The sequence below is a fragment of the Frigoribacterium sp. VKM Ac-2859 genome (assembly GCF_013204925.1).
GTDB lineage: Bacteria > Actinomycetota > Actinomycetes > Actinomycetales > Microbacteriaceae > Frigoribacterium.
Genome location: NZ_JABMLC010000002.1, coordinates 1,230,729 through 1,455,754, shown reverse-complemented (window position 1 = coordinate 1,455,754; position 225,026 = coordinate 1,230,729). Strand labels below are relative to the sequence as shown.

The following is a 225,026-nucleotide window of genomic DNA, read 5'->3' as shown; positions in this document are numbered from 1 at the left end:
CGACCGTCTAACGGGCGTCTCGTTCGCGAGGTACTCAGGTGTCTAGCCGAGCCAACGCGACCGTGGATCCCTTCAAGCGGATTTCTACACTCGCGATCTTCAGGCTGGGAATGGCTGTCGACGCAGACAGATCTGCGGCACGCGAGCCGGCTGCGTCCCACGTCGCGACGGTGAGCGTGGTGTTGTCCGTTTGTGTGACCACGAGCTCGTATCCGGAGTTGTCTGGCGCGTCCGCGCCGTAGTCGCAGTTCCAATCGAGCCTCGTGCCCCAAGATTTCTCCTCGATCTGCAGACCCGCAGTAAGGGTGGTGGAGTCGGTTCCGGGGTCCATTGGCTGGAACGTCATCTGGGCCGTCGCTGGGCCGACGTCGTTTCTTGCGCCTACGGCGAGCCCCCCGAAGACGGCGGCAGCAACAGCAGCGGCAACTGCGAGAGCCATGACTCCTCGGCGGCGGCGTTGACTCTTGCGGACGCGGTGGGCCATCAGCGACAACGTTTCTGATGGCGCCGGAGTGTCGTCCGAACCCAGAGGTGAATGGATGGCAAGGGCCTCTTCCGGCGAGATCTGGCTCAGGATGCCTGGGAGACCCGCAAGTTCCGTCACCGCTTCACGGCAGTTGGCGCAGGTACTGAGGTGCTGCTCGTATTCGCGACGTTCATCGGTGGGGAGCGCTCCGAGGACGTAGGACGCGTCCCAGTCCTGGTAACGGTCCTCGTGAGCTTGGAGATCGGGATGCTCAGTCATCGTGTGACGCCCCTTTCTTGGAGGGCTAGCCTCAGCCCGCGCAACCCGTAGTGGAGCCGCGATTTCGCGGTTCCTTCTGGGATGCCAAGCCGTCTCGAAATTTCAGGAATGCTCTGACCAGCGAAGTACGCACAGACGACGACTTGACGGTGCTGGTCGGAGAGCGACGCCAGCGCGTCCGCAACCATGATGCTGTCCAGGACCGCATCAGTGCGATCGAGAGCAGCGCCTTCTCCCTCGCCAGGGGCTGCCACTTCTCGTCGACTCCGGGCAGATCGTGCGTCGTCGATGACGAGGCGCCGAGCGACGGTGAACAGCCACGCTTGAGCAGCATCCTTGTCGAGCTCCAGCACCCTTGGGACGCTGCCATGCTCTCAGCATCGTCTCCTGAACGATGTCCTCGGTCAGCGCCGCGTTCCGAGTGAGGCTGTGTGTGTAACGGCGAAGCGCCCCGCCGTGGCACTCGAACAATGCCGACAAGAGCTCGTCACTGGCTCGGGTCATGACCTTCACCGCCTCGCGCCGGTGAAGTCCGGCCAGTGCCTGATCCAGGACCGCCTTTCATCGTGCCTGTAGCGAGCGCAACGGGAAACGCCGATGCGCACCAGCGGTCGAACCTCATGCCATCGACATGGCCAGGACATGGGTTCACCGTCTGAGCGGAAGGAGTCGACGCATTCGCACCCACTGTCTCTGCTTTCATGTCGATGAGCACTGCCTAGTGGCTCCTTTGCTCGGGTGGGGTCGTGGAGCTGCGAGGGCCTGCAACCCGGAGAGTTCTGTCCGGCAGGCACGCGCGCGATCAGGACGCTGGGGTTGCTGAGCCCTCAGTGCCTGCTTCCATGTTGATCGTGCCGTCCGGCTGGAGGACGTACCAGGCATCCTTCACGCCCTGTCCGTTGACCTGTCCCGGTTCGGTGTCCTTCGCGAACCGGTACACCGGCCAGCCGTCGACGGTCAGCTGGGTTGTCCCGTCCGTGCGGGTGAGGGAACCGATCTTGCCCGTGATGCCGTCTGGGGAGGACGTGTCGGAGGCTTCGACTGCCGGCCAGGTCATGGCGCATTCGTCGTAGCAGTTGCTGGTGCCCGAGTCCTGCTCGTCCATCTTGAACGTGTAGATCGTGTACCCGGCGTCGTCGGTGATGATTTCGCCCAAGGGAGACGTTGCGGTGCCGAGGACTGCCGCTGCCGCGGTGGTCTCGGCGGGGGCCGGCTCGGTGGAGTCGGTCGTCGTGGATGATTCGGCAGATGTGGCGCACCCGGAGAGAGCGGCCGCGGCCAAGACGGCCGTCGTGAGCGTGATGGTCATTCGCTTGTGCATATTTCCTCCTGCTGGTACGCCGGCCCAGGTAGCCCGCTTACTACGAACACGATGCAGCTCATCCAGGAGTTCATCCGCGGCCGAAAAAGGCCGAAAAAGATCGGCGGTCGCAGGCAGCCGTCCTCACTCCCGGCGAAACGGGTGGCAGACGCGGGTGACGACCCTGTACCAAGGGCACCGCTGTCACACATCCGTCGTTCTTGGGATCGGCTAGTGAATGTCCCTCTGGCACGGCACGGTCGCGCGATGCCTACCCTGTGCTGATCGATCGGCTGGCCGCCCGAGACAGCGCATACCCCCAGGGGGTACAGTTCGATTCGGTCGACCTCGCAACGGAACGTGCTTCCGCTGCAGCCCGACGATCCCCCACCCCTCGTCCTGATCGAAGAAACGATGCTCGCCACCACCGCCTCCCCGCGTCGCCGGCTGCTGTTGCAGGTCACGGCGACGCTGGCGTTGCTGCTGCTGGTCGGGTTCACGGTCCTGATGCACACGATGGCCGGCCACACCGACGGCCACGAGCACCCGATGGCAGCTCCCGCCGCCACCACCGAGCACGTCCATGCCGTCGGAAACCGCCACGGGGAGCATGCCGCTCCCGCTGCCGCGGTGCTGACGGTCCTCACCGACGCCGGCTGCGACAGCGGCCTGTGCGCGCTGATGTGCTCGCTGATGGGGATGGCGTGCGCGCTGACGATCGCCCTGTTCGCATGGGCGCTACTGCGCGCACGGACCGGCGGTGTCATCGCGCTGCTGTCGCGACTGCTTGCGCTGGCTGACCGGCTGCCGCGCCACATCGCAGCACCGAAACCACCGTCACTGACGGCACTGCAGATCATCCGCATCTGATCCGCCCCCTGCGGGACCACACCGCCGCAGGGCGGCTCCCGCATGCCCAGAACCGGGAGGCATCCGCCTGCCCGGACCAGCTGACGCATCCACGGGAATGGACCTTCCATGCACACCACCACGACCACGCGCACCCTCGCGATCGCCGCCTCGCTCACCCTCGGCCTGACCCTCGCGAGCTGCTCCACGAACGACAGCAGCTCCGACGCGGGCTCGTCCGCCTCGTCGAGCTCGGCCGCGTCGGCGCACGACGACCAGGACGTGATGTTCGCGCAGATGATGCTGCCGCACCACGAGCAGGCCGTCGAGATGAGCGACGCGCTCCTCGCCAAGGGCGACGGTGTCGACCCCGACGTCGCCACCCTGGCGGAGCAGATCAAGGCCGAGCAGGGTCCGGAGATCATTCAGCTCGCCAGCTGGCTGCAGGGCTGGGGTGAGCCCACGGAGTCGGGGCACTCCATGTCCGGGATGATGTCCGATTCCGACATGACCGACCTCGACCAGGCATCCGCAAAGGACGCCGGAAAGCTGTTCCTGCAGCAGATGGTCCAGCACCACGAGGGCGCCGTCGACATGGCCAGGAGCGAAGTCGACAAGGGCAAGAACACCGACGCGGTCGCGATGGCGAAGTCGATCGTGTCGAGCCAGACCGAGCAGATCACGCAGATGAAGGACATGCTCGCGTCCACGTGACACCAGTCGAGGGTCGAGGCGGGCAACGCAGTCCGCCTCGGCCCGAGACCGGTTCTTCCCCCCTTTGTGACCACCCTGTCGCTGCAGAACATGCCCGCGACGTGAAGAAGCAGGTGTACGTGTTCGTGATCAACGCAGTCGGTGACGCCCTGGTAGCAGCCGGTTCGATGGGGTGGGAGATCCTCTGGCCCCTCATCCTCGGCTTCACTCTCTCCGGCGTCATCCAAGCCGTCGTCCGCACCGACCAGATCACCAAGCTCATGCGCGACGACTCCCCCCGAGCGATCAGCGTCGCAACCGGCCTGGGCGCACTGTCCTCGTCCTGCTCCTACGCCGCCGTCGCCCTCGCACGGACGCTCTTCCGCAAGGGCGCGAGCCTGTCGTCGGCCATGGCGTTCGAGGTCGCCTCCACGAACCTCGTCGTCGAGCTCGGCTTGATCCTCGCGTTCGTCATGGGCTGGCAGTTCACCGCAGCGGAGTTCGTCGGTGGACCGCTGATGATCATCCTCATCGCCCTCGGGTTCCGGCTCTGGATGCGCGGGAAGATCGTCGACGCCGCCCGCGAACAGGCCGACAAGGGCCTCGCCGGCGCGATGGAGGGCCATGCAGCCATGGACATGTCCGTGCAGGGCGACCAGGGCTTCTGGCGGCGACTGTTCTCGAGGCCCGGGCTCACGAGCGTGTCGCAGTACTTCGTCATGGACTGGGCATCCGTCATCCGCGACGTCGTCATCGGGCTACTCATCGCCGGCGCCTTCGACGCCTGGGTCCCGAAGGCGTGGCTGCAAGCACTGTTCCTCGATGGACACCCGACGCTCGCGTTCCTGATCGACCCGCTCATCGGGCCGATCCTGGCGATGGTGAGCTTCGTCTGCTCCGTCGGCAACGTCCCCCTCGCAGCGGTCCTCTGGAACGGTGGGATCAGCTTCGGCGGTGTGATCAGCTTCATCTTCGCCGACCTGATCATCATCCCGATCATCATCATCTACCGGAAGTACTACGGCTGGAGAGCAGCCCTCCGCATCACCGGGATCTTCTACGGCGCCATGGTCCTCGCCGGCTACGCCGTCGAACTGCTCTTCACCCCGCTGCACCTCGTCCCCACGAACCGGCACCTCACCATCGTGACGACCTCGATCAGCTGGAACTACACCACCTGGCTCAACATCGTGTTCCTGCTCGTCGCGGCGTTCCTGCTCGTCGTCTTCACCCGCAGCGGCTCATGGCCCATGCTCCGCATGATGGGTGACCACCCCGATGCCCACGACCAGGCACACGCCGAGCACGGCAACCCCTGACCCGACCGGCCACGCCGACAGGGCGAGCTAGGCCACACAGCATCGTCGGAATCACGCCACACAGCGTTCCCAGCCACAACGTGTCGACGCTCACTCCTGCGGTGCTCGCCGGCGCCAGGACCCCGTTCCCCGTCGCGACGACGGGGTCAGGTGCGGCCGATCGGCGGCTGCGACCTGCAGGAGGCGCGGTGCGCGGAATCCGGCACCGCGCCTCCTCGGGGTGGTCGCGTCAGGGGACGATGACGGCCCGTCCGCGGACGGTGCCGGCGGCGAGTGCCTCGTAGGCCTTCGGACCGTCGTCGAGCGAGTAGCGCTGCGTGGCGACCTCGACCTGGCCGGCCCGGGCGAGGTCGAGGACCTCGATCAGTTCGCTGCGGCTGCCCCAGTAGGGGATGCGCACGGCGACGTCGTAGGCGATCGCGCCGAAGCCGAGCTCGACGGTGCCGCCACCGATGCCGACGATGGTCACGTCGGCGTCCGCCGCGGCGACCGCGACGGCCGTGGCCATCGTCGGCCCCGCCCCGACGAAGTCGAAGACGGCCTGGACGCCGAGGCCTCCGGTGATCTCGCGGATGGCGTCGGCGGCGTGCTCGTCGCTGATCACCGTGTGGTGCGCACCGACGTGCTGCGCCAGCTCGAGCTTCTCGTCGCTCACGTCGAGTGCGATGATCTGCGCACCCGAGAGCGCCCGCAGGATCTGGATGCCGACGTGCCCGAGGCCTCCCGTGCCGATGACCACGGCGTAGGTGCCGGCGCCGAGCTTCGGGAGCGAGGTCTTGATCGCGTGGTACGGCGTGAGGCCGGCGTCGGTGAGCGACACGTTCTCGACCGGGTCGAGGTCACCGAGCGGCACCAGGTGGCGGGGGTCGTCGACGATCATGTACTCGGCCATCGACCCGGGAGCGCCGAGCCCGGGAGGCTTGATGCCCTCGGCGGCGGCGTTGACGCAGTAATTCTCCTTGCCCTGGGCGCACTGGTGGCAGCGCCCACAGCCCCACGGGCCGTAGACGGCGACCGCGTCACCGACCTGCAGGTGCTCGACGCCCTCGCCGAGCTCGGCCACGATGCCGGCGCCCTCGTGCCCGAGCGTGAGCGGCAGCGGGTAGCCCTGCGCGGTGTAGTCCTCTTCACCGAGGCTCATGACGTACTCGTCGGAGTGGCAGACACCGGCCGCCGTGACCTTCAGCAGCACCTGCCCGGGGCCGGGTGACGGCTTCTCGATCTCGACGACTTCGGGGTGCTGACCTACCTGGGTGTACTGGAGTGCCTTCATGGGCCGCAGGCTACGCCCGACCGCTGGAGAACGCACGACAGGTGTCGCGTTACCGGAGGGGTCGGCGCGCGGACGGGGGCGTGGTGGTGGCGGGGTCGGGGCGTGGTGGTGGCGGTGATCGACGGTGACGGTGGTCGGCCCTACGATCGACGGCATGGCACACCTGCACCGGGCCGGCATGAGCCCCTCCAAGATCGACCTGCTCGACGCCTGGGTGCCGACCCAGCCGTGGTTCGAGGGCCCACCCCGGTCCGAGGGCACGGCCGACGAGGGCCTGCGCAGCGTCGCGGCCTTCCGCTTCGACGACCCGGCGGGCGAGGTCGGCGTCGAGACGATCATCGTCGCCACGCCCGACGGCGTGCAGTTGCAGGTGCCCCTCACGTATCGCGACGCTCCCCTGGACGGTGCCGACGACCACGTCGTCGGGACGACCGAGCACTCGGTGCTCGGCACGCGCTGGGTCTACGACGGCACGGCCGACCCGGTCTGGGCCGCGGCCCTCGCGACGGCCGTGCTGACCGGCGGCACCCAGGCCGAGGCCTGGTTCGAGGTCGACGGCGAGCGACAGGTCCGCGAGCCGAACTCGACCGTCGTCGGCAGCGGCACCCCGGGCACCCCCGTGCCCGACGTCGACCGCCTCACCGTCGACCAGGTCGAGGGCCGGACGGTCGTCACCGGCGCGGCGGTCCGCATCGTCGTCGCCCGCGTCCTCGGTCGACACGACGCCGGCGCCCTCGCCTCGACCGGCGGCCACAGCGGCGACCACGGGGTCGAGGTCCTCACCGGCACGTGGACCGGGCACGACCAGCCCGAGACGCTCGCCGTCGTGCTCACGGCATAGCCACCTGCAGGAGGCGCGGCGTGCGGTCGTCGCGCACCGCGCCTCCTCGACGTCCGGGCAGGAGGCGCGGGTGGCGTCCTCGACGAGCCGCCCCGCGCCTCCTCGTCTCGTCCCCAGGCGGTCGCCGGGTGACGGGACGGTGAACGATCGTGCACGGGGCTTCGTCGAGAGGCACGCTGCCGCTACGGTGGCCCGATGACGGCGATCGACACCTCCCCGACGACCGCGGCCCCCGCGCCCGGCACGCCCCTCACGGGCACGACCCCGACGAGCAGCGACCACCTGCGGTCGCCCCTGTCGGGCACCGACTCCTCGGGTTCGCGCCTCTCGGGCACCGTGCTCGCGACGCCGCCCACGGCCGAGCTGCACCTGCACGTCGAGGGCACGCTCGAACCCGAGCTCGTCTTCGCCCTCGCCGACCGCAACGACGTCGACCTGCCCTTCGCCTCGGTCGACGAGCTGCGCGCGGCGTACTCCTTCGGCTCGCTGCAGGAGTTCCTCGACCTCTACTACGCGTGCACGGCCGTGCTGCAGACCGCACAGGACTTCCGCGACCTCGCCTGGGCCTACCTGGAACGCGCCCACGCCCAAGGGCTCCGTCACGTCGAGATGTTCTTCGACCCCCAGGCGCACACCTCTCGCGACGTCGACGTCGACGAGGTCATCGACGGGCTGACCCAGGCGCTCGGCGAGGCGCGCGAGCGGTTCGGCATCACCGGCGGGCTCATCCTCTGCTTCCTGCGGCACCTGCCGGTGGGCGACGCGGCCGCGACCCTCGAGTCCGTCGCGCACCGCGCCTCGGACCTGATCGGGGTGGGGCTCGACTCCTCCGAGGTGGGGTTCCCGCCCGCCGCGTTCGCCCGCGTCTTCGACCGTGCCCGCGCGCTCGGGCTGCACGTCGTCGCCCACGCCGGTGAAGAAGGCCCGCCGTCGTACGTCACGGACGCCCTCGACCTGCTGCACGTCGAACGCGTCGACCACGGGGTGCGCAGCCTCGAGGACGACGCCCTCGTCGCCCGCCTCGTCGCCGACCGGGTGCCGCTCACCGTCTGCCCACTGTCGAACCTGCGGCTCGCGGTGGTGTCCGACCTGGCCGAGCACCCGCTGCCCCGCATGCTCGAGGCCGGGCTGCTCGTCACGGTCAACAGCGACGACCCCGCCTACTTCGGCGGCTACGTGGGCGACAACTACGAGGCGCTGCGCGACGTGCTCGGGCTGGACGACGACATGCTCGCCCTGCTGGCGACGAACTCGGTCGAGGCGTCGTTCGCCGACGCCGACCGCAAGGCCGAGCTGACCGCCGAGGTGCAGGCCTGGCGTGAGGCGCGTGGCGCGGCCTGAGGCGCGCGGCCTGCGGCGCGGAGCCTGAGGCGCCGGGCCCGAGGGGGTGGGCGCCGACGCACGCGAGAGCGGGCGAGTTCGTGCCGGACGGGCCGCCACGACGGACCGGTGTCGACGAACCGGCCCGACGACGGCCCACGCACCTGAACCGACCCCGGCGCCAGCACCCGCGCCGGCACCGGCAGCAGGAGGCGGAGGTGCAGACGGACGGAGGTACCGTGCGTTCCGGTCGGTCAGGCGTCGCTGTTGGCTAGAGCGTGCGGCCGGCGTTGGCCTCGAGCCAGGCCTTGGGGTCGACCTGCGTCGTGCCACCCAGCAGCACCTCGAAGTGCAGGTGCTCGCCGGTCGCGACACCACTGCGGCCGACCTTGCCGACCAGCTCGCCCACCTGGACGGTCTGCCCGGCGACCAGCGGGCTCGAACCGATCTGCATGTGCGCGTACAGGGTGCTGACGCGCTGACCGTCGATCACGTGGTCGATCACGGCGTACTGACCGAACTGACCGTGCATGCCAGACGTGCGCACCACGCCCGCGGCCGCGGCACCGATGGGGGTGCCACCGCCGGGCGTCATGTCGAGGCCCATGTGCATGCTCGAGCACGCCGCGCACGGAGCCGCACGGGGACCGAAGCCCGAGCTGAGGACGACCGAGCCCGGGAACGGCCAGCGGATGTCACCGATGCCCGAGTTGACGATGGTGCCGGCCCCCGAGGAGGCGCGGTACGAATTCGTCGACCCCGCGACGTTCTTCGAGGTGACGACGGGCTCGGGCTCGGGCGGCGGAGGAGGCGGCGGCGGTGCGTCGGTCACCCCGAAGGCGTCGCGGTCGGACACGGTCAGCACGACGAGCGACGCCGCGAGGGTCTGGGTCGGCATCGGCGCGGCACCGGCGGTCGGGATGTTCGACCCACCCAGGTCGCTCGCCGAGGCGGGGGTTAGGTTCGACGTGAAGAAGAGCATGACGGCGCAGACGCCGAGCACCGGCAAGGTCGCCGCACGGACGCGCGACGAGACGGCCCGGAGCCGCGAACGGCCGGGGGTCGCCCGGGGGCTCGGGTTCGGGCGGCCGGCGTCTCGGGTCCGACGCAGCACGGCCGGCACGGAGGCCCGCGGTCGGCGCGCGACACTGGTCGTGGGGGCCGCCTCGGCGGCCGTCGCACCCACTTCCGAACCATGCACCCGGTTGCTCGTGGGTGCATCGTTCGAAACCGGGTTCATCGTCGGGCTGGTCGCAGGAGCGACGGAGGACGGTGCGGAGGCGGGAGCAGCGTCAGCAGCGGCAGCGACCGGAGCAGTAGGAGGCGCAGCGGAGGACGGTGCGGAGACGGGCGCAGCGGACGACGTCGTGGAGGCGGGAGCAGCAGAACCAGCGTCAGCAGCGGCGGCAGCCGCACGCTCGAGGGCGCGGGCCTCGCGGCGGGTCATCGGCACGGCGGCACCGGGCGTCTGCTCGACGGGCGAGGCCGGCTCGGCCGGCACCGCGGTCTCTCGGGTGTTCGAGGGGTCGGTCATGAGCGCTTCCTGGGACGGACGGCGCGTCGACTCACGGTTCTCCTCGATGGGGCGGACCGACCCACCTTACGATCAGAGCCGCCCGCTGACCAGGGGTGGAGGCGAATTTTCAGGAGCTGCACCCTTCGTGGTCGACCGGCACCGCACCTCCTGACCGGGGTCGGTCGCCGTGATGCGGGTGACGCTACCGACCGTCCGGAGGGCCCGTCACACCCAGAACGCGGCACAGGCGGGGGTGCGGTCACCCCTCCTCGCGGGGCTTCCGCCGGGCAGGCGGCACCCCCTACCCTCGGGCCGTGACCTTCGTGCTGGCTGCCCTGCCCCTCCTGCTGATCGTGGGGGCGCTCGTCGACATCGTCACGCGTCCCGAAGGCGACGTGCGACACCTGCCCAAGGGCCTGTGGATCATGATCGTGCTGTTCCTGCCGCTGATCGGCAGCATCGTCTGGTTCGCCGCGGGCCGCGAGTACGGCAGCCGCGTCGAGCAGATCGGGCCCCGCGACCAGAGCCGGTACCACGAGGCTGCGGCCCGCACGCTCGACCACCGCGTCCGCAGCACCGAGCAACAGCTCGCCGACCTCGACCGCGAGGCCGAGCACTACGAGCGACTCGCCCGCCTGGCGAAGCTCGAGGCCGAGGTCGAGCAGCGCCGGGCCACGGCCGGCGACGACGTCCCCGCCTGACCGGCCCCGCGCCTCCCGGCCGGCGGCGGCGCCGTACGCGGAAACGGGCGGGTTCGCGGCGGGCGGGCGTCCGAGGACGCCCGCCGACCACGAACCCGCCCGTTCGGCGCCCAGGAGGCGCGGGCCACCACCCCGGGGACGGCCGACGTCAGCCGCGCAGCCAGGCCGCCGTCTCGCCCGGCAGCTGCCCGGCATCCGTCAGCGGTCCGCTCGCGACGAGCACCTCGCCCGAGCCCAGCCCGAGCGCGGCCAGGTCGACGGGCTCGGTGCCGAACACGCACACCACGTGCCATCCGCCGGGGCGGACGAGGTGCAACACGTCGTCGCGGCCGTCGACGGGCAGCCAGTCGAGCGTCTCGTCGGTCTGCAGGTCGCGCCGCGCGGCGAGGGCCGCCCGGTAGAGCGCGAGCGTCGACGTCGCGTCGGCTTCCTCGGCCTCGACCGAGTACTCACCGAACCACGTGGGCTGCGGCAGGTGCGCCTCGCCCGCGCCGAAGCCGAACGACGGCCCCGACCGGGTCCAGGGCAGCGGCACGCGACAGCCGTCCCGACCGATGTCGACGCCGGGGTTGCGGAAGAACGACGGGTCCTGGCGCTCGTCGGCGGGGATGTCGGCGACCTCGGGCAGCCCGAGCTCCTCACCCTGGTAGACGTAGGCGGAACCGGGCAGGCCGAGCATGAACAGCGACGCGGCACGGGCCCGACGCAGGCCGGTCTCGACGTCGACCTCGGGCGAGGTGCCGCCCGAGAGCAACCACTCGGCGCCCTGCTTGACGTCGCGACCGTCGAGGGCGGGCAGGCCGTACCGGGTCGCGTGACGGACGACGTCGTGGTTCGAGAACACCCAGGTCGTCGACGAGCCCGAGGCCTCGGCGGCGTCGAGGTTGTAGGTGATGATGTCGTGGAACTGCGTGGCGTCGAAGTCGGCCTCGAGCAGGTCGAAGTTGAACGCCTGACCCAGGCCCTCGGCGCTGGCGTAGCGGGCACGGCGCGACGGCTCGACCCAGGCCTCGGCCACGGCGATGCGCGGCGGGTCGTACTCGTCGAAGACCTCACGCCACGCGGCGTAGATCTCGTGCACCTCGTCGCGGTCCCACAGCGGGTGGTCGCCGTCGGCCTTGGGCAGCGCCTCGAGCTCGGCCGTGGACGGCAGCACCTCGGGCAGGCTCTTCGCCAGCCCGTGCGCCACGTCGACCCGGAAGCCGTCGACGCCGCGGTCCGACCAGAAGCGCAGCGTGGTCAGGAAGTCCTCGCGCACCTCCGGGTTGTCCCAGTCCCAGTCGGGCTGCTCGCTCGCGAACGAGTGCAAGTACCACTGGCCGTCGGCGACGCGGGTCCAGGCCGGGCCGCCGAAGATCGACGTCCAGTCCGAGGGCGGCAGCTCGCCGGTCTCGCCGAGACCGTCGCGGAAGATGTAGCGCGCCCGGGCGGGCGATCCCGCGGGGGCGGCCAGCGCCTCCTGGAACCAGACGTGCCGGTCGGACGAGTGGTTCGGCACGAGGTCGGCGATGACGCGGATGCCGACCGCGTGCAGCGCGTCGATCATCTCGTCGAACTGCGCGAGCGTGCCGATCTTGGGGTCGACGTCGCGGTAGTCGTCGACGTCGTACCCGCCGTCGGCGAGGGCCGACGGATAGAACGGGCTGAGCCAGACCGCGTCGACGCCCAGCCGCTGCAGGTAGGGCACCGCCGCCGTGATGCCGGGCAGGTCGCCGATGCCGTCGCCGTTCGAGTCGGCGAAGCTGCGGGGGTAGATCTGGTAGACCGCCGCCTGGCGCCACCAGGTCGGGTCGTCGGTCAGCAGCTCGGTCGAGGGTGCGGTGCGGAGCGTGTCGGTCATCGTGGAGCGAGGTCCTCTCGGTGGTGGTGGGTTGCCTGGGGGTCGGGAGGCGCGGGCCGCGCCCCCGACGGACGCCTACTTGATCGCGCCCTGCGTCACGCCCGCCATCACCCAGCGCTGGGTGAAGAGGTAGACGACGATCGCCGGGGCCATCGCCATGAGGTACGAGGCGAAGGCGACGTTGTAGTCGTTGCTGAACTGCGTCTGGAAGATCTGTTGCAGCACGGGCAGGGTCTGCAGCGACGGGTCGGCGGTGATCAGCGACGGCATCGCGAAGTCGTTCCACGAGGCCAGGAAGGCGAAGATGCCGACCGTGGCGCTCATCGGGGCGAGCAGCGGGAAGACCAGGCGCCAGAAGACCTGCCAGGTGGTGGCGCCGTCGAGCCGCGCGCTCTCCTCCAGCTCTTCGGGCAACGACCGCAGGAACGCCGTGAACAGCAGGATCGAGAACGACAGCTGGAACATGACGTGCAGCAGCGCGACGCCGGCGGGGTTGTCGAGGCCGACGATGCCGGTCAACTTGATCTGCGACAGCGCGACGACCGGGAACGGCAGGAACATCGCGGCCAGCAGGTAGAAGAACGAGAAGCGGAACAGCTTGCGGTCCCAGTTGCGCGAGATCGCGTACGACGCCATCGAGGCGAGCACGACCGTGCCGATGACGGTCGCGGCCGTGACGAGGGTCGAGATGCCGAACGCCCGCGGGAAGTCGGTCAGCTGCCAGGCGGTCGCGAAGTTCGAGAAGTCGATCGGTGCCGGCAGGCTGAACGCGTTGCCGTCGACGGCCTGCGCCGACGTCTTGAGCGACATCGTGACGGTGACGTAGATCGGGATCAGCACGGTGATCGTGCCGAGCACCAGCAGCACGGTGACGAGGCGGTTCGGGCGCTCCCGACCGACGCGACCGCGTCGACGACGGGTGACGGCGTCGGCGTCGCGACCCGTGCCTCCTGGGGTGGGGGCCGCCGAGGCGGCCGGGGTGACGAGTGCGGTGTTCGCCATCAGACGGCCGCCTTTCCGCGGGTGATCCGGAGTTGGACGAGCGCGATCGCGACGGCGATCACGAAGAAGATGGTCGCGTTGGCCATCTGGTAGGCGTAGTCGCCGCCGGTGAAGCCCGTGAAGATCGTCATCGCGATGCTGCGGGTCGACGTGCCGGGGCCGCCGTTCGTCAGACCGACGATGATGTCGTACGAGTTCAGGAAGTTCTTGAAGCCGATGATCGTGTTGATCAGGACGTAGCCCGCCACGAGCGGCAGCGTGATCGACCGCAGCTGCTTCCAGCCCGAGGCGCCGTCGAGGCTGCTCGCCTCGTACACCTCGCCGGGGATCGCGAGCAGGCCCGCGATGTAGATCAGCAGCGTGCTCGGGATCGCCTGCCATGCGGTCACGACGACGATGCCGATCCAGGCGGTGTCGGCGTTCGCGAGGATGCTGTCCTGCAGACCGGGGATGCCGAGCGAGGCGCCGAGGGCCGGCAACGAGTTCGAGAAGAGGAACTGGAAGACGAACGCGATGATGATGCCCGAGATGACCATCGGGATCACGAAGACGGCCCGCAGCGCGGTCTTCGCCTTGATCTGCGAGGTCAGGCCGATCGCCAACAGCAGGGCGATCACGTTGACGGCGATCACCGTGACCAGTGCGAAGCCCATCGTGAAGCCGTACGAGCCGAGGATCGCCGGGTCGGTCGCCATCGCGAGGTAGTTCGTGACGCCGACCATGTCGAACTCGCCGAAGCCGATCGAGTTCGTGAAGCTGTAGAACACGCCCATCACGGCCGGCAGGGTGATCGCCAGCGAGAAGAGGACGAGCGTCGGTACGAGGAAGAAGTAGAAGACCGGGTCGACGCGCCTGCCGCGGCGCCGCGGGTTGCCGGTCGTGCTGCCGCTCAGCGAGGTGCGGGCGCCTCGCGCGGCCGTGGGGGTGGTGGTGGCCATCGGGTCTCCTTCGACTCGGGCGGTGGTCGGGGTGGCCGGGGCCGTGGTGCGGCCCGCGCCGTCGATCGCGCTCATGCGCGGAGTGCCAGGCGGCGCCAGTCGGCGTCCATGGTGCGCAGGGTGCCCTCGACGCTGGCGCCCGTGACGATGCCCTGCACGTAGTTCTCGGCGGGGATCGTCAACGGGATCGCCTTGGACGCACCCTGGTAGAACCGCGCGTCGTCGTAGTAGCCCTGCATGCCGACGATGCGCTCGTCGGTCACGGCGGGGGCCGACCTCGTGGTGCCGAACGCCAGGAAGTCGCGGTTGTAGGCGTCCTGGATCTCGGGCTGCATCAGGTAGGTCAGGAACTCGCGGGCGGCGTCCTGCTTGCGCGACTGCTCGGGCACCCACAGGGCCAGGTCGAGGTTGACCCGCACCTTGCGGTCGGCGGGGTCGTCGGTCATCGGCAAGGGGAACGTGCCGACCCTCGCCTCGGGGTTCGCCTTGGTGATCTCACCGAGTGCCCACGGCCCCTGCATGAGCATCGCCGCCTCGCCCTGCGCCATGGCGAGGTTGCCGTCGCCGTACCCGCGGCTGTTGCGGTTGGCGTTCGACAGCCGTCCGAGCTGCACCATGCGCTCGACGGGTTCGCGGAAGTCCTTCTCGAACGAGACCGAGCCGCCCTGGCCGACGCTCGTGCCCTCGGCGTTCATCTTCTCGTAGAAGGCCGCGACGTCGAGCGACCCGCCGGTCGTGTAGTCGAACAGGCCCTGGGCGACGGTCCACGGTTCGCGGAAGGTGCTGTAGATCGGCGTGACGCCGGCCGCCGTGAAGGTGTCGCACGCCGCGAGGAACTCGTCCCAGGTGGTCGGCACCTCGACGCCCAGGTCGGCGAAGACCTGCTGGTTGTAGATCACCGACGCGGCGGTGATCGAGTACGGCAGCACGCTCGTCCGGCCGGGGTACGTCGCGTACTGGTCGACCAGCTCCTGCACTTCGGGGCGGATCGTGCGCGCCTCGGGCAGGTCGCCCAGGTCGCTCAGCGCCCCGCGCTCCATGAAGCGGGCCATCTCGAGGTTGTACGTGAAGGCCGCGACGTCGGGCGGGTTGCCCCGGACGAAGCCGGCCGAGATGCCCGAGGTCGAGTCGTGGATCACCCGGACCGCCGACTGCGACTCGTTGAAGCGCGAGACGAGGTCGGAGAAGTAGGGGATCGCCTCGGGCTTGGTCGCGTAGAAGGTGATCTCGGTGCGCCCGCGGCCGGAGCCGGACGGGGCGCAGCCGGCGAGGAGGAGCGCCGCCCCGGCGGCACCGATCCCGCCGAGGAGGGTGCGTCGGCTGAGGCCGGCACCGGAGGGCAGTGGGGGTGTGGGCACGTCGTCGTCTCCCGGGTCGCGACCCCGACGACAGCGTCGGGACCGAGTTGATCTGGTGTGTAGATTTAGACCCTAGATCAATTCCCGGCGTGGCACCATGGGTCGTCGTCGAAAAGATCCGCCGTGTCGCGAGGCACCGGCCACAGCACGAGGAGGCGCGGGTGGCGCTGAGCACCGGGGTGTCGTCGCCGAGCCTGCTCCGCCGCATGAACGCGGCCGAGGTGCTGCGGCACGCGTGGTCCGCGGACGCGGTCACGGCGAGCGACCTGATCGCCCTCACCGGACTCACCCGGTCCACCGTGCTCGGGGTCTGCGACGACCTCATCGACCACGGCTGGATGGTGTCGCTCGCCGACGCCCGCTCGACCGGCGAGTACCGCAAGGGCCGCCCTGCGCGCCGCTACGCCCTGGCCCGTTCCGCCGGGCACGTCGTCGGCGTCGACGCCGGCCGCCACCACCTGACCGCCGTCGTGGCCGACCTGCGCGGCGACGTCGTGGCCCGCGTCGCACGGCGCATCGACCCCGACGGGACGGCGGACGACCGCCGCCGGACGGTCTCACGGCTGGTCGACGACGTCCTCGACGAGGCCTCGCTGGGCGACGCCGACGTGCTCGCCGTGGCGCTCGGCGTGCCCGCGCCGACCGACGCCGAGGGCCGGTCGCCGATCGAGGTCGGTGCCGACTTCTGGGTGCTGATGAACCCCGACTACACCGGGCTCTTCGCCGAGCGCGGCTGGGCCGTCGTCGTCGAGAACGACGCCAACCTGGCCGCCGTGGCCGAGGCGGCGGCCGCGTCCCGTGCCGACCGCGAGGTCGGTGGTGGTGCCGGCGCCGCCACGTCGTTCGTGACCCTGCTGGCGGGCGAGCGGTTCGGCGCCGGGTTCGTGCTCGACGGAGCCCTCGTGCGGGGCAGCCGCGGTGCCGCGGGCGAGATGCGCCTCCTCGACCTGGTCGAGGGCGTCGGGTCGGCCGACGGCCTCGGAGCCCTGCTGCGCGACTGGGCCCGGGCCGCGCGCGAGCTCGGCACCGTGCCGGCCTCGTCGCCGCTGCGGGCGATCCCGCTCGACGAGCTCGAGGCCCCCGCCGTGCTGGCCGCTGCCGACGCCGGCGACCCGACCGCCCTGCGCCTGGTCGAGAAGGCCGCCGAACGGTTCGGACGCGTCTGCGCCATGCTCAGCGGCATGCTCGACGTCGACCGCATCGTCGTCGCCGGGGCCGTGGCGCCCTCCCTCGGACTGCTGCTCGACCGGACGACACCGTGGCTCAGCCGGTTCACGCACCGGGCCGCGCCCGAGGTCGTCGCCTCGACGTTGGGCGACGCGGTCGTGACCACCGGGGCGGTCGAGCGGGCCCTGGCGCACGTGCGCGGCCACGCACTCGAGCTGACGCTGCCGGGTGCGGCGGACGCGACCCGCGCCTCCTGAGGCCTGCTCGGCGTGCGATCGGACGGCGATGCACCCGGTTTCGAACGATGCACCCGGTTGCTTCCGGGTGCATCGTTCGAAACCGGGTGCATCGTTCGTCGCGGCGGGAGGTACAGCGCGGGGCGGGACGGCGCGGCGCGGGAGACGCGGTGCGGGAGGCGCGGGGCGGGAGGCACAGCGCGGCGCGGGAGGCGCGGGGCGGCCCGGCGCACGCCGCTAGGCTCGCGGGATGGTCACCGTCGTGCTCCCCTGGCGTCCGCAACCCAGTCGCGTCGCGGCGTTCGAGGTCGTCCGCGACTGGTACGCCGACGCCCTGCCCGAGGCCGAGATCCGCACGATCGACTCCCCCGACCCGGTGTTCAACCTGGCCCAGTGCCGCAACCTCGGGGTCGCCGGCCTGGCCGACGACGAGGTCGCCGTGATCGGCGACGCCGACACCCTGCCGCAACGCGAGCCCCTGCTCGCGGCGATCGAGGCGGCCCGCACGAGCGGCCGGGTGCACCTGCCCTACACCGAGTACCACTGGCTGGGACGCGACGGCACCGCGCAGGCGGCCGCGGGCACCCCCCTCGAGCGGTGCGACTTCGAGCTCGTGCGCGGGGCCTGCTCGGGGGTCTACGTGACCCGCGCCTCCTCGTGGCGCAGTCACGGCGGGCAGGACGAACGCTTCCGGGGCTGGGGCTTCGAGGACGCCGCCTGGTACCTCGCCCACACCACCCTGCTCGGCGAGGCCCCGCGACGGCACGAGGGCATGGTCTTCGCCCTGCACCACCAGGCCGAGGTGCGCGAGGGGCCGCAGTACGACGCCAACGCCGCACTGATGCAGCGGTACCGCGACGCGGCGGTCGGCGAGGACGCGATGCGCGCGGTCGTCTTCGGCGCCTAGAACTGGAGAGCGACAGAGCCGAAGGGCGACAGAGCCGGAGAGCGACAGCGCAGGAGGCGCAGGGCACGTCCGGCGGACGACCCGCGTCAGTCGCGGCGGACGGTGTGCAACGGGCCGAGCGCGTGGTCGAGTGCGGCCTCGAGCGGCCAGCCCGCCCGCTCCGACTGGCTGAGCAGCAGTCCCCCCTGGATCGCGGCGATGATCGCGGTGGCGACGCGCACCGGATCGGCCGAGGCGTCGACCGAGCCCGAGGACTGCAGCCGCCGGATGCCCGCGGCCAGCTGCTCGCGCCAGGCGTCCCAGCTCGCCTTGACGCTGCGCTCGACCTCGGCGTCCGTGGCGGCGACCTGAGCGGCGAGCGTGCCGATCGGGCAGGCCCAGCGGCCGAGGCTGATGTAGTACTCGACCAGGGCGGCGCGCCAGCGCTCCCACGACTCCCAGGTGCCGAGGTCGTGGATCTCGGGCTCCTGCGCCTCGAGCAGCTGACGCCCCTCCCACCGGGCGACCTCGTGGATCAGCTCGGTCTTGCCGCCGGGGAAGTAGTGGAACAGCTGGCTCTTGCTGGTCAGCGTCGCGGCCCGCACCGTGTCGAGCGTCGTCCCGCCGATGCCCGCGGCGAGGATCTGCCGACCGGTCTCGTCGATGATCCTCTGGCGGGTGAGCCGCCCGCGCTCGGTGATCTTCGTCTCGTCCACGGAGAGATCCTACGACGATTGGACCATTCGGTCCACGAACACTGGACTCGACGGTCCAGTCCGTGCTAGCAATGGACCATGCAGTCCAATGAAGAAGTCCTCAATTCCCTGCCCACCGACGACCGCCTGGCCGGTCGCACCGCCCTCGTGACCGGTTCGACCAGCGGCATCGGCGAGGCGATCGCCCGCGTGCTCGCCGCCTCCGGTGCCACCGTCGTCGTCAGCGGCCGCGACGACGCCCGGGCCCGACGGGTGGTCGACGCGATCACCACCCGAGGCGGCTCGGCCCACGCCGTGCCCGCCGACCTCGCCGGCCCGTACGCCGACCTCCGCGCCTTCGCCGCCCGGGCCACCGAGGTGCTCGGCGGCCGCATCGACATCCTGGTCAACAACGCCGGCGTCTACCCGACGATGCCGACCGACGCCCTCGACGACGCCGACCTCGACGCCATCCTGGCGACGAACGTCCGGGCACCGCACGTGCTCGTCGGGGCCCTCGCGCCGGCGATGGCCGACCGTGGAGACGGCTCGATCGTCAACATCGGCTCGTGGATGACCCGGGTCGGGGTGCCGTTCGGCGCCATGTACACCGCGTCGAAGGCCGCCGTCGAGCAGATGACCCGCACCTGGGCGGCCGAGTTCGGCCCCCGCGGCGTCCGCGTCAACAGCGTCGCGCCCGGCGCGACGTCGACGCCGGGCAACGCCGGGTCGGCGGCCGTCCTCGACACCCTGACCGCGGCCACCCCGGCCGGTCGACCCGTGCGTCCCGTCGACATCGCCCACGCGGTGCGCTACCTGGCGTCGGACGAGGCGGCCTTCGTGCACGGGGCCCTGCTCGACGTCGACGGCGGCATCCTCCACACCCGGACGATGTAGGCCGACCCGCGCCTCCTGCCGGTCGGCCCTCGGCCGGACGGACCAGACGCCACGACGTGCCGCTCGCCCGCGAAGGCGAGCGGCACGTCGTGATAGCTAGGGAGGCGGGGCGAGCCGAGGAGGCGCGGGCCGGCTCGGTCAGTCGCGCCCGGTCAGCGCCGCGTGGGCTCGTGCCCGTCCGGGCGTCTCGCGCAGGGACGCCGCCAGCCCGGCCAGGCGTCCGGCCGCACCGGGGTCGCGCGTCGGCAGGTCGAGCACGTGCCGCAGGGCCTCCGCCAGTTCGTCGACCGTCGCCGTGTTCGGGGCGAGCGCCACGCCCACCCCGGTGCGCTCGAGGGCGGCGGCCCCGGCGAACTGGTCGGTCGAGAACGGCAGGACGACGACGGGCACACCCGCGGTCATCGCCTCGGTCACGCTGTTGTTGCCGCCGTGCGTGACGGCCGCGGTCGCCGCGTCGAGCAGCGTCACCTGAGGCAGGAACTCGCGGACGAGCCAGTCGCTCGGCACCTCGCCGAGGTCGGCCCGGTCGCCCGAGCCGAGCGCGATCGCGGCCCGCACCCCGACCCGACGCAGGGCCTCGGCCACGCGCCCGAGCACGTCCGACCGCACCGAGAGGAAGCTGCCGAAGCTGACGTAGACGAACGGCGCGGGGTCGGGGTCGGGGCCGCCGGCCAGCCAGGCGGCGACTTCGGCGTCCACCGGCTCGGCACGCACGGCCGATCCGAGCCAGACGTGCGGGGGCAGCAGGGCCTCGCGCTCGGGGTCGGCCAGTTCGCCCGGGTAGTTGTAGAGCAGCAGGTCGCCGTGCTCGCCGAAGGCGCTCGTCGACGGCGGCAGGTGCGGAGCGAGCTCGGCCAGCGCGGCGTTCCACTCGGCGGTGAACGAGGCGTCGACCCGCTCGCACAGCTCGCGCAGCCCGGCGACGCCCTCGGGCGCGGCGCCGACGTCGGCCCGCGCCACCGACGCATCTCCGGCGGCTCGCACCACGTTCGCGTCGTCGAACCACGTTCCGGGGTGGTTCGACGACTCGACGGTGGTGCGGCCTCCGGCCAGCGCCGGGTCGGCACCAGCGCCGGCACCGCCGAACGCCGCGGGCCACTCGGGCGGGCAGCCGTAGACCTCGTCGCCCACGGGCAGCGCGGTCGGGTGCCCCAGCACGACGTCGGCGAACGGCACGCCGCCGGCCACGAGCGCGAGCCGGGCGCTGAACGCGAGGTGGTCCACGACGATCTGGTCGGGCCGGACGGCGGCGACCACGTCGAGCACGGCCCGGGCCGTGGCGACCGGCTGCCACATGAGGTCGGTGAGGCGTTCGCGCGCCTGGTACGAGAGCGTCTCGACCATGCCGAGCCGGGTGGCGTCGAAGAAGCCGCGCAGCGACGCGTCCTCCTCGGCCACCTGCTCCTCGGCACGGATCACCCCGGGGTTCGAGCCGCGCCCGAGCTGCAGGTGCACGCGCTCGAAGCCGAAGGACTCGACGATGGCGGCGGTGGCCGGGCCGGTCGCGACGACGACGCGCTCGCCCCGGTCGCGCCACTCGGTGGCCAGGGTCGCGAGCGGCAGCAGGTGCGACGCGTAGTCGGGGCTGATGACGAGCAGGGTCATCGTGCGCTCACGCTCCACTCGCGCTGTTCGAGCTCGTCGTGGTGCACCGTGTCGTAGACGCCCGACAGCGATCGCGCCATGGCCTGGATCGTGAAGGACCGCTCGACGGTGTCGCGTGACCGGGCCGCGCGCGCCTCCGTCGTCTCGACCGAGGCCGCGGTGAGCGCCTCGCCCATCGCGAGGCGCAGGGCGTCGACGTCCCAGGTGCGGGTGAGCCAGCCGGTGTCACCCTGGCGCACGTAGGTCGAGGGCCCGCCGCCCTGCGGCGCGACGACGAGCAGACCGGAGCCCATCGCCTCGAGCAGGGCGATGCCGAACTCCTCTTTCAGGCTGCCGCAGACGTAGACGCCGCGGGGCGCCGCGAGCCCGGGCAGGCCGAAGCGGGCCGCGGCGACCCACCGGGCGACCGTGTCGTTCGGCCGGTGGCCGGGCAACAGGAGTCCGGAGGCGCGGTGCCGGTTCGCGGGGACGATCGCGTCGATCAGGTCGAGCTGTTCGCGCTCGTCGGCGCTCGGGTGCTCGAGGTCGCCGCCGATCAGCAGCAGGTTCGCGCGGTCCCGCAGGGGTCCGTCGGCCCAGGCCTCGACGATCGTCGCCATGCCCTTGACCCGGTGCAGTCGTCCGACGCTGACCAGCAGCGGCAGGCCGCGACGCTCGGGCGGCAGGGTCTCGAGCAGCGCGCCCAGCTCGGCGAGCGGCGGGGTCGCGGGCAGGCCCGCGGCGTGTTCGGCGGCCTCGGCGACCGACCGGTCGACCACGCCGAGGTCGATGCCCTCGGGCACGATCGTGTGGCGCTCGGGGTGCGAGGTGACGTCGATGCCGACGAGCTCGCGCATGTCGCGCTCGAGCTCGGGCCGGGGGAACAGCACGGTGTGCGACGCGTTCGACGCGAGCTGCTGGACGAGCCGGGTGCGGAACCAGAAGTGCTCGACCTCGTCGACGTCGCCGAAGGTCTCGCGGGTCAGCGCGCCCGACAGGTCGAGCGACTGGATGACGGCGTGCGGGTCCGGCGCGACCGTGAAGACGACGGGGATGTCGAGCTCGCGGGCGACGTCGGCCGCCGCGAGGCTGCCCACGTCGGCCATCCGCAGGTGCAGCAGGTCGACGCCGCCCGCGGCGCGCAGCACCCGCCGGATGCCGCGCCGGGCCGCCACCCGCAGCGGCCACGCGGTCGCCGACGAGACGGGGTCGCTGAGCAGCGGCACGCGTCCGTAGACGTGTCCGGAGGCGCGGGTCGCCAGGTCGTGGACGCTCTCGACCGCCGCGTCCGCCGACCCGCGCGAGAGGGTGACGACCCGCTCGACGTGACGGTCGCCGAGGGCCTGCACCGCGCCTCCTGCGGGGAGCACGGCTCCGGCGGGGAGCACGCCGCCCGCGGCGAGCGCGTCGCCGAGCCGGACGAGCAGCGTCGCGATGCCGCCGTTGTCGCCGCTGCCGGCGTGGGTGAGGCCGGCGTCGATGTCGGCGTGCAGGAAGAGCTGCGCGATGGTGAGGCCGTCGCGCCCGGCGGGGTGGTCGCCGTCGGGCCCGTCCTCGACTCCGCGGTCGTGCACCCGGTGGCCGTCGGGCACCTCGTCGGGGGCGGAGAGGTCGATCGCGGACAGGCGCGCGACGTCGCCGAGGTAGCCGTCGTGGCGGGCGAGCTCGTGGACGACGGCGGCGACCGCCTGGTCGCCACGACGCTGGCCGAGGGCCGAGACGGCGGCCACGCGGACGTGCTCGTCCTCGCCCCGGTCGCGGGCGATCGTCAGCAGCGGGCGGGAGGTGATGCGGGCGCGCACGAGGCCCAGCGTCTCGACCAGGCGGTACCGGGCGTCGGGCTCGTGCACGCCGATCAGGGCGCCCTCGAGGGCGACGCCGACCACGGCGGGGGCGGCCGACGACCACTGCTCGAGCGTGCGCTGCGCGACCATGCCGGTGAAGCCCCCGGCGACGACGAGCCCGATCAGCCGACCGACCGTGTCGTAGCGGGGGAGCCGCTGGCTGAGCGCCGACGCGGCGTGCTCGCGGAGGAAGGTGCGGTCGCTCGACAGCAGGTCGCTCAGCACGACGTCGGCCTGCTCGTCGAAGACCTGCGCGAGGGCGTTCGTCGCCGCGATGGCGACGAGCTGGTCGGGACTGCCGAGCGCGCCGCGCAGCACGCGGATCGTCCGGGCCCCGCCGGTGCGCGCGGCGTCGAGTGCGAGGTCGTCGGCGAGGCGCATCGAGTCGACCAGGCGGTCGGCCTCGTGGATCGCGTCGAGCGAGGTCTGGATGCCCATGGCGGTGCCTCTCGGGTGCGGCGGGGTGGTGGTGCGGTGCCCGGCCCGGGGAGCCCGGGGCCTGGTGGAGCCTATCGCCGCCCGGTGGCCGCCCGGTGGCGGGCCGGTGTGCTCGACGCCGCGGGGGTCCGGTACCGTCGTGGGCGGCATCGATCCCGCTGCCGAGTCCCGCAGCGAGAGGTCACACCCGTGCGAATCGTCACCATCGGAGACGTCGGCGTGCTCGACGGCATGGTCCACATCGGCGACGAGGCGATGTTCCACGAGGCGACCGTGCAGCTGCGCGCCCGCGGCGCCACGATCACCGGCGTCTCGTCGAACCCGGCCGAGACCGCCGAGCGGTACGGCATCGACGCCGTGCCCGCGATCGGCTTCCACCCCGCGACGACCGGCGGCCGGCTCGGCCAGCGCGAGCGACGCGCCCGCGTGCTGTCGGCGATCGACGGAGGCGCGGGTCACCTCCCGCAGGACGACCCGGCCTGGCAGGTGGTCGAGGCCGTCCGCGAGGCCGACGGCGTGCTCGTCGCCGGCGGCGGCAACATGGCCTCGCTCTGGCCGATGCACGTCTACGAGCGGAACACGCTCGGGCTCATCGCCCGACGCTTCGACAAACCGCTGGTCGTCAGCGGGCAGACCATCGGGCCGGTGCTCGAGGGCGAGGACCGCGAGCTCGTCACCGAACTGCTCGACGCCGCCGCGCTCGTGGGCCTGCGCGAGGGCGCGTCGCTCGAGCTGGTGCGGTCGCTCGGCGTCGACCCGGCGACGACCATGGGGACGGTGGACGACGCGAGCTTCCTCGGGTTCGACGCCGCGCCTCCTGCCGGGGGTGCGGCGGGTGCGGCGGCGCCGTACCTCGCCGTCAGCCTGTCCGCGCACGTGGGCGACGCCGACCGGGGAGCCTTCGCCACAGCCGTCGCCCGACTGCTCGACCGGGTGGCGGGCGAGGCGGGGCTCGAGGTCGTGTTCCTCGCGCACTGGGGCTCGCTCGACCCGACCGAGGAGCGCGGCGACTCGCTGCTGCACCGGGCCGTGCTCGACCAGCTGACCGTGCCGGCGCGGGTCGAACCCACGACCGACTCCCCCGCGTCCGCCCGCTTCGCCCGCGGGGCGGCCCTCCACCTGACGAGCCGCTACCACCCGGCCGTGTTCGCCGTCGCGGGTGGCGTGCCGACGGTCGGGCTCGCGGTCGACGACTACACGACGATCAAGCTGACCGGGGCGCTCGGCAACTTCGGGCAGACGAGCGTCGTCTCGGCCGCGCAGCTGCTCGCGGGCGAGGCCGACGCGGTCGCGCTGGCGGCCTGGGCCGGACGCGACGCGGTACGCTCGGCGTGGGCCGACCGCCTCGACGGGACCCGCGCGGCGTCGGCCGCCTGGTGGGACCGGGTCGCCGGCGCGCTACGCGGCTGACGCCACCCGCCTCGCGCACCATCGGGCACAACCCGCGGTCCGCGACCCGCGCGCCGTCGGGCGCGACCCGCGTCGGGTGGCGACCCGCGCCTCCAGGAGGCTGCCCCGCGTCGCGCCCACGCCGCCGGGTGACGGGCACCGCGCCAGGAGGTGGTCAAGGCGCCAGGACGTGGTCACGGCGCCAGGTTTTCCCGTGGCGCGGTGACCACCTCCTGGCGTGGTGGCTGGTGGGCTGGTCGCGCCACACCCCATCCCGCCATGAAGTAAACAGTCCGCCACACAAAGACGTGGCGGACTGTTCACATCGTGGCGGCGTGCCCGGCTGGCGGGACGGCCGAGGAGGCGCGGCGCGGCCTGCTCGCGCCGGCGCGGCTGACCGCCCGGGCTCAGCGCTGCAGCGTCGCGCTGGGGTACTCGCCGAAGCGTCCGACGTACGACGCCGTGAAGCGGCTCAGGTGGGTGAAGCCCCAGCGCTGGGCGACGGCACCGACGGTGGCCTCGCCCGGGGCGAGCTCGATCAGCTCGGCCCGCACGTGGTCGAGGCGGATGGTGCGCAGGTACTCGGTGGGCGTCACGCCGAGCTGTCGGCTGAAGGCCTGCTGCAGCCCCCGCGGCGTCAGGTGCACGGACTCGGCCAGCTGGGTCATGTTGACCGGCAGGTGCGAGTGCGTGTGCAGGTACTCGACCGCCTCGCGCAGCCGGGCGTTGCGCGGGACGAGCAGGGCGGGCGGCAGGTCGATGGACCGGTGCGAGAACGTGTCGAGGAGGGCGAACGCCGACTCGCGCTTGAGCTCGGAGCGCAGCAGCTCGGTCGACTCGCCGCCGAGGATGGTCTTCGCGGCGTTAGTGATGGTGGACTGCCAACGACGCAGGTTCGCCAGGTCGGGCACGGCCGTGTGGTCGAACTGCAACGGCCCGGCGAGGGCCCCTTCGTGCTCGGCCGCCATGCGCTCGAGGTAGGCGGCGTCGAAGTGCACCAGGTTCTGGCGGTACTCGCGCACCTCGAACTCGAAGGCCTTGCCGGTCGGGAACATCAGCGGGCGGCCGATCTCGAACGCGGCCTCTTCGGCGCCCACGTCGACCCGGCCCTCGCCCGCGGTGATCCAGGCGACGACGTACTCGCGCTCGGGCTGGATGGCCCCGCGGATGTCCCCGAGGAACATCGCCGACCGCAAGGTCATGTCCTCGTCGCCCGCCGTCGTGTAACGGTAGGCGAACGTCTCTTGCCGGGTGTCGGTGCGGAACCCGGCGCCGTTGTAGGTGTCCTCGAACAGGGCGCGCGCCTGGTCCATGTCGCGGCCGCCCATCTCGGAACGCACCGGGGGCAGGGTCTGTTCGGGTTCCATCACAGTGATCCTGCCATGACCGGGCCCCTGAAAGAACGTCCTGACCGGGCCGAAGCCCCGAAGCGGGGGCGGAGGTGCGCGGGGCTCACGCGCCGGCGGGGCTCGTCGCCGGGCCGAAGGCCTTCGTGAACGCCGCCTTGAGCACGGCCTTGAAGCCCGTCGGCAGCCGCGTGCGGTGCAGCACGTCGGCCTCGACGACCAGCGCGAAGAACGTCTCGCCCTCGACCAGCCACCAGGCCCGCACCGTCTCGGTCGAGAACACGGCCTCGCCGTCGGGCTCGTCGGGGCTCTCGACGATGACGCGGTCCTCGTAGAGGGCCACCGCACCGTGTTCGCCGTTCATGGACGCCGAGCACTCGAAGACCAGGTCGGGGTCGAGCGGGGGCGCGAAGTCGCCGAAGAAAAGGTCGGCCGCCGCCGTGCGGGTCGCGTCGCCGATCTCGCCGAAGTCGCTGGCGACGTTGAAGTCGCCGAACGCCGTATCGGAGGCGTCGGAACCGGCGGCGCCGGGAGCGTCGACCTCGGGGGCGCGGCGCGACATGTCGCTCTCTGCGTCCACTGGTTTCTCGACTCTCGTCCCGATCCGGTGCGTACCTTCTCACCGCCGTGCATCTTCTGCACCGGTTCCATTAGAGCGCCTAGCTACTGTGAGTCGCATCCGGGGGCGACCACAGTTCGGTTTGTGGCCATGTCGAGCGGAACCGCAGGAGGCGCGGCCGGCGACGGTCAGGAGGCGCGGCCGGCGACGGTCAGGAGGCGCGCGTGATGCGATCCACGGCCTCGCGGGTCAGCGCACGACTCGGCGGGGACGGGTCGAGGGCACGGTGGATCGAGAGCCCCTCGATCAGGGCGTCGACCTGGCGGGCGGTGTCCGGGTCGAAGTGGCGCTCGAGCTCGACCCGGCTGCGGCGCATCCACTCGCGGGTGATCTCGCGGAACCTCGGCTCGCGTGCGGCCAGCGTGTAGAGCTCGTAGCTGAGCACCTGGTCGCGGACCGCGGCAGGGCCGGTCAGGTCGTCGTGGACCAACGCGACCACCGCCTCCTTGGCGTCGTCGCGGGTGGTCGCGGCACCGAGCCGGCGCTCGAACCGCACGATGATCGTCTCGGCGAAGCGCGAGAACGCCTCGTGCAGCAGTTCGTCCATGCCGTCGAAGTGGTAGGTCATCGAGCCGAGGGGCACGTCGGCGCGCGCCGCGATCTTGCGGTGCGAGGCGCCGGCGACGCCGACCTCGGCCACGACGTCGAGCGCCACGTCGATGAGGCGGTCACGACGGTCGGGCTCGGTGCGTCGCACGGCGCCCACGACTAGATGCTCCTCAGCACGCGGGCCGGATTGCCGACCGCGACCACGTTCGCCGGGACGTCCTTCGTCACCACCGCCCCGGCGCCGATCACGCTGTTCTCGCCGATCGTCACCCCGGGCAGCACGATCGCGCCGCCGCCGAGCCAGACGTTGTCGCCGATCGTGATCGGCTTCGCGGCCTCGAGCTTGTCGCGACGCGGCTGCGGCTCGACCGGGTGCGTCGGGGTCAGCAGCTGGACGTTCGGGCCGATCTGGCAGTCGGCCCCGATCGTGATCGGGGCCACGTCGAGCGCGGTCAGGCCGTAGTTGACGAACGTGCCGGCCCCGATGGTGATGGAGCTGCCGTAGTCGACGTACACCGGGGGCCGGACGTGGGCCGTCTCGTGCAGGCTGCCGAACAGCTCGCGCGCGACGGCCTGCGCGGCGTCGACGTCGTCGGCGAAGACCGCGGCGAAGCGCGCCTGCAAGGTGATCGCCCGCTGCTGCTGCGCCGCGATCTCGGGGTCGTCCGCGATGTAGAGGTCGCCCGCGAGCATCCGCTCGTGGTTCGTGCGCGGGTCGCCGGCGAAGTGGTCGGTGGTGGTCATGCACGACACCCTAGACGACGAGCGTACGAACGTACACACTGGACCCATGACCAACCGACCGCCGTTCAGCCCCGAGCTCGCCCGACGCCGGGCGGCGGTGTTCGCGTTCATGGCGGTCGTCGGCGTCTCGCTCGCCTCGTGGGTCGTGCGGACCCCGGCCATCCGCGACCTGCTGCAGGCGTCGACGGGCGAGATGGGCCTCGTGATCTTCGGCCTGTCCGTCGGGTCGATGGGCGGCATCGTGTCGTCCGCCCCGATCGTCCGGCGGCACGGAGCCCATCGCGCCGTGGCGATCGGCGGCAGCTCGTTGGTCGCCGGCGTGGCCCTGGTCGGCGTGGCCGCCTCGCTCTCGATCACCCCCGGCGTCTTCGTGGGCCTCGCCCTGGTCGGGGCAGGGGTCGGCCTGGCCGAGATCGCCGTCAACATCGAGGGCGCCGCCATCGAGACCGCCTCCGGCCGGTCGGTGCTGCCCGTGCTGCACGGCTGCTTCAGCCTCGGCACGGTCGCGGGGGCCGGCCTCGGCATCCTGCTGACGGCGACGAACGTCCCCGTCCAGTGGCACCTGCTCGGGGTCGCTCTCGCGGGTGGCGCCGCACTGGCCTGGGCGGTGCCGATCGTGCCGCGCTCGACCGGACGCTCCGACGAGCGGGCCGAGCGCGCCTCCGGGGTGCGGGCCCGGCTCGCCGGGTCGCTCGCGGTCTGGCGCGACCGCCGGCTCGTGCTGCTCGGCCTGATCGTGCTCGCGCTCGCCCTGGCCGAGGGGTCGGCCAACGACTGGCTGCCGCTGCTCTTCGTCGACGGGCACGGGGTCTCGGCGACCGCCGGCACGGTCGTCTTCACGGCGTTCGCGGCAGCGATGACGGTCGGCCGCTTCCTCGGCGAACCGCTGCTCGCCCGCTTCGGGCACGCCACCGTGCTGCGCGCCAGCGCACTGGTCTCGGCGGTCGGCATCGCCCTCGTCGTGTTCTCGGACTCGGTCGTCGTCGCGGGCGTCGCCGTCGTGCTGTGGGGACTGGGTGCCGCCCTGGGCTTCCCGGTGACCGTCTCGGCCGCGGCCGACGGCGACGACCCGACGACGGCGGTCGGAGCCGTGGCGACGATGGCCTACGTGGCGTTCCTGGTCGGGCCGCCGCTGCTCGGCTTCGTCGGCGAGCACGTTGGCCTGCGCAGCGCGATGATCGTCGTGCTGGTGGTGGTCGCGGGCGCCTCGCTGATCACCTCGGCGGCGCGTCCCCGCGAGCGGTCCGCCGCCGCCCGGCCTTAGTGTACGTTCGTACACCATGACGTCATCGACGACCTCTCCCGCGGTGCCGGCCCGCACCGTGCCGACGCGCGAGGACCGCCGCGCCCGACTCGGCGTCGCCCTGCTCTTCTTCACCAACGGCGCCCTGATCGCGAACCTCCTCCCGCGCTACCCCGCCATCAAGGACGGCCTCGAGCTGTCCAACGCCGACTTCGGCCTGGCGGTCGCGGCGATGCCGGTCGGCGCGCTCGTCGCGGGGCTCGGCGCCGGGTGGCTGATCCGCCGCCTTCGGTCGTCACGGGTGGCCGTCGTCGGCACGGTCGTCACCGGGGTCGCCGTCCTGCTGGCCGGCATCGCCCCGGTCGGTGGGCTGCTCGCCGCGGGCTTCCTGCTCGCCGGTGCCCTCGACGCCATCGTGGACGTCTCGCAGAACTCGCACGGACTGCGCGTGCAGTACCGCTACCGCCGGTCGATCCTCAACTCGTTCCACGCCGTGTGGAGCATCGGAGCCGTCCTCGGCGGGCTGATGGGCGGGGCGGCGGCGGGACTCGGCATCCCGATCGTCTGGCACCTCGGGGCCTCGGCGCTGATCTTCGCCGTCGTGGCACTCGTCGCCTACCCGCTGCTGCTCGCCGGGCCCGAACCGGCCGAGGGCACGGCCGAGGGGGCGGCCGAGACGGCCGACGCCGTCGTCCTGCCCCGCGACGACGCGACCGCGGGCGCCGGGGCGGCGGCCGCACCCGTGGCGACGGACTCCCCCGACGGTGGAGCGCAGGAGGCGCGGGCCGGCTCGACCACCGGGGCGGGCTCCGTCGACGACGCGACCCGCACCTCCTCGGCTCGTGACGGTCACCGCGTCTCGCCCGGCTTCGTCGCGAAGTGGGGCGTGCTGCTGGCCCTCGTCGTCATCGCGTCGTCGGGCGCCGTCGTCGAGGACGCCGGCAGCACGTGGGCCGCGCTCTACCTGGGGTCGCTCGGGGCCGGCGTGACCGTCGCCGCCCTCGGGTTCGTCTCGCTGCAGGGGGCCCAGTTCGTCGGACGACTGCTGGGCGACGGCATGGTCGACCGCTTCGGCCAGAAGGCCGTCGCCCGGGCCGGGGGCGTCTTCGTCGCGGTGGGCATGGGCATCGCCCTGGCGTTCCCGTCGGTGATCGGCACGATCGTCGGCTTCGCGGCGGCGGGGTTCGGCGTCGCGACCCTGATCCCGGCGGCGATGCACGCGGCGGACAACCTGCCCGGGTTCCGGGCCGGCACGGGGCTGACCCTGGTGAGCTGGCTGCTGCGACTGGGGTTCCTGGCGTCGCCGCCCGTCGTCGGGTTCGTCGCGGACTCGGCCGGGCTGCGGTACGGACTGCTGCTCGTGCCCGTGGTGGGCGTGGCCGTGGTGCTGCTCGCCGGGGTGCTCGAGGGACGTCGGGCCCGGGGGTCGGCACCGCGCGGCAGCTGATCCGGTCCGTGCCGGATCGGGTCGGGTCGGATCGGGTCGGGTCGGGTCGGGTCGGGTCGGGTCGGGTCGGGTCGGGTCGCACCACCGTCGCGTCGTCGAACCGTGTTCCGAGGTGGTTCGACGACGCGAGCGTGGTGCGGCCTCGGGACAGCCGCCGGTCACGGTGCGACCCCAGGGCGGCCGGTGCGACGGCGACGCGGCGCGGCGCGGCACGGCCGGTCAGGGCAGGCCGAGCAGGCGCAGACCCGCGGCGACGGCGGCCCCGGTGATCACCACGACGAGGAACGGTGCCCGCAGCAGCAGGGCCACCGCCGCCGCGACCAGCGCCCCGAGCCGGGCGTCGACCACGAGCTGCTGTCCGGTGGCGACGGCGTTCGCGACGGTCAACGACGCCAGCAGCCCGATCGTGAGCGTGCCCGCGACCCGCGCCACGCGAGGGTTCGTCAGCCAGCGGCGGGGCACGAGGTACCCGAGCAGCTTGGTGGCGTAGGCGACCACGCAGGCGACGGCGATCCAGACCCAGGTGCTCACGCCGCGCCTCCTCGGCTCGTGGGGTCGGCACCCGGGGTCGCGGCCGCGCCCGGCTCCGGGTCGCGACGCTCGCGCGCAGCCCGCCAGCCGAGGGCCGCGGCGACGACGGCTGCCACCAGGATCGGCACCCCCGGAGGTACGAACGGCACCGCGACGACGGTCACCACCGCGCACGCGACGGCGATCGCGGCCGCGTCACGGGAACGGAGGCGCGGCCACAGCAACGCGAGGAACGCCGCGACGGCCGCCCCGTCGAGTCCCCAGTCGCGCGGGTCACCCATCGCGTCCCCGGCGAGCGCCCCGACCAGGGTGAAGAGGTTCCAGAGCACGAAGACGCCGACCCCCGCGACCCAGAAGCCGCGGCGCTGCTCGAGAGGATCGGCCTGACCGGTGCTCGTGGCGAGCGACTCGTCGATCGTGACGTGCGCGGCCACCAGCCGACGCCAGCCGCGCGGGTGCAGCAGGGCGTTGAGCTGCATGCCGTAGACCGCGTTGCGGATGCCGAGCAGGGCCGCGGCGGACGCGGCTGCCGGACCCGCGCCTCCTCCGGCGACGACGCCGACGAAGGCGAACTGCGAACCTCCGGAGAACAGCAGCAGGCTCAGGACGCAGGTCTGCGCGGTGGTCAGGCCCGAAGCCACGGCGAGCGCACCGAACGAGACGCCGTAGAGGCCGGTCGCGACGGCGATCGACGCCCCGACGCGGATGCCGGGCGAGCGGCGCCACGGGGTCGGGGTGCGGGGCGCGGTCGGGGTCGGGGTCGGGGGCTCGACGGGTTCCCGGTCCCCGGGGAGTGGTTCGGGCTCGGGGGTCGGCGGCACGGTTCCAGCGTAGGGCGGACGATGCCCCGGGCCGAGTGAGGTCGCACCACCGATGTGTCGTCGAGCCACGCACGAGGGTGGTTCGACGACACGTCGGTGGTGCGACCTGGTCGGGCGGGGACATGGCCGGGACGCGGCGGGGACGTAGGGGCCGGGGTCGGACCTGTCAGCGCCCAGAAGTGGGGAGTGCGGCGGGGCGGGACGCCGTGCAGAATCGGTCCAGCCCTGAGCCCGAGGAGGCCCACCCGTGCTGTCCACCGTGTACGTCAGTCGATCGTCGTACCCCTTCACCGACGACGACCTGGCCAACCTGCTGATGACCAGTCGCTCGAACAACGCCCGCCTGGGCATCACCGGCATGCTGCTGCACCGCGAGGGCCGCTTCATCCAGGTGCTCGAGGGGCCCGAGGAGGCGGTCCGTGAGCGCCTCGCCGTGATCGCGCGCGACCCCCGGCACACGGCCGTGCACACCATCGTCGACGAGCTCGTCGAGGACCGGTTGTTCCCCGCCTGGACCATGGGCTACCGGGCCGTCACGGACGACCTGGCGACGGTCCTCCCGGGCTACGCCGACGTCTTCGACTCCGGCACCGGCAATGGCTCCGGTACGGGCTCCGCCTCCGTCGCGGGTGCCGGCGTCCACGACGACTTCAGCAACCTGTCCCCGTCGTCGTCGCACAAGGTCCGCACCCTGCTGCGCTGGTTCCGTGACCAGCCGACCGACGTGACCGACGGGCTGTTCTCGCCCCGCGCCTCCTGACCGGGGCCCGCTGACCGGGGCCCGCCGGCCCGCGGTCCGCCCGCCGGGGTTGTGACCCCCGCTCGGCGTCGGAGATACTTTTCGGACGAAAGTATCTGCCGCCGTCTGGAGCACCCGTGTCGCACCCCACCCCGTCGCCCACCGTCGTCGCGCCGTCCCGGGCACCCGACGCGTTCGTCCACCTGAGCAGCGCCGGCGTCAGCCTGCTGCTCGACGTCACCGACGCGCGCCTGCCGGCGGTCCTGCACTGGGGCGCCGCCCTCGGCCGGCCGACGCTCGAGGACGTGCGGTCCCTCGCCGTCGCGGCGGTGCCGCCGTACGTCAACAACCTGATGGACGAGCCGGTGCGCCTGGCGATCCTGCCCGAGCACCACGCGGGCTGGTCGGGCAAGCCGGGGGTCGGCGGTCACCGCTCGGACGGTGCCGACTGGTCGCCGCGGTTCACGGTCGACGCGCTCGACGTGACGGGTGAGGCGGAGGCGACCCGCGCCTCCTCGGGTCTCGAGCTGGTCGACGCCGGCGCCGCCGTCGTCACGGTCGAGGCGCACGACGACGTCGCCGGGCTCGCCGTCGTGCTCGAGATCGAGCTGACGGCGAGCGGGCTCGTCCGCACCCGGGCCGAGCTGACGAACGTCGCCGGGCGACGCGGAGGCGGCCGGTCGACCCCCGGCGACGACCGGGCGGCGAGCACCGCGGCCGGTGCCGCGAGCACGGCGGCGGACGTGTACACGCTGACCGACCTGCACCTGGCCCTGCCGGTGCCGCCGCGAGCCCGCGAGATCCTCGACTTCGCGGGCCGCTGGGGCAAGGAGCGCACGCCCCAGCGCCGCGAGCTCGTCGTCGGCGTGCACGAACGCGAGGGACGCAAGGGCCGCACCGGCCCGGACGCCGCGACCGTGCTGAGCGTCGGCGTGCCCGGGTTCGGCTTCGGCGACGGCTCGGGAGAGGTCTGGGGGCTGCACGTCGGGTTCAGCGGCGGCCACCGGCACTACGCCGAACGCCTGTCGACCGGGGCGCAGGTGCTGGGCGGCGGCGAGTTGCTGCTGCCGGGCGAGCTGCGGCTCGAGGTGGGCGAGTCGTACCGCAGCCCGTGGGTCTTCGGCTCGTACGGCGACGGCCTCGACGACCAGGCCCGGCGGTTCCACCGGTGGTTGCGCTCCCGCGAGCAGCACCCGACCCGCCCGCGCCCGATGACGATCAACGTCTGGGAGGCCGTCTACTTCGACCACGACCTCGCCCGCCTGCGCGACCTGGCCGACCGGGCCGCCGCCCTCGGCGTCGAGCGGTACGTGCTCGACGACGGGTGGTTCCGGGGGCGACGCGACGACCACGCCGGCCTCGGCGACTGGGTGGTCGACGGCGACGTCTGGCCCGACGGCCTGTCACCGCTGATCGACCACGTCACGGGCCTCGGCATGGAGTTCGGCCTCTGGTTCGAGCCCGAGATGGTCAACGAGGACAGCGACCTCGCCCGCGAACACCCCGAGTGGATCCTGCAGACCGGCGACCGCCTGCCCCCGCGGTCGCGCGACCAGCAGGTGCTGAACCTCGGCATCGCCGGGGCGTTCGAGCACGTGCTCGGCCAGATGACGGCGATCCTCACCGAGTACGACATCGCCTACCTGAAGTGGGACCACAACCGCGACCTCGTCGACGCCGGCACCTGGCCGACCGGCGCCGCGGGCGTCCACGAGCAGACCCTCGCGGCGTACCGGCTGATGGACGAGCTCAAGGCGAGGTTCCCCGGTCTCGAGATCGAGTCGTGCTCGTCCGGCGGCGCCCGCGTCGACCTCGGCGTGCTCGAACGCACCGACCGCGTCTGGGTCAGCGACTGCATCGACCCGCTCGACCGGCAGCAGATGAACCGCTGGACCATGCAGCTCCTGCCGCCCGAGCTGCTCGGCTCGCACATCGCCTCGGGCGTCAGCCACTCGACCGGCCGCTGGCACGAGCTGTCGTTCCGGGCGGGCACCGCCCTGTTCGGCCACCTCGGCATCGAGTGGGACCTCGCCCGGGCCACCGATGCCGAGAACCGCGACCTCGCCGCGTGGATCGCCCTCTACAAGGAGCACCGCCAGCTGATGCACACGGGCGACCTCGTCCGGATCGACGAGGCCGACCCGTCGCTGCTGGTCTACGGCTCGGTCGCCGCCGACGCGAGCGAGGCCCTGTTCTTCCTCGCCTACGTCGGACGGTCGGACGTCGCACCGCTCGGCCGCGTGCTGCTGCCCGGGCTCGACCCCGAGCGCCGGTACCGGGTCGCCCCCGTCACCGTCGGCTCGCCCGACCACGGCCTGACGCCCCCGCCGTGGTGGGGCACGGCGGACGAGGGCGGCGCGTACCCCGGGGTGGTGCTCGACGGACGCGCCCTGGCGGTCGCCGGGCTGCAGGCGCCGTCGTCGTTCCCCGAGCGGGTCGTGTTGCTGCGGGTCACCGCCGCGGGGTGAGGCGGGGGCGGCTGCTCGACGAACCCCGTTCACGACGATGAACCCCGATGAATCGGGGTTCGTCTTCGCATTCGGGGTTCATCGGCGAACGGTCGGGTAGGAGGCGCGGGTCGGGCAGGAGGCGCGGGTCGGGCAGGAGGCGCGGGTCGCGTCCCGAGGGGCGCTCACGCGAGCACGCGCGGCGTCAGCGACCGAGCGCGTGCATCTGGATGGCGACGGCGGCGGCGCCGCGGGCCCACTCGTCGAACCGGAACTCCTGGACGAGCAGGCGGGGCGGCGGGACCGCCCGGTGGGCGTCGCGTGCGATCGCCGCGTCCACCGCGGCCCCACCGACGGTCGCGAGCCGCACGCCCTCGCCCGACAAGAGGACCACCTCGGGGTCGAGCACGTTCAGCACGCCCGCGATCAGCTGGCCCAGGACGTCGGCGGCGGTGTCGACGACGACCCGCGCCTCCTGGTGTCCGTCGGCGGCGAGGACGAGCAGGTCGTCGTAGGCGACCGGGCGGCCGAGGGCCCGGGCGGCGGCGGCCTCGACCGCGGCGACCGTGAGGAACGCGCTCGCGCAGTCGTGGTGGCCGAGGTCGCAGGTGGGGGCCGGCACGTCGGCGCGGGCCGCAGCGGCGGCCGACGCGGGCTCGGGCACGGGCACCGGCACGGGCGCGGGCGCCACGATCCGCTGGTGTCCGACGCTGCCCGCCGACGAGTGTGCCCCGCCGAGCACCTCGCCCGCGGCGACGAGGCCGAGCCCCACGCCGGCGCCGATCGTGACCAGGGCGAACGAGCGCAGCCCGCGTCCCTCGCCGAACCAGAGCTCGGCCTGGGTCAGCGCACGGACGTCGTTCTCGACCCAGGTCGGCAGGCCGGTCGTGGCGGTCAGCAGCTCGGCGAGGGGCACGTCGTCCCAGCCGAGGAACGGCGCGTGCCGCACGTGGGCACGGTCGACGACCTGTCCGCCGACGGTGACGCCGACCGCACGGATGCGGTCGTCCCGGCCGCGGGCCGAGGTCACGACCGCCGCGACCTGGGCCACGACGGCGGCGGGCGACGGGTCGGGCAGGTCGTCGTCGTGCCCGTCCAGCACCCGGCCCCGCTGGTCGGCCACGACGACGAAGAGGCGGTCACGGGTCAGCTTGACGCCGACGAAGTGGTGGGCGTCCGGGTCGAGGTCGAGCGGGACCGAGGGGCGACCCGAGCCGGACGGCGCGAGGGACGCGCGTTCGACCAGCAGCCCGCTCTCGAGCAGGGGTCTGGTGATGCGCGTGAGGCTCGGGCCCGACAGGCCGAGCCGGGCGGCGAGCTCGGTCCGGGGGCGGGCGCCGTGCACGAGGATGTCCAGCACCACGGCCTGCGCGCTGCCGGCCAACGGGGACCAGCCGCCGTCGGCGTGGCCGAGGGAACCGTGAGCGGGAGCGGCGTGCCCGGGAGCGTGGGAGTCCGTCACGCGACGATCCTAGGTGGCCGACCCGCGCCTCCTCGTCCCGACGTCGGGCCCCGCCCGGGCCGAGCCATCGCCGCTTCGGGTCCCCCCGACGCGCGTCGCTGCGTACCCCGCCACCCGAAGTGGGGGACAACCTCGGGGCCCCTCGTGGCCGAACATGAGTCGTGGTGATCCTCATGGACGAAACGCGCGAACTCCCCCTCTGCACGCTGTGCGCGTCGCCGACCCGTCTCGAGCCCAACCCGTTCTACGGCACGGCCCTCTCGGTGCACCGTCACGTGCTCGTCTGCACCTCGTGCGCGACCGTCGGCTTCGCCCCGGCCGTCGCCGACGCCCCCGAGGAGGCGCGGCGCCGGTCCCGCCCCGTCGGCCTGCGTGCCCGCGTGGCCGGCTGGTACCGCGCGCTGCCCTGACGCCACGGCCGCGCCTCCCTGGGCGTCCCGTGCCGCCGAGCGGTCGGTCAGCCCTGCGACCGGCCGCCGCGGGAGGCCGCGGCGTGTTCGGCGTCGGCCTGGAACCGTCCGGCCGCCTCGGCGTCGAGCTCGGTGCCCGCGCCGCAGTAGGCGCAGGTGTAGACGTGCTTCGTCGAGTACGGGATCACCGGGATGAAGAAGAGCGTGAACCACCGACGGTGCTTGACCAGGCGCTGCGCGGCCTCGTTGCCGCAGACCCGGCAGACGAAGAAGAGGACGCCCAGCAGGGCGCTCGTGCCCTTGGTGCCGAAGATGATCATGCGCTCACCCTAGGCGGGACCGGGGCAGCCGGCGGGAGCGGGCCCCGGGGCCTGATGACCCCGGGGCCCTGTTCCTAGCCCTTGCGCACCAGGTCGACTGCGAACCGGGCGACGGTCACGACGAGAGTCGCGATCTGCCACCACGGCACGGTCTTCCTGGGCGGGCGGCGGTCGTCCTCGGACATCCGCTCCCTCCTCTCGGTGTTCGCGCCGGCGAACACCGCGAGAGAGCCAGGGACCCACCCCGTGGGATCGACGTTTGCACGTCGATCGTCATGGGATTACACTTCCGATCAGATGAAGCGGGATCTCTGTTGGGTCCCTGGTTCTCTTCACGGAGAGCACATCGAAGCCCGAGATCGGTTGTGCGGTCTCGGGCTTCGCCATGCCCGGGGGCCGTTCCGGCGATGACGACACCCGACGACCATTTTACATATCGAGCGTCTGTCTGGCGGTGGCGCAAGGCACCCTGTGGGTGGTCGCACCAAGAACTGAACATCGCACCGCCGAAACAGGCGGTGCGACGTTCAGCAGGCGGTGCGACACGTGCCCGCGCAGCTCACCGGCGGCACGACACGTGCCCGCGCAGCTCACCCGTGGTGCGACACGAGTCGGGCACGCGGAGCCCGCCCCGCCTCACCCGGTGCGGAACCGCCGCAGGCGCAGGCTGTTCGTCACGACGAACACGGACGACGCCACCATCGCCGCGCCGGCCAGCACGGGGTTGAGCAGCCCGAGCATCGCGACCGGGATCGCCGCGACGTTGTAGGCGAAGGCCCAGAACAGGTTGCCCTTGATGGTGCCGAGCGTGGCCCGTGACAGGCGGATGGCGTCGGCCACCCCGGCGAGCTCGCCACTGACGACGGTCAGGTCGCCGGCCGCGATGGCCGCGTCCGTGCCGGTCCCGAGGGCGATGCCCAGGTCGGCCGTGGCGAGGGCGGCCGCGTCGTTGACGCCGTCGCCGACCATGGCGACGACGCGACCCTCGGCCTGCAACCGGGCCACCGCCTCCACCTTCTGCTGCGGGGTCGCCTGCGCCACGACGTCCGCCGCGGCGATGCCGACCTGCGCCGCGACGTGCCGTGCCGCGCCCGCGTTGTCGCCGGTCAGCAGCACGGGCGTCAGGCCCAGGCCGCGGAACCGCTCGACGGCCTCCCGCGCACCGGGCTTCACGGTGTCCGCGACGGTGACGACACCGCGCACCCGACCGTCCCAGGCGACGGCGACGGGGGTCGCACCGGTCGCCTCGGCGGCGGCGAACGCCCTCTCGAGCCCGGGAGGCGCGGTGACCGACCACTCGTCGGCCAGCCACCCGGGGCGGCCGACCAGCACGAGCGTGCCGTCGACGAGGGCCTGCACTCCGGCCCCGGCGTGGGCGGTGAACTGCTCCGCAGCCGGGACGACGACCCCGCGCCGGGCGGCCTCGGCCTCGACCGCGCGGGCGACCGGGTGCTCCGAGCCGGACTCCACGGCGGCGGCCCGGGCCAGGACGTCGTCGACCCCGGTGGCCGCGGCGTCGTCGAGGACGACCTCGCGCACGCTCATCCGCCCGGTCGTGACCGTCCCGGTCTTGTCGAGGACGATCGTGTCGACCGTGCGGGTGCGCTCGAGCACCTGCGGCCCCCGGATCACGATGCCGAGCTGCGAGCCGCGGCCCGTGCCGACCAGCAGCGCGGTGGGCGTCGCGAGCCCGAGCGCGCACGGGCAGGCGATGATCAGGGTGGCGACGGCGGCGGTGAACGCGGTCTGCAGCGACCCGGCGAAGAAGCCCCCGCCCCCGGCACCCCCGACGAAGCCGCCGAACGCGAACCAGCCGACGAAGGTCAGCACGGCCAGCCCGATGACGACCGGCACGAACACGGCCGAGACCCGGTCGGCCAGTCGTTGCACCTCGGCCTTGCCGCTCTGCGCCTCCTCGACGAGGCGTCCGAGCCGGGCGAGCTCGGTGTCGGCCCCGACGCGGGTGATCTCGACGAGCAGGCGTCCGCCCACGTTGAGGGTCGCTCCGACGACGCGGTCGCCCGGGCCGACCTCGACCGGCACCGACTCGCCGGTCAGCATGCTCAGGTCGACCGCCGAGGTGCCCTCGCGCACGAGGGCGTCGCTGGCGATCGCCTCGCCCGGACGGACGACCACGAGGTCGCCGGGCACCAGACCCGCGGTGGCGACCCGCGCCTCCTGACCGTCGCGCAGGACGGTGGCCTCCTTCGCGCCGAGTTCGAGCAGGGCGCGCAGGGCCTCGCCCGAGCGGCGCTTGGCGCGGGCCTCGAGCCAGCGGCCGAGCAGGATGAACACGGTCACGGCCGACGCGACCTCGAGGTAGAGCTCGGTCGGACCGCCGTGGGTGGCGACCAGGCTGAACGACATGTGAATGCCCGGCCGGCCGGCGTCGCCGAAGAACAGGGCCCAGAGCGACCAGGCGAAGGCGGCGACCACGCCGACGCTGACGAGGGTGTCCATGCTCGCGGCGCCGTGGCGGAGGTTGACGGCGGCGGCGCGGTGGAAGGGCCAGGCCCCCCACACGGCGACGGGTGCCGCGAGGGTCAGCGCGAGCCACTGCCAGTTCGTGAACTGCAGGGCCGGGACCATCGAGAGCACCACGACGGGCAGGGCGAGGGCGGTGCTGACGAGGGTGCGCCGGCGGAGGGCGTCGACCTCGGTGGCCCGGGCGTCCGGGGCGGCGTCGGACGAGCCGTCGGCCGCGCCGGTCGGGGACGCAGGAGGCGCGGGCACGGTCGCCCCGTACCCCGCGGCGGCCACCGTGGCGATGAGCGCGTCGACGTCGGGCACCCCGGGGTCGCCCTCGCGTGCGTCGTCGACGGCACCGGCCACGACCCGCACGTGGGCCTTCTCGGTCGCGTAGTTCACCGAGGCCTCGACGCCGGGGAGCTTGTTGAGCTTGCGCTCGATGCGGTTGGCGCAGGAGGCGCAGGTCATGCCGGTGATGTCCAACTGCACCGCATCGGGTGGCAGGGTGCTCCCGGTGACGCCCTCGCCCGGCCGACCCGCGCCTCCGGCGGCGGTCATCGTGCGGAGAGCTGGTAGCCGGCCTCTTCGACGGCGGCGCGCAGCTGGTCGTGCTCGACGGTGGCGTCGGCCTGGACCGAGACGGTGGACGCGCCTCCGGGGTTGAGGTCGACCTCGACCGAGTCGACGCCGTCGACCTCGGAGAGCTCTTCGGTGACGCTCGCGACGCAGTGCTCGCAGGTCATGCCGTCGACCTGCAGGGTGGTGATGGTGGTGTCGGTCATGCGCTGTCCTCTCGATCGGGCCTCAGCTTATACCCCCTAGGGGTATCCCAGCCAGGCCTGCCCGCCAGTTGTCCCCCACCTCCGAGATGCCTCCGAGACGGCCCGGCCCCCAGGGAGGCCGACTACGAACGGAGGGGTACCCGCCAGGACGGCGGGAGAGAGAAGGCACCCGACCATGACCGAGATCACCGCACACCACGGCCTCTTCAAGGACACGAACCTGCACGTCGACGACACCGGCGGCACGGGTCGCACCGTCGTCCTGATCCACGGCTGGCCCCTGTCGGGTGAGTCCTGGAGCAAGCAGGTCCCCGCGTTCGTCGAGGCCGGCTACCGCGTCGTCACGTACGACCGCCGCGGCTTCGGACGCAGCGACAAGCCCAAGACGGGCTACGACTACGACCACCTGACCGAGGACCTGCACACCGTCCTCACCGAGCTCGACCTCGACGACGTCACGCTCGTCGGCTTCTCGATGGGCGGCGGCGAGGTCGCGCGCTACTTCAGCAAGTACGGCACCGAGCGCCTGCACAGCGTCGTCTTCGCCTCGGCCGTGCCCCCGTACCTGCTCAAGACCGACGACAACCCCGACGGCCCCCTCACCAAGGAGGCCGCCGCCGAGATGACGGCCGGCCTGACCAAGGACGAGGACTCGTTCTACGACGACTTCACGACCGGCTTCTTCTCGGTCGACGGCGTGCTCAAGGTGTCCGAGGCCGACCGCCAGGACGCCCTGCGCCTCGCGAAGCAGGCGGACAAGGCCGCCGCGCTCGAGGCCATGGCCTCGTTCGCGAACACCGACTTCCGTGACGACCTGACCAAGGTCACCGTGCCGACGCTGGTCATCCACGGTGACGGCGACGCGACCGTGCCGTACGAGGGCTCGGGCGCCCGGACGCACGCGGCGATCGCCGGGTCCGAGCTGCACGTGATCGCCGGCGCACCGCACGGCGCGAACGTCAGCGACGCCGACGAGTTCAACCGCGTCGTGCTCGAGTTCCTCAAGAAGTAGAGCGGAACTAGACGCGACCGCAGGAGGCGCGGCGCCGGTCCTCGAGACCGGCACCGCGCCTCCTGCGCACCGGCGTCGACCCCTCGGACACGACCACCCCTCGTTCGGGGGTGAAGGTCACGGGCGGGTAACGAAGTCACCGAGATCCAAACCTTCTCGCCCTCGGTGGCGAACCCTGTACATCCCCACCGGGACCAACTGACAAGGAGCTCCACCATGAACGCCTTCACTCGCAAGCGCATCACGAAAGCCGCCTTCGGCATCGCCGCCTCCGGCGCCCTGATCTTCTCGCTCGCCGCCTGCTCGTCCAACTCGGGCACCGCGACCGACACCTCCTCGACGTCGTCGTCCTCCTCGTCCGAGCCCTCGGCCGCGTCGACGCCCGCCGCGTCGATCGCCGACCTCAGCAACGGCGTCGACACCCAGGTCGCCGTCGACCAGTCCTTCGTCGACGCGATCACCTCGCTCGGCCTGACCCCCGGCGTCGTCGGCACCGCGACCTTCACCGACGGCACCTTCGCCTTCCCGATCACGGGCGGCAACGTCGACTACTACGGCCCCGACAGCGACGTGCGCCCCTACGTCCAGGGCGAGATCGACCACGACGGCTCCGGCCTGTCGCTGACCTCGGCCGACGGCACCGTCGTCGAACTGACCGACTTCCGCATCGACCCGGGCGAGTCGAAGCTCTACGGCACCGTGACCGCCAACGGCACCGTCGCCGCCGAGGACGCCTACCTGTTCAACCTCTGGGGTGGCACGCTGAAGCCGATCCAGATGGAGGGCTCGAACGCCGTCCTCGAGGGCACCACGGTGCACATCAGCCCCGACGCCGCGTCGCTGCTGAACCAGACCTTCAAGACCGACGCCGTCCAGGACGAGATGCTCGTCGGCGTCGCGAAGATCACCGCCGCCACGGAGTAGTACCTGTCTGGCCGGCTACCCGCCGGCCCGGCCCCAGGGCCGCACCCCGCTCCGCGAGGTGCGGCCTGGAACCCGGGTCGTCTCCGTGACGACGCACCGGCCCCGCCCTGCTCGACGGGGTCGGCGATCCCGGTGGACCCCGCCTCGTGCTCACGCACGGGGCGGGGTTTTTCCGTTTGCGCTTCCGCCTCGCGCCGCATGCCCCCCGCTCTGCACCTGCGGTCCGACCAGCCGTGAACCCGGTTTCGAACGATCCACCCCGATTCTTCTGGGTGCATCGTTCGAAACCGGGTTCTTCGCGTGTAGTCGGACCTCGCGCTCAGGGGGTGCGGCGGCGGCGACCGGCGGAAGGCTCGGGAGGCGCGGTGGGCGGCCACGGGTCGGGCTCGGCCGTGCTGCGGGCGATGAGCGCGCGGACGTCGGCGTCGTGCTGCAGCGTCCACGCCACGGCCGAGTTCAGCGACGACGCCGTGTGCAACCAGGGCCGACGCCCGCCCTCGTCGCGACAGTGGGCGTAGACGTCGAACGCGAAGCCGCCCGTGACCGGCCGCTGGCGCACGTAACCGAGCGGAGCCGCCTCGCCCTGCCGGATCAGCCACAGCCCCTGCCCGCCCGGGATCGGCGGGATCGCGCACGGGTGCTCGGCCGGCGGCTTGCGCAGTGCCGCCCGCGCGTTCTCGAACTTCGTCTGCACGCCCATGTCGGCGACCGTAGGCGCGACCACCGACGCCCGCCGTACGACGAAAGTCGTACGGCAGGTCCCGACTCCTGCACCCGGTGCCGCGGCGGCGCAGCCGCGAGCGTAGAGGCATGATCACGACACCGACCCGAGAAGCCCCTCCGTCCCGGCGGCGCCACCCGCGCCTCCTCGTCCGCACGACCCGCACGACCCGTCTCGCCGCCGCCGCGGCCGTCGTCGCCCTGGGCGTCACGCTCGCCGGGTGCGCGTCCGGGGCGACGGGCGCGACCGCCGACCCCGCGCCTCCTGCACCGCCTCAGCACCAGCCCGGCGGTCACTCGCTCACCAAGGACGACGTCGACACGTGGCTCGACGGCGCCGTCGGATCGGCGCTGCAGACGACCGGCATCCCGGGAGCCACCGTGTCGGTCGTCGCCGACGGGAAGGTGCTGACCGCCCGCGGCTACGGCATGGCCGACACGGGAACCGGCGAGACGCCCGCCGAGGCGGTCGACCCCGAGCGCACGCTGTTCCGCGTCGGCTCGGTGTCGAAGGTGGTCTCGGCCACCGCGATCATGCAGCTCGTCGAGAAGGGCGACCTCGACCTCGACGCCGACGTGCAGCAGTACCTCGACTTCGACCTCGACACCCCGAAGGGCGCCGTCACCCTGCGGCACCTGCTCACCCACACGGCCGGCTTCGAGGAGGTCATCGCGGGGCTGATCGGCACGCCCGGCAGCGAGAAGACGCTGCGCGAGGCCGTCTCGGAGGCGCCTCCCGCCCAGGTGTTCACGCCCGGCACCACCCCGGCGTACTCCAACTACGGAGCCACCCTGGCCGGGTACGTCGCCGAGCGCGTCAGCGGCGTCCCGTTCGCCGACCTGCTGCAGCAGGACGTCTTCGACCGTGCGGGCATGACCTCGTCGTCGTTCGCCCAGCCGCTGCCCGCCGACCTCGACGCCCGACTGGCGCACGGCTACCCGGACGACTCGAAGCCCGCCGTCGCCACCGAGGTCGTCAACGCGGCCCCGGCCGGTGCGATGTCGGCCACCGCGACCGACATGGCCCGCTTCATGCTCGCCCAGCTGGGCGACCTGCCGGACGACCAGGCGCTGCTGCAGCCCGACACGCTCGCCGAGATGCACCGTCCCGCCCTCGACGCCGACGACCTCGGCACGCTCGTGGCCGGCCAGCGCATGGACCTCGCGTTCTTCGACGACAGCACGCCCGGCCTGGCCGCCTTCGGCCACGACGGCGACACGCAGGTCTTCCACTCGGCGATGCGGATGTTCCCCGAGCACGACACCGGCATCTTCCTGAGCATGAACGGCAGCGGACGATCGGCCACGGCCTCGCTCGACCTGCGCACCACGGTGCTGCAGGGGTTCGCCGACCGGTACCTGCGTGACGCGGCGACCGTCGGCACGGCCGACACGGCCGACCCGGCCGACGCGGCCAGCCGAGGAGGCGCGGGCACGGTCGACGGCGACGCCTCCGACGGCCCCGTGGCCGCCGACCTGGCCGGCACGTACCTCTCGTCGCGCTCCCCCGTCACCAACCCCGGCGCCCTGCTCGCCCTGAGCGGTCAGACCACGATCGTCCCCCGCTCCGACGGCACGGTCGCCGTCACGCCGAAACCCCTCGGCATGACCACCGGCGTCTACGAGAAGGTCGGGACCGACCTGTGGCGCGAGGTCGGCGGGGACGCCCTGCTCGCGACGCGGACCACCGACACCGAGGGGGACGCGTCCGTCGAGGCGATCTCGTGGGGCGCCTCCTTCACCATGCTGCGGGCGCAGCCCTGGCAGGCCGCGTCGGCCGTGCTGCCGAGCGTGGTCCTGGCCGTCGTGGTGCTGCTCGCCTCGATGATCGCCTGGCCCTCCACCGCCCTCGCCGGCGTGGGACGCCGACGTCGGGACCTCCGGGCCGGCCTGTCGACCGGGTCGGCGACCACCACCCCGCGTCGCCGCGACCGCACCCTGTTGCTGTCGCGTCTGGGACAGGCGTCGACGCTGCTGGCCCTCGTCGGCTGGGCGGTCGTCGCGGTGCAGGCCATGTCGTTCGCCGAGGTGTCGGCCGTCACCCTGCGGGTCCTCCAGGGACTGCAGCTGCTCGGCGTCGTCGCGATCGTGCCGGCCGCCCTGGTCGCCTGGCGGGCCGTGCGCGACCGTCGCGGCTGGGCCGTGGTGACCGGACGCGTGCTCGTCCTCGCGTCGCTCGTCGTGCTCGCCGGCTTCGCCTTCGGCTTCCGCCTCATCGCCCCGAGCGTGAGCTTCTGATGACCCGCCCCCAGCGCGACACCCGGGCCGACGGTGCACAGCCGTCGTCGGCCCGGGGCCGGGAGGCCCGCGGCACCTGGCATGCTCGGACGGTGACCACGACCCCCGACACCTCGCCCGCTCCGGGCGGTCCGCGCGGCCAAGCCGGTTCGGCCGGGCAGGCCGGGCAGGCCGGGCAGGCCGGGCAGGCCGGGCAGGCCGGTTCGGTCGGGCAGGCCGGTTCGGCCGGGCCCGGGATGGCGACGGTGCGCCGCGTCCTCGACCGGCTGGGCGTGCACACGGTGCTCGGCCGCGACGTCGCCCTCGCCGCCGTCTGGGCGCTCGTCACGATCGCCTTCCTCGCCACGCTGCTGGCCGCGGGCGAGTTCTACGGCGCGAACCGCAGCATCCCGGCCGCCCAGATCGTCGCCGTGATCGTGCTGGCGCTCGTCCAGCACGTGCCCCTGGCACTCCGGCGCGTCCGCCCCGTCACGGCCCTGCTCGCGGTCGCCGTCCTGCAGGCCGCCCTGCTCACCGTGCTGCCGACCGGCCTCGCCCTGTGGACGGCCGCCCCCGTCGTCACGGCCTACACGGTCGCCACCCTGCGGCCGACCCGGGACGTCGTCGGGGCGGTGCTCGCCGCCGTGGGCATCGAGGCCGTCGGTGCCGCCGTCGGGGCGTCGGCGATCGTCAAGGACCAGCTGGGCGCCCCCGCCGGGCTCGGCGAGGTCGGCGTCGTGGTCGAGGCGCTCGCCCTCGTGGCCAGCGCCGTGCTGATCAACGGAGTGAGCGCCGCCGTCGGCTCGTGGGTGGCCCTGCGCCGCGCCCACGACCGCGACGCGCGGGCCCGCGCGGCCGAGAGCGTCGAGCACCAGGCGACGCTCACCCGGGCCGCGGTCGCCGCCGAGCGCACCCGCATGGCCCGTGAGCTGCACGACGTCGCCGCGCACCACCTCACCGGGCTCGTGGTGCAGGCCGGTGCCGCCGAACGCCTCGTCGACGGCGACCCCGAGCGCGCCAAGGAGTCCCTCCGCAGCGTCCGGGCCCAGGGCCGCGAGACCCTCGACGCGCTGCGGTCGATCGTGGGCATCCTCCGCGAGACCGGCGACGGGCCGAGCGGCACCGTGCCGGTCCCCGGTCTCGGCGACGTGGCCGACCTCGTCGACCAGGCCCGCGCCTCCGGGGCCGTCGTCGACTCGCACGTCGACGGGACGCTGCCGTCGCTGGCCCCGCTCGCCGACGTGACGGCCTACCGCACGGTGCAAGAGGCGCTCGTCAACGCCCGTCGGCACGCGCCGGGGGCGACGGTCGAGCTGCACCTGACCGCGACGGCCGGGTCCCTCGTGATCGTCGTCGAGAACGACCTGCCCGTCGTTCACGACACGTCGGGGGGCAGCGGCTTCGGGCTGGTCGGCATGCGTGAACGGGCCGACCTGGTCGGTGGGCGGCTCGACACCGGAGCGACCGCCGACGGGCGCTGGCGGGTGCGACTCGAGCTGCCGGTCGAGGCCGAGGCCTCGACCGAGGCCCCGGCGGGCGGGCCGTCGGCGACCGCTGCGGCGTCCGGGGCCGACGGCGGGGCCGCCTCGGGGCCCACCTCGGGGCTCCGGCCGGGGCCGGACACGGGGATCACCGGCGGGGGTGCCGAGTGATCCGGGTCGTGTTGGTCGACGACCAGGCGATCGTGCGCACGGGGTTCCGGGTCGTGCTCGAGACGGCAGGCGGCATCGAGGTCGTCGGCGAGGCCTCCGGGGGGCGCGAGGCGGTCGACGTCGTGCGACGCACCCGACCCGACGTCGTCGTGATGGACGTGCGCATGCCCGGCGGCGACGGCATCGAGGCGACGCGGGCGATCGTCGACGCCCGCGTCGGGTTCGACGGCGGCGGGCTCGAGGGCGGCAGGCTCGAGGGCGGCGGGCTCGATGGGGGCGGGCTCGACGGCGTCGGGTTCGACGGCGTCGGGCTCGAGGGCGGTGGCTCCGGGGGCAGCGGCCGCGGTGCCGGACCCTGGACCGCCGACGGGCAGGAGGCGCGGGTCGGCTCGGCGGGCGCCCCCGCGGTCCTCGTCGCCACGACCTTCGACCTCGACGAGTACGTGTTCGGTGCCCTCGAGGCCGGTGCGAGCGGGTTCGTGCTGAAGGACGTCGAGCCCGACGAGTTCGTCGGCGCCGTGCGGGCACTCGCATCGGGGCGGGCCGCGATCGACGGTGCCACCACGCGGCGGGTGATCGCCGAGTTCACCCGACGCCGGCGGGCATCGGCGGTCGAGCCGTCGCCCGACGTCCTGACGGAGCGCGAGCGCGAGCTCGTCCGCCTGCTCGGCGAGGGGCTGTCCAACGACGAGATCGGCGAGCGCCTGGTGGTCGAGACGAGCACGGTCAAGTCGCACCTCACCCGCATCACGACCAAGCTCGGCACCCGCGACCGGCTGCAGACGGTCGTCTGGGCCTACCGTTCGGGTCTGCTGCCCTGAGCCCGGGGCCCGCGATCCGGGTCCCCGGGTTCGGGGTTCGGGGTCGCGGGCTCGCGGCCCGGGCCTCCGTCCGCCGGCGCCCGTTCCGCACCGCCGTCTCTTCCTCACCCGGCGGCAGCCCCTGTCGCACCGCCTGCTGAACATCGCACCGCAAAGTTCGGCGGTGCGACGCTCAGTCCGCGGTGCGACTCCTGGGCCGCCGCCATTCTCGAGCCGCGGTGCGACGCTCGGGCCGCGGTGCGGGGCTCGGGCCGCGGTGCGGTGCCCGGGCCGGGCCGGGCCCATCACGCTGCGGCCGCCCCTGTCGCACCGCCTGCTGAACATCGCACCGCCCATTTCGGCGGTGCGACGCTCAGACCGCGGTGCAACTCCCCGGACGCGGCGATTCTCGAGCCGTGGTGCGACGCGCGGACCGTGGTGCGACGCTCGGTCAGCGCCCGCCACGCGGAGGCAGCCCGTGTCGCACCGCCTGGTGAACGTCGCACCGGGCAGTTCGGCGGTGCGACGTTCAGACGGCGGTGCGGTTCACGGATCGCCGGGGGGCGACGTCGTACGGGGGCAGCGGTCGGGTCAGGCGATCGGCTCGACCAGCGCGACGTGCTGCGTCGCCACCCGCACGGGCTGGCCGGCGAACGCCGCGGCCCGCGCCTCGGACTGCAGGTAGGCGGCCTCGACCTCGGCGAACCGTGCGGCGTCGCCGGGCGTGCTGACGGCCCAGACGAACTGGTTGGCGTCACGGTCCGCGTAGGCGAACTCGATCGCGAAGCCCTCGGACAGCCGAGCGGGGATCAGCGTCGAGGTGAACCACGCGACGAAGTCGTCGAGCACCCCCTCGACGAGCTCGTAGCGGCGCAACTGGACGGTCTTCGACGAGTCGGTCATGCCGCCACCCTACTGACGCCGCGCCCCAGCCCCTGCCCCTGCCCCTGCCTCAGCCCCGCCCGCGCCCCGGCCCCAGCCCCAGCCCCAGACCCAGCACCACGAGATGGCCACCGCACCACGACTAGTCCTGGCGCTGTGACCATCTCCTGGCGCCATGCCGACCCGGCACGCACGCCCGGCACAGCCCGGCGCGGCGCAGCCCGCCCCAGCACGCCGGGTAGCGTGGCGGCGTGACCCCGCTGACGCTCGCCCTCGCCGCCGCGGCCATCGTGGTCGGCGCCCTCACACAGCGCATGGCGGGCATCGGCTTCGCGCTGACCGCCGCACCCCTCCTCGTGGTGGTGCTCGGCCCCGAGGCCGGCGTCTCGGTCGGCAACGCCCTCGCCGCCGTGCTCGCGCTGGTCGTGCTGGCGAGCACCTGGCGCACGGTGCGGTGGCGGACGGCGGCCCTCCTCGTCCTGCCCGCCCTCGTGACGATCCCGATCGGCGCATGGGTCGTGCAGACCGCCCCGACCGGCCCGCTGACCATCGCGGTGGGCGCCCTGGCCCTGGTCGGGGTGCTCGTGATGGCGTTCTCGAGCCGCGCGCGCCTCCTGCCCGGCCGCGTCGGCGCCGTGGCCGCGGGCGCCCTCGGCGGCTTCATGAACGTCACGGCCGGCGTCGGCGGTCCGGCGCTGACGGTGCACGCCACGAGCGACCGCTGGCCCCGGGAGGTCTTCGTCGGCACCGGCCAGGTGTTCCTGCTGGCGATCAACCTGACCTCGGTGCTGACGAAGGGCATCCCGTCCGAGCCGGTCCCCGTCTGGGCGGGAGCCCTCGGCCTGCTGTTCGTCGGCGCCTTCGTCGGGCATCACCTCAGCAAGGTCGTCCCGGCCCGGGTCGGCCGCATCCTCGTCCTGACGCTCGCGGCCGTCGGCAGCACCCTCGCCCTCGTACGCGGCATCACCCAGCTCTGACCCGGCCGCACCCGGCCGAGGAGGCGCGGGTCGCCACCCCACGCCCCTCGCCTAGACTCGGCCCGCCATGCAGTGCGACTACTTCGACGCGGGGCTGTGCCGTTCGTGCACGCTCCTCGACCGCCCCTACCCGGTTCAGGTCGCCGAGAAGGAGGCGCGCGTCCGCGACCTCCTCGGCGAGCGCCATGCGCCCTCGGCCTGGCTGCCGGCGCTGACCGGCCCCGAGTCGGGGTTCCGCAACAAGGCGAAGATGGTCGTGGGCGGCACGATCGACGAGCCGACGCTCGGCATCCTCGACGGCCGCGGGCAGGGCGTCGACCTGCGCGGCTGCGGGCTGCACACGTCGGGCATCCAGGAGGCACTGCCGACGCTGGCGGCGTTCGTGACCCGGGCGCGCCTCCTGCCCTACGACGTCCCGCGACGCCGCGGCGAGGCGAAGTACGTGCACGTCACCGAGTCGCCCTCGGGCGAGCTGATGGTGCGCTTCGTGCTGCGCAGCGAGCAGGCCCTGCCCCGGCTGCGGTCCGAACTGCCCTGGCTGCTCGAGGCCCTGCCCCGGGTCGCGGTCGTGTCGGTCAACCTGCTGCCCGAGCACAAGGCCGTGCTCGAGGGCACCGACGAGATCGTGCTGACCGACCGCGAGACGCTCACCATGCACCTCGGCGGTGTCGACCTCGAGCTGCGCCCCCAGAGCTTCTTCCAGACGAACACGGCGATCGCGGCCGGGCTGTACGCGCAGGCCGCCGAATGGGTCGACGCGATCGACCCGGCCACGGTGTGGGACCTCTACTGCGGCGTCGGAGGCTTCGCCCTGCACGTCGCGCGCCCGGGCGCCGGCCGCACGAATCGGCACGCGCACCGCGAGGTCGTCGGCATCGAGACCAGCGAGGAGGCGGTGGCCAGCGCCCGGGGCAGCGCCCGTCGCGCAGGCCTCGAGCACGTGCGCTTCGCGGCCGACGACGCGACCCGGTTCGCGACGGGCGCGTCCGCGGGGGCGGGGCCCTCGGGTACCGGCACCGCGCCTCCGGAGCTCGTGATCGTCAACCCGCCGCGACGCGGCATCGGGGCGACGCTGGCCGGCTGGCTCGAGGGGTCGGGCGTCGAGCACGTCGTCTACTCGAGCTGCAACCCCGTCACCCTGGCGAGCGACCTCGACGCGATGCCGTCGTTCGACGTGGTCGCCGCGCGCGTGTTCGACATGTTCCCGCAGACGCCGCACCTCGAGGCGATGGCCCTGCTGCGCCGCCGCTGAGCGCTCCCCGCCTCCCGACGACGAACCCCGTTCACGAAGATGAACCCTGCTTGAACGGAATTCGTCTTCGTGAACGGGGTTCGCGGCGGACGTCCCGCCGGGCCAGGGCTCAGAGCGCAGGGCTCAGAGCACGACGGTGCTGCTGCGCCAGCCGAGCGAGTCGTCGCCCGTCTGCCACACGACGGTGAGGCCGCGGCCGGCCCCGCTCGACTCGCCGATCTCGGTCGTGAAGCGCTTGCCCGATCCGGCCGACACGGCCTCGATCGACGGCAGCTGCTGACCGTCGAGGAAGGCCCAGAGCGTGTCGGGGTAGCCGACGACGCTCGGCTCGGTCTGGTCCTGGCTCAACGGGCTGGCGAACGAGATCGACGCGGGGGCCGTGGTGTCGTACACCGCGCCTCCTGCGCTCTGGTCCTCGGCCCCGACGGCCGGGTTGTCCCACTCGTAGACCGAGTCGCCGGTCGGCGGCACGCCGGCGTCGTCGACGCGCAGGCCGTCGGCCGTCTCGCGCACGATCCAGGCGTCGGCGAGGTCGTCGGTCGTGGCGCTCACCAGCGTGAACGCGCCCTCGGGCCCCTCGGCCACGGCCAGGTCGGCGTCGACCAGGACCGAGGCCTCGTCGGGCGTCACCGTGCCGTCCACCGGCGAGTACTCGGCGAAGGTCCGCTCGGCGCCGTAGAACTGCTGCGCCTCGGGGGTCAGCAGGGCCCAGGCCGCCGCCGTGTCTCCGTCCGAGATCGCGTCGAGGTAGCGGACGACGATCGCCTGCTCGGCCGAGTCCTGTTCGGAACCGGCGGGGGTCGCGCTCGTCGCGGGGGCGCTCGGCACGCCGGTCGCCGCGGCGGTCGGGGCCGTCACGGCGGGGTCGGAGGTGCATCCGGTGGCGGCGACCAGCGCACCGACGGCGAGGGTCGAGGTCATGAGTAGCTCTCGTGTCTTAGCCATGCGTGGCACGGTAGCGACGGCCCGGCCGGGTTCGTCGCGACTCCCAGGGGATGCCCACGAGCGTCGGAGGGACCCCGGAGGCGCGGGCCGGGTCAGGCGCGCGCGACGACCGCCCAGCCGTGCGGCCCCACCGACAGGACGTCGCCGTCGAGGCCCGCGTCCCGGCCGGCCACCCACTCGCCCGGGGCCGGGTCGGCCACGCGCAGCTCGTCGTCGCCGAGGTTCAGCGCGACGACGAGCGACCGGCCCGCCCCGGCGCCCGTGACCTCGAGCACGAGCGACTCGTTCGCGACCGACACGGTGCGGCTGCGGGCGGTGTGCAGCCACGGGTGCCGGCGTCGCACGCCGATCAGCTCCTGGTGCAGGGCGAGGACCTCGGGGAGGGCGTCCGGGACGCCGGCACCCGGAGCCTCGGCAGGCGTCGAGGGGAACGCCGGACGCACCGCGTCGTCGCCGCCGACCCGCGCCTCCTTGACGGCTCGCAGGCCGAACTCGTCCCCGTAGTAGACCGAGGGCGTGCCGCCGAGGGTGAAGAGGAGGACGATCGCGTGGGCGTGGTGGCGGTCGTCGTCGATCTGGCTGGCGATGCGCGTGACGTCATGGTTGCCGACGAAGGTCAGCGGCACGAAGTCGTCGAGGAACCCGTCGTGGCGCTGCAGCGCCCACTCGAGCTCGAACAGGTTGACCTCGGCCAGGGCGTGCCAGACGCCCTGCCACAGTTCGTACTGGGTCACCGAGTCGAGGCCTCCGTCACGGACGGCCGCCGCGTAGTCGCCGTGCAGCACCTCGCCCACGACGTACACGTCGGGGTGCCGTTCGCGGAGCGGCGGCAGCACGGTCGCCCAGAACGACGACGGCACCGAGTAGGCGGCGTCGAGCCGCCAGGCGTCGGCACCACGGTCGGCCCAGTACGTCAGGACGTCCGTGACCGTGCGGGCGACCTCGGGCGACGAGTGGTCGAGGGCGATGAGCCCGCCGTGCCCCTCGAAGGTGCCCAGGCTGCCGTCGTCCTCGCGCCGGAACAGGGAGGCGGCGCTCGAGTCGGGGTCGCGACGTGCCTCGACCAGCGCGGGGAACTCGGGGCCGACGTGGTTGAAGACGCCGTCGAGCATGACCTTGACGCCCTTCGCGTGGGCGGCCTCGATCAGGGTGACGAGGTCGGTCTCGGTGCCGAGGCGCGGGTCGACCGCGAACCAATCGATGGTGTCGTAACCGTGGGTCGACGACGCGAAGACCGGCCCGAGGGCCAGGCCGTTGGCGCCGAGGGCCACCAGGTGGTCGAGCCACGGCACGAGATCGAGGAGGCGCGGTGCCGGCGAGCGGTCCGCTCCCGTCGTGTCCGCCCCGACGAACCCGAGGGGGTACACGTGCCACCACACGACGTGCTCGGTCCAGGAGGGGCCCGGCAGGGCGGTGGCCGTCGTCGGGGACTCGTGTTCGCTCATTCGCGCCACCCTAGTCACGGGCGGTCGTGAGGTGTCCCCCGCTCAGCTCGCGGGGCTCAGCTCGCGGGGCGTCGGCGTCAGCTCGCGGGGCCGAGCAGGACGGCGAGCAGGGCGGCCGCACCGCCGACGATGAACAGCATCGTGCCGGCCTGCATCGTGCGGGTCTTGTTGCGGTCGGCCGTGGGGACGTCGACCTCGAGGATCGGGCAGCCCGACCACCCGATGAGCCCGACGCTCAGGGCGACCAGCGCGGCACCGACCCAGAACAACGTCGCGAGCCCGGCCGAGAGGAGGGCGGGACGCCAGCCGGTCGCGAGCAGCAGCCCCAGGGCCACCGCCACGCTGCCGACCGCGGCGACGAACCAGATCGTGCCGGTCCACATGATGCGTTGGACGTTCTTCTCGGGGGTCATCAGGTCGTGCAGCTCGTGGGTCACCAGAACATCTTTCACCCTCTGCAGCGATTCGGCCCGCACGGGTGCAGCGACTACTCCGTGGCGCCCTCGAGCAGCGGCACCAGCTGGTCGAGCGCGTACTGGCGCGAGAGCGCCGAGCCGAGCGAGTACGCCGCGGCGACGTCGCCGTCGATGACGACGGCGTGGCCGTCCTGCACCGCCGACAGGGCCTTCCACTGCGGGTCGTCCGTGATCTCGGTCGTGTCGATGTAGATCGGGAAGGCCACGATGACGTCCGCGTCGATCTGGTCGAGTTGCTCGCTCGAGATCGACACCGAGAAGCCACCGGCGTTCGGGGACAGCGCCGAGATGGCGGGGTTCTGCTCGAAGCCGAGCTCCTCGAGCTGCTCGACCCGCTCGCTGTCCTCGACGTAGGCACCCCAGCCCTCGCTGGTCTTCGTGGCGGCGGTGATCGTCTTGCCCTTCCACTCGGGGTGGGCGTCGGCGACGGCCTCGACGGCCTTCTCGTTCTCGTCGACGAGCTGCTCACCCTTGGCCTCTTCACCGAGTGCCTTCGAGACGAGTTCCATCTGGTCCTCGAAGTCGGTCAGGTAGCTGTCGCCTCCCTCGGGCACGCCCACGGTCGGGGCGATGCTCGACAGACGGTCGTAGCGCTCCTGGTCGCCCGAGCTCTTCGTGTCGAGGATGACGTCGGGCTCGAGGGCCGCGATGGCCTCGTAGGAGGGCTCGAGGGTGCCGATGATCTCGGGGGCCTGGTCGTAGAGACCCTGTGCCCAGGGGCCGACGCCGTCGGCCTCGTCACCGAAGGCGAGCCAGTCCGAGGCCCCCACGGGCTGCACGCCCAGCGCGAGCGCCGTCTCGGCGTCGCCCCAACCGAGCGCGACGACGCGCGTCGGCTTCTGGTCGATGGTGACCTCGCCGAACTTCGTGTCGATCGAGACGGGGAACGCGCCTGATCCGCCCGAGGCTCCGCCGCCGGCGGCGTCGTCCGGGTCGGCGTCGGCCGAGCAGCCGGCCAGGGCGAGGGTGGCGACCGCGACGGCGGCGGCGATCGAGAGTGTCTTGCGCATGTGTTCCTCAGGGCTGTGACGTCGGTGCTGTGACGTGGTGTCGGGCGGAAGGTCGGGTGCGGGGGTCGGGCCTGGACGGCGACGTGCGCCACCCGGCCGGACTCCAAGTGAGGGTAGCCTAAGCTAATCATCATGGCGATGCCCCGAGCGCTCACGGTCGGCCGTGCCCCGCGACCGACGCGGGGCTCCCGGCGCACTCGCACGCGCCTCCTCGCCCTCGTGGCCGCCCTGGCCCTGTTGGCCCTCGCCGTCGTGCTGGGCCTCGCCGTCGGCGCGCGGCCGGTCGCGTTCGACGAGGTGCTGCGCATCCTCACCGGCGCCGCGAGCCGCGACACCGCCGACGCGACCGCCGTGCTCGACCTCCGCCTGCCGCGGACGGTCGCCGCGATCGTGGCCGGCGCCGGGCTCGGTGTCGCCGGGGCCGTCGTGCAGGCCGTGACGCGCAACCCGCTGGCCGACCCGGGCATCCTCGGCGTCACCTCGGGCAGCGCCTTCGCCGTCGCCCTCGCGGTCGGCTTCGCCGGGGTCACCTCGGCGAGCGGCTGGGTCTGGTTCTCGTTCGTCGGCGCGGGCGTCGCGACGGTCGCCGTCGCCCTGATCGGCGGCGCCGGACGAGGAGGCGGTGGTCCCGCCCGCCTGACCCTCGCCGGCCTCGCGCTCGGGTCGGTGCTCGCGGGGATCACCTCGTCGATCGTGCTGGCCGATCCCCGCCGCTTCGACGCCGTCCGCGCGTGGGAGGTCGGCTCGCTCGCCGACCGCGGCTGGGAGCCCGTGCTCACGGTGCTGCCCTTCGTGGCGGCCGGTGTCGTCGTCGCCCTGATCGCCTCGCGCCCGCTCGACGCCGTCGCGCTCGGCGACGAGCACGCCGCGTCGGTCGGCGTCTCGGTGCCGGCCGTGCGCGTCGTCTCGTTGGTCGTCGTCACCCTGCTGGCCGGAGGCGCGACCGCGGTGGTCGGGCCCATCGCGTTCGTGGGGCTCATGGTCGCGCACGCCGCCCGCGGCGTCGTCGGGCCCAGCCAGCCGTGGATCACCGCCCTCTCGGCCGTGCTCGGGCCGGTGCTGCTGCTGCTCGCGGACGTCCTCGGCCGCGTGGTCGCTCCCCCGGGCGAACTGGCCGCGGGCCTCGTCACGGCCGCCGTCGGCGCCCCCGTGCTCATCGCGATCGCCCGACGCCGACGGGTGGGTGGCGCGTGACCCGGGACACGGGGCCGGACACGCGCCCGACCCGGGGCAGGGGCACGTCGTCGGGTACGCGGACGACGTCGACCTCCCCGGGTGTCGGCCCGCGCCTCCTGCGCTCGTGGCGCTCGACCGGCGGGCGGCGACGCACGGCGACGCTGACGCTCGTCGTGGTGGCCGTCGTCGTCGCGATCGTCGCCCTCGGCATCGGCGACTACCCGCTCAGTCCGCCCGAGGTCGTGCGGGCGCTGTTCGGCGGCGACGGGTTCGCCTCGACCATCGTGCTGAACTGGCGGCTGCCGCGCGTCCTCGCAGCCCTCGTCTTCGGCGCCGCACTCGGCGTCTCGGGCGCCGTCTTCCAGTCCCTGACCCGCAACCCGCTGGGCTCGCCCGACGTGATCGGCTTCTCGACCGGCGCCTACACCGGGGCGATCGTCGTCATCGTGTCGGGTGCGGCCTCGACGATCGGCACGGCGGCCGGCGCCCTGATCGGCGGGCTCGTCACCGCGCTGGTCGTCTACCTGCTGGCCTACCGTCGCGGCGTGCACGGGCTGCGGCTGATCATCGTGGGCATCGGCGTCACGGCCCTGCTGCACTCGGTCAACAGCTGGTTGCTGCTGCGCGCGCAGAACGAGGTCGCCCTGACCGCGTCGTTCTGGGGGGCGGGCTCGCTCGCGCTGGTCGGCTGGAAGCAGCTCGTCCCGGCGCTGGTGCTGCTCGTCGTGCTGACCCCGCTGGTCATGGGGCTGTCGCGTCCCCTCCGGCAGCTCGAGCTCGGCGACGACGCCGCCCGGTCGCACGGCCTCGGCGCCGAGCGGTCGCGCCTGGCGCTCGTCGTCGTCGGCGTCGCACTGACCGCCGTGGTGACCGCCAGCACCGGGCCGATCGCGTTCGTGGCCCTGGCCGCGCCGCAGCTGGCCCGACGCCTGGTGCGGTCGGCCGGGGTGCCGCTCGTCGCCGGCGGTCTCGTCGGCGGGGTGCTCCTGCTCGTCGCCGACCTCGTCGCCCAGCACGTGACCGCCAACCCGGTGCCGGTCGGCCTCGTCACCCTCGTGATCGGCGGGGTCTACCTGATCACCCTGCTCGTCTCGGAATCCCGGAGGTCCGCGTGAACGCCGACGACACCCGCCCCTCCCGCCTCGTCGCCCGCGGCGCGCACCTCGCCTACGACCGGCGGACGGTGAGCGAGGCCGTCGACGCCGACGTGCGCGACGGCTCGTTCACCGTCATCGTCGGGCCGAACGCCTGCGGGAAGTCGACCCTCCTGAGGGCCTTCGCGCGCCTCCTGAAGCCCCGGTCGGGGTCGGTCCTGCTCGACGGACGCGAGCTCGCGGGCGTGCCGGCGAAGGAGGTGGCCCGCATCGTCGGCCTGCTGCCCCAGACCTCGACGGCACCCGACGGCATCACGGTCGCCGAGCTCGTCGCACGCGGCCGCTACCCGCACCAGGGTCTCTTCCGGCAGTGGACCGGCACCGACCGCGAGGCCGTCGACGCGGCCCTGGCCGAGACCGACCTCACCGAGCTGGTCGACGTGCCCGTCGACGAGCTGTCGGGCGGGCAGCGCCAGCGGGTGTGGGTCGCGATGGCGCTCGCACAGCAGACGCCGGTGCTGCTGCTCGACGAGCCGACGACCTACCTCGACATCGCCCACCAGTACGACCTGCTCGACCTGTTCGCCCGACTGCACGGGCAGGGCACGACCGTGGTCGCGGTGCTGCACGACCTCAACCAGGCCGCGCGGTACGCGACCGACCTGATCGTGATGGCCGACGGCGACGTCGTGGCGACGGGCACCCCGGCCGAAGTGCTGACCGAGCAGCTCGTCACCGACGTGTTCGACCTGCCCTGCGTCGTCGTGCCGGACCCCGTGACCGGGTCGCCGATGGTCGTGCCGCGCCGCCGCTGAGGTCGGGTGGGCACCCGGGGCGCCGGCGAGCAGGATGGTCCCATGAAGATCGAACTCGACGGCACCACCGCACTCGTCACCGGCTCGACCCAGGGCATCGGCTTCGCGATCGCCCGGGGGCTCGCCGCCGCCGGGGCCCGCGTCATCGTGAACGGACGCTCGACGGAGACCACGGGGGCGGCCCGAGCGCGCCTCCTCGACTCGCTGGCCGGCGACGCCGCCTTCGCGGCCCTCGACGCCGGGACCCGGGAGGCGCGGGTCGTCACGCTCGCGGCCGACCTGGCCACCGAGGCGGGTGCGCAGGCGGCGGTCGAGGCCTTCCCCGAGGTCGACGTGCTGGTGAACAACCTCGGCGTCTTCGGCTCGGCCGACGCGTTGAGCATCGACGACGACGAGTGGCGCCGCTACTTCGAGACGAACGTGCTCTCGGCCGTGCGTCTGACGCGGGCCTACCTGCCCGGCATGATGGAGCGCGGCTGGGGCCGGGTGCAGTACATCGCGAGCGACTCGGCGATCGTGACGCCGGTCGAGATGATCCACTACGGGGTGTCGAAGACGGCCCTGCTCGGGGTGTCGCGGGGGTTCGCGAAGGCGGCCGCCGGTTCGGGCGTGACGGTCAACAGCGTCATCGCCGGGCCGACGCACACGGGTGGCGTCGAGGAGTTCGTGCGCGAGCTGGTCGGCGACGACCTGCCCTGGGACGAGGCCCAGCACGAGTTCATGCTGAAGCACCGGCCGCAGTCGCTCATCCAGCGACTGATCGAGCCGGAGGAGATCGCCAACATGGTGGTCTACCTGAGTTCGCGCTTCGCCTCGGCGACGACGGGCGGGGCGCTGCGGGTCGACGGCGGCTACGTCGACGCGATCGTCCCGTAGGGCGGGAGCGATGTCGAACCACCGACGTGGCGTCGAACCACGCACATCGGCGGTTCGACGCCACCTCGGTGGTGCGACCCGGGGGCACAGGCGGGTGCAGGCGGGTCAGGCCTGGGCTTCGGCGATGACCTCGGCGCTCCAGCCGTCGTACCGACCGCCGGATCGCTGCACGACGTCGAACACCTCTCGGGTGAAGGTCACGGCGCGGTCGTCGTCGAGCGCGTCCTCCCGGCTGGCCCGGAGATCTGCCCCCAGCAGACCGTGCCGGGTGACCGTCGCGTCGTAGCCCGCCGTGCGGAGTTCGTCGGCCGCGCGTTCGGCAGCCGATCGGCGCGAGAAGTCGGCCGCGTGCGTGACGGTCCGTGCGAGGTCGAACCGATCACGGAGCTCGTCGCGGGTCACCAGCTGGGCGGCGCACCGCTGGAGGTGGACGACGAGTCCCTCGTCCATCGTCGTACCCCGGGCCCCGACTAGCGGGTGCGGGCGGCGGGACGTCCGCCGCGGCCCCGGCGGTCGGCACGAGGCGCACGGGTGGGCAGCACCGCCGCGACCAGGAAGAAGACGATGCCGAAGATGACGACGATCGACCCGATGACCATGAGGGCGATGATGACGGTTTCCATCCGCCCATCCTCCCGGGCGGGCGGGGCGGGCACAAGGCGCGACTCCTGAGCATCCGCCGCCCGCGCCTCCTCGGGGTACGCCTCCCAGCGTCGGGACCACCCGCGGTGGGCAATCAGTCGTACCACCGGCACGGTCCGCACGCCCTCATTCGGCCCGATGACGGTGGCGCGCCGTAGCGTCGAGTCCGCCGGGACGACGGGGGTCGTCGCCCGGCCCCACGTCTTCTCCGAGGAGTCCGAGTGACCAGCGACACCACCACACGCCCCACCCTGTTCTGCCTGCACGCGCTCGGCATGAGCCGGCTCGAGTACGGTCCCGTCACCGAGGCGCTCGGCGACGACGTCGAGGTGGTCGCCCTCGACCTGCCCGGCTTCGGCGACGCCACCACGGCCGACGGGGTGACCGTCGACGACATGGTCCGTCAGGTCACCCGGCAGATCCGCCGGCACGGCGCCACCCGCTGGCTGCTCGTCGGTCACAGCATGGGTGGCAAGATCGCGTCGATCGTCGCCGCGCGCACGCTCGCCGGGCAGGGCGGGCTCTTCGGCCTCGCCGGGGTCGTGCTGCTCGCGGCGTCCCCGCCGTCACCCGAGCCCATGAGCGAGTCGAACCGCGAGCAGATGATCGCCGCGGCCGCCGACGGCCCGCTCGACGCCGACACGGCCCGCAGCTTCGTCGACGACAACGTCGGCGCTCCCCTGGCCACGCCGCTCGACGACCAGGCCCTCGCCGACCTGCACCGCACCTCCCCCGAGGCGTGGACCGCATGGTTCGACCGCGGCAGCCGCGAGGACTGGTCGGCCGAGGTCGGCACCCTCGACGTGCCCGCCCTGATCGTCGCCGGGGGCGCCGACGGGCCGTTGGGCGAGGACGCCCAGCGTCGCCTGAACGGCGCCGTCTACCCGCGTGCCACGCACCTCACCCTGGACGGCGCGGGGCACCTCTTGCCGCTCGAGCGCCCGACCGAGGTCGCTTCGGCCATCCTCGACTTCTGGCGCGACGACGCGGGGCGGGCGCCGGTCATGTCGGACGACTTCGCCCGCGTCATCGCCTCGAGCCGCACCGCCTCGAACACCCGCGGCATCCTCGCCCGGCGCGCCGTCGCCGACGACCCGCGCTACGTCCCACAGGTGCTGACCGAGGCGCAGCTGACCACGTTGCGTGCCGTGGCCTCCCGCGTCGTGCCGCAGGACGACCCCGACCACTCGGTCGACCTCGCCGCGCGGGTCGACGCCCAGCTCGCCGCCGGCTACGGCGACGGCTGGCGCAACGCCGACCTGCCGAGCGACCCCGAGGCCTACGCGCTGGGCCTCGACGCCCTCGCCGACTTCACCGGCCTGACCTACGAGCAGCAGGACGAGCGGCTCGCCGCGATCGTCGCGGGCGATCCCGACGACGCCCTCGGCACCGTCGGCGACAGCGGTGGCGGCGACTCGCACCACGGCGGCGACCAGGACGACGCCGGGATGACCGGCGGCACCCCCGGGCGCACGGGGCAACCCAGCCCCGACGAGGCACACCCCTTCTCGGTCGAGCAGCTCACCGCGTGGTTCGAGGACTGCCGCGTCGACTTGGTCAAGCTCTGGCTCGCCCACCCCGCGACGATGGAACGCATCGGCTTCGACGGTTTCGCGAACGGCCGTGCCGGTCGCGCCCTGCAAGGATTCAGCCGGCTCGGTGCCGGCCAACGAGAGGGCTGGGAACCAGCCATGGAGGTCACCCGATGAAGCTCGACGGACAACGCACCTACGACGAGTCCGAGGTCGTCGACGCGGTCGTGATCGGAACCGGCGCCGGTGGCGCCCCGATCCTGGCGAAGCTCGCCCTGCAGGGCCTCTCGGTCGTCGCGCTCGAGGCCGGCCGCAACTTCGAGCCCGACGAGTACACGCAGGACGAGATCGAGGCCGTCAAGATCAACTGGATGGACGAGCGCCTCAGCGGCGGCGAGACCCCGACCGCGTTCGGCCAGAACAACAGCGGCAAGGGCGTGGGCGGTTCGACCCTGCACTGGGGCGCCTTCACCCCCCGTCCCGACGAGCGCGACCTCAAGCTCAAGTCCCTCACGGGCAAGGGCGAGGACTGGCCGGTCGACCACGCCGAGCTGATCGGGTACATCGAAGAGGTCGAGCACTTCGTCGGCGTCTCCGGCCCGGCCGACTACCCGTGGGACCCGTCGCGGTCGTACCTGATGCCGCCGCCCGCCCGCAACGCGTCGAGCGACATGATGATCCGCGGGTGCGAGGCCTTGGGCATCCGGGCCACGGACGCCCCGGCGGCCCTGGTCAGCCGTGACTGGCGTCAGGAGCACGTCGGCACCCGCCCGGCCTGCGTCGGCTGCGGCAGCTGCCACCAGGGGTGCCGCAGCGGCGCCAAGGTCAGCATGGACACCAGCTACCTGCCGATGGCCGTCGCGAACGGGGCCGAGATCCGCCCCGAGTCGATGGTCACGGGCATCGAGCTCGACGAGGCCGGCGAGGTGTCGGCCGTGGTCTACGTCCGCGACGGCGTCGAGCACCGCCAGCGCACCGCCGCGCTCTTCCTCTGCGCGGGCGGCGTCGAGACCCCGCGCCTGCTCTTGCACGCCGGCATCGCCAACAGCAGCGACCAGGTCGGTCGCAACTTCATGGCCCACGGCGCGACGCAGGTCTGGGGCACCTTCGACACCGAGATGCGCGGCTACCGCGGCTACCCGTCGTCGATCATCACCGAAGACACGATGCGGCCCGAGGGCGTCGACTTCGTCGGCGGCTACCTGATCCAGAGCCTCGGCGCCATGCCGTTGACGCTGGCGACGACCCTGGCCCGCGGTGCCGGCCTCTGGGGCCCCGAACTCGTGGAGGCGCTCGACGACTACCGCTTCATGGCCGGCGTCGGCATCAACGCCGAGTGCCTGCCGAGCGAACAGAACCGCCTGACGCTGTCCGACGAGGTCGACGAGTTCGGCATGCCCAAGGTCGTCGTCACCTTCACGCCCGGCGACAACGAGAAGGCGATCGACGACCACGCCGTCGAGACGATGACCGCGATCGTCGAGGCGGCCGGGGGCCGCGACATCCGCGTCCTGGCCCGCACGGCGCACACGATCGGCACCTGCCGCATGGGCACCGACCCGGCGACGGCCGTGGTCGACCCCGACGGGCGCAGCTTCGACGTGCCGAACCTCTGGATCGCCGACAACTCGGTCTTCCCGAGTGCCGTCGTCGCCAACCCCGCCCTGACGATCATGGCCCTCGGCCTGCGCACCGCCGACCGCTTCCTGGCGAGCGCCGGGCTGACGGGCACCGTCGCCGGCGAGCGCGTCGGCGCGGACGTCTCGCGCGTCGTCGACGCGGCCTGACCTGCAGCACGCGACCCGCGCCTCCTGAGCTCCACCGCCCAGGAGGCGCGGGTCGCGTCGGCGAGGAACGCCCCCGTGACGCAGGGCCACGGTCACGAACAACGTCGCGATCTGAAGCCACGGCACGGTCTTCCTGGGCTGGCCCTCGGCGTCTTTCGACATGAGGATCACCTCCTGGTGTGCGCGCCGGCGGACACGAGGAGCGGAAGGTGCCAGGGATGCAATCCAGGAGGACCTGGATTACGATCGACCGAGTAGTGAACTCGGGATTGCTAGCATCCCTGGTCTTCCACTCGGAGGACAAACGAAGCCCACGATCGTTGCTGCGGTCGTGGGCTTCACTCTTGCCCGGGGCCGTGACCCGGCGGTGCCCGGCCCCAGGGACGATCCTAGATGAGACATGTCGGTCAGGCGGCGGGGGGGGTCGTCCTCCCGGCGCGCGGCGTGGTCCCCGAGACGGACGCGACCCGGCTCGCCCGTTCGTAGGCTCGACGGATGACCTCTCCAACCCTGCGCCGGGCGATCGCGACGTCGGTGGTGGCTGCGGTTGTGGCCGGGGTGGCCGACGGGCGGTCGGCCGACGGCCTGTCGTTCGTCGTCCAGACCGGGTGCCTCTCGTGACGCCGCCCGTCGAGTGGTCGCGAAGCGTCCCTCCCGCTGTGCGCAAGGACGATTCGGGACCACTCGACCCGCGGGCCGCAGGTCCGGGGGATGCTCGACGACTGCGGGCGCGGGCGCGGCTGCTGACGGCGGTCGCGGCGGCGGCGACCGTCGCCCTCGGCGTCGTCGCGAAGCTCGCCGTCCCCGGGCTGACGGGCGACCTGCTCGGCTCGGCGCTCTACACCGTGCTGCTCGCCCTGCTGCTCGCGCTCGTCGCCCCACGCCTCGTCGCCCCGCGCCTGGCAGCCCCCGTCGCGGCCGGGGCCGCCACCGCGGCGTCGGTCGGCATCGAGCTGCTCCAACTGACCGGGCTGCCCGCCGCCGCCGCCGACGCGTTCCCGCCCGCCGCGTGGGTGCTCGGCTCCACCTTCGTGGCGACCGACCTGCTCGGGTACCTGGCGGGGGGCGTCGCGGGGCTGGTGCTGCTCCGGGTGCTGCGCCGCGCCTCCTGACGTCCCGACCCCAGGAGGCGCGGGTCGAGTGGGCAGGAAACGTCCTTCGTCGAGGCGGGAAGGACGTTTTCTGCCCACTCGACCGGCCAGGGCGCCAGGGCGCCAGGGCGGCCAGGGCGGCGGGGCGCCGGGCGTCGAGGCGTCGGGGCGCCGGGGCGCAGGGCGTCAGCGCGCCGGGGCGTCAGCTCGCGGAGGCCCGCCCGCGCCAGAGCAGCCAGACGAAGTACGGCGTGCCGATCACGGCGGTCAGCAGGCCGGCGCCGAGCTGTGCCGGGGCGATCAGCGTGCGGCCGAGCACGTCGGCGGCGCAGACCAGCACCGCGCCGAGCAGCACGGCCACGGGCAGCACCCGCGCGTGCCGCCGTCCGACCAGCGACCGGGCGGCGTGCGGGGCGACGAGTCCGACGAATCCGTCCACGCCCACGGCGGCCACGGCCGTCGCCGTGAGCAGCACGGCGAGCGACAGGAAGACCAGGCGCGACCGCGAGAGCGAGACCCCGAGGAGGCGCGGGGTGTCGTCGTCCACCCCGAGCAGGTCGAGGCGACGGCGCAGCAGCACGACCACGACGAGCGCGGCCACGAGCACCAGCGACACCGGCAGCGCGTCGTCCAGGGTGCGGCCGTAGGTCGAACCCGACAGCCAGGTCAGCGCCTTCGCGCCGTTGAACGGGTCGGTCAGGACGATCAGCAGGCTGATCGCGGCCGCCGTCGCCGTCGAGACGCCGATGCCGATCAGCACGAGCCGGTTCTGCGGGAAGCCACCGCGGGAGGCGAGGCCGAACACGACGACGGCCGCCACGACGGCTCCGGCGAACGCCGCGCCGGCGATGCCCCAGCCGGTCGCGAGCGGCACGGTGGTGACGAGCAGCACGGCCCCGAGGCCGGCTCCGCCCGTCACGCCGAGGATGCCCGGCTCGGCGAGCGGGTTGCGCGTGACGGCCTGCACGAGCGTGCCGGCGAGCGCCAGCGCCGCCCCCGCGGCGAGGGCGGCCACGACCCGGGGGACGCGGGTGTCGAGCACGTAGGTGACGACGCGGCCGGACCGACCGGCCACCCAGTTGGCGACGTCGCCGAGCAGCAGCTTGGCGTCGCCGAGCAGCACCGAGCCGAGGACGACGGCGACGAGGGCGGCGAGCACGACCACGACGACGACCACGAACCGCAGGCGGGAGACCACGGGGTGCCGGTCGGTCGGGGTGACGCCGCCGTGGTCGCGGGCACGGAAGGCCAGCACGACGAGGACGACCGCCCCGAGCAGCGAGGTCACGACGCCGGTCGGCACCTGGACCGACGTCTCGGCACCGACCAGGGCGCGCAGCAGCACGTCGGCGCCGAGCACGAGGGCGGCGCCCGCCAGGGCCGCGAGGGGCAGGAAGACGAGGAAGCGGCGGACGGAGGGCACGGCCCGACGCAGCAGGCGGACGAGGGCGGGGGCGCAGAGGCCGACGAAACCGATCGGCCCCGCGAGGGTGACGGCGGCGGCCGAGAGCAGCACGGCGGCGAGGACGGTCACCACGCGGGTCGTGCGGACGTCGACGCCGACGCTGCGGGCGGCGTCGTCCCCGAGCGCGAGGGCGTCCACGCGGACGTTCATCGCGACGAGCACGAGCAGCCCCACGACGATCACCGGGGCGAGCTGGACGACGCCGTCGAAGCCGTTCTGCGAGATGCTGCCCTGGCCCCAGGCGTAGAGCCCGGCGGTCTGCTGCGGGAAGAGCAGCAGCAGGGCGCTCGTCACCGAGGCGAGGCCGAGGGCGAGGGCGCTGCCGGCGAGCACGAGCCGCACGGTGCCGGCGCCCAGCCCGGACACCGCGAGCACGAGCCCCGCGGCGAGCAGCCCGCCGACGAACGCGACGCCGGACGAGGCGAGCAGGGGCAGGCTGAGCCCCGTGACGGCCGCGACCGCGAGCGCCGCGTAGGCGCCGGCGTTGACGGCGAGGGTGTCGGGCGAGGCGAGGACGTTGCGGCTCATCTGTTGCAGGGCCGCCCCGGCGGCTCCGAGGGCGACGCCGACCAGCAGGCCGGCGACCATCCGCGGGAGGCGCGAGGCCACGACCACGGACGCGTCACCTGCCGTCGCGGTGCCGGTCAGCGCCTGCCAGACCTGCCGGGCGCCGACGTCGGCGGTGCCCTGCGTGACGTCCACGAGGGCGAGCACCACGACGACGGCGACCAGCGCGACCGTCACGCCCACCGACCCGAGCGTGACCCGGCGGGGGGCGGCGAGCCGCGCCTCCTGGGCTCGCGCCGCGCGGAGCGCCCGCTCGTCGGGCACGGCGGCGGGCTCGCCGAGCCGGGGCGGCGCGGGGTCGGTGGGGGTGACGGTCGTGCTCACGGTGCCGGTTACTTCGTCAGGGTCGACACCAGCGAGTCGACGTAGGCGGTCATCGCGGCGGGGCCGCCGAACATCCAGATGCCGTCGTCGAGACGGTGCACGTCACCGGACTGCACGAACGGCAGCGACGTCCAGACGGCGTTCGAGGCGAGCGACACCGCGAACGGGTCGTCGGCACCGGCGGCGGTGTTGTCGATGTAGAGGAACTGCACGTCGGCCGGCAGCTGCGTGAGGCCCTCGACGTCGGTCGTGGCGAGGCCGTACGCCTCGTCGCCCTCGACGGTCCAGGCGTTCGTCAGGCCGAGCTCCTCGGTGACGTCGGACACGAGCGAGCCCTTGGCGTAAGGGCGGATGCTGACCTGGCCGGCGTCGACGTAGGCGTCGGCGAAGGCGAAGGGCTGACCGGCGAGACCGGCGTCGGCGAGGGCCTGCTTGCCCGCCTCGACGGCGTCGGTGAACTCCTTCTTCACCTCGGTCGCCTTCTCCTCGGTGCCGGTCGCCTTGGCGATGAGGTCGAGGTTGTCCATGCTGTGCTCGATCTGGCGCGAGGCGTCGGCCGAGGTGATCTGCAGCACGGGAGCGATCTCCTTCAGCTGCTCGACGGCGTCGGCGCTCAGGCCGTCGGTCGCGACGATCAGGTCGGGTGCGAGCGACGCGACGGTGTCGAGGCTCGGCTCGCCGCGGGTGCCGATGTCGGTCGGCTCGTTGGTGAGCGGCACGGCGGCGTCCCACTCGTTGTACCCCTTCACGTCGGCGACGCCCACGGGTTCGACGCCGAGGGCGACGAGGTCCTCGACGACGTTCCACTCGGTGCCGACGACCTTCGTCGCGGGACCGTCGAGGGTGATCTCGGCCCCCGTGCCGTCGGTCAGGGTGATCTGCTCGCCGCTGCCCGAGGTCGAGCCGGCGTCGGCCGACTCGGTGGTGCCGCAGCCGGCGAGGGTCAGGGCCGCGGCCGCGGCGACGGCGGTGACCGTCAGCAGTCGGCGGGCGGGGCGGCGGGCGGGGCCGCCGGTGGTCGGGGTGTGGCGGGGCGTCGTCATCAGGCGCTGGGTCACGGGTGGTGTCTCTCTCATCGGACGGGCGTCTCGGCCCGGGTGTGGTGTCGGCCGATCGCGCGGGTGCGCAGGTGGCCGGTGGTGGGGTCGGTGTCGACGTCGATGCGGATGCCCCAGACGTCGGTCAGGAGGCGCGGTGTCAGCACGTCCCCGGGGTCGCCCTCGGCGACGATGCGGCCTTCGCTCAGCACGACGATGCGGTCGGCGAGCGCGGCGGCCTGGTCGAGGTCGTGCAGGACGACTCCGACCGCGATGCGGCCCGAGTCGGCCAGGTCGCGCACGAGGTCGAGCAGCTCGACCTGGTAGCGCAGGTCGAGGTAGGTGGTGGGCTCGTCGAGCAGCAGCACCCCGGTGTCCTGCGCGAGGCAGCTGGCCAGCCAGACGCGCTGCAGCTGACCGCCCGAGAGCTGGTCGACGCCTCGGTCGGCGAGGTCGGCGACACCGGTGAGTCCGAGCGCGCGGTCGACGGCGGCGGGGCCGTCCGGGTCGGAGCGCCCCCAGCGGCCGCGGTGCGGGTAGCGGCCGAACTCGACGACGTCGCGCACGCTGAGGCCACCGGGGGTCGGGCGCCCCTGCGTCAACAGCGCCACGCGCCGCGCGAACTGCCGCAGCGACAGCTCGAACCCGTCGACCGTCTCGTCGCCCGGGCCCTCGCTCGCGCTCGCGCGGTCGAGTGGTCGCGAATCGTCCTTCCCGGGCGCGCGGACGACGTTCTCGGACCACTCGACCCCCGCAGGAGGCGCGGCGAGGGTCAGCGAGCCCGTGCGCGGCTTCTGCAGCCGGGCGAGGGTGCGCAGCAGGGTCGACTTGCCGCTGCCGTTCGGGCCGACGAGGGCGGTGACGCAGCCGGGGCGCAGCTCGAGGCGGGCTCCGCGGATGACGTCGACGCCGTCGTAGGCGACCGAGACGTCGTCGGCACGGAGGGTGGCCGAGGCGGGTGCGGTGGCCGCGAGGGGCAGGTCGGTGGTCACGCGCTTAGGTTAGCCTAACCTCACCCCGGTGCCGCAACCCGACCTCTCGACGTCGAGCCGACCCGCGCCTCCGGGGCGTCGGCGAGACTGGACCGATGACCTCCCGGACGACGAAGACGACGACCCTCCTGACGGCCACCGCCCTGGGCCTGGGCCTCGCGCTGACCGGCTGCTCGACGCCCGGGGCGTCGGCACCCGCCCCGAGCCCGACCGCCACGCCGGTCCCCCTGCCCAGCCCGATCGCGGCGCCCGACCTCGCGACCCCCGAGGTCGAGGCCGCGCTGACCGACCTCGAGACCAGGTACGACGCGCGCGTCGGCCTCTCCGTGCTCGACACCGGCTCGGGCGCGACCCTCGACCACCGCGCCGACGAACGCTTCGGGTACGCGTCGAGCCTCAAGGCGTTCGCCGCGGCGGCCCTGCTCGACGCGACCGACGACGCCGACCTCGACCGCGTCGTCACCTGGACCCAGGCCGAGGTCGACGCCGCGGGGTACTCGCCGCTGACCAGCGAGCACGTCGCCGACGGGCTCCCGCTGCGGCAGCTCGCCGAGGCGGCCGTCCGGCAGAGCGACAACACGGCACTGAACCTCGTGCTCGCCGAGCTCGGCGGCCCGGCCGGGCTCGACGCCGCCCTCGCCGCGCAGGGCGACGACGTGACCGACGTCGTCCACGGCGAGCCCGAGCTCAACCGGCTCACCCCGGGCAGCACGGCCGACACGACCACGCCCGCCGCCTTCACCGCCACCCTCGCCCGCATCACCGACGGCGACTGGCTCGCCGCCGACGACCGCGCCACCCTGCTCGAGTGGATGTCGGGCAACGCGACCGGCGACACCCTGATCCGTGCCGGCGCTCCCGACGGCTGGCAGGTCGCCGACAAGTCAGGAGGCGCGGGCGGCATCCGCAACGACGTCGCGATCGTCGTCCCCCCGTCGGGCGACCCCGTGGTGATCTCGGTGCTCACCACGCGCAACGACCCCGCCGCGACGTACGACGACGCCCTCGTCGCCGCCGCGGCCGAGGTCGCCCTCACCGCCGTCGCCGCCGCCCGCTGACCCGGCCGGCCCCGCCCGCCCCCTCGACCCCCGCCCTCTCCTCTCCTCCCCACCGCTCGTCGAGTGGGCAGAAGATGCTCCTCCCGCGGTGACGAGCAGCATCTTCTGCCCACTCGTCGCCGACTGTCCGTGCGGCGACGCCCCCGTCGGCCCGCCCACCCCGCCACCACCTGTTCGCCCCTCGTTCACGCGGCCTCCCCCGGGACGTCGTCGCGCCTCCTTAGCGTGCCCAGCGGGCCGTCCGGTCCCCCGTCGCCGTCCCCGGCGAACCCCGGCCCCGCACCCGAAGGACTCCACCGCATGATCGACAAGCGCCTGCTCGTCTCGGCCGCCACCCTCGGCATCGCCGCCCTCGCCCTGACCGGCTGCTCGGCGAGCGCCGACGCCGACAGCTCGGGAGGCGCGGCGAACGGCACCGACGCCGCCACCGCCACCAGCGCCGAGGACTTCGGCGGCATGGACGCCCTGGTCAGCGCCGCGCAGGCCGAGGGCGAGCTCAACGTGATCGCCCTGCCCGACACCTGGGCGAACTACGGCAAGATCATCGACGGGTTCGAGGAGAAGTACGACATCACCGTCAACTCGGACAGCCCCGACGTCTCGAGCGCCGAGGAGATCACCGCCGCCCAGAACCTGAAGGGGCAGGACACCGCCCCCGACGTGTTCGACCTCGGCTCGGCCGTGACGCTCGCCAACCTCGACCAGTTCGCGCCGTACGAGGTGTCGACCTGGGACGACATCGCCGACGACCACAAGGACGCTGACGGCAGATGGGTCTACGACTACACCGGCCTGATGTCGGTCGGCTACGACGCCGACGCCGTGCCGGCCCCCGAGAGCCTCGACGACCTGCTCGGCTCGGACTACGAGGGCAAGGTCGCGATCAACGGCGACCCGACCCAGGCCGGTGCCGCCGCCGCGGCCGTCGAGTGGGCCGCGCTGCAGTCCGGCGGCAGCGCCGACGACGTCAGCACGGGCGTCGACTGGTTCTCGCAGCTGGCCGATGCCGGCAACTTCCTGCCCACCGACCCCACCCCGGCGACGATCGCCTCGGGCGAGACCCCGGTCGTCTTCGACTGGAGCTACAACAACCTGGCCGCCGCGGCTGACGCCGGCGGACGCGACTGGAAGACGGCCGTCCTGCCCGGAACCGCCCTCGGCAGTTACTACAACCAGGCGATCAACGTCGACGCCCCGCACCCCGCCGCGGCCCGCCTGTGGCAGGAGTACGTCCTGGGCGACGACGCGCAGAACCTGTACCTCGCGGCCGGCGCCTACCCCGTGCGCCTCGCGGCGATGACCGAGGCCGGCACCGTCGACCAGGACGCCCTCGAGAAGGTCGGCGAGCAGCCCTCCGACACCGTCCAGTTCACGGCGGAGCAGACCGAGGCCGCCTCGAAGGTCCTGGCCGACACCTGGGCCACGGCGATCGGCTGATGGTGACGACGTCGACCCGCGCGGCGGACGCGACCGCCGATGTGCGGTCGGCGCACGAGGGGGACGGCGGCGGCCTGCCGACCCGCGCCTCCTCGTCCTCCGACGGCGTCGGCCCCTCCCGGGGTCGGCGCCGTCCGGCGGCCTGGTGGGGGCTGACCCCGTTCGCCGTCTGGGTGCTCGCCTTCTTGATCGTGCCGTGCCTGCTCGCGCTCGGGACGGGCTTCGTCGACGGCGACGGCGCCCTCACCCTCGACAACCTGGCCGCGCTCGGCGACCCGCTGATCGTCCGGGCCTTCGCCAGTTCGGCCGCCGTCTCGGCCGTCACCGCCGTGGCCGGGGCCGTCGTCGGTGCCGTCGTCTGCTGGGGCCTCACCTCGCTGCGCCCCGACGGAGCCGTCCGCAACGCCATCGACGCCGCGTCGAGCGTGCTCGCCCAGTTCGGCGGCGTCATGCTGGCGTTCGCCTTCATCGCGACGATCGGCATCCAGGGCGTCGTCACGCGGTTGCTGATCGACGTCGCCGGCGTCGACCTCTACGCGGACGGGGTCTGGTTCTACCAGGTGCCCGGGCTCCTGCTGCCCTACCTGTACTTCCAGGTGCCCCTCATGGTGATCACCTTCATGCCCGCCGTCAGCGGCCTCCGCCCGCAGTGGAGCGAGGCCGTGGCCACGCTCGGCGGCACCCGGTGGCAGCACCTCGTCCGCGTGGTCGTCCCGGTGCTCGCCCCGGCGTTCGTCGGCAGCCTGCTGCTGCTCTTCGCCAACGCCTTCTCGTCGTACGCGACCGCCGCCGCCCTGATCAGCCAGGGCGCCCAGATCGTGCCGCTGCAGATCCGCGCCGCACTGATCAGCGAGACGGTGCTCGGCCGCGAGAACGTCGCCGGCGCGCTCGCGCTCGGCATGGTCGTCGTCATGGCCGTGCTGATGACGGGTTACTCGCTGCTGCAGCGCCGCACCGAGCGGTGGCAGCGATGAGCGCCCGGACGACGGAGCCGACGCGCACGACGCGCACGCCCCGGACGACGAGCGCTCCGCGGTCGACGAGCGCAGGAGGCGCGGGCACGGTCGCGCGCCGCACCGCCCTGGTCGTCGTGGGGGCCCTCTTCGCGGTGCCGATCGCGGCGATGGTCGCGTTCTCGCTGCGCAGCGCCGACGGCACGGGTCACGACCTGAACCACTGGCTGGCGATCGTCGACCCCGAGAACGAGCGGATGTACCGCAACCTCGTCGAGGGGGTCACGAACTCGCTGCTGCTCGCCGTCGTCTCGGCCCTGCTCGTGCTCGTGCTGCTGGTGCCGGCGATGGTGCTCGTGCACCTGCGCCACCCGCGCCTCGTGCGGCCCCTCGAGTTCGTCTGCCTCGTGCCGATCACGGTGCCCGCGATCGTGCTCGTGGTCGGGCTGGCGCCGGTCTACTCGGTCGTCTCGCGGGTGGCCGGTTCGGGCGCCTGGACGCTCGCGCTCGCGTACGGCGTCACGGTGCTGCCCTACGCCTACCGTGCGGTGCAGTCCGACCTCGCGGCCACCGACCTCCGCACGCTGACCGAGGCCGCGCGCACGCTCGGCTCGAGCTGGCCGCGCACGATGGCCCTCGTCGTCGTGCCGAGCCTCCGCCGGGGGCTGCTCGCGGCGGCGTTCATCACCGTGGCCGTGGTGCTCGGCGAGTTCACCATCGCCTCGCTGCTCAACCGCGTGAACCTGCAGACCGCCCTGGTGCAGGTGTCCCGTTCCGACCCCTACGCCGCCGTCGTCCTCGCCCTGATCTCGTTGGCCTTCGCCTTCGTGCTGCTGCTCGTGATCGGGCGGGTCGGAGCCCTCGGGGCCGCCCGCCCGATCCCCACCCGGAAGGCCCTCTCGTGACCGCCACGCTCCCCCGCCCCTCCGTCACGAGTCCGACGGCCGCCGGCGCGGGCGCCGCCGTCGCGTTCCACGACGTGACGAAGCAGTTCGCCGGGCACCGGGCGCTGACCGGGCTCGACCTCGAGCTGCAGCCCGGCGAGCTCGTCGCCGTGCTCGGCCCCTCGGGCTGCGGCAAGACCACCGCGCTGCGCAGCCTCGCCGGGCTCGAGGACGTCACGGGCGGCAGCATCACGATCGACGGCCGCGACGTGGTCGGCGTGCCGACGCACCGCCGCGACGTCGGCATGGTGTTCCAGGCGTACTCGCTGTTCCCGCACCTGACCGTGCGGCAGAACGTGGAGTTCGGGCTGCGCATGCGTCGGGTCGACAAGGCCGCCCGCGCCACCCGAGCGGGCGAGATGCTCGACCTGGTCGGGCTCGGCGACCTCGGCGAGCGCTACGCCCACCAGCTCTCGGGCGGACAGCAGCAGCGCGTCGCGCTGGCCCGGGCGCTGGTCACGCGGCCCCGCGTGCTGTTGCTCGACGAGCCGCTCAGCGCCCTCGACGCCAAGGTGCGGGTGCAGCTGCGGGACGAGATCCGGCGCATCCAGCGCGAGCTGTCGATCACCACGCTGTTCGTCACCCACGACCAGGAGGAGGCCCTCGCCGTCGCCGACCGCGTCGCCGTCATGCGCGCCGGGTCGATCGAGCAGGTGGGAACGCCCGAAGAGCTCTACTCGGCCCCCGCGACGGCGTTCGTGGCCGAGTTCGTCGGGACGAGCAACCGGGTCTCCGGCGAGGTCATCGGCGGGCTCGTGCGGCTGGCGGGCTGCCCCGAGGTGCCGGTCGTGGGGACGCCGGCCGAGGGACCGGTCTGGGCGTACGTGCGTCCAGAGGACGTGTCGTTCGTCGCGCAGGGCGGGCTCGCGGGCGTCGTCGAGTCGGTGTCGTTCCTGGGGGCCGTGTGCCGCACCCGCGTGCGCGTGGACCGCGAGACGCTGCTCGTGCTGGACCACCGGGCCGACGAACGGCGCGAGCCGGGGTCGTCGGTGCGCATCTCGTTCACGCCCGCCCGCGTGGCCGTGACGAGCCGCGCCTCCTGACCCACCCGACGGCACCGGGTCACCCGGGCGACGGAGGCGGCCCGCACGGTCCCGCCGTTAGCCTCGGGGCATGCCCCCGGTGACCGGTCCCGACGACGTGCCCCGCGCCTCCTCGGTGTGGCAGGCCGAGATCGTCACGACCCGGCGGCCGAGGCCACTCGTCGCCGGGCGATGGCTCGTCTCGGTCGTCGTCGGGTTCTTCCTCGGCTCGTTCGAGGGCGAGTGGCCGGGCTTCGACGTCGTGGTCCGCGAGCGCTCGACCGGTCGCGAGATCCACCGTCTGCCGCCCCAGGGCCTCACCGGCGCCGACGAGTCCAAGGTCGAGATCGAGGCGGACCTCGACCGGCTCACCTGCGACGAGTTCCGCGCCGAGTGGGCGCTCGCCTGACCCACATCTGATACTTCAGACGGAGGCTCACCATCACCACGGGGGACGACCGGGAGGCGCGGGTCGGCTTGGCTGGGCACATGACCTCCGCTGCGCCCGCCGTCGACTCCCCACCCACCACCGGCACCCGCTGGAGGTTCGTCGACTCGCTGCGCGGCTTCGCGCTGTTCGGCATCCTGCTGGTCAACACGCTCGACATCACCCGCCTCGGCATCGACCTGGCGATCGAGAACGCCGGCCCGGTCGACGACCCGGCGCGCGACCTGCTGTACCTCACGGTGCAGACCCGGTTCGTGCCGATCTTCGTGTTCCTCTTCGGCATGAGCCTCTGGTTCGTGCTCGCCGGTGCCCGGGCGCGCGCTCCCCGGCCCGGACTCGTCATGGTGCGCCGCCTGGTCGGGCTCGTCGCGATCGGCGGGCTGCTCATGCTCGTCTACCCCGGCAACGTGCTCCTCGAGTACGGCGTCGTCGGCCTCGTGGTGCTGCCGATCGTCGTCTTCGCCCCGCGCTGGGCGACCCTGACCCTCGGTGCCGCGCTGACCGTCGCGGCCTACGCCCTGACCGGTGGCGGCCTCGCCTCGACCCCCGGCCTCATGCTGCTCGGTGCCGCAGCCGCGGCGTACGGTCTGCCCCGCGTGCTCGAGTCGGCCGGGCGCGGCGTGGTGCTCGTCTTCGCCGCGGCCGCGGTGCTCACGGTGCCGGCCCTGCTCTGGCAGGCCACGACCCCGGGCGACCCGCGCTTCTCGACGCCGGGCGGCATCGCCGGGCTGGTCATGGCCGTCGCCTACGCCACCGCCCTCGCCCTGCTCTGGCGCACCCCCGCCCGCCGCGTCGTCGCCGCCGTGTTCGAGCCGCTGGGCCGCATGGCGCTGACCAACTACGTCGTCGCGGCGATCGTCGTGGCAGGTCTCGCCCTCGTGGTCGACTTCGGACACCTGACGAGCGTCGTCCCGGGGCTGGCGATCAGCGTCGCCCTGATCGCCGTGCAGTCCGTGCTGAGCCGCCTCTGGCTCGCCCGGTTCGTCTACGGCCCGGTCGAGTGGGCCTGGCGGAGCGTCGCCTGGTGGCGGCCGGCCGCGCTGGTGCGCCGGGCGTCCTGACCGACGGGAGCCGCGCCTCCTCGGGTCAGCGACGGTTCCAGGAGGCCCGCACGACGGTGTCGAGGGCGCTCGAGAGGTCGGTGCACCAGAGGCGGCGACCGGGGGTCGCGGCGAGGGTGAGCTCGTAGCCCGCCTCGGTCTGGGCGACCGATCCGATGACCACCGGGGCTCCGCGCTCCGACCGCCGCACGTCGACGATGCGCCAGCGGCCACGGCCGATCACGTCGAGCCTCAGGTCGAGGGCACTGGCGAGCGGGCCCCGTCCCGGCCAGGCCGTGCCCGACCGGCGTCCCCCACCGTCGTTCAGCATGGTCGCCCCTTCTCGCGGGCCGCCCCGATGCGACCCGACGAGGTGCACGTTAGACACGCGACCTGACAACGGGAGGGGTTGACTCCGAGGGCCCGGCGTGATCCTTGTACCCCACCCCGGGCCCCCGTTGCCTCCTGCAGGCCCGGACGCACGGGCCACGGCCTGTCAGGGTGGAACGATGCCGTCCCCCATCCCGTCGTCCGACGCCGCGTCCCTGGAGGCCCTGCGCGCCTCCGTCCTCCCGACCCGAGGAGGCGCGGTGGACGACAGCATCCCCCAGCTCGCCGAGGCCGACCCCGAGCTTTTCGGGGTCGCCGTGGTGCGGTCCACCGGCGAGGTGGTCGCGTCCGGCGACTCGGGCCACGCGTTCTCGATCCAGTCGGCGGTGAAGCCGTTCCTCTTCGCGCTCGCCCTCGCCGACACCGGCGGAGCGGCCCTCGACGCGGTCGGCATCGAGCCGACCGGCGAGGCGTTCGACGCGATCAAGCTCGAGGGCGGCACCGGCCGACCGCCGAACCCGATGGTCAACGCCGGAGCCCTGCTCACGGCCGCCCTGGTCGACGGCGACACCTGCGACGCCCGCACGACGCGCATCCTGGCGGGCCTCGGGGCCTTCGCGGGGCGCGAGCTCGACTACGACCGCGAGGTCAGCGAGTCCGAGCAGCTGCACGGCGACCGCAACCACGCGCTGGCCCACCTGATGCGGTCCGAGGGCAGCCTCGAGCACACGGCCGACGACGCGGTCGCTCTGTACGCCCGGGCCTGCTCGGTACTGGTCGACAGCGAGGCGCTGGCCGTGATGGGCGCGACGCTCGCGTTCGGCGGCCGGAACCCGGTGACGGGCGAACAGGTCGTGGACGCCCGCGTCGCCCGTGACGTGGTGTCGGTCATGGCGACCTGCGGCGTCTACGACGGGTCGGGCCGCTGGATGCGCGGCGTCGGGGTGCCCGCGAAGTCGAGCGTCTCGGGGGCGATCGTCCTGTCCGCGCCGAACCGGCTGGGTGCGGCGGTGTTCAGCCCGCCCATCGACGAGCAGGGGACGAGCGTCCGCGGTGCCGAGTGGAGCCGCCGACTGAGCGAGGAGCACGGGCTGCACTCGTTCGGCTTCGGCGGCTGACGCGGACGAGGCCCCCGGTGGGCGTCCTGCGAACAGGAGCCGACCGGGGGCCTCGTCGGGTGGAGCCGGGACTCAGGCCTGGACGTCTCCGCGCCAGGCGCCGTCGACGTTGCCCTCGCGCTCGATGAACTCCTTGAAGTTCTTGAGGTCCTTCTTGATGGCGTGGTTGTCGGCGCCGAGCGTGTTGCCGACCTTCTCGAGGAAGCCCTCGGGGGTCCAGTCGATCTGCACCGTGAGGCGCGTCACGTCGTCGCTCAGCTTGTGGAACGTGATGACGCCGGCGTGGTCGACCTCGCCGCCCGTGCTGTTCCAGGCGACGCGCTCGTCGGGGTGCTGCTCGGTGATCTCGGCCTCGAAGGTCTTCTCGACCGGTCCGACCTTGACCTTCCACACCGTGAGGGTGGGGGTGGTCTGGGTGATGGACTCGACCTCGTCGAGGAACTTCGGGAACGACTCGAACTGGGTCCACTGGTTGTAGGCGACGCTGACGGGGACGTTGACGTCGATGGTCTCGATGGCCTGTGCCATGGTGCACTCCTTGCTGACGGTGTTCAGAATTGTCGGGCGACGCCGTGTCGGCGTCGTGCCCTGCCGTGAACGGTAGGAGGCGCGGGTCGGCTTCGCCCACGTGCGGAGGCAACGGTCAGGTGCCGGGTGACACGGCCGACCGGGGCACCGCACAGTACTCGCGTGCCGGCCCGGTGTGTGCACGCCCGCGACCGACGGCGGAGCGGTCGAGCGCCGGCGTCGCCGGAACGGGGACCACCCCGCCACGACGGATCGTGACGGGGTGGTGGGGCCGACGGCGTGGCCGGGGTCGACGACCAGACCGCCTGAGGGGTCAGCTCGTCGTGTCGCGGGCCGGCGACGCGTCGATCGCGTCGACGGTCTCGTGCGCCTGGCCCGAGACGACCTCGATCTTGCGCGGCTTCGCCCTCTCGCTGACCGGGATGACCAGCGACAGCACGCCGTTGTCGTAGTGGGCCGTGATGCGGCTCGAATCGATGCCCTCGCCCACGCTGAACTGGCGGAGGTACGAGCCGTGCGGCCGCTCCTGCGCGAGCCACTTGACGCCGTCACGGGTGTCGGGCGTGCGGTTGGCCCGGATGGTCAGCAGCTGACCGTCGACGTCGACGTCGACCGACCCCGGATCGATGCCCGGCATGTCGGCGTTGAGCACGTAGCGGTCGCCGTCGCGATAGAGGTCGACCGGCATGACCCTGGGCCCCTGTCGCATGCCCGTGAGAGCCCCGGTGAGGCGGTCGAGCTCGGTGAAAGGATCGAAAGACATGGCCATGATGAAGAGTCCCCTTTCGGTTGATCGGTGTGACCCGGGACCCCGTGGCCCCGGCTCGTTGACGACACGAATGTACCTCTGACCAGCGTTTCGTACCTCAAACCCAGCTTGAACGCCGCCGAGAGATCACTGAGGACGCTGTGCCTGCCGTCGGGCGGCCAGCTCGGCATCGATCTCTTCGATGCGGGCCAGGTTGCCCAGCAACCGGAGGAAGTCGGCTGCGGCTGCCTCGACGTGGTCGTAGGTGCGGATGCTCTGTTCCTCGACGAGGCCTCGCTCGTCGAGGAAGTAGGTGCTCCACACCTCGTCCCGTCGAGCGAGGACGAGCGCGAAGGGCTTCTGCGTCGAGGCGTCCCCGATGACGGCATTCAGGTGGCCGAGTCCGCCGGCGTCGACCTGGGTTCGGAGGGCGGCCAGGGTGCGCGCGACCAGCGCGTCGCGGGCCAGGATCTCCTGGCGGAGCTTCTTGATGCGGATCTCGCTGCGCAGCAACGCGAGAAAGTCCTCGCATGCCGCGTTCTCGTCCGCGTACGTGCGGACGCTCTGCTCCTCGACGAGACCTCGCTCGTCCCGGAAGAAGGTGTTCCACGCCTCGTCCCGCTGGGCGACGACCAAGGCGTACGGGAGGGGCCTGCACGCGTCGCCGATGACGGAGGGGAATCGGTCCAATCCCTCCGCCTCGATCTTTGCAGGCAGCGACGCGAGGTCGGTCATCGCGGTCCCCGGTCGGTCGCGTCCGAGGCCTCATCGGGCTCGCCGCGCGTTCGGCGCTCGATCACGGCGTCCAGCCGGGCGATCTCGGCGAGGTTCTGCAGCTTGTCGAGGAACACCGCGGTGGCGGCATCCCGGTCGGGGTGGAGTCGCACGGTCCTCTTCAGGACGACGCCACGCTCGTCCCGCAGGAAGGTCGTCCACGTCCCGTCCTGGTGGGCGATGACCTGAGCGTCCGGGATCTGCGACGCCCCATCTCCGATGACACCTCCGAGTTCGTCGAGCCCCCGCCTGGCCACTTCTGCCCGGAGCGCGTCCAAGCCCTCGTCGTCGACCGGCCCTCGGCTCGTCCGATCGCGTTCGACGCGCTCGAGGTCGCGCTCCCGTTGCAGGTCGCGGAGGAGCTTATTCAGCCGGAGCAGGACGAGGAAGTCCTCCAGGGCCTCGGACTCGCTCGGGTAGGTCCGCACGCTCCCGTCGACGACCGCCGCGCGCTCGTCGGTGGAAAAGGTCACCCAGGCATCGTCGCGTCGGGTGACGACGAGGCAGTCCGTCCTGTTCGCGGGGTCACCGTCGATGACATGCGCCAGGTCGTCGAGTCCCTCTGCCGCCATGACGGCGCGCACCGAATCGATCGTCGCCATGTCAGGCCTTCCCCGGTCGGTCGTCTCGTGACGCCTGCCACGTCTCGTGGGCGAGCCTGTTCTTCTCCCTGATGCGCGACATGAGCGCATCCTCGTCGGCCCTCAGCCTCATGAGACGCAGGAAGTCGTCCAGAGCGTCGGAGAGTTCCTCGTACGTGCGAACGCTGGTCTCCTCGACACCGGCACGTTCATTGGTCGAAAACGATGTCCAGACGCCGTCCCGTCGGGTCAGGACCAGGGCGTCCGCCGAGCTGGCGTGATCATCACCGATCACGTAGGCGAACCTGTCGAGCCCCTCGGCCTCGATCGTGGCGACCGTTTCTTGGAGCGCCCTCATGAGTTGATCCTCCCCGTGTAGTCGCCGTCGATGACGTGGTCGTAACGAAGGAGGACTTCATCCCTGAGGACGGCCAGGGTCTCGTCAAGCGTCGGCACGACACCCTCGCGGTCGGCAATCAGTCATCGGGATCTGCGCCTGCATCGAGGAGGGCCCGCAGTTCCTCCAACCGGGCGAGGTTCTGTAACTGGAACATGAACTCCGTCACGGCAGAGCGCTCATCCGGATGCTCGACGAGCGTCAGCTCTTCGACCAGACCTCGTTCGTCGCGCAAGAACGTCACCCACACCCCGTCGATCTGCCCGATCACCTGCGCGCCCGGGAGGTGTAACGACGTGTCACCGATCAGAAAGTTCAGATGACCGAAACCGGCCGCTTCCACTTCTGCTCGGAGTCCGTTCACATCAGTCGCGCTCATGTTGCCTTTCCGATTTCCTCGATGAGACCGATGTCCATCAAGTCTTGGACGCTCATGGGTAGGAGGATCTGCTCTCCGCCGCCTGGCAAGCCGAACGCACGAGCAATCGGCCCTTGCCGAGCATGCATCCGATCCCAGGTCATCTTGTGCCTGATCATCGATCGATCGAAGATTTCTTGGCGGAGCGCAGAACTACGGTCGTACGCGCCTCGGATGTCCCCGAGGTCCCCCGTCGTCCGGTAGACGTGTTCGAGCCCCTCGTCCCGCACCCAAGGTGTGGCCCGCTGCTCATGCGTGTAAGGCACCCCGTCATGAGGAACGGGTGAAACGAAGACACCCTTCGGTGACCCCGCTCGATCCAGGAGAGTGCCCGCCGGAAGGTGTGGGTTCTCGTCGATGATGGACGCGCCGCTTTCGTTCAGCGCGAAGCCCTTCTCGGGAATGCCATCCCAGTCGACGAGACCGTCCTCGCCGAGGAAGCTGGCGTCAGCGGGAACCCGCTTGTCTTCCGGCCACTTACCTTCGTCCCGGAACACCGCACCCGCCTTGGGGTCCATCACGTCCAGGTAGTCGGCCAGCTGGTTACGGGTCATCGAGCTCCCGTCGATGATCGAGGTGAGGTCCCTCGTCCCCGTGGCGTCGGTGATCGGACCCGTCGGGGCGTCCTTGACCGGGGCCGGCTGAGTGGGGGCGTCGCCGCCCGAGCCACCCGTTCCGGCATCGCCGTCGGCGTGACCGGGCTGGTCGGCCGCGGGGGCGTCGTCGGCGTGACCCGCGCCTCCTGCGTCCTCACGGACCGGCGGGGCCGACGCGTCGTCACGGACCGGCGGGGCGGACGCGTCGTCACGGACCGGCGGGGCCGACGCGTCGTCGCGGACGGGCGGGGCCGACGTCTCGTCACGGACCGGCGGGGCGGACGCGTCGTCACGGACGGGCGGGGCGGACGCGTCGTCGCGGACGGGCGGGGCGGACGCGTCGTCACCACGGACCGGGCCGGGCGTCGTGTCGGGGCCGTCGACGCGCGTGGGCGGTGGCGCGAGACCGTCGGCGCGGACGCCGACGACGTCGTCGAGGCGGGTGAGTTGCTCGTCGAACCGCGAGGGCGCGGCGTCCGGCCCGCGACCGGCCGAGCCGTGCCCTCCGGTCAGGAGACGCGTGGTCTCCGACATGGCGTTCAGGGCGTGACCCGCGTGCGTCAGGCCGATCCGCGACAGGGAACCCTCGGGGGCACGGAGCGCAGCTCGTTCCGCGGCGCCGCCGAGCCGTGCGAGGCCCGTCGCCGCCTTCGTCCCGCCGACGGCTGCGCCTCCGACCGGGACGAAGAACGAGGCCACACCGAGGGTGGCGTAGGTGCCGGCCGCGACCGGGTCCTCGTCGTACATCTCGGGCGTGCCCACGATGCCCTGCGTGACGCCCTCGATCGTGGTGCGGTACCAGTCGACGGCCGGCTGGGCGGCCGCCGGCACCGTACCGGGAGGTGCGTACGCCAGCGCGATCGTCGCCGGACTCGTGATCGCGATGGCCCCGAGCCCCTGGAGCAGGCCGCCCCAGGCCTTGAGGCCGAACTCCTTGGTGACGCCCGTGCCGCGCTGGATGTCCCAACCCACCAGGGCACCGGCGCCGTAGGCCGCCTCGGCGATGAACATGCCGAGACCCGTGCCCATCGACTCGGAACAGGTCTTGTGCGGGTCGCCCGGGGCGCCGTAGGGCAGGTCCTTCATCGAGTCGAGCTGCTCGGCCGACAGGCCGACCTGCTCGGGGAAGCACATCGGGTCGGTGCGCAACGCGTTGATGCCGTTCTCGCACTCGGCTCGGGCCGCGTCGATCTTGGCGACCTCGGCGTTCACCTCGCCGAGCAACTCGTCGTTGCGGTTGCGCGAGGGGATGTGGTCGTACCACTCGACCGTGGTCTCGTCGGGCCCGCTCGAGATGTACGAGTTGTAGCTCTCAGTGCTGTAGGTGACGCCGCCGGACACCTCGGCGGTGAAGGCCTCGGCCTCGGTGACGAGCTCCTTGAGCCGGGCGACGGGCGCGGCGACGGCCGTGGCGAGGTCGTCGAGCAACGTCGCGACCTGGCCGAACGTGTCACCGAGGGTCTGCGTGCTCGTGCCGACCGGGTCCATGGCGACGAACAACTGCTCGGCCTCGGGCGCCGCGTAGACGCCCGACAGCCCGGACCAGGAGGTGACGACGCCCGCACCCTTCTCGGCGATGGCGGTCGCCGTGCTGCGGAAGGTGGCGGCGGACGTCGAGATCGCCGCCGGGTCGATGGTGACGCCGGGGATCGCACCGGGGACGATCAGCGAGGGGCTCATCGGGGCACCCTCGGGGTCGAGACGGGCGGGATGCCGGCGGCGCTCTGCTCGCTCGCCAGAGCGGGTGCCTCGGCGGCCGCCGTCACGGCGGCGGATTGAGCGTTCGCCGCCATCTCCTCGTCGCCCGCGACGTAGGCGATGGTCGCCTCGGCGGCACCGGTGCCGCACGACTCGATGCGGTTCACGACCGACGTGAGGGTCGTCGCCTCGGACTCGATCAGCCCCAGCACCGCGTTGGCCACGCCCACGAGGAGGTCGCCGACACCGCCGCTCAGCTCTTCGTGACCGGTCTCCAGGCCTCCGGCCGCGGTGCCGAGGTCACCGGCCGAGACCTGGACCTCGGCGAGGACCGACTGCACCCCGCTGGGCGAGATCGACCACGAACTCATGAGCGTGCCCCTTCGTCGGTCGTCGCGGGCGCAGCCGTCGCGGGCGCAGCCGTCGCGGGCCTCGGCCCACCCGGGACCGCCTCGACCACGACGCGCCCCCCGGTGTTGCGGACGAGCGCCTGCACGACCGCGTCGGACACCGGGTCGGTCCCCGGCGCGTAGGCCTCGGTCAGCCAGCTGCCCGCCTCGACGTCGACCCCGAGCAGGACGGAGGCGTCGGCCGGGTCCTCGACGTAGGTGCTGCGCACGATCGCCAGCACGAGCCCGTCGTCGGTCGCGATCTGCAGCCCGCCGCCGTTCCAGAGCTTGCCCAGCCCGAGGTACGGGTCGATCTCGGCGGCTGCGCGGGCACCGTCGACGGCGGTCACGGGCTCGGGCGTCACCACGGTGTACTCACGAGGCACGGTGCACCCCCGGCGGGGTCATCGCGGCGAGGATCTCGTCGGCGCCGACGACCTCGACCGCGTCGGCGAAGCGGTGCCAACGGGCTGCGGCCGCGGCACCGTCGACAGCACCAGCATCAGCACCGACCTCGGCGTCACCGGCCGGCCCCTCGTCGAACGACACGAGCACCGACGGCGTCCGCGACGACCCGAGCACCCGTCCGCCGACCCGACGGACCAGGCCCTCGACGTCCAGCTGCATGCCCCGCACGCTCCGCGCCCCGACGACGGCGGCGAGCGGTTGCGGTGCGACCCGGTCGTGGGCCGACACCGTCCCGTCGGCCCGGCCGGACATCGACCACGCCGTGGCCAGGAGGACCTGCTGTCGACCGGCCACGTCGGCGAGCGCGTCCGCGACGACGCCCGGCGCGACGGCTCCGGTCACGACGATGCGGGTCTCCTCGATCACCCCGTCGTCGCTACGGGCGACGCGCACCCAGCCCCGGCACCTCGGCCCGGAGGCGTCACCGCCGGCCACGTGGAACCGCGTCTCGGAGGGCATGCGGCTGCGCGCGGCGGCCGTGAAGAAGTCCCGGTCCCAGGCCGTCGTGGCCGGTTCGGTCGTCCCCCACAGGGTGCGCGTGCCGGGCGCGAGCGCCTCGACGAGTCGTTCGAGCGTTCCGCCGAGTCGGGCCTCGGCCCGCGCCCGGTGGTGGGTGACGACGGCGAGCTGCGTCCACGGGACGGCGTCGGGGTCGACGGTGCGTCCCTCGTCGAGCCGGACCGACGACGGCGCCTCGTCCTGCGGCAGGGGGTAGCCGTCCTCGGTCACCCCGAGGCCGTGGGCCGGTGAGCGCACCGGCTCGAGCGTGACCGCCCGACGCAGCGAACCGTCGGAGGCGCGGGTCAGCCAGACCCCGCCGAGCACGTCGAGCAGGTGGAACAGCGAGTACGTGAGCCGCGATGCGGGATCGGTGACGAGGGCGACGCGGGTACCCGGCCCGGCACAGTCGACGAAGAGGGCCGAGAGGCCGCTGGACACCCCGACGACGGGCTTGCTCGACCGCGACTCGACCCAGCCGGGCCCGTGCGTGTCGAGCATCGGGTGCAGCAACGAGACGGTCGTCGTGGCATCGTCGGTCATGGCTTCCCCCCGGTAGCGGCGACGACCATCGTACGGGGGCGGCGCTCCCGGCCGCCGTCGGCCGAACGCCCCACGAGCCCGTACCCCGATGACGTGGGAAGAGACCTGACGGCGGTGGTGACCAGGCCGTCAGCCCGGCCGTCACGTCATCTCAGAGAAGAAGAGAGCGAGTGACGGGAATCGAACCCGCGCTATCAGCTTGGGAAGCTGAAGTTCTACCATTGAACTACACTCGCGCGGCGCCTCGGAGGCGCGTCAGACCACTATAGCGGCCCGCGCCTCCCGTGCTCCCTCCGCCCTGCCGAGCGTGTGGCACCGCCGAACGGACATCGCACCGCCGAGTTCCGCGGTGCGACGTCCAGCAGGCGGTGCGACTCCGCGCACCACCGGCAGGAGGCGCGCTCAGCCTCCCGTCGCGACCGAGACGATGCGCAGGTCGACCGATGCCGGCGGAACGGGCTCCCCGCTCACGCGGTCGAGCAGCGCCTGGGCGACCGCACGGGCCACGAGCGGGCCGGAGCCGCTCTCGTCGACCGCGATGTCGAGGGTGATGCGGGTCTCGAGGTCGGCCACGGCGATGCCGACGAGGGGCACGGGTCGGCCGGGGGCGGCGGCCTCGGCGGAGGCCGGGTCGGCGCGCTCGGCGTCGGGGATGTCGGAGGCGGGAACGCCCGGGTCGACCGACGTGGCTCCGGCGATCGAGGCGTCGCTCTGCACGGTCGAGCCCACGACCCCTCCGCCACCGACGACGGCGCTCAACCCCTGGAGGGCCGAGCGGACGACGCTGCCGAATCCGGGCCGGGCCCGGACGTGCACGACGCCGTCGACCGACGCCGCGATCTCGCCGAGCTCGGCGGCGAGCAGGGACAGGTCGGCCGGGCTGATCGGGGCCCGCAGGCCGTCGTCGTCGCTCACGCCGCGCCTCCTTCGCTCTGCAGGTGGACGTCGTCGACGACCACGTCGACGCTCTCGAGGGTCAGTTCGGTCTGACGGGACAGGCTCGACGACACCGCCGACTTGACCGCCTCGGCGAGCGCGGGCAGCGGTTCGCCGAACAGGCCGCTGACGACGACCTCGACCCGGACGAGCGCACCGGGCACGCTGACGTCGCCGTGGATCGTGCACGAGATGACCATGGCTCCGTCGACGCCGTCGCCCGCCTCGCGGATGAGTGACCTCACGGCGCCCTCGGTGATGTGCAGGGTGGAACGCTCGTCGATCGAGGCGAGCGGGATCTGCCTCCCGGCCCGCGACTCGAGGCGCACGCGGTCCATCACGCCCGAGATCCAGCTCGGGTCCGGTGCGGGGCTCGCCGCGGCGTCGGACTCGAGCAGTCGGGCCCCCATCGCCCGGAGGCGTTCGAGGGCGGCGAGCTGGGCCCGGGCCTCGGGTGACTCCTCGATCTCGGGGTCGTAGGGCTGCCGACCGGCGTCGAGGTAGTCGACGAGACGCTCGGGCGAGACCCCGTCCTCGGCACCGTCGACGAGCTCGTCGGGCGACGGGCCGGCGTCGCCCGGCGCAGCCGGGGCGACGGGCGCAGCCGGGTCGACGGGCCCACCCGGGTCGACGGACCCGCCCAGGTCGACGGGCACGTCGGGCGGGGTCGGGTCTTCGTGGGCGTGGTCGGTGCCGTGAGGACGGTCACTCATCGCCAGGCCTCCATCTCGCGGGTCAGGGTCTCTCGTGCCCGGGCCAGTTGCCCCCGGACCGCGGTCACGGTGGTGCCGGTCCGTTCGGCGATCTCGGTGTACGACTCGCCACCGACCTCACGCAGCGCCCACACCTGCCGTTGGCTGGCCGGGAGCCGCGCGAGCGCCGCACGCAGCGCCTCCATGGCGTCGTTCGACGACGCCCGGCGTTCCGGATCGGTCGTGGGCGTGGCCGCCGGCAGCTCGAGGTCGTCGACGTCGTCGGTGAGGCGGCGCGACCGGATCAGGTCGAAGGCCTTGCGCGACACGATGCGCATCATCCAGCCCTTGACCGCCGCGGGCGTCTGCAGCGTCGGGAGTTCGCGCCAGATCGTGATGGACGCCTCCTGCACCGCGTCGGTCGCGTCGGCTCGTGAACCGGTGAGTCGGGTGGCGTACGCCGTCATCAGCCCCAGATGGCGTCGGAGCAACACCTCGAAGGCCCGCTCGTCACCCTCGGCGGCACGCGACGCGAGCACGGCGTCGGTGGCCTCGGTCAGGTCCGCCGCCATGTCCGCCTCCTCTGCTGCTGCGTCCGCCCGGGCCCTCGGGACGAGGAGGCGCGGGTCACGACCCGTGGACGAGTCACGACCCCTGGATGAATGGTGACGCATTCCGTGACGTTCGGGCCACGGAAGGCGTCTCATCCCTGGATACACCGGAATCGGTGCGCGCGGGAGACCGTGACCGGACCCGTCGGCGGCGCGTCCGGTAAGACCGAAGGGCGACGCGGACCCGTCGCACATCGTCCGATCAGAAGGAGACACCGATGGCCACCACCGACGAGACCCCGACGAGCACCGTCCCGAGAGGCACCGTCGGGGTGCCCGGCAGGACGGTGGTCGCCGACGGCGTCGTCGCCACGATCGCCGGCATCGCCGCCCGCGAGGTGCCCGGCGTCTTCGCCCTCGGTGGCGGCACCGCGCGGGCGTTCGGCGCCCTGCGGGACGTGATCGGCACGACCGACCTCGGTCAGGGCGTGCGCGTCGAGGTCGGCGAGACCCAGGTCGCCGCCGACGTCACGATCGTCGTCGGGTACCCGGCCCCCCTGCACACGGTGGCCGGACAGGTGCGCGCCGCGGTGGCCGGGGCGATCGAGCAGCTCGTCGGCATGGAGGTCGCCGAGGTGAACGTCGCGATCGTCGACGTCCACATCCCCGGCGACGACGACGTCGACGCCACCAGCGAGAGCCGCGTCTCGTGACCGCCACCACCACGGGCATGGCCGTCGGCGCCGTGCTCGCCGTCTCGGCCCTGGCCTTCGGGTTCTGGGGCTTCGTGCTCGTCGCGGTCTTCATCGCCGTCGGCGCGCTCGTCGGGCGCATCGTCTCGGGCAGGACCGACGTGGCCGGGCTGCTGGACGCCCTGCGCGGACGGCGCTCGTCGTCATGACCACCGCCGGCACGGATCTCGCCGAGACGGGACGCGTCGTCGCGGGGCACGTCGTCGCGGGGCACGTCGGCATCCCCGCCAAGGTGCTGCAGAAGGTGGCGGTGGCCGTCGTCGCCGAGACCCTCCACGTGCGTCGGGCGGACGTCCGCGTCCTGGCCGAGGACGACGCCGGTCGCCTCGCCCTGCGCGTCTCGACGCCGGTCCGCGTCCCGATGCTCTCGGAGGCCGCGACCATGCCCGAGGGCGGGGTCGTCGCCGTCGTCCGAGACCTCCAGTCCACCCTGACCCGTCGGCTCTCCGAACTCGCGGGGCGCACCGTGTCCCGCGTCGACGTCACCGTCAGCGGCAGCCGCACCGACCGGACGGGGCGCACCTCGTGAGCGGGATCGACCCCGGCCTCCACCGCCGCGTCCTCCGACGCGAGCAGCACTCCTCGCGCTCGGGCAGCGCGGTCGTCGTGCTCGTGCTGCTCACGCTCGTCGTCGGGTACGTCGGCGTGGAGGCCGTCTACGCCGCGCTCGGTCGACGGGCCCTGCTCTTCTCCCCGGTCGACGTCCTCGCGACGCTGACGTCGTCGGTCGACGGCGGCGGCACCTCGGGCCTCGTGCTCGGCGCCGGCGTCGTCGCGGCGGTCGTGGGCCTCGTCCTGATCGGCCTCGCCGTGACGCCCGGCCGTCGCGGACGCCACACCGTCGACGACGACCGCGTGGCGGTGGTCGTCGACGACCGGGTCATCGCGTCCTCGCTCGCCCGGGCCGCCCGTGTCTCGGGGCGCCTCACGGACCAGCAGGTCTCGGCGTGGGTGTCCCGTCGTCGGGCCCAGATCGACCTGACGCCCGCGTCCGGCCTCGCGGTCGACGAGCAGTCGGTCGAGGCCGCCACCCGTTCCGAACTCGAGTCGGTCGCCTACCGGCCCGAGCTCACGGCTCGCGTCCGCACGACCGACACGGGGAGGGTCGGCGCATGACCTCGAGCAACCGGTTCGCGAACCGCCTCCTCCTGTTCGTCGTCGGCCTCGTCGCCCTGGCCGTCGGGGCGTTCCTCGTGATCGTCGCCCTGCCCGGCGGCGGCGTCCTGCGCGACCTGCTGTCGCCCGCGTCCTCGGCCCTCGACGACGCCGTGGCAGCGACGCCGATCGACCCGTCCAGTGCGACGGGCGGCAGCTGGCTGCCGGTGGCCCTCGCCCTGCTCTGCCTGTTGCTCGTCATCGTCTTCGTCGTCGCGATCCCCGGCCACGGGCACGGTCGCACCGACAGCGTCGTCGTCCAGGACGACCCGGCCGGCTCGATCGCCGTGTCGAGCTCGTTCGCCGACACCGCGATCACCGACACGCTCCGCGACCGCCGCGACGTGGCCTCGGTGGGCGTCTCGGCGTGGACGGTCGCAGGTCGGCCCGCCCTCAAGGTGCGGGTGCGGCTGACCGCGGGATCGTCCCCGGCACCCGTGGTCGCGGCGGCGTCCGACGTCGCCCGCGGGCTCGACCGCGTGCTGGGCGAGACGGTGCCCGTGCTCGTCGAGATCACCGGCGCCTCGGCCGTGCGCAAGGGGGCCGACAGCCGCGTGTCCTGACGACCCGCGCCTCCTCGGCTCCGCGACCGGCGCCTCCTCGGCTCCGCGACCCGCGCCTCCTCGGCTCGGCCTCAGCGAACGGCGAGGAGGATCTTGCCGCTGTGCCCGCCGGACTCCATGCGCTTGTGGGCCGTGGCGACGAACTCGAGCGGGTAGACGCTGTCGAGCACCGGTCGCACCGACCCGGCCTCGACCAGCGGCCAGACGTGCTCGCGCACCTCGGCCATGATCGCGCGGCGTTCGTCGAGGGGGCGGGCGCGCAGCGTGGTGGCCCAGACCCGACCGCGCTTGGCCATCAGGCGCGACAGGTCGATCGTGGCCGACGGGCCGCCCTGCACGGCGATCACCATGATCCGACCGTTCACGGCGAGCGCCTCGACGTCGCGGGCGATGTAGTCGCCACCGACCAGGTCGAGAACGACGTCGACGCCGCGGCCCTCGGTCAGCTCGTCGACGACCGCGACGAAGTCCTCGGTCTTGTAGTCGATGCCGCGCGCGGCGCCGAGCTGTTCGCAGAACGACGTCTTGTCGGCCGTCCCGGCGGTGGCGTAGACGGTCGAGCCGAGCGCGACGGCCATCTGGATGGCGATCGAGCCGACGCCGCTGGCGCCACCGTGCACGAGCAGGGTCTCGCCCGGCTTCAGCCCGGCGCTCATGAAGACGTTCGACCAGACGGTCGCGACGGCCTCGGGCAGGCCCGCCGCCTCGACGAGGTCGACGCCGCGCGGCAGGGGCAGCACAAGGCCCTCGTCGACCTGCACGCGGTCGGCGTAACCACCGCCCGGCAGCAGGGCCACGACGTAGTCGCCGACGGCCGCGGCGGTGACGTGCTCGCCGGTCGCGACGACGGTGCCGCTGACCTCGAGCCCGGGCCAGCCGGGCGCCCCGGCGGGCGACGGGTAGTGCCCCTCCCGCTGGTTGACGTCGGCGCGGTTGACGCCTGCGGCGGCGACGTCGATCACGACCTCGCGGGGGCCGGGCACCGGCTCGGCGACCTCGGAGACGACGAGGGCGGAGGGCCCTCCGGGCACGGGGACGGTGATGGCACGCATGCGTCCATCCTCCCCCCGTGGCCCGGCACGCGCTGACTAGTCTTGTCGCGTGCTGCTCTCCGACCGCGACATCAAGCTCGAACTCGACGCCGGCCGCATCGGCCTCGACCCCTACGACCCGACGCTGATCCAGCCGTCGAGCATCGACGTGCGGCTCGACCGGTTGTTCCGGCTCTTCGACAACCACAAGTACCCGTTCATCGACCCGGCCGAGGACCAGCCCGAGCTGACCCGCCTGGTCGAGGCGAAGGCCGACGAGCCGTTCATCCTGCACCCGGGCGAGTTCGTGCTGGGCAGCACCTACGAGTTCGTCACCCTGCCCGACGACGTCGCGGCCCGCCTCGAGGGCAAGAGCTCGCTCGGGCGCCTCGGCCTGCTGACCCACTCGACCGCGGGCTTCATCGACCCCGGCTTCGGCGGGCACGTCACGCTCGAGCTGTCGAACGTCGCCACCCTGCCGATCAAGCTCTGGCCCGGCATGAAGATCGGCCAACTCTGCTTCTTCAAGCTCAGCTCGCCCGCCGAGCACCCGTACGGCTCGTCCGAGTACGGCTCGCGCTACCAGGGCCAGCGTGGTCCGACCGCCAGCCGGTCCTTCCAGGGCTTCGTGCACACGGACGTCTCCGCCCGCGACTGACCGCTGCGCGCTCGCGACCGATCGCGGTGCGTTCGCGCCGCGCTGGCCCCGCGTCGGCGCCGCGCATTCGCGCCGCGCTCGCCCCGCGCTTGCCCCGCGCTCGTCGAGAACGCAGGAGGCGCGGGCCGCGTCCCCGACGGACGCCCCCTCCGGAGACGAGAAAGGGGTGCGGAAGGAACCCGACTCCCTCCGCACCCCGGCGACACGAGAGAAACCCGACGTCGATCTCGTGCGCTGTGACTCGCGGTCCTGAACCTTTCACCGCGAGGCCATTTCATTCTGCGGCTCTCCGCTCCTCGGGCAAACCCGGCATTATCCGAAAAACGAAATGAAAGCTCAGGTTGCGAAGCGGTGGCGAAAAGTCACCCGTCACCCCTCGAGGGTGTCGCGGGGTGACCGCCCGAACTCGGCCGTGTACTGGGCCGCGAAGCGGCCCGCGTGGGCGAAACCCCAGCTGAGCGCCACGCCCGCGACCGTGTGGCCGAGGGTCGGATCGGCCATGACGAGGTCCCCGTGCGCGCCGCGCAACCGCGCCCGCCGCAGTTCGGCCATGGGCGTCGAGTCGAGGTGGCGACGGAACGCCAGCTGCAGGGCGCGAGGGGTCACCCGAGCCGCCTCGGCGATCTCGACGACGCCGATGTCGTCGTGGGCGTGCTGCTCGATGTAGTCGCGAGCCCGACGCACGGTCGACGGCAGCGGCGAGAGGCCGTCGGCACCGCCGACGCCGACCACGTTCGTCTCGAAGGCCTCGAGGTAGGCGGCCACGAGCGACCGGAACGCCGAGCCCCGCACCAGCTGGCTGGCCATGGCGGCGTCGTTGCGGATGACGTGCTCGTGCACGTGCCGGACGAGGTCGGACCAGTAGCGGCCGAGCGAGGGCGAGACCGCCTCGGCCGCGGTCGACCGGAGCCCCCCGGGGGCGGTGAGCCGCATGGCCTCCAGCTCGCGTTCGACGGCGCTGCGGTCGAGCATCACCTGCCCGAGCACCAGGTCGTACGACAGCATGACCTTGGCGTCGTGCGACGGGAACGAGAACGGTGCGCCCGGCTCGACCCTGAGCTCGTGGTCGCGGGTCCGCAGCGACAACCGGCCGGCCATCACGCCGCCGGCGACGAGGAACCCGGTCGGATCGCTCTCGGACAGCAGGCGTCCCCGCCGGTACTCGAAGCGACAGAGGGCGAAGCGCGTGTCGCCGGACACGGCGCGACTGTAGGTGAAGGGCTCGGGGCCCTCGCCTTCGAGGCGCGTGATCTTGTAGTTCTTGCGGATCAGCGCGTGCGCGACCTCGCGATCCGTGGTCGAGACGCTGCGGACCCGCGGGTCGACGAGCGCCTCGAAGGTCTGCGCCCTGGGGGGCGCCGCGGTCGGATCGGTGGTGGTGGTGGTGTCGGTCGGCGCGGTGTGCGTCGGCGCGGTGTTCGTGGGCGTGGTGCGGAGTGCAGCTGATCCGGCGACTGGTGAGGCCGCCTGCGGTGTGGACGTCACGGTCGTTCCCCTCGGGTGGGACGGTGATCCGGGGTGGTTGGTCCCGGGTGGTCCTCCCGACGTCGGTGTCGAGTGGCCTACCCGAGAGTATCCACCTGACGAACTGGGCGCGCGCCGCATCCGGTGCGTAAGGCGCCTCCTGGTCGGGTGCCACACGCACCCGCGTAGCGTCGGGTCATGGACTACAGAACCCTCGGAAACAGTGGAGCCTCGGTGTCGGAGCTGACACTCGGCACCATGACCTTCGGCGCCGAAGCCGACGAACCGACCTCGCACGCCATCCTCGACGCCTTCGTGGCCGGAGGCGGCACGCTCGTCGACACCGCCGACGTCTACAGCGCCGGCACCAGCGAGACCATCATCGGACGGTGGCTGGCGAGCCACCCCACGGACGCCGACCAGGTCGTGCTCGCGACCAAGGGACGCTTCCCCATGGGTGACGGGCCCAACGACGTCGGCCTGTCGCGTCGTCACCTCGCGAAGGCCCTCGACGCCTCGTTGACCCGGCTCGGCGTGGAGCACGTCGACCTCTACCAGATGCACGCCTGGGACCACCTCACCCCCATCGACGAGACGCTGAGGTTCCTCGACGACGCGATCAGCGCGGGCAAGATCGGCTACTACGGCTTCTCGAACTACCTCGGGTGGCAGGTGACCAAGGCCGTCGGCCGGGCCGAGGCCCTCGGGTTCGCCCCGCCCGTCACGCTGCAGCCGCAGTACAACCTGCTCGTCCGCGACATCGAGCACGAGGTCGTCCCGGCCTCGCTCGACGCCGGCATCGGCCTGCTGCCCTGGTCGCCGCTGGCCGGCGGCTGGTTGAGCGGCAAGTACGTCCGCGACCAGGCGCCCACCGGTGCCACCCGCCTCGGCGAGGACCCGAAACGCGGCATGGAGGCCTGGGAGGCGCGCAACGCGGACGAGCGCACCTGGACCGTCCTCGACGCGGTCACCTCGATCGCGTCGGCGCACGACGCCTCGGCCTCGCAGGTCGCCCTGGCCTGGCTGCTCCGGCAGCCCGCGGTCACCTCGGTGATCCTCGGCGCCCGCACGGTCGAGCAGCTGGACGACAACCTGGGTTCGTCGGCCCTGGCCGCGGCCCTCACCGACGACGAGGTGGCCCGGCTCACCTCGGCGAGCGCACCCCGGGTCGACGACTACCCCTACGGCACGGCGGGCGTCGCCCAGCGCGACCGGAAGATCACCGGCGGCCGCTGACCAGGAGGCGCGGCGCGCCTCCTGCGGGCACCGCGCCTCCTGCAGTCCCCGCTCCTCCCCCACGCTGCTCATCCCGCACGACACCGCGAGATGGTCACCGCGCCAGGTTTTCCCTTGGCGCCGTGACCATCTCGCGGTGCTGTGCGGTAAAGCGGCACGCGTGACCCAGCATCCCGCCACGAAGCAAACGTCCCGCCACGCAATCCTGTGGCGGGACGTTTACTTCGTGGCGGCGTGCCCGGGGCCCGGGGGCGGGGCGGTGCCGTGCGGGGCGGTGCCGTGCGGGGCGGTGCGGGCGGTGCGGCCGGGGCTCAGCGCTGCAGCGAGGCGGTGGCGCCGACCCGACCGCGCGCGACCCGCACGGCGATCGTGACGACCAGCACGACGGCGGCGGCGACGATGGCGGCCACCCCGGCGACGACGTTCTCGGGTTCGCCGGTCAGGCGGCCGACCGCGATCCAGGCGAGTCCCCACGAGAGCGACAGGGCGGGAGCGAGGCGGCCACGCCCGGCGAAGGCCAGCACGACGCCGACGAGTGCGGCCACGGCGAGCACCACCGACGACCAGAACCCGGCCGCGAAGCCGAAGCCGTCGAAGCCCGCGTCGACCAGGCCGGCGGCGATGTTGGCGACCGTCGCGACGCTGACCCAGCCGAGGTAGAGGCCGAGGGTGCCGTCGGTGACGACTGCGTCGACCCACCCGCTCGACGCGGTGTGGAACAGGATGACGAAGATGCGCGCGAGCACCAGCAGCAGCGCGACGATCACGACGGCGCCCAGCCAGACGCTGCCGAGCTGCACGGCGGCGAACAGCCAGGCGGCGTTGAGCAGCAGCGAGGCCGCGACCCAGTAGCCGAGCCGACGGTGTCGGGTCACGGCGCGCTGACCGGGCAGGGCCTGGTAGATCGCGTAGGCGACGAGGCCGAGGTAGATGACGCTCCAGATGCTGAAGGCCGTGGTCGCCGGGGCGACCGTCGTGGCCGTCGCGCTGAGGGCCCCGCCCGCCGCGTCGGACACCGAGACGCCGCCGAACGCGCCCGATCCGTAGGCGGCCAGCACGATCGCGAGGACCGCGGTCACGACCACGACGATCTGGCGGACGACGTCACGCGACGTCGCGGTCTCGGCAGGGGGTCGGGTGCTCGTGTCGGTGCTCATGAGGGGGACGCTAGTCGTGCCCGCGGGTCGATCTCTTAGTTGCTAAGAGGATTGTCAGGGAAGGGGCGGCGAGGGAGGGGCGGCACAGCCCAGGAGGCGCGGAGCGCTCGGGCGGTCAGCCCACCTGCACGGGCGGTCCCGCGATCAGCAGCACCACGAAGACGACGACCACGGCGACGACCAGCAGCACGAGGGCGAGGACGAGGTGCCCGAGCATCCAGCGCAACAGGCGGTCGAGGGGGCGTCGGTCGCGCGGGTCGTCGGTCGCCGTGCGGCGCCAGGCACCGGCGAGGAGGCTGCGGCGGTCGATCCAGCGCTCGACGGGCAACGAGGCGAACGGCACGACGGCGCTGGCGAGGGCGGCCAGGGTCACCCCGCCCGACCAGCGCTGGTTCACTGCGACGACGACGCCCGCGACGAGGTACGCGAGGAACACGAAGCCGTGGATCGGCCCGGCCACGCTGACCGGCCAGTCGCCGACCCCCACCGCGTACTTGAGGATCATGCCCGCGATGAGCAGCGACCAGGTCACCACCTCGGCGACGGCGAACGAGCGGAAGAGGGTGCGAGGCGACACGAGCTGCTCCTGGTGAGGGGCCGACGGGGACGCGTCCATGCTCGCAGCCCCCTGCTGAGCGCCGGCCCTGCCCGATCGCCCCGGTGACTCGGCCACGCGGCCCTGCCCGCTCTACGCGGCCACCCGGCGACCCGGCCACGCGGCCACGCGGCCACGCGGCCCGCGTACCCCTCCGGCTGGGTGCCGGCCCGCGCCTCCTCGGTTGGATGGGTCCCATGACGACACTCGCGATCATCGGTGCAGGCAAGGGGCTCGGCGCTGCCGTGGCCCGACGATTCGGCGCGGAGGGCTTCAGCGTGGCCCTCATCTCCCGCCACCAGGGCAGGCTCGACGCCCTCGCGGCCGAACTCGAGGCCGACGGCGTCACGGCCCGGGGCTTCACCGCCGACGTGCGCGACCCGGCGAGCATCGCCGCCGCGCTCGAGCAGGCGACCGAGCAGCTCGGACCGATCCAGGTGATGCAGTACAGCCCGCTGCCGCAGAAGGACTTCATGCGTCCCGTGCTCGAGACCATGCCCGCCGACTTGGTCGGTCCGGTCGAGTTCTCGATCTACGGACCGGTCGCGGCCGTGCACCAGGTGCTTCCCGGCATGCGGTTCCTGCCCGACGGTGGCGGCACGATCCTCTTCGTCAACGGCGGCTCGGCCGTCACGCCCGGCGCGAAGGTGACGGGCACCTCCATCGCCTTCGCCGGGCTGACCGCCTACGCGCAACTGCTCCACGACGAGCTCGCCGGCGAGGGCATCCACGTCGGTCAGCTGATCATCCCCGGCGGCATCGAGCCCGAGAGCAGCGACAAGAGCCCGGAGGCGCTGGCCGAGTTGCTCTGGCAGCAGCACGTCACGCGTGGCGACTTCCGCACCACGGCGCCCGAGAAGGGCACGCCCGCCTGACGCCGACGTTCGGGTGGGTCCTGGTACCTCCGCCGGACGCCGGGCGGCCTCAGACGCCGCCGAAGCGCTCGGTGCGGACGCGGGTCGGCGCGTGCCCGAGCTCGACCAGCCAGCCGGCGACGACCGCCACGAACGAGTTCGCCCCGCAGACGTAGACCAACGGATGCTCGGACGCGGGCAGCACGAGCCGCTCGAGTTCGTCGCGGGTGAGTCGGCCCACCGGCCGAGCGTGCCCCTCGGGAGCGGTGCGGCTGAAGACCCAGTCGACCACGAGGGGCACCCGAGGCCCGGTCTCTTCGCGAGCCGAGGAGGCGCGCACGGCCTCGTCCAACTCGCCGACGTACCACCGCGAACCCGGGTCGCGCACCGAGGCGAGCAGACGCATCGGGGGTGCGTCCCGGCCTCGGGCCCGCACCATCGCCATCAGCGGTGCGACGCCCGACCCCCCACCGATCAACTGCACGGGGGCAGCCGTCGGCGGGGTCGCCCCCTCGGGCTCGGGCAGCACCGCGTGGACGGCCGAGTCGGGCTCGAACTCGGTCGGCGGCCAGACGAACCAGCCGCCGATCGGGCCGCGCACCTCGATCGGATCGCCGGGTTCGGCCGCGTCGACCAGGTAGGGCGAGACCTCGCCGTCGTCCAGGCGCTCGACGGTGACCTCGATCTGCGGGACCGGGCCCGCGCCTCCTGCGCCCCGCCCGCCGTCGGGGCCACCGGAGGCCCTGACGTCGCTCAGCGAGTACGACCGCACGGCCGTGTACCCGTCGTCCGCGGTCAGCCGCAGGTCGACGTGCTGGCCGGCTCGCGCGGGCCGGAGGCCGGGCACCGCGAGGGTCAGCGACCGGGCCCGCGACGTCTGCGCGACCGACGACACGATCGTGGCGGGCAGCCAGGCGTACGGATCACCCTCAGGGTCGAGCCCGGCGACCCCGCCGACCCCGGGGTCGGGAAGGGGGTCGGGAACGGGGTCGCTCACGCGTACCGTTCTTCCTTCCACGGGTCGCCGTGCGGGTGGTAGCCCATGCTCTCCCAGAAGCCGCGGCGGTCGGTGGCCATGGTCTGGATGCCCTGCAGCCACTTCGCGCTCTTCCAGAAGTAGAGGCCGGGCACGAAGAGGCGCGCGGGCCCGCCGTGTTCGGCGTGCAGCGGCTGGCCCTCGTAGGTGTCGACCACCCAGGCCTTGCCCCCGAGCAGCTCGCCGAGCGGCAGGTTGGTCGTGTACCCGCCGTGGCTGGTCGCCATCGCGAACTCGTGCGTGGTCTCGAGGCCGTCGAAGAGGGTGTCGAGCGAGACGCCCCGCCAGTGGGTGCCGAGCTTCGACCAGCTCGTGACGCAGTGGATGTCGGTCTCGATCGCCTCGTGCGGCAGAGCCTGGAAGTCGGCCCAGGTGAGGGAGCGCTGCCCGGTCTCGGTGGCGACCTGGAGCTCCCACCGCTTGATGTTCGGCGTGGGGCCGGCCGACAGGACCGGGAACCCGCTCTCGAGGTACTGCCCCGGGGGCAGTCGCGGGTCGGCCGCGCGTCGCCTGCCGAAGCCGGTGAATCCTGCCATGGTGCGCCTCCTCGGGGTGGAGCGGGGTCGTTCGCGGGTGCGTCGTACGCCCGTCAGCCTACGCACGACCCCCGACGGCGCCGGGCCCCGAGGCTGCGTCCGCGCTGGGAGAACGTTGACCCCGGCATGGGTGGAGGTCGTACGGTGGATGCAGGTCAATTCGAAAGGACCCCACATGGCTGAGTACACCCTGCCCGATCTGCCCTACGACTACTCCGCTCTGGCGCCGCACATCAGCGCGAAGATCATGGAGCTGCACCACTCCAAGCACCACAACACGTACGTCACCGGCGCGAACACGGCCAACGCCGCCCTCGCCGAGGCCCGCTCGACGGGTGACCTGGCGAACGTCAACAAGCTCGAGAAGGACCTCGCCTTCAACCTCGGTGGCCACGTCAACCACTCGATCTTCTGGACGAACCTCACCCCCGAGACCAGCGAGCCCACCGGCGACCTGCTCGAGGCCATCGGCCGCGACTTCGGCGACCTCGAGAAGTTCAAGGCCCACTTCACCGCCACCGCGCTCGGCGTGCAGGGCTCGGGTTGGTCCGTGCTCGCGTACGACGTGCTCGGCCAGCGCCTCAGCGTCTTCCAGCTCTTCGACCAGCAGGGCAACGTGCCGTTCGGCCTCGTCCCCCTGCTGATGCTCGACGTGTGGGAGCACGCCTACTACCTCGACTACCAGAACGTGCGCGCCGACTACGTCAAGGCCTTCTGGAACATCGTCAACTGGAGCAACGTCGAGGCCCGCCTCGCCGCCGCGACGACCAAGACCGACGGTCTGATCACGCTCTAGTCCCTCCCGGCACCACCACGCCGACGGCGCGTCCCCACCGGGGGCGCGCCGTCGCCGCGTCCCCGGGGCCCAACGGCTCGTCCCCACCCCGGCGCGTTCGTCCTCAAGGATGAAAACCCCGCAGGAGGCGCGCGCGGCCGGTCGACGACGCCTTACGGTCGTCGACATGGACACCATCCCCGACGACCTGCGCACCTGGGTGCCGCGCCTCGCGGCCCCCGTCGGCGCCGCGGTCTTCGTGCTGCTGTGGTCGATCGCCGAGGCCGGCCGGGGCGAGATCGTCGAGAACGTCGTCCTGTTCGGGCTCTTCGGCCTGGCCGTCGGCCTCGCGGTCTGGATGCCGTGGACGTCGATCGGCCTGATGGTGACGATCCCGGCCCTGCAGCTCGCCGGCTGGGTGCAGCCCCCGACGGACACCACCTGGCCCACGTACCTCGCCCTCGCGTTCGTGTCGTTCTTCGCGGCGTTCGCCCGCTCGGTCGCCGTGCGGCTGGTCGCCCTCGCCGCCGCCGGCCTCGCGTCGGGACTCGCCGCGATCGCGATGGCCGTGCCCACCCTCGCGCGACCGTACGTGTGGTCGTCGTGGGTCGGCGGCGGCCAGGGCACGAAGACCGACGTGATCACCCTGGCGGCCTCGCTCTTCGGTGCCGCGGCCGCGGCCTGGGCGGTCGGCATCTTCCTCTCGAGCGTGCTGCGGGTCCGCCGCATCGGGCAGGTGCTCGAGCGCACCGAGACGCGCTTCCACGAGACGGACTTCGAGCTGCGCCTCGCCCACGACCGTGCCCGGATCTCCCGTGACGTGCACGACGCCCTCGCCCACTCGCTGGCGGTGATCGTGTCGCAGGCGCAGGGCGCCCTCGCGTTGTCGGCGACCCGTCCCGAGGTCGTCGAGCAGGCGCTGCGCACGATCGCCGACGTCGGCCGCACCTCGTTGGTCGACGTGCGGCACCTGGTCGAGCGCATCCAGCAGGACGCCGACGACGTGACGCCCCGCGAGACCCTCGCCGACCTCGACCGACTCGCGACGACGATGCGCGACGTGGGCATGACCGTCACCCTGCGGCACCTCGGCGACGCCTCCGAACTGTTGCCCTCGCAAGAACTCGCGGTCTTCCGCATCGTGCAGGAGAGCCTGACCAACGCCCTCAAGCACTCCGGCTCGTCGAGCACGGTCGACGTCGCCCTCGACTGGCGGGGGCCCGGCCTCGCCCTGCTGGTGACGTCCTCGGGCGACGACCCGCTCGTCGCCGCCCGCCGCGGCACCGGCCGGGGCACCGGCATCGCCAGCATGACCGAACGGGCCCGGCTCGCCGGTGGCTGGCTGACGGCCGAGCTCGGCGACGACGGCGTCTTCGTCGTCACCGCCTTCCTGCCGACTCCCGAACCGATCGGACTCCTGCAGTCCTGGACGGAGCAACCCGCATGACCGACGTGACGACCGCGACGAGGCGCACCGCGCCTCCCGCCCTCGTGAGGGTGGTCGTCGTCGACGACCAGCCGCTGTTCGCCTCCGGGCTGCAGATGCTGATCGAGGCGCAAGCCGACCTGGTCTGCGTGGGCACGGCCGTCGACGGGGCGGCCGGGGTCGCCCTGGTCGAGCGTGAGCGGCCCGACGTCGTGCTGATGGACCTGCGCATGCCCGTGATGAACGGCCTCGAGGCCACCACGCGCATCGTGGCGGCGGCCGGCACCGACCCCGACTCGGCCCCGCGCGTCGTCGCCCTGACCACGATCCAGCGTGACGAGGCCGTGTTCAGCGCGTTGAAGGCCGGGGCCTACGCGTTCCTCACGAAGGACGCCACGCCCGACGAGGTCCTGACGACGATCCGCGCGGCGGCGGCCGGCGAGCCCGTCCCGACCACGGCCGCCGCTCTCGACGTCGTGCACGCGTTCGCCGTGCCGACCCCGTCGCCGAAGCGGCGGACCGAACCGCTCGAGGTGCTCTCGCCCCGCGAGCGCGAGATCTTCCTGCTCGTCGCACGGGGTCTGAGCAACGCCGAGATCGCCGAGAGCGCGTGGCTGAGCGAGGCGACGGTCAAGAGCCACGTGCGCGCCGTCCTGCAGAAGCTCGGCATGCGCAACCGCGTGCAGATCGTCGTCTTCGCCTACGAGAACGACCTGGTGAGCCCGGCCCGCGACGACGAGGGGGCCACGCGATGACCGACGAGAAGAACGTCCCGACCCGCGACGTTCCGCCCCGCGGAGTCTCGCCTCGACAGCGACGCGCGAAGCGGGTGACGCTCGCAGCCGTGGTCGCGGTCGTCGCCGGCGTCGTCGCCTACGGCATCCCGGCCAATGCGGCCTACGCCCTGCCCGACCTCCCCGAGAAGGACGTCGACGCGTGGACGATGCCGCTCGACCGGTACGTACCGGTCGGCGAGACCTCGTCGTCCTACGCCCTCCTGCTCGTCGCGCAGCAGTGCATGGTCGCGGCCGGTCACGACGACTTCGTGGTGCCGTGGCGGGACGTGGCGGCGGGCGACCGGGCGGGCGAGCTGTCGATGAACGGCTCGCTGCGCCTCCGGGCCTTCGACCTGGCGACGGCCGAGACCCGCGGCTACCACGCCCTGTCGGTCATCGACGCGGGGGCGGCCGCCTGGTCCGAGTTCTCGTCGCAACCCTGGACGGACGAGAGGACCGCCCGGTTCGACACCTGCGTGCAGCGCGCCCGCGGGACGGTGCCGTCACTGGACGACTACTCGAACCGCACCCAGTCGCTCGTCCGCCTGAACAACGCCGCGTTCGAGGGGGCCCGTGACGACCCCACGGTGACCGCGACCTGGGACGACTGGCGCGGGTGCATGCAGGACGCCCGGGTGGGCGACGTGGCCTCCGACCCGTCGGGCATGCCGACCCTCGAGATGGCCGACCGGTTCGAGACGCTCGACTCGAGCACGTCGCCGACCGACGACGAGATCGAGATCGCGACGGCCGACGCCCGGTGCCGTGAGTCCTCCGGCTACCGCGACGCCCTCTACGAGGCCGAATGGCACCGACAACTCACCGTGCCGCACGACGACGGCGAACTGCTCTCCGGGATCGACACGGCGGCCCTGGCTGCGGACAACGCGGAGATCCGGCGGGTGCTGGCCGAGCTCACCCCACCGCGGCCACCGTCCTGACCCGCCCCCTCCTCGAGGGACTGGGAAACCGGTCGGCCAGTATCTAAACTGGGTCCACAGAGGACGCGTCGGGGGACGGGGGAACATCCGACGGCCTGATCAGCGGGGGCAACGAGCTGGTCAGGCCTTCGTGCCCGGGGGCCACGACCGTCGGCAGCACGAACGCCCACATGTCGCGCAGCCGGTCGAAGAGGTCGGCGCGGCCGGTCAGGGCCTGCGACACGATGTGCACGCCGGCGTACGACCCGACGACGAACCGGGCGACGCTCTCGACGTCGGTGTCGGCCCGGAAGTCGCCCTCGGCGACCGCGCGCTCGACGAGCCCCGAGATCTGGGCCTGCCAGTCGAGGTACGGGTGCTCGACCCGGAGGTCGCGGCTGGGCGACTGAGTGGTCAGCCGGATGCCCGCCGTGACGAGCACCTCGGTGGTGAGCTGCGTGGCGAGCGACGCGCACGAGAGCATGAGCGCCTCGGCACCGCTGCCCGCGGTCTCGGACACCCGGTCGGCGTAGGCGCGCGAGAGCGCGTGCTGCTCGGCGATGACCGCGTTCGCGAGGTCGGCCTTCGAGCGGAAGTGGAAGTAGAGCGCACCCTTGGTCACGGTGGCGGTCTCGGCGACGAGGTCGAGCGAGGCCTCGCTGTAGCCGTGCTCGTCGAAGACGACGGCGGCCCCTCGGATGATGGCGGCGCGGGTCGCCTGGGCACGTTTCTGCTGGGGCATCGGGTGGGTCTCTCCTGCGGGTCGAGACGGTGCCCCTGCGAGGCACCGCACGGCCGCCCCCCGCCGGCCGCTGCACACGTTACCGGGGCGACCTGCGCCACCCCGACAGCCGCCGGGGTACGCGCAGCAGGGCGTTTCGGGGTACGACCGACCGGTCCGCCTGCGGCTCGTGACGCCGCGTGCCGCGCATGGTCACGGCGCGCTAGCGTGCGGGCATGACGCTCAGCCTCGTGCCCATGCCCACCTCCCGCCTCGTGCCCTGGATGCGACGCTCGACCGCCGAGTACGAGAAGTCCCGCGTGCTCGCCGGCGAGACCCCCGAGCAGGCCGCCGAGGCCGCCCGACGCTCGTTCGGCGAGGCCTTCCCCGACGGGGCACCGGCCGAGGGCCACCTCGTCTACGACGTCATCGACGACGCCCGACCGGGTGAGCCCGTCGGCATCCTCTGGATCGCACCCCGCGTGCCCGGCTCGTCGGACTGGTGGGTCTTCGACGTCGAGATCGACGAGGCCCACCGCGGCGCCGGACTCGGCCGGGCGACGATGCTCCTCGCCGAGCAGGCCGCCGCCCGTCACGGCGCCGAGACCCTCGGCCTGAATGTGTTCGGCTACAACGAGGTCGCCCGCCACCTCTACGAATCGCTCGGCTACGAGACGACCGCCGTGCAGATGAAGAAGCCCGTCACCGCCTGAGGGGCGACCCGGGAGGCGCGGTGTCGGTCTCGGGGACGGGCACCGGCTCGGGCGGGGCGACCCGCGCCTCCTCGGGGTCGCCGTCCACGGCGCGGGCCCTGGGCACGCGGCTGGCGTAGAGCACGCCGCCGACCACCGCGACGCCGGCGACGAGCTCGACCAGGTCGGGCACCTCGCCGAACGCCAGCCACGAGGCCAGCACGCCGACCACGGGCACGAGCATCGAGAACGGTGCGACGGTGGCCGAGGGGTAGACCGAGAGCAGGCGCGTCCAGATGCCGTAGCCCACGACCGAGGCGATCAGCACGAGGTAGAGCAGGCAGAGCACCGACGGCAGCGCCTCGAGCGTGAAGACCGTGCCGAGGCTCTCACCGATGCGCTCGGGGCCCTCGACGACGAACGACAGGGCGAGCATCGGCACCGGCGCGACGATCGACATCCACAGCGTCAGGTGCATCGGGTTGGGCGGCGCGGCCCGTCGGACGGCCACGTTGCCGATCGCCCAGCCGAGCGCACCGCACAGCGTCAGCACGACGGGCAGCAGCGCCGCGACCTGCGACCGGTGCCCCGCGATGACGACGAGCCCCACCACCGCGATGCCGATGCCGATCGCCTGTCGGCGGGTGATGCGCTCTCGCAGCCAGAAGCCGGCGATCACGACCGTGAACGGCGCCGACGCCTGCAACACGAGCGAGGCGAGACCCGAGGGCATGCCCGCCGCGATGCCGAGGTAGAGGAAGGCGAACTGCAGCATGCCGAGGGTGGCCCCCACGAGCAGGAGGCGCGACCACGGGATCGCCGGACGCGGCACCAGCAGCACGGTCGGCACCGCGAGCAACGTGAAGCGCAGCGCCACGAGCAGGAACGGCGGGAAGTGCTCGAGGGCGATCGCCGTCACGGGGAAGTTGATGCCCCAGCAGACGGCGACGACGAGGGCGAGGAGGCGGTCACGGACGGTCACGTCTCCATCGTGGCGTGCCGGACCGTTCAGGACCAGCGCAGATCACCGCGTGCACTTTGTAGGCTGCCTTCATGGACCTGTCCCATCTCGACCTGCTGCGGGAACTCGCCGACCGCGGCAGCGTCACCGCCGTCGCGACCGCCACGCACCGGTCACCCAGCGCCGTGTCACAGCAGCTGAAGACGGTGCAGCGTCAGCTCGGGGTCGAGCTCGTCCGTCGCGTCGGCCGGGGCGTCGTGCTCACGGAGGAGGGCCGGGCGCTGGCCCGGGCGTCGGTCGGGGTCGCGACCGCGGTCGCCGAGGCCGAGGCGGCGTTCGACGCCGTCCGCGGAGGCACGGGTGGCGTCGTGCGGGTGTCCGTGTTCGCCTCGGCGGCCGAGCTCCTGCTGCCCGGAGTGCTGCACCGCATGCGGTCGCACCCGGGCATCGAGCTCGACGTGGCCGACCGCGACGTCTCCGAGGACGAGTTCGCCCCGCTGACGGCGGACTTCGACGTGGTGCTCGCCCACCGGTCGGACGGCGTGCTGCCGCCGGGCCGAGCGTCGACGACCGTCGTGTCGCTGCTGCGCGAACCGCTCGAGGTCGCCCTCCCCCTCGGCCACCGACTGGCCGACCGCAGTCGGGTGGCCGTCGACGACGTCATCCGCGAGCCCTGGATCGGCGTGCCCGAGGGCTACCCGATCGACCGCGTGCTGGTGGCGATGGCCCTGCAATCGGGCGTCGCACCCGAGGTCGTCCACCGCACGGTGCACCTGCCCCTGATCGAGAACCTCGTGGCGGCCGGCCACGGGGTCGCCCTCGTCCCGCGCCACACGTCGGCCTCGCGGGCGCCCGGCCGGTTCCACCTCGCGACGCTCGAGAACGTCCGCGCCGGGCGCCACCTCGAGGCGCTGATGCGACCCGACCGGGCGGCCCGGCCGGCCGTCCGCACCGTCGTCGACGAGATCCGGGCCGAAGCCGCGTCGATCTGACGAACCGATGGATGAGGCGCGCGAAGCCTCGTCGCCGTCTTGTGACGCGGACCTCTCGGACGTACAATTTCCTGTACTCAGGAGGCACGATGAAGACACTCACCTATTCCGAGTCGCGGGCGAACTACGCGGCGACGCTCGACGCGGTCATCGACGATCGCGAAGAGGTCGTCATCACCCGCGCCCGGCACGATCCCGTCGTGCTCGTCGCGCTCGACGACTACGAGTCGTTGAAAGAGGCGGCCTACCTCTTGCGCAGCCCGGCCAACGCGCGGCGCCTGCTCGGCGCGATCGAGCGTCTGAGCGAGGGTGGCGGGAGCGAGCGAGAACTGCACGGATGAGGATCGTCTTCGACGACGACGCCTGGGACGACTACGTGTACTGGCAGACGCAAGACCGGAAGGTGCTGAAGCGCATCGACACCCTGATCCGCGACGTCGAACGCAACGGGAACGAAGGCATCGGCAAGCCCGAGGCCCTGAAGCACGGCTTCCACGGATTCTGGTCTCGCCGCATCACCGACGAGCACAGGTTGGTCTACAAGGTGACCGAGACGGACGTCCTGATCGCGCAGTGCCGCTACCACTACTCGGGCTGAACTCGGGTCGTCAGCGGACGCCCTTCGACGCGAGGAAGACCACGGGGTCGGTCGGGACGCCGCCCTGCCGCACCTCGAGGTGCAGGTGGCAGCCGGTCGAGCCGCCCGAGGTGCCGACGCCGGCGATGTTCTGGCCGACCGCGACCTGCTGGCCGACCGAGACGTAGATGCCGTTGCGTTCCATGTGGGCGTAGGCGCTGCTGACCCCGCCGCCGTGGTCCACGACGATCAGGTTGCCGTAGCCGCTCGACGGCCCGGCGTAGCTGACGCGACCGGCCGACACCGAGTAGATCGGCGTGCCGCAGGAGGCCCCGAAGTCGGCTCCGGCGTGCAGCTTGTACTCGCCCGTGATCGGGTGGATGCGGTAGCCGTAGGCCTGGTACGAGCCGAACGCGCGGATGGCGGCGACCCACCCGGTGCCCGGGTCGGGCACGGTGACGCCCGGGCCGGGACCGCCCGTGCCCGGCGCGACGGGACCCGTGCCACCACCCGCGGCGGGAGCGGGACGCGCGGCGGCGGCGGCGGCCGCAGCCGCGGCCGCCTGTGCCTGCGCATAGGCCTGCTCGAGCGTCATGCGGTCGTCCTCGAGCAGGGCGACCTGGGCGGCGAGGGTGGCCTTCTCGTCGTCGACGGCCGCGAGGTCGGCCTCGGCCGTCACGCTGGCCGCGGCCGCCTCGTCGAGTGCGGTCTGCGCGTCGGCCGCGAGCCGGTCGCGTTCGGCGAGCGCCACGGCGGCCTGGTCGGCCAGCGAGGTCGCGAGGTTGTCGGCGGCCTGGGCCCGCTCGCGGAGGCGACCGACGTTCTCGCCCAGCTTGCTCGACAGGCTCAGCCCCTTGAGCACCTCTTGGGCGCCGTCGCCGGCCGCGAGCAGGTCGCCCACCATGCCCCCGCTGCCGGGGCGGGCCAGCAGGGCGGCGGCCTGGCCGACGACCCGTCGTGAGGAGTCGGCGGTCTCGCGGGCCTCGGCCCGGCGCGTCTCGAGCCGCTCGTGCCGTGCGGTCGCCTCGTCGACGGCGGCCTGGGCCTCGCCCAGCACGCGACCGGCCTCGTCCGCCGAGGTGCGGGCGGCCTCGGCACGGGCCGAGGCCGCGTCGAGCGCCGTCTGCAGGTCGGCGAGCGCCTTCTTCTTGGCGGACTCGTCGTCGCGGGCGGCGAGGACGGCCTGCCAGGTCGGGGCGGCGGCGATCGCGCGGTCGGGGACGAGGAGCGTGGCGAGCACGGCCAGCACGAGGGCGACGGTGGCTGCCGACGTCCGGCGGCGGAGGGGGCTCGAGAGGGGAACGGGGCGGACGGAGTGGGACATGGCTCTCTGTCTGTCAGGTGCACGCGTCGCGTGCGGTGGTGCAGGGGCGTCCGCGCTCGGGCCTCGCGGAGCACCCACACTACCGAGCCGCTCCGGGACGGAAGCGGCGTGCTCGCCCCGCACCGCGCCTCCTCGGGGCGGTGGCCGGGCTGGGGACGAGACGTCGACGCGGCGCCGTCAGCGATGCCGACGCCTCGGCGAAGCGGCGCCGACCCGGCGCCCGCGAGGTACGGTCGTGTCCCCCTTTCGGCCCCTGTGCGTCGGCCGGCATCCGTGGTCGACTGTCCCTTCCACCACCGTCGGGGCAGCTCCCCGAGTGCGCCGAGAGAGGCGCAGATGGCATCGTCCCGACCGGCCCGCTCCACCCTCGGCCTGATCGCCGCGGCCGCCGTCGTCCTGCTGACCGCGTGCTCGTCGGGCGACGCCACCCGTCCGACGCCGACGGGCGCACCGGCCACGCCGACGCCGACCCCGACGTCGCAGGCGACCCGGGTGACGCCCGAGACGATCCGCACGGCTCCGTCCGGCACGGTGTTCCACGGGGGCATCGCGCTCGAGCCGAACTCGCTGGCGATCCGGGCCGAGGCCACGCTGAGCGCCGACGGCGAGACGGACGCCGCGCGGGCCGCGGCCCTCATCGCGAAGCGCCCCGTGGCGATGTGGATCGGCGACGGCTACGACGACGCCCAGCTCGTGAAGGTGATCACCGACTACCTGGCCGCCGCCGAGGACCAGGGGGCGACGCCCGTGTTCGTCACCTACGCGATCCCCGACCGGGACTGCGGCAACTACTCGGCCGGTGGCCTGTCCGTCGAGCGCTACCCCGCCTGGAACGCGACCATCGCGGCCACCCTCGCCGGGCACCGGGCCGTCGTCATCGTCGAACCCGACTCGCTCGGCATCCTGAGCCGGTGTCCTCAGCTGGCCGACACGCGCCTCCCCCTGCTGAAGCAGGCCGTCGCCGACTTCGCGGCGGCCGGCGTGCCCGCCTACCTCGACGGCGGCAACTCGCACTGGGTGCCGCCCGAGGTGATGGCCGAGCGGCTCGAGGCGGCGGGCATCGAGCAGGCCCGCGGCTTCTTCACCAACGTCGCGGGCTTCTACCCCGTGGGCGACGAGCAGCCCTACGCCGAGGAGGTCGCGGCGATGACGGGCGGCAGCCGCTACGTGATCGACGTGTCGCGCAACGGCCGCGGCTGGAAGGGGACGTGGTGCAACCCCGAGGACGTCGGCCTCGGCCAGGACCCCCGCGTGGTGTCCGACGACGGCCGCCTCGACGCCCTGCTCTGGGTCAAGACGCCGGGCATCAGCGACGGCACCTGCAACGACGGCCCCCCGGCCGGTGAGTGGTACCCGTCGTACGCCGAGATGCTCGTCGACCGCCGCCCCGAGTGGGCCCGCAGCTGACGCGCGGTCGGCCGGCCCGCCCCGGGACCGCGCCACGAGATGAACACGCCGCCACATCATCGAGTGGCGGCGTGTTTACTTCGTGGCGGCTTGAGCCGAGCGACCGGGCCGGGCCGGGCCGGGCCGGGCCGGCGGTGTCTAGCCCAGGCGGGCGCGCAGCAGCTCGAGGAACTCGTCCGCCATCGCGAGCTGACGCTCGAGCTTCGCGCGACGCTCGACGGTCTCGTCGATGAACGCCGCCAAGGAGGCGCGGGTCGCCTGACCGCGCCCGTCGCCCTCGTCGCCCGCCCCGGCGCCGTCGACCGCGGCGGCCGCGTCGTCCGCCCCGCCGTCGAGTGCGTCGACGACCCGCAGCAGTTCGGCCATCTCGTCGAGGCTGAACCCGAGCGGCTTCATGCGTCGGATCACCATGAGCCGCAGGTAGTCGTCGTGCGTGTAGAGCCGGAATCCGCCCTCGCTGCGGCCCGTCGGCGTCAGCAGACCGACCTCGTCGTAGTGGCGGATCGTGCGCAGGGACATCTCGGTGCGCTCGGCCAGCTCGCCGATCTGCATCGTGGCGGTCTCGTCGGGCATGGGATCTCGTTTCATCTCTACCCTCACGTAAGGGTAGGGTTGCATCGTACGGCAGTGTCGCCGACTCCCCATTCTTCCGCACACCCCAGGAGTCCTCCGTGACCACTGCCCACGACTCCGACCGCGCGCGCCCTGAACCCGCCGCGCGGTCGGTCCTCCCCGTCCGCCCCACCGACACGGTGCTGTCCGTGTTGCGCAACCCGCGCCTCCTGACCCGCGAGGCCCTGGCCGGCGTCGTCACGACGCTCGCGCTCGTGCCCGAGGTCATCTCGTTCTCGGTGATCGCCGGGGTCGACCCGATGGTCAGCCTCGTCGCGTCGATCGTGCTCGCGCTCGTCATGTCGGTCCTCGGCGGCCGGCCGGCGATGGTGACCGCGGCCGCGGGCTCGGTCGCCCTCGTCATCGCGCCACTGGTCCGCGAGCACGGCACCGACTACGTGCTGCCCACGGTCGTGTTGGCCGGGCTCGTGCAGCTCGCGTTCGGGCTCGCCGGTCTCGCCCGACTGATGCGGTTCATCCCCCGCTCGGTCATGATCGGCTTCGTCAACGCGCTCGGCGTGCTGATCTTCGTGGCGCAGGTGCCGCACATCATCGACCAGCCGTGGGTCGTCTACCCGCTGTTCGCCCTGACCATCGCGATCGTCGTGCTGCTGCCGAAGGTGACGAAGGCCGTGCCGGCGCCGCTCGTCGCCATCGTCGTCGTGACGGTCATCGCCGTGGCCGCCCGCCTCGACGTGCACACCGTCGGCGACGAGGGCCCGATGGGCGGCGGCCTGCCCGGCCTCACCCCGTGGCTCGCCCCGTTCACCCTCGAGACGCTGCAGATCATCTGGCCGACCGCCCTCAGCGTCGCCTTCGTCGGCCTGATGGAGACCCTGCTGACCGCGAAGCTCGTCGACGACCTCACCGAGACCCCGTCGCACAAGGGCAAGGAGTCCTGGGCGCTCGGCGTCGCGAACATCGCGGCGGGCTTCTACGGCGGCATCGCCGGCTGCGCCATGATCGGCCAGACCGTCGTCAACGTGAAGATCGGGCGGGCCCGCACGCGGGTGTCGACCATCGCGGCGGGGCTCTTCCTGCTGTTGCTGGTCACCGGGCTGAGCGCGGTGATGTCGACGATCCCGATGGTGGCGCTGGCCGCGGTCATGATGATCGTCGCGATCACCACCGTCGACTGGCACTCGCTGAAGCCGTCGACCCTCCGCCGCATGCCCGTGCCCGAGACACTGGTCATGGTGGTCACGGTGGCGGTGGTCGTCGCGACGAACAACCTCGCCCTCGGCGTCGCGGTCGGCGTGCTCCTCGCGATGGTGCTGTTCGCCCGCCGCGTGGCCCACGTGATCACGGTCGAGCGGCACGTGACGCCGGCCCCCGCGGGCGCCGGCGTCACCTCCGGCACCGGCACCCTGGGCACCGCCAGCGACACGGTCGATGTCACCCCGAGCGCAGGAGGCGCGGGTGCCGTCGTCGACGGACCCCCGGCCCCCGAGACGGTGCGGTACGACGTCGTCGGCCCGCTGTTCTTCGGCAGCAGCAACGACCTCGTCGAGCACTTCTCCTACGGAGACGACCCCGCGACGGTCACCGTCGACCTGTCCCGCGCCCAGGTGTGGGACGCGTCGAGCGTCGCCGCCCTCGACTCGGTCGACGAGAAGTTCCGGGCACACGGCGTGACGGCGACGTTCGTCGGGCTGGACGACCGTAGCGAGGCGTTCCACGGCCGACTCACCGGCCGCCTTGGGTAGCGGGTCCGCAGCACGGGCATGCGACACCGCGGCACGGCGCCTGCCGCAGAACGGACGGACGGCGGAGCCCCGGAGGCGCGGGTCGTCAGGTCAGGACGCGAAACCGCCCTGCGCGGTCGAGGCTGAACCCGAGCCCGAGCCCGAGCCCGAGGGACGGCTCAGCCGTCGATGCGGACGAAGTGGTGCGCCTGGTTCCAGATCGGGCGGACGTCGACGAAGCCGCCGGGCTTCGGGGCGTCGAGGATCATGCCGTTGCCGGCGTAGATGCCGTCGTGGGCCAGGTTGTCGAACACGACGAGGTCGCCGGGGACCGCCTCGGACTCGGGGATGGTCCGGCCCTCGGTGTTCTGTGTCGGCACGTAGTGGGTCAGCTCGATGCCGAACTGCGCGTAGACGAACGTGATGAGGCCCGAGCAGTCGAACTTCGAGGGGTCTTCGCCGCCGTGCACGTACGGCGTGCCGATGTACTGCAGCGCGACCGCGAGTACCTGGTCGCGGTCGAGTTCGGGGTAGAGCGGGTTCGCGAGGTAGTCGGCCGTGGTCGGCCCCTCGTAGGTCGTGTTCGCCGCGGCCTTGCGGTTCTGCAGGTTCTGCGTCACGACGTCGACCATCGACGTGGCCGAGTAGGCGTCGCGGGCGGTCTCGTCGGACTCGTCGGTCAGCGAGGCGGTGTCGACCGACAGCGTCTGCGAACCGAGCGACGACCGCGCCGTCGCACCCGCGGCAACGGCCTGGGCCTCGTCGCCGGTGGTCGCGAGCAGGGGGAGGACGCCGCTGGCGGCGAAACCGACGATCGCGGTGACGATGGAGAGCTTCTTGACGGCGGTGCCGACGCTGCGCGCCGCACCGGGGCGACCGGCGGCCGCACGGGTCGGCGACGCGGGACGTGCGGCCACGACCGCGGCACGGCGAGCGCGGCGCGACGGACGGGCAGGTGCCGGGTGGCCGGTGGACGAGGAGGCGCGGGCCGCGTCCTCGGGACGAGCGGCGGCGCTGGCCGTGGCGGACTCTTCGAGACCGAGCAGGGGGCCGGTCTGAACCGGCGCGTCGGCGCGTCGGGGTCGGACGCGCGGGGCGACCGAGGCCTCGGCGGCACCGACGAGGGCGGGGCACTCGACGAAGGACTCACGATGCGAGGTGGGGAGGACGTCCCGTCGGGCACGGCGTTCGCGACGCTCGAGGGCGAGGCGGGCCGAACGCTCTCCGAGCGGTCGCACACCGGTCGAGCCAGCCTGACCCGCAGGACGCTGACCAGCACTTTCGACGTGACCAGCCGTCGCGCCACCCTGATCCGGAGAGGTCGGGGAGGCGGGCTTCGTCACGCGTGCGGTCCTCTCGTCTGGGGGTGGTGCGAACACTCGACCCTAGCGCGCATCATCCTCGAGGTGTAGTTCTCACCCGAAAAAGATCACGAACAGGTCACGAGGCCAGGCGGGCATCACTCGTCGGATGACGGCGGCTCACCCGACCCGGACGAGGAGCCCGGGTCGCCTCGGCGCCGCTTGAGCTCGCGTCGCAGGGCCCGCCGTTCGCGCCAGCTCGGGGGTGGTGGCGGCACGGCGGCGGCCTCGGCGGCCCGGCGCGCCTGCCGCCTCTCGTGCCAGAGCAGGACCTCGCCGTCGACGTCCCGCGTGGGCGTCACGACCGGGGGTCCGCCGGACAACTGGCGCCTGGCCTCGACGATGCGCGCGTTGAAGTCCTCGAGGTGCGACCGCACGGCGGCCTCGGAGCGCAGCCGGTCGAGTTCCGCGTGCAGACCCGTGCTCTCGGCGCGCAGCGACAGGGCCGGAGGGGCGAGCCCGGTGAGCCCCTCGCGCTCGATCAGACCGCGGAGCCACCAGTCGGGGTCGACCGTGCCGCCGGCCAGGCCGGGCAGCGGCTTGCCGGCGAGCGGCAGGTCGTCGAACTCGCCACGGGCGATCGCCTGGTCGATGGCGGTGCGGGCCCAGGCCCGCATCTCGGCGGCCGTGCGGGTGTCGCGGGGCGCGTCGTCGCTCGGCACGTCGCCGTCGACCCGGTAGCGGGCCGCGTCGACGCGGTGGTCGCGACCCTGCGGTCGTCGTTCGGGTTCTCGGTCCATGCGCCGCGCCTCCTGCGCTCGTCGTGGGGCGGCGGACGGTGCCCGGCCGTCGCTCCTGGTCGTTCGTGCTCTTCGGGGTTCGTGGCGTCGAGGGTACGCCGCACCACCGACGGTGACCGGGCCTACCCTGGAGGCCCCGCCCGCCGATCGAGGAGGCCCGATGCGCGACGCCGCCCCACCCGCCCCCCGCACGATCTCGGCGGCGTACGCCCTGTGGATCGCCGTCGTCGCCCTGGGCGTCGTCGGTGCCGTCCTGCTGATGCTGTTCGGCGGGCCGGCCCGGGTGTCGACGTCCGGCGGGGCCCTGGCCGACCCGCGCGGGGCGGACATCGCCGGCGGCGTGTTCGCGATCGTGGTCGCCCTGGTGCAGCTCGCGGTCGTGCGGTCGATGCGCGACGGGCGCCGCTGGGCACGCACCGTGCTGCTCGTGCTGACGATCCTGCAGGTGCTGGGCGGCGTGAGCGGGGCGAGCGGCGGCGGGGTGCTCGAGTGGGCGTCCGTGATCTGCGCGCTGATCGCCTGCCTGCTGATGCTGCTGCCGCCGTCGACGGCGTTCTTCGAGCGGCACGCCCGCTAGGCGCGTCGGCGCTCCACGACGCCCCGAGGAGGCGCGGGTCGTCCGGTGAGGAGGCGCGGGTCCTGCGGTGAGGAGGCGCGGGTCGTCAGGTGAGGAGGCGTGGGTCGCCCGGTGAGGACGCGCCGCCCGTCAGCGGAGGCGCGGGTCGCCCGGTGAGGACGCGCCGCCCGTCAGCGGAGGCGCGGGTCGCCCGGTGAGGACGCGCCGCCCGTCAGACCGAGCGGCCCCGACCCCGGGCGCGCAGCACGTCGACGACGACCGCGCCGACCACGGCCCCGGCGCCGATCAGGGCGAGCACGGTGCTCGACCGGACGAAGTCCGAGCGGCGACCGCGGGGCAGGCGACCGGCCGCGAGGTCGTGCAGCAGCTGGCCGGACGCGGCGAGGCAGGCGGACTCGGCCTCGGCGTCGTGCAGCGACCAGTCCGGCACGGACACGTCGCCGATCACGCTGACGTCCCCGTTGTCCGCGTCGAACCAGACGTCGATCGGCGCCCGCCGTGGGCCCGTGATCGTCAGCACCCGCGACTGCCAGCCAGCACGACGGATCGCACCACCTGGCACCTCGTCGCCGACCCACGAGTGGACGACCCGCAGGCGCCCGCTCTCCTCCGCGGCGGCCAGGTCGAGTGCCCGCTGCAGCCGGTCGACGAACGGCGGACGCTCGGGTTCGGGCAACGAGATGGTCGGCAGGCCTCGGTACATGCCGACAGTGTGCCCCGCCCGCCTGGACGCCGCCGCACCCCGCAGGCCGGTCGGTCGGTCAGCCACCGCCACCTCGCCGGCCCGCCACGACGCCACAACGCCACGAAGTGAACAAGCCGCCACGAGAAAAGGTGGCGGCGTGTCCACTTCGTGGCGTGATGTCCACTTCGTGGCGGCGAGGGCACGGAGGCGCGGCGAGCGACTTGCGGACGGACGGACGGCGCGGGTCAGCCGGCGTGCGGCAGCCGCACCTCCAGCGTGCCGTCGACGACGCGGGTCTCGAAGCGCGGCTGGGGCGAGGTCGCCGGCCCGTGGACGACTTCGCCCGTCGCGAGCGAGAAGACGCTGTCGTGCCAGGGGCAGGTGACGCAGGCCTCGCCGCGTTCCGTGCCGACGCGGCCGTCGGCGAGGGACGCCGACAGGTGGCTGCAGGTGTCCGACAGCACCTCGACGCGGTCGCCGTGGCGATACGCCACCACGGGCTGGCCCGTCACCTCGAGGGCGGTGAGTTCGCGGTCGGGCAGCTCGTCGACGCGGGCGATCTCGTGCCAGCCGGGCGCGACCAGGTGTGGGACGTCCTCGGCGTGGTTCGCGCCGACGGCCTGACGATAGGCGAGGTGTCCGCCGATGAAGCCGCCGGCCGAGACGGCACCGAGCCCCGCGAAGCCGAGCAGCTTGGCGCTGAGCGACCGTCCTCGCACGCGCTGCAGGTACGAGGCCCCGTACAGGGCCGTCGCGACGAGGTTGGCCGCCGAGTGGACGAGGCCGACGCGCTTCTGCTGCTCGTGCGTCGCGGCCCAGTCGGCGAAGCCGGCGAGCGCGGACGGCGCCACGGCGAGCACGCCCACGCCGACGAGGGTCCGGGCGGCCCGGTCCTGGCCGGGCAGCAGGTCGAGCACGGCCGCGCTGATCCAGGCGCCGGTCGGGACGAGCACCATCACGGGGTGCAACGGGTGGCCGGCGGGGACGCCGTGCAGCACGTCGCGCAGGCTGCGCGGCGCGAGGACCCGGTCGACGACGCCGGCGACGCGGTCGACGAGCGGGTCCAGCCGCTCGGCGTTCTCGAGGGCGGTCAGGGTCCTGACGATTCCGAGTTCTCGCATGACGTGTCTCCAGTGCTGGTCCGGGCCGTGGATTCGTGTTGTCCCGAGCCAACACCCGTTGCACCCGACCCGCCGTCTCACCCGCCACCACCGCCGCAGCCCGCCGGCCCGCCAACCCGCCAGCCCGCCAGCCGTCGCCGCCAGCCCGCCACGAACTAAACACTCCGCCACGAGAAAAAGTGGCGGCATGTTCACTTCGTGGCGGCGAGAGCAGCGAGGTCTGGTGCAGCCCGCCAACCCGCCACGATGTGGACACAACGCCACGACCAGTCCTGGCGCTGTGGCCATCTCCTGGCGTGGAGGGCAGGAGGCGCGGTGTCGGCCGGGCGCGGCGAGCACACGAGGCGCGGCGAGCGCAGGAGGCGCGGCGAGCGCAGGAGGCGCGGCGCCGGCCGGCGACGGAGCCCGCCCCCGTCACACGCTTGGCACGGAGCCCCGCAGGCAGTTGACTGTGTCCACCCGTCCGGCCCGCACCGCCGGCACCCCCACAGCACACCCCTTCCCGGAGGTCCCGCCTCATGTCCGTCCGCCCCGCCACGTCCGCACGCCCGGCCGAACGCCCCGCACCCGCCCGCCTCGGGGACCGCCCGTCGTCCCGCCTCCGTCACCCGCGCCTCCTCGGGGTGGCCGGCGGCCTCGCCGGTCTCGCCCTGCTCGCCGGCTGTGCCAGCGCTCCCGCCGAGGGAGGCGGCAGCACCTCCGCCGCGGGCGAGGACTGCGCCCGGATGGTGACGAACTCGGGCGGGCTCGACGACCGCTCGTTCAACCAGTCGAGCTGGGCCGGCCTGCAGAAGGCCGAGAAGGAGGACGGCATCCAGGCCCGCGTGCTCGTCTCGACGACCGAGAACGACCTGGCCCCGAACGTCGCGCAGGCCGTCGACTCGGGCTGCGGCTTCGTGCTGACGGTCGGCTACGAGCTCGCCCCCGCCACCGAGGAGCAGGCGGCGGCCAACCCCGACATCGACTTCGCCATCGTCGACGAGACCGTCGAGGCCCCGAACGTCAAGCCGATCCTGTTCGACACGGCGCAGGCCTCGTACCTCGCCGGCTACCTCGCGGCGGGCGTGAGCAAGACGGGCAAGGTGGCGACCTTCGGCGGCGGCAACCAGCCCCCGGTCACCCTGTTCATGGACGGCTTCGCGGACGGCGTCGACGCCTACAACGCCGCGCACGGCACGAGCGTGCAGCTGCTCGGCTGGACGAAGGAGGCGCAGGACGGCTCGTTCACCGGCGACTTCGAGGACGTCAACAAGGGCAAGCAGCTCGCCCAGGCGCTGATCGACCAGGGTGCCGACGTGATCATGCCGGTGGCCGGGCAGGTCGGCGAGGGGGCGGCGTCGGCCGCGCTCGCCACGGGCGGCGTCGACGTGATCTGGGTCGACAACGACGGCTACGACACGCTGCCCGCCGAGTACCGGCCGATCGTGCTGACCAGCGTCATCAAGGACACCGAGAAGGCCGTCCAGCAGATCGCCGTCTCGTCGACCGACGACTCCTTCACCAACGAGCCCTACGTCGGCACGCTCGACAACGGCGGCGTCGGCCTCGCGCCGTTCCACGACCTGGCGTCGTCGGTCAGCCCCGAGCTGTCGGACGAACTCGACGCCCTGCGCGACCAGATCGCCAGCGGAGCCGTGACGGTCACCTCGCCCAGCCAGCCGTAGGCCGGTCCCGGGCCGGCAGCGACCCCTGCCGCTCCGCCGAGTGGGTAGAAGATGCTCTTCAGCGCGAGCCGAGCAGCACCTTCTGCCCACTCGCGGGCCAGGACGAGGAGGCGCGGGTCAGGAAGCGACGGAGGTCGCCGCCCGGGCGGCCGCCCCGCGAACGGCGGCGACGACGCGGTCGGTCGTCATGCCGCGCTCGCGCAGCGCGTCGGCCGCGGGGGCCGACAGGCCGAACTCGTCGATGCCGACGACCACGCCGTCGGGGCCGGCGACGCCCTCCCAGCCGAAGCTCGCGGCCGCCTCGACCACGACCCGGGCCATCACCGCGCGGGGCAGCACCTGCTCGCGGTACTCGGCGGGCTGGGCGTCGAACCACTCGCGGCAGGGCATCGACACGACGCGAACGGCGAGGTCGTCGATCTGCGCGACGGCCTCGAGCACCAGGGCGACCTCGCTGCCCGTGGCGACGACGACCACGTCGGGCGCACCGGCGTCGGTCGTGCCGGCGTCGGTCGCACCGGCGTCGGTCGTGCCGGTGCCCGCAGCCGCAGCACCGCCGTCCTGCACCACGTAGGCCCCGCGGCGCACACCCGCACGCACCACGTCGGCGGGCGTCGCCGCGACCGGCAGCGGCTGTCGGGCCAGGACCAGACCGGCCGGACCGTCCTTCTCGAGGATCGCCAGCCAGGCGGCGGCGGTCTCGGCGCCGTCGGCCGGGCGCACGACCGAGAACCCGGGCATCGCGCGCAGGCTCGCCAGGTGCTCGATCGGCTGGTGGGTCGGCCCGTCGGCGCCGAGGGCGACCGAGTCGTGCGACCAGAGGTAGGTGACCGGCAGCTGCATGAGCGCCGCCAGCCGGATCGCCGGGCGCTGGTAGTCGCTGAACACGAGGAACGTGCCGGCGAAGAACCGCGAGCCCTCGATCAGCGCGATGCCGTTCATGGCCGAGGCCATCGCCCCCTCGCGCACGCCCCAGTGGACGTTGCGGCCGGCGCGGCCGGTGCCGGGGGCCTCCTCGGGGAGGTACGACGCGCCTCCTGCGATCGCCGTGCGGTTGGGCTCGGCGAGGTCGGCCGAACCACCCCACAGCTCGGGCAGCGCCTCGGCGAGCGCCTGGATGACCTTGCCCGACGCGTCGCGGGTGGCGAGCGTGTCGCCGGGAGAGAAGACGGGGAGGCGCGACCCGAGGTCCGCGGGCAGGGTGCGCGACCGCGAGCGGTGCAACTCGGCGGCGGCCGCGGGGTGGGCGGCCTCCCAGGCGTCGGCGGCGACCTGCCAGGCCTCGCGGGCGGCCCGGCCCCGCTCGAGCACGGACCGGGTGTGGGCGAGCACGGCGTCGTCGACGGTGAAGGGCTCGGAGTCGACGCCGAGCTCGACCCGGGTCGCGGCGACCTCGGCGGCACCGAGCGGGGCACCGTGCGAGGCCGAGGTGTTGCGGGCGTTCGGGGCGGGCCAGGCGATCTGCGACTTGAGCACGACGAGGTGCGGGCGGTCGCCCCGGCGGTCGGTCGTCGAGAGCACCTCGTCGAGGGCCTCGACGTCGACGTCGCCGTCCGGGGCGAGTCCGACGTGGTCGACGCGCCAGCCCTGCGAGGCGAACCGGGCACCGACGTTCTCGCTCGAGGTGAGGCTCGTGTCGCCCTCGATCTGGATGTCGTTGTCGTCGTAGACCACCGTCAGGTTGCCGAGGCGGTGACGTCCGGCGAGCGCACCGGCCTCGTACGAGAGGCCCTCCTGCAGGTCGCCGTCGGACGCGAGCACGAAGACGCGGCGGTCGAAGACGGACTCGCCGGGGGCGGCGTCGGGGTCGTTGACGGCACGCTCGTGCAGCATCGCCATCGCCATGCCGACGGCCGTGGCGAGGCCCTGCCCGAGCGGCCCGGTCGTGGTCTCGACGCCGGGGGTGTGGCCGAGCTCGGGGTGGCCGGGGGTGCGCGACCCGAACGACCGGAACGCCTTGAGGTCGTCGAGCGACACGTCGTAGCCGGTGAGGAACAGTTGCGTGTAGAGCAGGACGCTCGCGTGCCCGCAGCTCAGCACGAACCGGTCGCGGCCGGACCAGTCGGGTGCCTGCGGGTCGTGCCGCAGGTGCTTCTGGAAGAGGAGGTGCGCGACGGGGGCCAGCGCGGCCGCCGTCCCCGGGTGGCCGGACCCGGCGCGCTCGACGGCGTCGAGGGCGAGCAGGCGGGCGGTGGTGACGGCGGCGGCGTCGAGGTCGTGGATCACGTGGGGGGCTCCGGTTCGGGGAGGGGCGGGCTGGGTCTCCGACGACCGTAGCGTCGGTCATCAGGACGTCATGATGAATCAAGACGACTGCCGACTTGCACCGGTGGTCGGCGAGACGTACCCTCGTCGAAGTCATCATGACGACTTGACGACCTGACGACTCGACGACCCGACGTCGTCGGGCGGGCACCACCCACTTCAGCAACGGCGCGGAGGCACCAGATGAGCACCACGAGCGGCACGAGCAAGTACGTGGCCGTGCGCGAGCACCTGCTGTCCCGCATCCAGAAGCTCGAACCCGGGTCGCAGCTGCCCGCCGAGCCCGTCCTCTGCGACGAGTACGGCGTCAGCCGCATCACGCTGCGGCACGCGGTCGACGGCCTCATCGCGGACGGCCACCTGGTGCGCGAGCACGGCCGGGGCACCTTCGTCACCGAGCCGCAGTACCGCCTGCACTACCGCGAGCGCTTCGCCGACGAGGTCAAGGGCTTCCACGCGCAGCAGACGGGCGAGGGCTTCGCGGTCAGCACCCGCGTGCTCGACCAGAAGGTCGTCCGGGCCGGCGAGACGGTGGCGAGCCACCTCGACATCAACTCGGCCGACGAGGTCGTCGAGCTGACCCGCCTGCGCTTCGTCAACGGCTCGCTGCACCACCTCGTCGTGACCTGGTTGCCGTACGCGCTCTTCCCCGAGACGGCGACCGTCGACTTCACCGACGGCTCGCTCTACGGGCACCTCGACCGCGAGCACGGCGTGACGCTCGCCCGACAGGACCTGCTCGTCTCGCTCGACGGGGCCAGCACCCTCCACGCCGACGAGCTCGACGTCCCCCTCGGGACGACCCTGCTGAAGATCGCGTCGACCGTGTTCGACGGCGACGAGCGGGCCGTCGCGTACGGGACCAGCCACTTCACCCCGCAGAACAGCGAGATCTTCTTCGGCCTGCACGGCTGACCGACCGGGCGCGCCTCGCCCGCCGAGCCGCGCCTCCTGAACCCCCGCCCCACCACCGCAACCGACGCCCGTCCCGACGCCGACGTCACCGACCCCCACCAGGAACGACAGTGCTGACCGACCTCCTCACCCCCGAGACCATCCTCTTCGCCGACCGCGTCGACGGCTGGCGCGACGCCGTCGAACGCGTCGCGCAACCCCTGCTCGACAACGGCGCCATCAGCAGCCACTACGTCGCGGCCATGACCGACTCGATCGCCGCGGGCGGCACCTACATCGACCTGGGCTTCGGCATCGCCCTCGCGCACAGCCGGCCCGAGAACGGCGTCGAGCGCACCGGGCTCTCGAGCCTGCGAGTCGGCGAGACCGTGCTGCTGAACGACGACGCGGCGCACCCGATCGACCTCTTCTTCTGCCTCGCCGCGACCGACCCCCAGAGCCACCTCGACACGATGATGGCCCTCGCCACCCTGCTCTCCGACGAGACGCTCCGCGCCGAGCTGCTCGCCTCCTCCACCCCCGCCGACACCCTGGCGGTCCTCACCAAGATCGGACAGAACGCATGAAATTCCTCGCCGTCTGCAGCTCGGGCCTCGGTTCGAGCTTCATGGTCCACATGAACATCGAGAAGGTCCTCAAAGAGCAGGGCATCACCGGGGTCGACGTCGACCACGCCGACCTCGGCTCGGTCGGCCCGGGTGCCGCCGACGTGATCTTCGTCGGCGCCGACCTGGCCGACTCGGTCGGCGGCCTCGGCGACGTCGTGGTGCTCGACAGCATCATCGACCTGGCCGAGCTGCGCACCAAGGTGCGCGAGACCGCCGTGCGCAAGGGCGTGACCGTGCCCGACGCCGGGGCCAACTGATGGAGGGCGTGCTCTCCGTCCTGCTGGACGTCTTCCGCCAGCCCGCGATCATCGTCGCGCTGATCTCGCTCGTCGGGCTGCTGCTGCAGCGCAAGGCGTTCAGCGACGTGCTCAAGGGCACCGTGCGCACCCTCGTCGGGTTCCTCGTGCTGGCCGCCGGAGCCGGCGTGGTCGTCGCCTCGCTCGACCCGTTCGGCGCCATGTTCCAAGAGGCCTTCGACGTCCAGGGCGTCGTGCCGAACAACGAGGCCATCGTCGGCCAGGTGCTGCTCGACTACGGCTCGGCCGCCGCGCTGATCTTCTTCTTCGGGTTCATCGTCAACGTGCTGCTGGCCGCGACGACGCACTTCAAGTACATCTACCTCTCGGGCCACGTCGCCTTCTACATGGCGGCGATGATCGCCGTGATCCTCGGCGTCGCCGGGTTCCCGGTGTGGGGCGTCGTGCTCTGGGGTGCGCTGCTGCAGGGTCTCGTCACGACGCTGTCGCCCGCGATCGTGCAGCCCTTCATGCGCAAGGTCACCGGCTCGAACGACGTCGCCCTCGGCCACACCGGGGGTGCCGGCGTCGCCCTGAGCGGCCTGGTCGCGACGCTGACCCGCGGCAAGGGCACCCGGTCGAAGTCCACGGAAGACATCACGTTCCCGAAGGGGCTGGGCTTCCTGCGCGACACCACGGTGATCGTGGCCCTGTCGATGGCCGTGATCTACGTGATCGTCGCCCTGTTCGCCGGGTCGGCCTTCGTCGAGACCGAGCTGAGCGACGGCCAGAACTACATCGTCTACGTCGTCATGCAGGCCGCGACCTTCTCGGCGGGCGTCTTCGTGATCCTCGCCGGCGTGCGCGTCGTGCTGGCCGAGATCGTGCCCGCGTTCAAGGGCATCAGCGAGCGCCTGGTCAAGAACGCGATCCCCGCACTCGACGTCCCGATCACCTTCACGTTCGCCCCGAACGCCGTGCTGATCGGGTTCCTCGCGAGCTTCGTCGGCGGCATCGTCGGCATGTCGGTGATGATCTTCGCCGGCACCGCCATCGTGATCCCCGGCGTCGTCGCGCACTTCATGACCGGAGCCGCCTCCGGCGTCATCGGCAACGCCGCGGGCGGTCGACGCGGTGCCGTGCTCGGTGCCTTCGCCAACGGTCTCGCGATCACGTTCCTGCCGCTGTTCCTGCTGCCGGTGCTCGGCGACATCGGACTGTCGAACTCGACGTTCTCCGACTCGGACTACGGCGTCGTCGGCATCCTGTTCGGCCAGATCAGCCTGGCCGGCGGTCAGATCGCCGTCATCGTCGCGATCCTCGCCTCGCTCGTGCTGGTCTACGCGTCGAGCCTGTTCGTCCGGGCCCGTGCCCGCCGGGCCGGCGGCCGCGACGGCGGTGCCGGCGACGGCTCCGCCGATGCTCCGACGGACGCCGACGGCACGCGCGTCGGCGAGACCGCCTCGGCCCGCTAGGCCGACCGGCCGACCTCCTGCCAGGACGGGCGGGTCCGGTGTGAGCGGGCGTCTCCGGACGCCCGCCTCCGCCGGGCCCGCCCGTCCTGCACGTCCGGGCCGCGCCGCTCGTGTCCGGGCCCTCCGTCGGACGCCTGCACCGCGCCTCCTCGTCCCGACTGCTCGGTCGAGTGGTCCCGGATCGTCCTTCCCGGCGGGGTGGAGGACGATCCGGGACCACTCGACGGGAGCGTCAGGGCGTCAGGGCTCGAGGTGTGCGTAGTCGGGCAGGTCGAGCGCGTCGGCCGGCGGGGTGGAGAAGCGTGCGCCGAGCCGACCCGCGACCCGGGTCGACGCGAGCCGCACCCCGGCGTGGAACACCGCGACGCCCGCGCGGGACCTCGGGTTGGCGACCCGCGGCACCCCCGGCGGCAGCTGCTGCGCCTGCTCGACGTAGGGCCGCATCAGCCGCTCGTACCCGGCGAAGGCGTCGCGGTGGTGTCGGTGCGAGGCGAGCTCGCCGGCCAGCACGTACGCCCCGGCCAGCGACAGGCTCGTGCCCATGCCGCTCACCGGCGAGGCGCAGTACGCGGCGTCGCCGAGCAGAACGACCCGGCCCGACGACCAGCGCGGCGCCCGCACCTGCCCGATCGACTCGAAGTAGAGGTCGTCCGCGTGGTCGAAGCCGTCGAGCACGCGTCGGGCCTCCCAGCCCGCGTCGTCGAAGATCTCGTGCAGTCGGGCCCGCTGTTCCGCGACGGTGCGGCGCTCGGCCCCGCCCCGCTCACGGGTGCGGTCGGTGACGAACGACATCGCGGCCCGGATCGTCCCGTGCGCGTCGGGCCGCAGGGTGATCGAGCGACCCCCGGCGGCGTTGTACCAGCGCCACCAGTCGTCGTCTGCGGCCGTGCGCGGGATCGTCGCGTACGAGGTCTCGAGCCCCAGCGACCGGATCGTCGGCTCGTCGCCGAACACCAGGCGCCGCGTCGACGAGCCGATGCCGTCGGCGGCGACCACGAGGTCGAAGCGTTCGTCGGGAGCGTGCTCGAACGAGACGACGACGCGCCGCGAGCCGGACACCGGAGGCGCGGTACCGGCGAGCGCGGAGGCCGCGGTGGTCGTCGGGTCGCCTCCCGTGGCGGCATCAGCGGCGGCGCCGGCGGCCCCCACCCCGCCGCCGACCCCGACCCCGCCGTCCTCCCGGATGCCGGTGATGCGGTCGCCGAAGCGGTACGTGGCGCCACGACCCCGGCCGTCGCTCGTGGTGCGCCCGACGAGGAGCCGCGCGAGGTCCCCCCGCAGGATCTCGAGTTCGGCGGTCGCGCCTCCGGAGTCCGAGGTGCCGGCCGGGAACTCGGCGACCGTGCGGCCCGTCGGCCCGACGAACCGGGTGCCGACCTCACCCGTGGTGGCGGCGCGGACGTCGTCCTCGAGGCCCATGCGGCGCACGACCTCACGGCCCGCACCGCGGACGTCGACGTTCTGCCCGCCGGTCCGCAGCTCGGGGGCCCGTTCGACGATCGTCGTCTCGAAGCCGTAGCGGTCGAGCCAGTAGGCGAGGGCAGGCCCCGCGATGCTGGCACCCGAGACGAGGACGCGGGTGCGCGTGGTGGGGATGGTCACTAATTGCTCCCTGAATTGATTATCAACGATATTGGCAATCTACACGGCTATCGTTGAGTGGTGACCGACATCGACCCCCGCGACCGCCCCGATCGCGACGACCGCACCCGGGCCCGGCGTGACGGTCGCGAGCTGCCCGCCGACGACATCCGTGCCCGCGTGCAGCAGGTGGCCGTCCGGCAGCAGCGCTTCGAGCGGCACCTGGCCGAGCGTCTCGGCGTCGACCGGGCCGGGCTCGACGCCATGGACCACCTGATCACGACCGGCCCGGCGACCCCGAGCGAGCTGGCGCGCCGCGTCGAGGTGTCGACGGCCGCGATGACCCTCGTGTTGAACCGCCTCGAGTCGGCCGGTCACGTGCGGCGCGAGCGACACCCCTCCGACGGCCGCAAGCTGATCGTCACGGCCGAGCAAGCCTCGGCCGACCGGGCCTACGAGCAGGTGCTGCCGATGATCGACGGCATCGAGCACCTCGTCGACGGCATGGACGAGGCCGAGCGGGCGGTCGTGCAGGGCTTCCTCGACCGACTGATCGCCGTGTACGACGACGCGACGCCCTGAGGCCGCCCTGAGCTCGTCGACGAGACGTCACGACGTACCGAGGCGCGCGGCCGTGCGCTCAGTGCCCTGCGCCTCCTGACGCACCGTGATCCGCCAGCCACTCGTGGGCCGCCGCGACGAGTGCGTCCACGCCGTTCGTCAGGGTCGGCTCGACGACCGGCGCATAGAGGGGCGAGTGGTTCGACGGCAGCTGAGCCACGATCCGCGGCACGTCCGCGGCCGACGTCGCCTCGGCGAACGACGCGGGGTCGGCACCCCCGAGCAGCCAGAAGCTGCACGGCGCACCGGCCGCGGTGGCGAGGATGCCGACGTCCTCGCTGCCCGTCACCGGCCCGGGAGCGATGACCTGCTGCTCGCCGAAACGACGCACCAAGGAGGCGCGGGTGCGGTCCGCCGCGGACGGGTCGTTCACGACGGCCGGAAAGCTCTCGTAGTGCTCGACGGTGGGCGGCTGCGGTGCGCCGGCCGCCGCGGCCTCGCCCTCGGCGATTCGCGTGACGGCGGCGAGCGCCCGCTCTCGGACGTGCTCGTCGAACGACCGCATGCTGATCAGGATCTCGGCGGTGTCGGGGATCACGTTGTTCTTGGTGCCCGCGTGGATCGACCCGACCGTGATGACGAGCCGATCAGCGGCAGCGGTCTCGCGCGAGACGATCGTCTGCAATCGCAGCACCGCGGCCGCGGCCATGACGATCGGGTCCACCGTCGTGTCGGGGCGTGATCCGTGGCCGCCCCGGCCGTGGAACGTGATGCGGATGCCGTCCTGCGCGGCGAAGGCGGGGCCGGACTGCAGGGCGACGAGACCGGCCGGGAACGGCGCGACGTGCTGGCCGAGGACGACGTCGGGGGTGGGGACGCGGTCGAGCAGCCCGTCGGCCACGAGCGCGCGGGCGCCGGCACCGAGCTCTTCGGCGGGCTGGAAGAGCACCTCGAGGGTGCCCGACCAGGTGTCGCCGGTCGCCAGTCGGCGTGCGGCACCGACGAGGCAGGTCACGTGCACGTCGTGACCGCAGGCGTGCATCACCGGCACGTCGCGCCCGTCGGGGTCGGTGCCTCGGGCCGTGCTGGCGTAGTCCAGGCCGGTGGCCTCGGCGACGGGCAGTCCGTCCATGTCGGCGCGCAGCAGCACGGTCGGGCCGTCCCCGCGGCGCAACACGCCGACCACACCCGTGCCCCCGACGCCGGTGTGCACCTCGAAGCCGAGGGCGGTGAGCTCGGCCGCGACGATCGCGGCCGTCGCGTCCTCGTGGAACGACAACTCGGGGTGTCGGTGGAGATGCCGGTACAACTCGTCGAGCGGGGCGCCCACGGCGGGCGGCCGGACGTCGTCGGGGAGGGGGCGCGGCTGGTCGGTGCCGGTCGAGGTCATGAGGTGCTCCTCTGGTGGTGCGTGGGTGGTTCGTGGCGACGACGCTACCCACCACCCCCGTCACTCGCCACGAGCCACGTGCCCGCCGCCCTCTCGCCGCCCCTCGTGGCCGCCGACCCGGCCTACGCTCGAGGGGTGATCGAGACGACCGACGGCCTCATCCCGCTCGTCGACCGGTGGGTCGAGGGCTGGGCGCTCTCGCGTGGCGCCGCCCGTCATCGCGACGGTGACGCCTGGCGGGTCGACGTCGCCGCCGCGACCCGCGCCGTCGAACGGATCGCGGCCCGGCCGAACCCGGACGAGCTCACCCGCCTCGTCGACGAGACGACCGCGCCCGACGTCTGGCTGTCGGTGATCGGCCCCCTCGACGACGTCGCCCGCGCGACCCTGGCCCGGCTCGACGCCGTGACGCACGCCGAGCGCATGATGACGAGCCGCGTGTCGGCGACGCTGCTGCCCGCCGACGTGATCCTCGACGGTGACGGGGACGACCAGGTCGTGCACGTGAGGGTCGAGGTCGACGGCGTCGTCGCCGCCCGCGGCCAGGCGGCGGTCGTCGGCGAGCACGTCGTCTTCGACCGCATCGCGACCGAGCCCGACTTCCGGAGGCGCGGGCTGGGCAGCCGCGTCATGGCCGGCCTCGAGCACGGGGCCGCCGCCCGGGGAGCGACGACGGGTCTGCTCTTCGCAAGCATCGACGGTCGCCGCCTCTACGAGAGCCTCGGCTGGCGCGAGGTCGCCGAGCTGGGGACCTGGCGGGGTCGCGGCCTCCCGGGGTGACAATCCGCGCCTCCTCGTCGGTGGCTTCGTGGCCGCGGTACCGCGCGGGGCGGCCACCTGCCACGATGACCTCGTGACCGAGCGCGCACCCGATCCGACGGCCCGACCCGAGAAGCCGTCGAGCCGCAGCGCGGCCCGGGTGCGTGAGGTGCTGGCGGCGTTCTCGGTGCTCGGGGTCACGTCGTTCGGCGGCCCGGTCGCGCACCTCGGGTACTTCCGGGCCGAGGCCGTGAGCAGGCGACGCTGGCTCGGCGACACCGCGTACGGCGACCTCGTCGCGATCGCGCAGTTCCTGCCGGGCCCGGCGTCGAGCCAGGTCGGGTTCGGGCTCGGCCTGCTCCGGGCGGGGCCCGTCGGAGCGCTCGTCGCCTTCGTGGCCTTCACCCTGCCGTCGGCACTCGTCATGTTCGTCATCGCCACCGGCGTCGGCCTGTTCGAGGGCCCGGTGGGCTCGGCGATCGTCACGGGGCTGGGGATCGGCGCGGTCGCGATCGTCGCCCATGCCGTGATCGGCATGTCCCGTGCGCTGGCACCGGACCCGACACGGGCGAGCATCGCGGTGGCCGCGGCCGTCATCGCGCTGGCGCTGGCCGGCCCGGCCGGGCAGCTCTCGGCGATCGCGCTGGGGGTGCTGGCCGGGCTCGCCTTCTGTCGGGGGTCCGACCCGACGATCGGAGCGGCGGTGCCCGCCGTCCATCCCGAGCCCCTCCGGTTCCCCGTCTCGCGGGCCGCGGGCGTCGTCTGCCTCGTGGCCTTCGCCTCCCTGTTGGTCGGCCTTCCCGCCGTCGCCGCCGCGACGGGGTCGGGGTCGATCGCGCTCGTCGACGTCTTCTACCGGGCAGGCGCCCTGGTCTTCGGCGGTGGGCACGTCGTCCTGCCGTTGTTGCACGCCGGCCTGGTCGAGCCGGGCTTCGTCGACGACGACACCTTCTTGACGGGTTATGCAGCCGCCCAGGCCGTCCCGGGCCCGCTGTTCACCTTCGCGACCTACCTCGGCACCGTGGCCGACATCGGGCCGGGAGGCGCGCTCGGGGCCGCGCTCGCGACCGTCGCGATCTTCGTGCCCGGGTTCCTCCTGCTCGTCGGGGTGCTGCCGTTCTGGAACGCCCTGGGGAGCCGGGCACCGGTCCGAGCCCTGATGCGCGGGGCCAACGCGGCGGTCGTGGGCCTCCTGGTCGCCGCCCTCTACGACCCCGTCGTCACGACCGCGATCACCGGGGTGGCGCCGTTCTGCCTGGCGCTCGTCTGCTTCGTGCTGCTGGTCGTGTGGCGGACGCCGCCGTGGGCCGTCGTCGCGCTGGCGGCGGCCGGCGGACTGCTGCTCGGGGCCCTGCCCGCCTGACCCCCCGACCGGGCGGGACCCTGCCCGCCTGACCCCCCGACCGGGCGGGGCCCGGCGAGGCACCCTCGCGCCGCCCGCACCCCGTGTTCTGCTGGAGGCATGCCGTTCGACCAGAGCCTCGTCCCGTGGATCATCGCCGTCGTTCTGCTCGTCGCCCTGATCGTCGTGGCCGTCGTGCTGCGGGCGCGGGCGAAGCGGGCCCTGGCCGCCGCGAAGGCGGCCGCCGACGAGCAGGCCCGGGCCGCCCGTGAGCAGCACGAGGCCCTCGCCGCGGCCCACGACGACGCCCTGGCCCAGGCCGCCGCCGACCACGCCCGCGAGCGCGACGCCCTGGGCGCCGAGCGTCAGGCCGCCCTCACCGAGGCGAAGCAGGCCCGCGACCTCGTGGCGTCCGGCCTCAAGTGGGAGGCCACCTCGCGCGACGACATCGCCGACGCCTGCCGCCAGCTAGGCGTGGACGCTGTGTTGCTGACCAACGTGGTCTTCGTTCCCGTGGCGACCGGCGCCTCCTCGCGGTTCGTCGCGCAGGTCGACCACGTCCTGCTCGCCGAGACCGGCGTGATGGTGATCGAGAACAAGGGCTGGAACGGCATCGTCTTCGACGGCCTGACCCCGAGCAGCGTGTTCCCGGCGTTCGCGGGCCTGTTCGACGAGAGCACCATGACGCCGCCGTTCGCACTGCAGGTCGTCAAGGACTCGCCCACCGCGCTGACCGTGCGCACCCACCTCGGCCGCGAGGCCCCCGCGTCGCAGGTGCGGCGCCAGGCGCAGCGGCTGTCCGACCGGGTGCAGGCCGAGACTGGCGTCCGGCTCTGGTTCGACACCTGCGTCTTCTACTCGCACCGCGACGCGACGGTCTTCGCGACCGAGCGCGACGCCACCGACGGAGGCGCGGCCACGGCGATCGTGTCGCACCGGTCCCAGCTAGCGGGCGTCGTCCGCGAACTGACCTCGCGTCCGACGAAGAAGCTGTCCCGGGCACGGGTCGACGACCTCGCCCGGCTGTTCGCGTCGTACGGCGCCGACGTGCTGCGCTTCGGCGCCCACGCCCAGGAGGCGCGGGTCGCGTCGGTGCCGGAGGCCACGGCCCCCGAGGCGGCGGCCCCAGCCCGCGAGCCGGAGGCCATCGCCACCGCCACCCAGGATGCCCAGGGGCCCGACCCGACCGAGTGAGTCAGGTGTCGCCTGTGGACGACGCCTCGCCCCCAGGAGGCACGGTGCCGGTTCCGCCCACACCGCGCCTCCCCGGGTCCGCGGCCCGTCGGCCGCACCCTGTAGCGTCGTCAGGAAGACGAGACAAGACGACACCTGTGGTCGACGGGCGATCCAGGGGCGAGGGGACCGGCATGGGACGCGTGACGGAGGGCGCCGACGCGATCGGACGGGCACTCAACACGGCCCTGCGACGCGTGCCCGTCGAGAAGGTGCCGCTGTTCCGGCAGTCGTTCATCGCCCTGCTGATCGCGCTGGCCGCGGCGCTCAGCGCCACCCTGCCCTGGCTGATCGTCACCGACGCGGTCACGATGTGGCTCGGCGTGGCGGTCGCCGTCGCGGCCCTGGCGTTCGCCGCCACGATGGCTCGCCACACCCGGCTCCGCCGGTGGGAGCTGCTGGTGCCCGCGGCCGACTTCGTCGCCGTGGGGCTGCTGCGGTACGGCACGGGTGACCAGCGATCGGTCTTCCTGCCGATCGTGCTGCTCGCGGTCGTCTGGGTCGCGTCTTGGCCCGGTCGGCGCAACGTCCTGCTGCCCCTGGTCGGAACGTCCGTCACCCTGCTGCTGCCGTACCTGTTCACCGCGGACGGTCGGGGCCCGAGCGAGTTGATCCGGCTGGCGTTCGCCCTGGTCGTCTACGCGACCGTCGCCGCGGCGGTCAACGAACTCGCCCGGCAGGCGAAGGCCCGACTCGAGCGGGCGCGAGCCCAGCAGCACGCCCTCGAGCGCGAGCTCAACCGGGCGGCCGTGGTGCAGCAGTCGCTGCTGCCGCCGGACGCCTCGACCCTGCCCGACGCCTTCGCCGTGTTCGGGGCCTGCGTGCCGGCCCGCGAGGTCGGCGGCGACTTCTTCGACTGGTACCCGACCTCGACCGGCATCGCCGTGACCGTCGGCGACGTCATGGGCAAGGGCGTCGGCGCGGGCATGATCGCGGCGGCGGTGCGCTCGGTGATCCGCAGCAGCGTCGACGACGGTGACCCTGCCGAGGCATTCCACCGCGCCTCCGTGGGGTTGACGACGAGCGCGTACGACACCGAGACGCAGTTCACGACGTCGTTCCATGCGCGCATCGACGCCGACGGCGGCGTGCTCTGGGCCGACGCGGGGCACGGCCTGGCCTTCATCCGTCGAGCCTCGGGGGCCGTCGACCGCCTGAACTCCGCCGACCTGCCCATCGGCGTGGGCACCGGTTGGCACCGGCACCGCTCGCAGCTCGACGACGGCGACGTGTTCGTCTGTGTCAGCGACGGCGTGCTCGACCTGTTCCCCGTCGAACTCGAGGCGATGCACGACCTCGAGCGACTGCTCGCCGCGACGCCCGAGCCGGCACGCATCGTCGAGGTCGTCGAGCGGCTCGCCCTCGAGCGCGACCGGAGCGACGACGTGACCGTGGTCGCGACGACGCTCGTGCCGACGTCGGTGCCGGCGCGTCCCTGAGCCCCGCGGCCTGGCATGCTGGCCCGATGACCCGCGCCCTGCTCATCGTCGACATCCAGCTGGACTACTTCCCCGGGGGCGCGTTCCCGCTCGTCGAGCCCGAGGCGGCCGCCGCTGCCGCCGGTGACGTGCTCGAGGCGTTCCGGGCGTCGGGTGAGCCCGTCGTCCACGTCTTCCACGTCTCGACGGGCGAGGGCGCGACGTTCTTCCGCCCCGGGACCGACGGCCTCGCGTTCCACCCGGCCGTCGAACCCCGCGACGGCGAGCTGGTCGTCGAGAAACACGTGCCGAACAGCTTCGTGGGCACAGGACTCGAGGCCAGCCTCCGCGAGCGCGACGTGACCGAACTCGTGATCGTCGGGATGATGAGCAGCATGTGCGTCGACTCGACCACGCGGGCCGCGCACGAGCTCGATTTCGCCTGCACCGTCGTCACCGACGCCTGCGCGGCCCCCGACCTCGTGCACGCAGGGACGACCGTCGCCGGCCGCGACGTGCACGCCGCCTTCATGGCCGCCCTCGACGGCAGCTTCGCGACCGTCGTCACGAGCGAGGTGCTGCTCGCCGCCTGAGCGCCCCGGGTGACGCGGGACACCGCGTGACGCTCCCGTCCGCCCCGCCCGGCGTCGGGGGCCGGCCGCCGGGGGCCGGGCGCTAGCCGCCGGACGCCAGACGCCGGACGCCGCGCGCCGGACTCCGGACGCCCGACGCCCGACGCCGAGCGCCGTTCCGTGCCGCTCCGGGTCTTCCCGCCACGAAGTGAACACCCCGCCATCTTTTTGCGTGGCGGGGTGTTCACTTCGTGGCGGGACGGCGGGACGGCGGGACGGCGGGACGGCCGGCCAGCGGTGCCGACGGGCCGGCAGCTCGGCGGCGGCGCCGGTGCCGACGCCTGCTATCCCCGACGCCTGCTCGCCACCAGCGCGACCACGAGCCCGGTGATGACGGTGGCGCCGACGGCGTTGGTGACGCGGGCCCGGCGGCGGTAGCGCTGGTGGGCCTGGTCGGTGGCCTCCATCGCGGCGATCGTGACGGTCTCGGCGACGTCGCGCACGGTCTTCTCGGCCCGGTCGGCGATCACCTCGGCGCGGTCGACCAGGTCGTGGGCCGACGACCCGGCCCGGTCGGTGACGTCGCGCACCACGGTCTCGGCCCGGCCCGCGAGGTCGTGCAGGGCACCGCGGGCCACGGGCGGCACGACGTCGGAGGTGTCGATGAGTTCACGGGCCCGTCGTGCGGCACGGGTGACGAAGTCGTCGGGGTCGGTGGTGCTCATGCGGCTCTCTCCGTTCGCCCGTGCACGGGTGCCACGGGTCCCCGCCATCGTGCTCCCCTCCGGGTGATGAGGGTGCGCACGGCCAGCACCGCCGGACCGCAGGAGGCGCGGGTCGCGTCCCCGAGGACGTCCTCTCCCCCGCACACCACGCACCACGCACCACGCACCACGCCAGGATGTGAGCACAGCGCCAGCCCTTGTCCAGGCGTCGTGCCCACATCCTGGCGTCGTGCCATCCGCAGCACTCGACCCCACCAGCCGCACCGCACCGCGTCGCCGTCGAGCGCGCAGACTGGCCTCTGACCCTCCGACGGAACGAGCCACTCCCCCATGACCACCACCGTCCTCCTCGCCGGCGCGACCGGCGACCTCGGCCAGCGCATCGCCCGCGAGCTGCTCCGCGACACCACGGACGACGTGCGCCTGCGCGTCCTGACCCGCCCCGGCAGCACCGGCGCGACCACGCTGTTCGCTGACGACGACCGGGTCGAGGTGACCCGCGCCTCCTACACGGACGTGCCCGCCCTGACCGACGCCGCCCGCGGCGCCGACGTCGTCGTGTCCGCCGTCAGCGGCACCCGCCCCGTGATCGTCGACGCGCAGCGCGCCCTCCTGAAGGCCGCCGTCGCGGCCGGTGTCCCGCGCTTCATGCCCTCGGACTACTCGGCCGACTACCGCAGCATCCCGCCGGGCAGCAACCGCAACTTCGAACTGCGTCGCGAGTTCGCGGCCGACGTCGACGCGGCCCCGATCCGGGCGACGTCGGTGCTGAACGGCATGTTCACCGACCTGCTGACCGGGGACGCGCCCCTGGTCCTCTTCGACCGCAAGCGGGTGCTGTTCTGGTCGTCGGCCGACCAGGTGCTCGACTTCACGACCAAGGACGACGTCGCCCACGTCGTCGCCCGGGTCGCGCTCGACCCCGAGGCACCGCGCGTCGTGGAGGTCGCCGGCGACCGGGTCACGGCCCGTCAGGTAGCCCGCACGATGAGCGAGCTCACCGGCACGTCCTTCAAGCCGCAGTGGGCCGGCACGACCGGGACCCTGTCGGCGATGGCGGCCGTCATGCGTCGCACGTCGAAGGGCGACGACACCTTCCCCGCCTGGCAGGGCATGCAGTACTTCGTCAACATGTTCAGCGGCGACGCGCAGCTGCGGCACGTCGACGGCGACCGCTACGGTCCCGCACACTGGACGACCGTCCGCGACGTCCTCGCGACACGGACCGGTGACGCGCCGCGTTCTTCGGTGTCGGCTCCCGCCTGACCAGGGGACGAGGAGGCGCGGGTCGCCGACCCGGGACGCCGTCTGCACCTGCCCGTCCGCGCCTGCCCGCGCGCCAGCCCTGCCCGCGCGCCCGCCCGCGCTTGCCCGCGCCTGCCCGCGCCTGCCAGCCCGCCCGAGCCTGCCCGCCCTGCCCGCGACGAGAAAACGGTGGCCCTTCCCCCCGACGGGTAGGGCCACCGTTCATCGCCGAGTGGTGAGCAACGGCGGACCTCCACGGTAGGCAGCGACCGACCCGGGCCACCATCCGCGGGACGCGGGGTCCCGGCCGATTCGCGCGAGGGGGTGTTCTGCCCGCCCCCGAGGGTCGGTAGGGTCGAAAGATGCTCGCGGAGGGTCCAGAGGTGTTCGCCGGACACCGCGTGGCCACGTGTCGCGGCGTCGACGAGGCACGACGCGTCCTCGGCGAGGCCTTCCTCCCCGTCGAGTTCCCGACGGCGAGCGCGTCCGGCCACCTCGGGCTCGAACTGAACGCCGTGAGCACGGGCCGGTTGACCCTCGGCTACATGAGGTTCGACCGGGCCGTTCGCCTCCGGACGGCCGAGCCGGACAACTACCACGTCGACATCCCCACCGCGGGTCGGGCCGTCCTGCGCGCAGCCGGCGGGCGGCGGGTCGACGCGACACCCCGGTCCGGGGGCGTCTTCATGCCCGGCCGACCGGTCGACCTCGACTGCGGGGACGGCTTCGCGCAGATCGCCCTGATGATCCCCCGCGCCGAACTGCAGCGCGAGCTCGAGGACCTGCTCGAGTCGACGTCCGTCGCCCCGCTCGAATTCGAGGCGGAGCTCGACCTGGCGACGGGCGGACAGGTCGTGCTGCAGGCGGTGCGGGTCGTCGACGAGGCGTCCCGGCGGGAGGACGGCGTCCTGCAGCACCCGCTCGCCGTCCGCAACCTCGAACGATCGCTCGTCCACGCCCTGCTCCTCTCGCAGGGCCACAACCACTCCGAGGCGTTGCGGGCTCCCGTGCCGCAGTCGGGCGGCCGGGCGGTCGCCCGCGCGATCGAGCTGCTGCGCGCCGATCCGGCTCACGACTGGACCGTGGCCGACCTGGCGGCGGCGACCGCCACGAGCGTCCGCAGCCTGCAGGAAGGCTTCCGCCGGGCCCTCGACACGACCCCGACGGCCTACCTGCGACGGCTGCGGCTCGAACGCGTGCGCACCGACCTGGTCGCCGCGGGGCCCGGGGACTCGAGCGTCACCGACGTCTCGGCCCGCTGGGGGTTCGCGCACCACGGCCGCTTCGCCGCGGCCTACGCGGAACGGTTCGGCGAGCGCCCCTCCGACACGCTCCGCGCCTCGTCCGGTCGCTGAGCGGGGACCAGGAGGCGCGGGTCGCCTCGATCGGGGAGCCCGCTACCGTGGGCGCATGAGCACCGAGGCCTGGGAAGACCGCGTCGCCGCCCTCTGGGCCGACGAGACCGTCGACGACGAGCAGCGCATCGAGCGCATGACGGCCCTCGCCGCCGACGCTCCGCACCCTGCGCTGGGCGAGTTCGAACTCGGGGGTGCGCACGACTCCGGGGGCCGTGAGGCCGAGGCCCACGGGCACTACGCGGCGGCGACCGAGGCCGGCCTCGACACCGTCGACCCGACCCGGGCTGCGCAGATGGTCGTGCAGCACGCCTCGACCCTGCGCAACCTCGGCCGGGTCGACGAGGCCATCGCCATGCTGCGTGACGCTCCCGAGCACCCCGCCACCGGAGCCGCACCGAGGGTCTTCCTCGCCCTCGCCCTGCACAGCGCCGGCCGCTCCGACGAGGCCCTGCGGGTCGCGATCGAGGCCGTCGAGCCGACCCTCCCCCGGTACCACCGCTCGGTCCGCGCCTACGCGGCCGCGCTCACCGGGGACTGAGCCGTCCACGGACCGGCCGAGGCACCGACCCGACGGCGAGATGGCCACCGGCCCGTGCCGCCCGTAAGGTTGTCACGACATACGTTCGGCTGAGGGGACCACATGACCGACGCGCAGCTTCCGGCCGATCTCTTCGCCGACCTCGACCGCAGCAGCCCCATCCCGTTGTGGTTCCAGATGTCCACGCGGCTCGAGGCGGCGATCCTCGGGGGCCAGCTGCCGGCGGGCGCTCGACTCGAGAACGAGGTCGGACTCGGTGAACGTCTCGGCCTGTCGAGGCCCACCGTCCGGCGAGCCATCCAGGAGCTGGTCGACAAGGGGCTCGTCGTCCGGAGGCGCGGGATCGGCACCCAGGTCGTCCACGGACCCGTGACCCGCAACGTCGAGCTGACCAGCCTGTTCGAAGACCTGACCGACAGCGGCAAGGCCCCGACGACACGTCTGCTCGCCCACCAGGTCGTCACGGCCGACGAGAAGACCGCTCTGGCTCTCGGCATCGAGGTCGGCGACCGGGTCAGCCACGTACGGCGCCTCCGCCTGGCGGACGGTGTCCCCGTCGCGGTGCTCGAGAACTACCTGCCCCTCGACCTCGCTCCGTTCTCGGACGCCGACCTCGCCGCCCAGGGCCTGTACCAACTGCTCCGGGCCCTCGGCGTCACGATCCGGGTGGCGAAGCAGCGGATCGGGGCCCGAGCCGCCCACGCCGACGAGGCCCAGCTGCTCGAGATCGAGCCGCGCGGGGCCGTGCTGACCATGACCCGCACGGCTTACGACGCGTCGGGTCGGGCCGTCGAGGTCGGGCACCACTGCTACCGCCCCGACCTCTACTCGTTCTCGATCACCCTCGTCGACAAGTAGCCGCCGGGCACCACGCACCCGACGGCGGGCATCATCGGGTGCGCGGTCCGGGACCCTGCCGCTCAGCCGGCCTGTCCCGCGGCCGAGGGCACCGTCAGTTCACCCGTCACGTACTGGGCCACCCCGAAGCCGAACGACCAGTCCTGCGGGCCGTTCTCGACGTAGCCGATGAAGACGTCCTCGCCGGCCACGCCCACGGCCTCGAGGCCTGAGGCGATGCGGGCGTACAGGGCCTGTTTCGCGTCGTCGGTGCGTCCCCGCTGGGTGAAGATCTGGATCATCACGACTCCACCGGAGCGTTCGAAGCCGAGCCCGGCGTCCTGGGCGATGATGCGACCGGCCGGCAGTTCGTTGATCACCTGGAAGCGGTCGCGAGGCGGGATGCCGTAGACGTCGACGATCGCGTCGTGGACGGCGTCGGCGATCGCGGTGATCTGATCGGGGCTGCGACCGGGCAGGAGGTCGATGCGGACGAGGGGCATGGGTTCTTCTTTCGTCGGGTGTGGTCGGGGATGGTGAGGTGCCGCAGGTGCCGCAGGTGCCGCAGGGGCCGGGCGGATCGGCGGCTCAGGCGCGTGACGCGGCGTCGATGCGCGCCAGGATCTGCTCTCGTTGGTAGCGACTGACGCCGTCGACGGCTTCGTCCTCGGCGAAGACGCTCGAGACGGCGATCGTGTCGTCGCGATCGAAGAAGCCCAGCCCCTGCAGGCCGCCGAAGAAGCCGTCCCAGTCGACGTCACCGTCCCCGATCTTCAGGTGCTGGTGGACGCGGGCCGCGTTGCCGGGCGGATTGCTGATGTACCTCAGCCCGTGCGAGCGGCGGTGGTCGAACGTGTCGGCGATGTGGACGAGGCCGAGTGACTGCCCGGCGGCGGCCATGATCCCGGCCATGTCGCCGCCGTAGTGGAAGGTGTGGCACGCGACGTAGGCGAGACCGACCTGCTTCGTGTTGAGGCCGCGGATGACCCGCAGGGCCTCGAGTCCGTCCTCGACGAAGTCGTCCGGGTGCGGGTCGATGAACACGCGGATGCCCTCGCGTTCGAGGACGGGCAGCAACTCTTCCATCGACCAGTAGAACTGACGCTCGGATTCTTCGGACAGCTCGGGACGACCACTGAACTCGGTGTTGATCACCTCGACGCCGAGGCGGGCGGTGATCTCGATCACGCGCTTCCAGTGCTTGACGGCGGCCCGACGGGACTCCTCGTCGGGACCGGACCACCGCAGGACGGGCAGGACGGACGCGATCTCGACCCGCGCCTCCTTGCAGGCCGCCGCGAAGGCGTCGACGAGGTCGTCGTCGGCCTTCGGGTGCCGGAAGAACGGGATGAAGTCGCGGTGCGGGGTCAGCTGTAGATGGTCGTACCCCAGCTCGGCGACCTTGGCGGGCAGTTCGAGCAACGAGTGGCTGTGGTGCAGCGGGGTGGGGTCGAGGGCGATCTTCACCACCGGTCACTCCCCCGTCGCGGCGGCACGGGGCAGGTCGTAGAACGACGGCTTGGCCATCGCGTAGTCGACCTCGACGCGGCGGCCGGTCTTCTGCGCCTCGACGCCGGCGGTGGCGACGACGCTCGCCAGGTAACCGTCCCAGGCGCTCGGACCGTCGATGGTGCCGTGGTGCGCGGCGTCGACCCAGCGCTGCACCTGGGTGTCGTAGGCGGCGCCGAAACGCTCCTTGAACGTCGGTGGCACGGCCACGGCCGACCGGGCGGCCGTGGTGAGCTGGAGCCCGGTCTCGCGCCCGATGGAGGCGACGCCGCTCTCGAAGACGGCGTCCGTGGTGACCTGGTAGCCGAACTGGATGTTGACGTTGATCTCGACGATCGCCATCGTGCCCGACTCGGTCTCGAGGATCACGAACTGCGGCTCTCGGAGCCCCTCGGGCGCGAGCGAGTTGCGGCGGGGCTTTTTCACCTCCACCGCGACGATCGGCTCACCGGCGATGAAGGGGACGGCATCGATCTCGTGGATGACGGAGTCGAGGATGAGCATCTCTTCTGAGTAGCTCGGCGGGGTCGTGGCGTTGCGGTGGGCGCAGTGCAGCGCGAGCAGGGCGCCGTGCTCGCCGGACGCGACGAGGGCCCGGAGGTCTCGGTACCCCTGGTCGAAGCGACGCATGAAGCCGACCTGGATGTGCGGCCGGTCGAGCTTCTGCTCGGCCTCGAGCACGCGGAGCGAGGCGGCCTCGTCGGTGGTGAGGGGCTTCTCGCAGAGGATCGCCAGCCCGCGGTCGAGTGCGGGCAGGAGGACGGCCTCGTGGAGGAAGCCCGGGGTGGCGATGATGACGGCGTCGATCTCGGTGGCGGCGAGCGCCTCGTCGAAGTCGGCCGCGGTGATCGCGCCGGGGGCGGTCGCCGCCGCGGCGTCGGCACGAGCGGTGTCGGGGTCGACGACGGCGACGACGGTGGCCCCGCTGATGGTGGACGTGATGCGGGCGACGTGGTCGGCGCCCATCATGCCGGCACCGACGACGGCGACGCGGAGGTCGGGGGTTGTGGTGGTCACGGGTGTTCTCCTTCGGGGCGGGGGTGTCAGCGGCGGGACGTCAGACGAGACGGGAGCGAGGCGAGCAGCTCATGATGTGCTCACGCGTGCGGGTCGCGATCCCGAGGGGCAGGTCGATCGATTCGACCGGGAACATGTCCTGCTCGACGATGGCGAAGATCTCGGGGTCGATGCGGCTGACCGCGTCGAGCACCGGGGCCAGCTCGGGCACGCCTCGGGGCGGTTCGACCATGACCCCCTGCGCGACCGCGTCCCCGAAGGGAACGTCGTTCTTGAGCACGGTGAACCGCAGGTCGGAATCGACCTGCTTGAGGTGCAGGTAACCGATGCGGTCGGGGTACTCCTCGACGAGGCGCACGGAGTCACCGCCGTAGTAGGCGAAGTGCCCGGTGTCGAGGCACAGGTTCGTGTAGCGCACGTCGGTCTCGGCCAGGAACCGCTCGGTCTCTCGGTAGGTGCCGACGTGGCTGTCCGCGTGGGTGTGGAACTGCTGCTTGACGCCGAATTCTTCGAGGAGCGCCTTGCCGAGCTTGTCGTGGCCGGCGCCGAGCGCCGCCCACTGCTCGTCGGTGAGGGTACGGGCCTCGAGGACCTCGCTCGTGGCATCGCTGCGCCAGAGGTCGGGGATGACGACGAGGTGCTCGGCACCGAGCTCCGAGGCGAGGCCGGCGACGGCGAGCGCTTGGTCCCACGCGCGTCGCCACTGGTCGTCGCCCTTGTGGAACCCGGTGAAGACCGTCCCGGCCGAGAGCTTCAGGTCGCGCCGACCGAGCTCGTCCTCGAGCTGGTGGGGGTCGGTCGGCAGGTACCCGTAGGGGCCCAGTTCGATCCAGTGGTAGCCCGCCTGCTGCACCTCGTCGAGGAACCGCGGCCAGGGGATCTGACCGGGGTGCTCGGGGAACCAGACGCCCCACGAGTCGGGTGCGGTCCCGATGCGGAGCCCGCGCACGCCCGGGCCGGTGGGCGTGGCGTCGGGGTCGGTGACGGTGTCGGTCATGGCGGCGGTGCCTTTCGAGAGGGTGCGGGTGAGGTGTGGCGGTGTCAGCCGAGCAGCGGGCGCTGCGCGGCCCGCTGCTCGCGGTAGTCGGCCAGGGCGGCCTCGGTGCTGTCGAGGGTCGAGACCTGCGCGACCGGCACGTCCCACCAGCCCTCGCCGTCCGGGGCGTACACGAGCGGATCGCTGTTCACGTGGATGAGCGTGCTCGTCGACGACCCCTTGGCCGCGGTGAGGGCTGCGGAGAGGTCGGCGACCGCGTTCGGCGTCGGTTCCACCTCGACGACGTCGAGCCCGTAGCTGCGGGCGTTCATCGCGAGGTCGACGGGCACCACCTCGGTGCCCTGGAAGTCGAGGGAGTCGGGATCGAGCTTGCGGTAGAGCGTGCCGAAGCGTTCGGCCCCGACGGTCTCGGAGAGGTGGCCGATCGAGGCGTAGCCGTGGTTCTGGACGAGCACCACGATGATCTTGATGCCCTCGGCGACGGCGGTGACCAGTTCGGTGTGCAGCATGAGGTACGAGCCGTCACCGACCATGACGATGACGTCGCGGTCGGGTGCACCCCTCTTGACGCCGAGGCCACCGGCGATCTCGTAGCCCATGCACGAGAACGCGTACTCGACGTGGTAGCCGAGCGCGTCGCGCACCCGCCACAGCTTGTGCAGGTCGCCGGGCAACGACCCGGCCGCCTGGACCACGACGTCGGTGGGGTCGCTGGCCGCCTGGACGGCGCCGATGATCTCGGGCTGGCCGGGCAGGGCCAGCCCGGACGGCTGGAAGGCCTCGTCGACGAGGACGTCCCACCTCGCCTTCTCGGTGGCCACGCGAGCGGAGTGCTCGTCGGGTACCCGGTGCCCGGCGAGCGCCTCGGCGAGGGCGTCGAGCGTCTCGCGGGCGTCGGCGACGACGGGTAGCTGGGAGCCGTGCTTGTAGGCGTCGAACGACGTGACGTTGACGTTGACGAACCGCACGTCGGAGTCCTGGAAGGCCGTCCGGGAGGCGGTGGTGAAGTCGCTGTACCGCGTGCCGATGCCGATGACGAGGTCTGCCTCGGCGGCGATGCGGTTCGCGGCCGTCGTGCCGGTGGCACCGATGCCCCCGAGGTACTGCGGGTGGTCCCAGGCGAGGGACCCTCCGCCGGCCTGCGTCGTGCCGACGGGGATGCCGGTCGCCCGGGCGAAGGCGTCGAGCTGTTGCTCGGCGCCCGAGTAGAGGACTCCGCCGCCGGCGACGACGACGGGGCGCTTCGCGGCCTTGATCGCGGCGACGGCGCGTTCGAGCGGTCCCCGCTCGGGGACGGGGCGCCTGACGTGCCACTCGCGGGGTTGCAGGAATTCGTCGGGCACGTCGAGCCACTCGGCCTGGACGTCCTCGGGCAGGGCGATCGTGACGGCGCCGGTCTCGGCCGGGTCGGTCAGCACGCGCATCGCGGCGAGCGCGATCGAGAAGAGCTGCTCGGGCCGGTCGACGCGGTCGAAGAACCGCGACAGCGGCCGGAACGCGTCGGTCACCTGCAAGGACGTGTCGTGGGGCAGCTCGATCTGCTGCAGCACCGGGTCGCTGACCCGGGTGGCGAAGGTGTCGCTCGGCAACAGCAGGGCGGGCAGCCGGTTCGTCGTCGCGAGCGCGGCCGCCGTGAGCATGTTGGCGGCACCGGGACCGACGGAGGCGGTGCTGGCGTAGGTCGCGCGCCTCCGGTGCATGCGGGCGTAGCCCACGGCCTGGTGCACCATCGCCTGTTCGTTGCGGGCCTGCAGGTACGGCATGAGCCCCGGGCGGTCCACGTGGTACTGCTTGAGCGCCTGGCCGACCCCGGCCACGTTGCCGTGGCCGAAGATGCCGAACATGCCCGGGATCGTGCGCTCTCGCACGACGCCGTCGACGGTCCACTGGTTGGCGAGGAACTCGACGAGTGCCTGGCCGACGGTGAGTCTCTTCGTCGTCATCGACGCGGTCCTTTCGAGGGAGCGGTGGGGAGGTAGGGCAGCCGGGGGTCGGGGGCCTGGGACTCCCAGCCGGCACGGACCCACCCGTGGGCGGGGTCGTCGGTGATCAGCCAGGCGCGCTCGGGGTCGGGCCCCGCCATGACGTTGAGGTAGTAGAGGTCGTAGCCCGGGGCGGCGACGGCGGGGCCGTGGTACCCGTACGGGACGAGGGCGACGTCGCCGGTGCGGACCAGCTCGTTCACGTCGATCGGCCCCGCAGGTGAGCCGTACGTGGCGAACATGCCGAACGGGTCGGCCTGCTCGGGGGCGTCGAGGCCGCGACCGACGGCGGATTCGAAGTAGTAGATCTCTTCGAGGCGGGACTCGGTACCGGGCACGGCCTCGTCGTGCTTGTGCGGAGGGTAGGACGACCAGTTCTCGGCGGGGGTCACGACCTCGCAGACGATGAGCTTCTGGGCGTGCAGCCCGTCCGGGGTGCCGAAGTTGTGCACCTGGCGGGTCGACCGGCCGGCACCGCGGATCTCGACGGGGATGTCGTCGCGACGGAGCACCTGCACGTCGAGCACCTGGTCGGCCGGTGCCTCGGCGACCGCGACCCGACCGTGCCCGGTGACCACCGCCTTCGTCCGGACGCCCAGGTAGGCGACGTCGGCCGGCCCGTCGAAGACGGACGCCCGCCCGGCGAGCTCGACGGTGCCCGACCCACCTCGGTCGTCACTCCACTCGATCACGACGTCACCGGCCAGCGGGACCACCATGCGCTCGACCCCGCCGGCGGCGAGGGTCGACGAGACACCGTCTCGCAGCTCGCCGATGCGCAGGCCGGTGTGCTGCCAGCCGGCGAGGTCGCCGTCGACGACGGTCTGCCAGCCGTCGCGGGTCAGGTCGCCGCGGGGGAAGAACCAGCGGGGTTCGTCGTTCATGTCGTCCACCTCATCATCGAGCGGAGCGGCCCAGGGGCCGCGGGGTACTGCCTGGGGACAGATCGGGTGTGCCGTCAGTTCTGGGGGAAGCCCAGGTCGACGCCACCGTGGCTGGGGTCGAGCCACCGGGACGTGATGGCCTTCTCGCGGGTGAAGAACTCGAAGCCCTGCAGGCCGTAGGCCTTGTCCGAACCGAAGATGCTGTCCTTGAAACCGCCGAACGAGTAGTAGGCGACGGGTACCGGGATGGGCACGTTGATGCCGATCATCCCGACCTCGATCTCGGCCTGGAAACGCCGCGCCGCGCCTCCGTCGTTGGTGAAGATCGCCGTTCCGTTGCCGTAGGCACCGGCGTTGATGAGGGCGACGCCCTCGTCGTAGGACGCGACGCGCACGATCGACAGCACCGGCCCGAAGATCTCTTCGGTGTAGACGCGGCTCGTGAGCGGCACCTTGTCGATCAGGGTGGGCCCGAGCCAGAAGCCGTCGGCCTCGCCGTCGACCTCGATGCCTCGACCGTCGACGACGACGTCGGCTCCGTCGTCGAGGGCGATGTCGATGTAGCTCGCGACCTTGTCACGGTGCTGTTCGGTGACGAGGGGACCCATGTCGCAGCTGCGGCGACCGTCTCCGACGGTGAGGCCGGCCATGCGCGAGGTGATCTTCTCGATCAGCTCGTCGGCCACGGGTTCGACCGCGACCACCACGCTGATGGCCATGCAGCGCTCACCGGCCGAGCCGAACCCGGCGTTGATCGCACTGTCGGCGACGAGGTCGAGGTCGGCGTCGGGCAGGACGAGCATGTGGTTCTTTGCTCCGCCCAGGGCCTGGACGCGCTTGCCGTGCTTGGCGGCGGTCTCGTAGATGTACTGGGCGATGGGCGTCGACCCGACGAACGAGATGCTCTTGACGTCGGGGTGCTCGAGCAGACCGTCGACGGCCTCCTTGTCGCCGTGGAGGACGTTGAAGACGCCCTCGGGCAGGCCGGCCTCGGCGAAGAGGCGGGCGAGGAACATGGCGCTCGACGGGTCTTTCTCGGACGGCTTCAGGACGACGGTGTTGCCGACGGCGATGGCGATCGGGAAGAACCACATCGGCACCATGGCCGGGAAGTTGAAGGGGCTGATGATGCCGACCACGCCGAGCGGCGCCTTGGTCGAGTAGACGTCGACCCCGGTGGACACCTGCTGCGAGAACTCGCCCTTGATCAGGTGGGGGAACCCGGTCGCCAGCTCGACGACCTCGAGACCGCGGGTGATCTCGCCGAGGGCGTCGCTCAACACCTTGCCGTGCTCGCTCGTGAGGATCTCGGCGAGCTCGCCCTTGCGCTCGTTGAGCAGCTCACGGAAACGGAACATGATCTGCTGCCGCTTCGTGATCGAGAGGTCGCGCCAGGCGGGGAACGCGCGGTGGGCCGAGGCGACGGCGGCCTCGATCTCGGAGGCGTCGGCGAGCGAGACGTCCTTCGTCGCGACGCCGAGGGCCGGGTCGTAGACGGGCGCGGTGCGGCCGCTCGTGCCGGGCACCTCGACGTTGTCGATCCAGTGCGCGACCAGGGGGCGATCGGTGGCGGTGGTGCCGGTGTGCGTGCTGGTGGTGCTGGTCATCGTTCTGCCGATCCGTTCGTGGTCGAGGGTGCGTGGACGAGCCCGGCCGCGTGGTCCACGGCTGCGGCGACGTCGTCGTCGCTCGGGTAGAGCAGGGTGCGCCCGACGACGAGCCCACGGACGCCCGGGAGCGCGAGGGCCGCGGCCCAGCGGGCGTAGGTGTCGGCCGGGTCGACGGCGGGGTCACCGCCCAGCAGCAGGGTGGGCAGGGTCGTCGCCGCCATGACGCGTTCCATGTCGTCGACGACGGGCAGCTTGAGCCAGCTGTAGGCGGAGGATTCGCCCAGGCCCGACGCGATGGCGACCGACTTGATGACGGCGTCGGCCGTCAGGTCGTTCGTCACCCGTCCGTCGACCCACGAACTCATGAAGGGCTCGAGCATGATCGGGAGGCGCAGCCTGGCCGACTCGGTCACCGCGCGTGCCGTCGCGGCCAGCGTGGACGCCGTGCCGGGGTCGTCGAGGGCGACGCGTACGAGCAGTTTGGCGAAGTCGAACCGGGAGTCGGCGATCGACGCGGCCGAGTACGCGGTGAACCGGTCGTCCAGCTCGAACGTGGCGCCCTGGAGACCACCGCGGTTCATGCTGCCGACGACGACCTTGCCGTCGAGCGCGCCGAGCAGGGCGAGGTCCTCGAGGATGTCGGGCGTCCCGAGCACCCCGTCGACGCCGGGTCGGCCGAGGGCGACGACCAGGCGACGGAGGAGGTCGTACCGGTCGGCCATGGCGCTCGAGTCGCCTCGGACGCCGAGGGCACCCCGGGCGGGGTGGTCCGCCGCGACGATGAAGAGGCGTCCGTCCGCACCCAGCGGTGCGGGTCGCGTCCGGGCGGCGAGGATCTCGGCCACCCGGTGCGGCTCGGCGGCCCGGAGGGTTCGGAGGCGCTCGAAGTCGAGGACCGGGGCGGTGCGATCAGACATGGTGCGCCTCCTGGAGGACGGCCTCGACCTCGGCGGTGGTGGGCATGGCGGTGGAGCACTCGAACCGGGTGGCGACGATGCCGCCGGCCGCGTTGGCGAAACGCAGGGTGCGATCGAGCGACCACCCCTCGATCAGGCCGTGGCAGAGGGCGCCCCCGAACCCGTCGCCCGACCCCAGGCCGTTGATGACCTGGACGAGGTGCGCCGGCACCTCGATCCGCTCGTCACGCGTCTTGGCGAGGACGCCCTTGGGGCCCTGCTTGACGACGGCGAGTTCGACGCCCCGGTCGAGGAGGGCGTCGGCCGCCCGCTCGGGCTCGGTCTCGCCGACGGCGATCTCGCACTCTTCGCGGTTGCCGACGGCGACGGTGACGTGCTCGAGAGCGCGCCCGACCTCTCGGGTGGCGACCTCCGGGCTCTTCCAGAACATGGGTCGGTAGTCCAGGTCGAGGATCGTCAGCGGACGACGACCCCGGGCCTGCCAGGCCACGTGGTGCGCCTGTCTGCTCGGTTCTTCGCTGAGGCCGGTGACCGTGGCCCAGAAGACCGTGGCCTTCTCGACGGCGGCGAGGTCGAGCGAGCCCGCGGTGATCATGAGGTCGGGTGCCTTCGGCTGCCGGTAGAAGTACAGCGGGAAGTCGTCGGGCGGGAAGATCTCGCAGAACGTGACGGGGGTGTTGAGCCCGTCGACGGTCGAGACGAGCCGGGTCGAGACGCCGAGCCGCTCGAGCTCTCGGACGATGTAGCGACCGAAGGGATCGTCGCCGGTGCGGGTGACCACCGCGGACCGGCGGCCGTGACGAGCGGCGGCGATGGCGACGTTGGTCGCACTGCCGCCGACGGATTTGCTGAAGGTCTCGACCTCTTCGAGCGGGACGCCGGACTGCTGCGGGTAGATGTCGACGCCCACGCGGCCCATGGTGAGGACGTCGTACGGAGCGGTGTCGTTGTCGGTGTGGTCGGTCATGACGTGGTCGTCCTCTCGAGAGCGTGGCGTGCGGTCGCGGTCACTTCTTGCCGTTCTTCACGACGTAGATGGCACCGGTGCTGAAGTCCTCTTCGAGCTGCTCGAGCGACCGCCCGTTCGTCTCGGGCACCTTCTTCACGGCGAAGAGGAACGACCCGGCGTTGAGCACGGCGAAGATGAAGAACGTCGTCGAGATGCCGATGCCGGCGACGAGGATCGGGAAGAGCAGGCTGACGGCGAAGTTGGTCAACCAGAGGATGAGCACCGTGAGCCCCATCCCGACGCCGCGCAGCTTGAGCGGGAAGATCTCGCTGAGCATCAGCCAGACGAGAGGGCCGATGGTGCCCTGCATGGTCCCGACGAAGCCGATGACGAAGATCAGGACGACGATCGCGCGGCCGAGCCCCTCAGGGATCAGCAGCGACGACAGGCCGATCAGCAGGTGGAAGATCGTGACGCCGGCGAAGCCGGCCATGAGCATGGTGCGCCGTCCGACCTTGTTGATGATGCGCAGGGCGACGAGCATCGCGACGACGGCGATGACGCCTGCCCCGACGTTGGCGATCAGGGCCCCGCTCTGCGAGAAACCGGACTGCTGCAGCACCTGGGTGCCGTAGTACATGATCGAGTTGATGCCGGTCAGCTGCTGAGCGACGGCCAGGCCGATGCCGATGAACAGGATCTTGCGGAGCCAGGGCTCGGCGATGAGGTCGGCGAGGCGGGCGCTCTTGGCCTCTTTCTCCTCGTCGGCCAGGAGGCGCACCTCGGCCATCTCGGCCACCGCGCGGTCGTCGGCACGGATCTGCTTGAGCACGGCGAGCGCGTCGTCGTCGCGGCCCTTGGCGATGAGCCAGCGAGGGCTCTCGGGGACACGGAACATGCCGATGAAGAGGGCGATGGCGGGCAGCACCGCGACGGAGAGCATGTAGCGCCACACGTTGTCGTGCTCGCCCCAGACGCTGCCGATGACGGCGTTGATGGTGAAGGCGGCGAGCTGCCCCGAGACGATCATGAGCTCGTTGCGACTGACGAGTCCGCCGCGTTGCTCGGTGGGGGCGAGTTCGGCGAGGAACACCGGAACGGTGACCGAGGCCCCGCCGACCGCGATGCCGAGGAAGAACCGCGCCCCGGTGAGGAACTCCCACGTGGGGGCGAGCACGCAGGCGAGCGCGGCGAAGAAGAACAGGATGGCCAGGGTGTTGATGGTCGGCTTCCGCCCGAAGGCGTCCGAGATGCGCCCGATGAAGAACGCCCCGACCGCGGCCCCGATGAGGATGGCCGAGACCATGACGCCCTCGCTGGCCGGCGTGAGCCCGAGGCTCTCCTCCATCGAGTCGAGCGCGCCGTTGATCACGCCCGTGTCGTACCCGAAGAGCAGGCCACCGAAGGTGGCGATGACCGCGACGGTGCCGAGACGCTTGGTGTGCGGGCCCGAGACCAGGGCGGGAAGAGCTACTCGGGGCGAACTGCCCGATGTGTCGGTGACCACGATTCCTCCATTGGTTGTGGTTACAGCTTCCCGCGTCGGTGCGGGTCGTCGCCCTGCAACGGCAACAGGACGAGGCTAGCCATGTCCGTATGTCCTGTCAATCGGTCATGCGTGGACCACCCACTCGAGTCGGACGGGAGAGGGACTCGCGCGTCCCTAGACTCGGAGCATGCCTTTCGACGAGTGGTACGACGACGAGACACGAGAGGCCGCGACGGCCCGCGTGCTGCAGCGGCGGATGACGAACCCCACCGACCGCAACGTCCTCACCGTCGTCGCGGAGGAGTTCAACGTCCCGCGGCAGACCCTCAGCGACTGGGTCGACGAGGCCTCGCCCGAGTCCGCCAAGCCGAAGCGCAAGCCCCGCCCGAAGTTCTCGCAGGTCGTCAAGACCACCAAGGAGGCGCGAGTCGAGTCCCCCGAGGACGACGAAGCGATCGACGCTCCGCAGCCCGCCGCACCTCCGGAGCCCGCGAGCGAGCCCGAGTCCGACGCACAGACAGAGTCCGTGCCGCAGGCCGAGGTCGTTCCGCAGACCGAGGTCGCGTCCGACCCGGAGGCCGACCCGCAGCCGGAGCGGGAGCGGGAGCCGGAGCCCGAGCAGGACCCCTGGGCGGCGTCCGATCCTGCCCCCGAGCCCGAGCCGACGCTCGAGAGCCAACCCGGCCTTCAGCCCGAGCCGGCATCCGTGCCCGCACCCACACCCACACCCACACCCGCCGCACCCGCCGACAGCCGCCTCACCGCCCTCGAGGCCGAGGTCGCGGCTCTCCGCGCCGGCAACCGCGCGCTCGTCGAAGCCCTCCGCATCCTGGTCGACTGACGACGCCGGTCGGCGCCTGGCCGACCCGGGCGACGACCACGGGGCCGCCCGGTCACCGTCGTCGTGGTGACGGCCTCGACCTCGTGAACCGGGCCTGGCGCCGGTCGGCCGCGCGCGCCTCCCGGGGGAGGCGGTAGCCGTCGCGGTAGACGCCGACGACGTCGAGGGCGACGCCCACGAGGGAGCGGACGGCGGTGCGCCGCTCGCGCGAGCCGTACCAGTTGCGGTGGAGACGCCACAGCTCGACGATCCCCCGCACGAGCAGTCCCCCGCCGAAGAAGACGGCGGCGATCCAGGCGATGCCGGTCGAGCCGAAGGCGACGACCGCACCGATGCAGACGACCAGCGTCACCACGAGGGTGATCATCAGCGTGCGCGGGCTCGGCAGCTGTCGGCCGTGCTCGCCGGTCCAGTAGGACGACAGCAGGTAGACGGCGTCCTCGCGGGAGCGTCCGCCGTGACGCAGCCGGTCGACGGCGGCGTCGGTGCGCGCGAGTCGGTCGGGCCCGTCGGCCTGGCGCACCGCGGCGCTGGTCGACGCGACGATGCGGATGACGGGAGGTTCGCGTCGAGCCACCAGGCCATCTTGCCGCACGCCGCACGCCGCACGCCGCACGCCCGACGCCGTCCGCCGTCCGCCGGACAGGCCCGCGCTGTCCCCCGCCTGGCCGCTTCGCGAGTGCCTGCCGACCCGAGTCTGCAAGCTCGCTGGAGGTCGATGACGGGTGGGCTGCCGCTCGCGTCCGAATGGTGTGTCACCGAGACACAGCGCGTCCGCACTGCGGCACCGCGATCCCTGGCCACCGACCCGAGTGGCCGCGCCGAGAGAAGGACGACCACTATGAGCGACGACGACAAGCAGGCCGACTCGGGCTTCGCCGGCAGGTTCCGCGACCAGCTCGGCAGCCGGGCGATCGAGCCCCTCATCAAGGCCGTGCGCGCCGAACTGAGGTCGGCCCGCGACGAGGTCGCCGGTCGGGCTCGGGACGCGCGATCGGGCGTCGTGTTTCTCGCCGTCGGGGCCGTCCTGGCGATCGTGACCGTGATCCTCCTGGCCGGCACCGCCGTCGCCCTGCTGGCCCTGGCCCTGCCCCTCTGGGCCGCCGCGCTCATCACGTTCGCGGCCTTCGCCGTCGTCACCGCGGTGCTCGTCGCCGTCGGCCTGAAGGGCGTCAAGCGGGGCGTCCCGCCGGTCCCGGTCGACACGGTGAAGAACCTCACCTCGTCGTCCGACTAGCCGCCGGCCCCTCCGAACCTGGCCCCGGCCCGACCCGGCCCCGTCCCCACCCGACCCCGTCCCAACCCACCCCAACCCGACCCAACCCCACACCAGGGAGTCCCCCATGCCTCGCACCACACCCGCCAGCCGGTCCACGAAAGAACAGCGCACGCAACACGCCGAGACCTACGCGTCCCTCGCGCGGTACGCCTCCGAGGCGTTCGGAGCCTTCCTCCTCGTCGTCGGAGGCGTGGGCACGGCCGTGTTCGCGTCGTCGTTCCCGGACGACGGCAACGCGCTCGGGGTGGGCTTCCTCGGCGTGGCCCTGGCGTTCGGCCTGAGCGTGATGGCCGGCATCTACGCCGTCGGCCACATCTCGGGCGGCCACTTCAACCCGGCCGTGACGGTCGGCTTCGCCCTGGCCCGTCGGACCCCGTGGTCGAGCGTGCCCGGCTACGTCGTCGCGCAGCTCGTCGGGGCCGCCGCCGGAGCCAGCGTCGTGGCGCTCGTCGCCGCCGACGGCCCCGCCGGCTACTTCGCCGCGGCCCGGGACTCGGGCTTCGCCTCGAACGGCTTCGGCGCGTCGTCGCCCGGCGGTTTCGGCCTCGGAGCCGTCCTCGTCACCGAGATCGTGCTGACGGCCGTGTTCGTCGGCGTGATCCTCTCGGTAACCGCCAAGAACGAGTACAAGGCCCTGGCGCCCCTGGCCATCGGCCTGACCCTGACGCTGATCCACCTGATCAGCATCCCCGTGAGCAACACGTCGGTGAACCCCGCCCGCTCGCTGGCGGCGGCCCTCTACGGCGGCCCCGACGCCCTGGCCCAGGTCTGGGTCTTCTTCGTGGCGCCCCTGGTCGGCGGCGCCCTGGCGGGACTGGCCCACCGCGTCCTGCGCCGTCGCGCCTGACGGCCATCCGAGCGGCAGGGAACGCAGGAGGCGCGGGTCGCGTGACCCGCGCCTCCTGCGTCCTCGTGCGGTGACGCCGGTGCCGACCGACTCTCGAGCGGAGGTGACGACGACGTCGCGTCGCCCGTCGAGGGCGACGACCTAGACGACCGTGGCGCTCCGGACCCGGTCGGCGGCGGTGGCCATGTGGTCGCGCATCGCGGCGAGCGCGGCGTCGGGATCGCGTGCCTCGATCGCGCGGAAGACGGCCCGGTGTTCGCGGTACGCGGCCTCGGCCTGGTCCTTCTCGGTGAGCCCCCGTTCGACCCAGAGGCGCAGCAGCGACCGGGTGCTCTGCAGGAGGTCCTTGAGCACGACGTTGTCGGCGCTGACGGCGATCTGCAGGTGGAACCGGATGTCGGCCTGGAGGAACGCGTCGAGGTCCTCGAGCGAGTCGGCCATCACCTCGATGTACCCTCGCAGGGCGTCGACGTCGGCGTCGGTGGCCCGCTCGGCGGCGTAGGCGGCGGCCTGGATCTCGAGCCCGCCCCGGACCTCGATGAGCTCGCGCGTGCGTGCCGCGTTCAGCATGAGACCCCAGCTGAGCGTGGTCGGCAGCAACTCCGAGGTCTGGTCGCGCAGGTAGGTGCCCGAGCCCGGACGCACCGTGACGATGCCGAGGATCTCGAGGGCGGCCAGGGCCTCTCGGACGGCCGACCGCCCGACGCCGAGACGTTCGGCGAGCTGCCGCTCGGGGGGGAGGCGCGACCCGGGGGTCAGTTCGCCGGCCGTCAGGAGGGCCACGAGCTGCTTGACGACCTCGCTGACCGCGGTGCCGCGCGGGACCATCTCGAGCTCGAGATCGAGGCTCGTGGGGTCGCTCTCTGGGTATGCCGGCACGGTGCGAGCTTAGTCAGCGGGGCCCACGGGTCCACCTCTCGAGGCACTCGCGCCGCTCCGTCCCGCCGCTCAATTGGTCAACCGGTTGACAGATATCGACGAAAAAGGCACGATGGTCCCTGCACGCCACCGGCATCGGTCGAAGGCGTCATCCAACAACGTCGTTAGATCCGAAGGAGTCGATGTGGACACCACCACCCGAACGAGCGCGCCACAGAGCGCGGTCGAGAAGTCCGCGATCAAGAAAGTCGCCGTCCGGCTCGTCCCGTTCGTGGCGTTGATGTTCTTCATCAACTACCTCGACCGCACCGCCATCGGCTTCGCGGCGCCGAACGGCATGGAGTCCGACCTCGCCCTGTCGGCCGCCCAGTTCGGCTTCGCCTCCGGCGTGTTCTTCATCGGCTACATCCTGTTGGAGGTGCCGTCGAACCTCGCCCTGCACAAGTTCGGTGCCCGCAAGTGGCTCGCCCGCATCATGGTGACCTGGGGCATCGTGGCGTTGCTCTTCACCTGGGTGCAGAACTTCGAGCAGCTCGTCGCGCTGCGCTTCCTGCTCGGCGTCATGGAGGCCGGCTTCTTCCCCGGCGCGATCCTCTTCCTGAGCCTGTGGGTGCCGGCCGCCCACCGCAGCAAGATCCTCGCCCTCTTCTACCTGGCGCAGCCCCTCACCACCGTCATCGGTGCCCCGCTCGCCGGCTGGTTGATCAGCCACGACGGCGTCTTCTTCGGCCTCGAGGGCTGGCGCTTCATGTTCATGGGCGTCGCCATCCCCGCGATCGTCGTCGGGATCGTCGCCTGGTTCTACCTCAAGGACAAGCCCGCCGACGCCAAGTGGCTCACCAAGGAAGAGCAGGTCTGGCTGACCCAGGCGCTGGTGAAGGAGGCCTCGACGAAGACGGGTGCCGTCTCGACCACCGGCAAGCACCCGGGCCTCGGCGTCGTCTTCAAGAACGGCCGCGTCTGGATGCTCTCGTTCATCTACTTCGGCTTCATCTACGGCCTCTACGCGCTCGCGTTCTTCCTGCCCACCATCATCGGCGGCTTCCAGGAGCAGTTCGGCACCGAGTTCACCGTCACCCAGCGCGGCTTCATCACGGCCATCCCCTACGTCCCCGCGGCCATCGCCCTGTACTTCTGGTCGCGTGACGCCTCGCGTCGCGGCCTCAAGACCTGGCACATCGTCATCCCCGCCGTCGTGGGCGGTCTGAGCATCCCGCTGGCGCTCTACGCACAGTCCCCCGCCCTCACCATCGCGGTGATCGCGGTCACCGCCATGGCGATCTTCGCGGCCCTGCCCAACTTCTGGACCCTGCCCACGCAGTTCCTGACCGGGGCCGCGGCGGCCGCGGGCATCGCGCTGATCAACACGGTCGGCAACCTCGCCGGCTTCAGCGCTCCGTACATCACGGGCCTGGTCACCGACGTCACCGGCGACTACCGGGCGCCGATGTTCATCGTCGGGTTCTTCATGCTCCTGTCGGCCGCACTGATGATCGCGCTCAGCCGGATGAAGAAGCCCGAGGGCACCCTCAGCCCCCGCGAGCAGGCCGACCTGGCGGCGACCGCCGGGCTCGACTGACCGACGCTCACCCCCTTCCCCCCGCGGGGCCCGGACGATCACCGATCCGGGCCCCGCCCCCTCCGCACCCCGTCGCCGTGCCGTCGCGCCGTCGACCGGACCACCGCCTCCTGGAGTTCTCATGACACGCCTCTTCAACGATCCGGGCGACTTCGCCGACGAGATGATCGACGGCTTCGTGGCCGCCAACCAGCGCTGGGTGCGACGGGTGCACGGCGGCGTGGTCCGGGCGACCCGCTCGGCCCCCGGCAGCGTCGCGCTCGTCGTCGGCGGTGGCTCGGGTCACTACCCGGCCTTCGGCGGACTCGTCGGACAGGGGCTCGCCCACGGCGCCGCCCTCGGCAACCTCTTCGCCTCGCCCTCGTGGCAGCAGGTCAGGTCGGTCGCGAAGTCGGCGCAGAACGGCGGGGGCGTCCTGCTCAGTTACGGCAACTACGCCGGTGACGTCCTCAACTTCGACAAGGCCCAGCAGAAGCTGATCGACGAGGGCATCGAGACCCGGACGGTCGCCGTCACCGACGACATCTCGAGCGCGTCGATCGCCGACAAGCACAAGCGTCGCGGCATCGCCGGCGACCTCACCGTCTTCAAGTCCGCCGCGGCCGCCGCCGAGGAGGGCGCCGACCTCGACGACGTCGCCCGCGTCGCCGTCAAGGCGAACGAACGCACCCGCAGCGTCGGCGTGGCGTTCTCGGGCTGCTCGCTGCCAGGGGCCGACGAACCGCTCTTCACCGTGCCCGAGGGCCGCATGGCCGTCGGCATGGGCATCCACGGCGAGCCCGGCATCGGCGAGACCGACGTCCCCACGGCGGACGGCCTCGCCGAGCTGCTCGTCGAGGCGCTGCTCGCGAGCGACGAACTGCCCGACGGGGTCGACGAGGCGCGCGGGCGCAAGGTGGCCGTGCTCCTCAACGGACTCGGCTCGGTCAAGTACGAAGAGCTCTTCGTCGTCTACGCCCGGGTCGACGCCCTGCTCCGCGAAGCGGGCGTCGAGGTCGTCGAGCCCGAGGTCGGCGAGCTCGTCACGAGCTTCGACATGGCCGGCGTCTCGCTGACCCTGTTCTGGCTCGACGACGAACTCGAGCGCCTCTGGGCGGCCCCGGTCGACGCACCCGCCTACAAGAAGGGCTCCGTCGACGTCGCGTCGCGGGCGGACGACGCCGAGCAGGAGGCGCAGGTCGCCATCGCGATCCCGCCCGCGACCCCGGCGTCCCGGCAGGCCGCCCAGCTGGTGCTGAGCGCCCTCGAGGCGGTGCGGGCCACGGTCGAGGAGAACGTCGACGAGCTCGGACGCATCGACGCCGTCGCCGGGGACGGCGACCACGGCATCGGCATGCAGCGCGGGGTCCACGCCGCCGTCGCCGCCGCCCGCGAGGCCGTGCTCGCCGGTGCGGGGGCGGGCACCGTCCTCGACCTCGCCGGCGACGCCTGGTCCGACCGTGCCGGGGGCACCTCCGGGGCCCTCTGGGGTGCCGCCCTCGCGAGCCTCGGCGCGGCCGTGGGCGACGAGGCGGCCCCGGACCGCGCCTCCGTGTCCCGCGGCGTCTCCGCCGCGACCGAGGCGATCCTCGAGTTCGGTGCCACGGTCGGCGACAAGACCATGATCGACGTGCTCGTCCCCTTCGACGCGGCCCTCTCCGCGGCGGTCGACGACGGGGCCGACCTCGCCACGGCCTGGGCCACCGCGGCCGAGGTCGCCGTGACGGCGGCCGCGGCGACGGCCGACCTCCTGCCCAAGATGGGCCGCGCCCGGCCGCACGCCGAGAAGAGCCTCGGCACGCCCGACGCCGGCGCCACCTCGCTCGGGCTCATCACGCGGGCCGTCGGACGCGTCCTCGTGCCGCAGCCCGCCGCGTGACCCCTCCCCCCACACCCTCCACGAAAGGCACCACCATGGCTGACCAGCTGCGCATCGTCGTCGGATCGGACGACGCCGGGTACGACTACAAAGAGGTCCTCAAGAAGGACCTCGAGGCGAACGACGGCGTGGCGAGCGTCGCCGACGTCGGGGTCGCCGCCGACGGCCACACCGCCTACCCGCACGTCGCCGTCGAGGCGGCCCGCATGGTCGCCGACGGCCGCGCCGACCGCGCGATCCTGATCTGCGGCACCGGGCTCGGCGTCGCCATCGCGGCCAACAAGGTGCCCGGCATCCGGGCGGTGACCGCGCACGACACGTTCTCGGTCGAACGCGCCGTCCTCTCGAACGACGCCCAGGTGCTCTGCATGGGCCAGCGCGTGATCGGCGTCGAGCTCATGCGCCGCCTGGCGAAGGAGTTCCTCACCTACCGCTTCGACACCTCGAGCGCCTCGGCCGAGAAGGTCGCGGCCATCTGCGGCTACGACGGGTCGGGCGAGCCCGTCGGCATCGACGCGGCGTGAGCGATCCGGTGACCGCCCCCGTCCGGCCCTCCCCGGCCCGCTTCACGATCGGGGTGAGCCTCAAGATGTACTTCTCGCACGCGAGGACCCTCGCGTGGAGCACCGAGGTGGCCGAGATCGCGCGGCGCCACCCGGCCGTCCGGCGGGGCGTCGTCGACCTGTTCGTCGTGCCGACGTTCCCGTCGCTCGTCCCCGTGCAGGAGGCGCTGGCCGGCACCTCGGTCCGCCTCGGTGCCCAGGACCTCGCGACCGACGACTCGGGCGCCTTCACGGGCGAGGTGAGCGGCGCCGAGCTGGCCGAGATCGGCTGCACCCTCGCCGAGATCGGCCACGCCGAACGGCGGACGCTCTTCCACGAGGACGACGCGGTCGTCGCGGCCAAGACGGCGGCGGCGCTGCGCCACGGCATCACCCCGCTGCTCTGCGTGGGCGAGGCCGACGAGACGTCGCCCGCCCTCGCCGCGCTCGAGGTGACGCAGCAGATCGACCTCGCCCTGGCGGCAGCCGACGAGGCCCGCCTCCCGGGTGCCCTCGTCGTGGCGTACGAGCCGCTCTGGGCGATCGGCGCACCGGTGCCGGCGTCCGCGGGCCACATCACCGCGGTGGTCGCGGCCGTCGAGGACCACCTCGCCGGGCTGGCCGATCGCGCCGGCAGCCGGGTGATCTACGGCGGCAGCGCCGGTCCGGGGCTGCTGACCGGTCTGGGCGGCCGGGTCCGAGGGCTGTTCCTCGGTCGCTTCGCCCACGACGCCTCCGCGGTGGAGCGCATCCTCGACGAGGCGCTCGCACTCGCGCTCGATGAGGCACCCGCACTCGACGAGACGCCGGCCCCCCACACCGCACGCCGGGACGGGGTGACCTCGTGATCGGCCTCAGCACCTACGCGTACTTCTGGCGGGGCAGCGACCTCGTCCCGCAGCCGATGACGCTCGACGACATGCTGCGCGACACGGCCGCGCAGGGCGTCCGGCTGTTCCAGATCTGCGACCACGAGGCCCTGACCGGCTACACCGACGAGCGGCTCGCCACGCTGCGCGACCTCGCCGACGAGCTCGGGCTGACGCTCGAACTCGGCACCCGGGGCACCGGGCCGACCGTCCTGCGGACGTGGTTGCGTCTCGCGGTCGCGCTGCGCGCCTCCTTGGTCCGCAGCATGTGGACGGCGGGCGACGACCGTCCCGATGCGGCCGAGACCGAGCGTCGGCTGCGCGAGGTGCTACCCGAGTACGAGGAGGCGGGGGTCACCCTCGCCCTCGAGACCTACGAGCAGGTCGGTTCGACCGAGCTCGTGGCCGTCGTGCAGACGGTCGCCAGCCCGAGGCTCGGCATCGTGCTCGACCCGGCCAACACCGTCGCGAACCTGGAGCACCCGGCCGACGTGACCGCGCGCTGCCTGCCGTTCGTCGCCAACTGGCACGTCAAGGACTTCGCCTTCTCACGGAAGGACGGCTGGGTCGGCTTCGCGCTCACCAGCACGCCGCTCGGCGAGGGCCGCCTCGACTACGACGGCATCCGTGCCGCGCTCGACGCCCGCGACGGCGGCATCAGCCCTGTCAACCAGGTCGTCGAGCACTGGCTGCCCTGGCAGGGCGACCCCGAGACCACCACCCGGCTCGAAGCCGAGTGGACGACACGAACCATCTCTCAGCTAAGGAGCAAGAACAATGACTGACACCCTCGACACGACCGCCCCCGAGAGCACCGTCACGTACGCCGACGGCCAGGGCTCGTCCGACGTCACCGTCGCCGTCATCGGCGCCGGCGGCAAGATGGGCCAGCGCGTCTCGAACAACCTCGCCAAGAGCGCGTACACGACCCTCTACAGCGAGGCGTCGCCCGCCGGCGTCGAGCTGATCGAGTCGCTCGGCCGCACGGTCACCGCGACCGACGTGGCCGTGGCGGACGCCGACGTGGTGATCCTGGCCGTGCCCGACGTCGTGCTCGGCAAGGTCTCCGAGCAGGTCGTCCCGGCGATGAAGACCGGCGCCGTCATCCTCACCCTCGACCCGGCCGCCGCCTACGCCGGCCTGCTCGCCGACCGTGAGGACATCCACTACGCGGTGGCGCACCCCTGCCACCCCAGCGTGTTCCTCGAGCGCACCACGAAGGAGGAGTGGGCCGACACCTTCGGTGGCGTGGCCGCCCCGCAGGAGGTCGTCGCCGCGCTCGAGGGCGTGGCCGAGGACTCGCCCGTCCGCGAGCTCATGACGCAGGTCATCTCGACGATCTACGCACCCGTCATCGCGGTGCACTACGTGACGGTCAAGCAGCTGGCCGTGCTCGAGCCGACCCTGGTCGAGACGATGGCCTGCATGATCGGCGCGTTCCTCAAGGAGGCGCTCGAAGAGACCGTCGACGGCGTCGGGGTCCCCTACGAGGCCGCCCGCGCCATGCTCTACGGCCACACCTGGATCGCGCTGACGAACGGCCTGCGCGGCTCGAACCCGTTCAGCGACGCCTGCCACATCGCCATGGACTACGGCCGCGAGTCGATCGTCCGCGATGACTGGAAGAAGATCTTCGACGACAGCCAGCTCGACTCGGTCATCGCGCGCATGCTGAAGATCGACGCCGTCCGCCGCTAGGCCGCGACGCCGGGAACGCAGGAGGCGCGGGTCGCGTGACCCGCGCCTCCTGCGTTCTCGCGTGGTGCGGTGGTCGCCCGGGCCGGCCGCCGGGACGACGCCCGTGTCAGGATCGGGTGACCTGCCGCGGCGAGCGGCGGCGACGAGGGGATGCGCGGATGGCGGACACGGACGAGATCGTGCACGTGGTGTTGGTGGAGTGGGCCGAGGGGGCCCCGGCCGACGTGGCCGAGCGGGCGACGCGGCTGTCGACCGAGCACCTCACCGGCATCGACGGCGTGTTGTCGGTGTCGAGTGGCGAGAGCGTCAGCCCCGAGCAGCTCGAGGCCGGCTTCGACTGGATGCTCGTGGTGCGCTTCCGTGACGCCGCGGCCCGCGACGGCTACCTGCCGCACCCCTCGCACCAGCCGGTGGCGAGCTACCTCGGCGACGCGTCCGCCCGGGTCGTCGTCTTCGACGTCGCGGCGTAGCGCCTGGCCCAGGAGGCGCGGGTCGAGTGACCCGCGCCTCCTGCGTTTGCCGCGTTCGCGGCTAGAACGCGATGTACTCGCCGTTGTCGTAGAGGACGAACGACTGAGCGGCCTCGGGCACGATGTAGGCCGTGTACCCCGTGAAGGCCGAGCCGGGATAGAGCTTCGGCCCATCACTCATCGACGGCATCCCGTCGCCGAAGATGATGTATTCGCTGTCGTATCGGTTGCCCTCAGGCGTCGCCAGCGAGAGGTCGTACGACGCCAGCGACGGCTCGACGCCATCCGGGTCGATTCCCGTCATGGCGAGTTCTGCGACGACGTACTTGAAGCCTGCGGGGGCTTCCTCGTTGAACATGTTCCACTGCGCGACGAGTGCGCCGGCGTTCGCGTCCACGATCTTCGCGGTCAGGCTGTACTTCTCGCCCCCGAGGAACCCCTTGGCGACGTAGGGCTGGGGTGCCGGGTTCTCGATCGTGCCGGTGGCGGCCGGTGCCGCACTCGCCGCCGGCTCGGGCTCGGAGGCCTCGGGCGCGGGCGCTTCCTGCGTCGGCTCGGCAGGTTCGCTGACCTCGGTCGTGGCCTCGGCGGTCTCGATCGCGCTTGCTTCGGTCGCCGTCGTGCCGGGGCCTGCCAGAGCGGCGGACGTCGCGATGATGCCCGTGAGCAGGGCGACACTACCGAGGGCAAGGCCCGTGATGGCGGCGTTCTTCTGCTGCTTCTTGACGAGAGCAGAGATGCCCAGAGCGACGCCGCCGAGTGCCAGCAACAGGCCGAGCACAGGGACGAGGCCTGTGAGGAACGCGGCGATTCCCACGAAGAGAGCTCCGAGAGCCAGCTTCCTGGACCGAGCCCCCGGCGCAACGCCGTTCGGCTGGGCGGGCGAAGCCTGCTGCCCGTCAGGCCCCGGCTGGGCGGGCGGAACCTGCATGGCGTCGGGACCCGGGGCGGGCATCGACGGCACCTCGGCGACCATGGGGGCTGCGTCGTGCCACCGCTGTCCATCCCAGTAACGCGGCTCGTTGTTGGCGTGCGGTGCCGGGTACCACCCGGCGGGCGTCTCGTGAGGCAAGTGTCTATCTTTCGGGTCGGGTCGACAGGGGCGTGCAGCTACGTCGGACGTCCGTCGAGGGATCGTCGCGGAGCCTGGTGGAGTCCGAGCGGGGATGACTGCACCAGAAGGTCAGGAGTCGGCGATCGGGAGTTCCTCGACCGCTTCATCACTGCCTGCTCGCGTCACCATAGCGGAAAGCGAATAATCCTCGCAGCCCCCCCGTTCGCGCCCGTCAGCGCTGGGTGACCTGTGCCTCTTGAGGGTGCTTCATCACCGGCGATCGCACGACGTCGATCCGGCGGTAGGTACACCTCCGGCCCTGACGGCATCACTGATGGTGCTGCCGGGGTGGGCTTCGCGATAGGCGCGGACCTCGGCAGGGTCGACGTCACGCTCGGGGCGCCGGGACGGGCGGCCGAGGACGCTCTTTCCGACGAGGAACGCCGAGGCGAGGGCGGCCACGACCAGGAGCATCCCGACGGTGCGGTCGGCCGTGAAGAAGACGACCAGGGCGATCGTGGTCAGGGCGAGCGAGGCGAGGGCGCGGAGCCAGTTCGTCATGAGAAGCACTGCTCCTTCATCTCGGTTCTGATCGGTCGGGAGAACGCTAGGACGCTCGCGCCGGTCGATGCCAGTCGATTGACGTGATGCCCAGGAACACCGCTCCGCCCGTGATCGCACGACGTCGATCCGGCGGTAGGTTCATCTCATGAAGGTCCTGGCTGGCATCGTGACCGCGCTGCTCGTGGTGTCGGTGCTGCTGGTGCTCGCCGTGCGGGCCGACCCGGACGTGCCGCTGTCGTTGTCCGGGGCCGACGCACGCATCCCGTACTGCACGACCTACGAGCCGGTGGTCGCCGTCGACCTGTCGACCGAGACGCTGCCGGCCTGTGCACCGCACGGGGTCGAGCTGCGCTTCCCCGACGGAGTCGTCTTCGACCTGCCCGACGAGCCCGGAACCGGGGCCATGTCCTCCGGAGGCCACGACTACACCTACGTCGACGTCGGGGCGTTCGGCATGTACGCGTCTCGGGCCGACCACGCCTGCGAGCACGTCGAACAGTGGGGCACCCCCGAAGCCATCCGACGCGTCAGCGAGGCCTTCGGCGACGACTACGCCTGCGTGCCGGACCAGCAATAGGCCCCGAGGCGCAGGCTAGCTGGTAACGAGCACTTCTAAGGCTGCCACCTCGGAGTTCAACCTGCCATCCCAAATCGTCGATGCAGAATCATGAGCATGACACCGCTCCGGTGTCGTACGCCACAACGTTAGATTCGTTATTGAAGTTACGGCCAGGCCTGACGCCAAATGCTCCCCGAAATTAGTCCTCGCCATACCAACTAGATGCCCCCTAGTCTCGCCTCCACACGGCGTACGGAATTGAGGCTGGGCATGGTAAATCACGTTCTAGTTTTCGGCGAGCAAATGGTGGCGTTATTCCCGACAGGAATAACCCTGCTTGCCCTTTCGCAGATGTTCGGCATAGTGAGTGCGGCGAGCGTGATCGTGACCGTTCCCGTGGCGATCGTTTCGCTCCTTCGAGTTGTACAACAGAGGCGCAGCGAGTCGCTCCTCCGAGTCATCGGGGAACTCCGAGACGATGAATTCCGCGCACTGGCGAGAACCGTCTACACGCACTTCCCCGTTCCGAGAGAACGTGACTTGCCTGAACGCTTGGTTTCTTACATTCAGGATCGGCATGAACTGTCGGAGGAAGCAATCGACAGTGCGATTCAACTTGTAAACCGCCTTAACAACATTGCGGCCCTTATCGAGCAGGGGGCAGTACGTGAGCGGGATCTGCACGGACAGACTCACCCAAGAGTCATCGAGCTTGCTACTCGGCTCGATGCATTCATACTCGTTCGCTCAGCAGAACTGGGCTATCGGTGGGGAATGCGAGTACGCAGACTCGGTTTGGGAGCATCTAATTACTACAGAACAAGCCCTCTCCACAGGGATCACGCATTGAAATGCTCCGGAATCATTCTCGTCGACTCAAACGCTGGCTGGAACTGGTGGTTCACAACTGCTTTTTTACGAGCCAGGGTGTTGGGCCAGTACATGCCGTCTGCCAAAAGGAGCCGACGAGATGATGTATTAGCGATTTCAGCCGCAAAGTCCACATTGGCGAACATTTCGGACCACAACCACAACCACAACCACGAGCCCAGCATGCGCATCAAGTTCTCGATCGCTGGGCTGACCTGGGCGAGACGCAGCATTGCGTGGCGAAGGAAGCGCTGACCCGAGATCACCCGTTCGGCGCCACCAGCACCTTCGCGCGCTCGGTCTCCCCGCTGTCGAGCTCGACGAGCAGGGCTGGCAGCTCGTCTAGGCCGGCCGTCCCCGTGATGAGCGGCCCCGCCTCGACCGAGCCGTCCGCGAGTGCGCGCATCGCGCCGACGAAGTCGGAGTGCGTGTAGGCGAGGCTGCCGACGACGGTCAGCTCGCGGCTCTGCCAGTCGCCGTACGAGACCTCCGAGGTGGTCATCGGGTAGCCGAGCAGGGCGAGCGTGCCGCCGCGGCGGACCAGCTCGGCGCTGGGCTGGAACAGCGAGGAGGCGCCGGTGCACTCGTAGAGGACGTCCGCGCCGAGTCCGTCGGTCAGCTCGAGGACGCGGGCGCGGAAGGCGACGCCGGGTTCGTGGACGTCGGTGAAGCCGAGGCGGCGGGCGGTCTCGCGCCGCGCCTCCAGGGGTTCGACGATGACGACGGCTCCGGCGCCGGCGTGGCGGGCGTGCTGGGCGGTGAGCAAGCCGATGGGGCCGGCGCCCTGGACCACGACGACGTCGCCGAGGCGCTGGCCCGCGCGGCGGACGGCGTGGAAGGTGACGGCGGTGGGTTCGACGAGGCCGAGCTGTTCGTCGGTGAGGCCGTCGAGGGCACGCTGGACGCGGCGCTCGTGGACGGTGACGTGTTGGGCGAAGGCTCCGTGGGTGGGGGCGTCGGGCGAGATGCCGTTGGCCTCGGCGAAGGCGGTGTCGCAGTGGTCGGGGTGTCCGGCGCGGCACATGGCGCAGGTGCCGCAGGGCGCGCCGACGCTGGCGACGACGCGGTCCCCCACGGCGACGGTCGTGACCCGGCTGCCGGCCGCGACGACGGTGCCGGTCCATTCGTGGCCGAACACTGCGGCCGGGATGAGCCCGCCGGACGCCCACCTGTGGGTGTCGGTGGCACAGACGCCCGTGTAGCGGATGCGCACCACGACCTGCTGCTCCCCCGGAGCCTCGAGGTCGACCTCGGCGAAGGCGACCGAACGCTCGGCGTCGACGGTGGCGAAACGGGTGCGGGCAGGCAGATCGGTCATGCCCACCAGGGTAGACGTGGGCGACAGGTGTCGCCCATCCGAGGGAGCGAGTACGACCTGTCTTCTCGTAGCGCTCACTCGCTGTTCTGGGATGCCTCATCCGGCTCGGGCCGCGTGGCTTTCGCGGGACGTTCGGGCCGTGTCGCCTGGACGATCTGCCCGATCATGAGCGCGACGAAGAGGAGCCCCCAGAAGACCGACCCCTCGGGATCGACGGCGTGGACGCCGGCGAAGAGAGCGATGACGGAGCAGTTCAAGACGACCGCCCACTGCAATTCGTAGCGTGACACGGCCTGCTCACCCGACCCGTCGGAATTCGTTCTCGAACATCGGCATCTCTCCTCTGATCAGAGCCCGCCCAGCACGAGCTACGCCCACCGTAGATCAAGCCGACATGTTACGCGTCTCATGACGCGAGAACCCTGCCTGGCGTGGCCACCGCGGGTGACCCGCTCGTGCCACTCGACCCCGCGGCCACCCGTCTCGAGGCTCCGGCCGGCGCGACGGTGGATGCCGACGGCACGGTCGTGGTGATGCCCGGTGAGGGACGCTACGAGCTCGACCGCACCGCCGGCACCGTGCTCTTCACGCCCGTGCCCGCCTTCACGGGACCACGGGGAGGTCGGGCCTGGTTCGAGTCGAGCCCGACAAGCCGTGGTCAAGATGCCCGTGTTGATCGTCAAGACCGAGCGCTGCAAGACCGTGATGCCGCGCCGAGAGATCCTGCCCCGAGGTCGAGCACCGAACTTGAGAAGGTGTCTTGTCGAACGATCATCCGGGCCACACCTGTCGGCCGAACACCTTGCTGGCGCTCACGACAACGACCGACTTCGCCGTTCACACGGGTACCAGGTGTCGATCTAAACGGCATTTATGCCCCTCATCATGCGACTGCTGCCAGAGCCGGTCGAAGCTGACCATGTCTCCAGGGAACGGATGGCGAGGAAGACAGCAGGGCAATTTGTCGAAGCTAGGCTTTGCGTCGTGAGAATCGCGCAGAGACGAGCACTGTGAACGAAGACTACGTGGCTGTTCCCCGCCGGCAGATCCGCGGGCGGCTTGTGACCCACGAGCCGTGCTTGTGGCTAGGGGCTTCTCTGGTCTTGATGGGACTGATCGGTCGTTGGACAACCCCGTTTTTTTACGCCGTTCCTGTCCTTGTTTTCACCGCAGCATGGGCAAGTCAGTTTCTTCCGCAGCGACCCCGGGAGGCATTTCTCACGAGGGGTCTCTATGGTCGAATGGCCGCCGCCGCGGCGCTTCTGTTCATCCCCGCGGGTCTGGTCTCGTTAGCTTTTGGTCCGTTCGTGCTGCCAGGGCTCTTGACGCTCTACGCAGGGATCACGGGCCGCAACCGTCGCGTAGCAATCGTTGGGGGAATCGTCAGCGCTCTCTCGCCACTTTTTGGCTACCCGGTCTTCCCCAATGCCTTCTACCTTCTTTCTGGGCAGGGACTGGGCTCAAGAGATCTCCAGATCGACAATTGGGTCAACGCGGCCGTGGTTATCCCCGCAGGGCTCATCCTGATCGCTCTGACTTGGCACTGGATGTCTCGTGAACGCCAGCAGGGGGCGCCGGCGTAGCCGACACCCCCTACTGGTTGAGACCGTTTAGTAGTCCGTAGCCCAGGCCTTGGCAGAAGTCACGCGAAGCGCCAGGTACATGTCCTCGCTGCTGAGGCCGTTGTGGCTGGTGAACTTCGCATAGGCCGTGGCGTACGCCTCGGTCGACCCGGTAGAGGTCGCTCGGTTGATCTTGACGGTCGGGGTAGTCGTGGAGCCGTACTTCACGTTGGTGCGGGGGTTGCTCGCCTTCGTAATCTTGGCACCGCCCGTGTAGCGCTGGTAGCTACCCGTGAACGCGATCTCCATCGTCCCGTTGCTCTGAACGATGGTGCAGTTGGAGTAGGTGGCGTAGCCGCCACCGTTGACCAGAGTGCAACCCTGAATCGCTGCCTGCGTCTGCACGACACCCTTCGGGAGCACCTTCGGTGCCTCGAGTTGGGTCACGAGCACTGACCCATCGGCGAAAGTCTCCACCTCGGCGCCGGCCACGGTCGCTGCCGAGACGGGTGATTTACCGGACTGTCCAGCGTCGAACAACTGGCCTTGTTCGGCCTTTGCCACGAGCGTGTCTTGCGTTGCCTCCGAGACGCCGTACGTGCTCAGCCACTGTCGCAACCCTGCTTCGTCCGATGACGTAGCCGCCACCGCAGGGGTCACGATCGCGGGTGCCAGCAGAGCCCCCGCCACCAAGCTGAGAACGATGAGGCGCGTGGATTTGGTCTTGGTCATGGTGATCTCCTACCAGCTCTTCGAGGACGAAGCTTTGTCGCCGCCGACTTTGGCGGTGAGGGTGGCCGTGAAGCTATTCGCACCCTGATACTGCGTGGTGGCTCGGGCGCTGGCCGGCGAAGCCGAGCTCTCGTTCGCCTTCGAGATGCTCAGCTTGGGGGTCTCCGCGGTGCCTCCACGCGTGTAGGCGTAAGGAGAACGAACGGCGTTGATTTTGTCGTAGCCGCTGGAGATAGCCGTCCAGTCCATACGGAAGGCCATCTCGAGGATGTCTGTACCCTCCGAGACAAGACAGTTCTTCCTCAGGATGTAGCCGGAGCCGCCCGTGGTCTCAGCGCAGCTGCCGACCGACTGCGTGCTCGCCAGCCCCTTGGACGGGGCCTTCGGCTGCTCGATTTTCGACACGCTGACCGAACCGTCAGCGTAGAAGGTGCGAGTCACCTCGAAGCCTGTCTCGATGGTCATCTTTGATCTGACCGGAACGGCATTCGGATTGTTGCTTTCCGAGTAGATGCCGCGTTCGAAGTTTGCGACCAAACGATCGGCATCCGCTTTGCTGACGCCATTTGCGTCGTAGAAAGCGTAGATAGCGGCCGTGTCAGACGTTGACGACGTTGTCGGAGCGGCTGACGCAGAAGTCGCTACCCCGCCAGCGACGAGAGCGATACTTACGGCCGCGCAAGCGAGGCCTTTGTGAGTGCGGGTGAATTTCTTCAAGTGATACTCCCCAGATGTGAGTGAGACGTTTCGCCTCACGCCGTACTGAACCGCAACGTCTCGCCGGGGAACCAGTCCACGCTTGTATGGACGGAGCCTGTAACCGTGTACACAGCAGCAGTGCGCTGAGGGGAAAAAATTTGAACTACTGGGAAAGTGCAGGGGGTACATGAACTAGGCGTGGGGTACAAAAAGAGTGGGACTTTAGCTAATCTCATCCCCGCGGGTGAAGCTCGGGCCATGGTTCAGATGAAGATCGCAACTCATGCGGCAGTGCTTACTAGCCTGTTCTGACAACCCGAATCGAGGACCAACCCCTCCAGAGAATCGACCATGCCCGCCCCATGGTTGGTCGTCCATCGGGACACCTTTCCCTGCCCGTCGTGGCCACCGCGGGTGACCCGCCCGTGCCGCTCGACCCCGCGGCCACCCGTCTCGAGGCTCCGGCCGGAGCGAGGGTGGATGAGGACGGGACGGTCGTCGTGGTCCCCGGTGAGGGACGCTACGAGCTCGATGGCACCGCCGGCACCAAGCTCTTCACGCCGGAGCCCGCCTTCACGGGCACGGCGACGCCGGTGCCCTACGTGGTGACCGACGCGGCCGGAGCGACCGCCGCCTCTACCCTGACGCCCTCGGTGACCGAGGTCGCGAGGCCCGACACCTCGACCGGCGAGCAGGGCACCCCCAGCGTCTCCCGGTGACCGAAAACGACGGAGGCGCGGTGCCAGTCTCCCCCGCCACCCTCCGTCTCGTAGGCGCGAGCGGCCAGGACGCCACCACCGTGGTGGTGCCTGGTGAGGGCACCTGGACGGTCGACGGCGAGGAGCTGGTCTTCACGCCCGAGCCCGCCTTCATCGGCACGGCGACGCCGGTGGCGTACCGGGTCGACACCGCCGCGGGTGACACGGTCGAGTCGACGGCGACCCCGACGGTGACCGCCGCACCCGTGGTGCCGCCGACGCCGATCGTGACGGTGCCGGACGTCGTCGTGACGACCCCGTCGGGCACCCCGGCAGCCTTCAAACTGCCCGCGGCTGTGTCCGACCTCGTGCCCGAGTCGATCGTGTTGATCCAGCCGAACGAGACGCCCACCACCGAGGCCACGACCGAAGACGGCACGTGGCAGGTCCAGCCCACCACCGGCCAGGTCGTCTTCACGCCCTCCCCCACCCTCGTCGAAGACCCGGCTCCCCTAACCTTCGCCGCCGAGCGCACCGACGGCACCGCCGTGACGGGCCGCCTCGCGGTCGACTACGTCGCGGCAGCAGCCGGTCCGGCGCCGACTGCGGCACCCGCAGCCGATGCTGCTTCTGCAGGTGTCCTCGCATGGACCGGGTCGGACGCTGGCACGGCCATCTTCGCCGTTCTCGGAGGGGCATTTGCTGTCGCGGCCGGTCTGGCCCTGACGATCCAGGGGCGACGCCGCACGCAGCGCTAGACGATCGGGTCGCGCAGTCGAAATACTTCTACTTCGCGTCCGCAGCGTGCCTCACGCGACTGAACTCTGGCGCCTCTCAGACACCCGTCAAGGATGAAATCGCGGCTCAGTCGCATAAAGCCCGACGGTCGCGTCCGTAAGCGTCATCGTGGGGATGATGCAGACGTTGGTGACGCCGGCCTGGAACTCACTGGTCAGAGCGTCGGGCGGCAGACCCACGCCGCCGTCGATCTTGTTGCGAGCCGACATGAGGATGTCGGCTGCAGCAGCGAACTGCTGCGCAGAAGTCATCTCGAGGTTCCATTCGTCGCAGCTCGTTTCGGCGTAGCTCTGGCTCCAGGTTTGCGCATAGCGAGATGACGCGACCTCCACATCGTCCGGCCTCTCGTCATCGTCGCCACCGACGGTCGAGAAGACACTGATGAGAACGATGACGCCCACCACCCCCAGGCAGCCGAGTCCTGAGATCGCGCCACACCCAAGGGGCTTCTTCGTTCCCCCAGGACCAGAGAGGTTGGGAGTGGGGGGAAGCTTGTCCGTCATGTCCGGACTCTATGGCTCCTCCGGACCGAATCGTGATTGCATCTCAGTCTCACCCGCCTTCGCCCAGCGATTCGCTCTCGACGACTGCTCGCGGCAGGCAGGCCATCGGGTTGCATCCGGCCGTGCTGCTGCTGCTGCTGCTGCTCAAGTACTACGGCTCGCGGACCCCGCAGGTGAACCCCGCGGGGGTCCACGCCCTCGAACTCGCGGCGATCACGGGCTCGGGGCTGCAATGCGTGCCCGAGCCCGACGCCCGCTGAGCAGAAGTGCTCGAAGTTGCCACCGCGGGCTTATTAGAGCGGGACGTGGCACAAGCAGCCTTCTAGCTTCCACCTGTGCCTCTTTGCCATTTTGGGAGCTGAACAACCAACTCAACGAGCACCGGCTTCCCTGGGAGCAACGGCCGGCGACCGGAACTGACCTAGCGCATGGCCCGGCAAGCCGAAAGAGCCAGAACGGGGGCACCCTCATGGATTGCCCCTCGGGACTTCCTGAGCCAGAGTGGGAAGCCGGGGGCCGATGGCGGCCTGCAATCGGGGGAAGAAGTTATGACAATTTGGGCTGGCTTCGAGGGTTATAAGGACCCCACAGAGGACGAGGCGCTGGCGCTCCTTCGGGATTCGCTTGTGATCGTCGACACAAATGTTCTTCTGGACCTGTATTCGATCCCAGAATCAGCTCGAAACCTAGCTCTGGACGCCCTCCAGTTCCTGCAAAGCCGTCTTTTCGTGCCGCATCAGGTCATGCGGGAGTTTTGGCGAAACCGTCAGGCGACGATCGCAGAGGCGCCAGTTCACACACAGCCTCTCGACGGTGTGCGCGACGAACTATTCGCCATCCTCAACTCACTCCGGCCTGACCGTGGCCGCAGCGATGAGCTTGAAGCGATTCGCAGCCAAATTGGCAGCACGCTTGATGATTTGCGGGCGCAGATCGACGATGCCCGTGGAGCACCTCTCGACATCAAGCGCATTCTTGAGGACAACAGCCTCGACCCCGTTCTGAAGCGCCTAGAGACGATCCTCGACGGCCGAACCGGCCCGGGCTTTGACAATGAATCCGCAATGGTGGAAAAGGGCCTGAAGCGCTTCGCCGAGAAGATCCCGCCGGGATATATGGACGGTGAGGAAAAGAAAGACCAGCGTCCGGAGAGGGGAACGGGCGATTACCTCTTGTGGGAGCAGGCCCTGGAATTTGTCGCGCAGCAACCGGAGCCTAGGTCGTTCGTGCTGGTGACCAATGACAGCAAGGAGGACTGGCGGAGCATCATCAAGAAGCCGCATAAGCGCGTCCTCGGGGTTCGGCCCGAACTCGTGTCCGAGGCTCTTGAACGCGTTGGCGCTCACTTCGTTCTAATGGATCCTCGTGACTTTTACCGCCTGATGGACACCATCAGGCAGGTGGACGCGGATGCTTCACGATCTTTGACATCCGCCCTACAGACAGTTTCGGAAAGCCGGACGCGCGAAGTGGGTGAATGGACGTTGCCTGCGTACCGGCAACTCCTTACGAATTTGCGGCGCGATGGGTACGACGCACAAGCTGACGTTATTGAACGAGCTGCGACATCGGGCGGCATGGCTCTGCGCAAGGACGTTTATGAGATTGCTGGGTACGCGGACGACCGCTCTCTCCGGCGTTTTTCAATGCCCGCGCGAGGAGCAACGCTCGCACTGCGAGAGTCTGGCGTTCTAGCCGGAGAAGTAGCCTCGCCCCTCGAAGCTGCCTACGACGGGCCAGGGAAAACCATCGGCTACGAAGTGCCGGAAGAATTCGTGCGCTTTGCAGCCGCAAGCCCACAGGTCGAAGTATCAAGCTATACGTGGCTGGAGGCGGCTGCAGAGGTTGCACGCACCGAGCCTGATCGAGTGTGGTCAGTTCAAGACCTCGTTGAAAGAATTAGCGATGCCGGTCTGCGAGACCTGTCCGGCGTGGCTACCCCTGCGGCCACGCTGGGTCGAGACCTGCGTGTTCGCGGCCACGACGACATCGAACAGGTTGGATCCGGCTATCGCGCACGGGCATAAGCGCACAGAAGAGGTTGCTGCCGATTCAGGTAACTCGTCTTGTTTGGGGTTTCCCGGCCGCTTGCGCGGTTTGTAAGTGAGCCATCTCGAACTCGACCGGGGCGAGTTGGCCAAGCCTTCACTGCCGCTTGGCGTGGTGGTAGGTCAGCTCGATCCGGGTCACGATAGCTAGTCGCGAGTCCCGCCGAGAGTGCCATAAGTGTCTGATTAGCACGTTGTTCTGCAGCAGTAAGAAGAAGGACTCCATGGCGGCGTTGTCCTGGCAGGCACAGGCTCAGCCCATCGACCCGGTGATCCAGAACTCCTTAAGTTGTTCGCCGAAATTTCTCGACCGAAACTTGGATTCGCGATCGGAGTGCAGCGTCGTGGCGGGCTGTGCATCGAGGTGACTGCGTAGCGGAGCGCGGCGACGGTCAGCTCTTCGGTCATCCTTGAGTCGATCGAGCAGCAGACGATGCGGTTCGAATGGACGTCTTTCATTGAGCAGGGGTAGGGCTTGCCTTCGTCGGTCCCGTGCTCGGTGATGTCAGTCGGCGGGTTGGCAGCGAACGTCGGCGCTTTGCTCAACAATAGGACGGTGATTATTGCGCCCATTCCCCACGTTTCGTACACGGCGGACCTCCAAGGAATACGAGGCGCGTTCCCATCTTCGAGAGCCTTCCCTGCATTCATTATTGAATCGGCTCCCCACGCGCCCCGCGACCCCGCGTCACGCGCTGAGCAAGTCGTGTGCGAATCGCGGCCAACGCTATCGCTTGGATTCGCGTGACGACCTGGACGACCGCGGATAACTTTGGTCAGGCTCTTCTCTGGGCGTTGACCAATTCCAGCGCTTGGCACCACCGAAAGGTGGAGAGCCTACGCTTACTTGATGGACCGCAAAGTCGCCGCCGCGTGTCTCTGGACCTGACTGTGCCGAACGACGATCGGCTACTTGTAGCGCCCAGCATCTCGGGGGCTGAAGAGCAGATTTTTGTGCCATTAGCACTTGTGCAAAAGGCGCGTCTTCAAGACTTCGATGCCGCATATGACGGAAGTACTCCGTTACCCATTGCTGACACATCTCTGAATGGAAAGTGCGCCGATTTGGCCGTCAGAGCGGCCTGGGAATTAGAGACGGGAAGGACCCCCAGCAAAGACGAGAAGCACATCATTCGTCGCATCATCTTCGGACGTGCGAGTGACAAGCTGAATTTGCGGGTAGCCAACTTCCTTCAAACTGGCACTTGGGGCGAGATTCATGCGGACATATCGGGCCTCGGAGCCTTGACGACGTCGCTACTCGAGAATCTCGCGGCCAACTTCATTCTTGCTGGCCTCGTACCAGCTGAGTCGCGCGGAAAACACGCAATTATTAAGTATTCAGCCCATTGGGAGCTGGTGGGGGTCCAGAAGACGGAACGATTCCCCAGGTGGGATCGGTACCTTTGCTCGCTCGGCTGGGGGGCATCACCGCTCGAGATCCAACTCAATGACATTGGCTTGGTTCCGGAGTCGTATCACCTCGAGGTACACGCCCCAAAGGGACTCTTCAACGAACGCCTGACACTTCAGATCGGGGAGCGCGTAATCGGCTCGGATCGACGTCCGACTGTGATCAGCCACGTGACTACCCGTCACGAAATCGATGCCGCCCAAGACTTGCCGGATACGGGAGTCGTGCACCTTCGAACTAATCCCACGGGCCTACTAGCGTGGACGACAGTGGCGGCGGTGTTCTCAGCGGTCTTCTTTTTGGTCGCGTCACTTCCTCCTGTTCTCGACAAGCTGCTCGACCCGAGCGCCCGAACAGGCACACCACTGTTTCTCTCGGCAATAGCGCTCCTGCTCGGGTTCCTGTCCCGAGATTCTGAAAACCCAGTCACGGGGAAAGTGCTCGGTCCTCTTCGCGCATCCATTGCTGTCCTCGCCTTGGAGTATTTCGTTTTGTCAGCTGGGGTGGCCATCGGTGTTCCGCTCGGGGTTGGCCGCTTCCTTTGGCCCATAGCGGCCCTTACGGCCGGCTTCCTGGCCGTGGTGTCGATCGCGGGTCTCCTCAAAAGTCGGGGGGTAACTGTAAGAAGTGAGTAACGCACCTTCCGCAAACCAATCGAGAGTACGGTCCACCGCATGAAGAAAAAGGAAGCGGCAGCTCCCCGGACGACGAAAGTCCTTGCCCGGGTCGTTACAAGTGAGGGTCGATCTCCTCGATCTGGCCGGGTCAAGGCGAAAGATCTAAGCGTGGCAGCAGAGCGCGTAAATTCTCTCTACCGCCCAAGCGCGAGCACCTCGGTGGCCAAACACATCGCCTCGTAAATCCAGTCTGGGCAAAGCACGCTGGCGGACGCGACAAATTCTCGTCTCGGTCGGCGTGGCGGGACGCGAGACAACCGTTCTCGAGGCGCGTTAATAGGAATTCGCTCACCTTGTCCGGGTCGCCAAGGACCGATAACTCGACATAAGCCGTATTGAAAACGAAGTATGCATTGCGCCCAGGCGCGTCCTGGCCTACTGGCTCTGCGACAGTCCGCCCAGCGCGGAGGAACAGGTCGGCCGCAGAGTCTGTGACACATTCAATGTCCGAAGCGAGGCACGACTCCGCACGTTGCCAGTCGCTCGCTTCAAAGTGGGCCTTAGGGTCTGCGGTACGAGCATCCGGCCTCTCGCACACGAGGACCCGGCCTCGATCATGCTCGGTCAAAGAGCTACCGAGAACGTACGCAGCCTCGTTCGCTACGCGCTGAGGATTAAAGTACTACGGCTCGCGGACTCACCAGGTGAACCCCGCGTGGATACACGCCCTCGAACTCGCGGCGAACGCGAGCTCGGGGCTGCAATGCGTGCCCGAGCCCGAGGCCCGCGAGGTGTCGACGACAGCAGCAGATGGTCTGGACTCGGGCACGCAATCGGGTCGCCGCCACCATCTCGTCTGCGATTTCCGCCAACTAGATCGTCCGACTTCGCGGCCCGACGGTTCGATCTGGACCTCGTTCGGCCTGTTCAACCTGATCAACGCGTTGATCTGGTTCGGCGTCCTGCGCCTCGTCCTGTCAATCGCGACGCTCGGCATCGACGTCGTCATCTGGCGGATGGCGTTGAACGTGCCCCAGAGGGCACGCGAGGGGCCAGGCGAGGAAGTCCGCGAGGACGAAACCGAGGACGTCGAGGCCTGGCGCGCGAGGACCGTGCCGACGCAGAAGCCCGATAGGAGTGAACCTCTTGGGCTTCTGTTGTTCGTGCTGCCGATCAGGAGCGAGTCTTCAGAACACCGGTACTGCACTGCAGCCAGTTCGTGCTGACGGGCTGGAGCGAGCGCGAAGTACGCTGCGGCGAAGCGAGGCATTGACACCGGGCCAGGTATCGAGGAAGTTGCGGGCACTCCACGGCGCCGACGCGTACTGGTCCGTCCGAGATGAGCGCTCGTAGGTGACGTCACGAATCACGGGAGCGATCAGGTCTTCGGCATCCGTGACGATGCGGTAGGCCGCTCCAAGCAGGGCCCCATGGCATAGGCGTCCTTGGGAGGCGTTGTCCCGATGCGGGTGCCCAGGTCGAAGAGGCCCTCGAGACCATCTATGGGCACGCTGGCAAGGTCTGCCACACGGTTGATGTCGCCGGCGCCCAAGAGCGCGATGGCCACTCCTCGAAGCGTCGATGCAGGTACGTCCGCAGACGTTGTTGCGTGTTGCGTCCATGAAGCTGACAGGCATTGCTGGGCGAAGAAAAGGGGTGACGACTCGTCAACGGCGGGTTCTGGCCAGGACTGCTCGAGCGGGTGCATGAACGCTCCACCGTCAGCGGCATCCGCCCAGCACAGAGATGGATCGCGAATTGACATCTCCCGGGGCGTCGCTTTAACGGGTTCTGATTGGCAAGCAGGGCACGCGTCACGAAGGATCGTCTTGTGCCGCTCGCACAGGAAGCACCACCAGAGGCGCCAGTAGGTGTAGAACACTCCTGGGTTCTCGCGGAGGCAGTCGGGGCAATAGCGGGTTCCGCTGCCGCGCGTCCAGTTCTTTGACTGCGCCACGTTCCCATTGGCGCGCAAGGCGACGAGGTCTTCCGGGAGATACGACATCACCATCGTCGGAACTATGTCGGCGTCAACTCCGAGGCCCGCTTGCAGATGCTGTGCCATGTCCCCGGTCACGAAGTTGGCGAGCGAGGGTTTGTGACGCACTAGTTGCGGCAGTTCACACCACGAACAACCTAGCTGGGCATGTCGACGAAGCGGGAGAACATGCCGTGGAAGGCGACCGTTATGGTGTCGGTGGGGCCGTTGCGGTGCTTGACGACGGTGAAGGCGGCCTCGCCCTGGCGGGGTCGTCCTTCTCATAGGCACAGGATGACCAAGTCGGCGTCCTGCTCGAGCGAACCGGACTCTCGCAGGTCGCTGATCGCAGGCTTCTCGTCGGCACGCTGCTCAGGGCCACGGTTCAGCTGCGACAGCGCGATCACCGACATCTGTACCGGCACCGCCGTCACCACCACCCTCAGCCCACGCGCGAACCCCAACACCTCTCGACGACGACCCTCACCGCCCCTCCTGCACTCGTGAGCATGGGCTACCCGGGCCGATCCGCCGACCCACCCCGCGCCTCCTCCCGGACCCCATCCGATCCACGTAACAAGTGACGGCCGGGCGGTGTCAAGGGTCAAAAATTCGTCTCGCAGCACGGGCCGCGCGGTGCGCACACTGGGGTCGAACGGGCGGCCGGGTGGGCAGATCCAGGGACCGGTCGCCCGCTCACCCGTCCAGAGAACTGCGCACTCGCGCGAACCGAGGAGGTCGAGATGAACATCACCGATCCGCAGCGGGACACCCCCGCTCCCCCGACGAGGAGGGCCGCCTGATGGCCGGCCGCCTGGCCGGCGCCGGAGCCGGCGTCGGCGTCGCCGCCGTGGCGACCGCCGCAGCCGCCGTCGTCGGACGACGACACCGCCGCCGCCCCGACGAGGGCGCCGGCTCCCCCCAGGAGTCCCGCTCCCGGTGGCAGGCCGTCACGATCCTCGCCCAGCCGCAGGACGTGCTCGGTGCCGACGACACCCCACCCTTCTTCGACGACCTCCGGGACACCGTCGAGGTGGAGGCGCGGCCCGCCCCCGCCGACAAGGGCACCGAACTGCGCGCCCGCCTCCGCGAACCCGCCTCGTCCGAGGACGACGCCGCCGAGGCGGCGAAGGAGATCCGCGTGGCGCTCCGACGGGCGAAGCAGGTCATCGAGGCCGGCGAGGTCCTGCGGGTCGACCCCACTCCCCACGGCGAGCGCAAGTCCACCCCCACCGGTGCCGTCGTCGACGAGGCCACCGACCGTGCCGACGAGGAGGGACTGCTGTGAGGGCCCTCACCTGGACCGGCGTCAACGAGACCTCGGTCGAGACCGTCGACGACCCGACGATCCTCAACGACCAGGACGTCATCGTCAAGGTCCACCTCAGCACGACGTGCGGGTCGGACCTGCACCTGCTCGGCGGGTACATCCCCACCATGCGGTCGGGCGACGTCCTCGGCCACGAGTTCATAGGCGAGATCGTCGAGGTCGGGTCGGCCGTCCGCAAGCGCAAGGTCGGCGAGCGCGTCGTGGTCTGCTCGTTCGTCGCCTGCGGCCGGTGCTGGTACTGCACCCACGAGCTGTACTCGTTGTGCGACAACGGCAACCCCAACCCCGCCCTCACCGAGACCCTCTGGGGCTCCCCCATCGGCGGATGCTTCGCCTACAGCCACGCCCTCGGCGGCTACGCCGGCAGCCACGCCGAGTACATCCGCGTGCCCTACGGCGACCACGGTGCCTTCCCCGTCCCCGACGGCGTCTCGGACGAAGCAGCACTGTTCGCCTCGGACGCCGCCCCCACCGGCTGGACCGGCGCCGACCTCGCCGGCATCACGCCCGGCGACACCGTCGCCGTCTGGGGTGCCGGCGGCGTCGGCCAGATGGCCGCCCGTGCCGCCATGCTGCTCGGGGCCGAACAGGTCGTCGTCATCGACCAGCTGCCCGAACGGCTCGACCAGGTGCGGCAGCACGTGGGCGCCGAAATCCTCGACTTCGCGCAGGACGACGTCCTCGCCGAACTCAAGGAGCGCACCGGCGGCCGCGGCCCCGACGTCTGCATCGAGGCGGTCGGCATGGAAGCCGACGGCACCGGCGCGCAACACCTCTACGACCAGGTCAAACAGCAGCTGCGGCTGCAGACCGACCGGCCCACGGCGCTGCGCGAGGCGATCTACGCCTGCCGCAAGGGCGGCAGCGTCTTCAGCCTCGGCGTCTTCGGCGGGCTCGTGGACAAGTTCCCGCTCGGAGCCGTCATGAACAAGGGCCTCACCCTGCGCGGGGCCCAGCAGCACGGCCACCGCTACATCCCGATGATCCTCGACCGCATCGCGGCCGGCGAGCTCCACACCGAGCACCTCGCGACCCACGTCCTCCCGCTCGAGCAGGGGCCCGAGGGCTACGAGATGTTCAAGTCCAAGGACGACGGCTGCGTCCGCGCCGTCTTCCGCCCCGGCACCTGACACCGTGCCCGCCACCCCGAGGAGGCGCGACCCACCCACCCGAGGAGGCGCGCCTCCCCGGCACCCGACGCGCGCCTCCCCCACCACCCGACACCGCGCCTCCGTCGCCCCACCACCGAAGAAAGGGAAGAGATCATGAGAGCAGTCGTCTACGAAGGGCCGAGGAAGGTGTCGGTGAGCGACGTCCCCGACGCCCGCATCGAGCGGCCCACCGACGTCCTCGTCCGCATCACCAGCACCAACATCTGCGGGTCCGACCTGCACATGTACGAAGGCCGCACCGACTTCGAGACGGGCCGCTGGTTCGGCCACGAGAACCTGGGCCAGGTGATCGAGGTCGGCTCGGGCGTCGACAAGGTGAAGGTCGGCGACTGGGTCGTGTTGCCGTTCAACGTGGCCTGTGGCCACTGCAAGAACTGCGAACGCGGCCTGACCAACTACTGCCTCACCGCGCAGCCCGAACTCGCCTGGGCCGGCGCCGCCTTCGGGTTCGCCGACATGGGCCCGTGGCCCGGCGGGCAGGCCGAACTGCTGCGCGTGCCGTGGGGCGACTTCAACTGCCTGCGCCTCGGCGAGGACGCCGAAGAACGGCAGACCGACTACGTCATGCTCGCCGACATCTTCCCCACCGGGTACCACGCGACCGAGATGGCCCGCGTGAAGCCGGGCGACCAGACCGTCGTCTACGGGGCGGGGCCGGTCGGCGCGATGGCCGCCTACTCGGCGATCCTCAAGGGGGCGAGCAAGGTGATGGTCGTCGACCGGCACCCCGACCGGCTCGCGGCGATCGAGGAGATCGGGGCGATCCCGATCGACGACTCGTCCGTCGACCCGGTCGAGGCCGTCCTCGACCTGACGATGGGGCTCGGGGCCGACAACGGCTGCGAGTGCGTCGGCTACCAGGCTCACGACCCCGACGGCGCGGAGCAGCCCAACCTGACCCTGAACCGTCTCGTGCAGTCGGTGCGGTTCACCGGTGACCTCGGCGTCGTCGGCGTCTACGTGCCGCAGGACCCGGGTGCGTCCGACGAGCTGGCGAAGCAGGGCGTCATCCCGTTCGACTACGGCCAGTTCTGGTTCCGTGGGCAGACCATGGGCACGGGTCAGTGCCCGGTCAAGAAGTACAACCGGGCCCTGCGCGACCTCATCGCCGGCGGCAAGGCGAAACCGTCGTGGATCGTCAGCCACGAGCTCCCCCTCGAGGAGGCGCCCCAGGCCTACGCGCACTTCGACGCCCGCGACGAGGGCTGGACGAAGGTCGTGCTGCACCCCGACGCCGTGCCGTCGGCCGGCTGATCCGACCGAACCCGATCCCGACCCCGACCGAACCCGACCCCGACCCCGGACCGGACCCGAACCGGCCCGAGAACCGAGGAGCACCGATGGACGAGCGCATCCTGTCCCCCCGACGGACGGGCCTCTACGTCGCCATCGGGGTCGCCATCGGCGTGGGCGTGGGGCTGGCCGGTGCACCGACGCTGGGCCCTCTGGCGGCCTGGTGCACGGCCGGCCTCATCGCCCTGGTGCACGTCTGGCGGGCCTGCTGGCCACAGGACGCGGCCGGCACCGAGCGCCTGGCGAACGAGGAGTCCAGCTCGCGCCTCACCGACGACGCCCTCGTCGTGGCGTGCCTCGCGAGCGTCGGGGCCATGCTGCTGGCGCTCGTCCAGGCACGCGACGCCAGCGACCCCGTGTCGGTCGCCACCGTCGTGCTGGGCATCCTCGCCACGATGGTCGCGTGGGCCCTCGTGAACACGATGTACGCATTGAAGTACGCCCGGATCTACTACGTCGACCACGACCGCGACGGCTTCGACGCCAAGCAGGAGGCGCCTCCCACCTACAGCGACTTCGCCTACCTGGCCTTCACCATCGGCATGGCGTACTCGGCACCGGACGTCGAACCCGACGACACCCGCACCCGTCGCACCGCACTCCCCCACGCCCTGCTGTCGTACTTCTTCGGCACCGTCCTGATCGCCACCACCCTGAACCTGGTGACGAACCTGGCGCAGAGCTGACGATGCGCGTGCCCGAGCCCGACGTCCGCGGGTGTAGGGTCCGCTCGCGCATTGCACGCCAGGTCCCGTAGTTGGTGGGGCTCCGCGATGGTTGCAAGAGTCTATCCGGGGCTCGTTGCACACTTTTGGCTCCCTTCAGGCCCGTGACCTGGCTTTTCTCGCCTAGTCGCCGCTGCCGAGGTTCGCTTCATTGGACGGCCAGCCGAGGATGAGGTGGTGAACGGGAGGCGCCCTGACCGACGCTACGAATCTGGACGCAATTGCTCCCGCGTCATGGGGTGCTGACGGTAGAAGTATTCGAAAGACATGCGACTTACGCCTGTGGCAGCTGCGATGGTGTCGAAGGCCTGCTTCTGACGAACAGCCGCGTAGACCGCCTCGCGGTGGGGCGTGACACGCTCAGCGAAGTTTCGCTGGACTTGTGTGAGGAACTGGTGGTCGGGACTCCAAGTCAAAGGTTCGCCCTCAATGCCCTGCTGACGGAGGAAATCTTGAGCTACGCCTTTAAGCACCTGTCGATCTTCGAGCGCCAGGCTGAACTCGAAAACTCGAACGGCCCGCTTGGACTCCGACAGTAGGAGTTGTGCGGGGGCCTCTTGCGACAGGGATTCTGTGATGACTTGCCAGAGGTAAAGCCTGGCCGCCGCGTACTGGCGGATGTGCACCCCGTCTAGCGGCCCGTGCACGAGTTGTCTCCATTGCTTTGGCGGAAGAAGGTCGTCCCAGTTCAAGTGCCGTCGACGGTTGTAGTCGATGGGTGCTCCATCGGCGTCTAGGTGATCGGCCAAATTGATGATGCTTGTGAAGGTCGCGTTAGTGAGTTCATCGAAGAGGGGAAAGTAGCTGCTGCGGGCTCGGTAGGTTCCGCTTCGTCCGAGCAGTCTCTCAAGCGCGTCGATGTGCTCGTTCAGAGACCCAGGCAGAAGCGTGGCGACGCTCAGGGCGGCACGAAAGGCGTCGTCAAGATGCCCACCCTTGGTTTCCAGCGCAACGGACCAGTCCAGGAAGAACCGTTGAGGCAAGAAGCGAGCACGCGCGGTCACAGTCCCTATCGATCTTTCCGGCCAGGAATGGACCGAGGGTGTTCTGTGGCGCAGCTGCTGAATCGGCGAAAGGCTCGTCAGGCTGCGTTCGATCTCATGGACGAGGTCTCGGCTCGCGGCCTTCATGTACCGAATCACCGAAGACCTTGTTCCCTCCCGGGAAAACGCTCGGGCGTATTCCACGACAGGCACGAGCAAACTGGAACGGTTGTCCTCCCCAAGACTGTCCAAAACCTGCGTCGCGTACGCCGCCAAGGCTCCAGTCATGAGTGCGTCAGTTGGGGGGCTAGTGCCCAGCCGTTCTTGGCGACCAGCCCCGGAGCCTCGGCGGTCCATCTGAGAAGGTTCCGCAGTCGCTGGCACGTCTCCTACACGTGTCAACGGCTGCAAACTCGTCAGGAGCGTCGCGTCCAGGGCCGACGTCTTGGCGAGGCGTTGGTAGTCGCCCTCGCGAAGGACAGCGATGCTGAGTGCTCGACAATCTTCCGTGAACTCGCGAACTTCTGTGTCCGTGTTGTGCTCGGCGGTCCGCGCGAAGATTTGCGATTGGGCGTGAAGGAGAGGGTGGTCGCGCTCGAGCGCGTCGGCGAGAGCGGAACGGAGGTCTGCGTTGCACGGTCGTCTGGCCCCGGCGTTCATCCAGCAGGAGAAGTTCGCCCGGACAGTGTCTCTAACGGCAGGATGGGCGGTTATTCGTTGCCCGCATTCGGGACATCCATCCGACAAGACACATCCGTGCCGCAGGCATGCGAACGTCCAGGTCAGCCGCCAGGACTGTTGCCACGCCCCGTCGTCTTCGTCGAGACAGTGTGGGCAAAATCGGGTGTGAGCGACATTTGCCCAAAGCGTGTGGTTGGCGATGTGGCGGCCATTCGGTTCGAACTCGACGACGCGGTGTCGATAAGGGGCCATGGTCATGAGAGTCATTTCGTCCAGGCTTAGCCCAGTGGCGACTTGCAGCGCCGACCCGGCGTGCGGGTTCAGACTGACGTCGAAGCGCTCGTGGGGACCGATACCGATGTGTCGAAGCAGCGCGATACGTGGGGCGTGGTGAGCGTGTGCGTAGCGTCCGATCCAGCTGTTGATGGCTTCCCCGGGCTGTGGCAGCACGCGGACGTTCAGGGGCCGGGCCGGTCCTGGGGGCTGTTTGTAGTGCCGGCTCACCACGGTCCCGATTCGGCCGCGTAATCGACGGTGATGCCATCCAGCAGCTCCTGGTGGACCACTTCGTCCGATGTGCTCGTGATGGCCGCGTACGTCATGTCACGGGCGAAGGCGACCAGGCTGCCCACGAAACCTCCTGTCCGTTCGTAGATGTAGTCGGGACGACCGGTGAGTACACCGCGAGTGGGTGAACAAAGCACGAGGCGCTTCTCGACGGACTTCAATGCGTCGACCCATTCTCGGCGTTGAGCATCTGTGCGGTTGTAGAAGGGGCGAACACTATGGGTTTTGTACCGGTGGGGTGTCTGCGTGCGAATGCGGGTCAGCGGGCTCCCTTCATTGAGAAGTTCCGTGTTCTTGCGGATGTCGGTCCCAATGAGGACGAACACTGCCGGCACCAGGGTCATGAGGTGCTTGAGGTAGTTGCCGGTCATGTCGGCTTCAGCAAAACGGTTCTTGAGGTTGTGGGTGTCGTCGAGCACGATCAGTTGCACCCCGCAAGCTATTGCCCAGCTGGCGAACTTCTTGGCGAGCTGGTGTGAGGTCGCGTCGCGGCGGCTTGCAGGTATTGGGTTGTCCGGCGCGAGATCGATCGTGTTCAAGAACGCACACCCGTCCCGGTTGATGGCGCGGAAGGTGGGCCGTTCGCTGAGGTCGATCCACACGACCGCGGTGATGAGGTTGCCCGCAGCGTTCACTTCACCGTGAGCGAGGGCATCTCGGACCAGTTCAAAACTGGCCTCCATCACGGCGGTGGATTTGCCCGTATTCGATTCCCCGTCTACCCAGAGGCCCCGCTTAGGAGCAACAAGTGGGCCTGGCTGGCTGCGTACTGTGGCCAGCACGTGCTCTTTCAGTCGGCTGCTTTCAGGTCTGAGGAGCATGAATTCAAGGCCCTCGTGCCAGAGGAAGCGTCTCTGGTTGTAGTCACGTCTGTCCGCGGCTGGGAGGCTGCGATAGTCCGCAAGACTTAGCTTCGGTGGCGGTGTCGCAGGGTCTTGAAGGGCCCGTCGGTGGAATCCCTCACGGGTCCATTTGAGGTCTTTCGAAGCGACCATAGGGTCGGTCATACAGAACCCTCGTAATAGTCATCGTCGTCAGTTTCTGATTCCGGGGCCAGCGCGGGCCGAGCCGTGGTGCCTCTCTCAGCGGTCGTTATCTCGCGTAGGGAACTCGAGGCACCCATGGCAGTCGGCTCAGCGGTTACGCGGAATAGCTCTCGAAAGCTGGGCGCTATGGACGCCCTCCGCCAGGGCTTGGTGTATCCGCTCATGCGCAGAAGGATGCGGTCGTCTTCGGCTGGCAGTTGTACTGCGTGCTCCCACTCATGGACGAGGGCGAGCATCGCCTCGGCGGTGTCGGCATCTCGACGAGCGACGTCCGTTCTAGGTCGGGGTTGCTCCCCCTGTTTCAGGCTGCGGCGCCTCATGGAATCGCTAAAGGGACCAGAAAAGCGGTCGCTGCCGGCCCACCTGAGGGCGTGCCATTGCCCAGTTTCGGGGTCTTGGAAAAAGCAGTCTTGCCTGTCTTCTGGGTTGTAGGCGATGGGCCATTTGCCCTGCTTTGACCGGTAGACACTCTTGGTCCTCACGTAGGGACGCAGTTCGGGACCGTTGTACTTGAGGCCTCGAATTTGGACACCGTAGTGCTGAATCGTGACCCACTTGACGGGGAGGAGATCGATGGACATGCTCGCGCTTCGACTCCCCATTCGCAGCCCAGAACGGGCGATTCCTTCTCGGAGTTTCTGCTGCGGCGACAGAGTTTGACCGGGAAACGCGAACGGGCTGAGCCCGGCATGCTGAGTGCGGTGGTACCAGGAGAAGTATTGGCGGACCATGCCGTCAAGCTCTTCCAGGAAAAAGGCCGCGTTCAGCTCCGCCTTCCGCCCGTGCTTACCTACCTCGTAGCCCTTTGAGCCGCAGAGCAGCTCGATGAGATCGGTGCGGATGGTTTTGAACATCCTCTCGATCTGGCCCTTATCGCTGCCTTTGAGGACTCGTCCCCGGAGGAGGCTGATTCGGTTAGCAGCGCAGATTGCCTTGACCTGATGTGACGTGAAGACCTTGCCGTTATCGGTGACGATTGTTTCGGGGCGAATGACCGGCATGCTGCTTTGGTCGCCGGCGTCTTCTCCCTCGTCCCATAGCGACTCAAGGAGCACACTGTCGGGCAGGCCCGCTGTTGGAAGGTGCACGTCAGGCGCGTACGTCCAGGCTTCTCGCCTTGGGTTGAACATGTCGTGGAAAAGCAAGGCGATGTCGAGGCTGCCGGTCGAGACGGGGCTCAGGCGCGCGGCGACCACGACTCTCGAGTACAGGTCGATCATCAGTGTCAGCTCGACGTGATGCCACTTGCCGCTGAATGCGCTGAGGGCGTGGACATCGAGGCGGGTGGTGTCGACGAGGAAGAATTGGCCGGGGCGCGTAGCCACGCATTCCCCGATGTGCTTCTTGGATCTGGACGCATTGCCTTCCTGGCGGGCGATTGTGCTCTCAAACGTGCCCGCGTCCTTCAGCGCCTGACTTACGACCTCGTAGCGAAGGGTGCGGCGGGGGATGTCAATCCGCTCGCCTGTGTCGGCCTCAATTTGGTTGAGGCGCTCCTTGAGGCGCGCGTGGAAGTTCTTCTGGCTGATGACGCTTTCACCGGTGTGGAGCCGTTCACGGGAGAGGCGGATGGCCTCTTCGGTATATCGGGGGGCGATGCTTGGAAAAGGGCGGTGGTTAGGCCGCTTGGACTTTCCTACGGTCTTGACTCGGTCGCCTTCGCGCCACGCAATGTACCGGTAGTACATTGTGCGCCGGCTCTTGCCGTACTTGTCAGCGAGGTAAGCCATGCGGTCGCCTTTGGAGACGTGGTCTGGATAGGAAGCCGCGACGTCCACGTCGACATCTTCCGAGACCACGCCCCGCTCAAACCACTCGAAGTCCCTGTCAGCCTCGGCGTACAGCTCTGTCATGGCGCCTTGCGCGCTGTCCCAGTCCGCTTGGGAAGCAAAGTACGGGTCGGGCTCCGGTTCGTCGGGATAGGTGAACCGGTTGTCCCGGTTGAACATCATCTCTTCGATACTCAGGGAAACAAGGCCGAGTTCTTCGAGGCGAACGACAACCACCATGCCGTCGCATTCGATGACGGTTCCTCGATGACCATCGACGGTGATGCTTGCTTTGGGGCGGATGATCATGACGTCCGCCGGTGGAGCACGCTGTGAACATCGAGGGGCATCCGGAGATCAACGTCGAACACGTGCTCCCAGATCAACCGGTCAATGGCCGGCCGCACCCATTCCCGAGGCACGTCGGTTTTCATCTTCTCTTCCAACGAGCCGTAGCAGTCGTAGTTCCACAGCCGTTGGGCGGCTTCGAGCGCCATGGGGTGCGCCGCCCCGGGGACGTTCATTCGGCTCAGCCAGTCCAAGTTTTGGAAGACCGCTAGGGGGAGGTCGTGCCACATCGCATGCTCCCAACCGAGGGTTGCGATGGCAGAGGCGAAGGAGTGCATCCGTTCCTGCTCACGCGCGTCGAATTGCTCCACAGGGCGGACGTTGACGACGCGGATGGTGCCGTCCCGCCGCAGCGTGAGGAAGTCTGGAACGTGCGATGGTCGTCCGGGTGCGACTCGAAACCGGAATGGTTGGGCAACAATTCGAAGGACCATCGGGTCAAAGTCCGCGGTGATGACGAATCGACGTTCATTCATCGACTCGACGGGAATGAGCGCGCCCGTCTTCTCGACCCAGCGCTCACCGATCATGCTTCGCTGACGCCGGTTCGAGTTGCTCTTGCGGATCGGGAAGCCCTCCAGGATGTCGTGAGCGTCGGCATCTTCGAGGCCAACGAGCCTCTTGACTGCGGCTGCATCCCGGTACGTGATCTGCGCCCGTCGCCACTCACGCGGGCCTGTAGCTCGGCTCGCGTCAGCTACTGGGCTTGGAAAGGGCACGGAGACTTGTCCGCCCAAGAGACTCAGCTCATTGCGACCCGACAGGGCGTCTACGTCACGGCCGGTCGTCACGTCGTGCACGAACGGGCCGGCATCTCACTTGGTTCGGCGCGCCCTGGGCACCGGAAGGAGGTGTGTCGAAGTGGTGCACCACAATCAGGCGTCCACTCTTGTAGGTGGAAAGAGCCGCCCGTAATCTGGCGTGACCAAATGTTGTCCACCCAGGGTGAGACCATCCGAAGAGAAGTAGGAATCTCTCCGTTTTGGTTGCCGAGCTGTAGATGGGTGGCCGCCGTTGCAAGACGGGTTTCCAATGCTGGTCCTCGCCCTCCGGTGTGCCGTCGATTAGTGGTGATCGAAGACGCTACCGAGTGAGATCTCGAGAAACAAGAGCCGCTACCGGCCTGCCCATTTCACGACCTGGCCAGGCTTTTTTTGGCTTTTTTCGTATCTCTTAGGATAGCAGGCAGCACCAGCTTGCCGAGTTCTCGATCGTCAATCGACGTGGCAGTGGAGCGAGAATGAAGCGAGAAACGCCAAGCGCGCTGATCACCCTGGACGCTGAGTCGCAGGCGGCCCTGGACAACTTCGAACGGTCTCTCGAGGCTGCCCGAAAACAGGTCGCGGCGATGCGCCAAAACCGCACGTCCGAGGATCTCATCCGGGCTCTGCGCAACGGCGAGATGACCGCAGACGCGGCGCAAATGCTCCTTGCAGCTTTGGCGCGGGCCGTCCGATCTGCCGGCGTCTCCCACCGCAAAGTTGCCGCGGAACTCGAAGCATCTCCTTCGACGGTTCTGCGATGGATGAAGTCCGCTCCGCCCCCATCATTCTGGAGTAAAGCCGACAGCCACCTCGCCCCTGCCGATCCACCCACCCGACTCTCCGATGGGCTTCGGAACGGGGCATGTTGCGACTAACGCGCCGATACCGAGATAGACGATGTCTACAAGAAGCTTGTGCGAACCTCGGCCAGACCGAATGAAGGGGGCAGCATAAGGTTCTCGACTCGACCTGTCCAGCCGTTCTCCCATTTCGACGATCGCGGGAGTGCAAAAACGGAGGAAGGTTGAATTCAACCGAAGCTCGAAGGTTGCTAGATCATTCTCGCGATGACAGGGTCTGCTGCCTGCGCCCGTCACGCACGGACGCGACGGGTCGATACGCAAAAGCGTCGACCGCTCAAGCGGAAGGTTCGTATGCGTACCTCAATGATGAGCGTCAACTGCCTGCGTACGGGACCCGTCGCCACTCGGGCCAAAGCGCGCAATGGCACCTTGGCCGTGCGGGGCGAGCGCCGCCGCCAACTGCTCCCGGTCTCCGCCACACCCATCCGACGGGCCATCACAAGCGACGTGAAAGCGGGCCAGTCACACAGGGCAGATGAGGAGAAGTTACTGGTACTCACGACGCCGTCAGCTGGGGCTCTCCTTGGCTGATGTGTTCGACATGAGCGGGATCTACCTTGTGACGACAATGTCGGGGTCTCGCTACCGGCTGAACCTCAAGGCGATGACCGCGGCCCGATTTCCCGACTCGGATGAATGCAATCCCCTCCGCCGCGATGCCGACGAACGACCCCTGCTGGGCCTCACCGAACCTGTCGTCGGGCACCCGATGATCCTTGTCTTGGACCTACGCGGTGACGGGATTGAAACCATTCGGGAAACGAATATCGTCACCTTGCTCGAGCGCCTCGAGTGATCACTGCCCCAGCGTCCTAGGTCGCGACTGAGGCGGGTAAGGGACGAGCGGACATCTTCAGCACGCGCTTGGTCGTGACGAGTCACAACTGAAACTTCTCGTCCGCGCCCTATCGCGGTCGAGAGGTCGCCTGGGCCTTGGAGCCTCGACCCACATGACGGGTGCACCTTAAGACTGCAAGACAAGAGAGCAAGGCACTCGACTATAGATTTATAGCTTTATCTGCGCAGCCACAAGGGTGTATTGGACGCGGCGGGGAAGGTGGCTGAGCGGCTTTTGACGCCGCGGAGTACTTCATTGACGGCGTCGCAGCCAAACTCGCGGCGGCTGCCACGACCTTCCCGCTCTGCATAGGGTCGGCGAGGGCTCGGGTCTATGCCCGGTCGTCTGAGAAGCACGGCCACCGTTCTCTCGTTGCGAACCTCACGGTGGAGCTGAGACGTTCTGCCCCGTGCCCTCGGCAAGCAGAGCGAAGAGGTGACTCCGCGGAGGAGCGGGCGGCCCGAACCGGGGCGCCTATTTGTGTCTCTTGGACAACTCCTTTACGGGCTTGCCATTGGTCCGTTCCCACCAGCGCCCGTTTGCATCTTGAAAGCGAATCTTGACGCGCATGTGCCCGCGAACCTGCTCGGGGTAGAAGTAGTTCGTCATCTCGACCTTCTCTCCTGGTCCAACCTCAGAGCCGTTCAGTCCAAAACGAACAGTCGTGTCGTCATCGAGAAGCAACCACGCTTCCAGCTCGGAGAAGACTTCGTCACTCGTCGAGACCAGGCGGATCGTCACGCTCCTAGCTTCCTTTATTACGTATGGCCCACTACGGGACGTACCGAGCAAGTCCGCCGGCCCACTCACGCTTGTCTCGGAGACAAGCTCGCCAGGAAGGCGCTGGGTTGGAGTAGTACCCCCTACAGGTGCGAGCAGACGGGCTTGCGACTTGCGCTGGTCACCCAGGCTCCGGGCGTAGAGAAACACGGCCCAGAAGAGAGCCCCGACTGCCCCGATGGCACCAAGCCACGTCGGAACGTCACCCCAGTTGATTGTCCAGTTACACATTCGTCCCCCAGATACGGATTGCCCTTGATGCCGATTGCAGCGCAGGCCCAGGGGCCCAGGACCCCCTGGCGCGCACCTTACTAGTGCCCGAACACCTGCAAGACGACCATTCCTGGGGCAGCGAGCATCAGGGCCAAGCGAGCCGCCCCAGTGCCGAGTTGGAGCAGCGCGTCAGCGCCGTCTCTCCTCGGGCCCGTTTTGACTCTTCGGATGGTGGGCCCTGATCTCGGTAATGCTGCCGTGGCCGTCCTCCTCTCTTCGGGATGAGCAGGCACCCCTCGGGTGACCGCGGGGACGCACGACCCGAACACTCTCCCCACTCGGAGATTGGTCAGCGCGCACGAAGAAGCCCGCGCCCGGCTGGGGGCCCGGAATGCGGGGGCTGCTGCTACCTAGCGGGTTAGGGACCGCCCGGCAGCTCTCAAACTGCTTGCGGGAAGCTGACCGGAGCCAAGCTACGAACGGCCCCTGACAGCTCTCTCGGGCTCAGTAGGGAGCAACCGAGGTCACGACGCGATCTCCAGGGAGCGTGGCGCGAACCTGGTCGATCGCGTTGGCCGGCGTCTGGGCGTTGACCTCGAAGGCCACGGCATAGACGCTCGCCTCGCCCTTGGGGCGGTGCCGGAGACCGCTACCCGAGGTCACGACGGCCACTCGTCCGGCTCGGGGTACAGCTGGCCCGTCAGGGCCGACAATTCGTGTTCGTGCTGAATCATCCACGCGACGGCGCTGTTCAGGCTGCCCTCTCGGCGTAGCCAGGGCCGGCCGCCGGCATCGTCTCGGCCGTGGGCGTAACAGTGGTAGGCGATCCCGCCCAGCTCGGGGCGCGAGAGGACGTAGCCAAGGGGCGCAGAGCGCACCCGGCGGACTTGCCAAACGCCGAACTGTCCCGGTGCCGGCGGCACAGCAAACGGGTGCGTCGGGATCGGCCGGCGCAGAATCAGTGCCGCGATGTCACCGGACCCTTGAACTCCCACGGCGGGAGCGTAGATCGACCCTCCGTCATTGAGCGCACCCCTCATACGGCTTGTATCGATTACGCGTTTACGTATACACTGCAACCATGACCAAGGTGATCAGTATCCGTCTCCGAGACGACATGTGGATCGAACTCAGTGCCATCGCGACGGAGCACGGCGTTGGGATAAGTGAGCACGCCAAGAGCATCCTGGCCGAGAGTTTGGACCGGCGAGACGATCGGCTCGGTGCCAACACGGTGGGTCAAGCGACGGTTCCCGAACAGCTGACAACTGTTGAGCGGCACACCCTCGCGACGCTTCATCGAATTCTCGCCAGACTTGTCGACAGCCCGTCCCGAACTGATGAAGCAGCGCGCAGCGATCTTGATTTTGACTTGGGCCGCGATGGCGATCAGGCGGACCAGATGCGGATCGCAAGGATTCTCGAACGAGGTTGGGTTAGTGAGTATCCGAGCGTCTTTGGAGATGTGGTCACGGAGTTGCCCCGACGTGACAGCGGGCTAGTCCTCGACATTCTGGATATGTTCCGATTTGTAGGTGTCTCCGTAGAGCACCTTGGGGCGGAGGATCGAGCGGCATTGGGTGACGACACGCTCAGGGGGCTCGAATTCGATGGCTTTGACGGCAACGATTCCTACGAGAGTGCCCTATTGGACTACGCGCGCGACCTCATCGAGCGTGGCAAATGGTCAATGCTGGCCAAGTACTTTGAGTCCGGCCACCCCTACGACGGTGGGAACTCGCACCACACAGCGGTCCCCGCCTACAGGCGAATGCTCGAAGCATACGAGCCCATCTGGCGCGAAAAGCTTCGAGCGGATCGGCACGACAGTCCGGGGGCTTTTGACTTGAGCCGCGACGAACTGGCTCGTGTTGCCGCCGCCCGAATGCACCCCAGTCGGCGATAGAGACGCCGGCACGCTGACGACCGTTTTAGACGTCGGGCATATTGAGGGCTGGGCGGGGCGACGTTTTTGACAGCCACGTCGCGCCTCGGAAGGGTCCGTCGAAGTTGCGAGCGGTAAGCCAGAATATATGGAACGTCCTGGAGCTTGATCGAGCGGATACCAGGGCGTGAGAGGAGAACACCGGTGGCATTCGTCGGCAAAGCCAAAAAGGCTATTCAGCAATTCGACACTCCTGAGGAGATGTACCTCAGCTCGACGATGCCGCGGACCGTCAGGGCGGTGCCGGGGTTGTGGTTGCATCAGGGTGACGTAATCCGGTCGTATGCGGAGGAGCACACCGAAACCGCCGACCTCGCGCTCGAACTCCCGACTGGTACCGGTAAAACACTGCCAGGCCTGTTGATCGGAGAGTGGGTGCGGCGAAAAGGTGAGGGGCCGGTCCTTTACGCGACGCCCACGACGCAGCTGGCCAAGCAGGTCGCGAAGACGGCAAAGCGGGAGGGCGTCCCTGTCGCTCTACTTATCGGTAGGCATGACGACTGGGATCAGGCCGATGAAATGGCGGTCGAAGCGGGTGAGATGGTCGGTCTCACGACGTACAGCTCAATCTTCAACACTCGTCCGTACGTACCTGTCCCCCGACTCATCATCTTCGATGATGCGCATGCAGGCGAGCAATTCGTTGGCCACAAACACGGCGTCGACATTCGCAGGTCCCGGGACGAGACTGCCTACCTTTCCGTACTGACGGCGCTAAAGCCGTTCTTGTCCGGGCTTCAGTTTCAGCGGTTGGAAGGGCCAGCGGATCCGGGCTCGCACCATGCGGTGCGCCTCATCGTGCCCGCCGTGGACCGGGATGCACTAGCGGCGCTTGACTCAACGCTGGCGAAGCTCGGGAAGCCGTACAAATACGAACACGCAATGATCCGTGCGGGTCTCGATTCGAGCCTTGTGTACTTGTCCTACGGCGGAATTCAGATCCGGCCGATGATCCCTCCCACATCTGAAAATAAGGTCTTCGCGCAGGCGCGCCAGCGCATCTACCTGTCGGCGACCTTAGGGTCCGGTGGTGAGCTGGAGCGGGCGTTCGGGCGCACGTCAATCGTCCGCATGCCACTAAAGTCCAAAACGGCTCCCCGGTCGGGGCGCCGACTGTTCGTCTTCCCCGACCTCGTTAGGGGAGGTGACAGCCTCGCTCTTACCAAGCAGATCGTGGCATTGACCGATAAGGCGCTGGTGCTGAGCCAGGACACGGTCGAACGCGCAAAGGAGGCGGCGACGCAGCTCGCCGGTGAGGGCGTTCCCGTTCTAGGGAGAGACGAGCTGGAGTCGCAAGGACTTCAAGCTTTCGCAAAAGCGCCGACCGGTGTGCTCGGGCTGGCGAACCGGTACGACGGGATGGATCTCCCCGACGATGCATGCCGAATAGTAGTGCTCGACGGGAAACCGGACGCCGTGGGTTTGCAGGAGAGATTCCTGAGCGAGCGCGCTGAGGCTAATTCTGCCCTCTCGGAACGCATTCGAACTCGGATCGTTCAGGGAGCGGGTCGCAGCACGCGGGGGCCAAATGACTTTGCTGTTGTCATCGTGAGGGGTACGGACCTCACGAAATACTTCGCACGTCCAGAGAACATCGCGGCTCTGGAGCCAGAGCTTCAGGCGGAGGTCCAATTCGGCTGGGAAAACAGCCGCGGCCACAGCGCCGACGACGTCTTAGAGAACGTGCAGACCTTCTTGGAGCACGAGGAGGACTGGCGCGTAGGTGGCGAAGACAAGGTTGCCGAGTTCCTCGCGGATGCAAGGAAGCACGAGCCTGCAGCAGCAGAACCGCTGGGTATGGCTGCGCCAATAGAGGTGGAGGCGTGGGAGCGGGCGTACGCCGGCGACTGGGTGGCTGCAAGCGACAAGCTCTACGAGGCAGTCACGCAGGTTGGCCCGGAAGCCACACGAGGTTACCGGGGCCTGCTTCTGTATATCGCGGGTGTGTGGATGTACCTAGGCGCGAAGGATGAGACGCAGCGCGCGAAGGCTCGTGAACTAATCAGGGAGGCGGGAATGGCCGCTAACCGTGGGACGTGGTTGCGCGAAATGCAGCCGCTACCGGGCGCGGCCGATGTCGACCTGGCACCGATGGATGTGATCGCTGTGAACAACATCGTGGCACGCCTTCGCGGGAAGCTGAAGACGGGACCGCTGAGGAGCAGGCTTGTTGAGATGCAGGCTGCGCTCGCACAGGACGAAGCGGAACGGTACGAACGGGGTCTTACCGACCTCGGGTCGTTCCTAGGCGCCTCCGCCGAAAAGCCGAAGGGCCAGGCGCGTGCGGACTCCGCATGGGAGTGGGGAACTGCGATGTGGATGACACTAGAAGCGAAGTCGGAAGAATACGACGACGGTCTCCTGCCAGTTAAAGACATCCGGCAGGCGAACACGCAGATGGATCAGCTCGCTGCCGACCGAAAGATGGACAGCGCGCCCGCCAGCAGTCCCACACTCCTGCTCTCAGACAAGCTCGCGGTCGACCCTCGGCACGCACCGATCGCCAACCGGAACGTCTATCTGAGTTCGCCGGCCATCGTCAGTGCAATCGCAGGTGATGCCGCTGCTGTTTGGGCAGACCTCCTGTCCACCGCAACGGGAAAACTGTCGGAGGTTGATCAGACAAGGCATGTTCGCGCTGTGCTCACCGACAACGGCTGTCTGCCGACCCAAGTCATCGACCGACTCACACAGAGCCGGATACGTCCAGGCGATTAAGCCCGGATCACAACTGCCGGAATCGATCCGGTCTATTAGTAAGCGGCCAGGCTCGGAGACGCAGCCTTCTCGAGCTTGTAGCTATGTGATCGGCAGAAAGGGGGGGCAGACAAGCCCTTAGTAAGTGATGCGCATGCGCATGCGCCGCTAGCGTCTGCGTTCTGGTTGCGTACGTTGTAGGTTCCTAGGAGACCGTCCCGCGTGAAGGATCACTGCAACGGCAGCATGGCGTGAGGCTGGCCGGACAGACCCATAGGCGACCACGACCTAGGACGTCTGTTTTAGGCGGGTGGCCGACGATCAGTGGATAGTTAGCCCGAAGTCTTTTGCTACTCGCGTGAGATCAGGATCCGCTTTCTCGATAGAGATCTTGCGTCCCTCGGAAAATTCGGTGCCCCCGAAAACTGCCCAGCACTCGTGAGTACCCACCTTCGACTCGTACCGAATACCCGAGAAGGCCAGGCGGCCTTCGCTGTCTTGTTGGACGTAAGCATATTGAGCAATGGCACGAGTTAGCAGTCGATTCGACCCGCGGACATGGGAGACGTCCAAATTGTCGATTCCCATCGCCGCGAGCACGGGCGCCATCTTCTCTGTCAGGAACGTGTGGGTGGCCGCCGCATCGACATCTAGGAAGGGCGCCGGTTCGTCTAGGTGCACTTCGACGAGGCGCCGTTGCATCCGCCATTCGGCCGGCACACTCCCGACAGTCATGTAACCGGAGTCGCCGTCCATCGGAAGCGCCTGCATTCGTGCCGTAGGTCTCATTCGAGCAATGGTCTCCGCGAAGGCGCCTGACGGCTTGCTCGCGGCGTAGAGCACCTCTCCTCCTGGCACATCAAATCGATTACCAGCAGTCGCTACCGCCGCGTCTACGGGATCGATGGCGGAGAAGTGCACGGGGGATGAGGCACGACCGACGCGCCACAACGAAGTGGGCGCCCCGGTCGTGGCAGGTTCAACCACCGTTTACGAACGCTCGAGCGGCAGCCATCGTTTCTCGGAACCGGCCTTCGGCGAGAGCTTCGGCGGGAGCCTCGTCTTCGAGCTGAGGGTTCATGCCCATAAACCAGGCCCGAATTGTGTGCTCCCCCTCGACGTTGGAGAGCAAAGCGAACACTTGGTAGGTGTTGCGTACAGTCCGCTCAACGTCGCTCGTCAAGCGCAGATTCTCGTCCGCAATCCAGCGCGAAACCGTTCGGGCATCTCGATCGACGATAAATCCAAGAAGATTCTTGCCAAGGACATCAGCGAGTCGGCGGACGATGTCCTCCGGGCTGACGGCCAGTGAGTCGTTGTGAGCGCTTGTTCGAGCGGTATTGGTCCGAATCGTCGTGGATGCCACAGTGTTCCTCCATAGCCAACTGGTGACGGTTGGCGTTCTTTCTACACCTTGGGGCGGCGTGAGTACTTTGGCGCGTCGCCCGCGTGTCGGGTAATTGTCATCGTATCTGACCTTCCTGTGGACACTATTCGTCTGAGATGCTCGCCGAAAGCCCTCCTTTTCCCGAGCGCTTGTCCCCCACACAAGCCCTTGGCTGCGGTGACAAACCGCGTGAACCGCCGAAGATCGAAAGATTCGTGGCACTCGGTGCGAGGATCGCGACGTGGATGTACTCGACGTTTTAGCTCTGGTGGTCGCGGCCTTCTCTCTGCTTGTCGCCTCCGTCGGTACGTTTCTGGCGAATAAGAGATCTAAGGAGGCGCTTGCTGCGTCTCAGGGTGCGGCGATCACCGCCCTCTGGTCAGCCCTCCAGGAGGCTGTCCAGCGACTCATTGGCTTCGATCCAACGGCTGAGCCCGTCGGCGATCGCTTAGCAAATCTACGGATCTCGATGATCGCCCTCGTCGATGAGCTTCCAGATTGGGCGGCCATGGATGATTGGCTTGAGATGGAGCGCAAGCTAGGAGCGACTTACGCGCGCCAGGTCCTCGACGCGTCCAAGCCCGACGATGACGTGGAGAGGCGTCTTCAAAACCTTGAACCGCTCATGACGTGGGCGCAGGCGCTTAGCTCGAATCTGCGGTTCCTGAAAGCTTCTGGATATGACCAGGCAGCCCTAGGCGACCTAACCACTGCGGCGCGAAATGCAGTGGCAGAGATCCACGAGGTAAACGGCTGGAATCTCCCACCCACAGCCAACCCGCGAATTCAACCCCTCCATTAGACAGCGGGCTGCCGTCAGCGCCCTAATAACGACCTGCCTCGACACGGGCCGTCTCCCGGACCTTCAGCCCGATGTGGTGTCTCAGGTGTTGGGAGTGGGGTCGGTACCAAAGAGCTGGCCGCCGAGATCATCATCCGTGTATCGCCACAACGGCATTGGGAGGTCGGGGTCCGAGCTGGGCCCCCGGAGTAGCCGGTAGCCCTCGGGGATTTTCTCCCACAGCCCCGCTCGGATGAGCCTGTCGACGGCGTCGTCGTCTGAGCCCGCCATATCTGACGCAACGTCGCCGGGAACAATACCGGTACGACCATGACTCCCAGTCCAGGCACCACTTGAGACGAACAGCCCCAGGGCCGCCAAACCACCCGGCCCTTTGAGGGCGTCCAGGTCATTTACATCGGAATGCCAATCGAATGTGCCCATGACTCGAGTATCCCTGACCTCCCTGCTCAAAAATGATGTCGTTCGAAGGAACCCCCCCCGTGTCTTCGCTGGCCGCTCCGGCGGGACTTCCCCCGTTGCCTTCACTCGGGGCTGTGTGACGGCAGACGATCGCCTCTCGCTGCCCAACAATGATCGACTGTCGAGCACGGCCCCGTTCGTCTCTGATTGTTAGGACCACGCAGGTAGGAGCACTGCCTGTGGAGCGTCAACGTCGGCGCCGTGACGTGAACCACAGGTCTCGCCCAAAGGCACCTGGTTACTGCAGTTGCCGCTTGGCCGCCAGGGCGCCCAAAGCAACTTGCGCAAGCATCCGCCGCTGCAACAGTTCCAGGCAAAGCGTTCTAGAGACGCCAAACTGCAGCTAAGGGCGAAGGTTCGCTTGGCTACCGCGGAAGCGCTGAAGCGGGAAATGCGAAATGCACTCCAGTGGCGGCTCTCCAGTTCGAGTGTCCGATGGAAAACTCGGCCCGGAGAGCTGCACTTGCACTCCTGGGATTAATCCAGGCGCTTTCTGCACTCACGTGCAACCCAACGTTGGATATGCAGCGGAGCGGTGGACCCTACAGCGAGGCGGTTCGCTAGCTGGGCATGTCCACGAAGCGCGAGAACATGCCGTGGAACGCCACGGTGATGGTGTCGGTGGGGCCGTTGCGGTGCTTGGCGACGATGAAGTCGGCCTCGCCCTGGCGGGGGTTGTCTTTCTCGTAGGCGGACTCGCGGTGCAGCAGGATGACCATGTCGGCGTCCTGCTCGAGCGAACCGGACTCTCGCAGGTCGCTGATCGCGGGCTTCTTGTCGGCACGCTGCTCGGGACCACGGTTCAGCTGCGACAGCGCGATCACCGGCACCTGCAGCTCTTTCGCCATCAGCTTCAGGGCACGCGAGAACTCCGACACCTCTTGCTGACGGCTCTCGACCCGCTTGCCCGACGTCATCAGCTGCAGGTAGTCGATCACCACGAGCTTGAGGTTGTGCTGCTGCTTCAGGCGACGGCACTTCGCCCGGATCTCGACCAACGTCATGTTGGGCGAGTCGTCGATGAAGAGCGGCGCGTCGTTGATCCGGCCGCGCACCTGCGCGATGTTCGTCCAGTCCCGCGCGTCGACCGTTCCTTTGCGCATGTTCTGCAGCGGCACGCTCGACTCGGCCGACATGAGACGCATGGCGATCTCGCTGCGCCCCATCTCGAGCGAGAAGAACACCGACGCCTGCCCGTGCTTGATCGACGCCGCCCGCGCCAGGTCGAGCGCCAACGTCGACTTACCCAGCGCCGGTCGCGCCGCCACGATGATCAGCTGACCCGGGTGGAACCCGTTCGTCAGCGCGTCGAGCTGCGCGAACCCCGTCGGCACGCCCGTCATCTGACCGTCGCGACCCTTGGCCGCCTCGATCTCGTCGATCGCGACCGTCACCGCCTCGTTCAACGGCACGTAGTCCTCGGTCTGCACGCCACCGGCCACGTTGTAGACCTCGGCCTGCGCGTTGTTGACCAGGTCGACGACCTCGCCCTCGCTCGCGTACCCCATCTGCACGATGCGCGTGCCGGCCTCGACCAGACGGCGCAGCACCGCCTTCTCGGCGACGATCGACGCGTAGTACCCCGCGTTCGCCGCAGTGGGCACGACGCCGGTGAGGGTGTGGAGGTACTCCGCTCCCCCGGCACGCGACAGGTCGGCGGACTTCATCAACTCGTCGCTGACCGTGATGACGTCGGTGGGCTCGCCGTGCGAGTACAGCCCCAGGATCGCGTCGTAGATGACCTCGTGCTTGGGCACGTAGAAGTCCATGCCGCGGACCGTCTCGATGACGTCGGCCACGGCGTCCTTGCTGAGCAGCATGCCGCCGAGCGCGCTCTGCTCGGCGAGCAGGTCGTGAGGCGGGACGCGGTCCATGTTGACGGGGCCACCACGGTCTCGATCGCGGGCGTTCGACGCATCGGGAGCGAGACCGAGATGGGCGATCGACATGGGTCCTCCAGCGAGAAATCGGGTGGGTGCGGGGCAGCACCGAAGACGCTTGGGGCAGTTCTACGACAGACCCCCGACATCCCCCTGCCGAACCGCCGTGACCCACCCCTGACGAGCGCGGGTACACCTTATGGACACCGAGTTCTCCACAGCAAATGCACCTGTGGATAACTCTGGGGAGAACAGGTGAGCAACGCCGGACAACCCTGGGGAGAACTGTGGATCACGCTGTGGACAACGAGATACTTCAGTTCGATTACCTGCCTTTGACCAGGGTTTTCTCAATTCCACAGTCGTGTGGAGAAAATTGTCTAAACCGGGGGTTGAGACATCCGATTTGACTTCTGACTGTGCACAAGGGATTTGACTTTCGGCCCATTCGACCGATAGCGACGCAGCCTGCGTTCAGCTTCCCGTAACCCCCGAAGGGGGGCCTGCGAAGAGCCTGGTCAGGACGGTATCGGGGACCGGCACCGCGCCTCCTGGGCTCGATCACGGCTGGTGAGAGGGCGGCCGGGAGGTCGCACCACGCGCGGGTCGGCCCGCAAGCCGAAGAACCCCGTTTCCGAAGAAGAACCACCAGGGATCGGGGTTCGTCTTCGGAAACGGGGTTCGAGGGGGAGCAGGTGCCTCAGAAGGGGACGCCGCAGCGCAGCACGACGTTGGCGTACGGGGTCGCCTCGCCCGTCCGGACGAGGAGGCGCGCTCCACCCGACAGCCGCTTGAGCTCGTCGTGCGAGACGTAGGCGACGTCGTCGAAGCGGGACGTGATCTGCGCACCCGCGGGGGAGTCCTGGCTCTCGTCCGCGGCCGTGCAGGCCTCGAACACCACGTCGGCGGTCAGGGCGTCCAGCACGTCGGCGAAGGCCGGCAGGCCGTGGACGACGGCGAGGTCGACCACGGGGACTCCGGCAGGCAGGGGGAGTCCGCAGTCGGCGACGACCACGAGGTCGCCGTGGCCGAGTCCACTCACCGCGTGGTTCAGCTGGGCGTTGAGCAGGCCTCCGCGCTTCACGAGGTCACTCCGTCCGCTGAGTCGGCATCCGCCGACCCCTCCGTCGGGGCGGCAGCCGCCGCAGGCAGCTCGTCATCCAGCGTCGGGTACGACGCCTGCGTGCCGACGCCCGTCACCGAGAACGCCCCGACGCGCACGGCGTCCCGAGCGGCCTCGAGCAAAGACGCACCAGCGGCCAGCCCGGCGGCGAGGGCGCCGACGAAGGCGTCCCCGGCTCCGGAGGAGTCGACGGCCGCGACGCGAGGCGAGGCCACCAGCACGGTGCCCGACGCATCGGAGACGATCGCCCCGGCGGCACCGCGGGTCATGACGACCGAGGTGACTCCCTGGGCGCGCAGGGAGGCGACGACCGACTCGTCGTCGACCCGCGCCTCCTCGTCCCACGCCGAGGCAGAACCAGAACCAGCCCACGCGGCCAGCAGCAGCCGACCCTCGTGCTCGTTGACGACCAACGGATCCGCGGCCTTCACCACGTCTGCCGGCACGTCGATCACCGGGGCGAGGTTGAACACCACGCGCCCTCCGGCGTGCTGCACGGCGGCGACGATGCCGTCCACGGGGATCTCTCCCTGCAGGACGACCACCGCGGCCTCGGCCAACGCGCCCGCGTGCCCGGCGACGAACGATGCCGAGACGGCACCGTTCGCCCCGGGGACGACGACGATCGTGTTCTCGCTGTCGCCTCCGACGCTGACGATCGCCAGGCCGGTGGGCCCGGGGACGGTGTCGACGCCGCTGACGTCGACACCGCTCGAGCGGAGGTGGGGCAGGGCGTCGTCGGCCCGTCCGTCGTCGCCGACCGCGCCGATCATCACGGTGCGGGCGCCGCGACGAGCAGCCGCGACGGCTTGGTTCGCGCCCTTGCCGCCGGGGGAGAGGGTCATCGACGAGCCGATCAGCGTCTCGCCGGGCAGGGGCAGGCGGTCGACGGTCACGACCTGGTCGACGTTGATCGACCCGACCACGACGACCGTGCCGGCCGAGCCGGCCGGAACCGGACCGTCCGCGCCGACCGCACCCGCGCCTCCTGCAGTGCCGACGACGCCTGCACCGCTCACATCAGGACCACTCATTCGGTGAAGTCACCCACGTTCTCCTTCGTGACGGTGATGACCTCGACGGCCTGGTCCGAGGGGCCCTCGTCGCCGCTGCCACCGTTGACGGCCTTGACGGCCTGGTCGACCGCGAGGGCGCCGAGCTCGGCGGGCTGCTGCGCGATCGTGCTCGAGAGCGTACCGGCCTCGATGGCCTTGAGGCCGTCCTCGGTGCCGTCGAACGCTGCCACCTGGACGTCGGTGCCGGCGCGCGAGCCGAGCGCCTGGATCGCTCCGAGGCCCATCTCGTCGTTCTCGGCGAAGACGCCCACGGCGTTCGGGTGCGCCTGCAGCAGGTTCGTGGTCACGTCGAGCGCGGTGGCGCGGTCGAAGTTCGCGGTCTGCTGCGCGACGACGGTGATGTCGGGGTAGGCCGAGATGCCCTTGGTGAAGCCCTCACCGCGGTCGCGGCTGGCCGAGGTGCCCGCGACGCCCTGGAGCACGATGACCTCGCCCTTCTCGCCGATCGCCTCGGCGAGGGCCTTGGCGGCCTGCTCGCCACCGGCGACGTTGTCGCTCGCCACGAACGAGGCGACGTCGGCACCGTTCACCGCGCGGTCGACGGCGACGATGGGCACGTCGGCCTCGTTGAGCGCTTTGGCGGCAGGGCCCGCGGCGTCGCTGTCGACGGCGTTCAGGATGACGGCGTCGGCGGTCGAGGCCGCGGTCGCCAGCTGGTTGGCCTGGGTGGCCGAGTCGTTCTGGGCGTCGACGATCTCGAGGTCGACGTTCTGCTTCTTCGCCTCGGCGGTGGCGCCGTCGCGCAGCTCGACGAAGAACGGGTTGTTCAGGGTGCTGAGCGACAAGACCACCGTGGGGCGGTCCGCCTCTCCGGCGGGGGTGCGGTTGCAGCCGGCGGTGCCTGTCGCGACCAGGGCGGCGATCGCCGTGACGGTGGCGGCCTTGCGGAACGAGGTCAACTTCATCGTGTGTCCTTCGGGTTGGGTTGGGTGGAGGGATTCAGCTGCTGCGCGTCTTGCGCCGCAGCACGTCGACGCCCACGGCGAGGGCGATGACGAGGCCGATGACGACCTGCTGCCAGAACGAGGTGACGTTCAGCAGGTTGAGGCCGTTGCGGATGACGACGAGCACGAGGGCGCCGATGATGGTGCCCGAGATGCGGCCGACGCCGCCGGCCAGGCTGGCGCCGCCGATGACGACCGCGGCGATGGCGTCGAGCTCGTAGCCCGAGGCCGCCTGCGGCTGGGCCGAGTCGAGGCGTCCGGCGAGCAGCAGTCCGGCGAGGGCCGCGAACAGCCCGGCCAGGCCGAAGACGGTGACGACGATGCGCTTGACCGGCAGGCCCGAGAGGCGCGCGGCCTCGGCGTTGCCGCCGACGGCGTACATCGAGCGGCCGATGACGGTGCGGTTGAGGATGAACGACGCGACGATCGCGGCCAGCACGAGCACGATGATCGGCACGGGCACCGGGCCGATGTTGCCCCCGAGGATCGACACGGCCGGGGGAGTCGCGATCGGGCGACCGTCCGACACGACGAGGGTCAGGCCACGCGCCACGCTGAGCATGGCGAGGGTCGCGATGAACGACGGCAGCTTGCCGTACGCACTGGCGAACCCGTTGACCAGGCCGGCCACGAGGCCGGTGCCGAGCCCGAGGGCGAGCGCCAGGCCGCCGGGCAGCCCCGCCGTGGCGAAGAACCAGCCCGAGACCATCGCCGACAGCGCGGCGACCGAGCCGACCGAGAGGTCGATGCCGCCCGCGACGATGACGAAGGTCATGCCGAACGCCAGCACGGCGACGGTCGACACCTGGATGCCGATGTTGAGCAGGTTGCGCCCGGTCAGGAAGTCCGGCGTCGCGATGAAGAGGGCCAGGCACAGCACGACGAGCCCGACGAGGGCTCCGTTGGCGGCCAGGAAGGTCTTGATGTCGAAGGAGCGTCGCTGCGCCTTCACGGTGGTGGTGGTCATGGGTGTCGTCCTCGGGTCCGTGCTTCTCGGGTCAGTTCGTCGGGGGGACGTCGCGTGCCGCGAGCGTCATCAGGGTGTCCTGGGTGGCGTCGGCCGCGGCGACCTCGCCGGCGACGACTCCGTCGCGCATCACGAGGATGCGGTCGCTCATGCCCATCACCTCGGGCAGTTCGCTGCTGACCATCACGACCGCGCCTCCTGCGTCGGTGATGCGGTTCACCAGCTCGTAGATCTCGACCTTCGCGCCGACGTCGACGCCGCGGGTCGGCTCGTCGAGCAGCAGCACCGTCGAGCCGGCGATGATCCAGCGGCCGAACACGGCCTTCTGCTGGTTGCCGCCCGACAGCGAGCCGATCTCCTGGTCGATGTCGCGCATGCGGATCCGCAGGGTCGAGGCGACCTCGTCGGCCTTCGCACGCTGGCCGGCGAAGTCGACCAGGCCGCCCTTCGCGCTGCTGGCGAGCGTCGCGTAGCCGAGGTTGTCGTTGACGGAGGCGCCCAGCACGAGCCCCTGCGCCTTCCTGTCCTCGGGAACGTGGCCGACGCCGGCGGCGATGGCCCCGGCCACGTCGCCCTTCTTGAGGCGCTTGCCGCGCACGGTCACGCTGCCCGAGGCGTACTTGTCGACCCCGGCGATCGCGCGGACGACCTCGGTGCGACCGGCGCCGACGAGCCCGGCGATGCCGAGCACCTCGCCCGCCCGCACGTCGAACGAGACGTCGCGGAAGACCGACCCCGTCAGACCCCGCACCTCGAGCACGACGGGGGAGTCGCCCTCGCTGCCGGGCGTGCGCGGGTACTGGTGCTCGATGTCGCGGCCGACCATCAGGCGGACGAGTTCGTCCTCGCCGGTCGACGCGGGCACCTCCGCGACGAACGCGCCGTCGCGCAGCACGGCCACGGTGTCGCCGATCTCGGCGATCTCGTCGAGGTGGTGGCTGATGAACAGCATGCCGACGCCGCGGGCGCGCAGCTGCTCGACGACGCGGAAGAGGATCTCGGTCTCGTGCCGGGTCAGCGCCGCGGTCGGCTCGTCGAGGATCAGGATGCGCGCGTCGATGCTCAACGCCTTCGCGATCTCGACCAGCTGCTGACGGGCGATGCCGAGCTCGCCGACCTTCTGGTCGACGTCGACGTCGAGCCCGATCAGGTCGAGGGCCGCACGGGCCCGCTTCTTGAGCTCCTTGCGGTCGACCAGGCCGAACCGCGTCGGGAACCGCCCCATCATCACGTTCTCGGCGACGCTGAGCGACGCGACGAGGTTGAGCTCTTGGTGGATCGTCGCGATGCCGAGCTTCTCGGCGGCGTGCGTGTTCGGCAGGTGGACGGCCTCGCCGTCGACCAGCACGCGGCCGGCGTCGGGCTGGTACACGCCCGACATCATCTTGATCAGGGTGGACTTGCCGGCGCCGTTCTCACCGAGCAGCACCTGCACGCGGCCGGGCCGGACGTGCACGGTGACGTCGTCGATGACCCGCACGGGGCCGAACGACTTGCTGACGTTCTCGAGCGTGAGCAGGGGGCGATCGTCGTCGATCGAATGGGGCATGGGTCAGTTCCTGCCGAGGGGTCGGGGTGGGGTGGGGTCGGTCGGTTCCGTGGGGGACGAGGAGGCGCGGGTCGTCGACTCGCGGACGATCAGTTCGCTGGGCAGCACGACCGAGTCGGGCGTGCGCCCGTCGATGACCTCGTGCAGCAGCTGGACGGCGATGCGGCCCATCTCCTCGACGCTGTGCGCGATGACGGTGAGGGCCGGGTCGAGCAGCGAGAACCACTCGATGTCGTCGAACGCGACGACCGAGACGTCGGTGCCCATGCGCATGCCGAGCCTGTTCAGCATGGCGATGGCGCCGACGGCCATGAGGCTGTCGGCCGCGAGCAGGGCGGTCGGCGGCTCGTCGAGCTCGAACAGGGCGTGCACGGCGGCCGAGCCACTGGCGGACTGGAAGTCGCCGACGTAGACCAGGTCGGGATCGGTGCTGAGGCCGAGTTCGGCGGCGGCCGCGGTCCAGGCCTCGAGTCGCTCGCGCCCGGTCGAGACGCTCTGCGGGCCTGCGACGTACCCGACGCGCTCGTGACCGAGGTCGACCAGGTGCTGCACGGCGGCCCGGATGCCGGGGACGCTGTCGGTCGTCACGCTCGGCACGTCGACGCCGGGGATCGTGCGGTCGACGAACACCGTCGGCACCTCACGGGCGAGCAGCGAGTCGATGCTGGCGGAGTCGGTGCCCTGCGGGGCGACGATGACGCCGTCGACGCGGCGTGAGATGAGGGTGTCGAGGTAGCGGTCCTGCTGCTCGCGGTTCTCGTTGGCGTTGCCGAGGAGGGTGACGTAGCCGAGTTCGAGCAGCGACTGCTCGATGGTGTGGGCGAGGTCGGCGAAGAACGGGTTGCGGACGTCGGACACGAGCAGGCCGACCGTGTCGGAGCGGGTCGAGCGCAGCGCACGGGCCTGGGCGTTCGGCCGGAAGTCGAGCTCGCGCACGGCCCGTTCGACCTGGGCCCGGGACTCGGCAGAGGTGGCCGGGTTGCCCGACAGCACGCGCGAGGCCGTCGCCGCCGAGACACCGGCGCGCTGCGCCACGTCCCTGATCGTCACGGTGTTCATCGGGCTCTACCTCGTCGTAGTGGTGCGGGTCGCAGGGTGTCCGCCCGGCGTGGAATCGATTCCATGGAACCGATTCCACGACAGTAGACGAGCCGCCCCCTCCTGTCAACGCGAGCTGCCGCCGCCTCGTGATGCCTGCCGCTGCACCCGGTTTCGAGTCGAACACCCGGTTGCAACCGGGTGCATCGTTCGAAACCGGGTGCGTCGCGACACAGGATGCCCCCGAGGAGGCGCGGTGCCCACCCCAGCCGCCCCGCGCCTCCTCGTCCCCCCGCTCTCCCGGCCCGGCCCACCCCCTCCCGGCGAGCCCATGAACCCCGTTCACGAAGACGAACCACGGTGCACCGGGGTTCATCTTCGGAAACGGGGTTCATCGCGCCCCCCGGCCGAGGCCCGCACGCCCGTACCCCCGGGCACGCAGAAGAGCGGCGGCCCCCCGAGGGGGACCGCCGCTCTCGCGCCAGCAGGCGCCGAGGCGCCGGGGTGCTACTTGGCCGAGACGACCGTCAGCGTGATCGTCGCGATGACGTCCTCGCGCAGGCGGAGGGTGGCTTCGTGCTCACCCGTCACCTTGATGGTCGTGGGGATCTCGACCTTGCGCTTGTCGATCGTCGCGACGCCCTGGGCGGTGACCGCGTCGGCGACGTCGGCCGGGCGGACCGAGCCGAACAGACGGCCGTCGGCACCGGTCTTCACCGTGAGACGGATCTTCTGGGCCTCGAGGCGCTGCTTGAGGTCGTGGGCCTCTTCGATCGTCTTGAGCTCGCGGGTCTCGCGGGCCGTGCGGATCTGAGCGACCTGCTTCTCGCCACCGCGGCTCCACGCCACGGCGAAGCCCTGGGGGACCAGGTAGTTGCGGGCGTAGCCGTTCTTGACGTCGACGACGTCACCGGCGGAACCGAGGCCGGAGACCTCGTGGGTCAGGATTACCTTCGACATGGTGGTCCTTCCGATCAGCGGCCGGAGCCGGCGTAGGGGAGGAGCGCCATCTCACGGGCGTTCTTCACGGCACGGGCGATGAGGCGCTGCTCCTGGACGGAGACGCCGGTGATGCGACGGGCGCGGATCTTTCCACGCTCCGAGATGAACTTGCGCAGGGTCGCGACGTCTTTGTAGTCGATGACACCGACGCGGATCGACTTCGCGGGCGCGGCGTTCTTGCCGCCCTTACCGCGGAGGGGCTTGCGGCGGTCGCCGCTGCTCTTTCCAGCCATTGGTTTCTACTTTCGATGAATGAAGAAGTACTAAAAGGGGAACGGCGAGGCCTAGAAGGGCGTCTCGTCGTTGTAGGTGCCGTTGCCACCGGGGGTGTTCCACACGTCGCCGCCAGAGGTGTTGCCACCCTGCTGGCCGCCGGCGGGCTGACCCCACGGCTCTTGCGCCTGACCGCCGCCGACCTGGGCCGGCTGGCCACCACGGTTGCCACCGCCGTTGCCGCCCCCGAAGGAGCCGCCACCGGCAGCGCCGTCGCGGGAGGACGCAGCGCGCGTCACCTGAGCGGTCGCGTAACGCAGCGAGGGGCCGATCTCGTCGATCTCGAGCTCCATGCTGGTGCGCTTCTCGCCCTCTTTGGTCTCGTACGAGCGCTGCTTGAGTCGGCCCTGAGCGATGACCCGGCTGCCCTTGGTGAGGCTGCTGGCCACGTGCTCGCCGAACTCGCGCCACACGCTGGCACGGAGGAAGAGCGCCTCGCCGTCCTTCCACTCGTTCGACGCGCGGTCGAACGTGCGGGGGGTCGACGCGATGGTGAAGTTCGCGACCGCGAGCCCGTTCTGCGTGTACCGCAGCTCGGGGTCACTGGTGAGGTTCCCCACCACTGTGATGACGGTCTCGCCAGCCATCGGACTACTCGGCAGCCTTCTCGGCGGCGGGAGCAGCCGGGGCGGCAGCGGCGTTGGCGGCCTTGCGGGCGGCCTTCTCGTCGCTGACCTTCTTGGCGGCGGCGACCATGGCGATCGCCTCTTCGGCACGCAGGACCTTGGTGCGCAGCACGGCCTCGGAGAGACCCAGCTGGCGGTCGAGCTCGACCGTGGCGGCCGAGTTCGAGGTCAGGTTGACGACGGCGTAGATGCCCTCGGTCTTCTTGTTGATCTCGTAGGCCAGGCGACGACGTCCCCAGATGTCCACGTTGTCGATCGTTCCGCCATCGTTGCGGATGACGTTGAGGAACTTGTCCAAGCTCGGGGCGACGGTGCGCTCATCGATCTCGGGGTCCAGGATGACCATCAGTTCGTACTGGTGCATGACTAACCCACCTCCTTCGGACTTAACGGTCACAGACGGTCTGTGACAGGAGGGTGTTCATGACGTGGCGCCGCCGTGAGGCAGACGCAACCTTCCCAGCTTAGCCGAGCGCGCCTCCTGAATCAATGCCGGGGCGGCGGTCGCCGGCCCCCGAGGGCCGAGGAGGCGCGGGTCGACACCCGTCGGGCTGGTTACGCCCCAGCGCTCTCGCGTGCGCTCCACCAGGCCAGCAGGCGCTCGGTGGCGACCTCGGCCCCCAGCGGCCCCTCTTCGGTCCGCAGCTCGAGGAGGAAGCGGTAGGCCTCGCCGACCTCGCGGCTCGGGCCGATGCCGAGCACGCGTTGGATGTCGTCGCCGTCGAGGTCGGGCCGCAGCGAGTCGATCTCTTCACGCTCTCGCAGCTCGGCGATCCGCGCCTCGAGGTCGTCGTAGGCGAAGCCGAGCCGGTCGGCCTTGCGGCGGTTGCGCGTGGTCACGTCGGCTCGGGTGAGCATGTGCAACCGCTCGAGCTGGTCACCGGCGTCGCGGACGTACCGGCGCACGGCCGAGTCGGTCCAGGCGCCCTCGGTGTAGCCGAAGAAGCGGAGGTGCAGCTCGATCAGCCGGGACACGGCGCCGATGGTGTCGTTGTCGAAGCGCAGCGTCTTCAACCGCTTCTTGGCGAGCTTGGCGCCGACGACGTCGTGGTGGTGGAAGGTGACGACGCCGCCCGGCTCGAGGCGCCGCGTGGCGGGCTTGCCGCAGTCGTGCAGCAGGGCCGCCAGGCGCAGCGTGAGGTCGGGTGCCTCGCCCGGGTGCCGCTCGCGCTCGTAGCCGATGGCCTGGTCGAGCACGGTGAGGCTGTGCTCGTACACGTCCTTGTGGTGGTGGTGCTCGTCGACCTCGAGGCGCATGGCCGCGAGCTCGGGCACGACATGGTCGGCGAGCCCGGTGTCGACCAACAGCCGGACACCGTCTCGGGGGGTTTCGGTCTTGAGCAGCTTCGACAGCTCGTCGGCGACCCGCTCGACCGAGACGATCGAGAGGGTCTCGGCCCGGGCGGTCATCGCCTCGCGCACCTCGTCCGACACCGTGAAGCCGAGCTGCGCCGTGAACCGGGCGGCCCGCATCATGCGCAGGGGGTCGTCGCGGAACGAGTCGACCGCGGTGCCCGGGGTGGCGAGCCGCGCCTCCAGCAGGTCGTCGACACCGCCGGACGGGTCGACGAGCACGCGCTGGGGCAGACGCAACGCCATCGAGTTGACCGTGAAGTCGCGACGGACCAGGTCGCCCTCGAGGGTGTCGCCGAACTCGACGACGGGCTTGCGGGTCTCGCCGTCGTAGACGTCGCTGCGGTACGTGGTGATCTCGACGGTCTCGCCGTCGACGCGGGCGGCGATCGTGCCGAACGCGCGGCCGACGTCCCAGTGCGCCTCGGCGAGGGGGACGACGATCGCCAGGATCTCGTCGGGGTCGGCGTCGGTCGTGAAGTCGAGGTCGTTGACCGGGCGGCCGATGAAGGCGTCGCGCACCGGACCGCCGACGAGGGCGAGCTCGTGACCGGCCGCGGCGAACGCGGCGGCGAGCTTCTCGATGCGGGGGGTGGCGGCCAGATCGTCCAGTCGCTGCAGGGCCCGTGCGACGCTGTCCATGACGAAACAGCTTGCCACAGCCGAGGAGGCGCGGGCTGAGTCCCCGACGGCGCCTCGCGACCCCGTCGTCCCCCTCGCAGGCGCTTCGCCGCTGCTTCTTGGTCGGCGTTGCCTAGACTCGGCATGCTCGAACGGCCCCTGTCGCCGTCGACACCTGACGCCTATGAGACTCTTCTTCGCCGTGATCGCCGCCCTGTTGGCGGTGTTCGTCGTGTCGGCGGGACTGCCGGCCACGGCGGCACGAGCGGCGTCCGCCCCTGCGGGCGACGGCGTCACGATGACCGTCGAGCCGGCCTCCGACGGCGTGCTGCGACCCGACGACGACCTCACCCTCGGGGTCACCGTGACGAACGACGGCGACAGCGACCTCGCGGCGACGAAGGCCCGGATCTACCTCGACCGCGAACCGTTCACCACGCGGTCCAAGCTCGCCTCCTGGCTCGATCCCGACGACGTCTCGGGTGACGACTACCTGGGGCGCCAGCTCGTCCAGGTCGACGTGCCGGCGGTCTCCGCCGGGTCGTCCGTGGCGCTCGACACCGTCGTGGTGCCCGCCGACCGCCTCTCCCTGACCGGCCGCGCCTTCGGGGCACGCGCGCTCGGGGCCCGCGTGCTCGACGCCTCGGGCAGCCAGGTGGCGCAGACCCGCAGCAGCGTGGTCTGGTACCCCGCCGACAGCTTCCAGCCGACCCGCGTCGCGGTCGCCGTGCCGATCACGACGCCCGAGAGCGAGACCGGCGTCCTCGACGCCTCCGCCCTCGCCGCCTACACCTCCGACGGCGGGGTGCTGCGACGCGAGCTCGACGCCGTGTCGGGCACGGGCGCGACCCTCGGCGTCGACCCGATGATCGTCGCGTCGATCCGCCTGCTCGGCACCGAGGCCCCGCAGTCCGCCGTCGACTGGCTCGCCGAACTGCAGGCCCTGCCGAACGACATGTTCCCCCTGGCCTACGCCGACGCCGACGTCGCGGGGCTGCGTCAGGCCGGCGCCACGTCCGTCCCGGCCGTGACCTCGCTCGACACCCTGGTCGACCCCGCCCGGTTCGAGGGCATGCCGGCAGCGACCGAAACGCCCACCGAGGCCCCGAGCCGGGGCACGGACGACGGCTCGGGCACGGGCGTCGCCGGGTCCGACCCCTCGGCCCTGCCGAGCGACGGGTCCACCGCCGAGCCGACCGCCGAGCCCACGCCCGGCGACGGCGTGGTGCTGCCGACCACCGCTCAACTGCTCGACTTCCCGTGGACCCAGCGCGACGTCGTCTGGCCGCGGGAGTCGTCCGTCGTGTCCGCCGACCTCACGACGTTCGCCGACGGGCCGTACACGTCGACCATCGTCTCCAGCGGCAACGTGGACGTCGACGGCGACTCGACCGAGAACGCCGCGGTCACGGTCGGTGGCGTCCCGGCCGTCGTCTCGGACGACCCCTTGTCGACGCTGGTCACCCAGGCGGCCGAGGCGACCTCCCTCGCCGAGTGGCAGTCCACGATGGCCCGGCTGTCCGCCACCGTCGCCACCGTCGCCTACGAGCGACCGAGCGACGCCCGCACCCTCCTGACGACGCTCGAGCGGGAGTGGCCGTCGACCGGCCAGTTCCTCACCCGCACCCTCCAGGCCGTCGACGGCCTGCCCTGGGTCAGCGGCGCGACCCTGACCGACGCGTTGGCGAGCACCCCTTCGACGGCGACCGTCGTCGACAGCCCCGAGAGCGACGCCCGACTCGACCAGTTGAGCGAACTCGTCTCCGCCGACCAGAAGGTCGTCGACTTCTCGACGGCTCTCACCGAACCGCAGTTCGTCACCGAGACGGCCCGGCTGCGGACGATGGCCCTGGCGTCGCACGCTTGGCGCGACAACGTCGACGGGTTCCCCGCCGAGGTCGCCTCCGCCGTGGCCGACGCGACGGCGACGTCGGGTCTCGTGGCGGTGGTCCAGGGCTCGCCCATCGCCATCCTCGGGGACCGCTCGGCCCTGCCCCTCTACCTCGAGAACCGGACCGACTCCGTCGCGACGGTCATGCTGAACCTGACGCCGTCGAACTCCATCCTCTCGATCGAGCGCAGCCCCATCGAGGTGACGATCCAACCGCAGTCCCAGAGCCGGGTCAGCGTTCCCGTGCAGTCCGTCGCCAACGGCACGGTGTCCGTGCAGCTGCAGCTGGTCAGCCTCTCGGGCGTGGCGATCGCGACCCCGGTCGACGTCCCGCTCTCGGTCCAGGCCGGGTGGGAGACCGCCATCACCTGGATCTTCGGCGTCGCCTTCGCCGCACTCTTCCTCGGCGGCCTGTACCGCACCTTCCGCAAGCGCCGCAGGGCGCGCGACGAGGCCCGGTCCTCCGGCGACGGCCCGTCACCCGATGCGGCCGTCTCGCCGCCCGTCCAGGAGTCCATGTGAGCAACCAGGGCGGTCTCGGTCGCGCCAGCATCCTCCTCGCGTCCGGGACGATGGTCTCGCGCGTCCTCGGCTTCGTGAAGGCGGCCGTGCTGGCCGCGGCGATCGGGCAGTCGGCGAGCCGGGCGGCGGACTCGTTCGCCCTCGCGAACCAGCTCCCGAACAACATCTACGCGCTGATCGCGGGCGGCCTCCTCAGCGCCGTCCTCGTGCCCCAGATCGTGCGGGCGGCGACGTCCGACGACGGGGGCCAGCGGTTCATCAACAAGATCGTGACCCTCGGCACGATCGTCTTCGCGGCCGTCGGCCTGGCCGGCACGCTGCTCGCCCCCGTGCTCGTCCGCCTGTACGCGCAGCAGAGCTCGGACGGCGGGGCGGGGTTCACCTCGGACCAACTCGCCCTCGCGACGGCCTTCGCGTACTGGTGCCTGCCGCAGATCTTCTTCTACGCCATGTACTCGTTGCTGAGCGAGGTGCTCAACGCCCGGCAGGTGTTCGGGCCCTTCACCTGGGCTCCCGTGCTCAACAACGTCGTGGCCATCGCCGGCCTGGTCGTCTTCATCGTGATGTTCGGCGGTGCCGTCGAGAACTCCGCGGTCGACGTCTGGACCGGCGACCGGATCTTCGTCATCGCGGCCACGGCCACCCTCGGCGTCCTGGCCCAGGCGGCGTTCCTGTTGCTCTTCTGGCGCCGCGCTGGTCTGACCTTCCGCCCCGACTTCCGCTGGCGCGGCGTCGGCCTCGGAGCCACCGGCAAGGCCGCCGGCTGGCTGTTCGGCATGGTCCTCGTCACCCAGCTGGCCGGGCTGGTGCAGAGCCGCGTCGCCACCCTGGGAAGCGAGGTGGGGGCGTCGAACGCGGTCCTCGCGAACGCCTGGCTGCTCTTCATGCTGCCGCACGGCATCATCGCCGTGTCGATCGGCACCGCCTACTTCACGCGCATGAGCGGCCACGCCTCGCGTGGCGACCTGCGGGCCGTCCGCACCGACATGTCGCAGTCCCTCCGCGCCATCGGCATGTTCATGGTGTTCGCCGCCGTCGCCATGTGCGTCGTGGCCTACCCGTTCGCGCGGTTCTTCGAGGTCGACTTCGCCGGGTCGACCCGCACCGCCGAGGTCATCCTCGGCTACATGCCCGGCCTCGTCCTGTTCAGCGTCCTGTTCATCGTGCAGCGGGTGTTCTACTCGATGCACGACCAGCGCACGCCGTTCTTCCTGCAGCTCGTCCAGTCGGGCATCTTCGTCGCGGGCGTCGCGATCTCGGCCGCCGTGGTGCCGCCCGAGCGCATCGCGATGGCGATCGCCATCACCACCTCGATCGCGGGCTCGAGCCAGGCCGTGGTCGCGCTCGTCGTCGTCAAGAAACGGCTGGGCGGCATCGACGGCCGCTGGGTGCTGCGCCGCTACGTCCAGTTCTTCGTCTTCTCGCTCGTCGCCGGTGCCGTGGGCCTCGTCGTCGTGACCGTCCTGGGTGGTTTCGCCGCCGACGGGTTCGCGCAGTCCGGTCGCGTGCCGGGCGTGCTGACGGTCGTCGTGGCCGGGGCCGTCATGGGGCTGGTCTACGGCGCCCTGCTCTGGTTCGCCCGCATCCCCGAGCTGCGGGTGCTGACCACGCCGGTGACCGCACGTGTCGCGCCCGCCGTCTCGCGCCTCCTGCGCCGCTGACCCGTCACGGCGGCCGCCGCGGCCGCCACGGCCCCGCGGCCGCTGCCAGGCCCGCGGGAATGCCCCGTCGGTAGGATGCGTTCCACCAGACGATCGAGGGATCCGACCGCACGAGCCATCGCTCGCGGGTCGTCTTCCCGCTCGTGAAGTTCTCCCCCCCAGGAAGGTGCCCATGCGCCAGGTCATCATCATCGGTTCCGGCCCCGCCGGCTACACGGCCGGCATCTACGCCGCCCGGGCCGGTCTGCGCCCCCTCATCGTCGCGAGCTCGGTCGAGGCCGGCGGCGAGCTCATGAAGACCACCGAGGTCGAGAACTTCCCCGGATTCCCCGACGGCATCCAGGGCCCCGAGCTCATGTTCAAGATGCAGGAGCAGGCCGAGAAGTTCGGCGCCGAGGTGCTGCTCGACGACGTGACCGCCGTCGACCTGACCGGTGACGTCAAGAAGGTCACGCTCGGCAACGGCACCGTCGAGGAGAGCCTCACGGTGATCTTCGCCACGGGCAGCGCGTACCGGAAGCTCGGCCTCGCCGACGAAGAGCGCCTGAGCGGACGCGGCGTCAGCTGGTGCGCCACCTGCGACGGCTTCTTCTTCAAGGAGAAGGCGATCGCCGTCGTCGGCGGCGGCGACTCCGCGATGGAGGAAGCGACGTTCCTGACCCGCTTCGCCTCGAAGGTCTACGTCATCCACCGCTCGAGCAGCCTGCGCGCGTCGAAGATCATGCAAGACCGAGCTCACGCCAACGACAAGATCGAGTTCCTCTTCGACAAGCAGGTCACGGCCATCCTCGGTGGCGAGAAGGCCACCGGCGTCACCCTGACCGACACGGTCGACGGCAGCACGACCGACCTCGACCTCGACGGCCTCTTCATCGCCATCGGCAACGACCCGCGCGTGCACCTCATCCACGGCCAGGTCGACCTGACCTCGGACGGCACGATCGCCGTCCAGGGGCGCAGCTCGAAGACCAACCTGACCGGCGTCTTCGCCGCGGGTGACGTCATCGACGCCACCTACCGGCAGGCGGCCACCGCCGCGGCCTCGGGCACCGTCGCCGCGCTCGACGTCGAGCACTACCTGGCCTCGCTCGACCAGACCTTCCTGGCCGAGCAGACCGTCGGGTCGGCCGAGGGCGTCGAGACGTCCGAGTCCGTGGTCGCCTGACCCGCGCCTCCTGAAGCCAACCCAGATCACCCTGACGAAAGGAACACCATGAGCAGCGCCAAAGCAGTGACCGACGCGTCCTTCGAGGCCGACGTCCTCAACTCCGACAAGACGATCCTCGTCGACTTCTGGGCCGAGTGGTGCGGCCCGTGCCGCGCCGTCTCGCCGATCCTCGACCAGATCGCCGCCGAGCACGGCGACAAGATCGAGATCGTCAAGCTCAACGTCGACGACAACCCCCAGACCGCCATGAAGTACCAGATCACCTCGATCCCGGCCATGAAGGTCTACCGCGGTGGCGAGGTCGTCAAGACCGTCATCGGCGCCAAGCCCAAGCCGGCCCTCGAGGCCGACCTGGCGGAGTTCATCGCGTAGTCGACACCGGCACCACGACGAGAGCCCGCCCAGCACACGCTGGGCGGGCTCTCGTCGTCCCCGGTCGGGACGGGCATAGTCTTGACCGATTCACCCTCTGACAGAACAGGGACACCGATGAGCGACAAGGGCACCAACCTCGACCCGTGGTACGACTCGTACGCCGACCGTACGGCTGGCCTCAGCGCCTCCGAGGTCCGAGCCCTGTTCGCCGTCGCCTCGCGCCCCGAGGTCGTCTCGCTGGCCGGCGGCATGCCCTACGTCTCCGCCCTGCCCCGAGAACTCGTCACGGGGGCCATCGACCGCGTCATGGCCGACGGGGGAGCGATGGCCATGCAGTACGGCAGCGGCCAGGGCACCCCGGCCATCCGTGAGCACATCATGCAGATCATGGCGATGGAGGGCATCCGCGGCAGCGCCGACGACGTCGTCGTCACCACGGGCTCGCAGCAGGCCCTCGACCTCGTCACCCGCCTCTTCGTGAACCCGGGCGACGTCGTGCTCGCCGAGTCGCCGAGCTACGTGGGCGCCCTGGGGGTCTTCAAGGCGTACCAGGCCGACGTCGTGCACGTCCCGATGGACGAGCACGGGCTCGTGCCCGAGGCCCTGCGAGAGGCCATCGCGGCCGTCACCGCTCGTGGGGGTCGCATCAAGTTCCTCTACACGATCCCGAACTTCCACAACCCGGCCGGTGTCACCCTCACGTGGGCCCGACGCGTCGAGATCCTCGAGATCTGCCGCTCGGCCGGCATCCTCGTCCTCGAGGACAACCCCTACGGGCTGCTCTACTTCGACCAGCCGGCGCCCCAGGCGATGCGCTCGATCGACGACGAAGGCGTCATCTACCTCGGGTCGTTCTCGAAGACGCTGGCACCCGGCTTCCGGGTGGGTTGGGCACTCGCCCCGCACGCCATCCGCGAGAAGCTCATCCTCGCCAACGAGTCCGCCACGCTCTCGCCGAACTCCTTCGGGCAGTTCGTCATCACCGAGTACCTCGACCAGGCCGACTGGCGTGGGCAGATCGAGACCTTCCGTGGCCTGTACCGCGAACGGCGTGACGCGATGATCTCCGCGCTGGGGGAGTACCTGCCGTCGCTCACGTGGAACGTCCCCGACGGCGGCTTCTTCGTCTGGGTCGGACTCCCGGCCGAACTCGACTCGAAGGCCATGCTGCCCCGGGCGGTGAAGGAACTCGTGGCCTACACCCCCGGTACGGCGTTCTTCGCCGACGGCGACGGGCGTCAGAACATTCGCCTGTCGTTCTGCTACCCGACGCCCGAGTCCATCCGCACCGGTGTCGCGCGCCTGGCGAGCGTCGTCAACGGAGAACTCGACCTGCTGCGCACGTTCTCGACAGCGAGCCTGTCGAACCGCACCGCGCGCCCGCAGAGCGTCGTGGTGCCGCCGCCGAACACCATCTGACCAGCAGTTTCATCGTCTCGTAGCCGTACGGACCACGAGACGGTCCTGCGTCGTGACACGAAGAAGAGGTTTCACCATGGCATCGAGCGAACTGCGTACCGTCACCGTCCTCGCCGGCGGCATCTCGCACGAACGTGACGTCTCCCTCCGATCGGGGAGGCGCGTGGTCGACAGCCTCGTCACCCACGGCATCGAGGTCGAACTCCGCGATCCGGACGCCTCGTTGCTCGGACACCTCACCGCGTCGCGTCCCGACGTCGTGTGGCCGGCCCTGCACGGAGCGAGTGGTGAGGACGGCGCCCTCCGCGGACTGCTCGAGGCGCTCGACGTGCCGTTCGTCGGCAGCACGGCGGCGGCCGCGCGACTGGCCTGGGACAAGCCGACCGCGAAGGAGCTCGCACGTCGCGCCGGTGTGTCCACACCGCGCGGCATCACGCTGTCCCACGACGCCTTCCGCGAGCTCGGCGCCGTCGGGGTGTTGGAGGCGATCGCCGACGAACACCCGGTGCCCGTCGTCGTGAAGCCCGCACGGGGTGGCTCGGCCCAGGGCGTCACGGTCGTCGACGACATCGGGGCTTTGCCCAGGGCCATGGTCGACGCGTACACGTACTGCGACGACGTCATCGTCGAACAGAAGATCACGGGCACCGAGATCGCCGTCGGGGTCATCGACACCGGTGACGGACCCCTCGCCCTGCCTGCCGTGGAGATCGTTCCTCGCCAGGGGTTCTACGGCTTCGAGGCGCGCTACAACGCGGGGGAGACGACGTTCTTCACGCCCGCACGGATCGACGCCGTCGCGTCGGAGTCGGCGGCGCGGGCTGCCGTGGCCGTCCACGAGGCCCTCGGGCTGCGCCACTTGTCGAGGGTGGACCTGATCGTGGATGCCGCAGGGACCCCGTGGTTCCTGGAGGTCAACGTCCTGCCCGGACTGACCGAGACGTCGCTCGTCCCGATGGCCCTGGAGTCCGCAGGCTACGAACTGGGCATGTTCTACGCCGCTCTGGCTGAGAAGGCCGTCACCGACCATCTCCGCTGACGACACGTGGTCGACGTTTCACGTGAAACGTCGGGCGGCCGGCGGGGTACTGCAAGCCCATGGTCGATCTTCTGGGCATACAGGTGCACTGAATGGACGCATCCAGGATCGTCGACGATCTCGGCGCCTTCGTTGTCGTCCACCCGTGGACTTGACACAGAAATAGCCCGTGAGATCGACGTTTACGGGAGCTCGACGTCTCCCTAGAAGCTACGACGAATCATCTTACGTCGAGTCTGATGAACCTCTCGATGGTCATCATGCCCGAGTTGGATCCACGCTGCCGACGAAATGCGGCCGCTGCGAGTACCGCCTGCCAGGCACACAGCCATGCACCGGAGTCTCCATGTCGGACCGTTCAGGGGTCATGTAGCATCTCCGCCCACCCTGACCCATCTTCATGAGCCCCCTTTGCTTCGCTACATGACCAGAACGCGGAGCCGCCGTCGGTAACGCGTCTCATCCCCTGCACTGATCCCGTGCTGGGTCCGTGCCTGCGTCTGCACGGCGTCTCTATCTACACCCGTGCCTGCACTTGCATCTGTCCATCCGCAAGAGCCTTCGCCCCCGCGTCAGTCCCTTCGCCCCCCCTGGCAGTTATGCAACCACCTGCGTCTACACCCCGGCGTACCCCTGCCATCGCACTGCACCTGCCGTGCGCGTGCGCCTGCAGTTTGCGCCGGCGACTGCACCGTCCGCCCTGCACCTGCCGTGCTCGTGCGCCTGCAGTTTGCGCCGACGACTGCACCCTCCGCCCTGCACCTGCGCGCGTCAAACGCCTGCACGCGCACCTGCACCTGCACCTGCCCAACACCGCAAGCTTCTGCCGCCGCTAAGAAGACACCCGATCACGGCCGAAATCAGCACCGTGCCACTCCAGCAAGAACCTGCCTGCCGTTACCGCCACAAGGAAGCTCACCAACACCATCTGGGCGAGACCACTGTCAGATTCCCGCGTCGGGGGAGTGCTGCGGGAATACAGGCATCACTGTTTCACGTGAAACACCCCACCTCAATGCCCTCACATGACGTTCCTGTCCACCCAACAAGAACCGCCCCTACCGGCAAAGGCAGGGGCGGTCGATGTTTCACGTGAAACCGATGCCGGTCAACGCTGAGGGCAATCAGTCACGACTCCTGGTCGTGTCCCAACTGGCCGAGGATGCGATTCAGGTCCTGCATGGACGCGAAATCGATGGTGATCGACCCCTTCCGAGCGCCCAAGGACACCTTGACCCGCGTCTCGAACCGGTCACCGAGGGTCTCGGCCACCTCGTCCAGATGAGCCTGGTGCTTGCCGGGAGTGGCCGTGCGCGTCGACTTCGGCTTCGCGCTGCCACCTGCAGCGATGGACTCGGCAGCTCGCACGCTGAGGTCTTCATTGACGATGCGATCCGCGAGACGAGCCATGAGGACCGGATCACCCGTGCTCAGGATCGCCCGAGCGTGGCCAGCGGTGAGGACGCCGGAGGCGACTCTCCGTTGGACGGCTGCCGGCAACCTCAGCAGCCGCAGGGTGTTCGTGATCTGGGGGCGGCTCCGACCGATGCGGGTCGCCAGTTCATCCTGGGTGATGCCAAAGTCAGCAAGAAGTTGCTGATAAGCAGAGGCTTCTTCGAGAGGGTTGAGCTCGGCGCGGTGCAGGTTCTCCAGCAAGGCATCACGCAGCATCGCGTCGTCGGCGGTGTCTTTGACGATGGCGGGGATCGTTGCGAGCCCCAGCTCTTTGGTCGCTCGCAGGCGCCGCTCGCCCATCACCAGCTCGTACTGTGCTGCTCCCTTGCCGCCGTTCTTGATCGGGCGGACGACGATGGGCTGCAGTACGCCCACCTCTCGGATCGAGGTCACCAACTCAGCGAGCTCTTCCGCGCGGAACTCGGCCCGAGGCTGCTGCGCGTTCGGAGCGATGTCCAGCGGATTCAGGTTGGCGAGACGAGCCCCCGGCACGGCGATGAGTTCGTCGGCCGTCTGCTGTGCCGTCGGGAAGAAGACGTCGACCGGGCGGTCCTGGCTCTCGTCGGAGACGGGGATGAGGGCGCCGATGCCGCGCCCGAGACCGGTTCGCTTGGTTGCCATTACTGGGGTGCTCCTCGACGTGCTAGTTCGGCGGCCGCCTCGAGGTACGAGATCGACCCGGGGGAGTTGGTGTCGTAGCTGATGACGGTCTGCCCGTAACCGGGGGCCTCACTGATCCTGACGGACCGGGGTATGAGAGTGTTCAGCGCCTCATCAGGGAAATGCTCGCGAACGTCGGCGACGACCTGCTGAGCAAGGTTCGTCCGGCCGTCGTACATCGTCAGCAGGATGCTCGACACCTTGAGCTTGGGGTTCAGGTGCTTCTCGATCAACTGGATGTTGCGCAGCAGCTGGCTCAACCCCTCGAGTGCGTAGTACTCGCACTGGATGGGGATGAGTACTTCACTGGCTGCGACGAATGCGTTGATCGTGAGCAACCCGAGCGACGGAGGGCAATCGATGAAGACGTAGTCGTAACGATCGCCGGCGTCCTCGGTCTTGCTGAGGTACTCGGACAACGCCCTGCTCAGTCGTTGCTCGCGAGCGACGAGTGAGACGAGTTCGATCTCGGCGCCGGCGAGATGGATGGTCGCGGGGATGCAGAAGAGCGTGTCGAACTCCGGGCTCTTCTGGACGACGTCCGCTACCTCGCCGTCGTTCACCACGACGTCGTAGACACTCGGGGTCTCTGCCCGGTGTTCCACACCGAGGGCCGTGGAGGCGTTGCCCTGGGGATCGAGATCGATGACCAGAACCTTGGCCCCACTCCGCGCAAGGGCGGCGGAGAGATTGACGGTGGTCGTGGTCTTGCCGACACCGCCTTTCTGGTTCGAGACGGTGATCACTCGGGTCGAGGCGGGCGACGGGAGCGGTTCGCGAGACAGGGCCTTCTTACGACGGTTCAGGTCGGCAAGCTCTCGAGCCAGGGGAGTGCTTCTGTCGTCGTCAGCCGAGGAACTCACTGAGGGTCTCCGTATCGCCATGTTTCACGTGAAACGACCTACCCGGAGGTGTGATCACGCCGCTGCGAGGCGGCACGGTGATCATCGGGGATCGGAGACCGAGTCTATCGGCAGGCCCCGACAAAGACGGGGACCCGAGGTCCGCGTGCCTGCCTAACCACTTCGGTCGACACGGAGCGCAAACCCCCGAGTATTCGAACATGGCCTGGTCAAAGCCACATTACCGTCACTCACTTGGACCAGTCAGTCCAAGGTGGCGATGAACACCCGGGTCGTCTCGTCGACGAGCCCAACGCCCAGTTCACGAGCCTCGACGTCGATGAGGTGGTGGCGGGCGATCACCTTGCGGGCGGCGGCGATCTCGTCGTCGACCCGAGCGCCCTTCATCAACAGCAGCTGCCCCCCGGTCTTCACCAGAGGCGCCGTCAGCGGGATCAACTTGGAGAGGGCCGACACGGCTCGAGCGGTCGCCTGGTCAAGCCACCCGTCCAGCTGCACGTCCTCGGCACGGGCACGGACGACCTCGACGTTGTCGAGCCCCATGCGATCGGCTTCAGCCGTCAGCCAGTCGACGCGCCGTTCCATCGGCTCGATCAGGACGAGCGTGGCGTCCGGACGAGCAGCAGCGAGCACGAGTCCCGGGAGGCCGGCACCCGACCCGATGTCCCCGACGCGACCCGCGACCAGCAGAGGTGCCAGCAAGCCACAGTTGACGACGTGGCGGGTCCAGAGACGCGGCAGCTCGAGCGGTCCGATCAGGCCGAGTTCTTCGCCGTGCTGGGCTAGGTCGGCCACATAGCGGCGAACGACGTCGAGCCGGTCGCCGAAGATCGTCGCCGCGACGGCGGGCTCGACCTCGAGGGTCGACGTGTCGGTCATGTCGTCCGGCTCAGGGACGCGTGATGACGGTGTGACGGTCGCGGCCTTCGCCCTCGGACTCCGAGGTGAATCCCCGCGCCGCGACGATGTCGTGCACGAGTTTGCGCTCGTAGGACGACATGGGGGGCAGGGCCGCCGAGGTGGCGCCGTCCTCGAGCTTCGAGACCGCGTGGTCGACCAGGCGGCCGAGTTCCGTCTCGCGAGTGGCCCGGGATCCCCCGATGTCGAGGATGAGGCGGGAGAACTCACCCGTCTTGGTCTGCACCGCGATGCGGGTCAGCTCTTGGAGGGCGTTGACGGTGTCGGGCTTCGACAGGACGCGCAGCTTCTGCTCACCGCTCGAGTCGACCGAGATGTACGAACGACCACCGCGGACCTCGATGTCGATGTCGCCGTCGAAGTCGCAGATGTCGAGCAGCTCTTCGATGTAGTCGGCGGCGATGTCGCCCTCGTCGAGGACGTCGGCGGCGTCGTCCGAGGCGACCTGCGCCTCCTCGGTGTCGTTCGAGACGACGGCGTCGTCGTTCTCGGCGGCGGGCTCGACGATGTCGGTCGTGGAGTCGTCAGAGGTCATTTCTTGGGGCCGTTCTGTTTCTTGGAGCGGTTCTTGCCGACGGGTTGGGTCCGCTGGGTCGTCTTCGGCACGGCAGGCGCCGACTCGATCTCGGTCACGGTGATGCTCGGGAGTCCCTTGCGCTGCTGCTTGCGCGCGAGGCGCTCTTCACGCGCCAGGGCAGCTTCGCTGCCAGGGGTGGGCATGTTGCGGATGACCAGGAACTGCTGGGCCATGGTCCAGACGTTCGAGGTGAGCCAGTAGAACATGACGCCGAGGGGGAACGACAGGCCCGAGAAGACGAACACGAGGGGGAGGAAGTACAAGAGCATGCGCTGCTGCTTGAACATGGGGCTCGCCTTGGTCTCGGGCGACATGTTCTTCGAGACGATCTGCAGCTGCGTGATGAACTGCGAGGCGGTCATGATGACCACCATCGCTCCGGCCATCAGGCGGACCTCCCAGGTGGTGGCACCCAGGAAGGTCTCTTTCAGGGGGGCGCCGAAGAGAGCCGACTCACCGAACGAGTTCGAGAGCGCCGCGTTCAGCAGGCCGATGCCCACCTTCTCTTGCTGCGCGTTGTGCAGCACGGTGTAGAGGCTGAAGAAGATCGGCATCTGGATCAGCAGGGGCAGGCACGAGCTGAGCGGGTTCGTCCCCGTGTCCTTATAGAGCGCCATGGTCTCGCGCGACATGGCCTCGCGGCTGAACTGGTCGCGCTTGCCCTTGTACTTGTCCTGGATCTTCTTGAGCCGGGGCGCGATCTCCATCATGCGTCGCTGGCTCTTGATCTGGCGGACGAAGATCGGGATGAGGCACGCCCGGACCACGAGGACCAGGCCGACGATCGAGAGCACCCACGTGCTGCCGGCCGCGGTGTCCATGCCGAACGCCGTGAGGACGTTGTGGAAGCCGACGAGGATCGCCTCGACGACCCATCTCAGGGGCCAGAGGATGGTGCCGATGAAGTCCATGGTGTTCGGGTCAGCCCTTTCCGTGGCTCTGTGCGGCGATGCGGCCCGTCCCGAGGAGGTCGGGGGCGGTGGTGCCGGATCGCGGTGTCACGAAGCCGGACTTCGTGACGCGGTACTTCTGTGTGCGGGGCTCGGGGACGTCGTCGACGCCTCCGGCTGCCCAGGGGTGACACCGGGCGATGCGCCAGCTGCCCATGGCCACGCCCCGCACGACGCCGTGCAGCTGGATGGCCTCGAGGGCGTACCGGGAACACGACGGGTAGTAGCGACAGACGTCGCCGTAGAGCGGGGAGACGACGGCGCGGTAGACGCGGAGGATGAGGACGCACGCGTTGCGGGGAAGCAACGCGACGAACTGCACCGCTCTTGTCACGCTCTCACGCCCCTGTCGACCACCTCGGAGATGTCCGACAGCAGGGTAGACCACGCAACGTCGGGGCTGCCTGGCAAGGCTCTGATCACGACGTCGAGCCCGCCGGGGATCGTCGGCAGGAGTTCGTGGCACACCCCCTTGAGCCGGCGCCGGACCGTGTTGCGGACGACCGCGTTGCCCACGGTCTTCGCCACGATGAAACCGAACCGGACCAGCTCGTCGTCACGACGCCGCACGTAGACGACCGAATGCGCCGTGCCCGACTTGCGGCCACGGCGCACGGTGGTTCGGTAGTCGTCTGCGCGGACGATCCGGTTGGCCCGGGCCAACACGGAAGTGGCTACGCCGAGAGCTCGGTGCGGCCCTTGCCACGACGGGCGGCGAGGATTGCGCGGCCGGCACGCGTACGCATGCGAGCACGGAAACCGTGCTTCTTGGCCCGACGACGGTTGTTCGGCTGGAACGTTCTCTTGCTCATGGTGGTCCTCCAGGAAAGCGGACCAGGCCTGTTGCCACGATCCGAGAAGTCTTGTACAGCCAACGCGGCTGAAATCAACTGATTAAAAGTACGCGTGATCGGAGCCCGGGTCAAACGGCCGCTTCCCAGGAGGTTTGTCCACAGTGTTGAAAACTCTGATTGCGGACTCCACACCCCGTCGAACTAAGGTGGGTACTTCTCGCGGTACTTCCGCGTGACTACGGGGAACACGCAGCGATCCCGGCCCGAACGGCGCCAACCGATCGGTGGAGAAAGCTGTGCATAACTCGTCCCGCACTCGTACCCTTCGAACACCGTCGGGTGAACGCGACCCGCACGCGGAGGCGGCCGGATCCGTCCGCTGCCGAACCGCGAGAAAGAGACTCCAGTGGCGCACACCGTCGACCCGGTCCAGGACCTGTGGCGTTCCGTCCTCGCGACGCTGACGACCGACGACCGCATCACGCCGCAGCTGCACGGCTTCATCAGCCTCGTGGAGCCCAAGGGCGTGCTGGGCGGCACCCTCTACCTCGAGGTGCCCAACGACCTGACCCGCGGCATGCTCGAACAACGGATCCGTGAGCCCCTGCTCGAGTCCATCGCCGGGTTGGGCGACACCTCCGTCTCGAGCTTCGCCATCACCGTCAACCCCGACATCACCCCGGACACCCTCACGCAGCAGGTCGAGCAGTCGGAGCCGGTCCACTACATCGAGGCGCCCTTCGTGCCGGCGCCCGTCGAGACGAGCGCGAGCGGGAAACGCAACGACTCCCGCCTGAACCCGAAGTACAGCTTCGACAACTTCGTCATCGGTGCGTCGAACCGATTCGCCCACGCCGCGGCCGTCGCCGTCGCCGAGGCTCCGGCCAAGGCCTACAACCCGCTCTTCGTCTACGGGGAGTCGGGGCTGGGCAAGACCCACCTGCTGCACGCCATCGGCCACTACGCCGAGACCATGTACCCGGGGATCCGGGTCAGGTACGTCAGCAGCGAGGAGTTCACGAACGACTTCATCAACTCGATCGCCAACAACCGGTCGAGCCTCTTCCAGCAGAGGTACCGAGAGATCGACATCCTGCTGATCGACGACATCCAGTTCCTGCAGGGCAAGGACAGCACCCAAGAGGCGTTCTTCCACACCTTCAACACCCTGCACGATCACGACAAGCAGCTGGTGATCACCAGCGACCTGCCGCCGAAGCACCTCACCGGCTTCGAGGACCGCATGCGTTCGCGCTTCGAGTGGGGCCTGATCACCGACGTCCAGGCTCCCGACCTCGAGACCCGCATCGCCATCCTGCGCAAGAAGGCCCAGAGCGAGAAGCTGCAGATCCGCGACGAGGTCCTCGAGTTCATCGCGACCAAGGTGTCGAGCAACATCCGTGAGCTCGAGGGCACCCTCATCAGGGTCACGGCCTTCGCCAGCCTGAACCGCACCGCCGTCGACCTGGCCCTCGTCCAGACCGTCCTCAAGGACCTGATCACGCTCGACGAGGACAACATCATCGCGCCGGTCGACATCATCAACCACACCGCGGACTACTTCAAGCTGACGGTCGACGACCTCTACGGATCGTCCCGCTCACAGGCCATCGCCACGGCCCGCCAGATCGCCATGTACCTGTGCCGCGAACTCACGAGCCTGTCACTGCCGAAGATCGGACAGCTGTTCGGCAACCGCGACCACACGACGGTCATGTACGCCAACAAGAAGATCAGCGAACTGATGAAGGAACGCCGGTCGATCTACAACCAGGTGACCGAACTCACCAGTCGCATCAAGCAGGACACCCGTTACAAGTGACGGGACGGCGGGCCGGGCCGGCCCGTCCTCCACGACCGTCCCGTCCGGGCGCCGACCACGTGTCGGCGCCCGTTCGTCGTTCCAGGAGGCGCTCGACGGGTCTGAGGGGGCCCTGGGGAGTCACGTTCCACACAGTGTGGATAACTTGTGGAAACTCGTGGATAACCGTGTCGACCTTGTTCACGGATCCGGGGGACCTGTGGGATCCCACTCGGAGCGACCGGCAGACCCCGAGCATTCTTGTCATTCGGTTCCACACGCCGTCCACAAGTCACACGCGTGTAGTTCCGCCGAGCCCCGGGGTTTTAAACAGGTTATCCACACTGTGCACAACGGTTAAGACTGTTAATCCTGGTTACAAGAAATTGATGGAGAGACAACCTTGTGGATCGATCCGGGCCCGGAGCCTCGGCTTTCGCCTCCCGGAAGGGCGGACCCCGATGCTGTGCCACTATTAACCGGCCATCCACGAGAGCGAAGTCGATAGGGGTCCCCGCGTGAAGTTCCAGGTCAACCGTGACGTCTTCAGCGATGCGGTCTCCTTCGCCGTCAAGCTGCTGCCCCAGCGCACCACCTTGCCGATCCTCAGCGGTGTCCTGATCGAGGCCGACGCCGACGGGCTCACCCTGTCGTCCTTCGACTACGAGGTCTCGGCCCAGACGAGCATCCCCGCCGAGATCGACGAACCGGGCACGATCCTGGTCTCCGGCCGACTGCTCGCCGACATCGCCAGCCGTCTGCCGAACGCGCCGGTCACCTTCTCCACCGAGGAGAATCGCATCTCGGTCAGCTGCGGATCCGCGAACTTCTCCCTGCTGAGCATGCCGGTCGAGGAGTACCCGACCCTGCCGACAGTCGGCGACCGTTCGGGCGTCGTGCCCGGCGACTCCTTCGCCCTCGCCGTCTCCCAGGTCGCGGTGGCGGCATCCCGCGACGACGTCACCCCGGTCATCACCGGCGTCCAGCTCGAGGTCACCGAGAACGCCCTCTCGCTCGTCGCCACCGATCGTTACCGCGTCGCCGTCCGAGGCATCGAATTCGATCCCGGCACCGTGGCGAGCACGACCACGACGACGGCTCTCGTCCCCGCACGCACGCTGCAAGAGGTCGGCAAGACCTTCGGCAACGCTGGCACCGTCTCGGTCTCGATCACCGGATCCGACGAGCGCGAGCTCATCGCGTTCCAGGCGGACAACAAGACCGTCACCTCGTTGCTCATCAAGGGGAACTTCCCTCCGGTGAAGCGTCTCTTCCCCGACACCGTCGAGAACTACGCCGTGATCAACACGGCCGAGCTCGTCGAGTCGGTCCGCCGCGTCTCGCTCGTCCTCGAGCGCGAGGCGGCCCTCAGGTTCACGTTCACGATCGACGGCCTCACCCTCGAGGCCATCGGAAGCGAACAAGCGCAGGCGTCAGAGTCGATCGATGCGTTGTTGACGGGAGAGGACACGGTGGTCTCGTTGAAACCGCAGTTCCTCCTCGACGGTCTCGGAGCAGTTCATTCCGAGTTCGTCCGCATCTCCTTCACCAAGACGGAGAACCCGAACAAGCCCGGTCCCGTGCTGATCACCAGTCAGTCCTCGAAAGACCAGGCCGGTGCTGACAGCTACAAGTACCTGCTGCAGCCCAACCTCCTCCTGCGCTAAGAGCGCTCTGCCAGCAACGGTGCCGCCTCCGGGCCCCACCGCCACGAACAAAGGAACCTCATGCACATCGGCCTCGTCGGTCTCGGCAAAATGGGCAACAACATGCGCGCCCGCCTGCGCGACAGCGGCATCGAGGTGACCGGTTACGACGCGAACCCCGCCGTCTCCGACGTCGCCAGCCTCGCCGAGCTCGCCACCACGCTCCCCGCCCCCCGCATCGTCTGGGTCATGGTGCCCGCGGGCGACATCACCGCCGGCGTCATCGAAGAGCTCTCGAACGAGCTCTCCGAAGGCGACCTGGTCATCGACGGTGGCAACTCGAAGTTCACCAGCGACTTCGCCAACGAGAAGCTCCTCGGCGGCAAGGGCATCAAGTACGTCGACGCCGGTGTCTCGGGCGGCGTCTGGGGCAAGGACAACGGCTACGGCCTCATGGTCGGTGGTTCCGCCGAGAACGTCGCCCTGGCGCAGCCGATCTTCGACGCCCTGCGGCCCGAGGGTCCTCGCGAAGAGGGCTTCGTCCACGCGGGCGACACCGGCGCGGGTCACTACGCGAAGATGGTCCACAACGGCATCGAGTACGCGATCATGCAGGCCTACGGCGAGGGCTACGAGCTGCTCGAGGCCCGAAGCGACCTCATCAAGGACGTCACCGGCACCTTCAAGGCCTGGCAGCGCGGCACCGTCGTGCGTTCCTGGCTGCTCGAGCTCATGGTCCTCGCCCTCGAGGCCGATCCCAAGCTCGCCGAGATCTCGGGTTACGTCGAGGAC

Annotated in this window: 224 protein-coding genes, 1 tRNA gene and 4 pseudogenes (1 of these 229 only partly in view); 108 read left to right on the top strand and 121 right to left on the bottom strand. The window is 70.7% G+C overall.

The features are described from left to right. Positions 1-34: 34 nt before the first annotated feature. The 4 genes from HQQ78_RS14755 to HQQ78_RS14745 form a co-directional block, all read right to left on the bottom strand. Positions 35-745, bottom strand: coding sequence for a zf-HC2 domain-containing protein (locus tag HQQ78_RS14755; protein WP_123570957.1), 711 nt, complete (start codon positions 743-745; stop codon positions 35-37). Further along, entirely contained in the window at positions 742-1,035 is a 294-nt protein-coding gene (locus HQQ78_RS16520; protein WP_371810529.1) for a sigma factor-like helix-turn-helix DNA-binding protein, read from the bottom strand. Before HQQ78_RS16520 ends, HQQ78_RS14755 begins: the two co-directional genes overlap by 4 nt. Beyond that, complete coding sequence (locus HQQ78_RS16515; RefSeq protein ID WP_371740414.1) at positions 953-1,249, bottom strand: sigma factor; 297 nt, start codon at positions 1,247-1,249, stop codon at positions 953-955. Before HQQ78_RS16515 ends, HQQ78_RS16520 begins: the two co-directional genes overlap by 83 nt. A gap of 298 nt (positions 1,250-1,547) precedes the next feature. Next, complete coding sequence (locus HQQ78_RS14745) at positions 1,548-2,054, bottom strand: hypothetical protein (protein WP_158612881.1); 507 nt, start codon at positions 2,052-2,054, stop codon at positions 1,548-1,550. Between the two features lie 351 nt (positions 2,055-2,405). On the opposite strand from HQQ78_RS14745, the gene HQQ78_RS14740 reads away from it, so the two are divergent. From HQQ78_RS14740 to HQQ78_RS14730, 3 genes are all read left to right on the top strand, one after another. Further along, positions 2,406-2,915: a hypothetical protein gene (locus tag HQQ78_RS14740; RefSeq protein WP_173154430.1), complete on the top strand. Its 510-nt coding sequence runs from the start codon at positions 2,406-2,408 to the stop codon at positions 2,913-2,915. A 108-nt stretch (positions 2,916-3,023) separates the two neighbouring features. Beyond that, entirely contained in the window at positions 3,024-3,608 is a 585-nt protein-coding gene (locus HQQ78_RS14735) for a DUF305 domain-containing protein (RefSeq protein ID WP_173154427.1), read from the top strand. 101 nt (positions 3,609-3,709) lie between these two features. Beyond that, positions 3,710-4,906: a permease gene (locus tag HQQ78_RS14730; protein WP_216844346.1), complete on the top strand. Its 1,197-nt coding sequence runs from the start codon at positions 3,710-3,712 to the stop codon at positions 4,904-4,906. Positions 4,907-5,135: 229 nt separating this feature from the next. On the opposite strand, the gene HQQ78_RS14725 is transcribed toward HQQ78_RS14730, so the two are convergent. Beyond that, complete coding sequence (locus HQQ78_RS14725; RefSeq protein ID WP_173154424.1) at positions 5,136-6,179, bottom strand: NAD(P)-dependent alcohol dehydrogenase; 1,044 nt, start codon at positions 6,177-6,179, stop codon at positions 5,136-5,138. A 154-nt stretch (positions 6,180-6,333) separates the two neighbouring features. On the opposite strand from HQQ78_RS14725, the gene HQQ78_RS14720 reads away from it, so the two are divergent. Together HQQ78_RS14720 and HQQ78_RS14715 are read left to right on the top strand one after the other, a co-directional pair. Continuing rightward, positions 6,334-7,020 carry a hypothetical protein gene (locus HQQ78_RS14720; protein ID WP_173154421.1) on the top strand — a complete coding sequence of 229 codons (687 nt, stop codon included), beginning with the start codon at positions 6,334-6,336 and terminating at the stop codon, positions 7,018-7,020. Between the two features lie 195 nt (positions 7,021-7,215). Then, positions 7,216-8,361 (top strand): adenosine deaminase, encoded by a 1,146-nt coding sequence (locus HQQ78_RS14715; protein WP_173154418.1) that lies wholly within the window; start codon positions 7,216-7,218, stop codon positions 8,359-8,361. Positions 8,362-8,611: 250 nt separating this feature from the next. On the opposite strand, the gene HQQ78_RS14710 is transcribed toward HQQ78_RS14715, so the two are convergent. Next, complete coding sequence (locus HQQ78_RS14710) at positions 8,612-9,874, bottom strand: M23 family metallopeptidase (protein WP_173154415.1); 1,263 nt, start codon at positions 9,872-9,874, stop codon at positions 8,612-8,614. Between the two features lie 296 nt (positions 9,875-10,170). On the opposite strand from HQQ78_RS14710, the gene HQQ78_RS14705 reads away from it, so the two are divergent. Then, entirely contained in the window at positions 10,171-10,557 is a 387-nt protein-coding gene (locus tag HQQ78_RS14705; protein ID WP_371740415.1) for a PLD nuclease N-terminal domain-containing protein, read from the top strand. A 148-nt stretch (positions 10,558-10,705) separates the two neighbouring features. Here the strand turns inward: HQQ78_RS14705 and HQQ78_RS14700 are convergent, their stop codons facing one another. The 4 genes from HQQ78_RS14700 to HQQ78_RS14685 form a co-directional block, all read right to left on the bottom strand. Then, on the bottom strand, positions 10,706-12,397 hold the full coding sequence (locus tag HQQ78_RS14700; protein WP_173154412.1) for a glycoside hydrolase family 13 protein: 1,692 nt from the start codon (positions 12,395-12,397) through the stop codon (positions 10,706-10,708). 75 nt (positions 12,398-12,472) lie between these two features. Beyond that, the gene (locus tag HQQ78_RS14695; RefSeq protein WP_173154409.1) at positions 12,473-13,399 is read right to left on the bottom strand and encodes a carbohydrate ABC transporter permease; all 927 of its coding nucleotides are present in this window, start codon (positions 13,397-13,399) and stop codon (positions 12,473-12,475) included. Next, positions 13,399-14,337: a carbohydrate ABC transporter permease gene (locus HQQ78_RS14690; RefSeq protein ID WP_082460176.1), complete on the bottom strand. Its 939-nt coding sequence runs from the start codon at positions 14,335-14,337 to the stop codon at positions 13,399-13,401. Before HQQ78_RS14690 ends, HQQ78_RS14695 begins: the two co-directional genes overlap by 1 nt. A 71-nt stretch (positions 14,338-14,408) precedes the next feature. Next, positions 14,409-15,695 (bottom strand): ABC transporter substrate-binding protein, encoded by a 1,287-nt coding sequence (locus HQQ78_RS14685; RefSeq protein WP_123570963.1) that lies wholly within the window; start codon positions 15,693-15,695, stop codon positions 14,409-14,411. A gap of 161 nt (positions 15,696-15,856) precedes the next feature. On the opposite strand from HQQ78_RS14685, the gene HQQ78_RS14680 reads away from it, so the two are divergent. Both HQQ78_RS14680 and HQQ78_RS14675 read left to right on the top strand, forming a co-directional pair. Continuing rightward, positions 15,857-17,119 (top strand): ROK family protein, encoded by a 1,263-nt coding sequence (locus tag HQQ78_RS14680; RefSeq protein ID WP_173154406.1) that lies wholly within the window; start codon positions 15,857-15,859, stop codon positions 17,117-17,119. A 229-nt stretch (positions 17,120-17,348) separates the two neighbouring features. Continuing rightward, entirely contained in the window at positions 17,349-18,005 is a 657-nt protein-coding gene (locus HQQ78_RS14675) for a hypothetical protein (protein ID WP_157489780.1), read from the top strand. An 86-nt stretch (positions 18,006-18,091) separates the two neighbouring features. Here HQQ78_RS14675 and HQQ78_RS16510 read toward each other — a convergent pair whose 3' ends face one another. Then, a complete protein-coding gene (locus tag HQQ78_RS16510) occupies positions 18,092-18,700 on the bottom strand; it encodes a TetR/AcrR family transcriptional regulator (protein WP_173154402.1) in 609 nt (202 codons plus the stop codon). A 78-nt stretch (positions 18,701-18,778) separates the two neighbouring features. Here HQQ78_RS16510 and HQQ78_RS14665 point away from each other — a divergent pair, with 78 nt between their 5' ends. After that, on the top strand, positions 18,779-19,576 hold the full coding sequence (locus HQQ78_RS14665) for an SDR family NAD(P)-dependent oxidoreductase (protein WP_173154399.1): 798 nt from the start codon (positions 18,779-18,781) through the stop codon (positions 19,574-19,576). Between the two features lie 138 nt (positions 19,577-19,714). Here HQQ78_RS14665 and HQQ78_RS14660 read toward each other — a convergent pair whose 3' ends face one another. Together HQQ78_RS14660 and HQQ78_RS14655 are read right to left on the bottom strand one after the other, a co-directional pair. Next, entirely contained in the window at positions 19,715-21,181 is a 1,467-nt protein-coding gene (locus HQQ78_RS14660) for a glycosyltransferase (RefSeq protein ID WP_254065137.1), read from the bottom strand. Then, a complete protein-coding gene (locus tag HQQ78_RS14655) occupies positions 21,178-23,442 on the bottom strand; it encodes a glycosyltransferase (protein ID WP_173154397.1) in 2,265 nt (754 codons plus the stop codon). Before HQQ78_RS14655 ends, HQQ78_RS14660 begins: the two co-directional genes overlap by 4 nt. A gap of 189 nt (positions 23,443-23,631) precedes the next feature. On the opposite strand from HQQ78_RS14655, the gene HQQ78_RS14650 reads away from it, so the two are divergent. Continuing rightward, positions 23,632-24,852 (top strand): polysaccharide pyruvyl transferase family protein, encoded by a 1,221-nt coding sequence (locus HQQ78_RS14650; RefSeq protein WP_173154394.1) that lies wholly within the window; start codon positions 23,632-23,634, stop codon positions 24,850-24,852. Between the two features lie 386 nt (positions 24,853-25,238). Here the strand turns inward: HQQ78_RS14650 and HQQ78_RS14645 are convergent, their stop codons facing one another. The 4 genes from HQQ78_RS14645 to HQQ78_RS14630 form a co-directional block, all read right to left on the bottom strand. Continuing rightward, complete coding sequence (locus HQQ78_RS14645) at positions 25,239-26,198, bottom strand: helix-turn-helix domain-containing protein (protein ID WP_056044714.1); 960 nt, start codon at positions 26,196-26,198, stop codon at positions 25,239-25,241. A gap of 85 nt (positions 26,199-26,283) precedes the next feature. Beyond that, positions 26,284-26,757 carry a hypothetical protein gene (locus tag HQQ78_RS14640; RefSeq protein WP_123570969.1) on the bottom strand — a complete coding sequence of 158 codons (474 nt, stop codon included), beginning with the start codon at positions 26,755-26,757 and terminating at the stop codon, positions 26,284-26,286. Between the two features lie 190 nt (positions 26,758-26,947). Beyond that, entirely contained in the window at positions 26,948-27,502 is a 555-nt protein-coding gene (locus HQQ78_RS14635; RefSeq protein WP_371740417.1) for a TetR/AcrR family transcriptional regulator, read from the bottom strand. Between the two features lie 2 nt (positions 27,503-27,504). Continuing rightward, the gene (locus HQQ78_RS14630; RefSeq protein ID WP_159825057.1) at positions 27,505-28,089 is read right to left on the bottom strand and encodes a sugar O-acetyltransferase; all 585 of its coding nucleotides are present in this window, start codon (positions 28,087-28,089) and stop codon (positions 27,505-27,507) included. A gap of 46 nt (positions 28,090-28,135) precedes the next feature. Here HQQ78_RS14630 and HQQ78_RS14625 point away from each other — a divergent pair, with 46 nt between their 5' ends. Together HQQ78_RS14625 and HQQ78_RS14620 are read left to right on the top strand one after the other, a co-directional pair. Next, positions 28,136-29,353: an MFS transporter gene (locus HQQ78_RS14625; RefSeq protein ID WP_173154389.1), complete on the top strand. Its 1,218-nt coding sequence runs from the start codon at positions 28,136-28,138 to the stop codon at positions 29,351-29,353. A gap of 16 nt (positions 29,354-29,369) precedes the next feature. Next, complete coding sequence (locus HQQ78_RS14620) at positions 29,370-30,779, top strand: MFS transporter (protein ID WP_173154388.1); 1,410 nt, start codon at positions 29,370-29,372, stop codon at positions 30,777-30,779. 219 nt (positions 30,780-30,998) lie between these two features. Here HQQ78_RS14620 and HQQ78_RS16065 read toward each other — a convergent pair whose 3' ends face one another. Further along, positions 30,999-31,310 (bottom strand): AzlD domain-containing protein, encoded by a 312-nt coding sequence (locus tag HQQ78_RS16065; RefSeq protein WP_173154386.1) that lies wholly within the window; start codon positions 31,308-31,310, stop codon positions 30,999-31,001. Further along, positions 31,307-32,017 carry an AzlC family ABC transporter permease gene (locus HQQ78_RS16060; RefSeq protein WP_371740495.1) on the bottom strand — a complete coding sequence of 237 codons (711 nt, stop codon included), beginning with the start codon at positions 32,015-32,017 and terminating at the stop codon, positions 31,307-31,309. Before HQQ78_RS16060 ends, HQQ78_RS16065 begins: the two co-directional genes overlap by 4 nt. Positions 32,018-32,378: 361 nt before the next feature. Here HQQ78_RS16060 and HQQ78_RS14605 point away from each other — a divergent pair, with 361 nt between their 5' ends. Both HQQ78_RS14605 and HQQ78_RS14600 read left to right on the top strand, forming a co-directional pair. After that, positions 32,379-32,891 carry a BLUF domain-containing protein gene (locus HQQ78_RS14605; protein ID WP_173154382.1) on the top strand — a complete coding sequence of 171 codons (513 nt, stop codon included), beginning with the start codon at positions 32,379-32,381 and terminating at the stop codon, positions 32,889-32,891. Between the two features lie 116 nt (positions 32,892-33,007). Continuing rightward, complete coding sequence (locus HQQ78_RS14600) at positions 33,008-35,338, top strand: alpha-galactosidase (protein WP_173154380.1); 2,331 nt, start codon at positions 33,008-33,010, stop codon at positions 35,336-35,338. 184 nt (positions 35,339-35,522) lie between these two features. On the opposite strand, the gene HQQ78_RS14595 is transcribed toward HQQ78_RS14600, so the two are convergent. Continuing rightward, on the bottom strand, positions 35,523-36,779 hold the full coding sequence (locus tag HQQ78_RS14595; RefSeq protein ID WP_173154378.1) for an ROK family transcriptional regulator: 1,257 nt from the start codon (positions 36,777-36,779) through the stop codon (positions 35,523-35,525). Between the two features lie 173 nt (positions 36,780-36,952). On the opposite strand from HQQ78_RS14595, the gene HQQ78_RS14590 reads away from it, so the two are divergent. Further along, positions 36,953-37,189: a hypothetical protein gene (locus HQQ78_RS14590; protein WP_156155609.1), complete on the top strand. Its 237-nt coding sequence runs from the start codon at positions 36,953-36,955 to the stop codon at positions 37,187-37,189. Between the two features lie 47 nt (positions 37,190-37,236). Here HQQ78_RS14590 and HQQ78_RS14585 read toward each other — a convergent pair whose 3' ends face one another. The 3 genes from HQQ78_RS14585 to HQQ78_RS14575 all read right to left on the bottom strand — a co-directional run bounded on the left by HQQ78_RS14585 (position 37,237) and on the right by HQQ78_RS14575 (position 40,760). Next, positions 37,237-37,509: a zinc-ribbon domain-containing protein gene (locus HQQ78_RS14585; RefSeq protein ID WP_043596621.1), complete on the bottom strand. Its 273-nt coding sequence runs from the start codon at positions 37,507-37,509 to the stop codon at positions 37,237-37,239. A gap of 636 nt (positions 37,510-38,145) precedes the next feature. Next, positions 38,146-40,446, bottom strand: a complete 2,301-nt coding sequence (locus tag HQQ78_RS14580) for a heavy metal translocating P-type ATPase (protein ID WP_254065173.1) — start codon at positions 40,444-40,446, stop codon at positions 38,146-38,148. An 86-nt stretch (positions 40,447-40,532) separates the two neighbouring features. Further along, positions 40,533-40,760 carry a heavy-metal-associated domain-containing protein gene (locus tag HQQ78_RS14575; protein WP_054145925.1) on the bottom strand — a complete coding sequence of 76 codons (228 nt, stop codon included), beginning with the start codon at positions 40,758-40,760 and terminating at the stop codon, positions 40,533-40,535. Positions 40,761-40,935: 175 nt separating this feature from the next. Here HQQ78_RS14575 and HQQ78_RS14570 point away from each other — a divergent pair, with 175 nt between their 5' ends. Together HQQ78_RS14570 and HQQ78_RS14565 are read left to right on the top strand one after the other, a co-directional pair. Next, entirely contained in the window at positions 40,936-41,772 is an 837-nt protein-coding gene (locus HQQ78_RS14570; RefSeq protein ID WP_159826758.1) for an alpha/beta fold hydrolase, read from the top strand. A gap of 216 nt (positions 41,773-41,988) precedes the next feature. Next, positions 41,989-42,696 (top strand): hypothetical protein, encoded by a 708-nt coding sequence (locus HQQ78_RS14565; RefSeq protein WP_123570978.1) that lies wholly within the window; start codon positions 41,989-41,991, stop codon positions 42,694-42,696. 319 nt (positions 42,697-43,015) lie between these two features. On the opposite strand, the gene HQQ78_RS14560 is transcribed toward HQQ78_RS14565, so the two are convergent. Beyond that, positions 43,016-43,396, bottom strand: coding sequence for a hypothetical protein (locus HQQ78_RS14560; protein WP_173154373.1), 381 nt, complete (start codon positions 43,394-43,396; stop codon positions 43,016-43,018). Between the two features lie 110 nt (positions 43,397-43,506). On the opposite strand from HQQ78_RS14560, the gene HQQ78_RS14555 reads away from it, so the two are divergent. From HQQ78_RS14555 to HQQ78_RS14545, 3 genes are all read left to right on the top strand, one after another. Beyond that, positions 43,507-45,654, top strand: coding sequence for a serine hydrolase (locus tag HQQ78_RS14555; protein ID WP_173154370.1), 2,148 nt, complete (start codon positions 43,507-43,509; stop codon positions 45,652-45,654). Positions 45,655-45,746: 92 nt separating this feature from the next. Then, the gene (locus HQQ78_RS16505; RefSeq protein WP_371810528.1) at positions 45,747-47,285 is read left to right on the top strand and encodes a histidine kinase; all 1,539 of its coding nucleotides are present in this window, start codon (positions 45,747-45,749) and stop codon (positions 47,283-47,285) included. Then, positions 47,282-48,106 (top strand): response regulator transcription factor, encoded by an 825-nt coding sequence (locus HQQ78_RS14545; protein ID WP_173154367.1) that lies wholly within the window; start codon positions 47,282-47,284, stop codon positions 48,104-48,106. The genes HQQ78_RS16505 and HQQ78_RS14545 overlap by 4 nt, the downstream gene beginning before the upstream one ends. Before the next feature lie 570 nt (positions 48,107-48,676). Here HQQ78_RS14545 and HQQ78_RS14540 read toward each other — a convergent pair. Beyond that, positions 48,677-48,988 (bottom strand): hypothetical protein, encoded by a 312-nt coding sequence (locus tag HQQ78_RS14540; RefSeq protein WP_123570983.1) that lies wholly within the window; start codon positions 48,986-48,988, stop codon positions 48,677-48,679. Between the two features lie 230 nt (positions 48,989-49,218). On the opposite strand from HQQ78_RS14540, the gene HQQ78_RS14535 reads away from it, so the two are divergent. Together HQQ78_RS14535 and rlmC are read left to right on the top strand one after the other, a co-directional pair. Continuing rightward, entirely contained in the window at positions 49,219-49,944 is a 726-nt protein-coding gene (locus HQQ78_RS14535; protein ID WP_173154364.1) for a sulfite exporter TauE/SafE family protein, read from the top strand. A gap of 67 nt (positions 49,945-50,011) precedes the next feature. Then, positions 50,012-51,196 (top strand): 23S rRNA (uracil(747)-C(5))-methyltransferase RlmC, encoded by a 1,185-nt coding sequence (gene rlmC / locus HQQ78_RS14530; protein WP_173154361.1) that lies wholly within the window; start codon positions 50,012-50,014, stop codon positions 51,194-51,196. 123 nt (positions 51,197-51,319) lie between these two features. Here rlmC and HQQ78_RS14525 read toward each other — a convergent pair whose 3' ends face one another. From HQQ78_RS14525 to HQQ78_RS14510, 4 genes are all read right to left on the bottom strand, one after another. Then, positions 51,320-52,141: a hypothetical protein gene (locus HQQ78_RS14525; RefSeq protein ID WP_173154358.1), complete on the bottom strand. Its 822-nt coding sequence runs from the start codon at positions 52,139-52,141 to the stop codon at positions 51,320-51,322. Between the two features lie 92 nt (positions 52,142-52,233). Continuing rightward, on the bottom strand, positions 52,234-53,586 hold the full coding sequence (locus HQQ78_RS14520; protein ID WP_173154355.1) for an alpha-amylase family glycosyl hydrolase: 1,353 nt from the start codon (positions 53,584-53,586) through the stop codon (positions 52,234-52,236). A gap of 77 nt (positions 53,587-53,663) precedes the next feature. Beyond that, positions 53,664-54,023, bottom strand: a complete 360-nt coding sequence (locus HQQ78_RS14515; protein WP_043595969.1) for a hypothetical protein — start codon at positions 54,021-54,023, stop codon at positions 53,664-53,666. Between the two features lie 50 nt (positions 54,024-54,073). Then, positions 54,074-55,072: an iron-siderophore ABC transporter substrate-binding protein gene (locus HQQ78_RS14510; protein ID WP_159828265.1), complete on the bottom strand. Its 999-nt coding sequence runs from the start codon at positions 55,070-55,072 to the stop codon at positions 54,074-54,076. Between the two features lie 132 nt (positions 55,073-55,204). Here HQQ78_RS14510 and HQQ78_RS15630 point away from each other — a divergent pair, with 132 nt between their 5' ends. Genes HQQ78_RS15630 through HQQ78_RS14495 form a run of 4 tightly spaced genes read left to right on the top strand, consistent with a single transcriptional unit; the run spans position 55,205 to position 59,033 of the window. Continuing rightward, a complete protein-coding gene (locus tag HQQ78_RS15630) occupies positions 55,205-56,266 on the top strand; it encodes an iron ABC transporter permease (protein WP_216844344.1) in 1,062 nt (353 codons plus the stop codon). After that, positions 56,263-57,363, top strand: coding sequence for a FecCD family ABC transporter permease (locus HQQ78_RS14505; protein ID WP_371740418.1), 1,101 nt, complete (start codon positions 56,263-56,265; stop codon positions 57,361-57,363). Before HQQ78_RS15630 ends, HQQ78_RS14505 begins: the two co-directional genes overlap by 4 nt. Beyond that, positions 57,360-58,157 carry an ABC transporter ATP-binding protein gene (locus HQQ78_RS14500; protein WP_056044437.1) on the top strand — a complete coding sequence of 266 codons (798 nt, stop codon included), beginning with the start codon at positions 57,360-57,362 and terminating at the stop codon, positions 58,155-58,157. Before HQQ78_RS14505 ends, HQQ78_RS14500 begins: the two co-directional genes overlap by 4 nt. Positions 58,158-58,199: 42 nt before the next feature. Continuing rightward, entirely contained in the window at positions 58,200-59,033 is an 834-nt protein-coding gene (locus HQQ78_RS14495) for an SDR family NAD(P)-dependent oxidoreductase (protein WP_056044436.1), read from the top strand. A 105-nt stretch (positions 59,034-59,138) separates the two neighbouring features. Here HQQ78_RS14495 and HQQ78_RS14490 read toward each other — a convergent pair whose 3' ends face one another. Continuing rightward, positions 59,139-59,483, bottom strand: a complete 345-nt coding sequence (locus tag HQQ78_RS14490; protein WP_123570990.1) for a ribonuclease E inhibitor RraB — start codon at positions 59,481-59,483, stop codon at positions 59,139-59,141. Positions 59,484-59,503: 20 nt separating this feature from the next. Then, the gene (locus HQQ78_RS14485) at positions 59,504-59,656 is read right to left on the bottom strand and encodes a hypothetical protein (protein ID WP_157485223.1); all 153 of its coding nucleotides are present in this window, start codon (positions 59,654-59,656) and stop codon (positions 59,504-59,506) included. Between the two features lie 240 nt (positions 59,657-59,896). On the opposite strand from HQQ78_RS14485, the gene HQQ78_RS14480 reads away from it, so the two are divergent. From HQQ78_RS14480 to HQQ78_RS14470, 4 genes are all read left to right on the top strand, one after another. After that, positions 59,897-61,384 (top strand): alpha/beta hydrolase, encoded by a 1,488-nt coding sequence (locus tag HQQ78_RS14480; protein ID WP_173154352.1) that lies wholly within the window; start codon positions 59,897-59,899, stop codon positions 61,382-61,384. Then, complete coding sequence (locus HQQ78_RS14475) at positions 61,381-62,994, top strand: GMC family oxidoreductase (protein WP_173154349.1); 1,614 nt, start codon at positions 61,381-61,383, stop codon at positions 62,992-62,994. Before HQQ78_RS14480 ends, HQQ78_RS14475 begins: the two co-directional genes overlap by 4 nt. 495 nt (positions 62,995-63,489) lie before the next feature. Further along, a complete protein-coding gene (locus tag HQQ78_RS16220) occupies positions 63,490-63,615 on the top strand; it encodes a hypothetical protein (RefSeq protein WP_256415795.1) in 126 nt (41 codons plus the stop codon). A 38-nt stretch (positions 63,616-63,653) separates the two neighbouring features. Further along, a complete protein-coding gene (locus HQQ78_RS14470; RefSeq protein ID WP_173154346.1) occupies positions 63,654-64,106 on the top strand; it encodes a DUF2809 domain-containing protein in 453 nt (150 codons plus the stop codon). 181 nt (positions 64,107-64,287) lie between these two features. Here HQQ78_RS14470 and HQQ78_RS14465 read toward each other — a convergent pair whose 3' ends face one another. The 3 genes from HQQ78_RS14465 to HQQ78_RS14455 are packed head-to-tail and all read right to left on the bottom strand — an operon-like array spanning position 64,288 to position 68,470. Further along, positions 64,288-66,441: an iron ABC transporter permease gene (locus HQQ78_RS14465; RefSeq protein ID WP_371740419.1), complete on the bottom strand. Its 2,154-nt coding sequence runs from the start codon at positions 66,439-66,441 to the stop codon at positions 64,288-64,290. An 8-nt stretch (positions 66,442-66,449) separates the two neighbouring features. Then, on the bottom strand, positions 66,450-67,499 hold the full coding sequence (locus HQQ78_RS14460) for an iron-siderophore ABC transporter substrate-binding protein (protein ID WP_304437902.1): 1,050 nt from the start codon (positions 67,497-67,499) through the stop codon (positions 66,450-66,452). Between the two features lie 14 nt (positions 67,500-67,513). Next, positions 67,514-68,470 carry an ABC transporter ATP-binding protein gene (locus HQQ78_RS14455; protein WP_371740420.1) on the bottom strand — a complete coding sequence of 319 codons (957 nt, stop codon included), beginning with the start codon at positions 68,468-68,470 and terminating at the stop codon, positions 67,514-67,516. 95 nt (positions 68,471-68,565) lie between these two features. On the opposite strand from HQQ78_RS14455, the gene bla reads away from it, so the two are divergent. The 7 genes from bla to HQQ78_RS14420 all read left to right on the top strand — a co-directional run bounded on the left by bla (position 68,566) and on the right by HQQ78_RS14420 (position 75,393). Next, positions 68,566-69,528 carry a class A beta-lactamase gene (gene bla / locus HQQ78_RS14450; protein ID WP_173154343.1) on the top strand — a complete coding sequence of 321 codons (963 nt, stop codon included), beginning with the start codon at positions 68,566-68,568 and terminating at the stop codon, positions 69,526-69,528. Between the two features lie 300 nt (positions 69,529-69,828). Continuing rightward, positions 69,829-70,965: an ABC transporter substrate-binding protein gene (locus tag HQQ78_RS14445; protein ID WP_173154340.1), complete on the top strand. Its 1,137-nt coding sequence runs from the start codon at positions 69,829-69,831 to the stop codon at positions 70,963-70,965. After that, a complete protein-coding gene (locus HQQ78_RS14440) occupies positions 70,965-71,939 on the top strand; it encodes an ABC transporter permease subunit (RefSeq protein ID WP_173154337.1) in 975 nt (324 codons plus the stop codon). The genes HQQ78_RS14445 and HQQ78_RS14440 overlap by 1 nt, the downstream gene beginning before the upstream one ends. Then, positions 71,936-72,823: an ABC transporter permease subunit gene (locus HQQ78_RS14435; protein WP_173154335.1), complete on the top strand. Its 888-nt coding sequence runs from the start codon at positions 71,936-71,938 to the stop codon at positions 72,821-72,823. Before HQQ78_RS14440 ends, HQQ78_RS14435 begins: the two co-directional genes overlap by 4 nt. Further along, complete coding sequence (locus HQQ78_RS14430) at positions 72,820-73,905, top strand: ABC transporter ATP-binding protein (protein WP_173154333.1); 1,086 nt, start codon at positions 72,820-72,822, stop codon at positions 73,903-73,905. Before HQQ78_RS14435 ends, HQQ78_RS14430 begins: the two co-directional genes overlap by 4 nt. A 70-nt stretch (positions 73,906-73,975) precedes the next feature. Continuing rightward, positions 73,976-74,293 carry a hypothetical protein gene (locus tag HQQ78_RS14425; RefSeq protein ID WP_173154330.1) on the top strand — a complete coding sequence of 106 codons (318 nt, stop codon included), beginning with the start codon at positions 73,976-73,978 and terminating at the stop codon, positions 74,291-74,293. Between the two features lie 80 nt (positions 74,294-74,373). Beyond that, the gene (locus HQQ78_RS14420) at positions 74,374-75,393 is read left to right on the top strand and encodes a DUF418 domain-containing protein (RefSeq protein WP_173154327.1); all 1,020 of its coding nucleotides are present in this window, start codon (positions 74,374-74,376) and stop codon (positions 75,391-75,393) included. A gap of 25 nt (positions 75,394-75,418) precedes the next feature. Here the strand turns inward: HQQ78_RS14420 and HQQ78_RS14415 are convergent, their stop codons facing one another. Beyond that, entirely contained in the window at positions 75,419-75,703 is a 285-nt protein-coding gene (locus HQQ78_RS14415; protein ID WP_056044422.1) for a hypothetical protein, read from the bottom strand. Positions 75,704-75,881: 178 nt separating this feature from the next. On the opposite strand from HQQ78_RS14415, the gene glsA reads away from it, so the two are divergent. Continuing rightward, complete coding sequence (gene glsA / locus HQQ78_RS14410) at positions 75,882-76,820, top strand: glutaminase A (RefSeq protein ID WP_123571000.1); 939 nt, start codon at positions 75,882-75,884, stop codon at positions 76,818-76,820. A 72-nt stretch (positions 76,821-76,892) separates the two neighbouring features. On the opposite strand, the gene HQQ78_RS14405 is transcribed toward glsA, so the two are convergent. The 14 genes from HQQ78_RS14405 to HQQ78_RS14340 form a co-directional block, all read right to left on the bottom strand. After that, on the bottom strand, positions 76,893-77,348 hold the full coding sequence (locus HQQ78_RS14405) for an SRPBCC family protein (RefSeq protein ID WP_056044418.1): 456 nt from the start codon (positions 77,346-77,348) through the stop codon (positions 76,893-76,895). A 313-nt stretch (positions 77,349-77,661) separates the two neighbouring features. Further along, complete coding sequence (locus tag HQQ78_RS14400; RefSeq protein ID WP_056044415.1) at positions 77,662-78,117, bottom strand: Hsp20/alpha crystallin family protein; 456 nt, start codon at positions 78,115-78,117, stop codon at positions 77,662-77,664. Between the two features lie 126 nt (positions 78,118-78,243). Continuing rightward, complete coding sequence (locus tag HQQ78_RS14395) at positions 78,244-78,786, bottom strand: hypothetical protein (RefSeq protein ID WP_173154325.1); 543 nt, start codon at positions 78,784-78,786, stop codon at positions 78,244-78,246. 41 nt (positions 78,787-78,827) lie between these two features. Then, positions 78,828-79,454 carry a hypothetical protein gene (locus HQQ78_RS14390; protein WP_173154322.1) on the bottom strand — a complete coding sequence of 209 codons (627 nt, stop codon included), beginning with the start codon at positions 79,452-79,454 and terminating at the stop codon, positions 78,828-78,830. 19 nt (positions 79,455-79,473) lie between these two features. After that, on the bottom strand, positions 79,474-79,809 hold the full coding sequence (locus tag HQQ78_RS14385; RefSeq protein ID WP_173154319.1) for a hypothetical protein: 336 nt from the start codon (positions 79,807-79,809) through the stop codon (positions 79,474-79,476). 118 nt (positions 79,810-79,927) lie between these two features. Then, complete coding sequence (locus HQQ78_RS14380) at positions 79,928-80,227, bottom strand: hypothetical protein (RefSeq protein ID WP_173154316.1); 300 nt, start codon at positions 80,225-80,227, stop codon at positions 79,928-79,930. Further along, positions 80,224-82,542, bottom strand: a complete 2,319-nt coding sequence (locus HQQ78_RS14375; RefSeq protein ID WP_173154313.1) for a TNT domain-containing protein — start codon at positions 82,540-82,542, stop codon at positions 80,224-80,226. Before HQQ78_RS14375 ends, HQQ78_RS14380 begins: the two co-directional genes overlap by 4 nt. Next, entirely contained in the window at positions 82,539-82,931 is a 393-nt protein-coding gene (locus HQQ78_RS14370; protein WP_173154305.1) for a DUF6507 family protein, read from the bottom strand. Before HQQ78_RS14370 ends, HQQ78_RS14375 begins: the two co-directional genes overlap by 4 nt. Next, positions 82,928-83,335, bottom strand: a complete 408-nt coding sequence (locus HQQ78_RS14365) for a hypothetical protein (protein ID WP_173154303.1) — start codon at positions 83,333-83,335, stop codon at positions 82,928-82,930. The genes HQQ78_RS14370 and HQQ78_RS14365 overlap by 4 nt, the downstream gene beginning before the upstream one ends. Continuing rightward, a complete protein-coding gene (locus tag HQQ78_RS14360) occupies positions 83,325-84,458 on the bottom strand; it encodes a DUF6177 family protein (RefSeq protein WP_173154301.1) in 1,134 nt (377 codons plus the stop codon). Before HQQ78_RS14360 ends, HQQ78_RS14365 begins: the two co-directional genes overlap by 11 nt. Before the next feature lie 165 nt (positions 84,459-84,623). Then, a tRNA-Gly gene (locus HQQ78_RS14355) sits at positions 84,624-84,694 on the bottom strand. A gap of 166 nt (positions 84,695-84,860) precedes the next feature. Next, positions 84,861-85,373, bottom strand: a complete 513-nt coding sequence (locus tag HQQ78_RS14350) for a hypothetical protein (RefSeq protein ID WP_173154299.1) — start codon at positions 85,371-85,373, stop codon at positions 84,861-84,863. After that, positions 85,370-86,107, bottom strand: a complete 738-nt coding sequence (locus HQQ78_RS14345; protein ID WP_173154296.1) for an Asp23/Gls24 family envelope stress response protein — start codon at positions 86,105-86,107, stop codon at positions 85,370-85,372. The genes HQQ78_RS14350 and HQQ78_RS14345 overlap by 4 nt, the downstream gene beginning before the upstream one ends. Then, positions 86,104-86,658, bottom strand: a complete 555-nt coding sequence (locus tag HQQ78_RS14340; RefSeq protein ID WP_056044391.1) for an RNA polymerase sigma factor — start codon at positions 86,656-86,658, stop codon at positions 86,104-86,106. The genes HQQ78_RS14345 and HQQ78_RS14340 overlap by 4 nt, the downstream gene beginning before the upstream one ends. A gap of 257 nt (positions 86,659-86,915) precedes the next feature. Between HQQ78_RS14340 and HQQ78_RS14335 the strand changes: the two genes are divergently transcribed. The 5 genes from HQQ78_RS14335 to HQQ78_RS14315 are packed head-to-tail and all read left to right on the top strand — an operon-like array spanning position 86,916 to position 89,107. Further along, positions 86,916-87,350: an Asp23/Gls24 family envelope stress response protein gene (locus HQQ78_RS14335; RefSeq protein WP_173154293.1), complete on the top strand. Its 435-nt coding sequence runs from the start codon at positions 86,916-86,918 to the stop codon at positions 87,348-87,350. Continuing rightward, positions 87,347-87,538: a DUF2273 domain-containing protein gene (locus HQQ78_RS14330; RefSeq protein ID WP_123571013.1), complete on the top strand. Its 192-nt coding sequence runs from the start codon at positions 87,347-87,349 to the stop codon at positions 87,536-87,538. The genes HQQ78_RS14335 and HQQ78_RS14330 overlap by 4 nt, the downstream gene beginning before the upstream one ends. Beyond that, entirely contained in the window at positions 87,535-87,918 is a 384-nt protein-coding gene (locus tag HQQ78_RS14325) for a hypothetical protein (protein WP_173154290.1), read from the top strand. Before HQQ78_RS14330 ends, HQQ78_RS14325 begins: the two co-directional genes overlap by 4 nt. Then, the gene (locus HQQ78_RS14320; protein ID WP_173154287.1) at positions 87,915-88,505 is read left to right on the top strand and encodes a DUF6286 domain-containing protein; all 591 of its coding nucleotides are present in this window, start codon (positions 87,915-87,917) and stop codon (positions 88,503-88,505) included. The genes HQQ78_RS14325 and HQQ78_RS14320 overlap by 4 nt, the downstream gene beginning before the upstream one ends. Beyond that, positions 88,502-89,107, top strand: coding sequence for a hypothetical protein (locus HQQ78_RS14315; RefSeq protein ID WP_173154284.1), 606 nt, complete (start codon positions 88,502-88,504; stop codon positions 89,105-89,107). Before HQQ78_RS14320 ends, HQQ78_RS14315 begins: the two co-directional genes overlap by 4 nt. 71 nt (positions 89,108-89,178) lie before the next feature. Here the strand turns inward: HQQ78_RS14315 and HQQ78_RS14310 are convergent, their stop codons facing one another. Next, a complete protein-coding gene (locus HQQ78_RS14310; protein ID WP_123571017.1) occupies positions 89,179-90,159 on the bottom strand; it encodes an NAD(P)H-quinone oxidoreductase in 981 nt (326 codons plus the stop codon). Positions 90,160-90,208: 49 nt separating this feature from the next. Between HQQ78_RS14310 and dcd the strand changes: the two genes are divergently transcribed. Then, a complete protein-coding gene (gene dcd / locus HQQ78_RS14305) occupies positions 90,209-90,796 on the top strand; it encodes a dCTP deaminase (protein WP_056044378.1) in 588 nt (195 codons plus the stop codon). A gap of 369 nt (positions 90,797-91,165) precedes the next feature. Here the strand turns inward: dcd and HQQ78_RS16500 are convergent, their stop codons facing one another. Further along, a complete protein-coding gene (locus HQQ78_RS16500) occupies positions 91,166-92,281 on the bottom strand; it encodes an AraC family transcriptional regulator (RefSeq protein WP_173154281.1) in 1,116 nt (371 codons plus the stop codon). Positions 92,282-92,458: 177 nt separating this feature from the next. On the opposite strand from HQQ78_RS16500, the gene HQQ78_RS14295 reads away from it, so the two are divergent. Beyond that, the gene (locus HQQ78_RS14295) at positions 92,459-93,496 is read left to right on the top strand and encodes an aldo/keto reductase (RefSeq protein WP_056044374.1); all 1,038 of its coding nucleotides are present in this window, start codon (positions 92,459-92,461) and stop codon (positions 93,494-93,496) included. Between the two features lie 311 nt (positions 93,497-93,807). On the opposite strand, the gene HQQ78_RS14290 is transcribed toward HQQ78_RS14295, so the two are convergent. Both HQQ78_RS14290 and HQQ78_RS14285 read right to left on the bottom strand, forming a co-directional pair. Further along, positions 93,808-94,653 (bottom strand): tryptophan-rich sensory protein, encoded by an 846-nt coding sequence (locus HQQ78_RS14290; protein WP_173154278.1) that lies wholly within the window; start codon positions 94,651-94,653, stop codon positions 93,808-93,810. A 115-nt stretch (positions 94,654-94,768) separates the two neighbouring features. Then, positions 94,769-95,230 (bottom strand): DUF3817 domain-containing protein, encoded by a 462-nt coding sequence (locus HQQ78_RS14285; protein WP_371740421.1) that lies wholly within the window; start codon positions 95,228-95,230, stop codon positions 94,769-94,771. 215 nt (positions 95,231-95,445) lie between these two features. Between HQQ78_RS14285 and HQQ78_RS14280 the strand changes: the two genes are divergently transcribed. Beyond that, on the top strand, positions 95,446-96,123 hold the full coding sequence (locus tag HQQ78_RS14280; RefSeq protein ID WP_173154273.1) for an SDR family NAD(P)-dependent oxidoreductase: 678 nt from the start codon (positions 95,446-95,448) through the stop codon (positions 96,121-96,123). A 49-nt stretch (positions 96,124-96,172) separates the two neighbouring features. Here the strand turns inward: HQQ78_RS14280 and HQQ78_RS14275 are convergent, their stop codons facing one another. Both HQQ78_RS14275 and HQQ78_RS14270 read right to left on the bottom strand, forming a co-directional pair. Then, positions 96,173-97,099, bottom strand: a complete 927-nt coding sequence (locus HQQ78_RS14275) for an oxidoreductase (RefSeq protein ID WP_371740422.1) — start codon at positions 97,097-97,099, stop codon at positions 96,173-96,175. Continuing rightward, entirely contained in the window at positions 97,096-97,674 is a 579-nt protein-coding gene (locus HQQ78_RS14270) for a molybdopterin-dependent oxidoreductase (protein WP_056044367.1), read from the bottom strand. Before HQQ78_RS14270 ends, HQQ78_RS14275 begins: the two co-directional genes overlap by 4 nt. A 175-nt stretch (positions 97,675-97,849) precedes the next feature. On the opposite strand from HQQ78_RS14270, the gene HQQ78_RS14265 reads away from it, so the two are divergent. The 4 genes from HQQ78_RS14265 to HQQ78_RS14250 all read left to right on the top strand — a co-directional run bounded on the left by HQQ78_RS14265 (position 97,850) and on the right by HQQ78_RS14250 (position 101,592). Then, entirely contained in the window at positions 97,850-98,470 is a 621-nt protein-coding gene (locus HQQ78_RS14265; RefSeq protein WP_055976080.1) for a superoxide dismutase, read from the top strand. 166 nt (positions 98,471-98,636) lie between these two features. Continuing rightward, a complete protein-coding gene (locus HQQ78_RS14260; protein ID WP_173154270.1) occupies positions 98,637-99,896 on the top strand; it encodes a sensor histidine kinase in 1,260 nt (419 codons plus the stop codon). After that, positions 99,893-100,630 (top strand): response regulator transcription factor, encoded by a 738-nt coding sequence (locus tag HQQ78_RS14255; protein WP_173154267.1) that lies wholly within the window; start codon positions 99,893-99,895, stop codon positions 100,628-100,630. Before HQQ78_RS14260 ends, HQQ78_RS14255 begins: the two co-directional genes overlap by 4 nt. Beyond that, complete coding sequence (locus HQQ78_RS14250) at positions 100,627-101,592, top strand: hypothetical protein (protein WP_173154264.1); 966 nt, start codon at positions 100,627-100,629, stop codon at positions 101,590-101,592. The genes HQQ78_RS14255 and HQQ78_RS14250 overlap by 4 nt, the downstream gene beginning before the upstream one ends. Before the next feature lie 43 nt (positions 101,593-101,635). Here HQQ78_RS14250 and HQQ78_RS14245 read toward each other — a convergent pair whose 3' ends face one another. Next, complete coding sequence (locus HQQ78_RS14245) at positions 101,636-102,313, bottom strand: ScbR family autoregulator-binding transcription factor (protein WP_173154261.1); 678 nt, start codon at positions 102,311-102,313, stop codon at positions 101,636-101,638. A gap of 215 nt (positions 102,314-102,528) precedes the next feature. Between HQQ78_RS14245 and HQQ78_RS14240 the strand changes: the two genes are divergently transcribed. After that, positions 102,529-103,005 carry an N-acetyltransferase gene (locus HQQ78_RS14240; protein WP_054145054.1) on the top strand — a complete coding sequence of 159 codons (477 nt, stop codon included), beginning with the start codon at positions 102,529-102,531 and terminating at the stop codon, positions 103,003-103,005. On the opposite strand, the gene HQQ78_RS14235 is transcribed toward HQQ78_RS14240, so the two are convergent. Continuing rightward, complete coding sequence (locus HQQ78_RS14235; RefSeq protein ID WP_173154258.1) at positions 102,995-103,966, bottom strand: EamA family transporter; 972 nt, start codon at positions 103,964-103,966, stop codon at positions 102,995-102,997. The two genes, HQQ78_RS14240 and HQQ78_RS14235, sit on opposite strands and share 11 nt — an antisense overlap. Positions 103,967-104,037: 71 nt before the next feature. Between HQQ78_RS14235 and HQQ78_RS14230 the strand changes: the two genes are divergently transcribed. The 3 genes from HQQ78_RS14230 to HQQ78_RS14220 all read left to right on the top strand — a co-directional run bounded on the left by HQQ78_RS14230 (position 104,038) and on the right by HQQ78_RS14220 (position 105,535). Beyond that, positions 104,038-104,937: a LysR family transcriptional regulator gene (locus HQQ78_RS14230; RefSeq protein ID WP_159826661.1), complete on the top strand. Its 900-nt coding sequence runs from the start codon at positions 104,038-104,040 to the stop codon at positions 104,935-104,937. Positions 104,938-105,026: 89 nt separating this feature from the next. Then, a complete protein-coding gene (locus tag HQQ78_RS14225) occupies positions 105,027-105,278 on the top strand; it encodes a type II toxin-antitoxin system Phd/YefM family antitoxin (protein WP_173154255.1) in 252 nt (83 codons plus the stop codon). After that, positions 105,275-105,535 (top strand): Txe/YoeB family addiction module toxin, encoded by a 261-nt coding sequence (locus HQQ78_RS14220; RefSeq protein ID WP_173154252.1) that lies wholly within the window; start codon positions 105,275-105,277, stop codon positions 105,533-105,535. Before HQQ78_RS14225 ends, HQQ78_RS14220 begins: the two co-directional genes overlap by 4 nt. A 10-nt stretch (positions 105,536-105,545) precedes the next feature. On the opposite strand, the gene HQQ78_RS14215 is transcribed toward HQQ78_RS14220, so the two are convergent. Then, the gene (locus HQQ78_RS14215) at positions 105,546-106,838 is read right to left on the bottom strand and encodes a M23 family metallopeptidase (protein WP_173154249.1); all 1,293 of its coding nucleotides are present in this window, start codon (positions 106,836-106,838) and stop codon (positions 105,546-105,548) included. A gap of 336 nt (positions 106,839-107,174) precedes the next feature. Between HQQ78_RS14215 and HQQ78_RS14210 the strand changes: the two genes are divergently transcribed. After that, positions 107,175-108,245 carry a glycoside hydrolase family 6 protein gene (locus HQQ78_RS14210; protein WP_173154246.1) on the top strand — a complete coding sequence of 357 codons (1,071 nt, stop codon included), beginning with the start codon at positions 107,175-107,177 and terminating at the stop codon, positions 108,243-108,245. Between the two features lie 138 nt (positions 108,246-108,383). Here the strand turns inward: HQQ78_RS14210 and HQQ78_RS14205 are convergent, their stop codons facing one another. Continuing rightward, entirely contained in the window at positions 108,384-108,818 is a 435-nt protein-coding gene (locus tag HQQ78_RS14205; protein WP_173154243.1) for a MerR family transcriptional regulator, read from the bottom strand. A 98-nt stretch (positions 108,819-108,916) separates the two neighbouring features. Here HQQ78_RS14205 and HQQ78_RS14200 point away from each other — a divergent pair, with 98 nt between their 5' ends. Then, the gene (locus tag HQQ78_RS14200) at positions 108,917-110,563 is read left to right on the top strand and encodes a SulP family inorganic anion transporter (RefSeq protein WP_173154240.1); all 1,647 of its coding nucleotides are present in this window, start codon (positions 108,917-108,919) and stop codon (positions 110,561-110,563) included. 158 nt (positions 110,564-110,721) lie between these two features. Here HQQ78_RS14200 and HQQ78_RS16495 read toward each other — a convergent pair whose 3' ends face one another. Further along, positions 110,722-111,780 (bottom strand): C40 family peptidase, encoded by a 1,059-nt coding sequence (locus HQQ78_RS16495; RefSeq protein ID WP_173154237.1) that lies wholly within the window; start codon positions 111,778-111,780, stop codon positions 110,722-110,724. A gap of 221 nt (positions 111,781-112,001) precedes the next feature. Beyond that, positions 112,002-112,643, bottom strand: coding sequence for a DUF1992 domain-containing protein (locus HQQ78_RS14190; protein ID WP_082460116.1), 642 nt, complete (start codon positions 112,641-112,643; stop codon positions 112,002-112,004). A gap of 160 nt (positions 112,644-112,803) precedes the next feature. Between HQQ78_RS14190 and HQQ78_RS14185 the strand changes: the two genes are divergently transcribed. Then, on the top strand, positions 112,804-113,220 hold the full coding sequence (locus HQQ78_RS14185; protein WP_056044345.1) for a hypothetical protein: 417 nt from the start codon (positions 112,804-112,806) through the stop codon (positions 113,218-113,220). 211 nt (positions 113,221-113,431) lie between these two features. On the opposite strand, the gene HQQ78_RS14180 is transcribed toward HQQ78_RS14185, so the two are convergent. Both HQQ78_RS14180 and HQQ78_RS14175 read right to left on the bottom strand, forming a co-directional pair. Continuing rightward, positions 113,432-113,923 (bottom strand): hypothetical protein, encoded by a 492-nt coding sequence (locus HQQ78_RS14180; RefSeq protein WP_173154234.1) that lies wholly within the window; start codon positions 113,921-113,923, stop codon positions 113,432-113,434. A 227-nt stretch (positions 113,924-114,150) separates the two neighbouring features. Next, complete coding sequence (locus tag HQQ78_RS14175) at positions 114,151-115,026, bottom strand: Rieske 2Fe-2S domain-containing protein (RefSeq protein ID WP_173154231.1); 876 nt, start codon at positions 115,024-115,026, stop codon at positions 114,151-114,153. Positions 115,027-115,544: 518 nt separating this feature from the next. Here HQQ78_RS14175 and HQQ78_RS14170 point away from each other — a divergent pair. Continuing rightward, positions 115,545-116,690 carry a BMP family protein gene (locus tag HQQ78_RS14170; protein ID WP_173154228.1) on the top strand — a complete coding sequence of 382 codons (1,146 nt, stop codon included), beginning with the start codon at positions 115,545-115,547 and terminating at the stop codon, positions 116,688-116,690. Positions 116,691-116,807: 117 nt separating this feature from the next. Here HQQ78_RS14170 and HQQ78_RS16490 read toward each other — a convergent pair whose 3' ends face one another. After that, positions 116,808-118,916 carry a transketolase gene (locus tag HQQ78_RS16490; protein WP_173154225.1) on the bottom strand — a complete coding sequence of 703 codons (2,109 nt, stop codon included), beginning with the start codon at positions 118,914-118,916 and terminating at the stop codon, positions 116,808-116,810. Between the two features lie 222 nt (positions 118,917-119,138). Here HQQ78_RS16490 and HQQ78_RS14160 point away from each other — a divergent pair, with 222 nt between their 5' ends. The 4 genes from HQQ78_RS14160 (at position 119,139) to HQQ78_RS14145 (ending at position 122,189) form a co-directional block, all read left to right on the top strand. Beyond that, positions 119,139-119,870 carry a GntR family transcriptional regulator gene (locus tag HQQ78_RS14160; RefSeq protein ID WP_043596597.1) on the top strand — a complete coding sequence of 244 codons (732 nt, stop codon included), beginning with the start codon at positions 119,139-119,141 and terminating at the stop codon, positions 119,868-119,870. Positions 119,871-119,980: 110 nt separating this feature from the next. Continuing rightward, positions 119,981-120,436, top strand: coding sequence for a PTS sugar transporter subunit IIA (locus HQQ78_RS14155; RefSeq protein ID WP_158612887.1), 456 nt, complete (start codon positions 119,981-119,983; stop codon positions 120,434-120,436). Continuing rightward, entirely contained in the window at positions 120,433-120,735 is a 303-nt protein-coding gene (locus HQQ78_RS14150) for a PTS sugar transporter subunit IIB (RefSeq protein ID WP_056044337.1), read from the top strand. Before HQQ78_RS14155 ends, HQQ78_RS14150 begins: the two co-directional genes overlap by 4 nt. A gap of 8 nt (positions 120,736-120,743) precedes the next feature. Then, the gene (locus HQQ78_RS14145; protein WP_347342489.1) at positions 120,744-122,189 is read left to right on the top strand and encodes a PTS ascorbate transporter subunit IIC; all 1,446 of its coding nucleotides are present in this window, start codon (positions 120,744-120,746) and stop codon (positions 122,187-122,189) included. Between the two features lie 240 nt (positions 122,190-122,429). Here the strand turns inward: HQQ78_RS14145 and HQQ78_RS14140 are convergent, their stop codons facing one another. Further along, a complete protein-coding gene (locus tag HQQ78_RS14140; protein WP_371740423.1) occupies positions 122,430-123,791 on the bottom strand; it encodes an FAD-dependent monooxygenase in 1,362 nt (453 codons plus the stop codon). Between the two features lie 60 nt (positions 123,792-123,851). Here HQQ78_RS14140 and HQQ78_RS14130 point away from each other — a divergent pair, with 60 nt between their 5' ends. Beyond that, positions 123,852-124,352 carry a MarR family winged helix-turn-helix transcriptional regulator gene (locus tag HQQ78_RS14130; RefSeq protein ID WP_233568428.1) on the top strand — a complete coding sequence of 167 codons (501 nt, stop codon included), beginning with the start codon at positions 123,852-123,854 and terminating at the stop codon, positions 124,350-124,352. A 58-nt stretch (positions 124,353-124,410) separates the two neighbouring features. Here the strand turns inward: HQQ78_RS14130 and HQQ78_RS14125 are convergent, their stop codons facing one another. Next, positions 124,411-125,721 (bottom strand): amidohydrolase, encoded by a 1,311-nt coding sequence (locus tag HQQ78_RS14125; protein WP_082460113.1) that lies wholly within the window; start codon positions 125,719-125,721, stop codon positions 124,411-124,413. A gap of 135 nt (positions 125,722-125,856) precedes the next feature. Here HQQ78_RS14125 and HQQ78_RS16485 point away from each other — a divergent pair, with 135 nt between their 5' ends. From HQQ78_RS16485 to HQQ78_RS14100, 5 genes are all read left to right on the top strand, one after another. After that, positions 125,857-126,501 (top strand): GNAT family N-acetyltransferase, encoded by a 645-nt coding sequence (locus HQQ78_RS16485; RefSeq protein WP_173154222.1) that lies wholly within the window; start codon positions 125,857-125,859, stop codon positions 126,499-126,501. A gap of 73 nt (positions 126,502-126,574) precedes the next feature. Next, positions 126,575-127,843 carry a chromate efflux transporter gene (gene chrA / locus HQQ78_RS14115; RefSeq protein WP_371740424.1) on the top strand — a complete coding sequence of 423 codons (1,269 nt, stop codon included), beginning with the start codon at positions 126,575-126,577 and terminating at the stop codon, positions 127,841-127,843. A 99-nt stretch (positions 127,844-127,942) separates the two neighbouring features. Next, entirely contained in the window at positions 127,943-129,016 is a 1,074-nt protein-coding gene (locus HQQ78_RS14110) for a nuclease-related domain-containing protein (protein ID WP_173154219.1), read from the top strand. Between the two features lie 173 nt (positions 129,017-129,189). Continuing rightward, on the top strand, positions 129,190-130,494 hold the full coding sequence (locus HQQ78_RS14105; RefSeq protein WP_173154216.1) for a PP2C family protein-serine/threonine phosphatase: 1,305 nt from the start codon (positions 129,190-129,192) through the stop codon (positions 130,492-130,494). A 26-nt stretch (positions 130,495-130,520) separates the two neighbouring features. Next, positions 130,521-131,066 carry a cysteine hydrolase family protein gene (locus HQQ78_RS14100; protein ID WP_173154213.1) on the top strand — a complete coding sequence of 182 codons (546 nt, stop codon included), beginning with the start codon at positions 130,521-130,523 and terminating at the stop codon, positions 131,064-131,066. 323 nt (positions 131,067-131,389) lie between these two features. Here HQQ78_RS14100 and HQQ78_RS14095 read toward each other — a convergent pair whose 3' ends face one another. Next, on the bottom strand, positions 131,390-131,770 hold the full coding sequence (locus HQQ78_RS14095) for a hypothetical protein (protein ID WP_043597691.1): 381 nt from the start codon (positions 131,768-131,770) through the stop codon (positions 131,390-131,392). Positions 131,771-132,100: 330 nt separating this feature from the next. Here HQQ78_RS14095 and HQQ78_RS14090 point away from each other — a divergent pair, with 330 nt between their 5' ends. The 4 genes from HQQ78_RS14090 (at position 132,101) to HQQ78_RS14075 (ending at position 135,769) form a co-directional block, all read left to right on the top strand. Next, on the top strand, positions 132,101-133,036 hold the full coding sequence (locus tag HQQ78_RS14090) for an NmrA family NAD(P)-binding protein (protein ID WP_173154209.1): 936 nt from the start codon (positions 132,101-132,103) through the stop codon (positions 133,034-133,036). 362 nt (positions 133,037-133,398) lie between these two features. Then, complete coding sequence (locus HQQ78_RS14085; protein ID WP_371740425.1) at positions 133,399-134,370, top strand: AraC family transcriptional regulator; 972 nt, start codon at positions 133,399-133,401, stop codon at positions 134,368-134,370. A 55-nt stretch (positions 134,371-134,425) separates the two neighbouring features. After that, positions 134,426-134,911, top strand: coding sequence for a tetratricopeptide repeat protein (locus HQQ78_RS14080; protein WP_123571054.1), 486 nt, complete (start codon positions 134,426-134,428; stop codon positions 134,909-134,911). A gap of 102 nt (positions 134,912-135,013) precedes the next feature. Further along, positions 135,014-135,769: a GntR family transcriptional regulator gene (locus HQQ78_RS14075; protein WP_173154205.1), complete on the top strand. Its 756-nt coding sequence runs from the start codon at positions 135,014-135,016 to the stop codon at positions 135,767-135,769. Between the two features lie 62 nt (positions 135,770-135,831). On the opposite strand, the gene HQQ78_RS14070 is transcribed toward HQQ78_RS14075, so the two are convergent. From HQQ78_RS14070 to HQQ78_RS14025, 10 genes are all read right to left on the bottom strand, one after another. After that, positions 135,832-136,251, bottom strand: coding sequence for a tautomerase family protein (locus HQQ78_RS14070; RefSeq protein WP_056044305.1), 420 nt, complete (start codon positions 136,249-136,251; stop codon positions 135,832-135,834). Positions 136,252-136,336: 85 nt separating this feature from the next. Further along, positions 136,337-137,215 (bottom strand): sugar phosphate isomerase/epimerase family protein, encoded by an 879-nt coding sequence (locus tag HQQ78_RS14065; protein ID WP_173154970.1) that lies wholly within the window; start codon positions 137,213-137,215, stop codon positions 136,337-136,339. Between the two features lie 6 nt (positions 137,216-137,221). After that, positions 137,222-138,274, bottom strand: a complete 1,053-nt coding sequence (locus HQQ78_RS14060; RefSeq protein WP_371740426.1) for a Gfo/Idh/MocA family protein — start codon at positions 138,272-138,274, stop codon at positions 137,222-137,224. A 40-nt stretch (positions 138,275-138,314) separates the two neighbouring features. Further along, positions 138,315-139,271, bottom strand: a complete 957-nt coding sequence (locus tag HQQ78_RS14055) for a sugar phosphate isomerase/epimerase (RefSeq protein ID WP_173154203.1) — start codon at positions 139,269-139,271, stop codon at positions 138,315-138,317. A gap of 44 nt (positions 139,272-139,315) precedes the next feature. Then, a complete protein-coding gene (gene iolD, locus HQQ78_RS14050; protein WP_173154201.1) occupies positions 139,316-141,214 on the bottom strand; it encodes a 3D-(3,5/4)-trihydroxycyclohexane-1,2-dione acylhydrolase (decyclizing) in 1,899 nt (632 codons plus the stop codon). Next, a complete protein-coding gene (gene iolB / locus HQQ78_RS14045) occupies positions 141,211-142,137 on the bottom strand; it encodes a 5-deoxy-glucuronate isomerase (protein WP_173154199.1) in 927 nt (308 codons plus the stop codon). Before iolB ends, iolD begins: the two co-directional genes overlap by 4 nt. A gap of 74 nt (positions 142,138-142,211) precedes the next feature. Further along, positions 142,212-143,744, bottom strand: coding sequence for a CoA-acylating methylmalonate-semialdehyde dehydrogenase (locus tag HQQ78_RS14040; RefSeq protein ID WP_159825738.1), 1,533 nt, complete (start codon positions 143,742-143,744; stop codon positions 142,212-142,214). Further along, a complete protein-coding gene (locus HQQ78_RS14035) occupies positions 143,741-144,664 on the bottom strand; it encodes a deoxyribose-phosphate aldolase (RefSeq protein ID WP_173154197.1) in 924 nt (307 codons plus the stop codon). Before HQQ78_RS14035 ends, HQQ78_RS14040 begins: the two co-directional genes overlap by 4 nt. Then, entirely contained in the window at positions 144,657-145,631 is a 975-nt protein-coding gene (gene iolC, locus HQQ78_RS14030) for a 5-dehydro-2-deoxygluconokinase (protein ID WP_123571060.1), read from the bottom strand. The genes HQQ78_RS14035 and iolC overlap by 8 nt, the downstream gene beginning before the upstream one ends. A 40-nt stretch (positions 145,632-145,671) precedes the next feature. Beyond that, entirely contained in the window at positions 145,672-147,120 is a 1,449-nt protein-coding gene (locus HQQ78_RS14025; RefSeq protein ID WP_371740427.1) for a sugar porter family MFS transporter, read from the bottom strand. A gap of 169 nt (positions 147,121-147,289) precedes the next feature. On the opposite strand from HQQ78_RS14025, the gene HQQ78_RS14020 reads away from it, so the two are divergent. After that, positions 147,290-147,943 carry a hypothetical protein gene (locus tag HQQ78_RS14020; RefSeq protein ID WP_173154195.1) on the top strand — a complete coding sequence of 218 codons (654 nt, stop codon included), beginning with the start codon at positions 147,290-147,292 and terminating at the stop codon, positions 147,941-147,943. A 52-nt stretch (positions 147,944-147,995) separates the two neighbouring features. Here HQQ78_RS14020 and HQQ78_RS14015 read toward each other — a convergent pair whose 3' ends face one another. Next, the gene (locus HQQ78_RS14015; RefSeq protein ID WP_173154192.1) at positions 147,996-148,520 is read right to left on the bottom strand and encodes a hypothetical protein; all 525 of its coding nucleotides are present in this window, start codon (positions 148,518-148,520) and stop codon (positions 147,996-147,998) included. 264 nt (positions 148,521-148,784) lie between these two features. Here HQQ78_RS14015 and HQQ78_RS14010 point away from each other — a divergent pair, with 264 nt between their 5' ends. Then, positions 148,785-149,180, top strand: coding sequence for a phage holin family protein (locus HQQ78_RS14010; protein WP_173154189.1), 396 nt, complete (start codon positions 148,785-148,787; stop codon positions 149,178-149,180). 106 nt (positions 149,181-149,286) lie between these two features. Continuing rightward, complete coding sequence (gene aqpZ, locus HQQ78_RS14005) at positions 149,287-150,069, top strand: aquaporin Z (protein WP_173154186.1); 783 nt, start codon at positions 149,287-149,289, stop codon at positions 150,067-150,069. 141 nt (positions 150,070-150,210) lie between these two features. On the opposite strand, the gene HQQ78_RS14000 is transcribed toward aqpZ, so the two are convergent. After that, complete coding sequence (locus HQQ78_RS14000; RefSeq protein ID WP_267659096.1) at positions 150,211-150,948, bottom strand: FadR/GntR family transcriptional regulator; 738 nt, start codon at positions 150,946-150,948, stop codon at positions 150,211-150,213. 184 nt (positions 150,949-151,132) lie between these two features. Here HQQ78_RS14000 and HQQ78_RS13995 point away from each other — a divergent pair, with 184 nt between their 5' ends. The 7 genes from HQQ78_RS13995 to HQQ78_RS13965 all read left to right on the top strand — a co-directional run bounded on the left by HQQ78_RS13995 (position 151,133) and on the right by HQQ78_RS13965 (position 157,964). Then, on the top strand, positions 151,133-152,527 hold the full coding sequence (locus HQQ78_RS13995; RefSeq protein ID WP_371740429.1) for an MFS transporter: 1,395 nt from the start codon (positions 151,133-151,135) through the stop codon (positions 152,525-152,527). A 121-nt stretch (positions 152,528-152,648) separates the two neighbouring features. After that, positions 152,649-154,385 (top strand): dihydroxyacetone kinase family protein, encoded by a 1,737-nt coding sequence (locus tag HQQ78_RS13990; RefSeq protein WP_173154180.1) that lies wholly within the window; start codon positions 152,649-152,651, stop codon positions 154,383-154,385. Positions 154,386-154,420: 35 nt separating this feature from the next. After that, a complete protein-coding gene (locus tag HQQ78_RS13985; RefSeq protein WP_056260280.1) occupies positions 154,421-154,909 on the top strand; it encodes a ribose-5-phosphate isomerase in 489 nt (162 codons plus the stop codon). Then, positions 154,906-155,775: a triose-phosphate isomerase gene (locus HQQ78_RS13980; RefSeq protein WP_371740430.1), complete on the top strand. Its 870-nt coding sequence runs from the start codon at positions 154,906-154,908 to the stop codon at positions 155,773-155,775. The genes HQQ78_RS13985 and HQQ78_RS13980 overlap by 4 nt, the downstream gene beginning before the upstream one ends. Further along, positions 155,772-156,581, top strand: a complete 810-nt coding sequence (locus HQQ78_RS13975) for a sugar phosphate isomerase/epimerase family protein (RefSeq protein WP_371740431.1) — start codon at positions 155,772-155,774, stop codon at positions 156,579-156,581. The genes HQQ78_RS13980 and HQQ78_RS13975 overlap by 4 nt, the downstream gene beginning before the upstream one ends. Further along, complete coding sequence (locus HQQ78_RS13970) at positions 156,574-157,494, top strand: phosphogluconate dehydrogenase C-terminal domain-containing protein (RefSeq protein ID WP_173154177.1); 921 nt, start codon at positions 156,574-156,576, stop codon at positions 157,492-157,494. The genes HQQ78_RS13975 and HQQ78_RS13970 overlap by 8 nt, the downstream gene beginning before the upstream one ends. A 158-nt stretch (positions 157,495-157,652) precedes the next feature. Further along, a complete protein-coding gene (locus tag HQQ78_RS13965; protein ID WP_173154174.1) occupies positions 157,653-157,964 on the top strand; it encodes a Dabb family protein in 312 nt (103 codons plus the stop codon). Positions 157,965-158,025: 61 nt separating this feature from the next. On the opposite strand, the gene HQQ78_RS13960 is transcribed toward HQQ78_RS13965, so the two are convergent. From HQQ78_RS13960 to HQQ78_RS13955, 3 genes and pseudogenes are all read right to left on the bottom strand, one after another. Continuing rightward, entirely contained in the window at positions 158,026-158,781 is a 756-nt protein-coding gene (locus tag HQQ78_RS13960; RefSeq protein ID WP_254065139.1) for a hypothetical protein, read from the bottom strand. A 174-nt stretch (positions 158,782-158,955) separates the two neighbouring features. Then, positions 158,956-159,036: pseudogene (locus HQQ78_RS16480) on the bottom strand (DUF2510 domain-containing protein); the annotation flags it as partial. A 252-nt stretch (positions 159,037-159,288) separates the two neighbouring features. Then, a complete protein-coding gene (locus HQQ78_RS13955; RefSeq protein ID WP_173154171.1) occupies positions 159,289-159,579 on the bottom strand; it encodes a hypothetical protein in 291 nt (96 codons plus the stop codon). A gap of 148 nt (positions 159,580-159,727) precedes the next feature. Here HQQ78_RS13955 and HQQ78_RS13950 point away from each other — a divergent pair, with 148 nt between their 5' ends. Next, entirely contained in the window at positions 159,728-160,159 is a 432-nt protein-coding gene (locus tag HQQ78_RS13950; RefSeq protein ID WP_173154168.1) for a hypothetical protein, read from the top strand. An 821-nt stretch (positions 160,160-160,980) separates the two neighbouring features. Here the strand turns inward: HQQ78_RS13950 and HQQ78_RS13945 are convergent. From HQQ78_RS13945 to HQQ78_RS13935, 3 genes are all read right to left on the bottom strand, one after another. Then, positions 160,981-161,277 carry a hypothetical protein gene (locus tag HQQ78_RS13945; RefSeq protein WP_173154165.1) on the bottom strand — a complete coding sequence of 99 codons (297 nt, stop codon included), beginning with the start codon at positions 161,275-161,277 and terminating at the stop codon, positions 160,981-160,983. Then, complete coding sequence (locus HQQ78_RS13940; protein WP_173154162.1) at positions 161,274-162,329, bottom strand: zinc-binding dehydrogenase; 1,056 nt, start codon at positions 162,327-162,329, stop codon at positions 161,274-161,276. The genes HQQ78_RS13945 and HQQ78_RS13940 overlap by 4 nt, the downstream gene beginning before the upstream one ends. 74 nt (positions 162,330-162,403) lie before the next feature. Continuing rightward, on the bottom strand, positions 162,404-162,619 hold the full coding sequence (locus HQQ78_RS13935) for a hypothetical protein (protein ID WP_173154159.1): 216 nt from the start codon (positions 162,617-162,619) through the stop codon (positions 162,404-162,406). A 141-nt stretch (positions 162,620-162,760) separates the two neighbouring features. On the opposite strand from HQQ78_RS13935, the gene HQQ78_RS16475 reads away from it, so the two are divergent. Together HQQ78_RS16475 and HQQ78_RS13930 are read left to right on the top strand one after the other, a co-directional pair. Further along, entirely contained in the window at positions 162,761-163,246 is a 486-nt protein-coding gene (locus HQQ78_RS16475; RefSeq protein ID WP_371740432.1) for a hypothetical protein, read from the top strand. A 189-nt stretch (positions 163,247-163,435) separates the two neighbouring features. Further along, a complete protein-coding gene (locus tag HQQ78_RS13930; protein WP_173154156.1) occupies positions 163,436-163,912 on the top strand; it encodes a hypothetical protein in 477 nt (158 codons plus the stop codon). A gap of 27 nt (positions 163,913-163,939) precedes the next feature. Here the strand turns inward: HQQ78_RS13930 and HQQ78_RS13925 are convergent, their stop codons facing one another. Together HQQ78_RS13925 and HQQ78_RS13920 are read right to left on the bottom strand one after the other, a co-directional pair. Next, positions 163,940-164,623 carry a hypothetical protein gene (locus tag HQQ78_RS13925; RefSeq protein ID WP_173154153.1) on the bottom strand — a complete coding sequence of 228 codons (684 nt, stop codon included), beginning with the start codon at positions 164,621-164,623 and terminating at the stop codon, positions 163,940-163,942. A gap of 9 nt (positions 164,624-164,632) precedes the next feature. Beyond that, a complete protein-coding gene (locus HQQ78_RS13920; RefSeq protein WP_173154151.1) occupies positions 164,633-165,340 on the bottom strand; it encodes a hypothetical protein in 708 nt (235 codons plus the stop codon). 383 nt (positions 165,341-165,723) lie between these two features. Here HQQ78_RS13920 and HQQ78_RS13915 point away from each other — a divergent pair, with 383 nt between their 5' ends. Next, complete coding sequence (locus HQQ78_RS13915) at positions 165,724-166,041, top strand: Ig-like domain-containing protein (RefSeq protein WP_173154148.1); 318 nt, start codon at positions 165,724-165,726, stop codon at positions 166,039-166,041. Further along, positions 166,038-166,778, top strand: coding sequence for a hypothetical protein (locus tag HQQ78_RS16470; protein ID WP_173154145.1), 741 nt, complete (start codon positions 166,038-166,040; stop codon positions 166,776-166,778). The genes HQQ78_RS13915 and HQQ78_RS16470 overlap by 4 nt, the downstream gene beginning before the upstream one ends. Positions 166,779-166,865: 87 nt before the next feature. Here the strand turns inward: HQQ78_RS16470 and HQQ78_RS13905 are convergent, their stop codons facing one another. Next, a complete protein-coding gene (locus tag HQQ78_RS13905; RefSeq protein ID WP_173154142.1) occupies positions 166,866-167,321 on the bottom strand; it encodes a hypothetical protein in 456 nt (151 codons plus the stop codon). Between the two features lie 122 nt (positions 167,322-167,443). Between HQQ78_RS13905 and HQQ78_RS13900 the strand changes: the two genes are divergently transcribed. Then, a complete protein-coding gene (locus HQQ78_RS13900; RefSeq protein ID WP_173154139.1) occupies positions 167,444-167,581 on the top strand; it encodes a hypothetical protein in 138 nt (45 codons plus the stop codon). A 366-nt stretch (positions 167,582-167,947) separates the two neighbouring features. Further along, a complete protein-coding gene (locus tag HQQ78_RS13895) occupies positions 167,948-169,348 on the top strand; it encodes a PIN-like domain-containing protein (protein ID WP_173154137.1) in 1,401 nt (466 codons plus the stop codon). Between the two features lie 25 nt (positions 169,349-169,373). Here HQQ78_RS13895 and HQQ78_RS16025 read toward each other — a convergent pair. Next, positions 169,374-169,876, bottom strand: a pseudogene (locus HQQ78_RS16025) (transposase); the annotation flags it as partial. Positions 169,877-170,113: 237 nt separating this feature from the next. Between HQQ78_RS16025 and HQQ78_RS13890 the strand changes: the two are divergent. Both HQQ78_RS13890 and HQQ78_RS13885 read left to right on the top strand, forming a co-directional pair. Further along, positions 170,114-171,418: a hypothetical protein gene (locus HQQ78_RS13890; protein ID WP_173154134.1), complete on the top strand. Its 1,305-nt coding sequence runs from the start codon at positions 170,114-170,116 to the stop codon at positions 171,416-171,418. Positions 171,419-172,104: 686 nt separating this feature from the next. Continuing rightward, positions 172,105-172,626, top strand: coding sequence for a hypothetical protein (locus HQQ78_RS13885; RefSeq protein ID WP_173154131.1), 522 nt, complete (start codon positions 172,105-172,107; stop codon positions 172,624-172,626). 152 nt (positions 172,627-172,778) lie between these two features. Here the strand turns inward: HQQ78_RS13885 and HQQ78_RS13880 are convergent, their stop codons facing one another. After that, complete coding sequence (locus HQQ78_RS13880; RefSeq protein WP_371740433.1) at positions 172,779-173,507, bottom strand: TniQ family protein; 729 nt, start codon at positions 173,505-173,507, stop codon at positions 172,779-172,781. Between the two features lie 29 nt (positions 173,508-173,536). Then, positions 173,537-173,863 (bottom strand): annotated as a pseudogene (locus HQQ78_RS13875) (DnaB-like helicase C-terminal domain-containing protein); the annotation flags it as partial. Positions 173,864-174,180: 317 nt separating this feature from the next. On the opposite strand from HQQ78_RS13875, the gene HQQ78_RS13870 reads away from it, so the two are divergent. From HQQ78_RS13870 to HQQ78_RS13855, 4 genes are all read left to right on the top strand, one after another. Next, on the top strand, positions 174,181-174,666 hold the full coding sequence (locus tag HQQ78_RS13870) for a hypothetical protein (RefSeq protein WP_173154125.1): 486 nt from the start codon (positions 174,181-174,183) through the stop codon (positions 174,664-174,666). Further along, positions 174,663-175,838 (top strand): zinc-dependent alcohol dehydrogenase, encoded by a 1,176-nt coding sequence (locus tag HQQ78_RS16465; protein ID WP_173154122.1) that lies wholly within the window; start codon positions 174,663-174,665, stop codon positions 175,836-175,838. The genes HQQ78_RS13870 and HQQ78_RS16465 overlap by 4 nt, the downstream gene beginning before the upstream one ends. 174 nt (positions 175,839-176,012) lie before the next feature. After that, a complete protein-coding gene (locus HQQ78_RS13860) occupies positions 176,013-177,134 on the top strand; it encodes a glutathione-independent formaldehyde dehydrogenase (protein ID WP_371740434.1) in 1,122 nt (373 codons plus the stop codon). Between the two features lie 86 nt (positions 177,135-177,220). Further along, entirely contained in the window at positions 177,221-177,859 is a 639-nt protein-coding gene (locus HQQ78_RS13855) for a DUF1345 domain-containing protein (protein ID WP_173154116.1), read from the top strand. 242 nt (positions 177,860-178,101) lie between these two features. Here the strand turns inward: HQQ78_RS13855 and HQQ78_RS16020 are convergent, their stop codons facing one another. The 5 genes and pseudogenes from HQQ78_RS16020 to HQQ78_RS13835 all read right to left on the bottom strand — a co-directional run bounded on the left by HQQ78_RS16020 (position 178,102) and on the right by HQQ78_RS13835 (position 184,011). Further along, the gene (locus tag HQQ78_RS16020; RefSeq protein WP_254065141.1) at positions 178,102-179,028 is read right to left on the bottom strand and encodes a hypothetical protein; all 927 of its coding nucleotides are present in this window, start codon (positions 179,026-179,028) and stop codon (positions 178,102-178,104) included. 609 nt (positions 179,029-179,637) lie between these two features. Beyond that, a pseudogene (locus HQQ78_RS16460) lies at positions 179,638-180,012 on the bottom strand (TniQ family protein); the annotation flags it as partial. Between the two features lie 50 nt (positions 180,013-180,062). Then, positions 180,063-181,136, bottom strand: a complete 1,074-nt coding sequence (locus HQQ78_RS13845) for a hypothetical protein (RefSeq protein WP_173154110.1) — start codon at positions 181,134-181,136, stop codon at positions 180,063-180,065. Beyond that, positions 181,133-183,253 carry a DDE-type integrase/transposase/recombinase gene (locus HQQ78_RS13840; protein WP_173154107.1) on the bottom strand — a complete coding sequence of 707 codons (2,121 nt, stop codon included), beginning with the start codon at positions 183,251-183,253 and terminating at the stop codon, positions 181,133-181,135. Before HQQ78_RS13840 ends, HQQ78_RS13845 begins: the two co-directional genes overlap by 4 nt. Next, complete coding sequence (locus tag HQQ78_RS13835; RefSeq protein WP_173154104.1) at positions 183,250-184,011, bottom strand: TnsA-like heteromeric transposase endonuclease subunit; 762 nt, start codon at positions 184,009-184,011, stop codon at positions 183,250-183,252. Before HQQ78_RS13835 ends, HQQ78_RS13840 begins: the two co-directional genes overlap by 4 nt. A gap of 1,431 nt (positions 184,012-185,442) precedes the next feature. Here HQQ78_RS13835 and HQQ78_RS13830 point away from each other — a divergent pair. After that, the gene (locus HQQ78_RS13830; RefSeq protein WP_173154101.1) at positions 185,443-185,715 is read left to right on the top strand and encodes a hypothetical protein; all 273 of its coding nucleotides are present in this window, start codon (positions 185,443-185,445) and stop codon (positions 185,713-185,715) included. A 516-nt stretch (positions 185,716-186,231) separates the two neighbouring features. Here the strand turns inward: HQQ78_RS13830 and HQQ78_RS13825 are convergent. Both HQQ78_RS13825 and HQQ78_RS13820 read right to left on the bottom strand, forming a co-directional pair. After that, positions 186,232-186,498 (bottom strand): hypothetical protein, encoded by a 267-nt coding sequence (locus tag HQQ78_RS13825; protein ID WP_173154098.1) that lies wholly within the window; start codon positions 186,496-186,498, stop codon positions 186,232-186,234. Positions 186,499-187,254: 756 nt separating this feature from the next. Beyond that, on the bottom strand, positions 187,255-187,413 hold the full coding sequence (locus HQQ78_RS13820; protein WP_173154096.1) for a hypothetical protein: 159 nt from the start codon (positions 187,411-187,413) through the stop codon (positions 187,255-187,257). Between the two features lie 418 nt (positions 187,414-187,831). Here HQQ78_RS13820 and HQQ78_RS13815 point away from each other — a divergent pair, with 418 nt between their 5' ends. Beyond that, the gene (locus HQQ78_RS13815) at positions 187,832-188,656 is read left to right on the top strand and encodes a YfbU family protein (protein WP_173154094.1); all 825 of its coding nucleotides are present in this window, start codon (positions 187,832-187,834) and stop codon (positions 188,654-188,656) included. A gap of 183 nt (positions 188,657-188,839) precedes the next feature. Next, the gene (locus HQQ78_RS13810; RefSeq protein WP_173154092.1) at positions 188,840-191,413 is read left to right on the top strand and encodes a DEAD/DEAH box helicase; all 2,574 of its coding nucleotides are present in this window, start codon (positions 188,840-188,842) and stop codon (positions 191,411-191,413) included. A gap of 300 nt (positions 191,414-191,713) precedes the next feature. On the opposite strand, the gene HQQ78_RS13805 is transcribed toward HQQ78_RS13810, so the two are convergent. Then, complete coding sequence (locus tag HQQ78_RS13805; protein ID WP_371740436.1) at positions 191,714-192,379, bottom strand: RES family NAD+ phosphorylase; 666 nt, start codon at positions 192,377-192,379, stop codon at positions 191,714-191,716. Further along, on the bottom strand, positions 192,372-192,758 hold the full coding sequence (locus HQQ78_RS13800) for a hypothetical protein (protein ID WP_173154088.1): 387 nt from the start codon (positions 192,756-192,758) through the stop codon (positions 192,372-192,374). The genes HQQ78_RS13805 and HQQ78_RS13800 overlap by 8 nt, the downstream gene beginning before the upstream one ends. A gap of 262 nt (positions 192,759-193,020) precedes the next feature. On the opposite strand from HQQ78_RS13800, the gene HQQ78_RS13795 reads away from it, so the two are divergent. Continuing rightward, entirely contained in the window at positions 193,021-193,581 is a 561-nt protein-coding gene (locus HQQ78_RS13795; protein ID WP_173154086.1) for a hypothetical protein, read from the top strand. Between the two features lie 81 nt (positions 193,582-193,662). Here HQQ78_RS13795 and HQQ78_RS13790 read toward each other — a convergent pair whose 3' ends face one another. From HQQ78_RS13790 to HQQ78_RS13730, 13 genes are all read right to left on the bottom strand, one after another. Then, positions 193,663-194,004, bottom strand: a complete 342-nt coding sequence (locus HQQ78_RS13790; protein ID WP_173154084.1) for a hypothetical protein — start codon at positions 194,002-194,004, stop codon at positions 193,663-193,665. A 599-nt stretch (positions 194,005-194,603) separates the two neighbouring features. Beyond that, the gene (gene dnaB, locus HQQ78_RS13785) at positions 194,604-195,992 is read right to left on the bottom strand and encodes a replicative DNA helicase (RefSeq protein ID WP_043595340.1); all 1,389 of its coding nucleotides are present in this window, start codon (positions 195,990-195,992) and stop codon (positions 194,604-194,606) included. Positions 195,993-196,623: 631 nt separating this feature from the next. Further along, a complete protein-coding gene (gene rbsD, locus HQQ78_RS13780; protein ID WP_173154082.1) occupies positions 196,624-197,007 on the bottom strand; it encodes a D-ribose pyranase in 384 nt (127 codons plus the stop codon). Then, positions 197,004-198,080, bottom strand: a complete 1,077-nt coding sequence (locus HQQ78_RS13775; RefSeq protein ID WP_173154079.1) for a ribokinase — start codon at positions 198,078-198,080, stop codon at positions 197,004-197,006. The genes rbsD and HQQ78_RS13775 overlap by 4 nt, the downstream gene beginning before the upstream one ends. Then, entirely contained in the window at positions 198,077-199,027 is a 951-nt protein-coding gene (locus HQQ78_RS13770; protein ID WP_043595335.1) for a substrate-binding domain-containing protein, read from the bottom strand. The genes HQQ78_RS13775 and HQQ78_RS13770 overlap by 4 nt, the downstream gene beginning before the upstream one ends. 34 nt (positions 199,028-199,061) lie before the next feature. After that, positions 199,062-200,033, bottom strand: coding sequence for an ABC transporter permease (locus tag HQQ78_RS13765; RefSeq protein WP_173154076.1), 972 nt, complete (start codon positions 200,031-200,033; stop codon positions 199,062-199,064). 31 nt (positions 200,034-200,064) lie between these two features. Then, on the bottom strand, positions 200,065-201,582 hold the full coding sequence (locus HQQ78_RS13760) for a sugar ABC transporter ATP-binding protein (RefSeq protein WP_173154073.1): 1,518 nt from the start codon (positions 201,580-201,582) through the stop codon (positions 200,065-200,067). A gap of 3 nt (positions 201,583-201,585) precedes the next feature. After that, complete coding sequence (locus tag HQQ78_RS13755) at positions 201,586-202,641, bottom strand: LacI family DNA-binding transcriptional regulator (protein WP_173154070.1); 1,056 nt, start codon at positions 202,639-202,641, stop codon at positions 201,586-201,588. Positions 202,642-203,127: 486 nt separating this feature from the next. Then, positions 203,128-203,580 (bottom strand): 50S ribosomal protein L9, encoded by a 453-nt coding sequence (rplI, locus tag HQQ78_RS13750; protein WP_043595329.1) that lies wholly within the window; start codon positions 203,578-203,580, stop codon positions 203,128-203,130. Positions 203,581-203,594: 14 nt separating this feature from the next. Then, the gene (rpsR, locus tag HQQ78_RS13745) at positions 203,595-203,855 is read right to left on the bottom strand and encodes a 30S ribosomal protein S18 (RefSeq protein WP_043595327.1); all 261 of its coding nucleotides are present in this window, start codon (positions 203,853-203,855) and stop codon (positions 203,595-203,597) included. Between the two features lie 51 nt (positions 203,856-203,906). After that, positions 203,907-204,482, bottom strand: coding sequence for a single-stranded DNA-binding protein (locus HQQ78_RS13740; protein WP_043595325.1), 576 nt, complete (start codon positions 204,480-204,482; stop codon positions 203,907-203,909). Between the two features lie 4 nt (positions 204,483-204,486). Continuing rightward, complete coding sequence (gene rpsF, locus HQQ78_RS13735; RefSeq protein WP_054145729.1) at positions 204,487-204,885, bottom strand: 30S ribosomal protein S6; 399 nt, start codon at positions 204,883-204,885, stop codon at positions 204,487-204,489. A 191-nt stretch (positions 204,886-205,076) separates the two neighbouring features. Continuing rightward, the gene (locus tag HQQ78_RS13730) at positions 205,077-206,516 is read right to left on the bottom strand and encodes a CCA tRNA nucleotidyltransferase (RefSeq protein ID WP_173154067.1); all 1,440 of its coding nucleotides are present in this window, start codon (positions 206,514-206,516) and stop codon (positions 205,077-205,079) included. A 163-nt stretch (positions 206,517-206,679) separates the two neighbouring features. Here HQQ78_RS13730 and HQQ78_RS13725 point away from each other — a divergent pair, with 163 nt between their 5' ends. The 6 genes from HQQ78_RS13725 to HQQ78_RS13700 all read left to right on the top strand — a co-directional run bounded on the left by HQQ78_RS13725 (position 206,680) and on the right by HQQ78_RS13700 (position 214,570). Beyond that, positions 206,680-208,908 (top strand): DUF6049 family protein, encoded by a 2,229-nt coding sequence (locus HQQ78_RS13725; protein WP_173154064.1) that lies wholly within the window; start codon positions 206,680-206,682, stop codon positions 208,906-208,908. Then, positions 208,905-210,569, top strand: coding sequence for a murein biosynthesis integral membrane protein MurJ (gene murJ, locus HQQ78_RS13720; RefSeq protein ID WP_173154061.1), 1,665 nt, complete (start codon positions 208,905-208,907; stop codon positions 210,567-210,569). The genes HQQ78_RS13725 and murJ overlap by 4 nt, the downstream gene beginning before the upstream one ends. A gap of 172 nt (positions 210,570-210,741) precedes the next feature. Further along, on the top strand, positions 210,742-211,734 hold the full coding sequence (trxB, locus tag HQQ78_RS13715; protein WP_173154058.1) for a thioredoxin-disulfide reductase: 993 nt from the start codon (positions 210,742-210,744) through the stop codon (positions 211,732-211,734). Between the two features lie 48 nt (positions 211,735-211,782). Continuing rightward, positions 211,783-212,109 (top strand): thioredoxin, encoded by a 327-nt coding sequence (trxA, locus tag HQQ78_RS13710; RefSeq protein WP_043595317.1) that lies wholly within the window; start codon positions 211,783-211,785, stop codon positions 212,107-212,109. 117 nt (positions 212,110-212,226) lie between these two features. After that, on the top strand, positions 212,227-213,531 hold the full coding sequence (locus HQQ78_RS13705) for a PLP-dependent aminotransferase family protein (RefSeq protein WP_173154055.1): 1,305 nt from the start codon (positions 212,227-212,229) through the stop codon (positions 213,529-213,531). A gap of 76 nt (positions 213,532-213,607) precedes the next feature. Next, positions 213,608-214,570, top strand: coding sequence for a D-alanine--D-alanine ligase (locus HQQ78_RS13700; protein WP_056044238.1), 963 nt, complete (start codon positions 213,608-213,610; stop codon positions 214,568-214,570). A gap of 1,128 nt (positions 214,571-215,698) precedes the next feature. Here the strand turns inward: HQQ78_RS13700 and HQQ78_RS13695 are convergent. From HQQ78_RS13695 to rpmH, 8 genes are all read right to left on the bottom strand, one after another. After that, positions 215,699-216,646 (bottom strand): ParB/RepB/Spo0J family partition protein, encoded by a 948-nt coding sequence (locus HQQ78_RS13695; protein ID WP_173154052.1) that lies wholly within the window; start codon positions 216,644-216,646, stop codon positions 215,699-215,701. Next, positions 216,646-217,569, bottom strand: a complete 924-nt coding sequence (locus HQQ78_RS13690) for a ParA family protein (protein ID WP_123571104.1) — start codon at positions 217,567-217,569, stop codon at positions 216,646-216,648. The genes HQQ78_RS13695 and HQQ78_RS13690 overlap by 1 nt, the downstream gene beginning before the upstream one ends. A gap of 222 nt (positions 217,570-217,791) precedes the next feature. Further along, positions 217,792-218,427: a 16S rRNA (guanine(527)-N(7))-methyltransferase RsmG gene (gene rsmG, locus HQQ78_RS13685; protein ID WP_056044233.1), complete on the bottom strand. Its 636-nt coding sequence runs from the start codon at positions 218,425-218,427 to the stop codon at positions 217,792-217,794. 10 nt (positions 218,428-218,437) lie between these two features. After that, complete coding sequence (locus HQQ78_RS13680; RefSeq protein WP_159828380.1) at positions 218,438-219,001, bottom strand: R3H domain-containing nucleic acid-binding protein; 564 nt, start codon at positions 218,999-219,001, stop codon at positions 218,438-218,440. Beyond that, complete coding sequence (yidC, locus tag HQQ78_RS13675) at positions 218,998-219,954, bottom strand: membrane protein insertase YidC (RefSeq protein WP_056044230.1); 957 nt, start codon at positions 219,952-219,954, stop codon at positions 218,998-219,000. The genes HQQ78_RS13680 and yidC overlap by 4 nt, the downstream gene beginning before the upstream one ends. A gap of 10 nt (positions 219,955-219,964) precedes the next feature. Beyond that, a complete protein-coding gene (gene yidD, locus HQQ78_RS13670; RefSeq protein WP_082460104.1) occupies positions 219,965-220,327 on the bottom strand; it encodes a membrane protein insertion efficiency factor YidD in 363 nt (120 codons plus the stop codon). Further along, a complete protein-coding gene (gene rnpA, locus HQQ78_RS13665; protein WP_056044228.1) occupies positions 220,324-220,659 on the bottom strand; it encodes a ribonuclease P protein component in 336 nt (111 codons plus the stop codon). Before rnpA ends, yidD begins: the two co-directional genes overlap by 4 nt. Before the next feature lie 8 nt (positions 220,660-220,667). After that, complete coding sequence (rpmH, locus tag HQQ78_RS13660; protein ID WP_043595303.1) at positions 220,668-220,805, bottom strand: 50S ribosomal protein L34; 138 nt, start codon at positions 220,803-220,805, stop codon at positions 220,668-220,670. A 388-nt stretch (positions 220,806-221,193) separates the two neighbouring features. Here rpmH and dnaA point away from each other — a divergent pair, with 388 nt between their 5' ends. The 3 genes from dnaA to gnd form a co-directional block, all read left to right on the top strand. Beyond that, a complete protein-coding gene (dnaA, locus tag HQQ78_RS13655; protein ID WP_056044226.1) occupies positions 221,194-222,609 on the top strand; it encodes a chromosomal replication initiator protein DnaA in 1,416 nt (471 codons plus the stop codon). Positions 222,610-223,106: 497 nt separating this feature from the next. Next, entirely contained in the window at positions 223,107-224,255 is a 1,149-nt protein-coding gene (gene dnaN, locus HQQ78_RS13650; protein WP_056044224.1) for a DNA polymerase III subunit beta, read from the top strand. 60 nt (positions 224,256-224,315) lie between these two features. Continuing rightward, a protein-coding gene (gnd, locus tag HQQ78_RS13645; protein WP_056044222.1) for a phosphogluconate dehydrogenase (NAD(+)-dependent, decarboxylating) crosses the window boundary here: on the top strand, positions 224,316-225,026 show its 5' portion. Its footprint extends 177 nt past the window's final position; 711 of the gene's 888 nt are visible here — the first part of the coding sequence; its start codon is at positions 224,316-224,318; its stop codon lies off the right edge, out of view.

Excerpts from the sequence above, each read along its gene's own strand:
- HQQ78_RS14755 (WP_123570957.1), bottom strand. The coding sequence starts at position 745 with ATGACTGAGCATCCCGATCTCCAAGCTCACGAGGACCGTTACCAGGAC.
- HQQ78_RS16515 (WP_371740414.1), bottom strand. The coding sequence starts at position 1,249 with ATGACCCGAGCCAGTGACGAGCTCTTGTCGGCATTGTTCGAGTGCCAC.
- HQQ78_RS14745 (WP_158612881.1), bottom strand. The coding sequence starts at position 2,054 with ATGACCATCACGCTCACGACGGCCGTCTTGGCCGCGGCCGCTCTCTCC.
- HQQ78_RS14735 (WP_173154427.1), top strand. The coding sequence starts at position 3,024 with ATGCACACCACCACGACCACGCGCACCCTCGCGATCGCCGCCTCGCTC.
- HQQ78_RS14725 (WP_173154424.1), bottom strand. The coding sequence starts at position 6,179 with ATGAAGGCACTCCAGTACACCCAGGTAGGTCAGCACCCCGAAGTCGTC.
- HQQ78_RS14720 (WP_173154421.1), top strand. The coding sequence starts at position 6,334 with ATGGCACACCTGCACCGGGCCGGCATGAGCCCCTCCAAGATCGACCTG.
- HQQ78_RS14715 (WP_173154418.1), top strand. The coding sequence starts at position 7,216 with ATGACGGCGATCGACACCTCCCCGACGACCGCGGCCCCCGCGCCCGGC.
- HQQ78_RS14710 (WP_173154415.1), bottom strand. The coding sequence starts at position 9,874 with ATGACCGACCCCTCGAACACCCGAGAGACCGCGGTGCCGGCCGAGCCG.
- HQQ78_RS14700 (WP_173154412.1), bottom strand. The coding sequence starts at position 12,397 with ATGACCGACACGCTCCGCACCGCACCCTCGACCGAGCTGCTGACCGAC.
- HQQ78_RS14695 (WP_173154409.1), bottom strand. The coding sequence starts at position 13,399 with ATGGCGAACACCGCACTCGTCACCCCGGCCGCCTCGGCGGCCCCCACC.
- HQQ78_RS14690 (WP_082460176.1), bottom strand. The coding sequence starts at position 14,337 with ATGGCCACCACCACCCCCACGGCCGCGCGAGGCGCCCGCACCTCGCTG.
- HQQ78_RS14675 (WP_157489780.1), top strand. The coding sequence starts at position 17,349 with ATGGTCACCGTCGTGCTCCCCTGGCGTCCGCAACCCAGTCGCGTCGCG.
- HQQ78_RS14665 (WP_173154399.1), top strand. The coding sequence starts at position 18,779 with ATGCAGTCCAATGAAGAAGTCCTCAATTCCCTGCCCACCGACGACCGC.
- HQQ78_RS14660 (WP_254065137.1), bottom strand. The coding sequence starts at position 21,181 with ATGACCCTGCTCGTCATCAGCCCCGACTACGCGTCGCACCTGCTGCCG.
- HQQ78_RS14655 (WP_173154397.1), bottom strand. The coding sequence starts at position 23,442 with ATGGGCATCCAGACCTCGCTCGACGCGATCCACGAGGCCGACCGCCTG.
- HQQ78_RS14645 (WP_056044714.1), bottom strand. The coding sequence starts at position 26,198 with ATGGAACCCGAACAGACCCTGCCCCCGGTGCGTTCCGAGATGGGCGGC.
- HQQ78_RS14630 (WP_159825057.1), bottom strand. The coding sequence starts at position 28,089 with ATGACCACCACCGACCACTTCGCCGGCGACCCGCGCACGAACCACGAG.
- HQQ78_RS14625 (WP_173154389.1), top strand. The coding sequence starts at position 28,136 with ATGACCAACCGACCGCCGTTCAGCCCCGAGCTCGCCCGACGCCGGGCG.
- HQQ78_RS14620 (WP_173154388.1), top strand. The coding sequence starts at position 29,370 with ATGACGTCATCGACGACCTCTCCCGCGGTGCCGGCCCGCACCGTGCCG.
- HQQ78_RS14590 (WP_156155609.1), top strand. The coding sequence starts at position 36,953 with ATGGACGAAACGCGCGAACTCCCCCTCTGCACGCTGTGCGCGTCGCCG.
- HQQ78_RS14585 (WP_043596621.1), bottom strand. The coding sequence starts at position 37,509 with ATGATCATCTTCGGCACCAAGGGCACGAGCGCCCTGCTGGGCGTCCTC.
- HQQ78_RS14580 (WP_254065173.1), bottom strand. The coding sequence starts at position 40,446 with ATGACCTGCGCCTCCTGCGCCAACCGCATCGAGCGCAAGCTCAACAAG.
- HQQ78_RS14575 (WP_054145925.1), bottom strand. The coding sequence starts at position 40,760 with ATGACCGACACCACCATCACCACCCTGCAGGTCGACGGCATGACCTGC.
- HQQ78_RS14570 (WP_159826758.1), top strand. The coding sequence starts at position 40,936 with ATGACCGAGATCACCGCACACCACGGCCTCTTCAAGGACACGAACCTG.
- HQQ78_RS14565 (WP_123570978.1), top strand. The coding sequence starts at position 41,989 with ATGAACGCCTTCACTCGCAAGCGCATCACGAAAGCCGCCTTCGGCATC.
- HQQ78_RS14560 (WP_173154373.1), bottom strand. The coding sequence starts at position 43,396 with ATGGGCGTGCAGACGAAGTTCGAGAACGCGCGGGCGGCACTGCGCAAG.
- HQQ78_RS14555 (WP_173154370.1), top strand. The coding sequence starts at position 43,507 with ATGATCACGACACCGACCCGAGAAGCCCCTCCGTCCCGGCGGCGCCAC.
- HQQ78_RS14540 (WP_123570983.1), bottom strand. The coding sequence starts at position 48,988 with ATGACCGACTCGTCGAAGACCGTCCAGTTGCGCCGCTACGAGCTCGTC.
- rlmC (WP_173154361.1), top strand. The coding sequence starts at position 50,012 with ATGCAGTGCGACTACTTCGACGCGGGGCTGTGCCGTTCGTGCACGCTC.
- HQQ78_RS14525 (WP_173154358.1), bottom strand. The coding sequence starts at position 52,141 with ATGGCTAAGACACGAGAGCTACTCATGACCTCGACCCTCGCCGTCGGT.
- HQQ78_RS14520 (WP_173154355.1), bottom strand. The coding sequence starts at position 53,586 with ATGAGCGAACACGAGTCCCCGACGACGGCCACCGCCCTGCCGGGCCCC.
- HQQ78_RS14510 (WP_159828265.1), bottom strand. The coding sequence starts at position 55,072 with ATGCGCAAGACACTCTCGATCGCCGCCGCCGTCGCGGTCGCCACCCTC.
- HQQ78_RS15630 (WP_216844344.1), top strand. The coding sequence starts at position 55,205 with ATGGCGATGCCCCGAGCGCTCACGGTCGGCCGTGCCCCGCGACCGACG.
- HQQ78_RS14495 (WP_056044436.1), top strand. The coding sequence starts at position 58,200 with ATGAAGATCGAACTCGACGGCACCACCGCACTCGTCACCGGCTCGACC.
- HQQ78_RS14490 (WP_123570990.1), bottom strand. The coding sequence starts at position 59,483 with ATGGACGAGGGACTCGTCGTCCACCTCCAGCGGTGCGCCGCCCAGCTG.
- HQQ78_RS14485 (WP_157485223.1), bottom strand. The coding sequence starts at position 59,656 with ATGGAAACCGTCATCATCGCCCTCATGGTCATCGGGTCGATCGTCGTC.
- HQQ78_RS14475 (WP_173154349.1), top strand. The coding sequence starts at position 61,381 with ATGAAGCTCGACGGACAACGCACCTACGACGAGTCCGAGGTCGTCGAC.
- HQQ78_RS16220 (WP_256415795.1), top strand. The coding sequence starts at position 63,490 with ATGACCTCTCCAACCCTGCGCCGGGCGATCGCGACGTCGGTGGTGGCT.
- bla (WP_173154343.1), top strand. The coding sequence starts at position 68,566 with ATGACCTCCCGGACGACGAAGACGACGACCCTCCTGACGGCCACCGCC.
- HQQ78_RS14445 (WP_173154340.1), top strand. The coding sequence starts at position 69,829 with ATGATCGACAAGCGCCTGCTCGTCTCGGCCGCCACCCTCGGCATCGCC.
- HQQ78_RS14440 (WP_173154337.1), top strand. The coding sequence starts at position 70,965 with ATGGTGACGACGTCGACCCGCGCGGCGGACGCGACCGCCGATGTGCGG.
- HQQ78_RS14435 (WP_173154335.1), top strand. The coding sequence starts at position 71,936 with ATGAGCGCCCGGACGACGGAGCCGACGCGCACGACGCGCACGCCCCGG.
- HQQ78_RS14425 (WP_173154330.1), top strand. The coding sequence starts at position 73,976 with ATGCCCCCGGTGACCGGTCCCGACGACGTGCCCCGCGCCTCCTCGGTG.
- HQQ78_RS14420 (WP_173154327.1), top strand. The coding sequence starts at position 74,374 with ATGACCTCCGCTGCGCCCGCCGTCGACTCCCCACCCACCACCGGCACC.
- HQQ78_RS14415 (WP_056044422.1), bottom strand. The coding sequence starts at position 75,703 with ATGCTGAACGACGGTGGGGGACGCCGGTCGGGCACGGCCTGGCCGGGA.
- glsA (WP_123571000.1), top strand. The coding sequence starts at position 75,882 with ATGCCGTCCCCCATCCCGTCGTCCGACGCCGCGTCCCTGGAGGCCCTG.
- HQQ78_RS14405 (WP_056044418.1), bottom strand. The coding sequence starts at position 77,348 with ATGGCACAGGCCATCGAGACCATCGACGTCAACGTCCCCGTCAGCGTC.
- HQQ78_RS14400 (WP_056044415.1), bottom strand. The coding sequence starts at position 78,117 with ATGGCCATGTCTTTCGATCCTTTCACCGAGCTCGACCGCCTCACCGGG.
- HQQ78_RS14385 (WP_173154319.1), bottom strand. The coding sequence starts at position 79,809 with ATGAGGGCGCTCCAAGAAACGGTCGCCACGATCGAGGCCGAGGGGCTC.
- HQQ78_RS14380 (WP_173154316.1), bottom strand. The coding sequence starts at position 80,227 with ATGAGCGCGACTGATGTGAACGGACTCCGAGCAGAAGTGGAAGCGGCC.
- HQQ78_RS14375 (WP_173154313.1), bottom strand. The coding sequence starts at position 82,542 with ATGAGCCCCTCGCTGATCGTCCCCGGTGCGATCCCCGGCGTCACCATC.
- HQQ78_RS14370 (WP_173154305.1), bottom strand. The coding sequence starts at position 82,931 with ATGAGTTCGTGGTCGATCTCGCCCAGCGGGGTGCAGTCGGTCCTCGCC.
- HQQ78_RS14360 (WP_173154301.1), bottom strand. The coding sequence starts at position 84,458 with ATGACCGACGATGCCACGACGACCGTCTCGTTGCTGCACCCGATGCTC.
- HQQ78_RS14345 (WP_173154296.1), bottom strand. The coding sequence starts at position 86,107 with ATGAGTGACCGTCCTCACGGCACCGACCACGCCCACGAAGACCCGACC.
- HQQ78_RS14340 (WP_056044391.1), bottom strand. The coding sequence starts at position 86,658 with ATGGCGGCGGACCTGACCGAGGCCACCGACGCCGTGCTCGCGTCGCGT.
- HQQ78_RS14335 (WP_173154293.1), top strand. The coding sequence starts at position 86,916 with ATGGCCACCACCGACGAGACCCCGACGAGCACCGTCCCGAGAGGCACC.
- HQQ78_RS14325 (WP_173154290.1), top strand. The coding sequence starts at position 87,535 with ATGACCACCGCCGGCACGGATCTCGCCGAGACGGGACGCGTCGTCGCG.
- HQQ78_RS14315 (WP_173154284.1), top strand. The coding sequence starts at position 88,502 with ATGACCTCGAGCAACCGGTTCGCGAACCGCCTCCTCCTGTTCGTCGTC.
- HQQ78_RS14310 (WP_123571017.1), bottom strand. The coding sequence starts at position 90,159 with ATGCGTGCCATCACCGTCCCCGTGCCCGGAGGGCCCTCCGCCCTCGTC.
- HQQ78_RS14295 (WP_056044374.1), top strand. The coding sequence starts at position 92,459 with ATGGACTACAGAACCCTCGGAAACAGTGGAGCCTCGGTGTCGGAGCTG.
- HQQ78_RS14290 (WP_173154278.1), bottom strand. The coding sequence starts at position 94,653 with ATGAGCACCGACACGAGCACCCGACCCCCTGCCGAGACCGCGACGTCG.
- HQQ78_RS14280 (WP_173154273.1), top strand. The coding sequence starts at position 95,446 with ATGACGACACTCGCGATCATCGGTGCAGGCAAGGGGCTCGGCGCTGCC.
- HQQ78_RS14270 (WP_056044367.1), bottom strand. The coding sequence starts at position 97,674 with ATGGCAGGATTCACCGGCTTCGGCAGGCGACGCGCGGCCGACCCGCGA.
- HQQ78_RS14265 (WP_055976080.1), top strand. The coding sequence starts at position 97,850 with ATGGCTGAGTACACCCTGCCCGATCTGCCCTACGACTACTCCGCTCTG.
- HQQ78_RS14260 (WP_173154270.1), top strand. The coding sequence starts at position 98,637 with ATGGACACCATCCCCGACGACCTGCGCACCTGGGTGCCGCGCCTCGCG.
- HQQ78_RS14255 (WP_173154267.1), top strand. The coding sequence starts at position 99,893 with ATGACCGACGTGACGACCGCGACGAGGCGCACCGCGCCTCCCGCCCTC.
- HQQ78_RS14250 (WP_173154264.1), top strand. The coding sequence starts at position 100,627 with ATGACCGACGAGAAGAACGTCCCGACCCGCGACGTTCCGCCCCGCGGA.
- HQQ78_RS14245 (WP_173154261.1), bottom strand. The coding sequence starts at position 102,313 with ATGCCCCAGCAGAAACGTGCCCAGGCGACCCGCGCCGCCATCATCCGA.
- HQQ78_RS14240 (WP_054145054.1), top strand. The coding sequence starts at position 102,529 with ATGACGCTCAGCCTCGTGCCCATGCCCACCTCCCGCCTCGTGCCCTGG.
- HQQ78_RS14230 (WP_159826661.1), top strand. The coding sequence starts at position 104,038 with ATGGACCTGTCCCATCTCGACCTGCTGCGGGAACTCGCCGACCGCGGC.
- HQQ78_RS14225 (WP_173154255.1), top strand. The coding sequence starts at position 105,027 with ATGAAGACACTCACCTATTCCGAGTCGCGGGCGAACTACGCGGCGACG.
- HQQ78_RS14220 (WP_173154252.1), top strand. The coding sequence starts at position 105,275 with ATGAGGATCGTCTTCGACGACGACGCCTGGGACGACTACGTGTACTGG.
- HQQ78_RS14215 (WP_173154249.1), bottom strand. The coding sequence starts at position 106,838 with ATGTCCCACTCCGTCCGCCCCGTTCCCCTCTCGAGCCCCCTCCGCCGC.
- HQQ78_RS14210 (WP_173154246.1), top strand. The coding sequence starts at position 107,175 with ATGGCATCGTCCCGACCGGCCCGCTCCACCCTCGGCCTGATCGCCGCG.
- HQQ78_RS14205 (WP_173154243.1), bottom strand. The coding sequence starts at position 108,818 with ATGCCCGACGAGACCGCCACGATGCAGATCGGCGAGCTGGCCGAGCGC.
- HQQ78_RS14190 (WP_082460116.1), bottom strand. The coding sequence starts at position 112,643 with ATGGACCGAGAACCCGAACGACGACCGCAGGGTCGCGACCACCGCGTC.
- HQQ78_RS14185 (WP_056044345.1), top strand. The coding sequence starts at position 112,804 with ATGCGCGACGCCGCCCCACCCGCCCCCCGCACGATCTCGGCGGCGTAC.
- HQQ78_RS14180 (WP_173154234.1), bottom strand. The coding sequence starts at position 113,923 with ATGTACCGAGGCCTGCCGACCATCTCGTTGCCCGAACCCGAGCGTCCG.
- HQQ78_RS14175 (WP_173154231.1), bottom strand. The coding sequence starts at position 115,026 with ATGCGAGAACTCGGAATCGTCAGGACCCTGACCGCCCTCGAGAACGCC.
- HQQ78_RS14170 (WP_173154228.1), top strand. The coding sequence starts at position 115,545 with ATGTCCGTCCGCCCCGCCACGTCCGCACGCCCGGCCGAACGCCCCGCA.
- HQQ78_RS14160 (WP_043596597.1), top strand. The coding sequence starts at position 119,139 with ATGAGCACCACGAGCGGCACGAGCAAGTACGTGGCCGTGCGCGAGCAC.
- HQQ78_RS14150 (WP_056044337.1), top strand. The coding sequence starts at position 120,433 with ATGAAATTCCTCGCCGTCTGCAGCTCGGGCCTCGGTTCGAGCTTCATG.
- HQQ78_RS14125 (WP_082460113.1), bottom strand. The coding sequence starts at position 125,721 with ATGACCTCGACCGGCACCGACCAGCCGCGCCCCCTCCCCGACGACGTC.
- HQQ78_RS14110 (WP_173154219.1), top strand. The coding sequence starts at position 127,943 with ATGCCGTTCGACCAGAGCCTCGTCCCGTGGATCATCGCCGTCGTTCTG.
- HQQ78_RS14105 (WP_173154216.1), top strand. The coding sequence starts at position 129,190 with ATGGGACGCGTGACGGAGGGCGCCGACGCGATCGGACGGGCACTCAAC.
- HQQ78_RS14100 (WP_173154213.1), top strand. The coding sequence starts at position 130,521 with ATGACCCGCGCCCTGCTCATCGTCGACATCCAGCTGGACTACTTCCCC.
- HQQ78_RS14095 (WP_043597691.1), bottom strand. The coding sequence starts at position 131,770 with ATGAGCACCACCGACCCCGACGACTTCGTCACCCGTGCCGCACGACGG.
- HQQ78_RS14090 (WP_173154209.1), top strand. The coding sequence starts at position 132,101 with ATGACCACCACCGTCCTCCTCGCCGGCGCGACCGGCGACCTCGGCCAG.
- HQQ78_RS14080 (WP_123571054.1), top strand. The coding sequence starts at position 134,426 with ATGAGCACCGAGGCCTGGGAAGACCGCGTCGCCGCCCTCTGGGCCGAC.
- HQQ78_RS14075 (WP_173154205.1), top strand. The coding sequence starts at position 135,014 with ATGACCGACGCGCAGCTTCCGGCCGATCTCTTCGCCGACCTCGACCGC.
- HQQ78_RS14070 (WP_056044305.1), bottom strand. The coding sequence starts at position 136,251 with ATGCCCCTCGTCCGCATCGACCTCCTGCCCGGTCGCAGCCCCGATCAG.
- HQQ78_RS14055 (WP_173154203.1), bottom strand. The coding sequence starts at position 139,271 with ATGACCGACACCGTCACCGACCCCGACGCCACGCCCACCGGCCCGGGC.
- iolD (WP_173154201.1), bottom strand. The coding sequence starts at position 141,214 with ATGACGACGAAGAGACTCACCGTCGGCCAGGCACTCGTCGAGTTCCTC.
- iolB (WP_173154199.1), bottom strand. The coding sequence starts at position 142,137 with ATGAACGACGAACCCCGCTGGTTCTTCCCCCGCGGCGACCTGACCCGC.
- HQQ78_RS14040 (WP_159825738.1), bottom strand. The coding sequence starts at position 143,744 with ATGACCAGCACCACCAGCACGCACACCGGCACCACCGCCACCGATCGC.
- HQQ78_RS14035 (WP_173154197.1), bottom strand. The coding sequence starts at position 144,664 with ATGTCTGATCGCACCGCCCCGGTCCTCGACTTCGAGCGCCTCCGAACC.
- iolC (WP_123571060.1), bottom strand. The coding sequence starts at position 145,631 with ATGACCGACCACACCGACAACGACACCGCTCCGTACGACGTCCTCACC.
- HQQ78_RS14020 (WP_173154195.1), top strand. The coding sequence starts at position 147,290 with ATGCCTTTCGACGAGTGGTACGACGACGAGACACGAGAGGCCGCGACG.
- HQQ78_RS14010 (WP_173154189.1), top strand. The coding sequence starts at position 148,785 with ATGAGCGACGACGACAAGCAGGCCGACTCGGGCTTCGCCGGCAGGTTC.
- aqpZ (WP_173154186.1), top strand. The coding sequence starts at position 149,287 with ATGCCTCGCACCACACCCGCCAGCCGGTCCACGAAAGAACAGCGCACG.
- HQQ78_RS13990 (WP_173154180.1), top strand. The coding sequence starts at position 152,649 with ATGACACGCCTCTTCAACGATCCGGGCGACTTCGCCGACGAGATGATC.
- HQQ78_RS13985 (WP_056260280.1), top strand. The coding sequence starts at position 154,421 with ATGGCTGACCAGCTGCGCATCGTCGTCGGATCGGACGACGCCGGGTAC.
- HQQ78_RS13970 (WP_173154177.1), top strand. The coding sequence starts at position 156,574 with ATGACTGACACCCTCGACACGACCGCCCCCGAGAGCACCGTCACGTAC.
- HQQ78_RS13965 (WP_173154174.1), top strand. The coding sequence starts at position 157,653 with ATGGCGGACACGGACGAGATCGTGCACGTGGTGTTGGTGGAGTGGGCC.
- HQQ78_RS13955 (WP_173154171.1), bottom strand. The coding sequence starts at position 159,579 with ATGACGAACTGGCTCCGCGCCCTCGCCTCGCTCGCCCTGACCACGATC.
- HQQ78_RS13950 (WP_173154168.1), top strand. The coding sequence starts at position 159,728 with ATGAAGGTCCTGGCTGGCATCGTGACCGCGCTGCTCGTGGTGTCGGTG.
- HQQ78_RS13940 (WP_173154162.1), bottom strand. The coding sequence starts at position 162,329 with ATGACCGATCTGCCTGCCCGCACCCGTTTCGCCACCGTCGACGCCGAG.
- HQQ78_RS13930 (WP_173154156.1), top strand. The coding sequence starts at position 163,436 with ATGGGACTGATCGGTCGTTGGACAACCCCGTTTTTTTACGCCGTTCCT.
- HQQ78_RS13925 (WP_173154153.1), bottom strand. The coding sequence starts at position 164,623 with ATGACCAAGACCAAATCCACGCGCCTCATCGTTCTCAGCTTGGTGGCG.
- HQQ78_RS13905 (WP_173154142.1), bottom strand. The coding sequence starts at position 167,321 with ATGACGGACAAGCTTCCCCCCACTCCCAACCTCTCTGGTCCTGGGGGA.
- HQQ78_RS13870 (WP_173154125.1), top strand. The coding sequence starts at position 174,181 with ATGGCCGGCCGCCTGGCCGGCGCCGGAGCCGGCGTCGGCGTCGCCGCC.
- HQQ78_RS13855 (WP_173154116.1), top strand. The coding sequence starts at position 177,221 with ATGGACGAGCGCATCCTGTCCCCCCGACGGACGGGCCTCTACGTCGCC.
- HQQ78_RS16020 (WP_254065141.1), bottom strand. The coding sequence starts at position 179,028 with ATGAAGGCCGCGAGCCGAGACCTCGTCCATGAGATCGAACGCAGCCTG.
- HQQ78_RS13845 (WP_173154110.1), bottom strand. The coding sequence starts at position 181,136 with ATGACCGACCCTATGGTCGCTTCGAAAGACCTCAAATGGACCCGTGAG.
- HQQ78_RS13840 (WP_173154107.1), bottom strand. The coding sequence starts at position 183,253 with ATGATCATCCGCCCCAAAGCAAGCATCACCGTCGATGGTCATCGAGGA.
- HQQ78_RS13815 (WP_173154094.1), top strand. The coding sequence starts at position 187,832 with ATGACCAAGGTGATCAGTATCCGTCTCCGAGACGACATGTGGATCGAA.
- HQQ78_RS13790 (WP_173154084.1), bottom strand. The coding sequence starts at position 194,004 with ATGGGCACATTCGATTGGCATTCCGATGTAAATGACCTGGACGCCCTC.
- dnaB (WP_043595340.1), bottom strand. The coding sequence starts at position 195,992 with ATGTCGATCGCCCATCTCGGTCTCGCTCCCGATGCGTCGAACGCCCGC.
- HQQ78_RS13775 (WP_173154079.1), bottom strand. The coding sequence starts at position 198,080 with ATGAGTGGTCCTGATGTGAGCGGTGCAGGCGTCGTCGGCACTGCAGGA.
- HQQ78_RS13770 (WP_043595335.1), bottom strand. The coding sequence starts at position 199,027 with ATGAAGTTGACCTCGTTCCGCAAGGCCGCCACCGTCACGGCGATCGCC.
- HQQ78_RS13765 (WP_173154076.1), bottom strand. The coding sequence starts at position 200,033 with ATGACCACCACCACCGTGAAGGCGCAGCGACGCTCCTTCGACATCAAG.
- HQQ78_RS13760 (WP_173154073.1), bottom strand. The coding sequence starts at position 201,582 with ATGCCCCATTCGATCGACGACGATCGCCCCCTGCTCACGCTCGAGAAC.
- HQQ78_RS13755 (WP_173154070.1), bottom strand. The coding sequence starts at position 202,641 with ATGAACACCGTGACGATCAGGGACGTGGCGCAGCGCGCCGGTGTCTCG.
- rplI (WP_043595329.1), bottom strand. The coding sequence starts at position 203,580 with ATGTCGAAGGTAATCCTGACCCACGAGGTCTCCGGCCTCGGTTCCGCC.
- rpsR (WP_043595327.1), bottom strand. The coding sequence starts at position 203,855 with ATGGCTGGAAAGAGCAGCGGCGACCGCCGCAAGCCCCTCCGCGGTAAG.
- HQQ78_RS13740 (WP_043595325.1), bottom strand. The coding sequence starts at position 204,482 with ATGGCTGGCGAGACCGTCATCACAGTGGTGGGGAACCTCACCAGTGAC.
- rpsF (WP_054145729.1), bottom strand. The coding sequence starts at position 204,885 with ATGCACCAGTACGAACTGATGGTCATCCTGGACCCCGAGATCGATGAG.
- HQQ78_RS13730 (WP_173154067.1), bottom strand. The coding sequence starts at position 206,516 with ATGGACAGCGTCGCACGGGCCCTGCAGCGACTGGACGATCTGGCCGCC.
- HQQ78_RS13725 (WP_173154064.1), top strand. The coding sequence starts at position 206,680 with ATGAGACTCTTCTTCGCCGTGATCGCCGCCCTGTTGGCGGTGTTCGTC.
- trxB (WP_173154058.1), top strand. The coding sequence starts at position 210,742 with ATGCGCCAGGTCATCATCATCGGTTCCGGCCCCGCCGGCTACACGGCC.
- trxA (WP_043595317.1), top strand. The coding sequence starts at position 211,783 with ATGAGCAGCGCCAAAGCAGTGACCGACGCGTCCTTCGAGGCCGACGTC.
- HQQ78_RS13705 (WP_173154055.1), top strand. The coding sequence starts at position 212,227 with ATGAGCGACAAGGGCACCAACCTCGACCCGTGGTACGACTCGTACGCC.
- HQQ78_RS13700 (WP_056044238.1), top strand. The coding sequence starts at position 213,608 with ATGGCATCGAGCGAACTGCGTACCGTCACCGTCCTCGCCGGCGGCATC.
- HQQ78_RS13695 (WP_173154052.1), bottom strand. The coding sequence starts at position 216,646 with ATGGCAACCAAGCGAACCGGTCTCGGGCGCGGCATCGGCGCCCTCATC.
- HQQ78_RS13690 (WP_123571104.1), bottom strand. The coding sequence starts at position 217,569 with ATGGCGATACGGAGACCCTCAGTGAGTTCCTCGGCTGACGACGACAGA.
- rsmG (WP_056044233.1), bottom strand. The coding sequence starts at position 218,427 with ATGACCGACACGTCGACCCTCGAGGTCGAGCCCGCCGTCGCGGCGACG.
- HQQ78_RS13680 (WP_159828380.1), bottom strand. The coding sequence starts at position 219,001 with ATGACCTCTGACGACTCCACGACCGACATCGTCGAGCCCGCCGCCGAG.
- yidC (WP_056044230.1), bottom strand. The coding sequence starts at position 219,954 with ATGGACTTCATCGGCACCATCCTCTGGCCCCTGAGATGGGTCGTCGAG.
- rpmH (WP_043595303.1), bottom strand. The coding sequence starts at position 220,805 with ATGAGCAAGAGAACGTTCCAGCCGAACAACCGTCGTCGGGCCAAGAAG.